Raw genomic sequence first — 230,686 nt, forward strand, 5'->3', positions numbered from 1 at the left:
GCCGTCCTTGCGTTCGACAATCATCGGTTCGTCGGGACCGCGCGTCGCAGGATCAGGGACATTGGCCGATCCGCGCAGCGCGAAGGTCGCACCCTGATCCGTCGAAGCGTAAACGCGGATGCTGTCGTCGGCTTTCCAGATCGACGAAGTGAGGAGCCAGTCGCCGTTCTTGAGGACGGTCGGCTTGTTCAGCATAATGCCGTCGCCCAAGCGGCGCGGGGCAGACCACTTCGGGTTCTCGGCATCCGGTTCGTCGGTCACGATCGCAAAAATGCCGAAGCGGTTGTCTTGCAGGCCGAAGCTCTGTCCCCAGAACAACCACAGTCGCTGCTGCGGATCGATCCAGATAGCCGGCGACATGGCCCGCACGTTCTTTTGCGGCAGCACCATCAGCTTGAAGTCGGACCACGACTGCCCATCGTCGTCGCTCTTCTTGAGCACTTGATAATTTCGCGTACTTTCAACGTCACGGCCATACACGACCCAGAGCCGACCCTTAGCAGTGCGCTCGATGCCCGCCACTCCCTGCCGTTTTGTCTGCGGAATGTGATTCTTCCACGGGTTGACGATCACCGTGGCGGGGTCGAGGGCGACGTCTGGATTCGGAACATCCTCGCCCAGCGCGGCGGTGATCAAGAGCAGCGAGCTGAAAAGGACAACATGAATCGCTTGGTTGATGTTGTATGTCATCAGGCCACTTTTCGGTGAGGGTTGTCGTGCGGTAAGGCGAACGGCGTGAAGGAGCGTCAGCGTGGCGACCGAGGACTAGGGTTGCTTTGCTGCGCGAGGCTCCGGGGGATGCTGAATGAAGCCGATCAGATATTGGTAGACGTTGCTTAGATGTTCGTGCATTGCCTGCCGTGCCTTGAGCGCGTCGCCTGCAACGACGGCTGAGTAGATCTCGATATGCAATCTCTCGGAGTCGATCCGCCGATCGAGACTGCCGGGAGTTCCGGCAAAGTGCCCCGCCAACAGGTCCGTCAACGTTCGCTGCATCGAGGCCAGAACGTCGTTGCCACCAAGCCGCGCCAATTCAGCGTGAAATCGAAAATCGAGCGCGACGTATTCTTGGCGCGAAGTCTCACTCGGCATTTGCAACATGGTATCGAGCAACCGTCGAGCAGGGAGCAGATCCTCCAAACGTCGTCGTTCGGCAGCCAGGCCGATCAGTTCAACTTCGATCACGCGCCGCGCTTCGAGGACGTGCAGCACATTGACGTGTTCCCTGCTCAGGCCGGATCGCAGAGTCGATTCGACTCCGGGAATGGTTTCGTCGACGGTGAAGCGGGCGTTGACCGGCGACGTTTCCAAATAGACACCGACGCGGGGAACCACCCGAACTGCCCCATTGGTTTGGGCACAGAGGATCGCACTCCGCACGACGTTCGGATTAAGTCCCAAGTGGCTCGCGAGCTCACGCACGCTGGGCAATTGATCGCCGGGCTGGAGTCGCAATTCCTCTGCGCGGTCCACCACGCGCAGCCAGACATCGGTCGCAGACTTATTTTGGGGCTCTAAGATCGCGGGCATGTGTTGATTTGCGTTTAGCCGTGTGATTTTACTGATTTAATCAGGAAAATCATAAGCGGCCGCCTAGCGCTAGTCAATCGCTTAACCCCGACAATAGCGATCTTGTCCTGCACTGTTATTGCACCGCGCTACTAGCTACCGTTGCTGGCCGCAGCTTGCTAATTGGACTGCGCCACATTCTGAATTTTGAGTTTGGCACGGCGCTTGTTTCGGTGCCACGCTTTTGATTTGGTCGGGATCGATGCCGAGGTCGCGGAGGCGTTTCAGCCGGGTCTTACGATGCGAGGTTGAGGCGGCGGCGTTGGTAATGGGTCTGGGGGGCCAGTTCTGCTGTGTATCTTTGTTGCCGCTGCTTGGGTGGCAGGTCCAGCGTGTCGAGTAAGACATCGGCGGCGCGACGGACATGTTCCAGCGTCAGTAGTTCGCCGCTGGTTTCCGGGTTCGAGGGCGACAACTTCTGCCGCACCCTTGCACAGAACAGCGCGCTGAGAATCGTCACATAGAGATGGCGATGAATGCACTGCCAACCCGATCCCCTAAAAGGTTCGAAGAAAGTTGCGACCGTTTCAGGGACTGATCGGGACTCGAAATTAGCAAGTGCCGCTCTCAAAGAAATAGGGAAATCGAAAAAGAGAGCACCGTCACCCAGAGAGCTGTGCACAGGGAGGGCCCACACGATGTCAGCGGCCAGGTTTGTCAAACACGATCGGCTGGTCGGTTCCAACTCCCGGCGGGAAGGCAGCGGTGATTGGAACGCCGACAGTTTTGGTGGGGTTCTTCGGGTCGCGAAAATCGAGAATCGCAGTTTCGTCTCCTTTGCGAAGGTAGATGAGACCGCTGTTCCAATCTGAGCGAATGAACGGAGAATCGTAACCGCGCGCAGGCGCAAGGTTCACAGCTTTGCCGTTGATCTTGGCGGGATGAGTGGGGCCGTAAAAGGTGAGTGAGTCGAAGTTCAGAACGCCACTTTCATAGCGGACCGGTTGAGCCTTCACTGCCGCTTTGAAGTCATCAAAAACATTGTTGTAATCCGCCGCTTGATTGGCGATCAAAATGACCGGCGCGTTCTCGGTATCGAGCGTGATGAAGACCTTATTATCTTTGTCGACAGCATCAAAGCGCTTCCAGGGGGAGGTCCATAGATAGCTTCCCGCGGCCACCTTCACCGCGGCGTATGCCGCGCCGTCTTTCACGAAAATCCAGCCTCCCTCTTCGGTCACTTGGTCGAGCGTGGGGCTGAAGTACAGCTGCAGGTAAGACGGATTCGACGAGCGCGGATTCGGTGGCACCGGAGCCCATTTTTGCGTGATCAAGATGTTACGATCCTGCACGCTGAAAAAGGGATTGAAGCCGTGCCAGTCTTTTAGATTTGCCGGCTTCACTTCAAAGCCGATGCGAGCCACCGGATCGCTGGCGAAAATGACGCCTTGCCACCGGAAACCCATGCTCGCGTCGTCGAGCCATTTGGCATCGAGCCCAGCTGAGCCAAGCACATAGCTGGGCGTTGCAAATCCGTAGCGCAGCACGCTCCGCTCGGGATCGAGTTTTCTCCAGAGCACGCCATCCGGATCGTTATCACTCCGTCCGCCACCCTCCGCTACTGGCCCCGGCCAGCGTTTGGTGAATGAATAGACGCCGCGCTGGCTCGTGTCTTTGGCCAGGCTCACGACCGCTGGCGGCGGATAGTAGTTGCTGGTCGAGTGCCCGCCCACGCCCAGCGGTGTGTAGGTGCGGCCAGGAGCATTGAAGATCAGATCGTAACTCCGCTCCGTCATGCCATCGTATTCGTGACCGACTTTGACGCGACTCTTGGGACCGCCGCGCGTCGTGAACAATGTCTCCTCGGCCATGTTGGCGAATGTCAGGTCGAGATACATGTCAGCCTTCTTGCGGAGGATCTCATCCTCGGCAAAATCGCGGATATTCAGGAGTCCAGCGACGCTGTCCCCTTGGTAGCTCGGGGACGCAGCCTCGACAAACTGGCCCCGCTTCGCTCGCTCATCAAACCACTTCAGCCAATAGTCGCGGCGAACTTCATACTGCTGTGCCAGTGTGGAGCCATCGTCGTACTTCTGATTCGCATATTCCGGAATCTTCCGCAGGTGCTGCGAGGCAAGTAAGTCGCACGACTTGCTGGTGATATGGTGGTTCTCTGATCCTTCCATTTCCCAAATCCCACGCTGACCTTCGGCCAATTTGGTGTTCACCTTGGCCACTGCCCAGAACCCCTTCTCAAAATTCTCTTGGGCTTTCTGCGATAGCGGTCCTCTCATGGGACCGGTGCGAGAATTCATCAGCCCATACAAGCGAAAGTAACTGACGCCGAACAGGCTGAATCCAAATTTGGGATTGGCGGAGACGACAAACTTATCGGACTCGAAGAATTGGTTGATATCATCGACGCGCTGTCCCAGGATCAGCGCCGGCAAGCCATAGCGAACCCAGCCAATGGAATCGGTCCCCACACTCTTGTCATAATTGAGCCTTGCCAGCCGACTGGTCCCCGCCACCAGGCTCGCCCGCTGACGATCCAAGTAATCAGACGGGAGCGTCTGCATATATGGCAACGGCCAATTGAGCGGAGCGACTTCTGCACGCGGCTTCGCCGGCGCATCCTGAGCCTGCAGCAGCACAGGACAGCAAAAACTAAATAGCAGAACCGCCGGTAACACGAATTTCATCGAGATCGCTCCCTGGCACTTGTTCGCAGATTTTAGATGGCAATATACCAACGGAGAGAGGCTGATTCACTCTGCAACTTACCGGGATTTCCGACATGCTGTTAAACCAAGTTCAAAACTCGTTTCTGGGGTATTGACGTGAACTCTCCTCAAAACCGCTTAGCACAAAACCACGTCCCTATCTGTTATGAAAAGCAGAGAGCGCGGCTAGAAGGAGAGTCCCGACCAGGGAGGTGAATTCCGTCGGCCCGCACGTAGACATAGTCCTTGCCCACAAGCGAACGAGCGGACCACTCGCGATACTCCTGTTCCCATAACCCGTACAATCACTGACGTGCACCTGCCCGCCGTGAAAGAAATCGCTTTTGTGGGTGCTAGTCACTGAGTGCTCCAGACCGATGAGAGCGGATAGCACCGACAAATCGAAGCGTGTTTGTGCGATTATCTGCTGAAAGTCGCTGACTTCAAAATAAAGCTAGGAATTGGCGCTACACTCGCTGGCCGTTAGCACCTAAGTAAATAGGAACAGTGCACGCATGGGACTGCCATCGAGTGTAAACGACGGTCGAATAGTGCAGCGCGCGGCGGAGCCGATGGTCGGTCGAAAAGTGCAGCGCTAGCCCTGCTCGTGAGAATCCGTAAGGCAGATTTGAGGCTTCCCAGCGTCTCAAGCCTTACGATCCGCGAGCGTAGCCCATGCTGCGAGATATGCATAACTGGACCGAAATCCGTCGTCTTGTCCTGACCGAGAAGAAATCCAAACGAGCGGTTTGCAGGGAATTTTCCCTTCACTGGCAGACCCTCGAAAAGATCCTGCAGCACCCTGAGCCGCCCGGTTATCGACAACGTCTGCCCCGGGAGCGGCCCAAACTCGATCCGTTCCTGCCGATCATCCACGAGATCCTGGAGCAGGACAAAACGGCGCCCCGCAAGCAGCGCCACACCACTAAACGGATCTTCGACCGCCTGCGTGCCGAGCATGGCTACACCGGCGGGATCACGGTGGTCGGCGAGGTCGTGCGGGAGTGGCGAACGACCACGGCGGAGGTGTTCTTACCCTTGTCGCATCAACCGGGCGAAGCCCAGTTCGACTTCGGCGAAGCGGAGGTGGTGCTGCAAGGCATGCCGACGAAAGTCGCGTACTGCGTCATGTCGTTGCCGTACAGCGACGCGTTCTTCGTGCAGGTCTTTCCTCGCGAATGCACCGAGACGTTTCAAGCGGGCCATCAGCGGGCCTTTGAGTTCTTCGGCGGCGTGCCCCGCCGGATCAGCTACGACAACAGCCGGATTGCTGTGGCCCGGTTCGTGGGGAAACGGGGTGACACGCCGACGCGTGAGTTCCTACGGCTGCAGAGTCATTATCTGTTTGAGCATCACTTCTGCCTGGTGCGACGGCCGATGGAGAAGGGGCATACGGAGAACCTCATCGGTTTCGCGCGGCGGAACTTCCTGGTGCCGGTACCACGGACCGGCAGCCTGGAAGTGCTGAATGCCGAACTCGAGCGGCAGTGCTGTGAAGATCTGGAACGCCAGTTACGCGGACAACCGGCGAACAAAGCCACGTTGTTGGCAGAGGAGCAGGCTGCGTTGTTGCCGCTGCCGAAGTCGGGCTTTGAAGCGCGGCGAGTCGAACCGGCCCAGGCCAACTCTCTTTCCTTGGTTCGCTTCGACGGCAACGATTACTCGGTGCCGACGCAGTATGCTCATCAGAAAGTGACCGCAATTGGCGGCCTGGAGGAAGTTCGGCTGGTCGTTAACGACAAGTTGGTTGCCCAGCATCCACGCGACTGGTCGAAGGAGCAGGTCCATTACAACCCGCTGCATTACCTGGCACTCTTGGAGCGGAAGCCAGGGGGCTTGGACTTCGCGAAACCCCTGGAAAACTGGGGCTTGCCGGACTGTTTCGATCTCCTCCGGCGGCGTCTGGAAGCAGATGGCGGCGCACACGGCCGCCGGGAGTTCATCAAAACCTTGCGGCTGCTGGAGACTATCTCGCTGGCTGCATTAACTGCGGCGATTGAGCGGGCACTGGAGATCGACGTTCTGGCCGTCGATGCGATTCGGCTGCTCGTGCAGCAGGGACTGGAAGAGCCGACGCGGTGGTTTCGGCTGGACAATCATCCGCATCTGCAGTCGCACTCGATCCCTCCTCCCAATCTCCTGTCTTACCGTGAACTGACCTGCGCGCTGACGACGGGAGGTGTGTTATGAAATCTCTCGAAACCAAAAGCACGGTGCTGCTCAAGCATCACTTGAAGGCCCTACGGTTGCCGTCGTTCCTGGAGGGCTGCGAGAAAACGGCCCAGCGGTGTGCGACGGAGAACGTCGATCATCTGGGCTTTCTGCTGCAACTGTGTGAGCTGGAGTTACTCAACCGTGAGAAGCGTGCCAGCGAGCGGCGGCTCAAGTCAGCGCGCTTTCCCAACCTGAAATCGCCTGGTGATTTCGACTTCGCCGCCCAGCCCTCGCTCAATCGCGTGCTGGTGGCAGAACTACTGCGGTGCGAGTTCGTGGAACGCCGCGAGTCGGTGATCTTTCTCGGGCATCCGGGCACGGGGAAGACGCACCTGGCCATCGCGCTTGGCATTGCCGCCTGTCAGCGGGGCAAACGGGTCCGCTTCTGCCGCGTGACGGAACTGATCACGCAACTTATGGAAGCCCGAGAAGAACGGACGCTGCTGCGGATGAAGTCGTCACTAGCCAAGTTCGATCTGCTGATCCTCGATGAACTGGGTTACGTCCCCGCCAGTAAGCTGGGCGCGGAGTTGCTCTTCGAGGTCATCAGTAGCGCTTACGAACGCCAATCGTTGATCGTGACCACCAATCTGCCGTTCGAGCAATGGACCGAAGTCCTGGGCAGCGAGCGCCTGACCGGCGCCGTGCTCGATCGGCTGACACACCGCTGCCACATCCTCGAATCGACCGGCGAAAGTTATCGCTTGCAAGACGCGCGGCGCCGCCGCAAAGGATCGCGCCCGAAACCGGCGACCTCATCCTTGTCACCCGCCGATGAAACGGCAGAATCCTAGCCGTCGTTACAACCGTCGCAATCCTTCCTCCTCCGGAGGAGGAAGGATTCTTACTGGAATGCCCCAACACCCTGATTTAGACTGAGACCCTTCCCCACCTCAGCGCCACACTTTTCAACCGCCGCGCGCTGCACTATTCGACCGTCGTTTACACTGCCATCGAGAGCTGGTGACCGCCCGCTCGAAGAATATCGCGAATACCTCAGGCTGCTTACGAGGATGCAGTTAGGGGCGCGACTGCGCAGTAAAGTGGATGAATCGGACATTGTTCAGCAAACAGTGCTTGAGGCGCATCGAAGCGAGGGGCAGTTTAAAGGCGAGTCGGAGACGGAACGGCTCTCTTGGCTGCGAGCGATTCTGGCCAATGTGTTAGCTGGAGCCGCTCGACAATATGCGACCCAGGCTCGCGACGCAGGCCGCGAGCGGTCGTTGGAAGCGGATCTGAACTTATCGGCGTCGCGACTGGAGCGAGCGTTAGCCGCCGACCAGACTTCACCCAGCGGCATTGCCGTCCGCGCGGAGGAGATACTCGCGCTTGCCAAGTCGATGTCACTGATTCCCGAAGAGCAGCGAGAAGTCATCGAACTCCATCACCTGAAGGGAATGCCGCTGGCAGAAGTCGCGGCTTGCGTTGGCAAAACACGGCCAGCTGTGGCGGGGCTTTTGTTTCGAGGGCTGAGAAAGCTTCGCGAGCTGATGGGAGCAGACGGAATAGGGCAATCATGAGTGAGGTCGATGAGACAAATGGACGCGAATCGAAGCTCGACGAGTTGCTGGCGCAGTACATCGAGGCTCGTGAAGCCGGCAGAATGATCCGTCGCGAGGAGTTTCTAGCGCAACATCCTGAATTTGCGAAAGAACTCGCGGAGTTTATTGCTGCCCAGGCTGAAATTGAGCGTGTCGCGGTTCCCCTTCGCGAGGCAGCCTACGCTCAGGGCTTGAGCGACGATACTCAGTCGTGGGGCCAGGAGAATTCGCAGCGAGATAGCAAAGCAGCCGAGCACTCGCCGCCGCCGCGGCAGCTTGGCGAGTTTCACCTGATTCGCGAAATCGGCCGGGGCGGGATGGGAGTTGTGTACGAGGCAGAGCAGCAGTCGCTTCGTCGCAAGGTTGCTTTGAAGGTATTGCCGTTTGCGGCGGCGATCGATCCGCGCAGATTGCAGCGATTCAAGAACGAAGCGCTCGCTGCGGCTAATTTGCGGCATGAGAACATCGTAGCCGTGTATGGGGTTGGTGCAGAACTGGGCGTGCATTATTACGCCATGCAACTGATCGAGGGCCAGAGTCTTAGTGAACTGGTTGGTGAACTTCGGCAGCAGAAAAACAATGAGCCATCGGTCGCCACCGAAATAGTGAAGTCCAGTACTGCACAGTTGGCGGCGGAAAGCACGGCAGGTAGAGGCAACATTGCTGCGAGCTTGACCCACAATTCTCGCAAATACTTTGAGTGGGTTGCCAGAGTAGGGCAAAAAGCGGCCCATGCGCTGCATTATGCCCACGAAGTGGGTATTGTTCACCGCGATATCAAGCCTGCCAACCTGCTGATCGACACTCGTGGTGAAATCTGGATCACGGACTTTGGATTGGCGCAGATTGCTGGCGACACGGGGCTAACGATCTCTGGCGAAATCCTCGGCACTTTGCGTTATGCCAGCCCCGAGCAGGCTCAGGCGTTGCCAGGGATTATCGACCATCGAACCGATGTTTATTCATTGGGCGCGACACTTTATGAGCTCCTCACCTTACGGCCCATCTTTGACGGACGTGATCGAAATCGATTGCTCAAGCAGATTGCGGAAGCTGATCCCGAAGCGCCACACAAAATTGCTCCCAATGTGCCAGAGGAGTTGGAAACAATTCTGCTGAAGGCGTTGAGCAAAGCTCCTGCGGACCACTATTCCACAGCTGCAGAATTTGCTGAAGATTTGAAACGTTTTATCGATGACAAGCCGATTCGCGCACGGCGTCCTACCAGCTTGGAACTGGCTCGCAAATGGTTGAAGCGGCACCCGTCGGTTGTAGTCACCGGTGTGATCCTGTTAATTCTGACAACGATCGGTTCGCTCGCTACGTCGGCCATCGTTCGTGGCGAACAACAAAAGGTCGTGCAAGCGTACAAACGCGAGCAAACCCGCGCGAACGAAGCCGAAGCGCAATACAAACTGGCGAGGCGAAGTGTCGATGATCTCTTTCGCGTGAGTGAAGAGGAGCTCGCGGATCGCCCTGGAACTGAACCGCTGCGAAAACGGCTGCTGACGTCTGTCCTTATCTACTATCGCGAGTTCATCGAGCAGCGGCGAGAAGACAAAGGAGCACAAGTAGACTTAGAGGAAGCACGTGCCCGCGTAGAAAAGATTCTTTCGGACCTAGGGGCGCTGCGTGCGAGTCAACAACTACGTTTATTGGATTACGACACGGTGCTGGACGACCTCAAGGTCAACGATCAGCAACGGCAGGAAGTGAAGGAGTTGTCGTTACGTGTGAATCAGCAATTCAAGGACGTGATCAATCAACTGGGGCGCCGCCCGCCCTCTGAACGTTCCCAGCAAATGCTAGAAAAGGCTCGACAAAATGAGGCCATCGTGCGGGCCATACTTAGTCGTGAACAATTGCAACGGCTCTACCAGATCAGTTTGCAGACCGATGTCTCCGACGCGTTTCGTGACCCGGACGTTGCAAATAGGCTGCAACTGACGGATCAGCAGCGAGAGCAGGCGCGAGTGATTGAAGAGGGACTCTTTGTCAACATGCTTCGCCAAGTGCGGCAGCCAACGGCGACTACAACTAGCAATCCGTCTCCTTCGGCCAACAAGCGAGCACTGGCGATCCTCACCAATGACCAAATGCTTCGGTGGCGAGAAATAACCGGCTCTGAATTTCAGGCCGAGATTCCCCGTCCGCCGCTGATCATTCCCGAAGAGTAAACGCCTTTGCTTTCGGGCGGATTCGGGGAGTTTTCGCAAAAACTCAGCTTTCTAGGCGGATGCGCGCTCCGCATCTTCGTCTGTCGCACCTAGTTCTGAGAGGAGTGCGACGGTCTGACGAAACTCGCGAGTCCAATATCGGCAAAGCATCTCTATTTCGCCGTCGCAACCTGCTTCATGAAAGTTTTAATGGGTTTTCTCGTGGTCGCGGTGCTCTCCGCATCCGCCTATTTCTATACCAATCGCGGACCCCACGTGCCGCAGGCGAACTACCGGACGCAGGCGATCGAGCGTGGCGACATATACTTCAACGTTGGTGCGACAGGCACCGTCGAACCCGAAGAGGTCATCGACGTCGGCGCACAAGTCATGGGACGGATCAAAGAAATCGGCAAAGATCCGCGAGGCAAGTCGGATCCGAATTTCGCCAGCAAGACACTCGACTACGGCTCGCCCGTGGAAGAAGGGATGGTGCTCGTCCAGATTGACCCCGCCGTTTATCGAGCTCAGCGCGACCAGGCGCAAGCGACCCTTGATCGCGCGAAAGCAGATCTCCTGCAATTCCAGGCTCGCGCTGACCATTCTGAGGCCGAGTGGAAGCGAGCCCAGAAACTGTACGTCGGCATCGCTGCTAGTTCGTCTGGCACTGGCACTGGCACTGGCACTGGCACTGCAGGAACGCCGAAGACAACGTATGGAAGTGCGATCTCAGATTCCGATTATCTTCTTGCCAAGGCGAACTATGGAGCGGCAAAGGCCAATGTGGAAGTTGGCAAGAGCGTGATTGCCCAATCCACTTCTGCCCTGAGCCTGGCGGAGACGAATCTAGGTTACACAACCATTACCTCGCCAGTATCGGGAACCATTATCGATCGACGCGTGAATATGGGTCAAACGGTTGTTGCCAACCTCAATACGCCAAGCCTGTTCCTCATTGCCAAAGATCTCCGCCGGATGCAGGTTTGGGCATCGGTGAACGAAGCAGATATCGGCCTGGTAAAGGTCAATACGCCGGTGCACTTCAAAGTCGATGCGTTTCCCAAGGACACGTTCTACGGCACGGTGACGCAGATTCGCCTCAACGCCTCAATGAGCCAGAACGTCGTCACGTACACCGTAGTCATCACGACCGACAATTCAAATCAAAGGCTTTTGCCGTATCTCACCGCCGACGTGAAATTCGAAATTGAAAAGCGGCACGATGCGCTGATCGTGCCGAACGTAGCTCTGCGTTACAAACCGCAGCGAGACCGGATCTCGCCAGCCGATCGAGAATCTGTTCCGCAAGTTACGGATGAGAACCAGGGCCTCATCTGGATTCAGGAGGAAAACTTCGTTCGACCGCTATTGGTGACCATCGGGTTGACCGATGGCTCATCGACCGAAGTTAGTGGTGCCGGCATTGAGGAAGGTCGGCTAGTGGTTTTAGGCGAGAAATCGCAAGCTGCTTCGGATGAAACGAACAATCCGTTTGCACCTCCAAAAATTCCTCGCAACAAGCAAACTAGCGCCGGCCAGAATGAGTAAGGCTCAAAATTTCTATGGACCTGATTCGCATCGCAAACGTAACGAAGACCTACCGCATCGGTGAAGTTGACGTGCCGGTGCTGAAGGGTGTGAGCTTTACGATTCGCCGCGGCGAGCTCGTCGCAATTGTCGGCGCTTCCGGCTCCGGCAAAAGCACGCTCATGAATATTCTGGGGTGCCTCGATCGACCGACTTCAGGCGAGTACTGGCTCGACGGACAGGAAGTCGGCAAGCTGGACGCCAATCAGCGTGCGGTGGTTCGCACTTCGAAGCTGGGCTTCGTCTTCCAGAGTTTCAATCTGCTGGCAAGGACCACTGCGGTTCAGAACGTCATGATGCCGCTCGATTATTCCCTTCAGGCAACATCGGCAGCCGACTCGGCACCGCGGGCAGTCGAATTGCTGGGGCGAGTTGGTCTGGAAGACCGGCTTGATCACGTTCCTGCCAAGATGTCTGGTGGCCAGCAACAGCGGGTGGCAATCGCTCGTTCGCTGGTGAATCGGCCCACTGTGTTGCTTGCCGATGAACCCACGGGCAATCTCGATTCGCAAACCAGTGTCGAAATCCTGCAGATGTTTCGTGAGCTAAATGCTGCGGGCCTCACAGTGATCCTGGTCACCCATGACCCGAAGGTCGCAGCGGCGGCAGATCGCACCATTCGAGTGGTCGACGGCCTAGTGGTTGAGGATACTGCCAATGAGGAAGCCGAATCACCGGCGAACTCGATTTTCAATGATTCAAATAACGAGCTTCCAGCAGTGGCCGATCAACGTCAAGACGATCGCTGTCCGGAAGCGAGCAATGATAATTCGGAAGGTGAAGTGGCCGTTGCAACCGTTCGGCGCGTGGCAGTCCGGTCGGATAGGTCTTCAGCGATTGGAACGAAGCAACGCAATCATAAGACGCCGTACACGCTTTACACCTCGCTAGTCCCCACAACCGTACGATCCTCGCTGGCTGCCCTCTGGCGGAACCGTATGCGCTCGGCGCTCACGGCGCTTGGAATCGTGATTGGTGTGTCTGCCGTGATTGCGATGGTGGAGATCAGTTCAGGATCGCGCGTCGCGCTGCTAAAGACGATGTCCACGATGGGTGCCGACAATCTTATGGTTCAATCGGGGGCATCGAGCAGCGGTGGCATCAACTTTGGGTCGGGAAGCGAAATGACGCTCACGCCCGAAGACGCAGAGGCGATTGCTGCACAGTGTTCCAACGTTGCTCACGTAGCGCCAACCATCTCCATCCAAGGCCAGGTCGTTCGCGGCAATCGCAACTGGGTGCCAATGTCGATCATCGGCACGACGCCGACTTACCTTCAAGTGCGTGACTGGCATGAGATGGAAGAAGGCGACATTTTCACAGATAGAGATGTTCGAGCAAGCAACAAGGTCTGCATGATTGGTGTGACGCTTGCCAAAGAACTGTTCGACGATGAGTCGCCCATCGGCAAGGACCTGCGTGTGAAAAATGTCTCCTTGCGAGTGGTAGGAGTAATGGGCCGGAAAGGTGCCAACATGATGGGCATGGATCAGGACGATATCCTCATCGCTCCTTGGACAACATTGAAGTTTCGTGTTTCCGGAAAGAATACCGGCGGGGCCAGTCAAGGCTCGACGGACAGCAGCACTGCTGTGAATTCTCTAGGTGAACTTTACCCGGGAACCACCGCCCTTTACCCGCCGCGAAATGCGACGCAGGCAGCGAACAATCCGCAGCACGCGCGCGTCACGAACGTGGATCAGATCATGGTGAAGGCTGCGTCCACCGAGCAGATTCCGCACGCGATCGCCGAAATCACGACGCTGCTCCACGAACGTCATCGCATTCGCGATGGACAAGAGGACGACTTCAACATTCGGAACATGAGCGAAATGCTCAAGGCCTTCGGAGCTATGTCGCAGATGATGGGCGGCTTGCTCTTGATCGTCGCGCTCATTTCGCTGGCCGTCGGCGGCGTGGGCATCATGAATATCATGCTCGTATCGGTGACCGAGCGAACGAGAGAAATCGGACTGCGAATGGCAGTCGGTGCCAGGTCGTTTCACGTCCTGCGCCAGTTTTTGATTGAAGCCATCGTCTTGTGCTTGCTGGGTGGACTCGTAGGCATCTTGCTGGGGCGCGGCGCTTCGGTATTTGTCTGGTTCCTGCTCCGCTGGCCGATCGAGGCGTCGATCCCGGCGATCATTTCGGCCTTCGCGGTCTCCGCAACCGTGGGCGTGATCTTTGGTTTCTATCCCGCCTGGAAAGCCTCGCGATTAGATCCCATCGACGCGCTGCGTTATGAGTAGCAGCCGCCAACGACATTTTTAGGAGGAGCAATCAATGGGTTTTCTCGATCAGATCAAAGCGATCTTCTATTCACCAACTGAGGAATCGAGATTAAAGGAGGCAATTGCACTGGCAAGAACAGGTAGCTTGGAGCCTGCCATTCGGGTTTACGACGCGCTTGTTGCAAGCACTAACAGCGATATCCGGGCGAGTGCTCTTTTAAACCGAGCCCTGGCCTATTCAGCGATGGATGACGAAAGCCAGACCCAGAGAGATCTGGAGTCGCTGCTGGCGCTTGCAGATGTTTCTGCAACTATTAAGACTGCGGCTCGTGAAAAGCTCGCACGGATTCAAGCTCGTGAGCGGCGGACTCAATCTCAACGAGTTTAACCTCGACCTAGAGAATTCGTTTCACGTTCCGGATAAGTTACTGTGGCGAAAGGTGTCCGCTTTAGCGAGATATCAGATGGAGAAGGATATCGGCCAGAATTTAAGCTAACTGACCTGAGGAATCGAATATCCGCAGCGACCGCCGCAGAGGACTGGGCCTTGGTTGCAAGACTGGCGGAGGAATTGCGTCAGAAATCCGAGCCAGCAAATGGAGAAAAATCTGCCGCGATTCGATTCAAAAACGTGCGGTATTTCGCGGTACATAACATGAGTTTCGGTACGATTCGGTACAACCTCCGGATGACATATCGACACGGTGATCGAAGGCCGGCTAGGCGCGCAGTATCGCTGACTGCAAGTTCAAGATCAGCAAGTCTAATCGCTTGGCCTCTTCCCCCTTTGGTCCCTGCTCCGATGGCAATCCTGCCACTTCGTGAGTGAGTTCGCAATCGCCTGCCAAAAGGTGCTGCCTGCACTTCTCCACCGCAGGACGATGCGCGCGAACGACGAAGCTATCCAGACTCATCGCAGTAAAGATTAGATCAGTCGGACGTCAGGTCCTGTGGCGGGGTTGTTGAAGTCGTTGGGGCCGGGGGCGGTGAGGGATTCGTCGGCCATGTCGGCGGCGTCCCAGCTGAAGAGGTCGCTGCCGTTGCCGCCCCAGGCGTCGTCGTCCGAGCCGTCGGGCGCGATGATGGGGAGCAGGGCAAGCACTTCGGGCGGTGGTGCAGCGGCGTTGGAGTTCCCCTGCCAGGCCGTCAGGAGTGCGAGCAGGGCTGCGTCGTTATCCATTGGGTCGCTGTAGGTGTTCGCCGCATAGGTCATCGTGTTGGGAGCTGAAGTCCAGGTGCTGTTCTCTTCACCACCCAGCCCACCGGTGATCAGCAGGTCGTTGCCATCCCCACCCGAGAGCGTGTCGCTCCCCGTGCCACCGATTAGCACGTTGTTCCCCGAGTGACCCAGCAGCCAATCGTTACCGTCGCCGCCCGACAGCAGGTCGTTGCCGCTGTTGCCTTGCAGCGTATCGTTGCCGCTGTAGCCATACACCCGGTCGTCTCCGGCCCCAGCATCGACGCTGTCGTTGCCCGCCCCGGCATGGATGTAGTCGTTGCCCCCACCGGAGTTCACCACGTCGTGGCCACCACCGGCATAGATCACGTCGGCTCCGTTGCCCGAACTGATCGTGTCGTTACCGTCGTTCGGGCCCTGGAAGTCTTGCGGGGTCGGGTCGCTCGGATTCGTCGGCGCGTTATCCCCCCAGATCACGTTCTGGCCTTCGCCACCTGTGATCTGGTCGTTCCCGTCGCCACCCACCAGCCAGTCGTTGTTCGAGCCCCCCGCCAGCGAATCGTTGCCTGCTTCGCCGTAGAACACAGCCGGAATCGAGGCCGTGGTCTGCGACATCGTGTCGACACCATTGCCGCCGTACAGCACGGCCTTGCCCGGCACGTTGTAGTTCATGATCGCGCCGCCGATGCGCACCCGCACCTGATGCGGCAGCGCGGCCGTGGCATTGGCCGAGATCTGCATCAGGTCGTTCCCCGTGGTCCCGCGACCGAACACGTCGCCGATCTGCACGCCTGTCAACTTGCCGTTGTCGACCAGGTTGAGGTCTTCGATGCTGACCCAACTGAAGGGGGCCGTGTTGGCGCTGAGGACGTTCCCCGACGAACCGGCTCCCACGATCATCGCCGTGTTCTTCGGCACGTCCGTGACATCCAGGTTCAGCACATCGCCGACCAAGGAATCACCGGCCTGATTGAGCGCCGGTACCGGATCGCCACCGTCGATGAAGATGGTGCTTCCCCCCGCAGTCGCGGCCGTGGTCGGACGAATCAGCCGCGTCGTGGCGGGGACGGCTAGGCCCACGTGCATGGCTCCCGTGTTCCCGATGACCGGGGCCGGAGTTTCGCCGAAGATATCTTCACCATCGTTGCCGTACAGACTGATCGTCCCCACGCCGCTGGCCACGCGGGTGAATGGCAGTTCCGTCACCGGGGTGACCCCGCCCCATTGGTTCGACGTGAAGAGGAGGAACTGATCGTCGCCGTCGAAACCACGCAGGGCCACCGTGTTCAGGTCGTGCGGCACGCTGGTCGGGGTGAACCGGCCGTCGATCGTGTCGCCCCCTTGCGTGCCCGTGTAATCGAAGCTGTCGATGTTGCGGAACGTGACTCCGCTGGCGTTGATTCCCGTCACCGCATAGTCCGCATTCATCCCGCCGGCTGCAGCAATCAGCACGTTCGGGTCAGCGGTCGTGTCGCCACTGTCGTCGATGAACAACTGATCGTTATTGCCCGCCAGGTTGTTGTCTTCCCCGTCGACCACCACCGGGCCGGCAATGTCGTCGAGGTCGTCGGTGAGCCTGAAGGTGTCACTACCAAGACCACCGAGCAGCGTGGCCACACCCGAGAGCGCGGGGAGAGTGCGAACGATGATGTTGTCGGCACTAAGATCGGTGCTGAGTTGATTATCGGCATCGAGGAGCACGCTGGTGTCGAGCACAACCCCGTTGGCGGGGGTCGTATCGATCGCGACGAGGTCGATCGTGTCGGCTCCGCCACCACTGCGGACCACCAGCGAGTTGAAGCCGCTGAAGGTGGTCGGGGCATACGTGAGACTGCCGAGGTTGGCTGCGATCAGCGAAGTGCTCCCCGCATCACTGATGGTCAGGCTGGTGACGTCGCTATCGGGGGAACTGCTGGCGTCGCTGGTCAGCGAGCCACCCGCTCCGACGAATAAGATCGGCTCCACATTCTCGAACGAGAGCGCGAACCGTGGGGTGCCAAATGCGAGCGGCCCGGCACCAACGCCGATGTTACCACTGTGGGTAGAATCCAGATTATCGGAGGTCGAGACCACCGCGTGGCTGGCGACCAGGTACAACTCGGCAGCATCTGGGCCACCCGCACTGTTGTTGCCGCCATCGAAGTGGAAGGGGACCGCAGCCAGCGAAGTCAGGTTGGTGAACGTCGGGCTGACGTGGCCACCGGCCACCGCCGTCGCGCCGAGTACGCCTGCGAAGAGCGGCAGGCCGAGCATGGCATCTTCATTCACTCGCAGCGTGTCTCCCTGGTCGTTCGAACCCAGGATCTGCAGCGTGCGGATCGCCGCGTCGGCACCGCGGAAGACCTGCTCGCCATTCACCTCCACTTGCAAGTCGGTGGGGCCGATCCGCTGCACGTCGATCACATCGTCGGCGGCGCCGTTGATGCTGTTCTTGAGGCGATCGGCCAGCGGTTGCAGCGTGTCGTCCATCAGGATGATCAGGTTGTAGACCGAGGCGGCCGGCGTGGTGACCACCTTCTCGATGCTGCTGTAGTTCACCGGCAGTAGCATCGAGGGTGTGAAGCTCCAGCCACCGCCGTTGACCGCGCCGACCGTCAAGGTGGGAATCGTCATGCCGATCGTGCTGAAGTCGAGGTTCAATGTGTCGCCGACCGGCACCAGATGCGGCCGTTCGCCGCGCACCGCGAACGGAGTCGTGCTGAGCGGCCGGACATTGAACGTGTCGTTGCCATCGCTGAGTGGATTGGTCCCATCGTTACCGTTGAGGTTCGTCAGGCTCGCCGTGATCGCCGCGGCGAAGTTGGCGTCGCCGGTCGTGATGGTGTCGTTGCCGTCACCGGCGTTGATCGTGAAGGTTCCCGCGCCCGCGTTAATGACGGTCGTGCCATTCGTGGCACTGGTGAAGACGTCGTTGCCGGTCCCCAGATTCACCACAATGTTCCCTGCCAGCGCACTCACCATTCCCGCCACCGTCACCATATCGATTCCATTCCCAGTCGTCAGCGTGACATCGTTATTCGTCGCCGTCACCGTGCCCGCCAGCGTGCTGGCCGACCCGGCTCCCGCTCCCAACCCGCCGATGTCATCGACATTCAGCGCCACGCCCGAGAAACCACTAATGAGCGAGCCACCATTCAACGTGAGGCCATCACCCGCATTCAACGTCACACTTGCTGCAGTGGATTCCACCGAAGCCACGGCTGGAATGGTGATGTTCTCATTTGCAGCCAGCGTATCGAGGCTGGTGAGGACAATCGTGCCGGTTGCACTGCTCGCGCCGAACAGTTCGAACTCTGAGTTCTCTTCGATCGTCACGCCGCCGGCCGTGGCCGTGAATGTGAGCGAACCGAAGTTCACCGTATCGAGTGCCCCGACATTCCCGAGCGCGATACTCGTGGCATTCAACGTGGCGTTGTTCGTCACCGCCACACTGGCCGTCGCATCGTTCGTAATTCCCGCCGTCGATGTCAGCACCAGGCTCAACGCCGTGCTAGTTCCCGTCAACTCCGTCGCACTATCTTCCGAAATATTCACCGTCCCCGCGCTCGTGAACGTCAGCGAACCGAAGTTCACTGTATTTCCCACAGCGTCGCCGAGCGTGATGCTCGTAGCCGAGAAGGCCGCAGTTCCACTCACGATGATCGTGGCGGTCGCGCCATCGGTCAGCGCACCACCTGCTGTAATCGTGCCATCGCCACCTAGCGCCGACAGCCCGAGCAAGTTGAGCGCGTCGAGTTCAGTAATCACGATGTTGCCGCTCGTGCTGCTGAGCGTGGCATCAACGACGGCCGTTTCGATCGCATCACTGCTGCCTATGCCCAATGTCGCTTGCAGGTAGATGTTAGTGCCGGTGATGTTGTTATCTGCATCGCCGTCAACGATCGCGCCGCCCGCAATGATGCCGCCGCTGATGGTCGTGACGTTCGCCAACGTGGCATCTCCCGTCGTGGTGAGTGTGAACGTACCTAGATTCAGCAAGCCGTCTGCTTCATCACCGACGTTGTCTTCACCGACAAAGGCCGACACGGTTTCGCTGGCCAGAAGTTGCAGCGTGGCTCCTGCTGCGACGGTAACGGTCCCCGCGTCATTATCGATCGCTCCCTCACCCACCCCGCTATTCAACGCTAAAGTCCCAGCTTCGACATCCGTCGCACCGGTGTAGGTGTTGTTCGCCGTCAGCGTCAACGTCCCCGTTCCCACCTTCGTCAACCCTCCGCTGACATTGGCACCGATTGTCGCAGTGCCGATGGTCGCAGCGGTCGTTGGATTGCCACCCGCAACCGTGACAGTAGGGGACGATGTGTAATTGACGCCTGGGTTCAATATTTGAATTTCTGTCAGCACGCCTCCTTCAACTATGGCAGTGACGACTGCGCCCGAGCCACCGCCCCCAGCGATTTGCACTTGGGGGGCATTCAAATAGCCTGCACCGCCGTTCGTAATGGGAATTGTGAGAATACCGTTACCGGTGGGCGTTAGCAGCGGTTGACCAACCGTCACTGAATTTCCATTGCTGTCGATCGTAGCCCCGCCATCGTAGACGTAGGCAGCGCTTAAGCCTTGCATGAACGTGACGCTCGAACCATCGGCGCGAAGCGTGCCGCCATCGAAATTGACGAACGCCGAGGATGTGCCGGTGGTCGCACCGCGAGCGACGACACCGCCCACTGCCAACACGCCGCCGTTCAAATTCAGATTGCCGACGGCGGTACCCCCTACCACGGTGGCGCCAGCGAGAGTGATTCCGCCGGTGATTTCCACGACCGTGTTATCACCTTGCACGGTCAGGCTGCCGACGGCAGTTCCTGAATTGGCTGTATTTCGCCCCAGCAACACAGTGCCGATGGTGACCGAGTTCATGGAATTGGTTGTCAGGTTACCCAGAATTACGTTGCCGGTAGTGATGAAGCCACCCGTGTTGGCCTTGCCTCCGATCGTTAAGGCAGTGATGTCGAGCGTGCCGGTGTCGAAGGTGAGCGTGCCTTGATAATTAAACAAGGCATTGACTGTGGTACCCCCCACGTCAGCCGTTGAGAAGCGTGCGTCGGCTTGGTGGCCCGCCAGGTTCAGGTGGCTGTTGAGCGCCGTGGCGGTGGAACTGTTGAAGTCACCGACGTCCAAGGCAGCGCGGGTCGAGGCGCCTGACTTGCCGCGAATGGTTACCGAACCAGTTGAACCAACAAAGCCGATATAGCCACTACTCCGCCGGCTAGAGCTAGATGCACCAAGGGTGATTGTATTGGCGTTGATTGTCTGCTCGCCGGAGCCCAAGAGCAGGCGCATGGTTGTGCCATGACCGGCTGCATCTCCCACGCCGAGCGAAGCAACAGTGATGGTACTATCGGCAGCTAAAGTGACGGTGGAAGTAGCGGAATTAGTGCCTGTCGTGTTATCTCCCACTCGGAAGAGGCTCGTTGTACCAGAAAGATTCGCGTTAAACTCGGCGAGTCCACTCATATCTAGGGTGGCGGCATTGTTGTTGGTACCCGTCGCGCCACCCACTTGGAATGATCCGGAAGTGGCGGTATTGGTCACATCCCATGTTCCCTCACCTGAAACCACAAGGCGAGTGCTGGTACCTGCAGCATTCGCGCCAATGACGACGTTCCCGTTCGTCGTGAGCGTTTTGCCGTTGCCGATGAGAATTTGGTTGACGACAGTTCCATTACTGATGACAGAAAGGGTCGTTACTGTCTGATCAGCATTGGTAAGATCTAAAGTGCCCGCGGTCGAGGTAGCTGGCGTGGAGCCCAGAATTAACGCCGTATTTGGCAGGATGTTATCCACGCCGGCCACCACGGTGCCGTTGGCAATCGTCGTCGAGCCGCCGTAGGTATTGGCCGCGCTCATGGTGAGCGTGCCCGGCCCAGCCTTCGTGAAGCCGCCCGCGCCGCTGCCCGAGCCTGTGAGCGTCAGGTTGGTGGCTGCGGTGCTGACATCAAGAGTTCCGTTTGCAGCACCAAGCGTGAAGTTGCGATCGGTCGCCGCGCTGCCCCCACTGTAGCGTAGCGTGCCGCCACCGAAGACCAAGTTGGTCGCTACGCTCGAAGAATTGCCGATGCTGCTAGTCGCGCCACCGTTGGCGAGCACAGGTGCGGCCAGCACGCCGGCATTAATAGTGGTCACGCCATCGTAAGTATTCGCTCCGCCGAGAGTAATTGTGCCTGCGCCAATCTTCGTGAGGCCCCCGGTACCGCTGATGGCGCTCGTGAGCGAGGTGTTGGTCGCATCGCCGACGGTCAACGTAACGGGAGTGGTGTGGTTGGCGTCGAACCCGCCCAGGGCAAAGCTGTCATTAGCGCCAGCCGAGAGCGAGAGAATTGTGCTCGGTCCCTGAACGAAATGCACATTCGCCGCACTCATTGCACCAGTGAAGTTCACAGCCTCGTTATAGGTTCCCTGATTGACGATGACCGTTGTTGGCGCGCCGTCCAGCGCGGCAGTCGCCGCGGCGAATGTGGCAAACGCGGTTACTCCGATCACGCCGCTTTGCGTGCCGGCTTGCTCCAAGTCGCCATCGACTGCAGTGCCAGGCGTGAGGGCAGCCCAGTCATCGTTGATGTACAGCGGCGGTAAAATGGCGGCCTCGATAATAAAGCCGTTAATGATGTCGTTCACACCTGAAGAATCCAGGCGAACAATCACAGGGTTGACTCCATCAGCCGTGAAAGAGAAGGTGCCAACGGCCGCCTCCGCGACGGTTGCCCCGATGGAATAAGGCAAATTGTCGACCTGTTGAATGAAGCCACTTCCCGTGTTTATGAAGAGATCTACTGTGCCCTGAGAGGATGTTACGTCATGAAAGAATCCAGTAAATGTATAAGTACTCGCTTGCAAATTAGAAATGGTTATGTCAAGCGTGCCGGTATTCCTGAAAATGAAATCTCGCAAGAGATTGCTGGCGCCCTGCGACGAACCACCGGTAATCGGTCCGCGATCGCGATCATCCACGCCTCCCGGCAAGGTGATCGTTACACTCCCGCCAATACCGATCGAGGTGGCTACGACCCCGCCAGTTTGAAAGAGAGGCGTAAAACCGGTCTGGAGCGGACTGGGAGGGGGATTTCCTGGAGGAGACGCGACGGCATCATTATCGCCGAAGTCGACCCTCAGCGAGTGGGACGCATTTTCGACCAGCACCACGTCGTTGCCGTCGCCACCGTTGTAAAAAATGCGGTAGCTATTGCCATTAATGGTAACCGAAGCGCCCGGAGCCGGACTGGAGCTGGCCGTGGTCAAATCGACGAGATTGTTCTGAATGAGCGTGATGAGTTGATTGGCAGCCACCGCACCGGTAGTTCCCGCGAACGTGAGGGTGGCGCCACTCAAATCGACGCTGCCATTGACGAGATACTGATCAAAGTGAGTTCCAGCTGTGTTCGCGGGTGGATTTACCTCAAAGGCGACAGTACCAGTCGGAGTGAAGTTGCCCGTGATGGTCATTATCCCCGGGCTGTTTCCGGCGGCGAAAGTGCCGTTGCCGGAAACGTTGCCGGTGATCAGGCCGGTAGTGCTGCCGTTACCTGTTCCGCCAAGTGTGCCAGGGCTTGTGACGACTACATCGCTAGTTATCGAGCCATTCACTAGCAGAGTACCGCCATTGACGGCAGTAGCCCCGGCGTAGGTATTAGCGCTGCTCAGCTCCAACGTGCCCGCGCCAGTTTTGGTTAGCTCGCCATTGCCAACAACCGCAGAAATCGTCAGGTCGTTAGCGGTGCTCGCGGTAACATCATCGACAGTGAAGGTGCGAGTTGCACCACCGAGATTCAGATTGCCACTGCCGATGGTGCTCCCGGCAGCACCAGTAACGGCGACATCGCCGCCGAGGATTACAGCGCCAGTACCAGTCGTCAGATTTGAGGCCCCGGAAGCACCTAGACCAAGCAGACCATTGTAGGTCTGATTACCAGCAGCGGTCGTGATCGTGACAGCGCCGATGTCGATCGTCTCGCCGGTCGCGAGCAAGTTGTTAGCCCCTAGTGACAGGGCGGCATTCAGGTTGATGTCGTCGGTTTCGGTACCGCCATCAATCGTGAGAGTACCGGTGTAGCCACTCATCGAGCTATTCAGCGTGATCGTGTCGTCACCAGCGCGGCCATTGATGGTGAGCGAGGTAACACTGGCGAGGGCGATGCTGTCGAATTCGTGGGTTGGACCGGAGAATTCCAGGTTACCTGCTACGATCTGGACGAGAGTATCGTCGTCTGCGCCTGCATTGTTAATGTCTGACAGGTTGACGACGACGGTCGGGGCGCTGCCCATCACAATGACGGGCTCAAGGTCGGTGTAGGCGAGAGTGCTCGATACACCACCCTCGACAACCACCACACTGCCATCCTTGACGTTGGTGTGGTTGAACTCGACGGAGTCGAAGATCGCGTCACCGGCGGGGCCGATGACGGTGAGTTGATCACTCGTGCCTGCGCCACCATTGAACGTGATATCGAGATCGAAGTAGCCGTTGGCACCACCCGCATTCGAGTAATTCACTGTGAGTGTGTCGGACGCAGCACTTCCGGTGACGGTCAGTGACGACAAAGCACTCAGCGGATACGCATTCTGGACAATGCCTCCTTGTAAGAATTGGATCGTGTTACCGACTCGGCGAACTTCGAGCGTGCCGGTACCCGATACCGTTGTGGTGCCCGGATTGACCGTGGTCAGCACCACGTCGTTACCATCGCCACCGAAGTAGCTAATGAAGCCGGTATACAAACCATTGCTGACAGTAGAGCCATCGGCCAGGCCACTGAACGGAGCAACGGCGAGCGCACCCGTGTTGTCGATGATCGTCATCTGCGTGCCGGCTGCGACCGCTGCGCCGGTCGCACTCAGTGAGAGCGTGCCGCTGCCCAGATTCACCGTGCCACTGACGATCAATTGATCGTAGTGTGTGCCGGCTGTTGTGTAGGGAGCCAGCAATTCGAACACCGTCGGGCCGCCTGGCGTGAAATTGCCGTTGATTTGGAGCGACTCAACGCTTGCGCCTGGAGCAACCGTGCCAGTTCCACTGACGTTGCCAATGATCGTGCCCGTGCCGCCGAGTGTGGCGGGGGCGGTCACTACGACGGGACTCGTGTGCGAGCCATTGATCAGCAGCGTTCCCGCATCGACGGCGGTCGCGCTGGCGGTGTTCGTTCCCGTGAGTTCGGTTGTCCCGGCACCGAGATGCTGAATGGTGCCAACACCCGTGATGTTGTTGGCGACGCTGAGGTTATTGCTGCGATTAAACACCAATGCCGTAGCGTTGGCGACGTCTCCAGTGCCTAGAGAGCCCACGATCCCATCGTCACCAACTTGCAAGATGCCATCCGTGATGTTTGTGGCTCCATAGGAATTCGTGCCGGTGAGGATGGTTGTACCCATGCCGGTTTGGTTGACCGCGCCCGTGCCAGAAATGTCGTTGGCGACCGTAACGATGTCACTGCGTTTGAAGTCGAGCGTGGCGTCGTTTGTTACTGCTCCACTGCCAAGTACGCCGGCCGTTCCGCCGTTGCCAACTTGCAGGGTTCCGGCAGAAATCGTAGTACCGCCACTGTAACTATTGCTGCCCAACAGGGTCTGGGTGCCTGTGCCACTCTTGGCGAAGCTATCTGCACCGGTGCCGTTATCGGCGATGATCCCAGCGTAGGTGAGGGTATTCGTACCAGTGACTTCGATCGTGCCCGCTGCCGACCCCGTTGGCGATCCCACCGCAATACCGCGATTGGGATCGAGCGTGAACGTGCCAGCGGCCTGAAGCGTGCCACCATTGATCACGATCTTGCCGGGAGTTGCTGCGCCGGGTGCCGCACCGAGATTTCCATCGCTGCTGACCGAGAGGATACCGCCGTTGATGGTGGTTGTACCGGAATAGGTGTTGGCAGCGTTGCTTAGTGTTTGAGTCCCCGTGCCGGTTTTTACGAGTGATACCGTGCCACTGCCGTTCTGGAGGACGCCGGTGAAATTGGCGGTGGTCGAATTGTCCGCACCGACCGTTAGCGTGACTGCGCCTGCCACGCTGCTCGTGACCGTACCCTCACCTCCCAACGATCCGATGGTTTCCTGGTTGCCATTGAGATCTAGTGAGCCAGGTGCGGCAATTGTGATGTGAGTCGAATCGGAAAGAATATTGGTATTGCCTGAAGTAAATGGCGACAGCCATTTGGCATATAGGTACTGCTCAACTGCTTGCCGATCGGTCGCAGACAGCGTGCTGGGGTATAAGAGTACTTCACCAATATCCCCAGTGAGAGCCCAAACATAGGTGCCTGTGAGATTGGCGGCACCGAGGCGAATGAGATTGTTCGTGTAATTATTCAGCTGTAAACTGCTAAACACTTGGCTACTCGGCACACCTGCTGAAAACAACTGCAACGAACTGCCGCTGCCCGTCTCAGTAACCGATGAAGTGAAGAGTGCAGGCTGGTTTTGCGTGTAAGGGAGAGACGAACCTACAGACGTCGTGATCGCTCCGACCCAGTTTTCTGCCTGCACACCGGTGCTTCCGCTTGCTAAACCGCCGGTAAACCGGATGTCAGAGTGGTTGCCAGGCGTGGCCACAATCGCCTGCGTGTCATTAAAGTTCGCACCATCGTCTGCGCCACCGTTGGTAGTGCGCGCAACGACAAAATACGTATGGGGACCATTGATCATGGTCGCCAAAGATGCGTTATTAAGGTCCAAGTAATCGATCGCGGTGGCTCGATTAAACCGCACCACGTCCTTGCTATTCAGCCCACTTGTACCAATGGTTGGTTGATTGGCAGCAGTGGCTTGGGCTGCGTTCACGCCGGTAAGCGCGCCCTTATTTATCCAGGTACTAACAGCGGTCCCATTCCCTAGATTGTTGGTGATTCCATCTCCATTGATGTCCGTTCCGTCCAACCAAACGGCGCTGCCAGCAACAGGTGCAGTAGTCAATTGCTCAAGGGCGACTGAGCCGTTGTTAATCGAGAATTCACCCGTGAACGTGTTAGCACCACCTAACGTCCACGTTCCAGTTCCTGCCTTAGTGACGTTTCCATTGCCGGTGATTGCCCCGCGGAAGGTGGAGGAATTGTTATTGCCTACCGTCAAGGTAGCACCGCCGAGCAAAACATTACCGCTCGATGCTGAACCGCCAGAGAGCGAACCAATCGACTGGCTATTGCCATTGAGATCGAAGTTACTGACCGCTCCTGCATTGAGGATCACATCTGAAGTGCTAGGGATTGCGTTGAGAACTCCGGCCTGAACGGTACCTTGACGAATCTGAGTTTGGCCGCCATAGGTCGCTGCCTGAAGCAGTTCCAGAGAGCCCGTTCCTGACTTGATAAGATCGTTCGATCCCGAACGAACCGTTGACATTGTCGCGACGGTTGTGTTAGCAGGCGCAGCAAAGGCAGAGCTTTGGACCCGAGCAATCATGGCCGAATTGGTACCGACCTCTTGAACGACAAAGGCTACTTTGTAGGTGCCAGCAGCGAGGACCGGTGTCATACCAACCCCCTGGTTGCCCGACGCAGCATCTCGCACTAATTCACCAGTGTCAAAATCGCCATCCTTATTCAAGTCGACCCAGATCGACGCTTGATCATCGTTTTGAAGATAACCAAAATAGTAGCTTCCACCGTTTACGGTCATGTCCGCGACGAAAGCTGCCGTAAAGTTCGTGCTTCCAGGGTTAGTCCCACCAAAAACGCTCGTAAAAGCAGTATCAGCGTTGCTTGGGAAATTGAGGGCACCGGCATAGATCGATGAGTTAGTAGGCGCGCTATTGAAAGCGATATTGTTGATACCAGCAACGGTGTTGTAGCCGAGAGCCGTCTGGTTATTAAACAAGCGGGCATTGAATGGGGAGAACTGAACGGAACTGCTGCGCAGCACGGCATTAAGATCGATATTGCCCGCGCCTGCGAAACTAAGATCACCCACTTCACGAGTAATAGCACCGTTAAGAGTGCTGGTAGTGCCTGCCGAAACGTTACTAATTGTCGCAGAGGACTGCACGACCAGCGGTTCGGACGTTGCGAATGTACCACTCGTCTCAAGATTTCCACCATTAAGAAACGTTTCGGCTCCAATCCCGCTTGCACCAAGTGCGTCCGAGGCGGAAACTCGCAAAGTTCCAGCACTTACGGTTGTCGATCCCGAGAAGGTATTAGCGCCACCTAGAGACAGTGTGCCTGCGCCGCTTTTTGACAGGCTATCAGAACCGGTACCATTGTCGGCAATGATCCCGTTGTAGGTGAGTATGCCCGCGGTGACATCGATGGTTCCTGTCGCAGATCCAGCAGACGCCCCGAGTGCGATTCCCCGATTGGCCGCCAAAGTGAGCCCAGCGGTTGCTTGTAATGTACCTCCGTTGATCGTGAGCCGCCCCGGTGTAGCCGAAGCCGGCACCACTCCGAGACGAGTCTGGGTACCCGCGCCGGTGCCGCCGTCTCGGTCGATGGCAAGAATCCCCGCATTGATGGTCGTAGGGCCGGTAAAACTTGAAAAGTCACCAGTGCTACCTCCCACAAAACTAATAGTCCCAGCCCCTGTCTTTGTAAGTCTTCCGGTGCCTCGCAGTTGCCCAGCATTACCTGCGTCATCGTTGAGAGTCAGCGTGCCGCCTGTAACATCAAATGTGCCGCCGCCAGTTTCGAGAACGAAGTCAACTGTGTTGGCCGAGGGATCATAACTAGCAGAGGTACGGAAAATTCCATTATCAAGCGTTACGGATTTATTCGCCCCGCTGCCAAGAGCGTTTGGCTGAGCGCCGCCTGTGCCTGCAATTGCCAAAGCACCGCCGCCGCTGACCGAGATGTTGCCGGTGAAAGTATTGGCGGCGTTGGCAAGTGTGAATGTACCGGTACCAACTTTCGTTATTGTCGTACCGGTGCCTGTGCCGCTAAGAACGCCGGCGAATGTCGTGCTGGTTGCGTTGCCAACCGTCAACGAACCTGTGCCCATGTTCACATTGCCTGTTCCGGCCAACGAACCGAGCGTAACTGCCGCACTGTTCAGATTTAGAGCCGCGTTTCCACCCACCGTCAGATTGGTCGCGGTAGGAATTGAGCCAGCGGCTTGGCGCAGGAAGGTGCTGGCTGGCCCCACGCTATTGAGCGTGACCGCGCTGGGATTGAAACCTGGATCAGCGCCGTTCAGATTGACGGTGTCACCGCCGTTAACATTGATCGCAAACGAAGTCGACGGGTTTGTGAATGTGACAGACCTGCCTATCGGTATGCTGATCGATGATACGCCACCTACCGAGTCAACATCATCCGCCAAGGTGAACGTTTCAGCAGCGCCGTAGTCCGTAAAAGTGCGATTGGCAACGGCCAGATTGTCCGTGACCGACTCAAGGCCTGTGTACTTGATGTTGCGTCCGTCGGCAGCGTTCGCAATCAAAACTCCGCCATCATTGGCATTGAAGGAAGTGTGGTCGATCGTCGTCGCCGATCCACCCGTGATCACCATGGTGTCGCCCGGCACTCCCGATTGGCCACCACCGTTGTATTGAATACCAGCTACGGGTAGCGGGTTACCACCGGAGTAGTCAATCGTCAAAACGTCATTTTGATCCTGTCCATTAAAGACGAAAATGCCGCCCGTGAGATTTGTAAATGCACCGCCATTGAGCTGGTACTGCTGCACGCCAGCATTAACCCTTAGCAACACGGTATTAGCAACACCCACCGTTCCATTCACGACTTGCTGGGCGATCGTCGGACGGACGAGAACGGCTAGATTCTTGAGCGTATAGTTTGCGGCAGTGCCTTGGTTGGTCCAGTCTGGTGCTCCAGTGGGAGCGTTGCCGATTCCTAAATCGCTCGTTGAAGTGCTATTCCATCTGTTGTACGCGATCAGAGTTTGGCCTGCCGAATAGGGGGCTCCGAGAACCCCATCCGAATCCGTGTTATGAATCTGCATAGACCCGTGACCAGCACCGGTGCCACCGCCACTATCTCCAAAATCGTAGGCACTTCCGCTCGCGTTGAGAGGACTGGGGACTTGGTTGGGTGGATTATTAGCACTGCTTAGAGCCGTGGCGTAGTTGCTATTCCAAAACTCGATGAAGCCGGTTTGAATCCCCGTCGCGTTGGTAACTCCCGCTTTGTTTGAGACTACGTTCAGGTTGTTCACGTAACGTTGAAACAACGCGTTCGTCCCGGTACGCGGAATTCCGATCTGGGCAAGATTCGAGGTGAAATTGTCCATCGAAGCGTACACATACTCAGTCGCTCCGGTTCCAGACTGGAGCTCCATGTAATACGCAATTCGGTCAATCGGTTGACTAAATGTTGTCAAATTGTTGACCGAGTAGGGAGGTGCGGTAGTGTTCCAGTTGGCAACATTGGGAATCGCCAACTCGTAAATCAGCGAATAGCCGCTCGCCTCAGGCACGTTGTTGAACACGCCGGTGGCCATGACGCGGCGGTCTTCGAGCGCTTCGAGAAACGCGCGTCGCTGGCGGCGCTGCGTCGTTTTCGCCTGTTTCTGCTTGCCAAGAAAACGAGACCACAACGACCGAACTGTGCGGTTGAGCATGGGAGAGGTAAGGCTAGTGAGAGAGGTGTGGTTCGCCGTGGGTGAGCCGTTACTCTGAAGCTCGGCGGGTGTGGGAGTCTCGTAGGACCGCGCCGAATGCGCAGAGTATGCCTACGAATCCGACTGTAGAGAGGGGCTTAAGAATTGCTAGTGACCAAAGTGACTTTTGTTCAATTTGCGGCAATTCGGCCTATCTGGTGGTGGGGCGAGCGGCCCTTTTGGGCTATCTCGCGCATCGATTTGTCGCGATCAGTGTTCTGTTGATGAGCGGTCGAATAGTGTCGCGACGGTCGGGATCGACGGACGGCGAAAGGTGCAACGTCAAACCTGCTGTCAGAATCAGCAAGTCAGATTTGAACCTGTCCCGTTATGCATCGCGATGCTACGCCTTTCTACTAACGGCTTGCGAATCAGGTCGTTATCTAGGCAAGTGATTCTTTCGGCTTGGGTATAGAGGGGATTCGTCAGTCTGCAGATTGTCGAGAACCACAGGTGAGAAACGCAGTGAGCGGTCGACGGGCCCGTTTGTGCTCCGTGCCGCGGATACCGAACAGAAAACTTGGCAGCCTCTACCAAGTACCCTCAGATCGTTTGCCAAAAAAGTAAGGGCAATGTTCGGGCCAGCGAACTAGGGGCTGAAAAACAGGCAGTAATGCACAGTTCTGCACACTGTTGCACAGCTTGGTCTGTTTTGACTTCTTTCGTGCGGAATGGACCGCTATGAATTGGACGAGACAACGTTTTTTCGCCAATCCTTACGGTCAAAACCATGAAGAAGTCCGATGAACTAAGTTCAGCGATTGCTGAGATTGCTGCGAATCTCGCTCGCATAGCGAACTATTTCGACCGACCGCCGCCGGATAAAGTCGGCACGCCCTACATCGCCGAGCGATTGGGATGCACGACCGATTACGTCGTAGTCATGGTTCGAGAGGAAAGAATCCCTCCTTCTTGCCTCGTTCCTGGCACTGGGAACGGCAAGCCCTGGAAACTCTATCGAAGCCGAATCGACCAGTGGATCGAGCATCGCTGATTTTCCTTTCCGACGGGCGTCTAGCTGTCGTAGCCCAATGGAGAAACAAGCGATGCCTCGAAAGCCGAAAATTGCGCCGGAACGATTCAGTGTTGTCGTCAACGGCGATCCAATCTGCGTCACCCTGCATCCACCGACTGGTCGGCAGAAGGCGTGGTACGTCTACTGGGCCGGACTTGGCAACAGCAAAAGCACTGGCAAACGTGAGTTGAAGGCTGCTATCGCCGCCGCTGAAGCCATGTTGCGAAACGGCGGCGAACGTCCAACAGCCACGGATGATGTGCTGTCAGACGAAGAGTTCAAGGAGATTCAGCGGCGTCACTTTGAGCGAGACCATTCAGCCAATGGCTTAAAACGTGCCGCCACATCACTAAAAAGCTGTCTCGAAGCCATCGATGCATTTCAGCGAATTGTGAAACTTCCTGCGATCAGCTTAGCGACTCCCGACGATTGCGCTAAGTTCGAGCGAGAAGCGCTGAAACTCCCCAAGAGTTGGCGACTGTCGTACCCACGAGCGAAGCGGGAGAACGTTAAGACTCTTAGCTCGAATACCGTGGCTAAGTGGTCGACAGCGCTGGCGGCGGCTTTTGAACGGGCGAACGTTGACGCCGGGAACAAATGCGTGCGAGGCGTCGTCGCCCCCGCAAAACTCCTGACCTCGAATCCTTGGCGAAAATTTCAGCGGATCAAAGGTGTGAAGAAAGCCAAGCGGCACTTTAACAACGAGGAGTTGCTCTCGGTCCTAGATTTTCTTGAACATGAATGGAGTAGCGTTACTGCTGCTGCGGTTGCCGTGAAGACCTGCCTTTGGACCTGGAACCGAGTTGCCGAGTTGGCAAATTTATCGTGGGATGACTGTAAGCAGATCGGACAGGAATGTCACTTTCGCATCGTGGGGAAATGGAACATGGTGAAATGGGCGAGGCTGCCGCTTGGTCTGATCGAAGAACTTGCGGCCATAAAGGAGACTAGCAGCCCTTTTGTCTTTGCAGCGTATAGCAAGCAGTTGCGCTCGCACTATCTTCACGCAGGCCAGAACGGCATTGCCGCTCAGGTTAACGCCGAATACTCGCCGGAAGCGTTCGTAAGGTGGTTTCAAGACCGCATCAAGCAATGGGCAATTGCAACGGGTCGAAAGGAAGTCACCGTTCATGTTTTTCGGAAAACCTCGCTGCAAAATGCGAAGCGTGGTGAAGACGTGAATCGATTGGTTGCCAAGGATGCAAAGCTGAGTGAGGCAGTGATGACCGGTTACTACACTTCCGAAGAAGACGAAGTGATGCGTCATTCAAGCAACCGTTCGTTTCATCGGCTCGTGCTCAGCCTCTCGCACGAAGTGGCGAGCCGCTACGGCTATCGGCCCGAAAACAAACTCACCGACCTAAAGGATAGGCTCACGGCGGCGACTGCGGTTGAGGACTGGTCTCTAGTCGGCAAACTGGCAGCAGAACTGAGCCAGACTTTGCAGTCTGCAAATGGGGAAAAGAAGCCTTCGGAGGCTGGCAAAGAGTGCGGCGTTTCTGAAAATATCTGAACACCAGATTCGCCCGGCGAACTGTTTTTCAGAAACGATTCGCAAGTCCATTGCTCACAAGGACTTAAAAGTACACCCAAGAGGGCTCGAACCTCTAACCTTCGGTTCCGTAGACCGATGCTCTATCCAATTGAGCTATGGGTGCAGGCGGCTGGTGGAAAGGCTCCTGCCGGTTGCGAAGCACGTAGTTTAACAACCGCGGGCAGGAGAGGCAACACGGGCGCGAATGGCCAGTAACTAATTCCCTTGAGGCTCGCGGGTTACAGTTTGCCAGGAAAGTGCGAGGCAGAGGCAAGCGGTTCGTCGTGGGGCTTAGAATCGGCTGTTCCCACTCGTCGCGTTGACCCGTTCCAGCGGGCTGAAGATACTAGCGACTCTCACTTCCCCTTATGCCCCCGCCTCTTCGCCAGCCAGATCGGCCCTCGGGAGTTGTTATGCTGCACTCCGTTTTTACTGTTCGTAACCTCGCCCTGCTGGTCGCGGTCATGCTGATGATCGCCCCAGTTTCAATCGTCAACGGTCAAGAGAAAGGCCAGCAGGCTAAACAGGAAACCCCGAAACGGCGTCCAAATATCGTGTTCCTGCTGGCGGATGATTTGGGTTACGGCGATCTCGGTTGCTTTGGTCAGGAGAAGATCAAGACACCGCGGCTCGATCAATTAGCTCGCGATGGCATGCGGATGATGCACCACTACTCGGGGAATGCGGTGTGTGCCCCCTCACGCTGCGTGCTAATGACGGGCATGCACCCCGGGCATGCGATTGTTCGCGACAACAAGCAGATCAAACCGCAAAGCCAGTTTCCGCTTCCCGGCGGAACGGTCACATTGCCCAAGCTGCTGAAAGAGGCCGGTTATGCGACCGGTGCCTTCGGCAAATGGGGGCTAGGGGGCGAGGCAACGACAGGCGAGCCGATGAAGCAGCACATCGACCGCTTCTTTGGTTACTACTGCCAGGGCGTTGCCCACAATTACTATCCCACATTCCTCTGGACCAACGACCAGCAGTTGCCGCTCGATAACCCAGCCTTCCCTGCCCGCGCCAAGTTGCCCGCTGGTGCTGACATCAATGATCCGAAGACCTACGCGCAGTTCAGCGGCAAGCAGTTCGCTCCCGACTTGATCGCCGATGAAGCGGTGAAGTTCATTCGCGACCACCAGGGCGAGCCCTTCTTCTTGTTCTTTCCGACCACTATTCCTCACCTCGCGTTGCAAGTGCCCGAAGATGGTCTCGCCGCGTATAAAGGTGCCTTCCCAGAAGACCCGCCCTACGACGGCAGCAAGTCGTACTTGCCGCATCGCACACCTCGAGCCGCGTATGCCGCGATGGTCAGCCGACTCGATTCCCATGTCGGTCGGATCTTCGATCAGATCAACGAATTGGGGCTCGACGAAGATACGATTTATGTCTTTTCTTCGGACAACGGCCCGCTCGACAATCGCTTCGGCGGCACCGATACCGACTTCTTTCAATCGAAGCGAAATCTCCGCGGCTTTAAAGGTTCGCTCTACGAAGGGGGCGTGCGAATGCCCACGTTCGTTCGTTGGAAAGGAAAGATCGAACCTGGCACGACCAGCTATCGCGTCACCGGCTTCGAAGACTGGTTGCCGACGCTGCTCGATCTGGCGGGACTCGCCAGCGCGATTCCGGAGCTAATCGACGGCATTAGCTTTCAACCCACGCTCGAAGGGCAAGTGCAGCCCGCCCGACCATTTCTCTATCGCGAGTTTCCTGGTTATGGCGGCCAACAGTCGGTGCGCGTGGGTGAATGGAAAGCCGTGCGGCAAAAGTTGGCTCAAGGACCCGCTGCAATCGAACTCTACAACATCCGTCTGGACGAAAGCGAAACGAACGACGTCGCAGCCGCGAACCCAGACATCGTCGCGAAGCTGGATGCCATCATGAAAAAAGAGCACCTACCTTCGATCGACTTTCCGATTAAGGGACTCGGCGACCCGGTACCAGCCACGCCGGCAAAGAAAAAGTAACGCTGCTCTCAAAGAGAACTATGGATTCCTCACCCCTGGAAATTGCCAAGCAGTTCGTCGCGGGCGAAATTTCGCCGGAGCAATTTCGCGATCTGCTGTATAGCGACGATCGCTTCGAAGAATTGCTGACGACCGACCCGAATCTGAAGCGGCCCAATTATGTGCTGCTGGCCGGCAGCGCGTACCACTTCGTCATCTCACAGGATTTTGGAGATGTCAGTGGGATTCTCAACGCGCAGCGGGCGCTCTGCGATTTCTTCAAGCGGAACCAGATCGAGTACGAGGCCACCGACGACTACTCCGACCTGCACGATGTCTATCACGATGCCCAACCCAAGTGGCTACAAGTCGATTCGCACTGGATCAGCAAAAACCTGATGCCGCTGGCCGAAGGTCGCAAAGGCAGAGCTCTCCAGCATTGGCTAAAAGAAGAGCTACACCAGCGCTTTCGGTTTGCCTCGAAAGCTCCCAAGTGGCTGCGCTCGCCGAACTGGCCTATTGGACCCAATGGTCCGCTGGTGTTCCTCGGGCAAGTGAAGATCGAAGACTACTTTCCCGATAAGGCGGCAGCCTACGTCTTTTACGACCCGGTCACTCGCGAGACCAAGACGATCATTCAGCTCTAGGAATGCCCGCATTCCGAGCGTCTAGATCTTGCTTGTAGGCCTTCATAGCGGCCACTTAACGCTGCAGATCAAACCCAGGGACTGGTGCGAAAAATAGAGTTTTGTCGTTGCTGCCGACCCATGATGCCGGCAACAAATGGGTTGTGCTCTCACGATGAAAAGCAGCAGATGGGTGCCACTCTTGAGCCGGCCCGCGAGTTACAGAAATTTGGCGGGCCGCAATCACAACGGTCCAAATCGCTAGCGAGAGAACGGCCAGCGAGAGTATTACCACAGAAAATCGATTGGTGAGCATGAGCTACCTCACCTACGGAACCTGACGAGCCGCTTGCTGGGCTTCGAGGTCGTTCTTATAGGCCTTCATGGCTGCCGCTTCACGCTGCAGCTTGAACTCAGGGCCCGGCGCAAAATATTGGATGTCATCCTGAATGTAATAGCCACTGGGAAGGGTTTGGCCTGCCTCGGTGATTTGGCAGCCCGTGTTGGCTACAGCCACGATCGCCAAGCCGGTAGCGGCCAGTGTCATTTGCATCCAGCGGTGCGAGGCAGTCTTCATGGCGAGCATCTCTCCCAGTCGCAAGGCCCACCATCGGGCCTCGGTTACGATTGAACCAGCGTTGCTAGCGAGCCAGCTAGTACCGAACGGCAAATTCTGCGCGGTCGATACAACCGGACCTCTCAACAGCAGTGAATATCGGCCCGCCCGTTGGCTGACTTTGACGAAAGCAACGATTTTTCGGGATTTGGGACGATGGAAGCGAACGGGAGACAAGGTGACAAGGAGAGGGGGTGAAAAGGATTAGGATGTAAGTCGTTACCGGGTATAGGTTCCTGCCCAACGATCAACCACAGCTCGAGCCGCCTGACTGAAGCAGACAAAAACACGAACTTCAGTTCCATTGCCTGCCTGCCCGGGTGGCGATGGCCGTCGCCAGATTGAAAAACCACCCCCGATCACGACTTGCTGACTAGGGGGCCTGACCGCTACACTTCTGGGTTCGCAAACGACCGAAATCGGTTCGGATTCTCTGGTTATTGATTTTGTTGGGATAAGTTCACATGGGTGTTAAGAAGACGGGTCGCGGACGGCGGAAGTTGGGTCGAAAAAAGCGGCGGATGCGGGCTCGCATTCGTCACCGCAAGTAATCGTCGGCACGTTTCGGCCGGCGCAGTTGACTTGAGTTCACCGCCGGAACGAAGTTGTTTCGGCCGTTGGCTACTGGCTGCGCGAACCGAATGCGGGGGCATGTATGATCGATCTGGCTGCACCGAACAAACCACGCCGGGCCTCCATGCCCGCCGACGTGAATCTGTGCGAGCATTGCACGGCCAAGTGCTGCAAGTACTTCGCCCTGCCCATCGATACTCCCACCGAGCCGAAGGATTTCGACTACATCCGCTGGTACCTGCTGCACGATCGGGCGTCGATCTTTATCGACGACAATGTCTGGTACCTGCTGGTTCATACCACCTGCCGGCATCTGCAAAGCGATAATCGCTGCGGCATCTATTTTACCCGGCCGCAAATCTGTCGCGACTACCATACCGACGGCTGCGAATACGAAGACGACTGGACCTACGACCACTACTTCGAAACGCCCGAGCAAGTCGAAGAATACGTCGAGGCTCGTTACGGGCGCGGCAAAGGCCCCGGCGATCGGAGTCAAAGCATTCGCAGCCCGCGCCCCATCGGTTTGCCGCTGGTTTCGTAGGGTCCGCTGTGCGGACCATAATGCGTGCAGCAGCAAGTACGAACTTTGCCCGTTGCGCCGTGTCCCTCGCTTCATTGAACCTAGCGCACCTAATGGTCCGCATCGCGGACCCTATCACGATGTCCAAATCATTGATTGAACCACGTACTCTCGCCGGCTTTCGCGACTATTTGCCCGCGGCAATGATTCCGCGCGAGCGCCTGATTGCGACGGCCCAGCGCGTCTATCGCTCGTTCGGCTTCAGCCCCATCGATACGCCGGCCCTAGAATATCTGGAAGTCCTCACCGGCAAAGGTGGCGAAGAATCGGATCGCCAACTCTATCAATTTGAAGATAACGGCGGTCGCCGCGTCGGTATGCGGTTTGATCTCACAGTCCCGCTCGCTCGCTTTGCAGCCCAGCATGCGGCTGAATTAGGAACTCCCTTCAAGCGGTATCACATTGGCATGGTCTGGCGCGGCGAACGAGCCCAGCGTGGCCGCTATCGCGAGTTCATGCAATGCGACTTCGACACCATCGGCACCAAGAGTGTCGCTGCCGATATCGAGACGGCCGTTGTCATTCACGAGTTGATGCGGGCTATCGGCTTTAACAACTTCACGATCCGCGTCAACAACCGGCAAGTCCTCAGTGGACTGCTCGCCAAGTTGAATCTGGCCGAGAAGAGCGTGCCGATCCTCCGTGCGCTCGATAAGCTCGGCAAGATCGGCCGCGAAGCAGTGGCCCAGGAAATGATGACCGCTGCCGAAGCGACTGCCGAGCAAGCCGAGCAAGTCCTTAAGCTGGCGGAACTCTCCGGCGATAGCGACGACATGCTCCAGCAGTTGGGCGGATTGCTCGCCGGCAATGCCCAAGGCGAAGAAGGAGTCGAACGCTTGCGGCAGATCCTCCGCGGTGCCCAGGCCAGCGGAGTTGCCCCCGGCAAGTTGCAACTCGATGTCAGCATCGCCCGTGGGCTGGACTATTACACCGGCGCCATTTTCGAGACCTTCCTCGGCGATCTTCCCACCATCGGCAGCGTCTGCTCCGGCGGTCGCTACGATAATCTGGCTGGGCTCTTCACCAAGCAGGAGTTGCCCGGCATTGGTGCGTCGCTCGGTCTCGACCGCTTGCTCGCCGCCATGGAAGAACTGCAACTGCTCGAAAAAGTCAGCACGCCCGCTCCGGTGCTGGTCGCCTTTTTCGATAAGGACCGGCTGAACGACTATCTGCAGATCGCCGCCCTCATCCGCCACGCTGGCATCGGCGTCGAACTCTTTCCCGATGCCAAGAAGCTGGGCCAGCAGTTGCAGTACGCCGATAAGCGAGGCTTCAAGCTGGCCATCATCGCCGGCTCGCGCGAACTCGATTCGGGTATCGTCCAGGTGAAGAATCTGGCCACGACGGCGACCGAAGAAGTCCCACTGGAGATGCAGTCGACTGAGCCCGGGCAGTCGCTTGTTACCACCTTGCAGCGGCTGCTAGCGACCTCATAACTTCGCTGACCGGCAGACCTTCTTGTCCGGTTGTGCCGGATTCTCCATTCTTCCGGCATCTATCAATTTTCCGGCTCGTAGCGCCGATGATGGTGGTAGCAATCGTGCCGAGTCGCGCCCGTCGCCCGCAACGACGTTCGCCCGCGGCCTGTTGCTCCGCTTTCGCTCCCGCGGCGATCGCCGAGATCTCGACCCAGACGCTGCTCAAGGATGATCCGCTTATGCGCAATCTCGTCTTCGTGGCCTTGCTGGCCACTGCTGCCCTGAGCATGGGCTGCAACGGAATTCATAAACGTCATGGCGGCTGCTCCGGCGGTGCCTGTGGTGGCCAATGCGGCCACGGCGGTCAATGTGGCGGCGGCCAATGCGCTGCCTGTGGCGGCCACGGCCAAGGTGGTGGCTATGGCGACCAGGGGGGCGGTTACGCTGGCCAAGGTGGCTGCGGCCCCGGCGGCTGTGGTGGACATGGTGCCCACGGCGGAGCTGGCGGTCACGGCGGTCACGGCGGCCTGCATGCCGGCACCCGTGGCATGCACGGCGTTCCACATCACTTCAGTCGCGAATACAACGGCCCGCAAGGACCGCAGTCGGCTCAAGTCGCTTATCCCTACTACACCACTCGCGGCCCACGCGACTATTTCGCCAACAACCCGCCGAGCATCGGCAACTAACGCCGCTTGCTCGATCACGTAAAACTCCAGGGGGGAGACTCCGGCGATTACCATCATTGGTGATCGCCGGTTTTATTTCTTGCCTCGTGAACTGGAAGGACGATTTCGATGCGACTCTTCTCCGGCACAACCTGGGACCAGCCACCCAAGTGCGACCGCTGCGGACTCCTCGAAACCGAGTGCCAGTGCCCCGCGCACCTCAAGTCCCTCCTGCCGCCGGACAAGCAAACGGCCAAAGTCACGGTCGAGAAGCGAAAAAAAGGAAAGCTGGTCACCGTCGTCCGCGGCCTGGCACCCACCGAGAGTGACCTCCCCGCACTCCTCACCAAACTGCAAACCAGCTGCGGCGCTGGTGGTTCTGTGCAAGCCGATGCGATCGAGATTCAAGGCGATCATGCCGAGCGCGTGCGCGATTTGCTCCGTACGATTGGCTATCGCGTGGGCTGAGCGCGCTTGACCTTCGTCCGCGCTGGCTTTTTCTGAACAGGCGATTTCTGCTTCGTTTTCTTCTCCGCCAGCAGGCCGGTAATCTTCCGCCCGGTCACGCAGAGCGGGACTTCGGCCAACTCGGCCAACGTAACCCACCGCAGGCTCGGCGGGGCAAGATCGTCGGCAACCTTGCCCGAAACATACCGCGCATCGAGCACTTGCAGCGTGATGCGATACCGGGTCACGCCGTGGCGCGTCGTCGTCAGGTGCGCGATCGGTTCAATCTGCACACCCAACCAACTGGCCAAGTGCTCGCGCGCACTCGTCAGCCAGGATTCATCAGCGACTGCTGCCGAAGCAAACCGTGGAAAATCCCACAGGCCCGCCCAACGTTCGCCGGGTTGGCACTGCCGCACCAAGAACTTATTGCCGCGCCGCACCACGACTGCTGTCTCGGTGAGGTCGGTGTACTCCGTCTTCTTCGCGGCCAGCGGAATCTCTTTGGTCAGTCCTTGCGCTCGCGCCGCGCAGCAGACAGCCACCGGGCACGTCGCGCACTGCGGTTCTCGTGGCGTGCAGATTTCGCTGCCGAGCTCCATCAGGGCCTGGTTGAACGCGCCGCACCGCTCGGCGGGCAAGATGGCTTCGGCCACCGACCACAGCGTCAGTTGCGACTGCGTACTGCGCGGATCATCGCGCAGGGCAATCAACCGGCTCAGCACGCGAATGGTGTTGGCTTCGAGAATCGGCAACCGCTGGTCGAGACCAATCGACAGGATCGCGCCTGCCGTATAGCGCCCAATTCCCGGCAGCGCGCGGACCGCTTCATAACTGCGCGGAAACTCCCCCCCATGCTCGGCCACCACCTGCTTTGCGGCTGCATGCAACTGCCGCGCACGGCGATAGTAACCCAGTCCTTCCCACAATCGGAGGACGCGCGCTTCGTCAGCGGCAGCCAGCGTGCGAACATCGGGAAACGCGGCAAGAAATCGTTCGTAATAGCCGACGACGGTCGCCACCTGCGTTTGCTGCAGCATGATCTCGCTGACCCAGATGCAGTACAAATCGCGCGTCCGTCGCCACGGCAAATCGCGCGCGGCACCATCGAACCACGTCAAGATCGAGCGGGCCAGTTTGCGCCTCAGCGGCGCGGAACGGAGCAAATCGTCGGCGGGTACATCCATGATGTTCGGTGGCGTGCCTTAGTGCGGCCAGTTGTTCGTGTAGTCGATCTTCGCGGTGGTGCGTTCTTTATCGGCGATCCAGCGGAACAAGTAGTGGATCACCGCAGGACGCAGTTCATCGACCGCCTCTTGCCAGGTGCGCGTACCGGGCTTAACTTCCAAGCAGGTGATCAAGTGGACGCCGAAGGTCGTTTCGACCGGCGGGCTCACTTCGCCCACTTGCAGTTGATAGGCAGCGGCCGAAAAGCTCTCGGGCATCGGTTCGCGGCGCTTGATCCAGCCAATATCGCCCCCCTTGGTGGCCGTGGGGGATTTCGAAAATTGCTTCGCCGCATCAGTGAACGGCAGTTTCTTCTCGCTAATCTGCTGGCGCAGATCGGCTGCCTGCTCGCGCAGTTCTTGCCACGCTGCTTCATCGGCGTTTTTGGGTGCGGCGAGCAAGATGTGAGCAACGTGCAGTTCGCTGCCGTCGTACTCGCGGCGATTCTTCTCGAAGAACTTCTGCAAGTTCGCGGCCGTCAAATACCGATCGAGATACCGCTGCCAGGTCAGTTCCCACCGCTGCTGCTCGCGAAATTCGGCCGCCGTCTGCCCTTGTGCCTGCAAATAGTCGGGCAGCTTGATCGACTCCGCTTCCAACTTCTTCAGCAGGCGGGCTTGCACCAAATCGACATCCTGCTCGCTGGCCGCCTGGTTCGATTGCGCGAGCCATTGCAACACCAGTCGCCGGTCGATGGCATGCGCCAACACTTCTTTCTGAATCGCCTCGCGCTGCGCCGGCGTCAACTGCCGGTCCTTCACCACCAGGGCCAACTCTCGTTCAAGCTGCGCGGTGCTGATGGCCGCGCCATTCACGGTGGCGGCAACTGCCGGCGCTTTCACCTCTTGCGCACGGGTCTGACTAAGCACGACAAGCGACAACATTGCCGCCGTAGTGACAGAGCGAACAAGTAGCCAACTCATGGGAGGTCGATTCCCTTAAGTTCGAATTCGACCGGAATGCGAATAATGGCCGCGGGTGTTTTGTAGATGAACTTGTAGCCGGCCGGCGACTTGGCATCCCCCAGGTCGAACTTGTACGACAGCCCCACTTCGTTCACGTCGAGCAGGTTGGCTTCGAGCCCCGCCTGTTCGATGCGGTTACCTTTGGGATCGAGCAGGTAGGACTCGTTGTTGTAGATCCAGCCCCGATGCGATTCGAGCGCGGCCGCTTTGTCGAACCTGACCCGAATCTCGACGTCGTAGATCTCGTTGTTCTTGCGGCACTCTTCGACGGCCACCGTCACGCCCCCGCGCTCTTGCTCCGCCTGTTTGATTTTTTCCAGGTCGGTGAATTCAAACGTCTCGACTCGCCCCAGCACCGTCGCCATGAGTTTCCCCTTCATCGAGGCGATCTGCTTCACGGCGCGTTCGGGGGCAGTTAGCGGAAAATCCATTTCGATCCCGGCGTTGGTCCCTTCGACGGGAAACTCCAGTTCACCTTGGCTCCCATCGAGTTCCAGCTTGTTTTTTCGTCCTTGGCTTCGACTTCGGCCAGCGGCTGCTGCAGCACAATCGGCCGCGGCTCCCAGGCCACATCGACCGTCAACCGCAGCGAACGACTGGCCGGGTTCTTCAGATTGCGCACCGCTTCGATCCGGCTCGGCTCCAGTCGAAATAGCCCGCTATAAAACGCCTGCCCTGTTCGCTTCAGTGCGGCCCCATCACGATTGGTGAAGGCGAGTGCCGAAGCTTCGTCGTCGTAGTCGTACAGCGAGAGTTCCGCCGCATCGAGCACCGTATCGAGCGCCTGCCAGAAGGGAACCTTCTCCAAGCTGACCTTGATCTTGGGGTTCTTCTCTTCCTGGTTGAAGCGTTCGCGATAATCGACAAACGCATTGCCGGTCTGCTCGGTGATTTTCTTCAAAGCTTCGAGCACATTCATTTCGCCATCGAGCGAAACGGTTGCGGGCCTGGTGGCTGCTTCGACGGCAATCTTGAGCAGCGCGGCGCGCACGCGCGTCAGGCGGTTGCGAACTTCGGCTGGCGTTCGATTGTTGACGACGGGCAAATGCTCAAGCACATCGGCCCCGAGCGCGACCAACTCTTTCTCGGACGCATCGCGCTGGGCCAGTTGATTGCTATCGAGTTGCTTGACCAACACGCGCACCTTGGCCGTTAAGGCTTCGCCGGCGAGTGGCTGCTCCGCAGCAGGCGGTTCCTTTGTGGTGAAGTAGTGTCGGCTTGGGCGAACAAGAGCCCGATGACGAGTAACGTAGCGTTCACGATGAGATACCTCCGCGGGAGAGTTCCCTGATGAGCAACAGTCGCCTGACTAGATTCAGCTGTTGCAGCGCATTGTAGCAGCCTGCGCAGCGCGATATAGCTGCAGCGATTACGCGGGGAGTTCTCCGTCTTGCAGTTTTTAGGAAACCCGAAGCGTCAGCGAGGAGAGTGTTTGTCGTCGGTTTGAGTTGTTTTCGCTGTCAGGCCATTCGCTTCGGTCACCTGCAATTCGCCACGAGCATCGATCGAACGAATCACGACACATTTCTGTTCTGTGCTTCCCGATCGCTCTCCTCGCTGACGCTTCGGGTTTTCTGACGAAGGCCAGCGCGAATCGTCACCAACTGACGGCAAGTTTGCTATTTATGACGCTCGTTGCCGTCGCTGGGCTCTTTTCTTTTTGGCGAGCAGGGCTTGGCGTGCTCGCCGCTGCTGACGGTTGAGGGGTGGGACAATCTGATCGAGCGAAGTTTCTGCTGGTTCTACATCAGTCGTTTGTGGCAAGTGAACATCTTCCGATTGAAAATCGTCCCGTTGAACAGTTGCGAAGATCGCGCGCTTAGGGCGCGACTGGGCGATTAGCTTCTCGTGCAAAGTAGTCTCGCCGTCGTCAGTTGCGTCATCGGCCTTGCGTTTCGCTGCGCGCCTAAGTTCTTCTGCAGGCGGAGTAGCTGAACAGTCCTCGTTCGGGGGGCTGGGTTTCTGAGAACTGGGTTCCTGAGATAGGTGCTCGGGCAGGGCAGCTGCAATCAATCCGGAGAGTTCCGAGGCCATCAGCGTTCCGGCCAGTTGAGTCAAACGGGCCCCCACCGTCAGATAGCGGGCTTCGCCGCAACTTTTCCCATGGTCGAAGTTCGCGTCGGCATTCGGCCCGGCAACTCCACTTCGCGAATGATGGTCTGCGGTCCTTTCGAGTCGCGAAACGAGGTCATCGCCTCGCCGATCAGCACATCGAACCGCTCAGCTGCCAGTTGCCTGGCCAGGGCCAATTGGCGCTCGCGTGCTCGTCGTTGGCGGCGACGGGGACCGCCTCCAGCAGAAACTCGGTAACCGCGCGCAATCACCTGGCAGATGCGGGTCTGCGACAGGCTCAGCGCTTTCGCGATCAGCCGCGTCGTATGCATCTCGATCTTCGCCAGCCGATAAATTTCGAAATCCCGTCCGCTCGGCGGCACCTTCGCTTCCGCAATCATGGTTCTTCTCCCGGCAAAAAGAATGACTCGTTTTGCCGATTGAACCACAGGCCCGTGACACCTCTGGTCACGAGCGGGAGGAAAAATAACCAGTCGCGCTGGCAAACCAACTGCCCGGCGTCGGGAGGTTTTTCGGGCGAGTTGACCATGTCTTCAGCCGCCAGCCGCTTCGTACAATCAGGCTGTCGATTTCAAGACGCCCCGTTTCCAGCAAACCGTTATCAAACCACCAACTCATCCCCCATGCCCTCGCGCCCCACAACTCGTTTCACTGCCCAGGGACTCGCCAAGTCCACGCGGCTGAATGCTGTGCTGAAGAAGCAATTTCCAGCTTGGGGCCGCCAGGCTGTCGAGCGCGTCATCGGCAGTGGCAAAGTGAAACTGAATGGGCGGGTCGTCAAGTTGTCGTCTTGGGAAGTGAATAACGGGCGACCGCTTGGGAGATTGCCGATCCTCCAGCAGACAAGACGCCGTGGCAACTGCCTGGGATGACGCCTGGCTGATTCGCCGACGAACCGGACCTGATTGCCGTCAACAAGCCGGCGGGGCTCCTCTCGGAGGCGACTCGCTTCGCCCCGGCCGAAGGGCTGCTCGAATTGGCCCAGGCCCGCTTTGGCCCGCTGATTCTGTTTCATCGCCTCGACCGCGATACCTCGGGCATCGTCATCCTCACCCGTCCCGGCCCGGTCAATAAATATCTCGATGCTGCTTCAAGGCGCACACCGTTCGCAAGGAATACCTGGCCGTCGTCCCCCAGCCCAATCAACTCGCCGACAGCGGCACCATCGACGCCTTCCTTGGTCCTCATCCCACGCGGCGCGATCAAATGGCCGTCGTCACTCGCGGCGGCCAGCGCGCCGTCACGGGCTACGCCATCGAAGCTGCCACGAACAACCGCCAACTCGTTCGCCTCTTCCCCGAGACTGGCCGCACCCACCAGCTGCGCGTCCATCTCGCCCACCTCGGCGCCCCCATCCTTGGCGACCGCCTCTACGGTCCTCAGCCACCGACTCATCCGCGCTTACTCTTGCACGCCGAGCAAATCTCACTCCCTGCCGCTGACGACTTCCCCGCTCGCACGTTTGACGCTCCCGTCCCCTCGCCTTTTGGGACGATTGAACCGCACTACGTCATTACCACGAATGCAACGGCTACCTTCTATCCCAGCGCTTGGGTCAACCGCATCGATAATCGGAACGTCCAGGTTCATGTCTGCTACGGAACAGCAGCGCAACTCTTTCGCCGCTTCCAGGACTAGTTCAATGGCCCGGGCCTCGTCATCGTCACCTGGTGCCAAGTGGCTGCGCACGACTCGTGCGATGTCGCGCAGCGGTGTGTGCGCCTTCTATTTCAGCATCGTCAATGGTTTCCCCCAGCGTCTTCTCAATCTCGATCACGATTTCCACCAGCGTAATAAACTGGCTCCAGCCGTCGAAGTCCGCGCGCATCCGATTGCCTTGATCGTGCAGCGGCTCTCCACAGGCAGGACAACTAGCACGGAGCCTCAATAAATCCGCGACAATTTGCAGTGAATTAACCCGAGCAATGAGGACAAGTAGTCTCGAGAGGATCACGGTACTTCATTTCACATAGCCGCCGAACAATGAGGCTAACTCGCTCGCCCGGATGCTGGGCGAGTCGGAACCGGATTGTAACTTGACCGATACGAGTGAGCCAAACCGATGAGTCTCAAGCTTGTCCGATGCATTGAACCCAACGCTTACTAACCGCCGCAGTCAAAGTTCAGTTCCGGGGCAGTACAGCGACCACAACTGTCATAATGGCTGTCACTTCGTGGCGGGAGATCAACCATGAAAATCGTGCTAGCGCTGCTGTTCGTTAGCGGTTCCATCGTCGCTACCACCAATGCTGCCGACGTCCCCGCTGATGTTCTCGATCTCACCGCTTGGAAACTAACCCTTCCCGTCGATACCGCACGGGCTGGCTCGCCGGATGAAGTGAAGCAACCCGAACTCAACGCATTCAGCGATGCAAAGTGGTTCTTCGTCGATCCACTGGCCAAGGGAGTGGCCTTTCGCGCGGCCTGCGGTGCCGATACGACGAAGAACTCGAAGTTCCCTCGCAGTGAATTGCGCGAGATGCAGCCCGACGGCAAGTCGAGCGCCAGCTGGGGAACGAACGATGGCCTTGTTCACACGCTGACCGCGACGCTTGCCATCGCGCACACGCCAGAGAAAAAGAAGCACGTCGTCTGCGCTCAAATTCATGATGCCGACGACGATCTGATCATGATCCGACTGGAGGGAACCAAACTGTTTGTCGAGCGAAAACTCGACCGGCGAGTGGAACTTGCCAAGAACTACCAGCTGGGTCAGTTTTTCGATCTGAAAATTGAAGCGGCTGACGGTCACGTGCGAGTCTGGTACGACGGCACCGAAAAATTGGACTGGCCCGTCAACCGCAGGGGCTGCTACTTCAAAGCGGGTTGCTACACGCAGTCGAATCTCCAAACAGGAGACATGCCCGCTGCCTATGGCGAAGTCATCATTCGCAAGTTGGCTGTCACCCACGCTGCTCAGTCGCTCCGTGACTGAGTCCGTAGTCCAGTCACTCCGTGACTGGAACACACCACACCTGGCCTAAATGCCGCCAGCAGGAAAAGCGAGTCATGGAATGACTCGTCTACGGTGCTCAGTCACTCCGTAACTGAGAGGACTGTCAATTCGCTGGCCGTCTGCAATAGTCATGGTGGAGTAATATGAAAATGCGAGTCATCGAATGACTCGCCTCCGGTGCTCCGTGACTGATAGAACCGTCCAGACGTACGTCTTGCCCATCCAGGCTCCATTTGCCAGACTGGCACGTGGATTATTGGTCCATTTGTGGGGAGTTCGCTGCGATGAAGTGTTTTGCGTTTCACTTGATGCCCTGGGATCGCCTGCCGCAGAATTTCGACGAGCAGTACGATTCCGCCTGGACAAGCTTCCAATTCACTGTACGACCCGTCACGGGCACACGCTCTACAACCGCTTTCTGGACGAACTCGTCCTGGCCGATACGTTGGGCTTCGATGGCGTCTGCGTCAACGAGCACCATCAAAATGCCTACGGCACCATGCCCAGCCCGAACCTGATGGGTTCGATTCTGGCGCGGCAGACCAACGGTGCAAAATCGCGGTCATCGGCAACGCGCTGCCCCTCTATAACCCGCCGACACGCGTCGCGAAGAGTTTGCGATGATCGATGTCATCAGCGGCGGCCGACTGATTGCCGGTCTCGTCGTCGGTGGCGGCCCCGAGTACTACAGCTTTTCGATCAACCCGACCAACGCGCGCGCCATGTACACCGAAGCGCTCGATCTGGTGGTGCGAGCTTGGACGGAGCCCGGCCCCTTCGAGCACTACGGCGAGTTCTGGAAGCTGAAGTATGTGAATCCTTGGCCGCGGCCCTTGCAGCAGCCCCACCCGCCGATCTGGATTCCCGGTGCGGGAAGCAAAGAGACAATCGAGTTCGTGCCGAACGCCGCTATGCCTACATGGCATTCCCTATTTTCACGTCGACTTCTTCCAACGCAACTTCGATATGTTCGCGAAGCGTGCCAGAAGAACGGCTATGAAGCCGATCCCGAGCAGTTGGGCTGGCTCTGCCCGATTACGTTGCCGAGAGTGACGAGAAAGCCTGGGAAGAATACGAAAAGCACTTCATGTTCTTCGCGCAGAAGTTGCTCAAGGCCTGGTGGTCTTTCCGCCTGGCTACACCAGTCCGCGGTCGCTCGTGGGCATTCATCAGGCCTTGAAGAAGTTCCTGATGAACGTGAAGACGCGGCAGGAAATCGAAGACGGCGCGTATGCCATTGTCGGCAGCCCTGCCACCGTGCGCGATAAGCTCGCCATTACATCAAGAAGCTCGGCGTGGGTAACCTGCTCGGCCTCTTCCAAATCGGCACACTCCCCGCTGATCTGACGAAGAAGAACATGACCCTCTTCGCCAGCGAAGTGATGCCCGCCCTCCAAAAACTGAACGTCCGAACCGAAATGGCTGCGGCGGTCTAAAACTCGTTTCGCATTTTATTCTGCATTCTTCGTTTTGCATTCTGCATTCAATCTGCAATGGTAAACACTCGCTTCATCAACGTTGCCGGCAAAAAGACTCAGCTGACGGAAGGGGGAAGTGGTCCGCCGCTGCTGTATTTGCACTCAGCTGGGGCGAGACGGAATGGATGCCCTTTCACGAGGAATTGGCGAAGAGCTTTACCGTGTTGCTCCCCGCTCACCCGGGCTTTGCCGATTCGAAAGGCTTGGAAGACGTTCGCGATGTCACCGATTACGCCTGGCATTACGTCGACCTGCTTGCCGAGTTGAAACTTTCGAATGTTCCCATTGTGGGCTTCTCGCTGGGCGGTTGGACCAGCCTGGAACTGGCAATCTTGCGCCCCAATCTGGTCAGCAAGTTGGTGTTGGTGAATTCGGCTGGCATCCGCCTGCCCGATGCCAAAATGGGCGAGCTGTTTATCGACGATCTCGACCAGATGCGCGAGTTGGTGTTCCTCGATCCCAACAATCCGGCCGCAAAACTGGCGATGCCCAGCAATCTCGAAGATCCGCGCATCCTCCATTGGCTCCGCGCGCGAGAAGCCACTGCCCGCGTTGGTTGGAATCCTTATCTGCACAACCCGCGACTCGCTGCTCACCTGCGCCGCATCGCGTGTCCAACGCTCGTTCTATGGGGACGGCACGACAAGCTCATTCCGCTCCCCTATGGTGAGTACCTGGCGAAAGCGATTGCCGGGGCCAGGCTCGAAGTGTTCGACGACAGCGCGCACATGCTGCCGTTCGAACAGCCCGCCAAGTTTGCTGCGATTGTGAAAGCGTTTGTGCTGTAGGGTCATGCTGATGCCCGAATCAATCCTGCCGGTTGTCACGCACAAAGTTGCCGATCTGCCGCTTGCCGATCGCCTGCTGGTGCAGGCCGCGCTGACGGTTCGCTTGCGCGCGCATGCGCCCTACTCAAAGTTTCTAGTTGGTGCCGCGCTGCATGCGACCGAAGGTAAACTCTTCAGCGGCTGCAATGTGGAAAATGCTTCGTACGGATTGACCAACTGCGCGGAACGGACGGCCATTTTCTCGGCAGTAGCCGCGGGCGAAAAAACATTCTCGCGCCTCGTCATCGCTTCGGCTGGCGGTGTAACTCCTTGCGGCGCATGTCGGCAAGTGCTGGCCGAGTTCGCACCCAATCTCTCCATCCTGCTTGTCGACTCCGACCACCCCGAACAGGCGATCGAAGTCAATCTCGCCCACCTATTGCCCGGCCGCTTCATCTTTGACCGCTCGTAATATTCTTCACCTGTATTCTTCACCTTGTCACCCCCTCTCCTTGTCCTGCCTCCCGACCCCGCCTGTAACACTTCTCACGCCACCGACCACCTGAGTTATACTGCTGGCATGGCTAAGAAACGTCGTCGCCGGCGCGTGCGCGAGATGCCGCAAGAAGCCTCGTATGTCTGCGATGCGTGCGGAGAAGAAATTGTTATTCCCATCGATTCGACCCAAGGGGCCGAGCAGTCCTTTGTCGAAGATTGCCCGGTTTGCTGCCGGCCTAACATCGTCCATCTCGATATCGAGCCCGATGGTTCCGCGCGCGCTTGGGCTGAGCCTGAATAGCGCGCTGGCAATTGGTTTCTGCTTGGTTGCCGTATCAATGGCAGCCGCGCAAGCGACTCCTCGCTATCAAGGACTGCTGCAAAACGGTCAGCGAGTGCAGGGCAAAGCACTGGCCGATTGGCACGAGCCCCAGCGAGTTCCCCGGCTCGATGGCCAGCCTTTATTAGATGCCGGCAATCCCGCCCGCTGGCTGCGCGATCGTTCGCAACCGTTGGCAGAAGTCCCCGCGGCCTGTGTCGAAATGCACACGGGCGACTGTTTGCCGGGAAATACCTTGCTCGCGCAAACGGGCCTGGAGTCGAAAGACGAGCCGTGGCCCGCGCATCTGGTGGTTGAGCCCCGCGTTCATCTCGAACCGACCAAAGAACGCCCGGTGCCGCGCCTGCGCGTCGAGACTAGTTACGTCCGCCGCATCATTTGGCAGCGCCGGCGCAAGCTCGATTATCAGCCCGGGAATCTCTTTTTTCGTGATGGCCGCACGTTGCAATTTCAAGCCTATCGGCTCGATGGGACCACCGTGCAAATCTTGCTTGAGGAAGGAGCCCGCCGCGTTCCTTTTTCCGATATTTCTGAACTGCACCTGCCAGCCGTTCCTAACCCGTGGCGTTTGCATTTCGATGAACTGGCAACCTTGTGTACTAAGCCTGAGACCCGCTTGTGGCAATTCGAAACGTCGCATGGTTTGATTGTTACCGGTTCGCCCGAGCGTTTCACGCCCCGGTTCGAAGGGAACGGTAACGACTCGATTCGCTGGGTCCACGCGCTACAGCCGGCGTGGTCGCTCGATCCACTTTGGATTCCCGTTCGCGATATCGCGACCTGGCGCTTCTTCAGCCAGACCGAAGTTCCCTTGCAACGCGCGTTCGAATTGCAACGTGGCCAGGCAGCAGCGCAGGCCAGTGCCCGCTGGGAGAACAATCGCAACATCCTGGGGGGGCCACTGCGAAGTCTAAAGACCGATTTCGGCAGCGGGCTCGGGCTACAAGCGCCGGGACGATTGTCTTTGCCCTTGCCGCTGGGCTGCGTTGCCGTCCGGACGCAAGTTTGTCTCGATCGGATTGCTGGCCGCGGCGGCTGTGCCCGGGTGCGAATCAAAACCAACGACGGCAAGCAACCGGCAGAACCTCAACTGTGGGAGAGTCCGCTGTTGCAAGGTGCCGAAGTGGTCGCCGATACAGGCAGGCTCACGCTGCCTGCGATCATTGCCAACACTGCTCCTCATTTAATTATTGAACTCGATCAAGTGCACGAAGGGCGCCCTAGCGGCGCTGACCCGCTCGATATCCGCGACCACGTGAACCTGGGCGACGGCTGGCTGGAGTTTGACCCCGTGGTGGTTCAGCAGGAACTGGCTCGCCGTCGCACGCAGCAATTCATCGCTTGGAAGAATTGGGATGTCTCGCCCGCGCTAGGTGCGACGACTGAACAACGCGAGTTGCTCGTCTCGCAAGAGCGCCGCAATCTCGAGCGGCGCGAAGAAGGTTTTCAACCGGCCGTGCAAATGAAGGATCGGCCCTTAGTCCTGACCCGCGAACTTGCCATTCAGCCCAACGATAAGTGGCTGGTGGTCGCGGCTAGCCGCTTGCGCAACCAAGGACCACCGGGCAAAATCGAAGTCCGCATTGCTGGCAAGTTGGCTGCCGAACTCGAAGTTCCCGAACTGCGCACGTCACCCAATGACACACCGCCGCTGGTCGTTTCATTGGCTCCCTATCAGCAGACAAATCAACAATCGCTCCCGATCGAAATCCGTCAGCTGCCTGGTCCAGCCGACGCCTCCCCCATTCGCTGGCGGGCGATTTATACCGCACACGAGGCTCCCCTGACGTGCGCGTTGTACGAAGATGGCTCCAAACTCACGGCGGAAGCGTCGAGCGGTGCGAGCAGTGCTACGTACATCACGGCCGATCGTTTTTCCGGGCGCGGCTCCTTACAACTGACAGGCAACGGACTCTATCGCCTCGGCTTGCAAGCCTCGCTGATGATTCGCGAGCGGCCAGAGTGGGGCGAGTATCGCTTCGTCAGGTTCGCCGTTCGTCGGCCGCAAAAGCAAAAGAAAGAAGCGAAGGGCCGACTCTCGATCGAGTTTCAACCCGCTGCGGCGGGACGCCGTCCCTATCGTCTCGATACCGGCAAAGGCAAGCCCGCATATGATTCGGCCGTGCGAGTTTGGGATGGCGACCTGCCCGAGCACTGGATTGTGATTACTCGCGATCTGTTCGCCGACTTCGGCGAATTCGAACTGCGCGATGTGCTCCTCAGTTGCTTCGAAGGCGAGGGTGTAGGGGTCGATCACATTTTCCTCGGCCGCAGCCCGGGAGATCTTGATCGCTTGCCGCTGCGAGATTCCTCGTATGAAGATGCCGCGACAGCCTTGAAGTTGTGGCCCAACGACATCGCCAAGCGAATGGGCCCAGCGCTCGTGGGCATTGAGTTTCGCGACGGTCGCTGGACAGGTGGCGTCGTAATCAAGTCTGACGGCGAGATTCTGGTTCCCGGCCACGCGCTCGGTTCGCCGAACGAAGACGTGACCGTGCACACGCACAACGGCAAGACCTTCGCGGCGAAAACGAAAGGCATCTGCCGCGAGCGCGACTTGGGGATGGTGAAAACCGAAAAGTCGCCAGGGTTCAACTCGGTTCCCTTCTGGGACCAACCCGAAGCGAAACTGGCCGACGACTATGTAGCCATGCTGTTACCCGCGAAGTTGAGCGGTGGCTTTCAACTGCAAGCGGTGCAGGCCGAAGTGAAACAAGCAGTGCGCGGGCAGATGTGGAGCACACTCGACGCAACCGATTGGCAGCCTGGCGGTGTGCTGTTTCATCGGCACGGTTACTTGATGGCACTTAACGTCGGTCGGCATCCACTCGGCGGCCTGTTGTTCGAGCGGCCCATCCAAGGTGGCTTGCCCGATCCTGTCGCCCGCATGCGCAACGGCGAAGTTTTCGGCAGTTGGACCGCAGGAAGCGAACCACTACTCGGGTTCACGACCATCGAGCACGAGAGCGAACTTGGCCCCAAACTGGTGGTCGGCGAGATTCAGTCGCCTCAGGCAGCTGCGGCTGGCCTCAAGCCCAACGACGTGCTTTTGAAGTGCGAAGCACGCACGTTGCACAGTTGGCCAGACTTGATCGCCAGCATCGAACAGAAAGATGCCGGCCAAGAGATCACGCTCGAAATCGACCGCAGCGGCAACAAGCAGCCCCTCAAGCTAAAGCTTGCTCGCCGCGTGCCGTAGGCCTACTCGAAACGGTCACTCGACGGTCACGCTCTTGGCGAGGTTGCGCGGCTTGTCGACGTCGCAGCCGCGGTGGACGGCAACGTGATAGGCCAGCAGTTGCAGCGGGACGATGTTAATCAGCGGCGAGAGGAATTCCTCGACCACTGGGACGTAAATCACATCGTCGGCCAGCCGTGCGATTTCCTTGTCACCCTTGGCAGCAATGGCGATGACCGGCCCGCCGCGAGCTTTGATCTCTTCCAGGTTCGACATCACCTTGTCGTAGACGCCGCCCTGTGGCATCAGGAATACGCTCGGGGTGTGTTGATCGACAAGTGCGATCGGTCCGTGTTTCATTTCGGCCGCGGGATAGCCTTCGGCGTGGATGTAGCTGATTTCTTTCAGCTTGAGCGCCCCTTCCAAGGCCGTGGGAAAATTGAACTGCCGGCCGAGATACAAAAAGTTATTGGCGTGGGCGTACTTCGCGGCAATGCGGCGAACTTCGCCGTTCACTTCCAGCGTCTCTCGTACCAGGTCTGGCAATTTGCGCAGCTGCGTGATAATCCGCTGACCCGCTTCGTAGCTCAGGTGCCGCAACCGGCCGAAGTAGAGGGCGAGCATCGTCATCACGGCGACTTGCGAGGTGTAAGCCTTGGTCGAAGCGACGCCAATTTCTGGTCCCGCGTGCAAGTAAACGCCGCCATCGGCTTCATGGGCGATGGTGCTCCCCACGACATTGCAAATCGCCAGCGACGGATGACCTTTACGCTTCATCTCACGCAGGGCAGCCAGCGTATCGGCCGTTTCACCACTTTGGGTCAAGGCGAATAACAGCGTCCCTTGTTCGACAGGCGGATTGCGATAGCGCAGTTCGCTGGCATATTCCACTTCGACCGGAATGCGAGCCAGTTCTTCAATCAGGTACTCGCCAACCATCGCGGCGTGCCAACTGGTGCCGCAAGCAGTCAGGACGATCCGGTTCACGTTTCGCAGTTGTTGCGGCGTGAGGTTCAGGCCACCGAAGACGGCCGTCGCATCGACATCGCTCAAGCGGCCACGCATGGCGGCGGTCAGCGAGTCGGGCTGTTCGTAAATTTCTTTCAGCATGTAATGCGGAAAGCCTTCGAGGCCGACATCATCGACTTCCATCTCGAGCGACTCCACCGCATGGGCCACGATGCCCAGATCTCGTTCGAGCACTTGCAGCGAATCGGCCGTGATGACTGCCAGTTGCCGATCGGCCAGATAGACAATCTTGTCGGTGCGACCGGCGAGGGGCGAAGCATCGCTGGCGACCCAATATTCGCCATGACCGACACCCACCACCAGCGGGCTTCCTTGTCGCGCGGCGAAAATCACGCCCGGATAATCGCGGAGCAAAATGGCCAGGCCATAGGTCCCACGCAACTTACCGGTGGCCTCGTTGATGGCAGCAATTGGAATGGCATAAGGATCGCGAATGCACGATTCGCCTTGCGTCCCCTCTGCTTGCTGCGCCCGATGCTTGGCGAGGCAACTGGCGATGAGGTGCGCGATGGCTTCGGTATCGGTGGCCGAGACGAACTCGTAACCTTCTTCTTCCAACCGTTCTTTGAGGACGCGATAGTTTTCGATCACGCCGTTGTGTGCCAGGACGACGGCATCATCGCCACCCCGATGTGGGTGAGCATTGACTTCGTTCGGTACGCCGTGCGTTGCCCAGCGCGTGTGCCCAACGCCGACGGTGCCGGGAGCCCAGTGGCGTTTCAGCTTTTCGGCCAGGGCATCAATGCGGCCCACGGCCTTCACAATGTGAATGCGACGATCGCTCGAGACGGTGGCCAGCCCGGCAGAGTCGTAGCCACGGTATTCCAGCCGGCGAAGGCCGTCGATCAAAAATTCAGCTGCCTGACGGTGCCCGACGTAAGCGACGATTCCGCACATGAGTCGATCCTTGTTCCTGTTCGCAATATTCCACTGACGAACTGGCCATTGCCGCCCGCTTTGGCCTTTAAGTCGTTTCCATTCTGAAGTTTAGGTCGCTCGGCCACGTCTGTTGTGGTTGTTGCCACATTTCTGCGGAACCGCGCAAGCTCATGTATTGCAATAACTTGCGACGTAGCAACAACTTCCCTCTGCCGGCCGTTGCCCGGAAGAATACCAAAAAGAGCGAACTGGGAAGAGGCAGATCTGCGGAGGTCCAAGAACCGCAAAGTGAGCAGGATCTCGCCAAGCTCGATGTGGACGAATTCTAACGTTTTGGTAATATTTCTCGGCTGCCTGTTTGGCCAGAGGCTGCTTTTACTAGTCCGCGAGACCCCAAGCGGCCGAAGTTCGCCGGGATCACCTGAACCAATCATTCCCCAATGCTGACATCGCTTTTGACCCAACGGAGTGTTTCGATGCTCGAAAATGCTGCCCACGACATGTCGTATCCGCCGGCCCGTGGTCCGGTATTGCTCCTCAGTTGCATGGATCCGCGCTTGCTCGACAACACGGCCATGTTCATGAATCACGACAATCTCGAAAACCGCTACGACCAGGTGATTTTTGCCGGTGCCTCGCTGGGGGCCCTCGGTGGCGGGTTGCCCGAGTATAAGCACTGGAAAATGACATTTTTTGACCATTTGGCCGGGGCGATCGAACTGCATCGGATTGAAGATGTCTACATTCTCGAGCATCGCCATTGCGGCGCTTATCATAAGATTTTTAAGGTCGCCGCCGAGTTTGACGACACCCCGGAAGGGATGGCTGCCGAAGCGGAACTGCACCTGAAATATGCCCAGATTCTGACCGGTGAAATCGAAGACTGGGCCTCAGCCCGTGGTGTTAAACTCTGCGTCAAATCGTTCCTGATGGACATGCGCGGGACCGTCTCAATTCTGCAGATGCCAAGTGGTTCGAACGGTTCCAACGGCGCACCCAAGCTCAAAAAGAAGAGCAAGAAAGTGAAGCGAACCTAAGACGCCAAATTTCGCTCTCAATGACAGCGATTTGCCACTCGGGCGGCTCGGTTTTGCTGGAACCGCGCATATCGGGGCCTCGGTCGGGGGATTCTGCCGGTTCTAGGACTTGCAGAACGTGCAGCAGGCCCGATTTTTGGCCGTTTGAGCGGGGAGGGGTCCGCCGTGCCTTGTCCACTCGGCCAACGTGGCATAATCTGAGAGGTTCCCTCTGCGGCGAAGCTGCGCCCGGGGAAGCTCGTTGACAGCGCTTGTTTGTGTAAATCGTAGGAGAATGCAGAATGGCCGCTACCTTAACCGCCACCGAAACGCAACTCATGACCGGGGCCGATATCCTCGTCAAGTCGCTCGTCGATCACGGTGTTGAGGTCGTATTCGCCTATCCAGGCGGTGCCAGCATGCCCATGCACCAGGCCCTGACGCGTTACTCGGACAAAATCCGCACCATTCTTCCCCGCCACGAACAGGGCGGTGCTTTCGCCGCCCAAGGCTATGCCCGTTCGACCGGCAAGCCCGGCATTTGCTTTGCCACCAGCGGTCCCGGTGCGACGAATCTCGTCACCGCCATTGCCGATGCCAAGCTCGATAGCATTCCGATGATCTGCATCACGGGGCAAGTGCCCACACCTGTAATCGGCACCGATGCGTTCCAAGAAACGCCCATCGTCGAAGTCTGCCGCCCCATTACGAAGCACCACTTCCTGGTGACCGACGTAAAAGATCTAGCGCGTGTGATGAAGGAAGCCTTCTTCATTGCGACGACTGGTCGCCCCGGCCCGGTGCTGATCGACATGCCCAAGAACGTGCAGAACCAGGTTTGCGTTCCCAATTGGGACGCGCCAATGAATTTGCCGGGTTATAGCGGCAAGACTCCGCAGGCCCGGCCCGAGCAGATCAAGCAGATTGTCGCCGCCATCAAGTTGGCCAAGCGGCCAGTCATTTATGCCGGCGGTGGTGTGATCGCGGCCGAAGCTGCGGAAGAACTGCGGACCTTCATCAAGAAGACGGGCATTCCCGTTGCCATGACCGTGATGGGCCTCGGTGCTTATCCGAACGAAGGTCCGCTGTCGCTCGATATGCTCGGCATGCACGGCAGTGTGTATTCGAACTGGGCCGTGCGCGATAGTGACCTGCTGCTCGCCTTTGGCGTGCGGTTCGACGATCGCGTGACCGGCAAGCTCGAAACCTTTGCCAAGCATGCGAAGATCGTGCACATCGACATCGATCCGTCGGAACTCAACAAGAACAAGCCCGCTCACATTCCGGTGTGCAGCGACGTGAAGTACGCTCTGACCGAAATCAACAAGACGGTCGAAGCGCCCGCCGAGATCGGCCCCTGGGTCAAATTGTGCCAGGATTGGAAGAAGGCGCAGCCCTTCAAGTTCGACCAGAACTGCAAAGGCATTTTGCAACAGCACGCGATTGCCGAGCTCAGCCGCCTGACCCAAGACCGCAAGGCTTATATCACGGTAGGTGTGGGCCAGCACCAAATGTGGGCGGCCCAGTTCTATAAGTTCAAGCATCCCCGCACCTGGCTCAGCAGCAGCGGGCTTGGAACGATGGGCTTCGGCCTGCCAGCTGCCATGGGTGTGCAAGCCGCTCATCCCGAGGCATTGGTCGTCGATATCGACGGCGATGGCAGCTACCAAATGAACATTCAAGAAATGGCTACCTGCTACTGCGAAAAGCTTCCCGTAAAGGTGTTGCTGCTCGATAACCAGCACCTGGGCATGGTGGTGCAATGGGAAGATCGCTTCCACGAAAGCAATCGCGCCCACACTTACCTCGGCCCGATCGATCATGAACACGCCAGCGGCAAGCGGGCTTGGAACGACAACGGCTTCATGGCCGAGACCGACCGCTACCCCGACTTCACCATGATCGCCAAGGGTTATGGTTGGGGTGCTGCAAACGTCAGCAAGAAGGAAGACCTGACTGCCGCGATTCAAGAAATGATCGACTATCCCGGCCCGTACGTCCTCAACGTGCAAGTTCCCTACCAGGAACACGTGCTTCCCATGATTCCCGCCGGCAAGTCCGTCGACGACATCATCACGGAGTAGGACGTCGCTAAGTTATGCCATAGCGATCGAACCAGGTAACCATCCCGGGCAACCGCTGGTGCCGCGCGATCTCCCCTCGCAAATCATCCTATCTGTCCAACAATCGAGTCTATTGTTGGACAGCAATCGCTCGGAAACCCGAGAATTGCGTAGGTCACTGTCCAACAATGGACCCGATTGTTGGACACCACTCTTTTGCGGTTTGCGCGCCAAGGCATTACCCGCGGCACGCTCGTTTTCGAAGTCGCCGCTCCAATCAGCCCCGCTGGCGAATGGTTCTAGCGCTTGGCGACCTGGCTCGCTCGCTCTTGTGCAAGCCGGCGAGCATCCCGCTCTTCGATTGTTTCAAACGGGTGGAGTTCCTCGTCTTCACGCTCGCTATCGGATTTGGGCCGCGGCTTATGATCCTTAAGGCGATCGGGCCGATCGATGAACGGAGCAAGTACTGCATAGAGCACCAGTGCGGCGATCACTCCCGTCATGAAATCGGTCAGCGGCACTGCGACAGCAGTAAAGATCATGAGCAGGGTGTGAAACCGACTATGCCGCCAAACCTCGACAATTTCACTCGTCTTGATCATGTTGCTGGCAACCCACAGCAGGATGCCCGCGATGCAGGCCATCGGCACAAGCTCCAGGTATTGAGCCAGAAAATAGGCAATGCCCAGTTTCAGAAAGCCCTTGAAGTACCCGGCGAGCGGGGTCACGGCACCCGCTTTGATACTGGTCGCTGTGCGGGCTAAAGCACCCGTGCAGGGGAAACCATTAATCAGTGGCGTGATGATTTGCACCAGCCCTTGGCCCCAGAGCTCTTTGTCGGGATTGAACGGCGTCTTTTTGTTCTCGGCCAGACGATCAGCCATCGACGAACAAAGGAGACTTTCGACCCCAGAGACGAACACAATCGCCACGGCGAAATAAACCAAGTCGAAGATGACACTGGGTGTCGCCTCCGGTAGCTGCGGAGGCGTGAAGACAAAGAAGTTATTGGGAATCGCGCCGTAACGATCGCCGACCAGCAGGATTCCATAACCGGACAAAAGCGTTGCTGCTGCGATGGACGCCACACCAATGGCGATCAGGGGAGCGGGGATATAGATCGAGACTTGGAGCAAGCGCTTGGTGGTGAAGAAGGTGAAGATGGCCAGCCCAAATGCAACCCAGTTGATCTTGTCGGTTTGCGAAACGATCTCGCCCAGCTTCTTCAGCAAGCCACCTTTAATCGAGAGTTGGAGGCCGAGGGCTTCGCCAACATTCGAGAGGCCAATCGTGATGGCGATGCCGATGGTAAAGCCGACCACAATGGAATTGGGAACCCATTGGGCCAACTTGCCCATTCCAAACAGCCCCATCAACATCAGCACAACGCCAGCGACGATGGAGGCAAGGACCAGAAAGCCGTGCCCTTCGACAAATTCTGGCGTACCCGGCGCGCCACCGTATTTCGACATGACGGCCGCAATCAACGGAATGAAGGCCGCAGTCGGTCCATAGACCTGATACTTCGAACCGCCAAATGTCCGGCCGATCATGCACGCGAGTGCGCCGGCAATAATGCCCTGTTCCGGGCGCAACCCCATGGCAATCGCAAAACCCATGGCCATGGGAATCGCCGTGAGTGCCACGATGAGGCCGGCACTGAAGTCGCGATAGAGTGTCGACTTCCAGGTTGCGGGAGTGAGATCTTCGAAGCGGCTATCGAATAGCGTAAAAAACAGCTTCAACCGATCCCACATGGAATTATTCCTTCGTGAAGTTTCGGTTTCGGCAGAAACTGAATATTGTGGCTACTGATCTACGCAATGGCGCGTGAACGGTAGCGTGGCGATTCATCATCTGAGCCATCTTCGACCTCGAGCACGGGGCGGAATTCGTGGACAGCCGAATCGTATGCGAAGATCTGGCCGGTCTCGATCTTGTACATCCAACCATGCAAAGTGATTTGGCCGCGCGAGACTTTTGTGGCAATCACCGGCGCAGTTCGCAAATGTTCGAGTTGCACCAAGACGTTCTCTTGGGCGGCGGCGGTAATGAGTTCGGCACCGCTTAGGTGCTGATAATGTTCCTTGACGATGGCTCCCGTCGAATCGGCATGACGCAGCCAATTGGTGACTGCAGGCAATTTCTCGGCAGTGCCACCTTCGACGACGGCTCGCATGGCACCACAGGCGGTATGACCACAGACGATGATGTGCTTCACACCGAGCGCGGTTACCGCGTATTCAACGGCCGCCATCTCGCCATTGTTGCTGGTGCCGTAACAGGGAATCAGATTGCCCACGTTCCGCACGATAAAGAGACTGCCTGGCGCCGAATTGGTAATCAAATTCGGATCGATGCGCGAATCGGAGCAGGTGATAAAGCAAGCCTCGGGTGCCTGACCTTCGGCAAGTTGCTCGAACAGCTTTTGTTGCTGTTGAAAGCCAATGTTCTGGAAGTAGTGAACACCCTTAACCAGGTTTTGCATGACTACCCCTTCAATCGAATTGCGAACACCAACCGCCTGCCGTTGCTCGCGCAAAAAAAATGCGACGAAGCAACAACTTGCCCGCGTCAATCGTTTCTGATGAACATAACGGCTTTGTAAGGCCGAAACATTACGAAACTGTAATAGTCTCGCGTGAAAAAGACAAGTCTAGCTTTTCGAAATTGCCAAATCAGCTTGCCAAATAACGACTTACGACGCAAATTGCGGCGAAATGTTGTCGTTGGTTGCCTAACGGATTCGTTAAGGACTATTGCTTCGCCAAAAGTTACCAATTGTCCCGCCAGCGCAGGGGATGGCAACTTTTTGGCTTGCTTGAGCCGATTTGAACGTCGCTACTTGGGGGGCCTGTTTGACGGGGGCCAAAGGTCCGAAAGAAGATTCGGGTTTGCAACCAGCAATTGCGTGACCCGCCTATCGCTGGCGAGTAAAGGCCGATAGCTTAGCGATATCTAGTTGCGCGATGATTACTGCCGCCCGCGCTTGCTCGCAGACAGCTTCTTCTCTCCCGTAAGTCGCGCCTGGATACGCTGCCAAATTGCTTAGACGCGGCTGGTCCAGATTGCTGGGCGACCGCTGACCGGACGTCTTTTCCCGGAGGTTTTCACCGCCATGAGCACCGCTACCACAACCCACACTCCTTCGCGTCACCCGGGCGTCACTATTTCCCCTTTATCCACTCGAGGTCGCACGAAGATCGTGGCCACCGTCGGCCCCGCCTGCCGCAGCATCGAGATGCTGACCAAACTGATTCGCGCCGGAGTTTCCGTATTCCGTCTGAACACTGCTCACGGCAACGAACAACAGCGAGCTGAGATTCTCGCCGATATCCGTAAGGCGTCGGCCGAGATCGGCATCGAAGTTGGCGTGCTGGTCGATCTCGCCGGTCCCAAGATTCGCTTGGGAGAATTGCACACCGATCCCACCAACTGCGAACCAGGGGCAATCTATCGCTTCGTCCGTGGCAACAACCCGCAAGCAGCCGATGAACTGACCTGCACATACGCTTCCCTCGTCAGCGAATTGCAAGTCGGCGATAGCGTAATGCTGGCCGACGGCACCGTGAGCATGGTGGTGGTTGGCAAGGTCAACGATGAAGTTCGCTGCCGCGTTGTCGGTGGCGGCATCATCCGTAGTCGGCAAGGAATCAATCTCCCCGGTGCCAAGCTAAGTGTCGCTTCGCTGACCGAAGCCGACATGGCGAATGCCCTGTGGGCCGCCAAGAACGACATCGACTTCGTGAGCCTCAGCTTTGTCCGTTCGCCCGTGAACGTGCTCCTCCTCAAAGAGTTGCTTCAGTCTCAAGGGTGCAAAGCGTGGGTGATTGCCAAAATCGAAAAGCCCGAAGCGCTGTTGCATCTGAAAGAGATCGTCGCAGTCGCCGATGGTGTGATGGTCGCGCGAGGTGATTTGGGTGTCGAGATTGATGTAGCCGAAATCGCCGTGGCGCAGAAGCGAATCGTGCGGGAATGTCAGGAGCAAGGCAAGCCGGTGATTGTGGCGACGCAGATGCTCGACAGCATGCACCACAATCGCCGTCCAACACGAGCCGAAGCGACCGACGTTGCCAATGCCATTCTCGATGGTGCCGATGCCTGCATGCTTTCTGGCGAAACAGCCATCGGCGAGTTTCCCGTCGAAGCGGTCGAAACAATGAATCGCATTGCAATCGCCACGGAACCACTCCTGAAAGAAATGTCATACAAGACGCGAGTCGCACACGACGATGTCCATCCCATCACGGCAGCTGTCGTGCGCGGCACAGCGGTCATTGTCGAACAATTGGGTGCCAAGCTGGTCGTCGTGGCGACTCGCGGCGGCGGCACTTGTCGGCTCCGAAGCAAGCAACGGGATTTTGTGCCGACCATTGGCACCAGCGACTCCCTGGCGGTCTTGCGACTCTTGACGTTGTTCTGGGGCGTTACTCCGCTCGCCGGCGCGCCGGTTCATGATGGTCCCGCGCTCCGCGCCTTCATCGACGATTGGGGCCGCAAGCAGGGCCTGCTGCAAAAAGGCGATTGCGTTGTCTTCGTCACCGGCACCAACTTCTATCCGCTGGCTCAAAACCTGCTCGTTGTCCATCAAGTGGAATGAGCTATTTCGCGGCCACTTCTTCGGCAGTGCGCTCGTGCAGGTAACTCACCCGCGCGAGCGCTTCGGCCTGCGTCACGCCTTGAGCAATTGGCAGTAACAGATAGGCGGCGCGGCCACTACAGCAATCGAGAATGATCTGTTGTGGATTGGGCGAGTGAACTCCAGACGCACAGGGCTCGTGTCCGTTGACCAGCATTTGGGCCGAGACCAACTTGGCAAATGCAGCGGCATTGGCAGCCCGATAGTCGCGTCCCCAGACCAGTCGGAACACGTCGCTTCCCTGTTGCCAGTCGGCCGGAGACAGGGGGCGCTCGAAGATGCCCAAATCGAAGGTGTGAGAATCGCAGCGATCGGGCAAGCTGTGCGAAATGAACGTCCCTCCCGAGAGTCGGATGGCCAGCGGACAAGTGCCGATGAACTGCATGTACGCGCTGCGAACTCGATCGGCCGCGCAGGCCCCGTACATCTCGACAATCCCCGCGCGAAACTGCAGATTCAGCATGCGCTTGCTCTTGCAGATCGGAAAGTCACCCAGCTCGGCCAACTCATGATTGCTGAGCAAGAAGTGAAACCGATCGGGATACTGGCACTTCAGCCGGGCGACATCTTCCAGCAGCAGGTGACTCATGCAGCCCGCGTCACCAGGGTAAGACGGCCCGCCGTGACAAACCTCTTGCATCACCAGGTGCCGTCGCGGATTGGCAGACAGATCGGCCACTTGCACCAGGCGGTTGAAGTTGAGCCGGTTGCCGTGCAGATCGGCCGAGATCAGCACGTCGTCCCCTGCGTCGGCGTCGAGCAACACCAGGTTGCCCTGTCTCGAAGCGGTGGCGCGGTTAGCTGCTGCTGCCTGCGTGCAGCATTGAAGCACCGATTCGATCTGAGCGGATGAGGCAGCCATGTCTGCTAACAGAGTACCATCCGTGCTCGAAAACGTCCACGCGAACCCTGTTCTCTGCGACCCGGCGATTGTGGACACGCCGCTAACCGACCTATCATCAGCGGTCATGCCGCAGCCTCTTCGTCGCCCGTTTTACGACCGCCCGCCGGAAGTCGTCGCGCGCGAATTGATTGGTAAGTTACTCTTGCGGGAGACGTCGGCCGGCCTGTGCGGCGGACTGATTGTCGAAACCGAAGCCTATCTGGCCGAGGGTGATTCGGCCTGCCATGCGGCCAAGGGGCAGACGCCGCGGAACGCTTCGATGTTCGGCCCGCCCGGACATGCTTACGTTTACTCCATTCACGCCAAATGGTGCGTCAATGTCGTGACGGAACAGGCTGGAGTGGCGAGCGCTGTTCTCATTCGTGCACTCGAACCACTCATTAACCTGGAGTTGCTGCAAGCGCGTCGCCCCCTCGCGACAACCCGTGACTTGGCGCGCGGCCCCGCAAGGCTGTGTAGCGCGCTCGAGGTCACTCGTGCGCAGGATGGTCTTGATCTGACCGTGGCCGAACAATTATGGATTGCCCGATCGGCAGGCCTGAAACTGTCGCCAGATTCCATCGGCACATCGACACGCATCGGCGTCACTAGCGCCCACGACCTGCCGCTACGCTTTTATCTTCGCGGCAGTTCGTTTGTCAGCGGACCGAAGAAGTTGAATCGGTAGGCGAGGGGGTTACGCCCCCTACCTAAATCCAAAACTTGAGTCCCCCTCATTCACCTGCTAAAGAATAGTCAGCTAACTCCTGGCTATCCTCCAATTCGTACCTCAAACCCTAGACAAATCATGCAACGTCGCGACTTCATCGAACAGAGCCTGGCTGCCGGAATCGTCTTTGCGAGCACAGCGCACCTGGTGAATCCTCGCCCCGCCTATGCCTTGGCTAATGATAAAATTTCGATCTGTGCGATGGGAGTGAAAGGACGTGGCGGGCATGTGCTGCAGAGTTTCATGGGATTGCCCGAAGTCGACGTGAAGTACGTTTGCGACCTGGACGAATCTGTGCTCGCTGCGCGGGTCGCGATGGTCGAAAAGGCGACCGGCCGCCGGCCGCAAGCGATTAAGGACTATCGCCAGGCTCTCGACGATAAATCGCTCGATGCCATCGTCATCGGCACGCCCGACCATTGGCATGCTTTGCCCACCATTCATGGCTGCCAGGCTAAGAAAGACGTCTACGTCGAAAAGCCCGATGGCCACAACATCATGGAAGGACGCACCATGGTGGCGGCAGCTAAGAAGCACGGCCGAGTAGTGCAAATGGGCACCCAAGCTCGTACCGGCCCGCACCTGCTCAGTTTGATGGAGTATTTGAAAACGGGCGCGCTTGGCAAGGTCCGTTTCGCCAAAGCTTGGGAAAGTGCCAAGCAGGGAAGCATTGGCCACGCGCCCGATGGCACAGCACCGGCGGGACTCGATTACAACACCTGGCTTGGCAGCGCGCCGCTCCGGCCGTTCAATCCAATGCGTTTTCACGGCAACTGGCGCTGGTTTTTCGACTACGGCACCGGTGACCTTGGCAACGATGGCGTCCATCGCCTCGACATGGCCCGCTGGGCCCTCACCGCAGCAGCTGCGGCCAAGGGCGAAGTCGTACCGGAGATGCCGCGGGCCATTGCTTCTCTCGGCGGCAAGTACTACTTCGACGACGATCAGGAATGGCCCGATACGCTCATGACCACCTTCGATTTCGCGGGTGGCTATCTGCTCACCTACGAAATGCGCGTTTGGAATGCCTATCACCTGCACGACGAACCTGAAGGTGCCGCCGTGCATGGCGATCAGGGCTACGTGATCATCGGCAACAGTCGCTGGCGGGCCTTCGATCCCAAGGGGAAGCCAGTGACCGAAGACAAAGCGGGCTACAACGACGTCGGCCACGTCAAAAACTTCCTCGACTGCATGCGCTCGCGCGGCAAACCAAACGCCGATCTCGAAACCGTTGGTCACCCCTCCAGCTTGCTCTGCCACCTCGGCAATGCTGCTTGGCGCGCCGGCCGCACGCTCAAGTTCGACAAAGAGACCTACAAGTTCATCGGCGACGACGACGCGAACCAATACCTGACTCGCGCCGAATATCGCAAGCCGTTCGAACTGCCAAAGATTGCTGATTTGTAGTGCGCCTGCTTCACCACTGCGCCCCGGTACTCGTGGCACGCCACGCAACTACAGGAAGACGGTTGCGGTGAGGGTCTTAGCTGGAGAAAGACGCGCCGATGCGCTGGAAGCCTTTCGATAGCGATGCTAAACGATGATGTTTCCGGGATCGATTTGAAACGACTCGAAGTGGGGATTGTCGTCAAAGACAGTCAGTCCCAACCCATTGGCAAAACGAATCGTCAGTGACTGCGGGGCCGCGATTGTGATCGCTACGACGCGCTGCCCGATGATGCGCTGAAAATGAAACGGACCTCGATCAGGATCAAACTCGCCGGAGTGAGTATCCACCAACTGGCCCGTCTCGCTCCGCAAATCCCATCGCGCGGTGACCGAAATGGTTCCCGTCGGCGTGAAATGGAATTGAAACTGGTACGTACCGATACAGACTTGCGACAACTCGCCGCCGATCAGAAAACTTAAGTCCAAGTCGGCCGGCACGCCGTACATCATTCAGGTCCTTTTCCTCGCCACTACGCAAACGCTGCCTTCATCTCTTGAAAGTGCTTGGCGCATTCTTCGCGTACGTTGCCGGCTTCTTCGTATTCGAGCACGACGTAACCGCGATAGTTGGCATCGCGCATGATCTTGGCGAGGCGTTTGTAGTCGGCGGGGACTTTTTTCTTGTCGGGCCCGGTCATCACCACCTTCACCTGCATGTTGAGCGCGTAGGGGGCGATCTGTTCGAGTTCGCGGTACGGATCGTCGCTGTGGAAATTGCCGCTGTCGACATTCACGCCGAACCACGGGCTGTTCACATCGCGCACGAATTGCAGCAGCCCATCGGCCGTTGCAGTGGGGCCGCCGTGATTCTCAAGTGCCAAGTGCACACCATGCTGCCCGGCGTATTCGCAGCACTCTTCAATGCCCGAGACCATCAGCGAGTGAGTTGCGGCGGGCGTGGAGTCCTTCTTCACGTGTCCGGCAAAGATGCGAATCACCGGCGCGCCGAGAATCTCGGCAAAGTCGATCCATTGCTTGGTCAGGGCAATCTGCTTCGTTCGTTCCTCGCCCGGCGGAAAGCCGAAGTCGTTGCCAATCGCCGTGCCCGAAACATCAAGCCCCAGGCGAAAGCACTGGCGACGGAGCGAACGCAGATAGTCGTGCGTGACCGCCTTGGGAAAATAGTACGACGTGAGTTCGGTTCCATCGCAGCCCAGTTTGGCACAATCGTTGATGAAGTCGGTCAGCGTGGCGGTCGGCTCGGTGCCGTCCTTTCCTTTTTGCAGCAGCGAGCGATAGCTGTACGCTGCCAGGCTGAATTTGAACTTGCTCTGGCCATTGCGCGGGATGGGTTCGATCGCGGTTGCTGGTTGGCTCAGCGAAGTGGCTGCCGCGCAAGAGACCGCGCCCAGGGCAGCAGCGGAAAGGAACTGTCGACGCGACGTAGTAGGCAAGTGAGTGTTCACGCAAAAGGCTCCAGCGAGAGGGTGAGGATGCGATATGTTGTAACCGGTGGTTGCCGTCGTTGCGAACCGGAGCATGCAGCATGTCACATTCCACCTCTTAAAAGCCACGGGCCGTCATCTCTTCGCCCCTTAGCGACCTGCTGAAACCGGAACTCGCGGCCGGCAATGCGATCGTTGCTGATGGCCCGCCACTGCCGCAGTCGACGCCGCAAGCTTAACTGGATATTCACTTTACGACGTAACAGCAAATTTTACCCAAAAAACCAACTAAGCGTATTGAAAACGAGTCTCATTATCTATAGAATCATTCCAGCCAGCAAACGCTAGTCACTTCGGACCATCCGACAGATCGCAAGCATCGGTTTTCGCTGAGGGTTGAATATGGCTGCTGGAATGACGCGCACGCTGGAATCGGCCGCGGCACTTTACAGGCGCGGCTTTCACGAAGAGGCCTTGGACGCCATCGAGAATTCGCTGGCGAGCTCGCCCGATGACGGCCGGCTCTGGGAACTACGCGGACTGGTGCTGCGGGCCACGGGCAACATTCCTCTCGCCTGCGATTCGCTGGAACATGCCTCGCTGCTGGTGCCACTCTCTTCTGGCGGCCAGGTAACACTGGCCGATTGCCTGGCTCGCACGGGGCACGGCAACGTGGCGATCTGCATCGCCGAACACATTATCTCGCTGGCCAATGTCGATTGGTCGCTGCTGTTGTACCTGGCACAGGTGTGCGACCAGTGCGGACGGACCGATCTGAGCAGCGAGCTCTGTCGCGAAGTGAACTGGCGAGTCCCGACCTGCCACCAGGCTTATTACGATCTGGGTTATTACCTCGGTCGCGAGCGCCGCCCGCTGCCCGAAATTGAAGCGGCCGCCAGGCAGGCCATCGAACTCGCGCCGCAGGTTGCCAACTATCGCGTCGGCCTCGCTTCGCTGTTGTGGCAGCAAGGAGATGCCCCGGCTGCGTTTGGTGAAGCGAACGTACTCACTGAAACGGAGTTGAAACAGCTGACGTGCGAGTGCTGTTTGCGGCGGCTGGTGAAAATCTATTGGAATGCCAGCGCCTTTGCGAAGTCCAGCGCGTGCGTAGAACGGTTGGCCGAACTCGAACAAAGTTCGCGCCAGGCTCGTCCGGATTGCCGCTCATGAGCCAGTTGACTTATGTGTTGATGTTGCACGTGGCAGTCCTGGCCGTGGCGACTGTGGCGGGCCTGCTGTTGGTGATGCTGCGAAACTGGGGGGAGAATTGGACGATGAACGTGAGAAGTCGTGTCCAGCGACGTTACGTCAAACGCGAATTGAGTCTGCCGCAAACGATGGCGGGAACTGCCACGATCGTCAAGCCGAAGCGACTCAAGTCGACGCTAGTACGCCCGCTACTAAAGACGGCGCGCTAAGAATCACTGGCTGTGCGAGGCCTCGCCTGACACGGATCTCCGCCCGCGTTCAGGCGAGGCCCGCATGACCGGTTTCGCTTCGAGCGAAAGAGCTGCCGCGGGACCAAGGGTCCGTTGAGCTTGCCGCAGCACTTGAGCGGCAGTCGCCGTATCGCCCGCCGCAGTGCTCGCTCGCAACCACGTCTCGAATACGGTCCGCTGGCCGGCAATAAACAGCGCGGCGTCTGGTCGGCGCTGGCTACCCGCTTCGAGCAGTTGAATTGCCCGGGCATATTCTTGCTGCTGGCACAACCGCAGGACCCACTGCTGATGGATATGCAATTCATTTGTCCTCAGCGGCTGATAGGTGGCATCGAGCTTCAGCCCCATCGCAATCTTTTCTGCGGCCGCCGCGTGTTCGCCCGCCGTACACAGGGCTAGCGCCCAATTGTTTAGCCCGGCCAGCAGATTTTCCCGCGCATCGCGGTCGTGCTCATCGAGCAGAATGCTGATCTGCAGCTGGTTCACAGCGGTCGCGAAGTCTTTCTGCTCGAGCGCTGCTAAGGCCCGGTTGTAATAGATGCGTCCCAACAGCTGAGTCGGCAATATTGCCCGCCGAGTGGTATCGCGCGGCTTGGCAATCACGACCGCTGCGGTCGCCTCGCTTGCGTGACGCGTGAACCAATCGCGGCGCGTGGTTTCGACTTCCTCAATGCTCGGCCCCAACAAGCGGCAATTCACATGGCCACTCTGGGCAACAATCTCGACGGGCACGCCAAGCTGCGAGCACAGGTCGTAGTAGAGAACGGTCGCCGTTACGCAATTGAAGTCGCCACAGGCGAGGGTGGTTTGCACAAGCGTGGCAGCTGGGCGAAACTTGCCAGCCAGGATCTCGCGATGTAAACCGGCGAGCAGTGCCGGCGCACGGTGCGTTGCAGGCAGCCGCGCAATTCCGGGCAAATCGATGGCACTGTAGCGGGCAGCCCGCACCCGCAGCCAACGAGCCCGCTCATCGTGCTGGTCAATACCGCTGGCAATGAGTGCTGCTTCGATAAAATCGATCTCCTGCAATTGACCATCTTGAGCATCGGCGAGCAGGGCGTTCTCGGCATCACTAAGGACGACCTGCGGCAGCGAATGGTTGCTGACGGCTACAATCGTCTGCTCATGAGCACTAGCTGATCCGCACGCCAAAAGTGCGACGGCGGTCAATACAACGACAGCTAACTGGCGATGGGCCAGGGGATAGCTTCGCGAGACCGGCGGGGTACAAATCACGTGGAGTTGAGGCTCGCGCGGGAGAGTGGGGCGAGAATGGCAGGCACACGGATGGGAAGCCGCCAGTTCGTGCGCTGGAGGCCAGTCAACCATACGTCGCAGATGGACGACTGGGGGCCGGGCCGAGCCGCTTCTGGCCAGAAAATACCCCGCGCGCGTGCCGGTCATGCGGGCTGTGCCGATGGCGCAAAAACTTTGCGGACCTTCACTTCGACCCGCGCGCCGATAAACCGATATGATGAAATTGTGGGGCGGCGCACTGGCGAAGGAATTCGCGGGGCAACGCCCGTCGCCAGATCACGCTTATCTCTACGAAGCACGACGCACTGCCGATGGCTTTTCTGAATTTTTCACTGCTGGCCGGCGGGCTGCTCATGGCCCTCCCGATCTTGCTGCATCTGGTGATGCGGCAGCGGCCGAAGCAGTTGATTTTCCCTGCGCTCCGCTTTGTGCAGCAGCGGCGCGAAGCCAATCGCCGACAACTGCAACTCAAACATTGGCTGCTCCTCGCCCTACGCTGCGGCGCGGTTCTGCTCGCCGCACTAGCGCTCGCCCGGCCCAGTGTTGCTTCAGCGCTCGTCGGCGCGTGGACTGCCATTGCGCTCTTAGGAATCGCCCTGGTTGTGGCAATCGTCGTCGTCGTTGTCTCGCTGCTGACCAAACGTTCGCGCGCGATCCTCATTGGCAGCAGTGCCACGGCGGCCATCTTGGGGGGGATCGTCCTCTGGATGCTCGTCCGCGTCTCGGGTGGCGGTGGCACAGGGCTTGGCGATCAAGAAGCGCCGCTGGCTGCTGTGGTGATTGTCGATACCTCGCCGCGGATGCAGTATCGCCACGAGAATAAAACGCGTCTCGAGCAGGCGCAGACGATGGGTGCCTGGTTGCTCGAGCAATTTCCCGCCGATAGCGAAGTCGCCATTCTCGACTCGAAGCCGGGCAGCGGTGCTTTTGCCGTCGATCGCGCCGCAGCTGCCAAGTCGCTTGAACGCCTGCGCGTGGCTGGTTCGCAGCGCGCGCTGGTGGACGTCATCTCGGCGGCAATTGAGTTGGCTCGGCAGAATCCGCGCCTGCGGAAAGAAGTGTACGTCTTCACCGATCTGACACAGTCGGCCTGGCAAGCCGGCGATACTGCAGTGCTGAAAGAGCGTCTGAAAGCCAGTCCCGATATTTTGCTCTATGTCATCGACGTTGGTGTAACCAAGCCGCGCAATGCGGCGCTCGGCAAGACGCAACTCTCAGCAGAAGTGTTGCCGCAGCGCGGTAGCATGTCGATCGAAACCACCGTGCAAGCGAGCGGACTCGATGGCGATCGCCAAATCGATCTGCTACTGGAAGAGCAGGATCCCACGTTGCCAGTGATTCGCGACGGTCAAACGGTGCTCCCCAAGCAGATTCGCCGCGGCAGTCAAACCGTGCAACTGGGGTCGAGTCCCCAGCAAGTTCGCTTCTCGCTGCAAGGACTGGAACCAGGGACGCATCAGGGGCAGATTCGCTTAATTGGTGAAGATGGCCTGGCACTCGACGACGTTCGCTACTTCGCGCTCGAAGTGCAGCCTTCGTTGCCGGTGCTGGTGGTTGCGGGTCCGAATGTAGTGAGCGATCTCTTCGTACAAGTACTGAAAAACAATCCGCAGGTCCGTTTCGATTGCCGTGTGATCGCCCAGGCTGAATTGACGAGCCTCGACCTGAGCGAATATCGCGCCATCTGCCTGCTCGATCCGCAGCCCGCGACGCCCGAAGTTTGGGAAAAGTTAGTCAGCTACGTCGAGCGTGGTGGTGGTGTGGCGATTTTCCTGGGGCACAACGGGCAGCCCGTTGTTTCGTTCCAAGAGCCAGCAGCCAGGAAGTTGCTGGGCGGGAAGCTCTCGCTCCAAACGCGATCGGCCGGCGACTTGTATCTTGACCCGCGCACCTTCGATCATCCGATTACAGCCGCTTATCGCCAGCTCGATACGAATGTTCCCTGGGATCGCTTTCCGATTTTCTATCACTGGAATCTTGACGACCTGGCTGCGGAAACTCGCGTCGTCATTCCTTTTAGCAACGGCAAGCCAGCCTTGGCTGAATCGCAAATTGGTCGTGGTCGCGCGCTGATCCTGACGACCCCCGTGACCGATCCCCAGCGGCCGCGCGGTCGCACCGCTTGGAACGACCTGCTCACCGGCGAGGATGCCTGGCCCGGCTTCGTGCTGGTGAATGAGATGCTCCTCTATCTCACCGGCAGTTCCGAGGCGCGGTTGAATTACCTGACGGGCGAGACGGCGGTGCTGCGGAACGATCCGGCGACTCAGCCCGAACGTTATCAGCTGTTCACCCCGTTGGATGAGCCGCAAGATGTGCTGGCCCGCGAAGGTCGCCTGACGGTGCGCTTCACCGATAATCCGGGAGCTTATCGCCTCCGCGGTCAGTTGAGCGGGCCGGTGGTGCGCGGCTTCGCGGTGAACTTGCCCGCGGATGTGGGTGACCTGACGCGCTGGCCCGACGACAAGCTGAATGACCTGTTGGGCGCCGATCGCTTTCATCTGGCCCGAAATCAAACCGAAATCAACCGCGCTGTCGGTGCCGACCGCATTGGCAGTGAGTTTTATCCGCTTCTCGTTCTGTTGCTGGTCGTGGCGCTCGCCGGCGAGCAAGTTCTGGCCAATCGTTTTTACAGGAAAGACGAATAAAAGGAAGTTTTGCACTTCCAACTCAATCGCATGCCTCCCAATGAACCACTACCGAGCAGCTTGAGCGCCGACCCTGTGCTGGGAAGCTATTGGGCGGTCGCGCTCATTGCGCTGGGACTGATCGCCCTTTTGGCACTTGGTCCGCGGTATGGCAAGTTGTCTTGGCAGCGAAAGACCGTGCTCACAATCCTGCGGTTGGCGATTATCTTGCTGGTGGTGGTGGCGCTGCTGCGACCGACGAAGCTAACGACCGTCAAGACACCGCGCACCAGCGTGGTGATTGTGATGGTCGACATCAGCCGCAGCATGCAATTGCCCAATGGGCAGGGAGATAAATCTCGCTGGCAAGCGCAGCAGCAAGCCATCGCCCAGATTGAATCCCAGCTGACGAATCTCGGTCCCGATCTGGAACTGCGCACCTATCAATACGACTCGCGCTTGCAGCCTTGGGAAGTGAAAAACGGCCGGCTAGTACTGCCCGATCAGCCCACCGGCGATCAAACCGACGTGGGCACTTCCCTCTTTGCGGCGCTCGTGCCCGAACAAGGCAAGCGTGTCGCCGCAGTAGTGCTGTTGGGCGATGGTGCGCAGACCGCGTTCGATCCGCAAGTCGAAGTGCAAGAAGCGGGGCGCAAAGTGCGCGACGATTTCGCTGCACCCCTCTATACCGTGACGTTCGGACCAGCTGGCGATGCCGCGCAATCGCGCGATGTGGCCGTGGAGCGACTCGACGAGCAGTTCACCGTATTCGTGAAGAACGAACTCCTGGTGAAGGGGATCGTCCGCGTCCGCGGATACGTGCAAAAAGACATTCCCGTCGAACTCACGTTGGAAGACTCTACGGGAAAGAAGCAGGTCATCGGGCAAAGAATCGTGCGGGCTGCTGAAGATGGCAAGCAGTTGGAAGTTGATTTTCCCTTCACCCCGCAGCAGGTAGGTCACTTTCGGCTAACGATGACTGCAGCGCAGCAAGAGGGAGAACTGGTAGCCAAGAATAATACGCTCAGCGCTTACTTGACGGTGCTCGAAGGTGGCCTGCGAGTACTGTACCTCGATGGTGAGAAGCGGTTCGAACAAAAGTTCTTGCGGCGAGCCATCAATGCCTCGCCCGATATCGACCTCGACGACCGCATTATCGATGTCCGCGGCAAACCGCGCTGGCCGATCGACTTGAGCGAAGACTTGAAACCGACAAAATACGATGCATATATCCTGGGCGAAGTCGATGCTGCTGCCATTGGTCCCCAGCAGTTGCAGATTTTGGCCAACAACGTCGCCGCGGGCAAAGGGCTGCTGATGATTGGCGGCCGGCGGAGTTTTGGTTGGGGGCACTATCGCGGCACACCCCTCGAAGCGGTCTTGCCGGTGAAGTTTGACTCCGTCGAAGGGAGCGAAGGGCTGACCGAAGCGCAGCTTAATCGCTTTTTTATCGATGGTCCGTTGCCGCTGGCCCCGACGCAGCCGCACCCGATCACACGTTTAGCCAGTGAAGCCCAAAATGCGAGTGCCTGGAAAAAGCTGCCGCCACTGGCTTGGGCGCACCGCTTCATGGAAGTGAAAACGGGTCCTGGCGTGCGCGTGCTGCTCCAATCGCCGGCTGGCGATCCGCTCCTCGTCAGTGGCGAGTTTGGTCGCGGTCGCGTCCTTGCGTTCGCAGGGGAATCGAGTTATCGCTGGCCGATGCACGGCTTCGAACAAGAGCACAAACGTTTCTGGCGGCAAGCGATTCTGTGGCTTGTCCGGCGCGACGACCTTGACCGCGACGACGTCTGGATCAAACTCGACCAGCGGCGCTTTAATCCCGGCAGCCGCGTGCAAATCACCGCTGGTGCGCGAAGCAGCACGGGCGACGCGATCACCACGGCCACATTCACGACGCAGTTGATCCTGCCCGGAGGCGACAAGCAGCAGTTGCGGCTGTCGCTCGATGGCGAGCAGTACGTGGGAAGCGTCGAAGTGAAAGTTCCTGGCGATTACGCGATTGAAACGGTCGCGAATCAAGAAGGTCGTAAGTTGGGAAGCGCGCGGGCTGAGTTTCTGGTTTTCGATCGCGATATCGAACTGAGCAATCCGGCCGCCGATCCCGATCAAATGGCCGCGCTGGCTGCCTGGACGAAAGCCGATGGCGGTCGTCCGCTCAATCCCGAAGAACTCCCCGCGTTGATTGCCGAGATCAAGAGCCGGCCGAAAGACTACGAAGTGCGGCAGACGAAGTGGCAACTTGCCAGCACTGCAGGCGATGCCTGGCTCTTCTTCGGGGTACTCATCGGGCTGCTCGGCACCGATTGGTTCCTGCGGAAGAAATGGGGGCTCGTGTGACGCTTGCCTCCCGCGCAAGTCAGTTTGCTCATTGGCGACTCATCGCACTTCTGGCCTTCACGCTGGCACTGCGGGGCGGGCTGATACTGGCTCGGTTCGATCAACTGCAGGCCGATCCAGACAGTTATTTACTGATCGCGCAGCATTTGGTTCGATCGGCAGTCTTCAGCGTGGATGATCCATCGGTTAACTCACCGCGACCTTCGGCCTATCGCCCGCCACTCTATCCTGTCTTGCTCAGCAATCTGGCTGTTGGCAAGGATCTGATCATTCACAGCGGAGCAATCGCGATCGCCCATCTGGCGATGGGACTGGCCACCGTGTGGCTTACCTGGCTGATTGCGCGTTGGCTCGAACTCGGTTGGGCCAGTTACATCGCGGGGCTGCTCGTGGCCTGCGATCCGATCTTGCTCAATCAGCAATCGCTCATCATGACCGAAACGCTCGCCGCGCTCTGCACGGTGATTGCCTGGGCACTCCTCGTCCGATTTCACTTTAACCGCAATTGGTGGAACGCTGGCCTGGCTGGCGGCGCGATTGGTCTCGCCGCGCTCTGCCGGCCGACGTATCTCCCTTGGTTGGCAGTGAGCGTGCTGCTTAGTTTGCTCCTCAAGCCGGGCAAGGTGGGAGCTTCGCAATCGACTTCCCAGCAACCGAACAGAGAAATCTCTCAACGGCTGCTCAATGCGATTGCGATGCTCATTGGCGGAGTCAGCGTGTTATCGCCCTGGGTTATTCGCAACTATCAAGCATTTCAAGAGCCGCTAGTCACCACCACGCATGGTGGTTACACGCTCTATCTGGCGAACAACCGGCACTTTTTTGCCTACTTGCGACACGACCAGACGGGGTTACCGTGGGACCCAAAAAACCGAACGGAATTTGGAGACCAGTTGCGCTATCGTGAATCGTTCAACGAAGAACTTAATGGCGTGCTGTACGGACTCAATGCTCCTGTCTTGAGTCTCGTTGGGAACAACGAATTTGAATACGATCGCATGCTTGCCGAACAATCGCGACAGGAAATACGAAACGATCCCGCTGGCTTTCTGCTCGCCGCCTGGTATCGCGTCCGGCAACTCTGGTCGCCACTCCCCTACAAACTTGCAGCCGATGAATCGCGCGCGCGGATGTTGCTCCGCTATCTAACCGCGGGCTGGTACCTGACTGTATATGCGCTCGCCCTTGCCGGTTGCTATCGGCTGCGCTGGAACTTGCTCCGCTCACCCTGGCTGTGGGGAGTGCTGCTGTGCGCGATTTTTACCGGCGTGCACACGCTCTATTGGTGCAACCTCCGCATGCGTGCGCCACTGATGCCCATTGTGGCGATTGTTGCCGCCGCGGGTTTACTACAAGTGACGCAAAGTGCCGGCCGCGTACGGAGCAGTGCATAGGCCAATGCCTGCCGCAGGGGCGAAGGATGCAAAAAGACTCCCGACCCCAGCTGACCGGTGTTACTTCGTGGGGACTGCTTTCAGCACTTCGTCGGCAGAGGTGCGGCCGCCATGCGTGCTGCTGATTTTGGCGTAAACGACTTGCTGGTTCTGGTCGATGACGAAGGTAGCTGGATAAGCAGTTTCTTTCGGCGCGTCCCAGCGCAGGCGATAAGCATTCGTAAACGTATAGTCGGGATCGAGGGCGAGATAGCAGTTATCGGGAAATGTCTTTCCGCGAGTAAAGTCGTCGGCATGTTGCTTGAGCCCATCAGCTGCCCCGGGATAAACGAGCACGATGTTCGCCTTGGCAGCGGCGAACTTTTTGGCAGCGCCAAGAAACTGCCCCGTCTGCTGATTGCAGGCCGGGCATTGATAACCCGGATAACCCCGCAGCACGATCAAGACGACCGGACCTTGCTTCACTAACTTTGCTAGCGACACTTCTTCGCCATCGGCCGTGCTCAGTTTGAAATCCGGAGCTTTGTCACCGACCGCAGGCGCCTTGTCCTTCGCACATGCCGCGCTGGTGCAGAGGGCCACTGCTGAAATCGACGCGAATGCCAGCGTACTGAATGTTCGACGCGAGAAAATGGACATGAAGTGTTTCCTGATCTGGGAAATGAAACTGCGACTCGATTGGCACGCACTCCCTTTCGATGCTGCAGCCGCCACTTGGTTACGCGCGATTGACTGCAGAGTATGCTGGAAGCAGCGAAGTATGTTTTTGTCGCGTGGGCCTCAGCCCACGAATGCCCTGCTGCGAAACGTGGCCTGAAGGCCAAACGACTGGATCGTTAATCATGGAAATTCTGCCCGACCACCTGAAAGGCCAGTCGCTTTATGACCGGAGCTATCAAAAGCGAACCGAAGCGCTAACGACCGCTGCGGCCGATCCGCGCTGGGCCGAAACCTGGACGGAGTTGGGGCAGGGCGCGCCGACGCTGGCGGGGCTCGCGCGCATCTGTTCGACGGCGCTAGCGACCGGCGGCGCGCCCGATTTGCCACTCTCGCTGGAAGCGAAGGCGCTGTTAATCGCTGCTAAGAATCGAGGGACGCTGGAGATCAAAGGCTCGAACCGGGCCTTCGATGCACCCGGCCGGATGTTAGCCGTCTATGTCGAAGCAGCTGTCGACCGCACTTTGATTTTTCGGAGTCGCGAGAACCCGGCGTTCACCATTCGGTTTCTCGCCGGCTTTCGCGAATTGTGCCAGGCAGGGCTCGTGATGCATCACATCTATCACGAGTTCTCTCTGACGCGCGAAGGTTTCGAACGGGCCGAAACAGTCGATCCCGCCGAAGTAGAAACACTGCTGTCACTGGCGACGGACCTGGGCGTATTAGAATAGCGGACTTCTGTCCGACTATTTCAGGTTCTTCAAGAAGTCGTTCAGGTCATCATCGTCGGCCGCTTTATCCGTCTGCTCATCGTCGGCAAAGAAACCGAAGTCGGGGGCCTTATCTACTGGCTTCGCCGCGGGTGCCGCTGGAGCTTTATCGGCCGGCTTGGCTGGCGGCGTCGGTTTGGTTTCAGCTGCTTTGGCCTCAACGGGCGACTTGGCCGCGACCGGAATCGTCACGGCACCAGGTTTGGCCTTATTGGGAGCGGCGATAGTTTCTGCCGATCCATTCTTGCCGGGCAACTCCTTGGTCTTATCGGAAGCAATTTCCGAGAAGAGGGGCTGGGCGTCGTCCAGGTCAAAATCCATTTCGACATCGACGGGCTCTTGGGGAATCGTTTCACCAGCGGCCGGTTTGCGCACGGTGGAATCGGCGGTTGGCTTGCGAGTCGCAGGACGTGAGGCAACGGTCCCTTCGCCATCTGTTTCGCTCGAAGGCTTGACAGTCTTCATTTGCGGACCAGGGCCAGCAGGCGGCTGACCACCGGCGGCAGCATCTTCGTACATCGCGCGGAACGTTACGGTGCCAATCGTCAGCAGTTGCCCCGAGTGTAAGGGAGCATCACCTTCGATTCGCTGATTGTTGACGAACGTGCCATTGAGCGAGCCCAGATCGCGCACCATCAGGGCACCGCTTGCTTCAAAAATTTCGCAGTGCTGGCGACTGACGAGTGGATGGCGCAGCATGATGGAGCAGTCGCGACCGCGACCTACTGTAGAGGGTAGGCGCAGTTTGACCTCTGGGGTTTTGACATCCCCGCCGACCACCACCAGCGTCACATTCAACGACATCGACAGCTCCGCAAGCGCACGCGACTGACCTCCGCAACTTCCAGAAAAAAATGCGGCGACCAGCCTTCACAAAAAGGAGGGTCCCCAGCCATCATTGCTCCTTATGGGCAGGCAGGGAAACCCTGAATTCAAGTCTAACTAGCGGGCCCGCCCAGAACAACTATCTGCCTGTGAAGACCTCTGTTGGTGCGGGCCAGATCGGGCGAAGTCTGGCAAATCGTTGGCTAGTACTGGCGGTTACGTCTAAGGATTGACGGTAATCGACCAGCCCAAGGGCCACGTGGGCGCGGGTTGAGCTGCCGGAGGTTGGGTGAGGACTTCCAGATTACGCAAGGCTTGGGGATTGCCGGGATTCAGTCGCAAAATGTCCCTTTGGACGGCAATGCAGGCTTCGCGATCAGTCCCATCACGCAGCAGAATATCGCTAAGGACGATGCGTGCCCAAGCCAGCTGCGGGGCGCGTGAGATCGCCTTTTCGACCAGTTGCCGGGCTTCTTTCAAGTCGCCCCGAGCGACTTTGGCCTCAGCTCGTAGCACCTGAGCGTAGGGGTCGCCCATTTCGCACTTTTCTAATTGCCGGGCGACATACTCGATATCGCCCCAGCGATGCTGCATTAGATAGGCGTAACCCAGGTTCACCCAGGCCGGAATCCAGGCCGGGTTTTCGGCCAGCAGTTCTTGAAAGACCTGTTCGGCGGCATCAAACCGTTGTGTCTCGCGATAGATGCGCCCCAGCAGAATCCGCCCCTCCCGACCATCGTGGTAGGTGCTTGCTCCGTGCAGCAGATGTTTGGAGCGTGGCGAATTGAAAAGATCCCGCAGGCACTGCTCGGCACCTCCCAGGTCATTGAAGTCGCATAGCAACTCAGCCCGGCGGGTCACAAGTTCGACATCGTGCGGAAACGACTGCAGGGCTTCGGTCGTAAATCCAAACGCCTCTTCGCGCCGACCAAGGCGGACGAGGGTTTCGACAATCAGCGCGTACAAGCGACGAACCCAGTCGCCTCGAGATTTTACCAGTTGCAGACTCTTGAGCAGGTGCGCCAGTGCCTGGTTGGCTTGCCCGGTACGCAAATAGGTAGTGCCTAGCAGAAACGAAGTAACCGGATTCTCAGGATCCGTGGCATAGTCCATGCGCAGCAAACGCAGATCGCGGTTCGCCTTGCGCTGGCACAATGCCGGGTCGACATAGCCCAGGTGCTCGACCCGCAGGTCGGTATGCACCAGTTCATCCCCCAACGTTTCAAGCTGTGGCGTGATCTGCTCGTGCACGCGGCCAGTCCAACGCGCTTGCGGGTGATTGCGAAACAACCGAGTGTGTGAGATGAGGGTAGTCGGCTCGGTGCTGTGCCGGCTGCTCGAAACGGTCGTCATCACATAAAAGCGGCGCGGCGCGTTGGTGGGTTGTGTTGCTAGTTTGTCCATCAACTCGGCCAACTGAACACGATTCTGTTCGTCGATCCGATCGTCGGCATCAAGCCAGAAAATCCAGTCGCCGGTGGCCTGATCGGCAGCAAAATTGCGGGCACTGGAAAAATCATCGGACCATTCGTAGTCGAAGACCTTCGCGCCCAACGTTTCGGCTATCTCGCGGGTGCCATCCGCCGAGCCGGTATCAACAACGATGACTTCGTCGAACAGGTGCTGGACCGGTTGCAGGCAAGAACGCAGATTGGCCTCTTCGTTGCGGACAATCATGCAAAGCGAGACGCGGGGGCGCAGGTTCACAGCGAGTTCCTTCGCAGCAGAATAAACAGATGCCAGATGAGGTCGGACATGACTCGTGGCCCCGCGCGGGCGAGGCTTCGCCCCGTGATTACGGGGCTGAATCGAGCATCTAGTTAGGCATTTGCCGTACCGCAGCCGCAATTCGGTTCTGCGACTCCTGAAGTGGTACTTTCGGAGACCAATGCGACGGCGGCTGGCACCCTGCCAATCGGTCCATAAGTCAAAATCTGACAACAGCTTATGTTCGATATGGCTGTTTTAGGCTGCTGCGATTCCACGTACATCGTTGCAAAACTCGACCTCAAGCCATCCCCCAAGAAGAGCGACGAATTGTCCGGATTTGGCCGAAGGACAGCGACAGGTTGTCGCACCTGGCATTTCGACAGAAGGTGCCAGTGGTGTTCATCTAGAGGGTGCAAAATCGTATTTAACTGCCGAAAACAGGTTCGTTGCCTGCCCAGCAGACGAGGAGTTAGTTCGGAGCGGAACGTCATTTGCCAGAGAAATTGAGTTTTCGCACCCAGGCACACATCGGCATGAACACCAAGAATATTCTTGTTCTGGCACCCCATCCAGACGACGAAAGTCTGGGCTGCGGTGGCACCATCAAAATGTTGACGCAGGCTGGCAAGCGGGTCGATGTCATCTTCATGACCCGCGGCGAAAATGGTTTCGATGCTCCTTATCAACAGCATGAACAGGCTCGCGCGGAGCTGGCTTCCACCCGCGAGGCCGAAGCGCGGGCCGCTTGTGCAGTGCTGGGCGTGCAGGAAGTTGAATTCTTGAAAGGAGTCGACGGAGGCCTGCAGAATCAGCCTCACCTGGCGCAGTCGATTGCCTTTGTACTGAATGCTGGCAACTATCACCGTGTATTCGCACCTTGGCTTGGTGAGGCCCATCCCGATCACGCTGCCACGTTTCGCCTGTTGCAACGGGCCTTGGCTGATACGGGTTTGTCACCCTCGATCTGGCTCTACGAAGTTTGGACTCCCTTGCTGCCCACTGACCTGGTGCCGATTGATCCCACCATGGCCGCCAAACGCGAGGCCATTACGAAGCATGTCAGCCAGTTGGCGGTCCTTGACTATCTGGGCGCTTTTGTGGGACTCGCTGCTTATCGCGCGCTGAGTTGCCCTCCGTCGCACTATGCTGAAGCCTTTCTGACGGTTGACACCCAGACCTTTCTGGCGATGAAATAACGTGCTGTAACGCCAAGTCTCCTGCGCATTTTCCTGCTAACTTCCTCTCCCTGCTGTGCCTGCCATGTTGCAACGCTTGAACTGGGGCTGCGGCCCGCACTCTCCTTATGGTTGGGTGAATTCCGATATCGAAGCGGGACCGGGGGTCGATGTCGCTGCCGACATTCGGCAAGGACTCCCCTTTCCCGATAACCACTTCGACTACATCGTGAGCATCCACGTGCTCCCCGAACTGGCCTATCGGGAACTCGACCCAGCGCTCGTCGAACTGCGACGAGTCCTGAAGCCGAACGGTGTGCTGCGGCTTTCGCTCCCCGATCTCGATTTGGCCATCAATGCTTATCGCAGCAAAGACGTCGACTATTTCTTAATCGGCGATGAAGAGGTTCAAAGCCTGGCCGGCAAGCTGATCGTGCAGCTGCTCTGGTACGGCCGCTCGCGGAGCATGTTCACCTGGGAGTTCACGAAGGAGCTGCTCGAACGTACTGGTTATCGAGACATTACGCGCGATGCACACTTGAAAACATCGAGCGGGCTCGACGGAATTACCGAGCTCGATAATCGTCCCCTGGAAAGCCTGTTTATCGAAGCACGCAAGTAGATTGCGCGCGATGGATGGCAGAGTTCTTGGTTGCTTGCCCCGATCCGGGCAAAGTACCATGCAGGCTCGTTGGTACTTTATGTCACTTCTCCGCGAGGTTCATTCGCGATGCTCGTTTTCCGTTGGACACTCGTAGGCTGTTTGCTTGCCGTCAGCTTGGCAACTGCCGCAGACGAGAAGAAAAAGGCCGATCCCAAAGCAAAGCCGGCCGCGAAAGCGCCCGCAGCAAAAACACCACCCACAAAAGTTCCTGCCAAGGTCGACGACAGCGATCCGCTGAAGGGGCTGGGAGTAGCGGTCGATTTGCCTGCAATCGCGCCGGTGGGCAAATGGGCGACGCTGGGAAAGGTAACGGTCTCCGAAAAGCTGATTGTGGTGATGAGCTTGCGCTACGGCGATCGCTGCTTGGGTCCGGGCAAGAAGGTGGAACTGAAAGAACGCGACGATGGTCGTTCCTGGCAATGCCTGGCAACGGAGCGAGAAGGAGCCGAGCCCGTGGAGATTGCGGTTTTTCGCCTGGACCAAGGGGCGCTGCAATTTGCGTGGAGCGCCGGTGCCGAACAGGTGTCAAATGCCGGTAGCCTGAAAAACGCATCGTTCGAAATCGCGGTGGCCGCTAGTAAAAAAGTGGTCGGACTGCGCAAAACGATGAGAGGGAAACCGCTGGCCCTCTCGTGGGACGAACCGACGACCGAGTACTACGAAATTGCTGATCCGCCACGGCTGGATAGCCTGCGCATCGAGATCGATATGCCGCGGGCAGAGTTCAAGAGTCGAAATGTCAGCTGGCGGCTGCTACTCGACGGCCCGGCCTTGAAAGCCTCGGGTGGAGTAGCCTGGGCCGAAGCCATTCGGCCACCGCACCTGCTCGTGAAAATCGATAGCTCATTCAGCAAATCGCTGAAGGTCACGGCGACACCCATGTTCTGGATTGCCGACCGCGAGAAGCCCCAGCGTCTGACGGCGAAGGGACTGACCACCGCGATCACGCAGCTTAACGCTTACGAAGCCAAGCTCAATCTGGCCCGCAGCAGTTTGCCCAAGGGAAAGTCAGCCAACGACGCCTCCAAAGCCCAATACGACGCGATTACGAAGGAACTGGCCGCCGTTCGCAAAGCGGGCGACGATCTCGCCTCGCTGCAAGAGTTCGTCAAGGAAATCAAGCTCGGCGGCATTCAGCTGAAAGTCTTTCAAGAGGTGGATGGGCAGACCACAACACTGCTGACGACGAAGTAGGCATCACGAAACCTGGGCGCCATAAGGGCCGCAATCATGATTCGCGTTTCTGCAATCCTGGTGGTTATCGGTTTGGTTGTCGCGCTTGGCGCAAATCCGACACAGACCGATGAAGGGCTGACCGCCTTTCAGGACGCCGCCAGTTTTCAGAACAACGGCTTGTTCGACATTGCGATCGGCGAATGGAAACGAGCGATCAAGCTCTGCAAGGATCCCGAGTTGGTTCGCAAGGCCAGGATTTACTTGGGCACTTGCCATATGCAAACCAAGCAGCACGCTGAAGCGCTCAAGCAGTTCGAGCACCTTACGGCCGGCGAACTGAGCCGCGAAAAGTCGAAGGCCGCCAACATGGACCAGCGTCGGCAAGTGCTGCTTTACATGGTCAATTGCCACGTCGTACTCAAGAACAAAGATAAGGCAACGCAGCTTGCGGACGAGTTCAAAAAGGAATTTCCAAACGACGTCAAAGACCTGGAAGTCATGCTGGACGGCAAAGGCCTGCCGAGGAACGCCGCGGAATCCATTCAGGCAGCAGAAACGCAAGTTAAACGAAAATGAGTCAGCGGTCGGGAATCATTGGCGAGCAACAGCCAATGATTATCGAACGACGTTTTTCGCCAATGACTCCCGACCCCGAACCAATCGAGCTTCCTAATCCAGGAAGTCGTCTTCTTCCAAACGCGAGGGGACGTACTCTTCCGTGACGTAGCTGATGTCTTTGCTGATGAGGGATTCGACTTCGAGCTTGAAGCCGTTCTTCAGCATCTGATCGATTTCCTTCTGCCAGGCGGGCTTGTTCTTGAACCAGGGATACTCGGCGATCTGCTTTGCCCGTTTCACGTCCTGTTCATTCAAGCGAATCTGCACGCTGGCCGAAAGTTCGCAGCGGTCGTAGTCGCGGCTGCGCAGGCCCAGGTAGCGGCAATCGGGAATCGCCATGCGGGCCGACTCGTGGGCCAGGTTGATCGAGCCCTGCTTGATCACGCTGTAGATGTAATAGCCCCAAGGATCGTTATCGAGCACGCAATAGACGGGCAGTTCGAGTTCGTTATGCAGCCGATGCAACATGCGCCGCACACCGCGCGGAGGCTGTCCGCCGCCGTGCGTCAGAATGCAGTTATATTTCTGCCAGAACTTGTCTTCGTTGAACCGCCGCCAGACCGTGTCCTTTTCGACATGCAGGATGAACTCAGCTTTGCACTTTTTGAACTGCACAATCTCCGGTTCGACGATCGAGGGAATCGAGTAGCCACCGGAACCCATCCGCGTGCAATCGATTTCGTCGCCGCTATCGATCACCGTAATGTTCCCGACCATCGCACCCGCGTTCTTCGCATACAGGTGCAACTCTTCCCGCATCGCGGTCAGGATCACTTCGACGTCTTCGATCATCGAGTCCGATTCGCTCTGATCGTCGAAGGTCTCTTCCTTCGTTCCCGCGATCGTGTGCTTGAGCATGTAGTACAGACCGCGGAGGCTCGTCGTCTTCCCTTGCTCCAGCAGTCGTTTGCACCCACTGCCGACGAGCAGCGTTTGCATGTAGGCCTTGGCCTGCGACAGGTTAAACAGCTCGCGCTGAGTACTTCCCTTCCCCAGTTCGAGAATCTTGCGACTCTTGTTGAACGAGATGTTTGACAATGACCGCGAGCGGATATCGAGCACCGGCGGCTTCGCCTTTTCAGCGAAAGTTTCGACTTTCGTCGCCAGCTCACGCAGCGAAGTCAGTGTCTTCTTATCTTTGGCAGTGAGCACCACCGGGGCGGCAGGAGTCGCAGCAGGTCGAGCAGATTTTTTGGCCATGATTATCGTCTAATTCACTCTTAACTGGTTCGTAGTATCACTCTACAAAGAACTCCTCGCGATCCGTCACGCGGAAGTCCCGTCCTGCGGCACGATCAGCACTTTGTCATCGTCGAAAGCTTCAGCTTCCTCAGCGACAATCTTCTTGCCGCGGCTATCGAGTTTCATGTCCGCTTCGGCGGTCTTCTTCTTGGCGACGTTCAGCAGGCGGTCGTAGAGTTCAGTTTGCTTCTTTTCGTTGAGATCTTGGATCTCGCTCACGGCGCCTGCAACTTCTTTCAAGTAACGCAGGAAGACGCTGCGGCGCTCGCCTTCTTGCTTCACCTTGTTGCGGGCGTTGAGGTACATCTGCAAACGTCGGCCGACAGCTTGCAGCCCGAGACGCAGTTCCTTTTGAATCTCGGGATAGCCGGCGATGGCTTCTTTCGATTCGCTGGTGAACGGCACCCAGACGCTGGCCATGTGAACCATCACACTGACGGGGCCGGTCGGCAATCCGCCGCGACTTTGCGTCAATCCGTAGGCTCGCCAGTTGGTCCCCATTACGGCTTGGGTGATGGCACAGGCGCTCATCGAAAACTGCAGCGGCACGCGGTTGGCGTACCGCATGACTTGCATCGTCTGTCCTTCGCTGAGGTTGACGTTCCGCATGGCCGCGTGCAGCTTGGCGATCTCTTTTTTGTCGAGCTTGCCGGGGCTTTGACGGGTGCCCACACCAGCTTCGGCGATGATCTTGTCGGCTCCGTCCCCACCCACGCCATCGAAGGTGTTCATCAAGAACTGGCGAATGGTGCGGGCATCGCTTTCGGCCAGAAATGTCTGCAGCGCATCGAGCGAGACCTTTTGCGCACTCGACACGCCACCGTAGGCCAGCCCCACTTCAATTTGAAACGGGTTGCCGCGATAGACGGCAGGCGGCCGCGTATCGGCGCAATAAAACTCGCCGGGCACCACATGATGCAGCCCCTTGAGAATCAAGGGCTCACCGATGGGGCACAAGCAATCGGTCGCGGGAGCACTGATCTTGGTGTTTTGAATCGCCTGGAACAGTGCATCGGCCTCTTGTCGGCCAATTCGCTTGGGATGAGCGCGCGAACTGATCTTCGCCGTTTCGCAAATGTTGCTGGCTACCGCATTGCTGACGCGGGAAAACGACTCGGTCAAAAACTGCGTGATGGTGCTGAAGCTGTTGTCCTGCAGCATCGTCATCAAGCGGCCGAGTTCTACGCCATACGGATGCGGCTTGATTTCCTTCGGTTCGGCTGGCAGGTCGGTTGTCGAGCGCTTGTAGTGCGTCTCTTGACCCTCTGCATCTTTGTAATGAATGGTGACGTGCGGATTGGCGATCGCCGTCTGTTCGAGGTATTCATCCACGCTGCCGCGGCCGCGCACGTACTTGGCTTCAAGCTCGATGGTCACGCGGGTGCCGCTCTTCACTTCCTGCTGCGGCTTCTTTTGTCCATCGGGACCTTCCTCGGCCAGGTAGTAGGCTTCCCAATCGATCCCCTGTTTTACGAGTTGTTCATGGCCTTCTTCACCATGCGCGATATCAACGCCTTCACCCTTGCCATTGATGATCTCGGGGTGATTGCGCTTGGTATCGATCTGCAGTTCGAAGTAGTGGGCTTTTTGCTTGGGCCCGGTCTTGGAGATGATCTTCACCGGCTTGCCGGTCGTGAGCACGCCATACATGCCGGCCGCGCTAATGCCGATCCCTTGCTGGCCGCGGCTCATGCGCAGGCGATGGAACTTACTGCCGTACAACAGCTTGCCGAAGATCAGCGGGATCTGTTTTTTGACGATGCCCGGCCCGTTGTCCTGGATGCTGACTTTGTACCGACTGTTCGTCGTCGGCTCGATGATGACCCAAATCTCGGGGACGATGCCAGCTTCTTCGCAGGCGTCGAGCGAGTTGTCGACCGCTTCCTTCACGGTGGTGAGTAGCGCTTTGCGGGGATTGTCGAAACCGAGCAGGTGGCGGTTCTTGGCAAAGAACTCGCTGACCGAGATTTCCTTCTGCTTGGTCGCCATCGTTTCGGCGTTGCTGCGACGCTTCGACGGACTTTCCGTGGGATGCTCGTCGTGGGCAGCACCATTCTCAGCGGAGCCATTAGCGGCCGCTTCACCATTCTTGCCGGCACGCTTGTTGACGAAGTCGCCGGACTCAGAGGCTTCGAAATCGAGGGACTTTTGCGCAGTCGCAGAGGCCTTGGCCAATTCGTACTCCTTTACCGCGATGAGTCAGATGAACACCTCGCTCGAAACCGAGCTACCAGGTTCACCGTCGCTCGAATGAGCCGGACAGTAACTGGACAATCATCGGTCGACGAGTTCCATTTCCTTCGGCGGACCGCCGCTACTGCAGACGATCCGACTCTGACATCCGCCGCCCATGGGAGAGGCAAGCGAGTCAAGCTGCGTCGAGTATATCGACTTTACCGCGCGGCTCAAAGTCGGGATGTAACGCTTCTTCCGCCCCTGCCTGCGCGGCCGGTCGCAGTTGCTCCGCATGGCACATAATGACTCACCGTTGCCGCACGCCCTAGCCGAGAAAATCCCTACGAGAACGACGTGGAAGGCACGGAACGCCACCCCTCGAACTCGCCCACCACGATTGTCCCCCACCATCTTCTGCCCCCTCGACCTGGTGCGAATGAGTCGCGCTGGTGCCGCCTGGCAGATGCCCCCGCCGTCGGAAGGAGTCGACTCATGCTGCGCTCATTGGTGCGCCCTGGATTGGCCTTGGCTGTTGTCCTCGCTGGGCTTGCTGGCTCCATGTCTGCCGCGCAAGCTGGCGATGGTCACCACCACCCCTACTACGGCCATGACTACGCAGGTGCCGGCGGCTGCCGCACAGCCAGCAATGGCGACTGCCAATATCGTTGGTACGGCCAGCCCGACCTGTTTTACAACTACTATCAACCACCAACCTGCGGTGGCATGGGCGCGGAACTCTATCTGTCGCCCCGGCCGGTCCCGGCACACGTCGGCCACACATACATCACCTATCAGCCGCTGATGCCGCACGAGTTTCTGTATCATCACCACCGGACCTATCACCGCTATTACAACAGCGGACAAGGGTTGACCCGGACGCACGTGAAGTACGGCACTTCGATCAAGCCCAACTGGTTCTGGTAGTCAACGCAGCGACTGCAAATCAATAACTCCCCCCAAACCACCTTCGTCCCCCCCGGAGGATTTTTGTGAAAGCCCTTACCATGCCCAAATGGCAACAGTGGCTGATGCTGCTGGCCGTGGGTGCCACGCTCACCGTCAGCTTGGACCAGTGCGAAGCTGGTGGCCCGCGAACCCGCGCCGATCGGATTGCCCGCTATTACGCGGCTCAACGACCCTGGCACGGACCTTACGCCCACACGGGGACAGGTCAACCGTTGGCCCTTGTCGTCCCACCGACTTCGGTGATGCAGAACAGTTGGAGTTGGGGTGTGGCACAGTCAGAGATGACGCCCATCTATCACCAGTTTCATCGCGATTTCAATCCCGGGGCGGCGTACGGCGGATCACCGATCCTGCCGACGCCCCTCTGGCCGAGCCACACCGATCAACTCGGTGTTTATCCGATTCGCGGACCCTGGTAGTGAACCAGCGGCAGTGATGTGAGTTAGGGGTCGGGAGTCTTTCGCGAAGGTTCGTTCAGCTACTTCGCTAAACAGAACTCGCGAAAGACTCCCGACCCCGGCACGATGACGAACTCGTCCGTCAACCCAACAGAGGCGTCCTCGGTCCGCAAGCCGGCCGAGGCTGTTGGAGCGGTGGACCAGTGCATCACTTGTTCTTGTTTTTCTTCTTCCCCTGCTTGGCTTCGCCAGCAGGGCCAGCTTTATTCGCAGTTGGCAACAGCTTGGCCAACTCTGCTTTCACGCTGGCATGCTGGGCTTCGCTGGCCAGATTCTTCCATTCGTGCGGATCAACGTCGTGATCGTACAGTTCTTCGCTGCCGTCGTTGTAGCGAATGTATCTCCATTTTTCCGTGCGCACGGCATGATCGCCGCGAAAGTACGTCGTAATCGCCGGCGTTGACCACTCTGCCTTGGGATCTTTCAGCAAGGGGACGATGTTCGCTCCTTCCACATGCGCAGGCTTCTGCAAATTGCACAGCGCGCAAAGGGTGGGATAGAGGGACATCAGGTCGACTGTCCGCTCGCAAACGGTGCCAGGTTTGGTGACACCCGGGACCGAGATGATCAGCGGGGAACGCGTCGCTTCTTCCCAGAGTGCAAACTTGCGCCAATGTTCTTTCTCGCCCAAGTGCCAACCGTGATCGCTCCAAAGGACGACAATGGTGTTGTCCTTTTTGTCGGAGGCTTCGAGCGCGTCGAGCACTCGGCCCACTTGCACGTCCATGAAGGTGATCGTCGCCAGATATGCCTGGATCGCCTCTTTCCAGCGTCCCGACTGCAGCATGGCAGCATGATCGCCAGCGGGCTTGGCTACTTTCACGCCGTAAGCGGGCAAGTCGTCCAGATCGCCAGCTTTGGTCGGCGGGAGTTCAATCTGGTCGAGCGGGAACATATCGAAGTACTTTTGCGGTACGTTCCAAGGCATGTGTGGCTTATGAAAACCACAAGCCAGAAACAGCGGCTGATCGTGTTTGGCTTGCAAGTGACGCACGGTGAAACTGGCCGTGGCATAGTCGTCCATCTCTTCGTCACGCAGTTGAATGGGCTGGAACTTAATGCCGCCGACGCCGCCATCCTGACCTTTCTCGTTGCCCCTCCGCGTCGCGGGCTGATCTTGCTCCGGCGCGTGCGCATGAAATTCGCTCCAATCGTTTTCCCGTCGATAAGCGTCGTGCGTGATCTTTCCCGCACCAATCACGTGATAGCCATTCTGCTTGAAGTGCAGGGGCAGCGTGACGACATCGGTATTGAGCGGACGCCAATCGGTCCCGTTATCGTAGACGCCGCTGGTTCCCGGGCGACGGCCGGTCACAAGTGCCGCGCGTGACGGATTGCAGATCGGCGCGGCACAATAACTGCGGGTGAACGAAACGCCGCGACTGGCCAGGCGATCGAGGTTTGGCGTCTTGGCCCGCTGATGCCCGAGATAGCCCACCCAGTCGCGCAGATCGTCGATGGCGATGAACAGGACGTTGGGCTGCTTGGCTGGCTCGGCAGCGGTCAAGGGCAGATGAGCAAGTGCGACGAACGTCGCGATCGACAGGCAGACAGCGGAGAGAAATTTGTGCATGAGACACTCCTTAACGAGCCATGACTGGCAATAGCTGACGAGCAGATGTCGTTATGCTATCCGCCCGGTAATCAGCTTGCATCCGAGGTACACACCATGCCCGCGAAAAATGCTGACCTGCACGGCAGTGCCCCTGATAAGTGCGAAGTAGCCCTGCTGATCATCGATATGATCAATGACCTCGAGTTTCCCGAGGGTGAAATGATCTTGCCGCAGGCTTTGAAGGTGGCCAAGCGAATTGCGGCGCTCAAGGCACGCTCCGTGGAAGCGGGCGTGCCGGTCATTTATGTGAACGACAATTTTGGCCGCTGGCGTTCCGATTTCAGTGCCCAAGTTGACCATTGCCTGCACGATGGGGTGCGCGGTGAAAAACTGACCGAACTGCTGCAACCGGGCACAGATGATTACTTCGTGCTCAAGCCGAAGCACTCGGGCTTATACTCCACCTCGCTCGAACTGCTGCTCGACTATCTGCAAGCCCGCACGTTGATTCTCACCGGCATCGCTGGCAACATCTGCGTCCTCTTCACCGCCAACGATGCCTACCAGCGCGACTTTCACTTGCTCGTTCCCGCTGATTGCACCGCCTCGAACACGTGCGCCGAGAACGAAGCCGCCCTGGAACAAATGAAACTTGTATTGAAGGCAGACACGCGCGCAGCGGCGGAGATAGAATTACCAAGGCCGGGGGCTACTGGCACCAAGGCGCAGCACCGTGGGAGTTCTGGACTGGTTGCAGGGAATTGCCTTTTATCCCAACGGGACAACGGCATGTAGCCATGGGTGCAACCCGTGGTAGCGATCAATCCCGTCGTCTCTCCGGGACGAGTTTTCAATTTCATTCTTCCGCGGGTTTCGCTGCGCTCCACCCGTGGCGACAGACAGCGTCCCGCTGGGACGAATGCATTTGAGGCTTGCGGCACCTGTATCACAACTGCACGAAAGAGATCGCTTCGTCGCCATGATTGAATACGCAGCCGAACCGAGTCTTACTCCAGACGAGTTTATCGACGTGCTGCGGCGCTCGACGCTGGCGGAGCGGCGTCCCGTCGATGACCTGCCAACGATTGCTGGCATGCTGCAAAATGCCGGCGTGCTCATCACGGCGCGGTGCGAAGGACAGTTAGTCGGTGTCTCGCGGGCGATTACCGATTTTCATTACTGCACGTATTTGTCTGACCTGGCGGTGGACGAAGCATTTCAGAAGCGCGGAATCGGTAAGGAACTAATCCAACGCACACACGCAGCAGCTGGACTGAATACAACACTGATCCTGCTTTCTGCTCCTGCCGCCCGCAGTTACTACCCGCACATCGGCCTGCAGGCGCACGATTCGTGTTGGCTGATTCCACGGCGGTCGAGGGGCACATAAGCGCCAAATTGTCGCGGGCCTTGCTCCCTTGGTGACTTTCGCCCCCATCCATCAGCCCGCGCTGATTGACTTTGCCCCCTTAACCCCTACAATGCGGCCAATTGGCTTCCTTTCCCAGACCGCTGATGGATCGCCGGTTTGCCAGCCTGTAAATGTCCCTCCCAGCCTTCACCGCGAACGATGTCGTGGTGACGGGCGTACAACTTACCGCTGTTGTCCTCTTGTTTTTCGTCCCGTGGTGGTTCGGGCAACGTGCCTGGCTACCGACGTTGTTTTCGATCAGGAGTCTGTGCCCATGACCCGTCGTTTGTTTTCCCTGTTCGCTCTGGCTGCCTTGACCCTTTGTGCCACCCCTGTCTTCGCTGCTGAACTCGCTCCCGGCGAGAAGGCCCCTGAATACAAGGGTCTGGTAGGCGTCGATGGCAAGGAATACAGCTTGGCCGATGTGAAGGATGCCAAGGCTGTTGTCGTTTGCTTCACCTGCAATATCTGCCCCGTCTCGGTCGCTTACGAAGACCGCTTCGTCGAGTTCACCAAGAAGTACAAGGACAAGGGCGTGGCGTTCATCGCCATCAATTGCAACACCAAGACCGAAGACCTGGCCGCCATGAAGACCCGCGCTGAAGACAAGGGATTCAACTTCCCCTACGTCTTCGACAAGTCGGGTGCCACCGCCACTCAGTACGGTGCTCGCGTAACGCCTCACCTGTACGTCCTCGATGGCAAGCGTGCAATTCAGTACGTCGGTGCTTTCGACGACAATCAAAAGGCCCCGAGCAAGCACTACGTTGCTGACGCTGTCGACGCTGTTCTCGCCGGCAAGACCGTCGAAACCGCTCAGACCAAGGCCTTCGGCTGCGGTATCCAGAACAAGAAGTAAATACTGCTGCGAGTCGTTCGTTGAGAACCTCAGCGAATGACTCTGCTGCTCCGATTCGCGCTGCCGCTTCAAGCTCAACTTGGGCGGCAGCGTTGTTTCTTGCCCACCTGTTTTATCTGCCTGCGGAGATCCCACCGTGCTGAAGTTTCTCTCGTCGCGCGCTTGTTGCTTGCTGCTGGTCGCAGTTGTGGGCTGCTCCGTTGAATCGAGTAACACAGCGGGGCCGACTGCTGAAGTAACGACGACGCCCGTTGTCGAATCGGCCGCCATTGATCCGGCGACGATTTCCGTGCAAGTCGGCGATGAGAAAGCGCTGGAGGAACTGATCAAGAAGCACAAGGGTCAGGTGATCCTCGTCGACTATTGGGCCACCTGGTGCCACCCGTGCGTCGAAGGCTTTCCGCACACGGTCGATGCCTTTGAAAAATACGAGAAGCAAGGTTTGACGGCAATCGCCGTCTCGTTTGACGACGCCGAAGAAGAACCCAAGGTCCGCAAGTTTCTCGCCGGCCAGCGCGCGCGGTTCGACAACCTGATTTCCAGCTTGCCGCAAGGCTCTGAGAACTTCGAACGATTTGGCATCGAGCAAGTGCCTCACTATCGCCTGTACGACCGCACCGGCAAACTGCGGCACAAATGGGACGCAGCGCCCAAAGACCTCGACGCACAGGTCACTGTACTTCTCGCGGAATAAGTTCGCTGGCGAGCCTCGAAGTTGAGTTGGCTGCGGGCAACGACTCATCCACTCGCAGCAGTTCTTTTCTGCGAGGGGAATGCCATGAATACTGTCGCGGGAGGACCGCGCGCACGTCGGCGCACCAAAGAGTTGGCGTTCATCAGCATCGCGGTCGGCGGGCTGGCGATTGTCGTGGGGGGATTGCTCGCGGCCACTTATCTGCCGGCGCTGTGGGCTTATCACCACTATCAGCCCCAAGAAGGTGATGTCATTTTTCAATCGCTGCCATTTTCCGAATTGGTGAAGGCGATTGAAGGAGCGACAAACTCACCGTATTCGCATTGCGGCATCGTCGCCAAAGAAGATGGCCGCTGGGTGGTGTACGAAGCGCTCACACCCGTTGGGCCGACTCCCCTGCGGGAGTTTATTTTTCGAGGGCGGGACAATGCCTTCGTTGTGAAGCGATTGAAAGCGGACCACCAGCCGCACGTGCCGAAGATGCTAGCGACCGTGCGCAGCTATCGCGGGCGGTTGTACGACCAGCGCTATCGGCTGGATGACAACGCCGAGGCCATTTACTGCAGCGAATTGATTTTTCTCGCCTATCGCGAAGCTACCGGGGGCCAGCCCTTGGGCAAACTCGTCACGCTGGGCAAGCTGAAGTGGCAGCCGTATATCGAGTTGATCGAGCAGATCGAAAAAGGGCCGGCACCGCTCGACCGGCAGATCATCACGCCGCGCGACCTGGCTCGCGCCGAGCAGTTGGAGCGAGTCTATGCGTTTGGATATGGACGCTAGCTGAGAAGGCAAACTTTGAACTTCAAACATTTGCCAAATGTCCCTACACTCCCGCCCTTCGCTCCACGTTCTCTGGCGGGTGTGTACCCATGAAGAAATCTGCGCCCCTCTTCCTGTTTCTGATCGCCCTGTTTGGCGGCGGATACTTTTTTCGCGGGCCGCTGGCCGAGTTCGTCAAGCAACTGCCGCAGGGGAATGGGAGCGTCTATCAAACTTCGACGCAGGTGCCGCCGCCACGCGGCAACGCGTCGATTCGGATCGCTTCGTTCAACATTCAAGTGTTCGGCGATGCCAAGATCAACAACCCGGCGGTGATGCCGATCATCGTCGATGTGCTGAAGAATTTTGATTTGATCGCCATTCAAGAAATTCGTGCCCAGCAGGATGTTTGCCAGCAGTTGGTGGCCATGCTGAATGCGGATGGCAAGTTTCGCTACGACTACGTCGTTGGTCCGCGCCTGGGGCGATCGAGCAGCAAAGAACAATACGCGTATATCTACGATCTGGCCAGTATCGAGATCGATCGAAACCAATTGTATACCGTCAACGATCGGAATGACCTGCTACACCGCGAACCGCTGGTGGGTTGGTTCCGCGCGCGAGGTCCACAGCCCGGCGAAGCATTCACCTTTACATTGGTGAACGTCCACACCGATCCTGATGAAGTGGATCGGGAACTCGATGCGCTCGCAGACGCCTTCATTGCGGTGCGCGACGATCAGCGGCAAGAAGACGACGTTGTCATGCTCGGCGATTTCAATGCCCACAATGCCAAGTTGGGAAGGCTCGGACTGCTGCCTAACTTAGTCTGCGTCGTCAACAACAAGCCAACGAACACTCGTGGCGACAAGCAGTACGATAACATCCTGTTCAGTCGCGTGGCGACAACCGAATTTGTCGGCAGAGGGGGCGTGTTCGATTTTCTGCGCCACTACAACTTAACGCTCGAGCAGGCACTGGAAGTATCCGATCACCTGCCCGTATGGGCCGAATTTAGCGTGTATGAAGGTGGCCGGCCAGCGCACCTGGCAACTGCCCCCAATTCGCCGAAGTTCTAATCGCTGCTGGGCGGTCGGCCTACTTTAGCGCTTGCCGCAGCTTTTCGAGTTGCTTGCGGGCCTCGTCCAGGCGAGCTTGGGCCTGCTTGAGCTGCTCGTTATCGGCAGCGTCTTTGAAGGCTTCTTTCAAGCTGGCTTCGGCGGCTTGAATCGACTTGTCGAGCGCGTCAATCGACTCCAGTTGTGCTTTGTCGGGATTGGGAACTGGGGCTGGAACAGGGACCGGTGCTGCCGGAACCAGATCGAAGGGAATGCCACCGACGGGAATCGGAATTCCCGGAGCACCGGGAGCGGCAGGAAGTGCGGGGACAATGCGACGCGGGGCGATTGCCGGGGCAAGGCCGCCGACGCCGATCGCGCCAAACTTGATCGCCACATCTTTCTGCGCGTACTGTTCGTAGATCTTGTGCGCTTCGGGCTGCTTGGTCTTCAACTCTTCCGCGTTCTTGGCTTCGTACTTCTTGGTCTCTGACTTGCCGTCTTTGGTTTCGGTCACTTCCAGCTGCAGACCCTTCTCCGGATCGTCGACAATTTTCACCTGACGATCTTTATCCTTCACTTCGGTCGTCTTCACACCGTTCTCGATTTTCACGCTCGTTGTGATTCCGCCACCGGCACCACCCACGGCCACTGCTCGGGCGACGGCAATACGCAAACCCACGGGACCAGCGAAGCCGCGAACATTGGCGTTCGGCGTAGCTGGCTGTTGAGGGGGCGTGAGAATTTCGCTGGCGCGGCGCGAAGCGGAGCCGAGGTCCGCTTTGGCCAGGCGTTCGAGGGCTGCCTTGGCGGCGTCTTTGGCGGCGGGGGCACCTTTCTCGAAGTGATTTTTGAGAATGTCAAAGGCCCGCATCGAAGCTTCGCGACTTTCGCCGCTGGTGGCTTTTTCGAGCGCGGGGACTGCCTGCTCCCCAGCTGCGGCGAGTCGCTGCGAAGCATCTTGCCGGGCTGTGAATTCTTCAGCATCAAGCTGCTTGATGAGTTCGGCGATATCGGTGGCCGCGGCGGGCTTATCGGCAGCCGGAGGTGCAGCCTCTTGCGCGTGGCCGGTTGGCAACGTCAGGCAACAAAAACCGCAGCTTAAAGTCAGGCCGAAAAACAGTCGTCGAAAGGGGAGCGACATACATCACCTCTGGCAATGATAAACGGAGAGCGTGGCAGGTCGCACGTATGTTACCGCAGGCGGGCCGTTCTTGCAGCCCAAAAGTGGGTTTTTAGCTCACTCCGGCAAGCGGGATTTGCAAATTTCAGGTGAAGCAACTTCCCCATTGAAGGGCACTGCGTGGTAGTTCGCTCACTCGGCAATGCATCTCCAGGCGACGCTTCGGGGAACTCCACGAACTGACGACGGATGTCACTTGCTGGTCCACCGAAATAAACAACACCCAGCGCGGCGTCGATTGGCAACTAAAAATCGATGACGCTCGCTGCAAACTCAAGTCGGTCGACCCGAAAACTAAGACGTGACAAACCTCTAGGAGCAGTATGCCTAGAACTCTCGGAGTCTAATCCACAGCAGGCGATTACTGGGGCAATTCGCTTGGCTTGTCCGCTGCGAGCATCATTTTTTCCATCACGGTGCGAAATCCCAAGCTGGCAAACGCCTCCCGTGCCTGCTCATTAAACGCCCATATATCCAAATCGATCCAGTTTGCGCCGCGCGCTTCGGCTTCGCGTTTCAACTCGGCAAGAAGTAACCGGGCAATTCCCTGGCGGCGGAAGCGAGGCGATACCATGATCCCGGCCAGATAGCAGATGCGGTGGGGCACCAGGCACCAACTTTCTTCGCGATCCCGAAACTCGGCACTGAGAAACGCCACAGGCCGATCCTCTTCCGCCACGAGCCAATAGGACGAGGGTGATTGAATCATGGCCGCGACGGCGCGCTCCATTGTTTCGGCAGGGGTATCACGCCTGAACCTGTCGGGGAAGGCCTGTGCGTGCATCTCCTGCATGCCCTGATTCAATGCCGCCAGCGCCGGCGCATCGGAAACGGTCGCCTTGCGAATCTTCATACGCATTCTCGCCAACTGCCGCGCGGGTATCACCTGACTCAGTATCGACTGCGGGGCGTGATGAATCCATGACTCCGACATTAGTGGTTCATCACGCCGAGGAGTTAGGCTTGGTGAATTCTCTGAAATTGGTCAGATTACTGAGAACCAAGGAGGTGTTCTCATGCGTCTCCGGGCACCGCTTCGGCGAACGCCACGAACTGCAGTTTTCAGTCACTCGGTTTGCAGACCGCGAACGCAATGTCGGCCGAATACTACGAACGATTTGGCTTGGTGCGCTGCAGCGCTGAGGCAATCGGTCATGTGCTGAAGAGCGTGGGGATAAATCCTCGCTGGAAGCCAATCCCGACGGCTGGCTATAATTGCGGGCGGAGGATCCCTGACGATGGTCGACTTTAATAGTGTGCTTGCCAGTGCCCAGCAACTGACCGAAGAAGAGCGTGTACGGCTCATCGATGCGTTGTGCGAAACGCTGCCGGAAGAACCAGGATCTGAATTGCATCCTGAATGGAAAGAAGAGCTGGAACGCCGAGTTGCAGCGATTGAGGATGGAACCGCAACTTTGATTCCGTGGGAAACGGTGCGCGACGAAGCCCTTGAACGCTTGAAACGCTCCCATGATCGTTAAGTTCGACTCAGCCGCAAAGGCAGAATTCGACGAAACGCTCTTGTGGTACGGGCAGCAAAGTTTTGAAGCTGCACTCAGGTTTTCGGCGGAGATTGATGCCGCGATTCGGAAAATAGCCGACGAACCAAAGCGATTCTCCAGAACACTCGCAAAGTGTCAACGCTGCGAACTGATTCGATTCCCATACAGCGTTATCTTTTTCGCCATTGCTGGAAAGATTCGCATCGTTGCGATCGCTCACCACAAGCGGCGGCCAGGATACTGGCGTCGCCGCGTCTAAATTCATATTGATCTTCTACAGCGTCTTTCCCAGTGCCGTCGCCACCGTCCGGCAGCGAGACATGGTCTCGTCGAACTGTTTGAAGTTCAGCGATTGGTAGCCATCGCTGAGCGCCCGTTCGGGATCGGGGTGTACTTCGAGAATCAGTCCATCCGCACCGGCGGCGATGGAAGCGACCGCCATGTCGGGCACCAGATAGGTGTGGCCAGTTCCGTGGCTGGGGTCGACCACGACGGGCAAGTGCGTCTTGTGATGCAGGTACGGGACCGAAGCCAGCGGCAACGTGAACCGCGTATGTGCTTCGAAGGTGCGAATGCCGCGCTCGCAGAGCATTACGTTCGGATTGCCTTCGTTGAGGATGTATTCGGCGGCCAGGAGGAACTCTTCCATTGTGGCCGAGGGACCGCGCTTGAGAAGCACCGGCTTGTTGGCCTTGCCCACTGCTTCGAGCAGGCGGTAGTTCTGCATGTTGCGAGCGCCGATTTGCAGCACGTCGGCATACGAGGCCACCAGCGGCACTTCTTCGGTCGACATGATCTCGGTCACAATCGCCAGCCCGGTTTGCTCGCGAGCTAGGGCCAGCAACTTCAACCCTTCTTCTTTCATCCCTTGAAAGGCATACGGACTGGTTCGCGGCTTGTAGGCACCACCGCGGAGCGAAGTGGCACCGGCCGCTTTCACGGCATGGGCACAGGCGAGAATCTGCTCTTTGCTCTCGACCGAACAAGGGCCGGCCATAATGCCGATCGAACCGGCACCCACCTTCAAGTTCAGCGCGCGAATTTGAGTGGAGTCTTTCTTCACTTCGCGGCTGGCCACTTTGTAAGGAGCCAGAATCGGCATCACCGACTCGACACCTGGTCCGCTGGCGAGAGCCTCTTTCATTTCGGTTCGCTTTTCGCCGATGGCCGCAATCACGGTTCGTTCGGTGCCGGTGATGGGGTGGGCTTTCAGGCCAAAGGATTCGACCCGTTCAATCATGTGTTTGATTTGCTCGGGGGTGGCCCCTTGTTCCATGACAATGATCATCGAAAACAGCTCCGGCAGAGAGGGAATGTGGTAGTCAATCGCTGCAGCCAAAGGTTGCAGTTGTTGGTGAATCGATTCCAAGGTGACACGAATTTCGCTACGGCGATTTTCTCGCGGGCGAGCAACAATAGCAGTCATGGCGACAGACTCCGGATGGTCGAAGGCATTCCCCTCACAGACTCAACCGGAAAATATCGCCCTAGCCAACAAAAAAGCCCCGAGCGACCGGCTGGTCCCTCGGGGCTTTGAGATGGTTTTGCTACTGAACGAGCTTTTACGCAGTCTCCGCGGCCCCGGGGATGAACCCGGTAAAATAAAACCGCCAATATCCGCGCACGAACTTGTTCATAAGCGGCATTATCGTCCTCGGATTCCGCTTTTCAAGAGTGAGACGGAAATTTTCTCGGAAGAAAGCCGTTTTTTGAATCGCTGCGGTGAAGGAACGTGCTGGTTTCGCGATTGGGTCACGAAAGTGATCTGCCGTCCGCAAAGTGGACTTCACAAGATATGATAAGAGGCTGAGGCGGAGGGAACCACGCTCGTACGAGCTCCAGTTGGTGCGGTGCGGGCAGCTTGCAGGGAGAGGTTAGTCAGCAATGACGCAGTACGATGTCGATGTGCTGGTAATTGGCACGGGTCCCGGCGGTGAAGGGGCGGCCATGCAGGCAGTCAAGCAAGGCCTGCGGACTGCTGTCGTCGAACGCTTTCATCGCGTAGGGGGCGGCTGCACGCACTGGGGAACGATTCCCAGCAAGGCGCTGCGATTTGCGATTTTTCAGTTGCTCGAGGTGAACAGCAATCGCCTGCTGCGCGATGCGGGTTACAACCTCGAGCTGACGTTTCCGCAACTGCGCCGCTCTGCGGAAAATGTCATTCAGTTGCAAGAAGACATGCGCCGCGGATTTTACGACAAGAACGATGCCCGCCTGATTCACGGCGAAGCCAAGTTCATCGATCCACACACGGTCGAAATCAGCGATGCCCGCGGGCTCGTCGAAAAGATCACTGCCGCGCATGTCGTCCTGGCCGTGGGTGCCCGGCCGTATCGGCCACCAGATATCGATTTCAAGCATCCGCGCATCTTCGATAGCGATACCATTCTCAACCTGCCAGCCACACCCAAGACCATTACCGTGTATGGCGCGGGAGTGGTGGGCTGCGAGTATGCGTCGATGTTTCGCAACCTCGGTTGCAAGATCAACCTGGTCAACACGCGGCAGCAGTTGCTGGAGTTTCTCGACGATGAAATCTGCGACGCGCTCAGTTATCATCTGCGCGAAACGGGCGTGCTGATTCGCCACGGCGAAGCTTACGAGAAGGTCGAAGGACTGAGCGACGGCGTGGTGCTGCATCTTAAGAGTGGCAAAAAGCTGAAGACCGATATCCTGCTCTGGGCCAACGGCCGCACGGGCAACACCGACCGACTGGGGCTCGAAAGTGTCGGGCTCAAGGCCGACTCGCGCGGGCAACTGGCCGTCGACGAGTCGTACCGCACCTCGACTCCCAACATCTACGCGGTCGGCGACGTCACCGGTTATCCGGCTCTCGCGAGCGCAGCCTATATGCAAGGGCGCGCGGCGGTGCTGCACATCAACGGCGACGAATGCGCCAGCCTATTAGCGAAAGACATTCCCACGGGCATTTACACTAGCCCGGAAATCAGCTCGATCGGCAAGAGCGAGCGAGAACTAACGACCGAAGGAGTGCCTTACGAAGTGGGGCATGCCCAGTTCAAGAGCCTGGCCCGCGCCCAGATCACGGGTCGCCGCGTCGGCATGCTCAAGCTGCTGTTTCATCGCGAAACGCTGCAAGTCCTCGGTGTCCATTGCTTCGGTGTGAATGCAGCCGAAATTATTCACATCGGCCAGGCGATCATGATGCAGCCCCCGCCCCACAACACGCTGATGTATTTCATTAACACCACGTTCAACTATCCCACGATGGCCGAAGCGTACCGCGTGGCTGCGCTGAATGGCTACAACCGGCTGTTCTAAAGGCAGAAGGCAGAATGAAAGGAAGTCGCTTCAGTCACTCGATTTCCTTGAGCGACTCCTCGGCTTTCTTTTGTTCGGCGGCGATTGCGTCACGCCCGCGAATTTCGCTGCCGGCGAGGACGGCAAACTGGTGCTCGTCTTCGATCTTGTTGGACCGTGCATGTCCGCCGTCGAGTCGGTGATAGGTGCCGCTGCCCGACTCCGCCGCGTACCACAACGATCCCTCAGCATTGCGGTTCAGCAGTTCGCTGATCTGGACATTCGTGAAGGGCGTCTTCTTCTTGTAGTAGATCTGGATGACTCGCTTGGTGGTCGGAGACACTTCCACGAGCAAGCGAATTTCAGGGCTGTGCTGAAAGTGGAGACTTTCGATACCCGAGGCGAACGTTACTGTCTTGGTCGGCTGTCCGTACTTGTCGATGATTTCGTCTCGACTGGCACCCAGCCGGAACACGCTTAGTCTGGGCTTCACCGCTTCGATCGCCTGCGGTACCTCCGCGCCCTGATCCCTTTGCTGAGCCAACGACACACTGCCGAAATCCGTGGCAAGAGTGACGAACAGGACGAAGGCAACCGCCGCGTGCAGGTGCTTCATGGTCATGGGACACAGTACTTTTTTATGAGGATCGACACTGTGGCCGGCTGGATTCTTGACGGCACACCTCGGCCTATTATAGCAACGCCAAACCGCAAAAGGGGGGTGTTGAATTAAGGCGCCCATAGTTGAACAGTGGTGTGCGTTTCTCTCGGGTTTGGCTGGGGGTGAGTGTTTAATTAAGGGACGCGATGTTGGACGTTTAGGTTGAAATTGGTGGCGTTTTTTCGCGGTCCGGTCGGCAAATACCGAAGCCGCTGGCCGAACCTCACTCGGCGAAATCGCCTCTACACCCCTAGAAAGCCGTGTGCTATATTTCAGGTTGTCCGTCGAGGGCGTGTAGCTCAGTTGGGAGAGCGCTGCGTTCGCAATGCAGAGGTCGTGGGTTCAACTCCCATCACGTCCACTATTTCGAAGTCTTGTTCGCGACAGGTTTGGTTGCGAGAGAAGCCTTTTCTGGTTGGCTTCTCAACTACCCTGGGCAATCTTGTCTGGGGCTTAGTGTTAGAAGTTGTCGCCCACGATGAACGCCTTCGTGCGCGGCGGGGTGATAGTGCTTGCTTCGCGCTGCCGAGTTGAAGAATAATGGCCTCTTGCCACTCAGAGGCTGCCCATGACCGATCCAGTCCGTTCTCGTCCGTGGTATCGTTTGCAGTTCAACCTGGGGACATTGCTGTGGCTGATGCTGGTCATCGGGATGGCGATCGCCTGGTGGAACGACCGGCAGCGCTTCGAAGTCCGTTTGCAAAAGTTGGAACAGACATACGCTCCTGCCGCGCAATCGTTGTGGGGTGCAGCAGACATTCTCGGCGCGCCCGATGATCCGACCGGGACCGCTGGCAAATCGTGGTGCCCGCTGGGTTCCAACGGAGCAGATTGGGTAGAGGTCGGTTTCAACCGCGCTGTGGCAGCATCCACCATCGATCTGTACGAGACTTACGCCGTGGGCTGTGTTAAGGAAGTGCTGGTGGTCGACCGTGCGGGTAACGAAACGAGCATCTGGAAAGGAACCGACCCCACCCCAGCTGCGGCGCGAACCGGACTGTTCCGAGTGCCGGTGCCGAAATCGCTTCCAGCGGTCCAGCGAGTGAAGATCCACGTCGATAGCGTCGGCAAGTCACCCTGGCCCTGTCTCGACGCGGTGGGCCTGACAAGCGCAACTGGCAAAACCGTTTGGGCTACCTCGTCCGCGTGCAGCAGTGTCTACGGCAACAGCAGTCTGACTGCCTCCAGTCAGCAAAGTAAGTGGCAGGGGTTTTGGTGAGGTTGATTCCAACAGGCAGGGTGAAGAGGAGCCAGTCGTGCATCGCGAGAATCCACAACTTTGGAATCGCCAATTCTGGCTCGCAGCCCTGTTGGCGGGCTGTAGTACTTCGGCCGAACTGACAGTGGGGCCGACGACCGCGATTGGAACGCAATCAACCGAAGCAGTTGCGGGCAACGCGAAGAGTGCGCAAGGTGACAGCACGAACCAATCTCCGCTCGAAGGTAAGCTCGTTGACCTGAGTTATGCGTTCGATGCCGACACAATCTACTGGCCAACCGAACAGGGGTTTCGCTTCGAAAAAGGGAACAACGGCGTCACTTCCAAAGGCTATTACTACGCCGCCAATCGATTCACGACTGCCGAACATGGTGGAACTCATCTCGACGCGCCGATTCACTTCGCTGCTGACCACGACACAGCCGAGCAAATCGATTTGCAGCGTTTGCTTGGCGAAGCGGCCGTTGTTGATGTGACGGAGCAGTGTCGAGCCAATCCGGACTATCTCATTGGAGTCGCCGATTTGCGCGACTGGGAAGTACGGCACAACCGCCAGTTCGACCAGGTCATCGTGCTGCTGCGCACGGGGTGGAGCAAGCATTGGCCAGACCGATTGAAGTACCTGGGTACCGCAGCCTTTGGGCCGGAGGCTGTCTCGCAGTTGCATTTTCCCGGGCTTGCGCCCGAAGCGGCCAAGTGGCTCGTGGAGCACCGGCAGATCAAGGCGATTGGCATCGACACCGCGAGCATCGATTATGGCCAATCGAGTCAGTTCGAGTCTCACGTAATCTTATGCGGGCACGATGTGCCCATATTCGAAAACGTGATGAATCTCGATCAGCTGCCGGCGGAGAAGTCGCTGGTGATTGCACTGCCCATGAAAATTGCCGGGGGAAGTGGCGGTCCGCTGCGAATGATCGCCATCGTGCGTGAATGAAGAACGAGACAAGCTGTTGAGACTGGTCGGCAATTGCCCGCACGATCGCTACCTTCACTAGAGTTTGCCAGCCCCGGAGTGAATCGCCGGCTACCGCCAAGTGAATCTTTCGCTCGGGCGTGATGCGAGGCCCCTCGCTTGGGCGAAAAGACTTATTGCCGCAGTGCCAGCGCTTTTGGCGGTTCAGATGTTCAGGCGCAGCAATTGATAGCGAACTCTTCAGAGCCGATTTTTAGAGCCGATTTTTAGAGGCAGGCCGCCCATGGCGATGATTGCTGAAGCAGAAGTCCCGCTGGAAATGGCCGATCCGCATCTGGTCCGCGCGCTGCGTGGTTCGGTCGAGAGTGCCCTGATGATGTGTGGTACGCAGGCCCGCTGTGTGGGCGTGTCGATTGTCCCGGGACGTGAAGTGGGCAAGATCACCGGCCTGATCGGTGTGCATGGACGCGTATCAGGCTTCATCACTGTGAACCTGGCCGAGCGCGTTGCCATTCGCGCGGTCGAAGGTCTGCTGCAAGATCGCTTTGGTCAGTTGACGGCACAGGTGGTCGATGGTGCTGGGGAAATCACGAACCTGATCGTCGGCGGCATCAAGTCTTCGCTGGCAGGCACACCTTGGAGTTTCTCGCACATTACGATTCCCTCGGTGATCGTCGGTACGGGCTATCAAATTGCTTATGCCCGCGGCCTGGAATTCGTCTGCGTCACCTTCGAACATGCCGACGAGCAATCGTTGGTGCTCGACGACCGGTTGCTGCAGGTCAGCATCTCGCTGCTGCGGTTGTAGGATCGAACGCCTGCCAAAGAATGCCAGCATCGCCAGCTATTTTTCGCGGTTGATCTTTCGCCACTCTGGCGGTTTTGCTACATCACCGACCGCCTTGCAGGTTTCCAGATCTGCAGGGCCAGATTGTGTTCGTTTTGAGCCTGCCGGTTCTCAGCAAAATACTCATCACCCGCTGAAAGTCGTTCGTTGCTTAAGTCGCCGTTCGCATTTTGGTTTCTATTGCCCGCTGCAGCCCTGCTGCTCGCTGGGTGCCAGATGCCGTATGTGAATCGGCACATCGAAGCAGTGAACTCCGAATATCGCGAACTCGAACAGTACAGCTACGAACTCGAAAAAGAGAACAGCCAGCTGTGCGACGAAGTCGAACAACTGCGCGAGGATAACGAGCGACTGCTACGCGGCGAAAAGCCGCTACGCCGCCCGGGTCCGCTGGGAATCATTCGTTCGCCAGAGAGCAGTTCGCCACGCGGCAGTTCCTCGGGCCGCAGCGGCCCCGATTTAAGCCCGCCGAGCGTCGACATCCCTGCGATCGAAGTACCGGACGCAAGCCCTGCACCGTCGATTCAACCGCCAGCCAGCATGCCGGCACCAGCCCCCACCTTGCCGCCACGAGGAATTCCTCCGGCCAATTTTCGGAGTGGCGCAGCCGGCCGGTCACCGAGCAGCAACGTTTCGTCGCAAAAGCCGGCGGAGAACTCTTTGCCGCTGTTGCCCTCCGCGCCGAAAGCGCCGCGGCACATTCTGGACGATGCACCGCCGGCTCTCGAGCAATCTCAGCCCGCGGAATTGCCACCGCCGCCGGCGCAGCCCTCGCAAGTGGAGCCGGAACCGGTCGATGCGAAGGTAACGCATCTGTTTCTTAATCCGCTCCTGACGCGGGGCGCGAACCTGGATCAAATTCCTGGTGACGACGGTTTATCGCTTGTTTTCGAACCGCGGAATCAGTCAGGACAATTCGTGCCGCACGCCGGCCCCGTTTCGATTGTGGTGCTCGACCCAACCAAGGAGGGCGATGCGGCGAGACTGGCGCGCTGGGATCTCGACGAACAATTGGCCAGCCAGCGAATCAGCCGCAGCAGTTCCGCGCGCGGCATTCATTTGCAATTACCTTGGCCCGGCCGCGTGCCTGAATCGAATCAAGTCAAACTATTCGTCCGCTTCGAAACGGCCGATGGTCGCAAAGTTGAAGCCCAGCACGAACTGCTACTAAATCCTGCGGCTCAAGCCTCGCAGCGTTGGACGCCGCGGCCGGGCGATCGCCCGCGTGCGACGATTACCAGCACGCCCATCGTGAGCAGTCCCGCGGCCGCAGCCAAACCCAAGGCGACCCTGTCTGACGTTAATCCACCGTTGCCAGCCCCGGCAGTGCAGAGCGATTTAACGAAAGTCGCGCCGCCCCCCGCTGCGATGCCTGCACCTGAAATGAGCGCCCTGCCCCAGTCGCAACTGATTCAAGAGCCTGGCTCACAACAGCCGGCAATGGCCAGCAAAGATCAGCCTGGCAGCGAATCTTCTTCGCTCCTGACGCCCCCCCCACCGCGGTCGTCGGCATCTCCCACCGCTCCAGCGCCGGCCACACGCCCCGAGTGGAAGCCGTTTCGTTAGGCCTTCGAGCGAATTTAAATCGCGGGCGAAATCACCACTCTGCCAATGGATGCCGATAGCCGCCAGCCAGGGCTCGGGATAACATTGGGTTGACGGCTCTCTTCTGAATGATTCTTCTTGATTTCGCCCGGGCCACCGTTTGGTTTGATGACCGCGTGGCGCGGGGCGGGGCAAATCGGCCAGAAGGAAGAGGCTGCAGCAATAGAAAGTACTTTCGCTGTGACTATCGCCCGCATCACGACCGAACAGCAGCAGCAATTGATCACCCGCCTGGCGCAATTAGTGGCCGAGCGCGCGCGCGAAGAAGTGCAGATTCACGAGCGGCATCAGACTCGGCTGGCAGCCATTTTTCAGCGGTACGAACAGCAGCGGAATCAGTTGATTGCGCAGTTCGAGAACCGGCACGCAACGCGAATTGGTGATTTCAGATCGGAGCGAGATTCGCTCCTGCTGAAGTATGAGACCGCGGGACAAAAAGTCCTAGTCGAGGAAGATCGCTTTCAACAAAAAGAGAGGGCGCAGCACACCGAGGCGATCGAAGATGCTCGCAACTTGCTGCAGCATCGGCGCGACCAGATCCAGGCGAGCTTTAAAGAAGCCGAGGTCATTCCCAAGGTGGAGTTGGGCCGCTTCAAGCAGCAGGCCGATCAGGTGGAAGTGCAGATCACGGCCATCGTGAACGATGCCCAAGCCGTCGTGCGACGCCGCTGTGCATGGCCCGAACAGTTTCCGCCCCTGCCCACGGTTCCCGAGAATTTGCCGAAGCATTCGTACTTCGAACGGATTGCGGGGAGCTTGTCGTACGCGGGGAGCAAGTCGTACGAACTGAAGCAGGAGCGGGTCGCGAAGTTTTTGGAAGATGGCTGGCCGTTCCTGATCTTCCTGTTTTCACTCGTGCTGTTTCTGGCGATCGTGCTCGGGCTGTGGCTGTGGTCGATCATCACCGGTACTGCGCTGGTGGCGTCGTTAGCGGTGGCGATCATCCTGCCGATCGTGCTGTCGATTGGCACGCTGCAGGTGCTCAAGCCGATTGCCCGGCGACATGCCGAGCGCTTGACGGGCGAATTTCAACTGGCGATTTCCGAAGCCCGGTCGTTCGTGCAAGCAGCGCTCCGTTCGGCCCAGGCAGAAGCCGAGCGTCAACTGCGGCAGTTGACCGAGCGGCGGGACGACAACATGGAAGCGGCCTATGCCGAGTGGGAACGAACGCACGAAGCGGAAATTTCTCGCAATCGCAAAGTCACGCAGCAGGCGTCGGTCGAGTATCGGGGCAAGCGGACTTCGATTGAGGAACAGCACGAAGGGAGCCTGCTCACTATCGAGCAGCAGGCTCCGCCGGAGATCGACCGGCTGGAGGAAGATTTCCAGCGGCAGCTTGTCGAACTGAGCGAATCGTTTCGGCATGATCGGACGGCTGAGTTGCAATCGTTCGCCCAACAGTGGCAAGATCTGGCTGCGCGCTGGAAACAAGGGTTGGCTCATTTCGAACAAGTCCTGGGCGAAATGAATGAGTATTGCGACGACCGCTTTCCCAGTTGGGACAAGCTGATCGCCGACGAGAAGTTCCAGGCGACCGCGACCACGGCTCAGCCCGGCAGCGATCTCGCTGCCCTGCGATTCGGCCGCTATACCTTCGATCCCGCCGCGCTCCCCGGCGGCGTGCCCAACAGCGAAGAGTTCAAGCTGCCCCCTTCGGCCTGCGAGTTTCCCGCCGTCATTTCTTACCCGCAGGTTCCGTCGCTGCTGCTCGAAGCCGAAGGAGACGGCCGCGATGCAGCGGCTAGTGTGCTGCGAAATGTGATGCTGCGAATGCTGACGTCGTTGCCGCCGGGCAAGGTCCGGTTCACGGTCATCGATCCGGTCGGGCTCGGGCAAAATTTCTCGGCCTTCATGCACCTGGCCGATTACGACGAACGGCTGGTGGCCAGTCGCATCTGGACCGAAAGCGCACACATCACGCAGCGGCTCTCTGACCTGACCGAGCACATGGAGAAGGTGATTCAGAAGTATCTGCGCAACGAGTTCGCTTCGATCCAGGAGTACAACCTGCAAGCGGGCGAAGTTGCGGAACCGTATCAGATTCTGGTCATTGCCAATTTCCCCGCCAATTTTTCCGAAGAAGCAGCCCGGCGTCTCGTCAGCATCGCGGCCAGCGGTTCGCGCTGCGGCGTCTATACGCTCATCAGCACCGATCGCCGCCTGAAGCTGCCGCCGAATTTCGACTTGGCTGATCTGGAAGGGATGGCCGCCACGCTGGTGTGGGACGAAGCGACCAAGACGTTCCGCTGGAAACAGCCTGACTTGAACCCGCTGCCATTGCTGATGGAGCAACCTCCGGACGACGAACACCTGACGCAGATGATTCGCACCATCGGTGCGCAAGCAAAAGCGAACGCCCGGGTGGAGGTTCCCTTCGGATCGGCACTGCCGCCGTTTGCGGATTGGTGGTCGCGCGATAGCCGGGAAGAAATTGAAGTTCCGCTCGGTCGAGCAGGCGCGAAGAAGATGCAGTCGATGCGACTGGGGAGGGGAACTTCTCAGCATGTGCTAATTGCCGGTAAGACGGGTTCGGGAAAATCGACGCTGCTGAATGCCCTGATTACGAACCTGGCGATTCACTACTCGCCCAACGAGTTGCAGTTTTATTTGATCGACTTCAAGAAGGGGGTCGAATTCAAAGCGTATGCTGCCCAGCGACTGCCGCACGCTCGCGTCATCGCCATCGAGAGCGAGCGCGAGTTTGGCATGAGCGTGCTGGAACGGCTCGATCAGGAACTTAGGCACCGGGGCGATCTGTTCCGGAAGCATACGGTGCAGGATCTGCGCGGCTATCGGAACGCGAACCCGACGGCTGTCATGCCGCGGATTCTGCTCGTCATCGACGAATTTCAGGAGTTCTTCACTTCGGACGACAAGATCTCGCACAATGCCTCGCTGCTGCTCGACCGGCTGGTGCGCCAGGGCCGTGCGTTTGGTATTCACGTGCTGCTCGGCTCACAAACATTGGCCGGGGCCTATTCGCTGGCGCGAAGTACGCTGGGACAAATGGCCGTCCGTATCGCACTTCAGTGCAGCGAGTCCGATGCTCACTTAATCCTCAGCGAAGACAACAGTGCGGCCCGGCTCCTCAATCGCCCGGGTGAAGCGATCTATAACGATGCCAACGGTCTGCTCGAAGGAAATCATCCGTTCCAAGTCGTGTGGCTCTCGGACCACGAACGCGAAGGATATCTCAAGCAACTGCACGCACTGGCCGAAGAGCGGAACGTCTCGGCTGGATCGCTCACCGTGTTCGAAGGAAACGAAGCTGCAGACCCGCGCGAGAATCGTCAGCTAGTGGAGTTGCTCCAAAATCCTGCTTCTGCTGTCGCCGCTTCGGGCCCGCGCGCTTGGCTGGGGGCTGCCGTAGCCATCAAAGACCCCACCGATGTTGCTTTCCGCCGGCAAGCGGGTGCAAATCTGCTCGTCGTTGGTCAGCAGGAGGAACTGTCGCTCGGCGTGATGGCGAATAGCGTGATCGCGCTGGCGGCTGCCTTGCCGGCGCAGGCACCTGAAACCAGAACGCCCTCGTTCTACATTCTCGATGGCACGCGTCCCGATTCACCTGAAGCGGGCTTTTGGGAGCGGCTCGTTCGCCAGTTGGATTTGTCGGCCAGCGTGGTGAATGTGCGCGACTCCGATGTTGTGATTAAGAAACTGGCCGAAGAAGTCGAGCGCCGCATGGCAGCGGGCGATCAGATCTCGCCGCCGCTGTTTCTCGTCGTCTACGATCTGGCTCGCTTCCGCAAATTAAAGAAGTCGGACGACTTCAGCTTCAACGACGACGAAGGGGGCGGCAGCATTGATAAACAGTTCATCAACCTGCTGCGCGAAGGCCCGGCGGTTGGCGTGCATACGCTCATCTGGAGCGACAACTGCACCAACGTCACGCGCTGGCTCGATCGCAACACGCTCCGCGATCTTGAGTATCGCGTCCTCTTCCAGATGAGCGCCAGCGATTCGAGCCATCTGATGGACAGCCCCGCGGCCAGCAAGCTTGGTCCGCATTTGGCGCTCTTCCATAGTGAAGAACAAGGGATGGCGGAAAAGTTCCGACCCTATGGTTTGCCGACGTCCGAATGGCTGGCCGAGGTGAAGCGGCTGCGCACTTCATAGGCCGTTTGCAAGCGTGAACAATTTCCGCGGCAACTTAAGGCTCTTCAATTCCTACCTGCACTTCATCCCCAGTCACGCGGACGGGGAACGAGGCATGCACGAGCGACTTGCTGGTTTGATGCTGGCCGCTGGTGACATCGAACTGAAAACCGTGCCAAGGACAAGTGACGACGCAGCCCGTGAGTCGGCCCTTGCCCAGCGGTCCACCCTGATGCGGGCAAAGTCCATCGAGGGCATAGAACTGACCGTCGACATTGAAGAGGGCGACGATGTGCCCGGCAGCAATGCATTCGCGCGACGACCCCGGGGGACAATCGCTGACTTGGGCAATCGTTATCCAGTTCATGCGGCGTCGCGTCGTTCAGTCGGAGTTGCTGCGTCCCGGAGGGAAGCCTTGGCTCGGGCTCGCTGGGGCGGATCGCGCCAGCGGCGGTGCAGCCACCAGTATTGATCCGGGGCTTTGCGAATCTCATCTTCCAGCACGCGATTATACCACTGCGTGAGCCGCTTCACGTCGGTGCAATCTTTCGGCAGCGCTTGCGGGTCGGCGATATCGGCCAGTCCCAATTCAAAATGCAACGGTTTATCGCGTCGCTTGCAATAGAGCAGAATCATGGGCGCATCACTCAGCAGTGTGAACAGGGCCAGGGCCTTGTGGCACGAAGCGGGGCGACCGAAAAAGTCGACCCAACAGCCTTTGGGCCCAGCGTGTTGATCGCCGAGGAGGGCCAGGGCACCTTTGTTCTTGAGCACCGTATCTGCCTGGTTCGCACTGCCATTTTTGGGCAGGATGAACTGCCAGTTCAACTCGCGAAAGCGGAGGACGAACTCGTCGAGATACGGATTATCCAGCGTACGCGTGACGGTGAAGGTGCTGATACCGAGCATGCCGCTCATCAGGCCGGCGACTTCAAAATTGCCGAAGTGGGCGGTAACGAGCACGCGCGGCCGGGCAAGCAGCAGACTGCCAACGAATTCGCGACCACGTTGCAGTTTGATGTACTTGCGCCAGTTGGTGGAGTGGATCTTGCGGGGGGCATGGGCAATCTCACAGACCATCGTCAGCAGATGGACCCACATGCCACGGCCGATTTCGTTTCGCTCGGCGAGCGACTTCTCGGGAAAAGCCTGGGCGAGATTCTCGTCCACCAATTGCCGCCGCAGCTTGACGACGTCGAACATCAGCCAGGCCAGCGCCCGGCACGCCGACACGCAGGTTTCGATCCGAACCGCTTGCACCACGGCGATGATAATTCGCACCAAGAGGTACAGTGGGTAATCGAAAGCTCGGCGGATACTCACGGAACGATCCTTCGCGCGCGTGAAGAGGCTATGGTCGGCAGCGGCGGCAATTGTTGCACGATCTGGGCGGCAAGCAAAGGTCGAATCTGGGTAGCTAGCACCGGATGAATCCGGCCGGCAATTCATCTAGCCCTTGGCGAGCGTCGCTTCTATACTCCCGCCCGCTCAGAGGTTCCTGCGCAAGGATCGCGCAACCCTTTCGTGCTGACGGATGTTTGTTCCCGACGAGCAATTTGCCAAGGATGGCTCTTTATGTTTCGCACGCTCGCGCCCGCCGCTGTGGCAATGTGCCTGTTGCTGGGCAATGCACTGGCTGCGCGTGCGCAGACGAATTCTCCCTTTCAACCCACGACAACTTTGCCGTCAGCGCCGCAGCCACTCGACGAGATTAAGAAGCAACTCCCCGGCGGGTCATCAGCTCTGCAACCTGTGCAACCTCGCGATGGTCTGAGTGGGCTGAAAGTGAGTAAAGGAAGTGGCACACTGCCGAATCAGCACGGGCAGGTGTGGCGCGAATATGACCTGACACCGTATACGTCGCGCATCAAGGATGTGGCCAAGCCAGAGCAGGCCGTTATCGATTGGATCCTCCGCGAGACCGGCACCGAGACCTGGTTCAGCACGCCGCTCGGTGTCCTGAGCGCAGATAGCAGCACGCTGCGGGTTTATCACACGCAAGAAGTGCAAGCGATTGTGCGCGATGTGGTCGAACGGTTCGTCGGCTGCGATCCGCAGACACAAACCCTCAAACTGCGGATCATTACCATTAGCAATCCCAGTTGGCGTTCGCATGCGGTATCGCTGCTCAAGCCCGTCGATGTGCAATCTTCGGGCGTCGATGCCTGGCTCCTCTCGCACGAGAATGCCACGGTGCTCCTCGATCAATTCAAGAAACGGGCCGACTACAAAGAACTGATGTCGATTTCGCAGTCGGTGATTCATGGCCAATCGTTGCCACTGTCGCAAACACAGGCTCGCAACTACACCCGGTGGCTGAAGGTTCGGCCCGATGGCTGGTCGGGTTACGATCCAGTCGCTGGCGCGGTCGACGAAGGCTTCAAACTGGAACTGAGTCCGCTGATGTCGCTCGATGGTCGCACGGTCGATGCCCAATTCAAATGCACGATCGACCAGGTGGAAAAGCTCGTCAACGTCCCGTTCGATGTCGTCGTCGGTGGTCAGACGCAGCGGTCTCAGATTCAAGTCCCTCAACTGGTCAGTTGGCGACTTTCTGAACGATTTCGCTGGCCTGCCGACCAGGTTCTACTCCTCTCGTGCGGAGTAGTGGCGAGTCCCACGGGCGAAACGGGCGGTGCGCTGGCATTCCTTCGTCCGCTCGAAGGTCGCGGCAGCCGCAGCGATGCCCTGATGCTGATTGAGTATTCGCGCCGCATTCCGAACGGACCAGCCGATAAGTTTCAAAACAACGCAGCTGGTTCCGTTTCTACTAATCCTGTTTCGCGCGGTCGTTACTAACACACTCACCGCTACGTCCATGCTCTCACCCCTGCATCATCGCCAATTCATTTTCCTCGCCCTGGCGTGGATTGCGTTGGCGTTTTGCCTGACGGGTTGCAAGGGCATGCTGCGGGGTGTCGATCAAAGTGCGCTGTACGGTGCCCCAGCTGGGCCGGTCGATAACCCGCTCTTTCTGCCGCCGCTCGATCCCGAATTTGTCTGGAGTCAGCTGGTCGATTCGCTGGACGATCATTTTCGCATCGAGCGCGAAGAACGCGTGCGTTTGATCGGCGGCATCCTTACCGAAGGTCGTATCGATACGTTTCCACAAATCGGTTCGACGTTGCTCGAGCCGTGGCGTGGCGACAGCACTCCCGGCTATGAAAAGTTGCACGCCACGCTGCAATCGATTCGGCGTAAAGCGACCCTACGATTGATTCCGACCGAAGGCGGGAGCCTGGTCGACCTGGTGGTGCAGAAGGAACTGGAAGACCTCGATAAGCCAGAGCATGCCACTGCTGGTGGAGCGACAATGCGGTACGACGGTACGCTGGTTCGTCGCGAAGGTCTGCCCGGGCGCTACAGCGTATCGCTGGGGTGGATTCCGATTGGCCGCGATTGTTCGCTGGAGCAGAAACTGCTCGCCGATATTCGCGCGCGGCTGAATGTGCCGGCAATTGGCCCCGGGAATGCGGGTGCTGTAATCAGCCAAGGCGAACTCCCCGCGGGATCGCTCCCCATCGAGAGCATTCCTCCGGGCAACGTTCGTCCTTCCGGTGAACCGCCACCGATTCCCGCCTGGCAACCGCGCAGTCCTGAATCGTTGCCCGCTCCCTCGGGACCGCCGGCAGGAAACATCCTGCTGCCGAGCCGTTTGCAGTAGAATGAACTATCGTCAACTGGCTAGTGGTGGCCAGCGATTCGCTCTGCGTGCAAGGATGTTGTTTTCGTGAAAGCGCCTTCCCTGAAGCAGCCGAAGGTCGCCGTGGCACCAACCCGGCGCGCGGAGACTAAGCCTGCGACAAGTTGGTGGCAGTGGCCGCTGCCCGTTGCTACTCTCGGTGCTCTCTTGCTCTGGACCTCGTTTCCACCGCTCGATTTATGGCCGCTCGCCTGGCTCGCGCCGGTTCCGTGGCTGATACTGATTCGCCAGCCGAAGTTGCTCGGCCCCAAGCCCTACCTACAGATCTGGTTCGCCGGCTTCGTGCATTGGCTGCTAATGTTGCAAGGGATTCGCCTGGCGCATCCAGCCCTGTATGGCGGTTGGCTCGCGCTGTCGGCCTATCTGGCTGTCTATTTGGTGCTATTCATCAGCATTGCGCGAGTGGCGGTCCAGCAACTCCGCTGGCCGCTATTTCTGGCAGCACCGATTGTGTTCGTCGGCCTCGAACTATTTCGCGGGCATTTAATTTCTGGCTTCTCCTGCGGTCTGCTCGCGCATACGCAAACGGAACTTCCGGTTCTCTTGCAGATTGCCGACCTGGGGGGTGCTTACACCCTGAGCTTTGTCATGATGCTCTGCGCGGCCGCCATTGCCCAGTTGCTGCCCAAGCGGTGGTTCGTTCTTGGTGATGAAACGGGTTCGCAGTCAAACCGCAGCTTTCTTCAACTTCCAGTTTGGCCGGTTGTCACTGCGCTTGCCTTGCTAATGGCAACGGTGGGGTATGGCTACTATCGCCTGCAAGAACGCCCACCCGCTGGCAACCGACCGCCCCTTAAAGTCGCGCTCATTCAGGGCTCGCTCGATACGCGGTTCGATCAGGACTTTCACGAACGTGTGAATCAAAACTTCACGCACTACGGCAAGTTGACGAGCGAAGCTGTTGCAGACAACACGGGCCTCGACCTAGTGGTTTGGCCCGAATCGGCGTTTGCCATTCCCGAGTATCAAGCTGTGGCAGCGAGTTCCGTGATCAATGCCAACGATCCCCAAGTTGCTGCCGTTCGCGAGCGTTTTGCGGAAGCCGAGAAACCGTTTCAGGGAACGCTCAGCGACGCGATCAAGGCGATCAATAAACCCAAGGAGAAACGGACGGTCGGTGAAACGGCGATTCTGCCGGTCACTGGAACGTCGTTCTTATTTGGCACGACGACGCTGGTCATCGACCTGAACAAACCTGATGGAGCTATAGCCCACAACTACAACGCAGCTTTGCTGGCGGGCCCGACCGGCCAAATCTCCGGCCGTTATTACAAGATGCACGCCGTGATGTTTGGTGAGTTCATTCCCGTCGCCGACTTACTCCCCTTTCTCTATGGGCTTACTCCGATGGGCGCGGGTATGTCGACGGGTAAGCAACCGGCCGCGCTTTCGGTGAAGGGGTATAACTTGTCGCCGAACATCTGTTTCGAGAGTACCGTCCCCCATTTGATCCGCGAGCAAGTTCTGGGTGCGGAACGGACAAGTCAGCGCCCCATCGACGCGATTGTGAACGTCACCAACGACGGCTGGTTCTGGGGCAGCTCGATTCTCGATCTGCACTTCCGCTGCAGCGTGTTCCGCGCGATCGAGAATCGCAAACCGGTGGTGATTGCCGCGAATACGGGGATCTCAGCCCACATCGACGGCAACGGTCGCGTGCTGCAGCGTGGTCCCAAGCGGGAACCAAAGATCCTGGTCGCAGATGTCATCGCCGACGGCCGTACAAGTCCCTATCACCTCTGGGGCGATAGTGCTGCGTGGCTTTGCGCCGCGCTGACTTGGGCGGTGGCTTTTTACGGCGTTTGGCACCGTAAGGTGCCAGCAACATCCGCTGAGAATCCGAGCCGCTAGCTGCTGGCACTAAGTGACAAATTGCTGTGGCTCACCCGCACTGCAATTGCTATACGAACTCAGCAGGTTTTACGGTCCCGCTAGCTCTGTGCAAGGTTGAGTTCGATGATGATGGTTCCTCGGCGGCGCGCGCCGTTTCACTTCGCCACCGTGACTTGGCTTCTGTGCCTCGCGCTGGCAACAGCCAACACGGTCGGCCAAGAGGTTGTCCCGTTACCCAATGCGCTGGCTCAAGCGGCCGAGAGCAAGTCGCCAGTCAAGTCAGTCGTTCAGCCCGGCGAAACTCCATCGATCGAGGTCGTCCCCGCGCAACCGCCGGTCGCGCTCACCGAAGCGGAACTAATCACTCGCTTGCAGCGGACGATTGCCAGCAATGAAAAGCAGGTGGAAGAACTTCGCTGCGAAGTTGCCGATCCATCCAGCGAATACTACAAGGCTGAGGGGGAGTTTCGCGCGCTTGAGGAGCGGTTTTCCCAAGAGAAAGCGGCGCTGGCAAAACTGCTAGAAGTCGGCGAAGTTGATGATGCCGCCAAGCTGAAAGTGGCGCTCGTCGACACCGAGAAAAGTTGGATGCTTTCCCGCGAACGTTTTGACCTGGCCATCGTCACGCGCAAGACTCTGCAGGAACAAATCTCGGCGCTCGAGAATAAACTGCTGCAAGATCGACAGGCGCTCGACAAACTAACCGGTGAAGAGCCCCCGGTCGTCGCGCCAGCTAAGCAAGTTGTCGAAGCGAAGGCCACAGTCGCGAAACCGCTGACGATGGGCGAGGCAGCGGATCCGACCGCTGCCACTGCAGCAGCGACCACGAAACCCGTCACGACTCCGCCCACATCTGCGCAAGCCGACGCAGCGGGAATTGCGACATCGCTGGGGCTGAATGAGCCGAAAGCAAAGCCGCCCAGTCAAGAGATGATCGCAGCCAAAGCCGATGCCGATGTCAAGCAGCAGGCCGTCGTTCAGGCCGAGCAAGACGTACGTACCGTTTCCGATCGATTGGCCGCGCTCGAGAAAAACATTTCGATCGAACAGAAACTGCTGGCCGCGGGACGCAAAAAAGCTGATCTTGCCAATCAAAGCCGCCTGGCTGCCGAAGATGAGTATCAGAAAAAATCGGCCGAAGGCCTGATGGGAAATCAACTCGCCGAGATCGCCAGCCGCCGTAGCGACAGCGAACGTCAATTTCAGGACGCCAACAACGAAGTCCGTTCGCGCATGGATCGCCTGCAAGAACTGCAAGGCGAGCTCACTGCCTTGCAGAGCGAAGAACTCGCGGCGCTGCAGGCCGCCAAGGCCCGGCAAAACGAATTGACGATGGCCGAGGCCAAGCTGGGTCAACTGAAGAATCCGTTTTCACTGCAGAACCTGATTCAATGGCTGCTGAACCACGGCCCCACCTTGTCGATGATCCTCACGATCATGTATGCCTTGCATAAGGTCACGCAGTTGTCGACGCGCCGCGTCGTCGATCTGATGGTGCAAAGCACCTCGCGCAGCGCGCCGGAGGAAAACGAAGCTCGCGTGAATACCCTGGCTGGTGTGTTTCAAAATGCAGCCTCGCTGACCATCATCATCGGTGGCGCCATCATGGTGTTCGAAGAAGCGGGCATCGCGGTCGCTCCCTTGATGGGAGGTGCTGCGGTACTCGGTTTGGCCGTTGCTTTCGGTGCGCAGAATTTGATTCGCGATTACTTCTACGGCTTTGTGATCTTGCTCGAGAATCAGTACAAGATCAACGACGTGCTGAAGATTGGCGAAGTTTCCGGCCAGGTTGAACGCATCACGCTCCGCATGACCGTGCTCCGCGATCTCGAAGGGTGCGTCCATTTTATTCCCAACGGTAAGATCGATTGCGTCTCGAACATGACGCATGGCTGGTCGCGTGCGGTCTTCGATGTGGGTATCTCGCACAAGGAAGATCCCGACCGCATTATGAATACGCTGCTCGATTTAGCCTGCGAGCTCAAGCAGGAACCAGAATATGCCCGCCTGATTATCGACGATCCGGAAATGCTGGGCGTCGACAAACTCGATAGCAACGGCCTGACGATCAAGTTCGTCATCAAGACTCGTCCGCTCAAGCAGTGGGCCGTGAAGCGCGAACTGCAACGGCGGATCAAACGCCGCTTTACCGAACTGGGTATCGATCTCGCCATGCCGCAGCAATTCGTCCTGCGCGACGAATCGCACTTTAACGGCCTCCAAAGTGGCGAAACACTCACGGACTCTTCCGTCGTCGATCTGCCGCGCCGTGCAGCCTAGTGCCGCCTAACGACTCGCCGATTCGCTTGGATTATATAGTTTAATACATCGCAAAAAATATAAATATCAGTTGCTTGACAACTGGTCACTATATAGTAATGATATTGGCGGCTCCTTTGGCAACTTGGTAGAAGGGGTACGCCTGCGCGGCGGCGACTATTTGCGCTGTCACTGCAGAACCGTTTATTGGCAGTCTGGGAATTCAACAACTGCGGCGAGCTACACCACAGTGATTGTTCAACAAAGGTTAATCAACAAATAGGATGATTTCGAAACTTGAAAGTTGATCGCAATTCGTTGTCGCGACACGACTTAAAGTTGATGTCCTCAAAAGGGGGGTGTTGATAAACCTCCTGGCGATGTGCCGCGACCCGCGACTGAAGTCAAACACGATTCGCGCCGGAAGGTAACCTGGTCGTGTGAGGTAACTGGCTACGGAACATCGTTTCTCTTGGCGCGATGCCTAAGTGAGATCTGCCTGCTTCTCAAAAACCATCGCAAAATTGCAGCATTCGCGAGATTCGGGCTGCAATTGATAGGTACCATCCTCCTGCCGTTGCTGGCACCAATGGAGAGTGCGTTCGAGCACAATGACAACGGCGTGGTCTTCGCGATTCGTCAACTTGACGATGGATAGATGCCCGGGCTGCACGCCAAAGTACTCATCGGTGTTGATTCTGCCCGTGAACTCAAGGGCTTGTTCCATCGTCACCGGACTCATCGTGAGCGTGTGCCGCCGCTGCTGCACAGCTGGAGCAACCTCTTCCCATTCGCCCGTTTCGTGTGTGTGAATCATGACTGGTCAAATGGTGTAGGGAATTGTTTCAACTGCGGAGCGCGGCAAGCAGTCGTTGAACCTCGGCCGCGGGATCAATGCTCTGGCTGATTACACCGCTGACGGCCACGCGCGTGAAGCCAGTTGCCTGAACGGCGGATAAGTTGCTGAGCGTGATGCCGCCAATGGCAAAAGCGGGAAGCGAGAGTTCGGCAGCAACTTGCTGCAGGAAAGCCGTGCCAGGGAAGTCGGCGAAATGTTTCGTGCCGCTGGGAAAGGTGGGCCCGCAGCCGAGATAATCGGCACCGGCCAGCACCGCTGCGCGTGCCTGCGTGAGATTATGCGTCGAGACGCCAATTTGCATCGTCGTTCCCACGAGGCGACGAACCTCGCTCACCGGCAACTCGTCCTGCCCCACATGCACGCCGTCTGCCCGCGTGAGAATCGCCAGATCCGGACGGTCGTTCATGATGAACAGCGGCTTCGGATCCGAACTGGCCGTTTCATCGATTAGTTTGCGGAGATGTATTCCCCGCGCGAGCAGTGCGCGGTCATCGAGACGCTTATCGCGCAATTGCAAAACATGCACACCGGCCTCAATCAGGGTTTGTGCGAGTTTAGCAAATTCAGCTTCACTCGACTCACCGTCGATCAGCACGTACAACTGCCGACCGAGCCACGTTTGTTGGCTTCGCTCGTTGAGCACAAAGGCTTTGGCCAGCGTATAGGTTTGGTAGCGAAACGATTCGAAGGGAGAACCGCTGACGCCGAGAAGCTTGGCGAACTCTTCAATCACGCGCAGCGCCTGCGAGACGCGTTGCCAATTGGCGGCGGCCAATTGCGCCAACGACTGTCGCTCGGTTTCTTGGGGCGAGGTGATCGCCGTTCCCACATCGGCCAGCGTATCGCGGGCAGCATAGCGGTCTTGTTCGCTGCCGCAGACGGATTGCAGAGCGGTCGTCAAATCGTGCCGCAGTTGTTTGCAGGAGCCGGCGAGAAAGCCATCGTTCAAGACAAAGCGAGCCTGATCCTCCACAACGCGCAAGCCTTCCACCGCGCGATTGAAGTTGGCATCGATGGCGCGCAGCGCCGCAGTACGTTCAGCAGGAGTCATTCAACTCTGGAGCCGGAAGCGTGAGCGCCCGGAAGATGGTCGAGAAGGTGAGTGGTTTAGACTGGCGACGAATCACCCCTACCTTACTCTTGCACACGGCCTTCGACTAGTCGCACGATGCGATGAGCCTGGCGGGCAATCGCCTGATCGTGCGTGACCATGATAATCGAGAGCCCTTGTTCCTCGTTCAGCTTCTTTAGCAGGGAGAGAATCTCTTCGCCAGTTTGCTGATCGAGGTTGCCGGTTGGCTCATCGGCCAGCAGCACTTTGGGCTGCGACATTAATGCGCGGGCGATCGCGGTGCGCTGCATCTCGCCGCCCGAGAGTTCCTTGGGCTTGTGCGTGAGTCGGTGCGAAAGGCCGACCATGTCGAGCAGTTCTTTGGCGCGGGCCGAGTACTTGCCGCGATTGCAAAGGTACTTCCAGATGCCGTCCGAAATCATCAGCGGAGCCAGCACGTTCTCGAGCATCGAGAGCTCGGGAAGCAGGTGATAGAACTGAAAAATCATGCCGAAGTACTTGTTTCGCAGCACGTCGCGCGAGGCCGTCGGCAGGTTATCGATGCGGTTGCCTTCGAACGTGATCTCGCCGGCACTTGGTGCATCGAGCGTGCCGAGCAGATGCAGCAGCGTACTCTTGCCCGAGCCGCTTTGGCCGATGATGGCGACGAACTCGCCGGGCTGAACCGCGAAATCGACGCCACGCAATACGGGAACCTCAAGCTTGCCTTTGAAGTAGCTTTTCTTCACTTGCTTCGCGGCGAGGACCGCCGTTTTCGCAGTGGCAGGTGGCTTGGGAGCAGGTTTGGTTCGTTGGAGAGGCGGCGTTGCGGTGCTCATGGCTGTCTCATTTCTCTTCAAGTAGCCCGACGCGTCAGCGAGGGGATTTGCAATCTCAAGTTTCCAGCAATGCACCCTCGCTCACGCGTCGGGCTACCTAGGGACTACTCGTAACGCAAGGCTTGAACGGGGTGGAGTCGCGCTGCGCGAATCGCGGGTAGCACGCTGGCCAGGACGGCAATCAACGTCGCGCCGATCATCACGCCTACGACAGTCGACGGATTGATGATGGTGGGGATCTCGGAGAAGTAGTAGATCGTCGGATCGAAGACTTCGTGCCCGGTGACCCACTCGATTCCCTTGGCGATGTTGTTGATGTAAATCACAAACAGCAGGCCGCCGATCATTCCGACTCCGGAACCGACAAGCCCCAGCGAAAAGCCATAGCTTAGGAAGATGCTCATCACACCGCGACTTGGTGCGCCCAGGGCTTTCAAGATGCCAATGTCCTTCGTCTTCTCGACGACGATCATGAAAAACGTTGCGAGAATGCCGAAGCCGGCGACGGCGATGATCAGGAACAGCAAGATGTTCAGCAGCGTCGTTTCCATTTGCACGGCGGCCAGCAGTGGGCCCTGCATGTCTCGCCAGGTTTGAATGCGAAACGGAAATTGTTCGGCGGGAAAGCGGGCTCGTAGTTTGTCTCGCACTGCGTTCAAATCGGCACCCGGTTTGAGGCGCATTTGGATGGTGGTCACCGCTTCGACCCCAGTCGACGGATCGATCATGCCGCGCATCTCTTGCAAGCGACGGAGCGGAATGAAGGCGAAGCTACTGTCGTACTCGCTCATTTTGCTTTCGTAGAAATCGACGACGGTGAACATGTCACTCATTGCCTTCGGCGGCTGACCAGCCGAGGGGAAAGTGATGCGCACATCGTCGCCCGGTCGGCAAAGGAAATAGTCGATGACCTTCCCTTCCGAATCGCGCTGCCGCGAACTGCCGATGGCGATCCCCATGATTACGCCCGCAAATTGATCTTTAGCGGGGTCGAATGTATCGCTCGGCGCGGCCGCTTGTTGCGAAGCGAAGGGGTCAGCTGGCGGCGCCGCTTCGGCGGTGGTCGTGGTTGCCCCCTTCTTCGCGTCGGCGGCATCTTGAGGTTGCATGGCTCGCGGAACTTGCTGGGACTTAATGAGTGCCTCTTGCTCGGCCTGCATTTCGCGCTCGTACTGAACCTTCATCCGCCGATAAGCCCAACCAGCCGGAGGCATTGGATGTTTTTCATCGCCATATCCTGCTTCACGCAGCGTGAAGGCGAGCTTCTCGCGATTGCCCGGGTGTAGCAAGTATTCGCGAAAGTCGCTCACATCGGCGTAGGTATTTTCATCGACACCCACGAGGCTAATCTGCCGCGTAACCCATTGACCGCGCACGGGAACGTTCACCATCGCGGGGACATGCACCGCATAGGTAATTCCCTTCAAGTCGGGACCGACAATTTTCTTAATCTCTTCGACATGCCACTGCGGATTGCTGAAGCCGTCCATGCCGTGGGCTTCGAAACAGATATCGGCCAGGATGCTATGGAGGCGAATGTGCATCTCGTGTGCAAAGCCGGCCATCACGCTGTTCACGACAATCAGCGTACCTACGCCCAGCGTGACGCTAATGATCGAAGCGAGTGCGATGTATCGCGTCCGCAGATACCGCCACGCAAGCAGCAGTTTGTACATGGCCAATCCTTCGGCAGTATGGGCGACGATCCGTGCCTGAGTTCCACCAGCGCGGAACTCAACCGCTGAATTGTTGCCGCTCCCGCCCGATTGCCCAATAGCAGTTTGGGGACACGGGGCGGAAAACCCCTTACTCCGGCCGCAGCACCGGGAACAGAATCACGTCGCGGATGGTTTGCGTGTTCGTTAGCAGCATGATGAGGCGGTCGATTCCGATGCCAAGGCCGCCAGCGGGTGGCATTGCATGCTTCAAAGCGCGGACGAAGTCGGTGTCCATCTTGGCCATCGAATCATCGGCAGCTTGTCCTGCTAGCTGCGTGCGGAAGAGTTGTTCCTGTAGATCGGGGTCGTTCAGTTCGGTGTACGCATTGGCCACTTCCATGCCGTGCACGAACAGTTCGAACCGCTCGGCAACGGCAGGATTGCTGGTCTTGCGCTTGGTCAGTGGGCAGATACTCGCCGGGTAATCGGTAACAAAAATCGGCCCAACGAGTGCGTCTTCGACCTTTTCTTCGAAGACCTCGCTCTTGATGACGTCGGGGTGTTTCCCAGCTGTTTCGAAACCGATTCTTTCGGCGAGAGCCTTTACCGAGGTTGCATCTTGCGGATCGATGCCGGTGTGCTCGCGGAAAAGTTCGTCGTACGTCTTGCGTTGGAAAGGCGGGGTGAAGTCAATCTGCTTGTCTCCCCAGGGGCGCACAAAGTTGCCATCGAGTACGCGAATGGCATCGCAGAGAATGTTTTCGGTCAGGTCCATCATCGTTTCGTAGTTGCCATAAGCCTGATAGACCTCGAGCATCGTGAACTCGGGGTTGTGCTTGGGGCTGATCCCTTCGTTCCGATAAACGCGACCGAGCTCGTAGACTCGTTCCATGCCGCCGACAAGGAGTCTTTTGAGATGCAACTCGAGCGCGATCCGCAAATACAACTGCATATCGAGCGTGTTGTGATGCGTGATGAATGGCCGGGCGGCAGCACCACCGGCAATCGTGTGGAGCGTGGGGCCTTCGATTTCGCAGTAGCCTTGCTCGTTGAGTGTGCGACGAATCGAAGCCACTACTTTGGTGCGACTCAAGAATCGCGGCAGTACACCTTCGGTATAGGCAAGGTCGAGATAACGCATTCGATGCCGCAGTTCGGGATCGGCCAGACCAGCATGCTTGTCGGGCGGCGGTAGGACGCTCTTCGCGAGAAAATGCAGCTTCTCGGCAAAGATGGTCGGCTCGCCGAGCTTGGTGTACTTGAACTCGCCATCGACACCGACGAGATCGCCCAGGTCGCAGCACTCGGCCAACTTCCAACTCTCTTCGCCAACCTGAGCTTGCCCCACGAGCAATTGAAGGCGGCCGGACCAGTCCTGGATATCGATGAAACGGAGTTTGCCTTTATCGCGATGCAGCACAATTCGCCCAGCAGCGCGGACCTTCGGCCCTTCAAGATCACCCTTGCCCTGTTCGCTTAGCCATTTGCGAAAGTCGAGATCGGGCTGGGCTTCGCGCGAGGGGGGAACGATGGTCTCGCCCGTTTCCTTACGAAAGACGATTTCACCAGTGCGGGCCCGTATATCGCCGATCAGCAATCGATCATCGAACCGCTGTCCCCACGGATCGACGCCCATTTCGATCAGTTTGCGCATTTTGTCGCGACGGGCGGCTTCATGCACTCCTTCGCTCTCGGGAGTGGGCTGGGTGGGTTGTGCGGACGGTTCGGGTGCGGTCATGGGGGCACTGCAAGGCAGCAGAAGGTTGTGTGGTGAAAAGAGGAAGACGGGGAAATATTTGAATAAGTTCGCAATTTTAGGGGCTGCCTGGGTGCGGTCAACGCCTATGACTTGCGTCCGCATAGACCAAGCTGAGTCGTCGTCTTGCACTGTCCAAACCTTAAGGTCAGCAAGGCGGTGAAAGTTTGAAGTTTGCTGGCAGCGCAAGCCTTTACATAGCATCGATTAACGAACTCAATCGCGCCAGCCCGTACGTCACAGCTGCGACCGTTTCTACACTTGGCCCAACAATTGCTCACGGTGGAGTTTGATTGCCGACGGATTTAGCCGTCATGGCCAATTCGATCTTCTTTAGAGGGTAGTCCCATGCTTCGTTTCTCTGGATTGATGGTGCTGGCGGCGGTTTTGACCTTGCAAGCCGTCGCCCTGGAGTTGAAAGCGGAGTCGACTGCGCGCCACGCTCAGGCGGTGGCTGAACCCCGACTTCACGAGGGAACGGTGGTGTCGGCATCGGCAGGTCAGGTAAGTATGCGAGCGACCGATGGCAAGGAACAAGTTTTTAAAATCAACTCAATGACGCGCGTCACGATTAATGGCAAACCTGGCAAAGTCGAAGCGCTTGAGGCGGGCACTCCGATTCGAGTCATGGTGGATCAGGCCAACAACGTGACCGCGATATCAACCGTTGATGATCGGAAGCATCTTTAGTACCCTTTTTTAGCAGCGAACAATGACACTTTCAGCGCCTAAGACTCTCGCTCCACCACCGCAAACGGCTCCCGCGCAACATTCTGCTGCGTCTCTGATGCCTGCGACAAACAGCGTACCCGCACCAGCCACTGCGCCGGTGGCAAACACTTCGACCAGTCCACCGCGGCCTGTAGCCAAATCTCCAGAACCTGTGTTTAGCGAGCAGGTGTCGAGTCAAAAGACGCGCCGATTGAAGGTGCTGCATCGTAATTTGTTTCAATACGATCGTTCGGTGGAACGTAGCGTCCATCGGATGCACTTGAAGCCGTTCAGCGATGCGAAACAACGAGTCCTCTCGCATCAGTTGACCTGTCAACCGACCGCCCCGGTCATTGCCTACGAAGATGTCTTTGGCAACTCCACGATTCGCACCGAAATTCTCGGCCCTTATCAAGAACTGACGATTACAGCCGAGAGCGTTGTTGAACTAGTGGACGACGATCCCTTCGCATTTGCCAATTTGCCCATCAGGCCCGCATTCCCTGTCTCTTGGATGCCGTGGGAATTGACGATGCTGTCGCCCTATTTGACGTCGGCTGAACTGCCAGAAACGCAACTGCGAGAGTTGTACGACTACGCGATGGCATTTGTTGAGCGAAATTCTCGCGATTTGATGGAGACCCTGTTCGCCATCAACTTGACCCTGTTCCGGGAATACAAATACGTCCCCGGCAGCACAGCTTTGCAAACGACTGCGTACGATGTGTTCACCGCGAGGCAGGGCGTGTGCCAGGACTTTGCGAATCTGTTTATTTGCCTCGCCCGTCTGCTGGGTATTCCGGCACGCTATGTTTGTGGCTACGTCTATTGCCCTCAGCTCGATAGCTTGCAGTCGGCGGCCTCGCATGCCTGGGTCGAATTGTACATTCCGAATGTGGGTTGGAAAGGATTTGATCCCACGAACGGTATTCTCCCGAATCTGGATCACATTCGCGTCGCGGTTGGACGGCATTACCTCGATACTGCCCCCCTTGCCGGGACACTATATTCTCCTGCGGCGGAAACCATGTCGGTGCATGTTCACGTATCGGAAGAAAGCAACTGACGATGAATCGCAGGCTTTGCTAAACTTGCCTGGGCGTGAGACGGAAACCATGTGAGACCGACAGATTGCATTTTGAGGCGAGGAGAAACATGGCAACCATATTTGACTACGCGGGCTCGCTCCGACGAATGGGGAACGACCGCGGCCTGTTTCAGGACATGATTCTGCTCCTGCGAGAAGATGCCCCCGAGTACCTCAAGGTCATTCACCAAAGTTACCATGCCCAGGACTATCCGTCGCTGAAGCGGGCTGCCCACACGCTCAAAGGATTGGTACTCAACTTTGGTGGCACACGCGCCACGCTGGCTGCTGTTGCCTTGGAATCGCTAGCGAATACGGCTGAGAAAGAACCCGCCGAGAAAACCAACATCCCCGCTGCGATTGAAGAGCTAGTTGCCGCTGTGGCCGAACTGCAGGCGGCTTTGGCCGAGCATTGCGACGAAGGATCGTCCGCGGCGCCGAGTCTTCCGCAAGGCAGCCACAAGTCAGAAGCGAATAAGTCTTAAAGAACACACTAGATTCACGCAGGCCTCGAGCTCAGCCGTTCCTTTTTCCTATGCCTAACCATACCTATAACAAGAGCCTGCTCCTGGGATTCTTGCTGGTCTTCGTTGCGCTCATCGTCAACACGGTGCTGGCCTATTGGAACGTTCAGAGATTGCAATCGAATGCTCAAGCAGTATCTCGCCAGCATTTTGTCATGGGGGAGCTGCAGCAGCTTTACAACATTCTGTTGAATGCCGAAACGGGCCAGCGAGGTTACTTGATAACGGGCCAGCAAAGCTTTTTGCAGCCTTATCAGAAGGCTTCGATGGAGTTGCAAGAAAAACTGCGCACCGTCGATAAGCTCGTTTCGACCACACCCGAACGGCAGAAACTGTTCGGGGAGTTGGAAACGAGTGTAGCTAATCGCATGGAGCTGATTAGCAAATCGATCAACTTGCGAGAGAAAGACGGGATTGAGGCTGTCAGCAACTGGATCTCGGCGGGTGAGGGCAAACGAGCGATGGATCAAGTCCGGAGCCAGATTTCCGCGATCGAAGCGAAGGAGCGTGAAGTGCTCGAACAGCGGGCGGCGGAATCGCGAGTCAGTTATTGGACGGCGCTAATAACCGGACTGATATCTTCGGCCCTGGGTTTAGGACTCGTCATATCCGGCTTCGTACTGGTCAGCCGTGACATGGCACAACGGCAACAACTCTCTGAGGCATTGCAAAAATCGAAAGAGAAATTGGAAGATCGAGTTCGCGCGCGGACGATGGAGATTGAGGCGAGCAACAATGCCTTGCGCGACGAGATCGATATTCGGACGAAGGCCGAAACAACGGCAATGCAAGCCGCTCAGGAACTGCAGCGCAGCAATCGCGAACTCGAACAGTTCGCATCCGTTGCCTCCCACGATTTGCAGGAGCCCCTCCGCAAAATTCAAGCCTTCGGCGATCGTTTGCAGCTTCATTGCAATGAGCAGTTGGGGGAACGTGGCATCGACTACTTGCAGCGAATTCTGGTTTCCGCTGCCCGCATGCGCAAGTTGATCGACGACCTGCTGACGTACTCGCGTGTCGCGTCGAAGGCCCAGCCCTTCACGGCGGTCGATCTCAACGATGTTGCCGAGGAAGTCGTCGGCGATTTGGAGGGGAGACTGCAAGATGTGGGTGGGGTCGTCGAACTCGGCAAGTTGCCGCACTTAGAAGCGGATCCAATGCAGATGCGGCAGTTGTTTCTCAACTTAATTGCCAACGCCTTGAAGTTTCATCGCCCGGGCGTGCCTCCGGTGGTCAAAGTCACCGCACAGACCATTGCAACTCCACCAAAAAGCAGCGGCGACACTTCAGCAGCACCGGCAGCGTACTGCGAGATTACGGTGCAGGACAACGGCATTGGTTTTGAGCAGGTCTATGTCGATCGAATCTTCGAACTCTTCCAGCGCCTGCATGGTCGCGACGAGTATCAAGGGACGGGCATGGGATTGGCCATTTGCCGGAAGATCGTCGAACGTCATGCCGGCACAATCACAGCCCAAAGCGAGCCTGGCCAAGGCTCATGTTTTATTTTCACCTTGCCAATTCAACAACGGGCCGCCCTGCCGGCAACAACGGCAGTTACCAGGCCAGCCAACCCGATTAGCAACCAGGAGCTCCGCGCATGACTCGCGAAGGCAACCCAATCACGATTTTGATGGCCGACGACGATGCCGATGATCGTCAGATGACGCTCGAGGCCTTTGATGAAAGCCGCCTCGCAAATGACCTGCGATTCGTCGAAGACGGTGCCGAGTTAATGGACTATCTCTGCCGCCGCAATAAGTACAGCGATCCTGCTACCTCGCCCCGCCCAGGGCTGATTCTGCTCGACCTGAACATGCCCAAGAAAGATGGTCGCGAAGCACTGCGAGAAATCAAAGCCGATCCGAAGCTGCGGAATATTCGCGTGGTCGTCATGACGACTTCCAAGGCAGAGGAAGACATCTTGCGCACGTATGACCTTGGTGCCGAATCCTACGTTACCAAACCCGTTACGTTCACCTCGCTCGTCGATGTCATTCGCACGATCGGCAGATACTGGCTGGAAATTGTCGAACTGCCAGCCCGTGGAGAGGGAGACGGTAATGGGTGAGGCTCCCGTCCGGGTATTGCTGGTTGAAGATGGTGATGACGATTATGTGCTGACTCGCGAGTTGTTCGCCGAGTTCCCTCGCGGAGCGTACACCCTCGACCGCGTCGCGGACTACGAATCGGCAATCAAAACGTTCTCGGAGTGCCATCACGATTTGTACCTGATCGATTACCGCCTCGGGAAGAAGAATGGCCTCGATTTAATTGCGGAAGCCCGTCGTTTGGAGTGCCACACCCCCGTCATTATTTTGACCGGGCAGCGTGAACGAGAAATCGACCTGCAGGCAATGCAGGCAGGGGCTGTTGACTATCTCGTCAAGGATCAACTGGCTGCCGACACGCTCGAACGTTCGATGCGCTATGCGATGCAACGGGCCAGACTCGAAGAAGTCATTCACAAGGCCAATCAGCAACTCGAAGAAAGAGTAAAGGAGCGGACGGCCGAGTTGGCGCGGGTCAACGAAACACTGCAAAGCGAAATTGCCGAACGCAAACGTGCCGAAGAAGCGCTCCGCGAGGCCGATCGCCTTAAGGATGAGTTCGTGGCAATGCTTGCCCATGAACTGCACAATCCACTTGCTCCGCTTTCGGCCGCCCTGCAACTGTTCGAGTTGGGTTCCAATTCTCCTGAACAAAATAAAGAACTGCGGGTCATGATGTCGCGCCAGGTCGAACAACTGGTGCGCCTGATCGACGATCTGCTCGATGTCTCCCGCATTTCGCGCGGCAAGTTAAATCTCCGTCGGGAATCGTTCCATCTCTCAGAGGTGATCGACACTGCGCTCGACGTCAGTCGTCCGATGATCGACTCAGCCCAGCATCGGTTGGAACTTGAACTGCCCGATCAGCCCTTGGCCATCAATGGCGATAAAGTGCGCATTTCGCAGATCATCAGCAACTTGCTCATCAACGCCGCCAAGTACACTCCGCCCAATGGGCGAATCGAACTTCACATTCGTCGCGAAGCGGCCCATGCCGTCATCCGTGTGAGCGACAATGGCGTGGGAATTCCACCAGAGATGCTGACGAAGGTCTTCGAACTGTTCACGCAGGTCGATAGTTCGCATACGCGCACACACGGCGGTTTGGGTATCGGTCTCACACTGGTGAAAACGTTGGTCGAAATGCACGAAGGATCGATTGTCGCCAAGAGTCAGGGCGAAGGCTTTGGCAGCGAATTCATTGTGCGATTGCCGCTCGCGCAAACGAGCGTCCCGATCAAGCCAATCGAAACTGCTCCGCCAGTTGTGCCGCTGAGATCGATACCGGCCAATCGCATCTTGATCGTTGATGACAACGAATCGGCTGGCTACTTGCTCGGTCGATTGCTACAAAAATTAGGTCAGCACGTCCACACCGTCAGCAGTGCCACCGCTGCGCTGGAAGTTGTCTCGTCGCTGAAGCCGGATATTTTGATCTCGGACATTGCGATGCCCGGCATGTCGGGCTACGAACTTGCCAGCGAAATCCGCGCGCGCGGCGAGTCTCCTCAACCTACGTTGATCGCGCTGACCGGCTACGGCCGCGAATCGGATCGCCAGCAGGCTCGCGAAGCGGGCTTCGATCATCATCTGACCAAGCCCGTCGATTTGCAGGCCCTTGAGCAACTGTTGATTAAGCTCAATGGCACGGCAGCCGACCAGGCACCTTGAGTTTCAGCTGGGCAGGATTGTTTACAGCCACTTCGCGAGTGGGCCACCTTGGGCTGCGAGCGCGTCGACCCGCTTGCTGACGGCAGGATCCTCAATTAGCGGCGGCGCATGATGCGGCTTGATTCGCGCGTCGATGACGAGCGGGCCGATGCAGCCCCAGTGTTTATTCATCGTGGCAGCGCCGACGCCGTAAATATCTGCAGCTGGGTTGCTGCGTGTGAATGTTACCCACAGGAAGTTCCCCAACGTGCGCGAAGCAAAGTCGCTATCGTCGACAATCACGATCAGCGGAATCTGCTCTACCAGTTCTTCTGGTCGGCTTGATAGTTTCAACTGTTCGCAAAATCGCTCGACGGTCTGCTGCCAAGTTGCTGCAATCGGTTGCTCTGGTCGTTGTTGAAAGCTTGGCTGGGGTTGAATTGGCGGACCACTAACCGCGATCACACCGGGAAGCGCAAACCTGGGACTCGAATAACCCTCGGGCAGACGCAGCTCAGTAGGCACTTGAGTGGCCAGGGTTCGTCGTGGCGGACCAACTGCGGCGATCACGACTTTCGAACCACGGTTCAGACCATCACCCGAGTAGTCGAGCGTGTCGATGGTAGTACACGTATGAAAATGAAGGTCGCGCCGCCAATCGACGCGTTTCAGGATGTGCTGCAGGAAGGCTCCTTCATCGTGCGTATCGAGCGCCGTATCGTCGGCCTGATTAGCGATTAGCAGATACTTGGCCAGCGACATCTGTCCTTGGCCCAAGATCGCGCAAGCTTGCGTGAGGAGTTCCTGGGGCTGTGGGTTGGCATGAAAGGGCATGTATCGTTCGCTACCGACTGCCAGGAGCAACGGATGGACACCAGCAGCGTCAACAGCGTGCACCTGTTGCACGCCAGGCACGACGGTAGGAATGATCGGCCCCGTTAGTTCGTGAATGAGTTGCCCGAAGGTCGTATCTTCTTGGGGCGGGCGACCGACGACCGTGAAAGGCCAGATCGCATCTTTCCTCGCGAGAACTTCCTCGACTTCCAACACGGGAAAATCATGCGCCAGGCTGTAGTAGCCAAGGTGATCGCCAAACGGGCCTTCAGGCAAATTGCGTCCTGGGCGAATGACGCCGCGAATGCAAAAGTCAGCATCGGCATAGACGGGGAGATTGTTTCCTGAAGGCGTGGCACGATTCGCCATCCGAATTCGCTCGCCCGCCAAGGCTCCGGCGAAGGAAAGTTCACTCATCCCTTCGGGCAGTGGCATCACGGCTGCGAGTGACATGGCCGGATGACCGCCGACAAAGATGTTCACTCGCAAGGGCTCACCGTTGGCTAGGGCTGCCGCATGATGCACACCGATGCCGCGATGAATCTGATAGTGCAGGCCGATCTCACGATCTTGCGCGTAGGAATTACCCGACAGCTGTACGCGATACATGCCCAGATTCGAATGCGCGAGCCCAGGTAGGCGCGGATCTTCGGTAAAGACCTGCGGCAGGGTAATGAACGGGCCGCCATCGCCGGGCCAAGATTGAATCTGCGGTAAGTCGCCAATGTTGATCCGCTGCGCGAAGACCGGCCCGCCGCGCACCAGCTTCGGTTGCATGTGCCAGGCAGTGAAGGGAGCGGACCAATACCGCCAAGGCTGACGCAGCGCTGCTGCCGGCTCGATTTTTAATTCAATTGCACGCCGCACTGCTTCGTACGAATGTCGAAACAGATACCGAGCCCGTTCGATGGTGCCGAACAGATTCGAAACTGCCTCGAAGCGGCAGTTCTTCACGCGCGTGAACCAAATCGCCGGCCCACTGCGGGCATACACGCGCCGCTGGATTTCCGCCGCCTCCAAGCGGCCATCGACCTCATGCTCCCAGCGCACCGCGTGCCCGGCTTGAACTAATTCGATCATCAGCTGACGAAGCGAAGACATGAGGCCCTTCTGATGGTAGCAACGCACTTCCGGTGTAACCGCACGACCAACGACATCTTAACGACCAGCCGAGCCCTGCGGCGCGCCGGAGGCCCGGCAGGCTGTTTATCCGACAGTTTCCGATTAGATTGGTTCAGCTGGGGGCGGCGGTTTCCCACCAAGCAACATTAGTCTGCCGTGACGACGGAGAACGAGATGATTCGAAAGCTACTTTCCCTGAGCCTTGCTTGGCTGTGCCTCGTGTCGCTAGTGGCTGCTCAAGAGCCCGCTGCCAGCACTAAGCCGGTGACCAAGTGGTACAAGGGGAATCTGCATACGCACTCGCTGTGGAGCGACGGCAACGACTTTCCCGAGATGATCTGCGCCTGGTACAAGACCCGCGGCTATCATTTTCTCGCCCTTTCCGATCACAACTTGCTGAGCGTTGGCGAGAAATGGATCGACTCGAAGCGGGCCAATACGAAGGATGCCATCGGCGGGCTGGAGCGCTTTCGCGAGGCCTTCAAAGACCGCGTTCAGACGAAAGAAGAGGATGGCAAAACGCTGGTGCGCCTATCGCCCCTGGCTGAGTTCCGCCCGCTGTTCGAGGAGCCCGAGAAGTTTCTGCTGATCCAGGCTGAAGAAATCACCGACAGCTTCAAGAGCAAACCGATTCACGTCAACGGACATAACCTGCAGGAGTCGATCAAGCCGCAAGGAGGCACGACGCTGCGCGAGACCATTGCCAACAACCTTCGCGCTGTCGAGCAGCAGGGGAAGCGGCTCAAGCAGCTGACGCTGGGGCACTTGAACCACCCCAACTATGGCTACGCTGTGACAGCCGAGGACATGGCCCATGTGGCCGAAGAAAAGTTCTTCGAAGTTTACAACGGGCATCCCGGCGTGAATCATCTGGGCGACTCCTTTACCCCTGCAGACAGCAAGGGTGCCGCGCATACGCACGATCACAGCGACAAAGGTCACACGCACTCTCACGTTCATCCGCCGGTGCATCATGCGAGCATCGAAAAGATGTGGGACATCGCGAACACGCTGCGAATTGCAGAATTCAAACGCCCGCCGCTGTTCGGCCTAGGGACCGACGACTCTCACAACTACTTCGGCACACGTGGCGCTTCGCCCGGCCGCGGCTGGGTCGTGGTGCGTGCTCCCGAACTGACTGCAGCTGCCTTGCTCAAGTCACTTCACGCGGGCGATTTCTACGCCTCGAGTGGCATCGTGCTGAAGGACTTTGAGTGGGATGCGAAAGCGAAGAAGCTATCGATTGAAATTGAACCGCAGCCCGGCGTTACCTACACGACCGCGCTCATCGGCACGCTCGAATCGGTCTCGCTGAAGAGTGAACCGATTAAAGATCCGATGGGGAAGGAGTTGCCGGTTACGCGCAAATACTCGCCTGACCTGGGCAAGACGCTGCAAGTGAGGACTGGCACCAGTGTGGTGTTTCAGTTCACGGGTAAAGAGTTGTATGCCCGCGCTGTTGTCACCAGCAGCCGTGCGCCGGAAATCCCTTCTTTCAAAGATCAAAAAGAGCAAGCCTGGCTCCAGCCCATGGGTTGGGAAGGCCGCCTCGCCAGTTCGAAGTAACAAGCCTATTTTCGTCTTTTGTCGGATTCCATCATGCTCCGCTCCCTATTTTGCCTCACTGTTGCGATTGCCATCACTGTCCCCGCGCGTGGCGATGGACCGGCCGACAATCAAACCGAGAACGTTCGTCGCATTCCCAAGCTGGGGGTGGAAGTGCCCGCCGAGAAGCGCGCTGAATTGGAAGCAGGATTGAAAGAACTTCGCGGCAAGATCGATGACCTCCGCAAACGGAACAATGCCAAGGTTAACGAACTACTGCCGGATATCGAGATCTTTCACAAAGCAGTCAACGACGCGCTCGTCTATCAGGAACTCTTCGATCCCAAGGAAGTCGAGTTCGCCCCCAAACTCATCATAACTGGCTTGGAACGGGCAGCATCGCTGGCCAAAGGTGAATCGCCGTGGACCAGCGACAAGGGGCTCGTCGTCCGCGGCTTCGTTTCTAAACTCGATGGCAGCGTGCAGCCTTACGGCCTCGTAGTGCCTGAAGTTTACGACTCACATAATGGTCCCGCTTCGCGCTGCGATATCTGGCTGCATGGCCGGGGCGAAACTCTGAGCGAGTTCAATTTTCTGAAGGACCGGATGACGAACGTTGGCGCTATTTCGCCCAGCGGTGTCATCGTGCTGCATCCCTACGGTCGCTATAGCAATGCCTTTAAGTTCGCGGGCGAAGTCGATGTCTTCGAAGCGTTGGCGAGTACCGAGCGGCGCTATCGAATCGACCCCAGTCTCATCGCCATGCGTGGCTTCAGCATGGGTGGCGCTGGCGCATGGCATCTGGCCGTGCATCATCCGCATCGTTGGTTCGCTGCCAACCCGGGTGCTGGTTTCAGCGAAACGCCCGACTTCCTCCGCGTCTTTCAAAAGCAGGATTTAAAGCCCCTGTGGTGGGAAAAAACATTGTGGCAATGGTACGACTGCCCGGTCTGGGTGAACAATCTCAAGGGATTGCCGACCGTTGCTTATAGCGGGGAACTCGACTCTCAAAAGCAGGCAGCTGATGTGATGGAAGCAGCCATGCAAGCGGCGGGGATGCAACTTCGCCACATCATCGGTCCCGATACCAAGCACGCCTACACGCCCCAAGCAAAAGAAGAAGTCGACCGCCGGCTAACGGCGCTGGAAATGTTCGCTGGTGACTTTGGCAATACCGAAGTCACCTTCACCACTTGTACGCTCCGCTACCCGCGCCGTTCGTTCGTCACCATCGACGAACTCGAAGAGCACTGGAAGCCGGGCTCGATTCAAATCGATCTCTCGGGCGAGATCCGTTTTAGTGCCAAGGGGATCACTGCGTTTACCGTTGATTCCGATCCCGGTTATTACATCGATCAAGACAGTCTCGATGTCGTCGTGAACGAAGGCTTGCCCGGCGCGCCACCAGACGACCCCAACAGCGAAGAATATTCCGTCGGCACTGTGCCCGCGTTGAGCGACCGTTCGCTCAAGTTCTCGGTTCATAAGATCGGCGACCGCTGGCATCTGGGACCGCGCACGAACGAGATTGGCCTTCGTAAAAAGCACGGGCTCACCGGCCCGATCGACGATGCCTTCATGGAGTCGTTTCTGTTCGTTGCTCCCACCGGCAAAGCTTGGAATGAACTGCCCAGCCAATGGAGCAACAGCGAACTCACACGTGCCAAAGAACATTGGCGACGTCACTTCCGCGGCGTTGCGCGCGTGAAGAACGATGCTCAAATCACGCCCGATGACATAGCCAAACACAATCTGGTTCTGTGGGGCGACCCAGGCAGCAACGCCGTGCTCAGCCAGATCATCGCCAAGCTGCCGATCAAGTGGACCGCCGAGCAGATTCAAGTGGGAGGGGGAGTCTTCCCGGCCAATCAGCACGCCGTGGTGGCCATCTATCCCAATCCGCTGAATCCCAAGAAGTATGTCGTACTGAACAGCAGTTTCACGTTCCGCGAGTTTGCCTACCTGAACAACGCGCGCCAGGTTCCCATGCTGCCGGACTGGGCCGTCGTTGATCTCACCACGCCCCCCAACTCGGTCTGGCCCGGCAAAATCGTCGCTGCCGACTTCTTCGACGAACGGTGGCAACTCAAGCCGCTGAAGCCCGTCAACTCGCGGCCGTAGTTGGCGCGCTGGTGCCAAGAAACTCTGGCAAGAAAGAACAAAGCCCGCTGCGTCAGTGACCTAACGGAGCGGGCTCAAGAGGCTGAGCAGTGAGCGGGCGAGCTTAGTAGCCGATGCCCTTTACTTGCGTTTTCACGCGGCAGATGTAGGAGTCGGCACAGACATAAAGCGTGCTGCCGTCGTCGCCAAATTTGCAGTTGGCGGTTCGTTCGCCGGTGTTCAGGCGGCCGAGCAATTTCCCTTCGGGAGTGAAGCAATAGACGCCGCCTGGGCCGGTGGCCCAGAGGTGCCCTTGCTGATCGACAGCCATGCCGTCCGGCAAACCGGGGCGACCTTCCTTCACCCAAGCGGTCGCATCGAACAGCACCTTACCTTCACCAAGCGTGCCGTCGGCCTTGACGGGAAACGACTTATAAATGGCAGCCGCGGGATCGGACTGCGCGACGTACAGCGTCTTCTCGTCGGGCGAAAAAGCGATCCCGTTGGGGCGAGTCAGTTCCTTGGTGAGGAGCGTCACCTTGCCGTCGGTCCCCAGGCGATAAACGCCGAACCAATCGAGTTCCTTGCCCGGATCCTTCTCGCGCTGCGGCAGGCCATACGGCGGATCGGTGAAGTACAGATCGCCACTCTTTTGATAGACGAGGTCGTTCGGGCTGTTGAACCGCTTGCCATCGTACTTGTCGGCCAGCGTCTTGAGCGTGCCATCTTTTTCGATCCGCTTGATGACGCGGTCGCCGTGGCAGCAGGCGACGATGCGACCTTCGCTATCGAGCGTCAAGCCATTGGTGCCGGGCTCTTCGCCGGTGAACTTGGCGGTGCCGGTGTAACCGACCTTGTCGCGGAACAGCGAGATGCCCGACTTGGGATCCCACTTCATGATCTTGTTCGGCGGAATATCGCTAAAGATCAAAAGACCGCTCGATTTGACCCACAGCGGGCCTTCGGTCCAGTCAAAACCTTCCCCCAGAACTTCAATCTGCGCGCCTGGCGCGAGCAGCTTGGCGAATGAGGGATCAATCGTTTCGATCGAACCGATAGTCTTCACTTTGTCGGCACCATGCGCGGCAGGTTGAGCAGTGGTCAGAATCGCTCCGACCAGGAATGACAGACAGGCAATTGCCTGGAGACAACGTTTCATGCAAGAGAGCCCTTTGTTAGCGGAGGTTACTTCGTGGCAGCTGCCGCAGCAATTGCTCGGCAAAACGCCGCCATCGTAGCCCGTGCCGCCGAGGGAAGCAAATCGGCAGGTGTTTGGGTGGTGTCCTGTTTTGAGTGACGAGTTAGGTCACGGGGCTAGCTGAACGGGTCCATGTATTTCCAATCCGCCGGTCGCAACTTCCGGTCGATCTGATTTATTGGCCAGAAAAAATAGGAAGCAGCCTCTCGGTTATCATCTCCAAGCAAGGGATAAGCGTCACACCATTCGTCATTAATCACTAAGTCGTTGCTGTGTGTCACCAGCGCCAAATAGCTTCCCACGTACAGCACAGGCAGGAGTAGCAACACGGCTGCGAAGATCGGCGCGGCTGAGCGTGGTTGTTTCACTAGGTCAGACCTTTAATGCCTTGCGGTTGATTCATGAGCCAAATGTAAAACACGAGCCATCGCAAAAGGCACGCGGCACAGGCGAGAAGGGGCGGGGCCACAATCGCAATGACGATTAAAGTGCGGAGGGAATTACGCAGATGACCATTCTACCCTCACACAAAAAAGCCCCGCCAGAGTCGGGCGGGGTTGCGGGCGCGGCTTACTGACACGCGTCAGGCTACGTTAGGGAGTGGCACCGCCGTTTCCACCTGTCATAATCGGCGCAGCTTCATTTCACTTCTCCGGGAGCTCGCGGATGTTGCGCCTGTTGTTGTTCATTCTGCTGGGTATCGTTGGTTCAACTTCTTTGGCTGCGGAAACTCCGAAGCCAAACATCATTCTGTTCGTCACCGACGACATGAGTCCCGATGCGGGCTGCTTTGGTAATTCGGTGATCAAGACCCCCGCGCTCGATGCACTGGCACGCGACGGCATCCGCTTGCCCCACGCCTTTTGTACCACAGCCAGTTGTAGCGCCAGCCGCAGCGTGATTCTCTCGGGCATTCATAATCATGCCAACGCGCACTACGGCCATGCCCACGCCTATCACCATTTTTCGTCGTACCCCAAGCTGCAAACGTTGCCAGTTCGTTTGACCGCTGCCGGCTATCGCACCGCGCGGGTCGGCAAGTATCACGTCGAGCCCGAAGCGGTTTACAAGTTCGAGCAGGCCATTCCCGGCGCGGAACGGAATCCGGTTCTAATGGCCAACAATTGTCGCGATCTCATCGCGGCCAAGAGTGAGAAACCATTCTTCCTCTACTTTTGCACGGCCGATCCTCACCGCGGTGGCGGCAGCGTTCCCGGTGATCCGCTCGAACCCGATGCCTTCGGCAATCGCGCGGATGGTTACGAAGGCGTGACCGAAGTGAAGTACGATCCCAAGAACGTAATCGTCCCGCCGTTCTTGCCCGACAGTCCCACCTGTCGCGCAGAACTCGCGCAGTACTATCAATCGATTTCGCGCGTCGACCAGGGTCTGGCGAAACTCGTTGCCATTCTCAAAGAAGCGAATCAATACGACAACACGCTGATCGTGTTCACGTCCGATCATGGCATCGCCATGCCCGGGAGCAAGACCACCGTCTATGAGCCGGGTTTAACGGTCCCCATGGTCTACAAATTGCCTGGGAAACCCACACCCGCAACCGCGGGGCGTGTTTGCCAGGCCATGGTCAGCCATGTCGACCTCACCCCCACTTTGCTCGCTGCGGCTGATGCACTTCCTACTCCGCTACCCGCCGAAGGGCCGGTGAATAAGCGGGCGAAGGCTGCAGCCGCGCAATCGAACCTGCAGGGCCGCTCCTATTACGGAGTGTTGAAAGAGGAACAACCTGCGGGCTGGGACACGATCGAAGCATCGCACACGTTCCACGAGATCACGATGTACTATCCCATGCGCGTGGTCCGCAATCGGCAGCACAAACTGATTTGGAACCTCGCCGCACCTCTACCTTATCCATTTGCCAGCGACCTGTGGAATGCTCCCACATGGCAAGCAGTCTACAAGCAAGGTCCCGACGCCTTGTACGGCAAGCGAACTGTGAAGAATTACATTCACCGACCGGCGTTCGAACTGTACGACCTGAATACCGATCCCCACGAAGTCAACAATCTGGCCGACGATTCCAAGTACGCGAAGTTGCTCGAAGAAATGAAGGCGGAGCTCAAAGACTTTCAGCAGCGCACGAGCGATCCTTGGATCATGAAGTGGAAATACGAGTAATAAGAAACTCCGCTTCATTGTTGTCACGCCCAGGTTCTGCAATCCCTTTTGAATCGAGAGACGCCCATGGCACATTTCGAAATCGTTGCTCGCGAAGGTCTCAAGATGGTTCGCTGCGAGCTCAATAGTGAAACAGTGCGAGCCGAATCCGGAGCATTGCACTACATGCGGGGGCGAATCGAAATTGCCACCCCCGCACCCTCGGTCGGTGGCATGCTCAAAAGTTTCGTGACCAGCGAGAACATCTTTCGGCCGACTTATCAAGGAACGGGCGAAATCTTCTTTGGGCCGCCCATCTATGGCGAGTACGAAGTGCTCGATTTGCAGAATGAAGAATGGATTCTCGAGCAAGGCTCATACGTTTGCAGCGATCAGGCCGTTGAAATTGGCGTTTGGCGGAACAAAGCATTCTCGGCACTGCTTGGTGGCGAGGGGTGGTATCAAACGCTGGTCAAAGGGACAGGCAAAGTTGTGATGCAGGCGCCCGGACAGGTCGAGCGAATCGAGCTGCGCGGCGAAAAGCTCTCGGTCGATGGCCGGTTCGCGCTCGCCCGTACTTCGGGCCTCAAATTCGAAGTGCAAAAAGCCTCACGCTCGCTCCTCGGCTCCGTCACCTCTGGCGAAGGCCTGCTGAGCACCTTTGAGGGGACCGGCACGGTACTCATCGCCCCGGTTCCCAACGTGTTTCAGAACCTCGTCGACAGCATTCGTGCGGTCATCCCACGCGGCAAATCGTAATCGATGCGGCCGATTTGCGGAGGCCCTGAAGGCTCGTTGCATTGTTGGTCAAGCGCCAGTAGGTTGACCCTGGACGGTTCCGCTTTCGGAATTTCTGCCGCGCTGCGTCAGAAGTCGTGATTGCGGCAACGAAGCCGCCACGGAAAGCTGTTCTCATGCCTATTAACTTTCGCCTGGTGTTTCCCTACGTAATGCTGTTGCTGGTCACAGCAGCGGTTGTGTGGGCGGTGTCGCTCAATCCGCCCCCTCGCGCTGAATTCACCTTCGACAACGGCACCGAAGTGCAAACGCTCGATTCGGCGAAGGCCACCGGCAATCCCGAAAACCGCATGATCAATGCGTTGTTCGAAGGCTTGCTCCGGTCGCTGCCCGCTGCCGATTACCGCGAAAAATATGGCCCGCACGAGAATGCGCCTCTCACTGCGCAGCCCGGCATGGCGGAGTCTTACGAAGTCTCGGAAGACGGTAAGACCTACACGTTTCACATCCGCAAGAATGCCGTCTGGTCCGATGAGTCACCGGTCACGGCTCACGATTTCGAATTCTCCTGGCAGCGGATGCTCCACCCCGAGACCGGCAGCCAGTACACCTATCAACTCTATTATGTCCGCGGCACGCGCAGTTACACCGAAGCCAAAGTTGCCCCTGGTGATGCCGTGGAAGTGGAACTGGCCGACCGGCGCGATCGCTACCAGGCCTGGCCGCGCGGCACAATCGTCCGCGGCACGTTAAAAGAAATTCTCAAGCCAGCCGAGCCCGTGATCGATTCCGATGTCAGTCCCGAAGACAAATCGCGGCGCATGTCAGACTGGAAGAAGACGTGGACTTATGTCGTCGAGATCGATGGCAAGCTAACCGCGTTCAGCAAAGCCCCCGACGAAGCACTGCCATTCGAAAACGCCATCCCCACCGCCTGCATGCAGGTCTTGCCCGACTGGCAAAGCACGGTGGGGATCAAGGCCACCGACGATCACACGCTGGTGGTGGAACTGAACGACCGCACTCCTTTCTTTCCCGAGTTGGTCGCCTTCTATCCACTTTATCCGGTCAATCGAAAATGCATCGAAAAGTATGGCTCGCCAGCTTGGACCAAACCGGCAAACATCGTTTCCAACGGTCCATTCAACTTGAAGCTGCGAAAACTGCGCGATCGCATTCGCCTGGAAAAGAACCCGCTTTATTGGGATGCAAAAAACGTCAAGCTGAACAGCATCGATGTGCTCGCCTTGCGCGATGAAACGACGGCCCTCAACATGTACCTGACCGGTCGCGTCGATTGGGCGACGACGATCCCCGCTGATATGATTCCGCAGTTGAAGAAGGAATTGAAAGATCAGTTCCCTTCAGCCCCCATGCTGACGGTTTACTTCTATCGGCTGAATACCGAGAAGGACGCGCTCAAAGATAAACGAGTCCGGCAGGCTCTGAACCTGGCTATCGACAAACAGAACATCTGCGAGTTCGTCACCAAAGCGGGCGAAGTACCTGCGGGTACTTATGTCCCGCCGGGCCTTGCCGGTTATGATAGCCCGCCGGGAACACAGTTCGATCCCAAGCGGGCCAGAGAACTGCTCAAAGAAGCCGGCTATGCCGAAGGGCATCAGCTGCCACATATCGAGATTCTCTACAACGATTCTCCTTCGCTCCATCGGACGATTGCCGAACGCGTGCAGCAGATGTGGCGCGAGCATTTGGGAGTCGACGTTCAACTGCGTGGGCTGGAGTGGGGTGTGTATCTCGACGCTCAGGATAAGAAGGATTACTACATTGCCCGCGCGGGTTGGATTGCCGACTATCCCGATCCGAACACGTTTCTCGATATGTTCGTCACCGGCGGCGATCAGAATATGACCGGTTGGGGCAACCCCAAGTACGATCAGCTGATTGCCGACGCGGGCAAGGAGCCGGATCCGGCGAAGCGAATGGCCATCTTTAAAGAAGCGGAAGCTCTCTTCCTTGAGGAAGTGCCAATTATTCCGATGTATTTTTACGTTTCTAAGAATCTGATTAAGCCGCACGTCAAAGGCTTTTGTAATGACGTGCAGGATCTCCACCCGCTCACGCTGCTAGAGATCGATCACGCGGCGAAAGACGGCAAGCTTGGCCAGCGGTCAGGAACAGCAAAATGAGTGCCCTAGAATTGTTCGGCGCGCTCCTCCGGCGGCTCGGCTGGTTCGTGGTCACGTTCTGGGCCGTCTTTACCCTCTCGTTTTTCCTGATGCGGTTGTCTCCCGGTGGCCCCTTCATGGGTGAGAAGAAGTTGCCGGAAGAAATCCGCCGCAACCTCGACGAGTTCTACAACCTCAACGCTCCGCTGCACGAGCAATACCTTACGACACTCGGGAATGTCGTGTTGCTGAATCTTGGTCCGAGCCAGAAACTGAAGGATTACACGGTTAACGAAGTGATTGCCGAAGGTTTTCCCGTGTCGATGTCGCTCGGTGTGATTGCGCTCACGTTGGCACTGATCGGTGGCACCATCGCAGGAGTTGTTTCAGCAGTGAAGCGAAATACGATCTACGACTTTGGCTTCATGGGGCTGGCCACGTTGGGCATTGCAATTCCTAATTTCGTCTTAGCTTCGCTGGCGATCATTATCTTTTGCTTCTACCTGCCGATTCTCCCCGCAGCTGGCTGGGGAAGTCCGCAGCAGATCATCCTCCCGGCGATTTGTCTGGCTGCACCGTACGCTGCTTACATCGCCCGGCTCACGCGCGCGGGTATGCTCGAAGTGTTGAATCTCGACTATGTCCGCACCGCATATGCCAAGGGTTTGCAACCTCGAACTGTCATCGTCAAACACGCTCTGCGCGGCGCAATTCTGCCTGTCGTTTCGTTTATTGGTCCAGCTGCTGCGGGCATTCTGACGGGTTCGCTGGTCATCGAGCGCATCTTTAATGTGCCGGGCTTCGGTTCGCACTTTATCGATGCAGCGCTGCAGCGCGACTATCCGCTCGCCATGGGTGCCGTGCTGGTTTATACGGCACTGCTGTATGTCATGAATTCGCTCGTCGATTTGTCGTACTCCGTGATCGATCCCCGCGTGAAGCTCGAGTAACCTGCCCTCACATGACTGCCGATCCATCACCTGCGAATTCTCCCGCCGATCGCTATGCGTCCTTGCTGGCCGAAGCTGCAAAAGTGCGCGGCATTTCGCTCTGGCACGATGCCTGGCGTCGCTTGCGCAAGAACTACGCGGCAATGACGTCGCTCTATTTTCTGATCGTCCTCGCGGCGCTCGCCTGGCTCACTCCGCTGCTGCCGCTTCAATCCCCCAGCTTTCAATTGGTCGACAAGGCAAACATCTACAAACCGCCCCGCACGCTGCAGCGTCCGCTCAGCGTTTCGCTGGCCGATGTGAAGAGCTTCGACCGTGAAGTGGCCGACTTAGCTGCGAAAGTGAACGCCGCGCCCAAGTCTGAACGCGACAGGTTGCAAAAAGAGCTGCAGGGGAAAGCCCGCGCCCATCCGTTCAATCGGTTGTGGACGAATCCCGGGCCACTCGCGCGGGCCATGATCCGCGCTCGCCTGGCAGTCTTTGGGCAGTGGTGCATTCCCTCCATCTGTGGCACCGATAACCTCGGTCGCGATGTGCTCGCGCGCATCTTCTGGGGCGCGCGCGTTTCGCTGATGGTCGGTTTGCTCGCCGCCGTGGTTTCGTTGGTGATTGGTGTCAGCTACGGAGCGGTCGCCGGTTATGCGGGCGGCATTATCGATGCCGGCATGATGCGCATGGTCGATATTTTGTACTGCATTCCATTCATCTTCGTCGTCATCAATCTGATCATGCTGCTGAGCGATGACGCCATCAAAAGTACGTTGGCGGCAGTGGGGATCAATCAGATCGTCATTTTCTACATGGTGATCGGTGCCGTCTATTGGCTGACAATGTCGCGAGTTGTTCGTGGCCAAGTGATCTCGCTCAAGCACGAACAGTTCATCGATGCGGCTCGCACGATTGGCGCGGGGAGCGGACGTATTGTCTTCCGCCATATTGTTCCCAACGTCCTGGGCATCGTCATTGTGTATCTCACGCTGACCATTCCCAGCGTGATGCTGTTCGAAGCGTTCTTGTCGTTCCTCGGCCTCGGCGTGCAGCCACCCGATGTCAGCTGGGGGCAACTTGTGAACGATGGGATCAAGGTCATCACACCAATCGGCATCCACTGGTGGCTCGTACTATTCCCTGGCCTGGCGTTAGCATGCACCTTGTTCGCCCTGAACTTTCTTGGCGACGGCCTGCGCGATGCACTCGATCCCCGGATGAAGAACCGCTAGGCCAGCTCGTTCACGCTCGTTGTCGCCAGGGCGAATGAAATGCTGCCGGCAATGTCAGCAGAAGAATCAGCACGCCCAGCCAGAGGTAGCCAGGGAGCATGAGCGCCGCGACACCGAAGAGCGCGAGTACCAATTGCGGGAAAGCAATGATCCAGTCTCGCAGGGCGACACTGCGGCCCATTTGGGTGACAATCCCGGCAAACACCAGCAACGCAGCGGCCAGCAGCCAGTGATAGTAGTTGGCAGGTTGTTCGCTCGGTGCCGGCAGCGAGACCGTCCAAGTGGGCATGTCGCCAGCCTGAGTATGTCGTAGCTCGAACAGCGGGCGAGATACAACTGCCTCATGCACGGACGTGATCGGCACTAAATCGACGCTCGTCTTGGCGTCGATCGTCGCCACGTCTTCGAGCGGCAGCGTAAGGAGATCGGCCATCTCGTTTTCGAGTGCCTGCAACCGCGCGGAAACGACGGGAGCAAGTGGCGAGGACGGTGGTCGTTTCCGAATCGCCTGCAACTCACGATCCCAGTGTTGTCGCCACAATCGAAGCCACGTATCGACCGACTCCGCGAGATGCCCCGAAGGGCTGTCGGTGGCCCCGCGGGCCACTTTCGCCAGCGCTTCGAGCGACGCGAGCGGATCGTTATCGTCGAGCGGCTTCCCCTGAAACAGCGCGGCGGGCGAGACCAGCAAGGCTGGTCCGGTGATCTGCCAACGCGTCCGTTCGACCGGTGCAGTTGCTACCTGAGGCGCTGCAAACTGCCATTTGCCGGCCGCTTCATCCTGCACGGGCAAGCGCCCCCGATAAATCACTTGGACCCACTGGGGCCAACTATCGGAATGGAGTTCAACCGTCGCGGCACCACCAATGCCCGGTTCGCGGTGCAATTGGCCGGGGATATTATTTACCACCACCGCCACCAACTCGTGCGCTTCTGGCGGTTGAATGAGCAATCGCTTGGCACCGCCGGGAACGATGGTTAATTCCGAGCGACCGACGACGCGGCGGTCATTCTGCCAGGCAACCTGATGGTCGGCGAGAATCACGCGGGGCTGTTCGCGCTTGGTTCGTTCGGGACGGGCCGAGGCGCGATAACGATCGATAATCGCTTCGTAATTCAAGTTTGTTTGGGCCTGCTCATTGGCGAAGTCGGCAGGCAACCCGGGACGGAGTTGCAGTCCCGCGGTTTGCCATTGCAATTTCGAATCGCTGGCTTGCTGTGGCAACGACACCCAGCGCTGGAGCTCATGGGTGCCAACCAGATCGACGGCGGGTAAGCGAATCAATTCCTGTTCGGTTTCGAGGGGCGCGGTCAAGCGCAGGTGGAGCTTGTCTTTCACGGGAGTCTGCAACTGCACGCGCAGCAGATTGCGCGATTGCCCCGGTAGCAGTTCCAAGTGCCAACGCCCGGCTGGTTCCATTTCCAAGAGACCGGTCCAATCGCGCGGCACCGAGAACTGCAATTCGTCGAAGTTGCTCCCAGGCGCACTCAAATTGGCAATGACCTCCACTTGCCAGCCATCCGCAACCGGGAGCAAGCGAGTGAGCAACTCGCCCGCGGAGCCAGGAAGGGAAGCGCCGAGCGTAACGGCAATCTGCGATGGGATGGTTCCCGGTCGCGTGCTATTCCATTCCAGTTCGGCTATCAACCGATCGCCGCTATTAGCGTCATCGTCTTCAGCCTCTTTCGGATCGACAGTTACTGGTCGTTGCTTCCAGCCACTCAGCTTGCCGAGTTTGGCGTCAGCTCCCGCGCGACGGCGAATCTGGCACTCATATTGTTGCACGTCTACATCCGTCACTTGCAGCACAGGCAAGTTCGCGGTCTTTCCGGCAATGTGAGGCCGATCGGCAAGTACTTCGACTTGCCAAGGCTCGGCGCGCACTTCATCAAGTAGCAGCGTAAGCAAGCCATCGGCATGTCGGAACCAGCGCGAGGCAACACTGACATCTCCTTGAGTCACGACGACGCGGCGGACGGTTAGTTGCGGCATCAAGACAAAGCGCAATTGATTCAAGCTGGCCGAGGCAGTTTGCCCCTGTAGTCGATAACGAACGCTGGTCTGGTCTGGAGTCAGCGACCATTCGATTTGTTGAATCGCTTGCAGACGATTTTGCACTGGCGAAACAGCCAGCGCCGGACGTGGTGACTCCGGTGTGCTCCGATAGGCTTGCACGGGGCTTAACGATTGATCTCCCCATTGCTGCAGGAACTCCGCGGCAGGAATCGAGCCGGTCTTACCATTCCACTGCAACCCCGGAGCTGTCCAGGCAGCTTGCCAGTCGCGCGTGACACGATCGGCAGCGGCTTCAATTCGCGGCGGAATGAGATTTCCAATTCCGGTCGAACCGACGAGCAAAAATGAAGCAGTTAAGGAAACGTCTGCCGTAGTCGCGCGGTCGAGGACGAAGTGATGCAGGTTCACTTCTCCTTCTTCGAGCCACTGTTTGACAATGTTCGAGCCGTTGCCAATCGGGAGCAAACGAAAACGAGGATCAGCGCGGATGACTACTTCGCGAAGCTTGCCGGTGAGAGGTCGGAACTGCCACTTCCCCTCGACGACCACTGAACTGGGGCGAAGTCGCCACAGTAAAAGTTGCTCGGCTTCGATGACCGGGGGAGGTTCGGTCTGCGACCGCGACCATTGCACGGTGAGTTGATCCGCGGCACCTAGTTCAACTTGCCAGGCCGCACCATCCGCGGGGTGTTCCCCGCCGCGCGCCGTGGGGATGCTCACTTTGTCAGTCGATGCCAGCAGAGGCACCACCACCCGACTACTTTGGACTGCGGGAATGCGAATGGACGCCCCGATCGTTCCATCTCTGGGCGGGACGAGTAGCGCGAGACCGACTTCAATCCGTTGACGCCCAGTTCTTTGTGAATCGAGCTCGATGAGCAAGGCGTCGCTGGCGGCTGACCAAGTGGCCGCGGCAGCCTCTCCATCCATGCGAACGCCTGGGTCGGTCAGTCTGACTTGTTCGCGACTGAAGGGAAGCTTAAAAGTACTTCCCGGGCGGAAGACTTCAATTTCGTAACGGGCCACAATTCCCTGAAACTCCGTCGTTAGATCGGCACCGCTCGTTTGCCAACGCAAATCGTACTGAGCACTGCGAATCAGCCAGTCGGGTTGCCCTGCTCCGGCTTGTGGACTCTGGCGAAACAAGGCCTCCCACAACGCGGGCGAAACATAGACATAGTCGCCGACGGGTTGCCGATCATCGTCGATCGGAATGACCACTCGCCACGGTCTCTCGGATTCGTCGGCCGCTTGAAGCGAGGGGAGCAAGTTCCAGGAAGTGCCCGCACCAATGATCGTGCCGAGAATGACGACTGAAAAGAGCAGCCGGGCGATTGGCTGCAGCAACTGGGTGCTGGTTGTGGCCGCGGCGGGAATGGTTTTGACTTTGAGCGTCGAGCGGAATAGTTGCAACGCGCAGCCCGTTAGCCAACCGGCCAGCGCGGCTTGGATAAAGACGGTCATTGGCGGCGAAACGAAGATCGCCAGCGCGAGCCAACCGATGGAGACGGCAATCAGTGTGAAGGCACTCCAATTGCGAAAGTACAAAACGGCAGCAGTTGAAGCGAGCGCGACAGCGAGCGCGAGCAAGCCGAACCAGGTGGGAGAGTAGACGTCGATTTGTACCTGACCGCTGCTGGGGAGGTCGCGCGAGATCGAAGCAACTCCGTCGCCGGGAAGCATGAGTGCAAGAAATGAAGAGCTGCGCGCTGTCGCCGTCTGGCCACTGCTGTTCACTTGAGTGCTGGGCCACAATTGCCAGTTGTTCGGCAGGTAGGCATGCCAGTAACTTTGCAGCACGGGCAAGCGAGTTTCTGGAATGGGCGCAGTCCAGCGCGAGCGGATCCAGGCCCGTTGTTCGAGCGGCGGCGAGGTGTATTCCAGACGGACCAACGGATTAGCGTTTGCGATGGGATTGCCGGGATTGCGCAGAGGAATCGATAGCCAACGGGGATCGCTGGTGCGAGAAAACGCCAGGACCTCTCGTCCATCGACCACTGCGCGAGCCAACCGGGCGTTCTCGGCCAGTCGCAATTCCAGTGTCTCGACATCACCACCAGCCACGACATAGTGCGCTTCGTGGCGTCCCGCGCCGGTCGGCGCAAACCAGCTTTCAATTTCACAGCGGCTGATCCAACCCGCCAAAGGTCGGAGCGTTTCGAGCAGCGGAATTAGCTTCAGCCGAGCATCCTGGCCGGCCTGATAGCGATAGCGGGCTCGAACCTGCGCGGCAGTTGGTGGAATCGGCAGCGGTCGTAAACGCTCAGCTTGCCAGGTCATTGGCGTATCGAGCAGGCCAATAAGTTCGACTTGCGCGGCATGCGACGTCGCTTCAGGTAGTTCAATCATCGGCGCGAAGGTCGGCGCGACGATCGCTTCATTCCACTGTGCATTCAAGGCAAACGAGACATCGCGTGCGCGCGGTAACTCAATCCGATACAGCGCAGGCCCCGGTTGATCGCTGGCCGTAACCATGGTTTCGACGCGTTCGGCAATGAGGGGACGAGGTTCACTGTCGAGTCGCCATTGCGGATCAACCGCCGGAGCAGGGCGAATTTGCACGAGCAAGTTCGAGACTGCTGAGGATTCGGGTTCACAACGAATCGACAGGCGATAGTCGACATGCCCGGGGGATAAGTAAGTCTGTAAGGTGGACTCACCAGCGTAGCGAGGCGAGCCAGGTGCGAGTAAGAATCGCGGCTGTCGGGCGGCATCGGTCAGGCGCACCAACCAGCTACCAATCGTTGAATCGACAAGTGCCCGCGCTCTTGGTGGTAACACCGAAGGAGACAAAAATTCGAGACCATCGGCACTGAGCAAGCGAGGTTCAAAGCTGGCGTCGGCTAGTTGCAGCGTCACATACCGCTGTTGAGTGGCGGCAGTGAGGAAACGAACAGGCTGTAGAATGTCGTCGTTCCAGGCTTCAGCGCCAGGGCCACGCACATGCCGCAAGCGCGCCTGAATGCGCAGCGGACGTCCCGTTCGCAAAGGCTGACGGAGTTGCAGCAGAATACTTTGGAAATTGTTGCGAGGCTTCACCGTGCGGTCTTCGAGCAAGTCGGCGGGAACGGTTTCCAGCGAATCGATGACCCACGAGCGTGGCACTTCGCATTCAATCGTGAAATGGCTACCACTGGTAACCGTTAGCTCTGCAGCAAACTGTGCCACGAGTTGCTTCGGCTCGACTTGCAACGTGAGCATGCTCAAGCAATCGAGCGGTTGCGAGGAAATTGCCGGCTGAACTTCGATGGATGCGCTGTTTCGTTCGAGTTGAAACTGCAATAGGTCGGTGCCTTGATTGTCGCTGGCGAGCGTCGTCGCTGTTAAGCGACTTCCCGGTCCGGCGATGGCGTCGAGTTGCAGCCAGCGAGGCGCGGCGACATTCGCTCGCCCTTCTTGCCAGATGGCGTTCTCGACGGTGACGCGGGGAAGTGCCCATTTCTGCGGCAGCGGAGTCCAATCGGCAACTGCGGTCAATTGAATCAAGCGGCTATTTCCGGTCAGAGGTTCCGGAAGTTGAATAACGGCGACCGGTTCATCCGAAGAGGATTTTTCAGTGGTCCAAGCGAGTGTTTGCTCGCCCCAACGAATGGCCGTCCAATTCAGACGGGGATCGTGCCGCACGCGAATCTGCCGGAGCGGAGCGCGATCGATATCGAGTTCGAGTGACAAATCCAGGTCCATCTGCCCCGGCGTGAAGACATAGCTGCTGGTTTCGCGCACGAGCGCCAGCGGTTGAAGCTGTTCCTCGCGCTTACGCGGCTCGACGAGCAATTCGACACGGCGCCCACTGGCGACTTCGACTTCCCACAGCGATTCGGGCAGTGCGTCGCTCGGCTTGCTGCCGTTCTCCGGCGGGACGGCGCCCCGTTCGCGGATCATTGATGTTTCGCTGGTGAGAAGTGAGTTAGCAGGCAGGCGCAGCTCCAAACGCTGGCGCGCTGCTGCGGGGAGATCGAACTCAAAACGGACTCGGCCGCGCTCGTCTTTGCGACCTCGCAAGGACCATGGGAACAGCAGCTTGCCCGAGCGCGACACGGCGACCAGCAGTTGCTGTTTATCGCTAACGCCCCACGTCGCCGATTCACCCACTCCCTGCCCGTCGCCCACTTTCCAGGTCGGTGTGCCGAGCGGAAGAGAACAAGGGGCAAGTGGAAGCCAGTGAAGCGTGCTGACAGCCTCGACAGATGTCTGTAGCTCTACGTTGAGTTCTGAAGTGCCGGCAATCATCTGGTCGCCGCGAATTGTGGCACGGTACGTAGCGTCAGAAATCGTAACGCTCGGCGGCATTTCTGCTGGCAATTCGGCAGGAACGGGCTTTAGCGTCGCGGTGCGTCGTTCGAACTCGTCGCGCTTCATGGGAGTGAGCCCGCGAATTTCGTCCGCCATTTCATCGGCAGGAACATAAATCCTACGCAGCGGCTGTGCGACAACCGGCGCTACGTTCGCAGGGACAGTCGGCAACTGAGCGGACAGTGTTTGTGCAGCTGCCGCCGCCAGGGCAATCGAGGATAACACCAAAAGCGCGAACCCTGGCACGCGAGCGGAGGTCACAGTTCCACCTCGTGAGTTGCCGGCGGCAACACTGGGGCAGCTGCCGTAGTGGCAGGCGGACCAGCTGAACGACTTCCTGTGGAGCGGGGACTGGAGAGATTCGACAACGAGCGCGGCAGTGGCTGAGGTGGTCGGGGAACCTGACCGGTCCAGAGCCAGCGAATAGCTGCCAGGATTGCGACAATTACCAGGCCAAGGGCGATGGCTTGGGCAACAAACAGCATGGTTTGCGGTGCGGCCACTCCCAATGCCAGTAGCAGCACCACCAGTACTAACAGTCCTGTAGAACTGCGCACCAGCGGTACATGAAGGAAAAGCAAACCGAGCGCCAGCCCCAGACCGGCAAGCCAGGCCGCCAGCGCGCGTTGGCCAATGGTCTGCAGTTGCAAAGTCGGCTCACTACCAACACTGGAGAAGAGGTAATTGTTGAGTGAAGAGGGCAAGGGCTCTTGGCGGCTGGCCCCGCACCAGTCTTCGAGCGATTGTTGATTGAAATTGGCCATCCGCGACCAGTAGTAGTTTTTCCAGCCCCATTTCATCTCTGGAGCGTAGTCGCGCGGCTCGAACAGCAAGTGCTCGTGCGACGGCAATACGACCTGCCATTGAATGCGCTGCGGAGAATTGGCTCCTTCCAGTTGTGGCGGTGTGAATTGATGATCGGCAATCCACCACCCGGCCCTGGTGCGCGGTAGGGAGTACCACAATTCGACCACATGCACTTGAGGAGTGGTCGCCGTACCCAGGTCGATATTCACCGTCCGTTCGCCCGCCGTTTGGGCCGGAATATGCTTGCCATCCACGATCAATTGAATGTTGCTGGCGGCAACGGCGACTGGCAAGCGGGCGACGATCGTCGGGGCCGCAGTCCGCAGTTGCAGCACGCAGCGCTCTTGCCGCTGCTGCGGCGAAAGCCATGTTTGCACCCACATGCGGTCGATCACAAGACCGCTGATCTCGGGTGTTTGTTGCAGCGAAACATTCAGGCTGAGTGACGTGAGCAGTTTGTCGGACTTGCCTTCGAGCACGCCGCGCTGACTAGGCGCGAGAGATTCTTCGCTGCTGGCGCTTTCAGGAATCTTCAAATGAAGCTCTTCGGAATGCTCGATGCGAATGGTCTGTCCCAGCAAGCGATCGAAGTCGGTATCAGCGGGCACGACGAGCGGCACCTGCAAATGAGTGGCTGGGTTGGCCTTTAGCGCTGGCATTGGCAGTGAGTATCGCAACTGCAATTTGACCGCGCCCAGACGATCTTGCGTGTCGATAACTTCGAGCAGATTGCGACCGTCATCATTAGGCGCGGGGCGGTGTTCGAGCAGTTGCTCATTCAGCGATACCTGGAACCCTTTGAGCTCGCTCAAGTCTGAGGGCAAGGCGAGAAGGTATGATCGCTTCGACTCATAGGCAATTTGATAGTCGAGTTGCTGCTGAACTTCGATGGTGCTGCGACGCAATCGGAGCAAGGTTTCGGCCTTAACGCTGACGTGGCGCGAACGAACTCGACGAGCAGCCACAAAAGCAATCGCTTCGCTCGAACCCAGGTCGCGATACAGCAGTGGCGGCTGCTGACGAGTATTGGGTAGCGCAGTTCCGAGTGTGGCGTCGGCGACGAGTCCCTTCAGTTCGGTGGCGGTAGGAACGAGTTCCACATTGTCGGCCGGTTGAACCACAATGCTGGCCGGGGCTGCGACATCGACTTGTGGTCGCGGCAGAGAAAATCGCACTGTATCAGCTTCAGATGCCAGCGGTTGATGGGCTTCGATGCGATATGTCAATTCGCCCTTCGCGGCATCCAATTGGGCCAGAGGTAGCGTGAGCATCGGCACCTCCTCCGCGGGTGGGAGTGGCTGCTCGGCGGCATTTTCACCCACGATGCGATCGACGCGCCAACCAGCGAGATCGAGATTGGTCGACGTTGCCTTGGGGCCACGAATGCGGAAACGAAAGGTCGCTTCCAGTCGCAAGAGCGAGGCATCGGCATAGACCTGGTACTGCGGCTCGACCGCGATCCGAGTCGGCCGAGGCGAAACCGACAACTTCAAATCGAGAGGCTGCTTGAAATACCCAAAGCGAGCAACCGGCCGGCCATTCGCCACCGGCGCATCGAGCAATTCTAAGCGTTGCGTTGAAGCTTCGTCGGACCAGCCCAGGTTCCAATCTCCTTCGACCAGGAAATCAATGTTTCCCCGTTGCCGCTGGGCACCGATCACGTCGAACCTGGCTGGACGCAAGGCGGTATCCGTGGCATTGGCAGCCACTTCTTGCTCGGCAAGCAGGCGAATCTCGATGGGGCCCGTCGTCGGTCGATCGAAGCGGACATCGACCAGGCGACCTGCGTTGTTCTTATTTACATCGGTCGATTCTGCGATCGTCGCGGTGTAACCAGTTGCAGGAACGGGCACGAGTTGCATGCCGGGGGGCAAACGCACGGCAACGGTCTCCATTGGTTTGCCAAGCGTGCGAAGCTTTAATCGTGCTTCGGAACTGATGCGGCTACGACTTTCGACCCGGACGATAATTTCGCCGACGGCTTCGAGTGTTGGCTTGGCTTCGGGCGAAGGCGCCCTACCAGCTTGCCAAAAGAGATGTAAGTCGCCAGTGGGACCAACAACTTGGATTTCGCTTTGGCCGGCGGCGAGTGACCTGGTCGTGAGAATTCCTTCAGAGCCGTTGCGGAGCGAGGCATTGGCTTGAGTGAGCGGAACCTGCAAACGCACCGCCGATTCGGTGGCACGGGGCAAGTTCAACTGCAGCCGCCGCTCGAGCCCGATGGTTCCCACTGGCATTGCTAGTTTCAATTGAATTTGATGAGCCTTGCCTTCACCCTTGAGCCAGAGAAGATAACCTTCGCCATCGCCGGCAACACTCAGCAGAAAATCGCCGGGACCATTGTGCTTAGCCGGTTCGAGCAGAGCGCCGCCACCAAACCGCAGTGGAATACGGACCCAGCCCGGCTGCTTCACACGCACGCTGGCCGTGGCTTGGAACTCAGCAGTTGCCCCGTCGGCCTTGCCGGTGAGCGTGAGGGAGTCGAAGGCATAAGCGGGTGGTGGCGGTGGCAGCAGACCTTTTTGAATCTGCACCAGCTTCTCGAAGTCTTCGAACGACAGCCCGATGACGGGGACGAGATTCCCCTTTTTGTCGCGGAGCATGTAAGTGTCTAGTTCGCTCGGCGGCGGTGCGGCAGGTCCAGTGGATGGCTTGACCCGCGGGGCACGTTCAGGAGTGGTTTCGGCCGGTGATTCAACTTTGGGCGGTTGCCTGGCTTCGTCCTTGGGTTTCTCATTTTGCGCCCAGGCCGACGCTAAATTAGGCGCGCAAAGGTAGGCAGCAAACCAAACCCAAACCAGCAAACTGCGATGCAGCATGCGGGTGGTCGAGATCGAAGGGAATGCGAATCGCACCAGGGGCGTATCCCGTTACTAGAATCGACAAGCGTCAGAAGCGCGGGCAGAGAAGAGCTTGGACACCCTTCCTAGTTTAACTGGCAGGCTCAATCGGACCAACTAATTCTGCGAATGACAACCGTGACACCTGCTACTCACTTTGCTGCGGTTTCAATTCACTAAACGTTCGCACTCGGCCCTGGCGGCTGACCGCTAACTTCGTCTCTCTGAGTACATTCACTACAGCTGTGCAATCCTATTCATAGATTGCCGAGTTTGTCCCGTTCGTTACCATTCGCCACTTGTGGGGTTTAAGCACGGGGATGAATGGCGTATTCGCTAGAACGCGGGGGATTCCTCCCGCTGCTGGCAGTTGCCACCTTTCGTATGGGGCTGCGTGCCCAGGAAAATCCCTAAAAACCGCTGAGTCGGGGAACGAAATCAGAACTTTGGACGTCGGAAGATTGTTTTGTGTGGATTGCCTGCTTACGATAGACCCTTAGTCGATGGGTGCTTAGTCGAAGGAACGCGATAGCACCCGCCAGCGGGTAATGTTGATTCAATTCTTCCTTGGGGCGTGCCGGAACGCGTCACAGGGCTGAGTCGCCGCTTGGTTGGACAAATCTCTCCATGCAATTGCCCTGGAATCGTCGGCCTTATCAGGCCCCCGCGTCGAAATCACGCCTGCTGGCGTGTAGTCGCGGTCGCTCGCGCCGACGAGCCTTCTTCGAAACGCTCGAAGCCCGCACGGTGATGGCTCCCTTGGGCGCGTTTCCAGACGATACCGGCGAATACATGCTGGGCGATATTCTGGTCACCGTCGTCTTGATGGAGTCTGACCCCACCCTGCCTGGTGCCGATCCCAGCACCGAGAACTGGACCGCTGCCACGATCAACGCCGTGCAACAGAAGGTTCAGCAAGGGATGGACTGGTGGAAGCAGACTTTCGCCAGCATCGACGAGTTCTACTACAACCCGGCTCTGCCGCTGGTGAACTTCAAATACGACTGGACCTGGGCGCTCGATCCGGTCGAGACGATGTACGAACCGATCAATCGGTACTCGTCGGTTCACGAATTGTGGGTCAACGATTTTCTCGATCGGCCCGATGTCGATTTTGCCAAGACGCTCGATATCTACAAAGACATTAAGGCGTTCAACAACTTCCAGCGCGAGCGACATAACACTGATTGGGCTTTCACCATCTTTGTGGCGAACAGCACGAATGACACCGATGAGTATTTTCCGGTCAATCCAAGTCCTGCTCCCGACGAAGTGAACTATCGCGGTGCCTTCGCCTTCTTGGGTGGCCAGTTCATCGTGATCCCCTCCGATCGTCCAGCAATCACTTTTGCCCACGAGGCGGGGCACATTTTCTACGCTCTCGACGAATACTCGACTGGGCACAACTATGCGACCAAGTCTGGTTACTACAACACGCAAAACACCAACGGCGCTGCCGGCAATCCCGACCCCGATTTTCTAAGCGCCCAACTTCCCAGCATCATGGCCACCGGAACTGCCCAAGCGGCAGCTTGGGCCGACCACATCTCGTCGACTTCGTCCAAAGAAGCGATTGGATGGAAAGACTCGGATGGCGATGGCGTACTCGATGTGAACGATGTGCCGTTCACGCTCACCGGCAAGGGTTCCTACAATCCCACGACCAGCACTTATCGGTTCAAGGGAACTAGCAGCGTGCGCACGCTGCCAAATCGCAACACATTCGGCGGCCTCAATGCGAATGTCGTTTACAACGACATTTCCATCAATAAAGTGCGCCGCGTCGAGTATTCGCTCGATGGGGGCAACAGTTGGACGACGATCACCGACTTTGCCAATACGCCGACAACCGCCAACTTCGACCTGACGATTCCCCTTAGCGCCGGCCCCCACAATCTGAAGATTCGCACGTTCGATCAACGCACGGGCGCTTCGTCCGAGATCTTCGAAACGGATATTAACGACCCTGGCACCGGCACCTCAACTCCGCCTGAATCAACGACCAGTCCAGGCACTGTAACCGGCTTCGCCTATCGCGATGACAATGGCAACGGCCAGTGGGATTTCGGCGAAGTTCCCCTCATCGACTGGGGCGTCGAGGTTCGCGATATCGACGACAATCTGCTCACGCTGAAGCACTCCCTGCGTCCCAGCGAGTATGCCGAAAACAGCGTTCTGAATACAGCGGTGCCGGGCGTCACGATTAGTGTGATTGGCCAAACCTCCGGCGGCAACCTGGTCATGTCGCGGTACAGTTCCAAAGTAAATGGCTACGTCTTCTTCGCCGGAAGTAGCGGGCGCGATACGTTCTCGACCATTCGCAATCCGTTCAATCTCAATACTCTGCAGTCGGACCGGCGCTTGAAGGTTGAGTTTGCTTCTCCAGTGACTTCCGTCAGTTTGCGTGCCTTGAGTGCCGCGGTTAGCGCCAGCACCGGAAGCGTCGCGCAATTAGAAGCTTACGATGCCGGTCATAACCTGATCGGTCGCTATACCACTTCTGCGCTTGGTATCGGGCAAAGTGAAGTGATGACCATCACGCACGGCGTTGCCGACATTAAATACGTCATCGCGCGCGGCCACCTCGAAACCGAAGTGCTGTTCGATAACCTCACATGGGGCCCCTCCACTTCGACCACCACGAATTTCGACGGCAGCTTTACGTTAGCCGCGCTACCTGCGGGCACCTATAACCTGAAGGTCATTCCGGCCCCCAACTACAACGCGGTTACTCCCCTGGATGGCCGCACGACAGTTACCGTTCCGCCGGGCGGTGGAGCCCCCGCCAACCTGTACTTTGCGTATCAATTCGGCGGTAATCCTTGGCACAACCTGCTCGATCCGCTGAATGTGGATGGCATGGGCAAGATCACCGCCTTCGACGCGCTGATCATCATCAACCATCTCAATCGCAATCCCGGCAGCACTGCCTTAGTGGCCAGCGAAGCAACTCCCGGAAATTACCTCGACGTCGATAACAACAACCTTTGCACCGCATTCGACGCCTTAAAAATCATCAATTGGCTGAACAAAAATCCTCCCGGAACTCCCTGGTCGCCTGGTGGCGGTGAGTCAACTCCAAGCATTGTCGAAACCGTCGGCACGTCCGACCTGGTTGCCGGCAGCAATGGCGCTGGAGGAGGCGGCGGTGGTGAAGCCCTGGCTCCGGCCCAAACAGCCGACGAATACTTCGCCCGCTTCCCGTTACACGGCCAACCGAATCGTGAAGACCATCACGATCACATCCATCCCGAAGATCTGGTGGACGGGCCATTTGTCGATCAGCACTTCGCAGACGAGCACGACCACGATCACGACGATCACCTAAACCACGATGAGCTTCCCTTCGGTTCCATCAACACGAACGGAATCAGCGAATTCAACCTCTTCAGCAATGAGAACTCACTCACCAGTGATTCGTCTGAAAGCGAAGACGATGGCTTGGTGAATCTCGCTTTGACTTCGACCACGTCTGGCGTTTCGTCCCTTCTCGAACGCTTGCGAACCTTGCGACTGAGTCGCGACGACGACGATGCCACCCCGATCGCACGCAAGATTCAATCCTGGCGTACTCGCTTTGAACAATTGCTCGAAGCAATCTCGGGCGACCAGGACCAACTCGCCAATCTTCCCGGCGAGCCGTCCACTCAAAACCAATCCGCAAGTTAATCGCGCTGTAAGTTGCGGCAATCGACGGCAAGCAACATACGCCAGAAAATGCCGACAAGCAGCGAGCTTTGCTGAAATTTGCGGCAAAAAAGTGGCTTTCTTCCGGATACTTCTCCAATAACCACCTGCCATTAGTAAAACGTTAACTTGATCCGGCAATGATTTCTGTGTGGTAGGATTGAATCCCTGGAGAACCCTGGGAATTGACTCAGCGGACGGCTGGAGTCATCACACTTCAGCGCACGGCGGCGCGACCTTATTTCTTCTCGGGAGCGCACCGTGAGACCAGCAGTTACCCTGCCAGTGATTGCCGTATTGATTTGGACATTCTTGAGCACCTTATCGAGTGCTCAAAAGCCTACAGTGGCGACCGACCAAAAACCAACTGTGGACGCTGCTGCTGAGTTGGCCGCCATTCGCGCCGAATCAAGCACCTTCGTCACCGCGTTCAACAAGCGGGATGCCAAGGCCGTCGCGGCCCTCTTTACTGAAGATGGTCAGTATATCGACGACGCTGGCCGCAAATTCAGTGGCCGAGCCGCCATCGAAAAAGAGTATGCCGAGCATTTCGCCCAGAATCCAACTGCCAAAATTACGATCCTGATCGACTCGCTGCGACTGCTGAGTGACGGCGCAGCAATGGAAGAAGGTCGCGCGACGGTTGATCCCGCACCAGAAGGTGCACCAGGGGTGAGCAAGTACTCTGCCGTACACGTCAAGGTTGGTGGCAAGTGGCAGATGGCGACCGTGCGCGATACCTGGGAAGCATCTCCCTCGACTCACGATAAAGTTGCTGACTTGAACTGGTTGATCGGCAATTGGTCGGCGGAAGAACATGGTGGCAAGATGGAATCGACCTGCCGCTGGATTGCCAATAAGAGTTTTGTCGAACGGCGCTATACCACCACACACGCTGACGGCACGATGACCTCGGGCCTGCAGATTATTGGTTGGAATCCCGCGGAGCGATCCGTGCAATCGTGGAACTTCAGCAACGACGGCGGACATGCCATCGGCTTCTGGTCTCCCGTTGAAAATGGTTGGTCTGCTGAGGTTCGCGGAGTCACGGGAACCGGCGCACCGACGACAGCCGTGAATCATCTCAAGCGTTTGGATGAAAATGCTTATGTCTGGCAATCCACCAACCGGACTGTCGCTGGACAGAGCGTAGCCGACACTGACGAAGTCGTGCTTAAACGACAGGCCGCTAAAAAATAGGAGTTGCCCCGCGTCCCGTCTGACTCATCGCAAATCTGAAGTTCAGGAACTGCACTCATGAAACGACAATTTCTCTTCCCGTTGGCCTTTGTTTGCCTGATCCTCGCTCCCGTGGCCGTTACCTTCGGCCGCGGCTTTGGCGGAGGTGGTGGTGGGGGTGGATTTCACGGCGGCGGAGGTGGGTTTGGCGGAGGTGGTGGCGGCTTCGGTGGAGGAAGTTTTCATGGCGGCGGTGGAGGTGGCTTTGGTGGTGGCGGCTTGGGCGGAGCCGGTGGATTTGATCGTGGCGGCGGGAACTTCGGCGGTGGTGGGTTCAGTGGTGGCGGTTTAGGCGGCGGTGGCTTCGATCGTGGTGGCATGGGCAGTGGTGGATTTGGTGGACTGGGGGGCAGTGGTCTCGGAGGGGCCGGAGGTCTCGGCGGCTTTGACCGAGGTGGTGGACTCGGCGGTAGCGGCCTCGGTGGTGGTGGATTCAATTCAGGCGGCTTTAATCGTGGCGGTCTCGGCGGTGGTGGGTTCAGTGGTGGCGGCTTCGATCGTGGCGGGCTCAGCGGTGGTGGAATTAACTCAGGTGGTTTCGATCGTGGCGGCTTCGGCGGCAATGGATTTGGCAGCGGAGGCTTCGGTGGAGCCGGTGGTCTTTCGCGCGACAGCTTCGGAGACCGCTTTAGCGGCGGAGCACCCAGTCGCAGTTCGCTCAACAACTTTCTTGGGCTTCCTTCGGATGAAGGAATGCACAATCTGAGTGGTAGTCGTCAATTCAGTGGCGATAACGTCGATGTGAATCACGGTTCCGTGGAAGGCCCGCGTGGTGGCTTCGCCACGGGGACAACAGTCACTGGTCCACGCGGCAATACAGTGGGCCGCGGGGCTGCGGTCGGTCCGAATGGCGGTGCCGTCGCCGGACGTGGCGTCGAGGGGGCAGGTGGCGCGGCTGCTGGCCAGGCGATTGGCGTCGGTCCTGGTGGTCGAGTTGCTGGTGGCGGAGCAGTCCGTGGTCCCAACGGCGGAGCTGCCGCACGCGGCTTTGTCGCTGGCCCCAATGGTGTAGCAGCCGGTTTTGCTCACGTTACTCCTTCTGGTCGCTATACCTGTGCAGCGGCTGTGCGCACCAACTACAACCACTGGGGTTACTACGACCGCGGCTGGTATACCAACCATCCTGGTGCCTGGTTCGCCGCGGGTTGGGCTGCTGGAGCAGCATGGAATCCCTGCACCTGGTACGACGCGTCCGCCTACTGCGGCTACGCGGATACCCAGCCCGTCTATTACGACTACGGCAACAACGTTACCTATCAAGACAACAGCGTGTTTGTGAATGGGCAAGATGTCGGCACCTCGGAGCAGTACTACGACCAGGCAACTCAGCTCGCAACTGCAGGTTCCGCGGCGGATGCTCCGGCCGATGGAGACTGGCTGCCGCTTGGTGTCTTCGCACTGACCAAAACCGACGAAACAAAGTCGGATGTCACGATTCAGCTGGCAGTGAACAAGCAGGGCATTCTGCGCGGCAACTACACGGATACCGTGAGCAACCAAACTCAAGTGGTGCAAGGTTCGGTCGACAAAAGCACGCAACGAGTTGCCTTCACCGTGGGCACCGACAAGACCAACATCGTCGAAACTGGGCTATATAACCTGACAAAGGACGAAGCCCCCGCACTCATCCACTTCGGCAAAGATCGCACGGAGCAATGGCTTCTGGTGCGATTGAAAAAGCCGGATGCAACCAGCAACCAGTAGTCTCCTCTGCTGTTGAATCGCGATCGCACCAAGTCGCCTTCCTCTCGCGACGCCCTGCTCGAAGAGTCATTGAACCTTTAACTCGGAAGTGTCGCTATGAAGTTTCGTCCTTGTCTGCCGGTCATATTCTCGCTGCTGATGCTTGTCCCCATTGGTCAACTCTTGGCACGTGGCCCTGGCGGCGGTGGCGGAGGACCGGGTGGCGGTTGGCGTCCCGGCGGCGGAGGCGGCGGCTTTGGAGGCGGAGCAGGTGGAGGCGGCTTTGGAGGTAGCCAAAACCGCGGTGGTGGTGGTTTTGGCGGAGGTGGCCAAAGCAGTGGCTTCGATCGTGGGAGTCAAGGCGCTGGTGGATTCGGTGGAGGAGGCCAAGGCGGTGGTTTTGATCGTGGCGGTCAAGGCGCTGGTGGTTTTGGCGGTGGCAACTTCGACCGTGGCGGTCAAGGCGCTGGTGGTTTTGGCGGTGGCAACTTCGACCGTGGTGGACAAGGCGCTGGCGGGTTCGGAGGCGGTAGCATCGACCGTGGCGGACAAGGCGCTGGTGGTTTCGGTGGTGGCAACTTCGACCGTGGCGGACAAGGCGCTGGCGGTTTTGGTGGTGGCAACTTCGACCGTGGCGGACAAGGTGATGGTGGCGCATTCGGGCGAGGAGCATCGAGTACGCCTGACCGTAGTCAACTCAATAGCTTCTTAGGTCTTCCTTCGGACGAAGGTTTGCAACATCGAAACTCGCAAGGCGCTGGCAATGCTTCCGGTGCTCAGGGGGCTGCCGCCGGAGCTGCTTATTCCAATCGCAATGCATCGCAGTATTCCGGCGCCCAAGGTGCAGCCGCGGGTGCTGCGGCTTCGAATCGAAATCAGCCGCAGTATTCAGGCGCTCAAGGTGCCGCGGCCGGTGCTGCTGCAGCCAATCGCAATCAGCCACAGTACTCCGGTGCTCAAGGTGCAGCCGCTGGTGCGGCAGTTGCCAATCGCAATCAGCCCCAATACTCCGGCGCTCAAGGTGCGGCTGTCGGCTATGCAGCAGGAGCCAATAATTCACCCTCGGCCCGCTATGGCGCGGCCACTGCAGTTCGTGGCAATTACAACAACTGGGGCCTCTATGGCAACGACTGGTATCGCCGCTATCCAGGTGCCTGGACCTCGGCCGGTTGGGCCGCGGGTGCGGCGTGGACTGCCGCCAGTTGGAACTCGGCTGCCGACTATTGCGGCTGTGCGACCACTCAGCCCGTCTATTACGACTACGGCAACAACGTCACCTATCAAGACAACAACGTCTACGTCAACGGCCAGTCTGCCGGTTCGACCGCCGACTACTACAACCAGGCTGCTGCCTTAGCGACGACTGGTGCCGAAGCGGCCAGTTCTCCCGATGCCGATTGGTTGCCACTCGGTGTATTCGCGCTAACCAAGTCGGGCCAAACGAAATCAGACGTCTCGATTCAACTGGCCGTGAACAAGGCGGGCGTGATTCGCGGCAACTATACCGATACCGTCACCAACAAATCTCAGCAGGTGCAAGGTTCAGTCGACAAGGAATCCCAGCGGGTGGCCTTTACCGTGGGGGACAACACCACGAATGTGATTGAAACCGGAATCTACAACCTCACCAAGGATGAAGCGCCGGTCCTGATCCACTTTGGCCAAGACCGCACCGAGCAGTGGCTGCTGGTTCGCCTGCAAAAGCCCGACAACGCCGCAAACTAACGATTTCACTTTCGAACTGGCACCTTGGTGCCAGCCCATGAAAGCAAAGTCCACCGGGCGGCCAAACAGGCCGCCCGCTCTGCTTTTCGCCTGCCATAACTGCCGCTCCAGCAGTTGCTTTCAAAAAATCCGGCAGATTCTTCGGCAGAATTACCAGCGGTCGGGAGTGTAGTGTTAGTCTAAGCTGCACCCCGCTGTTTTCTGGCGTCAAACCTCCCTGCCATGACTCCTGCCGACGATCCTAACGAAGACTTCCTTCGGCTGTTCATGCGGCACGAGTCGCAGATTCGGGCCTACGTGCGGGCTTGCCTGCCACGTGCGGCCGAAGTCGACGAGGTGATGCAAGAGGTCGGGCTTGTCGCCTGGCGAAAGTTCGCCTCGCTGGCCGATGCCTCGCAGTTTCCTCGCTGGGTTTGCTTGATTGCCCGGTTCGAGATTCTGAAGTTCCGACGGAAGTACGCCCGGGACCGACTCGTGCTCGACGATGCGACGATCGAGCTACTGGCGGAGGAAGGGGCTGAAGAAATGCCTCTCCGCGAATTGCAGCTCAAGGCCCTGGATGAGTGTGTAGCGAAGTTGCCGGCCGAGCGACGCCAGTTGGTTCTGAACGCCTATTCGCCCGATACGACCATCAAAGAATTGGCCGCCACCCTGGGGCGAACCGAGAACTCGCTCTATCAATTGCTGGCGAGAATTCGGCAAGAACTGTTGCGGTGCGTCGAACGAACGCTGGCAACTCAATCGTGAATTTGGACTGTGGAATGAACGCTGTTGAATTGAACCTGCTCGACCGTTACCTGCACGACAGCCTCGAACCGGCCGATTTCGAGCCGCTGCAGACTTTGCTGCGCGAGAGCGCGGAAGCGCGGCGCACTCTGCGCGGCCTGGCCACCGTCGATGCCAAGCTCGCCGAGATGGCGGCTATTGCACCTAACGATCTCCTTCAGCCCAACCTGCCAGCTGTGGTTCCTGCACCGGTTCGCCGCAGTGGTTTGATTGCCTGGCGTCCTCTCAGCGGACTCGCCTTGGGACTATTGATCGGCGTGGCGTTTTCTTCGGTCGCCTGGGCGTATGCTGTTCCCCGCTGGCTAGGCATTCATCAGGCAACGTTGCTTTTGGCAGAGAGTTTCGAAACTGGAAGTTCGCCGCAGGTTGCCGGTCTGCCAACCGGTCCCGAAGTGTGGAGTGGCGACTTCACGGCGGTCACCGGTGCGCGAGCGGGAATTCTCCCGGCGCATGGCAACAAGATGTTGCAGATGCTGCGGGCCGATTACCAAGGCAAAACCAATTCGGATCCAGGTTATTGCGGCGATCTGTTTCGCGTGGTTGACCTGCGCCCTTATCGCGAGCAACTGGCCAGCGGAACCGTGGTCGTCAGGTTGTCGGCTGCCTTTAACGCAGTTCCCTTTCCCGAGTCTGAGCAGTATCGCTGCTCGATTGGCATTCACGCCTTAACCGCCGACCTGACCGTAAGCCCCACTGCACTCGCAGGCGCGATGCAGGTCAATGGTGCGTTGGCCATGGCGCGGCAAAGTTGCCCGCGCTTGGATCGGGATCCGCGCACCTGGCAGCACGTCGAAGGCTCCTTGCAACTGCCGGCAGAAACCGAGTTTCTACTCATTCACCTAGGCGTTAACCACATTCCCAAATTCCAACGAAGCGTGGAGTTCGCGGGGCACTTTCTGGACGACGTGCAAATTACTCTCTCGCAGATTCAGTAGCAACTGGCGAAGATTGGGCCACGCCTGATCATTAAGTTATCTCTCACAAGACAAATACGATGACACGAAGCCTCGTCTTACTCTCCGGCGCGATCTCCCTGGCGCTCATTCACTCGCCAATTCTGGCTGCCGAGGCCAAGTCGCAGGCGAGTATGCCGGAGCGGCATCTGGCGATCCTTCGCACCAGTTGCCAGAAGTGCCACGGTGCCGAGAAGCAAGAAGGGAAGTTTCGCGTCGACGATCTGCCGCCTGTGATCACCAACGTTGAAGTAGCGGAGCGCTGGCAGAAGGTTCTCAATGCGCTGAACTCGGGCGAAATGCCCCCGGAGGATGAGCAACAACTCGACGGCAAAGCCAAGGCTGATCTGCTGGACGATTTAGCAAACGTCATGGTTTCGGCGAGGAAGAGCCTCAGCGATCAGCATGGCAAGATCACCATGCGCCGGTTAAATCGCCGCGAATATGCCAACACACTTCGCGCCCTGCTTGGTGCGGAGATCAGCGTGAGTGAACTTCCGGCCGACACGGGCGCGGGAAGTTTTGACACCGTGGGCTCCAACCTCTTCATGTCGGGCAATCAATTCGAGCAGTACCTGGCCCTGGGACGCGAGGCGCTCGACGAAGCTTTCGAACGCCAGGCTGCAGCCAGCGACTCGCGCAAGTTGCGCTATGAAGCCGAAACGACCACGCCTCTGTTGGCCAAGTTGCATAGCAACGACTTGGAGGCCAAGCGTCGCGGCGAGCTCTGGATCAAGGCCGTGGAAGAAGCCGCCGCCAAACCCGAGAACGTCGCGATCGCCGCCGAGTTGCGCAAAGCAGCTCCTTCCGAAGCCATCTTTCGCCGTTCGTGGGCGAAGATTCCCGGCGCGCCGTCGCCGGAATCGTTCGGGTTTAACACGGGCGAGAATAATGCCGACAAGGCCAACCGAGCCGCCGGGAATGTCTACATGCATCCCTACCGTGAGTACTATCTCAAGCAGCCCGCGCTAGATACCGGCGCCTATCTCACCATCAACAACGGCGACTTCAACTCGTGGCTGACCCTGCTGGTCCCCTTTAATTGGCCAGTGGGAGATTACCTCGTGCGCGTCCGGATGGCAGCCACCGAGCAAGCCGCGCCGGAACGACGCTATCTCGAGTTCGGCATTCATCCGCGACACGGGCAGGTGATGAGTACTCACCACGTCACGGGGACGATGGCTGAACCGCAGGTCATCGAAATACCCCTTACCCTGACTCGCAAACATCGAGAACGCGACAATCGCACGCTCTTCATTCGCGAGAAAGGAACCGCCGACCACATTGAACAATCGCGCCGCCGATTCAATGACGGGATGAAGCGTAACGGCGTCGGCCCAGAGGTCGCGATCTGGATCGACTGGATGGAAATCGAACGCGTGCCGACCGCAAATTCGCCGTTGTCGCCGGGCCTGGCGGCCCTCACGATTCCACTCGACGACAAGTCGAAGGCCCCGTCAAGAGAAGCACTGCGCTCGTCCCTTGAACAATTCTCTAGCGAAGCCTTCCGCGGCCGAACACCGCCGCCGAGCTATGTCGATCGCCTGCTGGCGCTCTACGATACTCGCCTGAAGGCTGGCGACAAACATTCTGCCGCTTTGAAGGAAACGCTCTCGGTGGTGTTGTCATCGCCGATGTTTCTCTATTTGGCCGAGCCCGGAGAAGATCAGGCGCGCCGGCCACTGAACGATCAGGAACTGGCCACGCGGTTGTCTTATTTTCTGTGGGGCTCGCCCCCCGATGCAACACTCCGAGATCTCGCCGAGCGCGGTGAGCTGACTCGGCCTAAGGTTCTCGCGCAACAGACCGCGCGCTTGCTGGACGATCCGCGGTCGCAAGGATTTCTTAGGCCGTTTGTCTATCAATGGCTGAACCTCGACCGGCTCGACTTCTTTGAGGTTAACCAGGCTCTTTTTCCCCGCTTCGATGACGCCACCAAGCTGGCCGCGCGAAACGAAGTCTATGAGACGTTCGAGTACCTGCACCGCGAGAACGCCAGCCTGCGCGACCTGCTGAAGGCCGACTATATCGTCATCGACAGCGTGCTGGCGAACTACTACGGCTTGGATGGTGTGACCGGAGATGCGTATCGCAAAGTGACTTTGCCTGCGGATTCGCCTCGTGGCGGATTACTCGGCATGGCAGCCGTCAACGTGATGGGCGGGAACGGCGAACGGACTAGTCCCGTCGAACGCGGAGCTTGGGTCCTGCGCAAGTTGCTAAACGATCCGCCACCTCCCGCGCCGGCCAACGTGCCGCAGATTGCGCGGCTCGCCGGCAAAGTGCTGACGACGCGCGAGCGCTTGCAGTTGCACCAGGAAGAAGCCCAGTGCGCGAGTTGCCACCGCAAGATCGATCCGATCGGTTTTGGTCTGGAGAACTTTGATGCAGTAGGCCAATGGCGCACTGAAGATTCGTATCAAGCAACCACCGCGGATGGAAAACCCGATCCCAAGCAAAAGAAGACGTGGAAGATCGATCCCGCTGCGGCATTTCACAACGGCCCTGAGTTCCGTAGCTATTTCGAAATGCGCGACGCGATCGCCGCCAAGTCGGACTCGTTCGCGCGAGGCTACAGCATGGCGCTGATCGAATACGCTTTGGGGCGCCCGTGCGGCTTCAGCGACGAGCCCCTGATCGAAGCCATGTGGCAGCGTGCCAGTGGCCAGGACCTGGCTGTGCGCGAGTTCATTCAGGCACTTGTGGCCAGCGACGCCTTTCACACCAAGTAAACTTCACCTAACGAATTACCTCCCCAGGAATGAAACGATGAACACATTTCCCAGCCGTCGCTCCTTTCTGCAATCCAGTACCGCGCTAATCGCCCTGCCGGCGCTGGAGTCGCTCGGTTTTCGCCGCTTTGCTGCGGCCGCTGCGCCGAGCGCGCCACCCAAGCGACTCGTGTTTCTGGGCTTTGGCTGGGGTGTGACCGAAACGACCTGGTACCCCGATATCAATCAGCCCGGGGCAAACTATGAGTTGCCGCTCGGCCTCAAGCCGCTCGCACGGCACAAAGCTGACTTTACCGTCGTGCAAGGTCTGTGGAACAAGTATTCCAACGAAGGGCACTGGGGCAGCACGATGTGGTTGACCGGAGCGAATCGTTATGCTCAGACCGGGCAGAGCTTCTACAACAGCATCTCGGCCGACCAAGTGGCTGCCGCGCAGTTTGGCCAGCACACACGTTTCCCGTCGTTGCAATTGAACGGCAGCGAAAGCGCTGGCGGCTCCGGTCATGGTCCCGGCTTGTCGCTGGCCTGGGACGTGCGGGGCAAGCCCATCGGCGGACAGAGCACTCCGCTCGAGGCTTATCATCGGCTCTTCTCGAAAGACACCACGCCAATCGAACAGCAGAAAGCCATGCTCGCGCAAAAACGGAGCGTGCTCGATACGGTCATCGAGAATGCCCGCGATCTTCAGCGGGGACTTGGTGCCAACGACTCTGCGAAGCTCGACGAGTACTTCGAAGGCATTCGCGATATCGAGACGCGCTTAAGCAAGGACGAACAATGGCTCGGCGTTCCTCAGCCCAAATCGACCTTGGCCGAACCCAAGCCAGGGCTGGCCGGTCGTGAAGAAATCAAGCTCATGTACGACTTGATTGTCGCAGCGCTGCAAACCGACAGCACCCGCGTTCTCACTTATCGCCAGCCCGTTAGCACGCTCCTCACCAGTCTCGATATCAAAGTTCATCCGCACGACATGAGCCACTATCACACCGTGCTCGGCGAGAAGCTGGATGCTTCGCAGCAACGCGACCTGGCTCAAAGCGAACTGCTCGCTGGTCTGATCGACAAGCTCAAGACGGTGAAAGAAGGCGACGGCTCGCGGTTGTTCGATCACGTGGCGCTGGCCTATGGCAGCAACATTCGAACCGGCCACTCGCTCGACAACTGCCCGACGATTCTCACGGGAGGTGCAGCGGGAATCAAGCTTGGCCATAACCTGGTCGTTTCGCGCGGCACGCCACTCTGCAATGCCTGGCTCACCGTGTTGCAAGGACTGGGTGTTTCAGCCGAACGCCACGGCGACAGCACCGGCGTTGTGAAAGAGTTGATTGCTTAGCTTCGCACACTCAATGAAGGCACCCTTACGACGATCGCTACCCACCATGCTTAAGTACAGCCTCGCCTTAGCGTTTGCCATTTCCTCAGTTCAGCCATTGATGTCTTCATTGAGAGCGGAAGAGCCAACTGCGCAGAAGCAACGCCCCGCTGCTACCAAAGTTCAATTTGGAGTGAACTCGGCAGCCATTACTTCGCCCGAGATGCGCGAAGCAGTCAATCGCTTTCACGAGTGTGGAGTTATCGAAGGGCGACGTGGTTCGCTCACCTTTTTTCGTTGGACAACTGCCGAACCTCAACGTTTGGCCCATCTGGGGCTGTGGGGCCCCAAGGCTGGCAATGATTCACTGTTGCTGGCCGCCACCACACTGCCGGATCTAGAAAACGTCAGCATCTATGAAACCAACATTAACGACGATGGGCTGCAGGGACTTGTCAAGCTGACAAAACTGAAGTCCCTGGCCATCACGCCGATCGTTCGCTACGAGAAGGCAGGCTTCGGTCCACCGCAGTGGTCATATCCCTTCATGGAGCAGCGCTCTGAGCGACCCCGGGTCACCGGTAAGTCGCTCGAACAGCTGGCGCAAATCAAGACAATCGAATCGCTGAACTTGCTGGACGCCCAGCTATCGTCGAACGACCTGAAAGCGCTCACTGCCTGGCCGAAGTTATCCAATCTCGCGTTGCCGAATGTCATTGACGCTGAAACGGTCAAGCATCTGCAGGCCTGTCCCCGCTTGAACTCACTAACGCTAGGTTACCGCGAAATAGCCGCTGCAGAATTGGAACGGCTGTCAGCTTGGAAGTCGCTGCGCAAATTGCATGTGATTCACGCCAAATTATCGGAGGAAGCCATCGCCGCACTGTCGAAGTTGGCAACGGTCGAGGAACTGCACCTCGAAGATTGCGGCCTGACCGATGATCGCCTAGCCAGTTTTCAACCCGCAGCAAAGCTCACTTATTTGGGATTGGAGAGAAACGAAATCAACGGCCCCGGACTGTCTCACTTGGACAGGCTCAAGCTGAAGGAATTGGGGTTGGAATTCAATAACATCAGCGACAAGACTCTCAGCCACTTGCTGCACCTCACGACGCTCGAAACGCTGGGACTCAGTTACTGCTGCGAGGTGACCGACGCAGGTATTCAAAGTGGCAAGCTGCAAGAGATGAAGCAATTGAAGGAGCTTCGCTTGCGGGGAATGAAGCTGGTCACCGATGCGTCGCTGAGCGACCTGGTGAAGTTCAATCACCTGCAGCACATCAACGTGCGCGAAACCAAAATCAGCCCGGAGGGTGTCGCCAAGATGAAGGTGGCGATGCCCAAGACGGACGTCTTTAAATAGTTGCGACGGCCTTCTTACTTCGCCAGTGCAATGTTCAAGTTCACCGGCTCCGCAGTGATCTTCAACTGCGGAATGGTCACCAACCCCGCAGCATCGGCCTTTGCCTCTCCGCTGGCGGAACCGAATTTCCATTTGACGTTCTGCCCTGGCGCAACCCGCAGCATTTGTAGCCTGCGCAAAGTGACGTCCGCAGTCGCTTCCGTGGGAATCGCAAATGAAGTCTTGAACTCCGAGGGCTTCGTAAGAAACAGCGACAGTTCGGCACCCTCCGGCGTGTCGCTCACGTTCTTCCAGCGAAAGAACGCGTTCACCTGCCCAGCTTTCTTGTCGGCCAGTTGATTGGGCCACGGCAACGCGTCGTTGGTCGAGGCACTGGTAAACACCGGGTAGGCCTCGTTCTTCTTCACGCTCAGCCAATCGAACGAATTAATCAGGTCGTTGACCTGCATGATCTTCTCGTGGTTGTTGGCGTGGCCGAACGGACCCCAGTAAAAGTAGAGAGGATACTTCCGCTCGTTCATCGCCTTGGCAAAGAGATCGTGATCCTTGGACCAGGAATCGTTTGGCGCAGAATAGTCAACCACAATCGGTGGGTCGGGAAGAGCCACGTCAGCTGGGACCGATTGCGGCGGAAAGTACATGCGGCTGGAGACATGCTCGACCCGTGCTGGCACATTGGCCTTGATGGCTGCGAATACATCGCCGTGCCGCATGCCAATCCCCAACGTCCCGCTGCCACCCATCGAGTTGCCACACAGATAGACCCGGTTCGCATCGATTCCATACTGCTGAATCACCCACTTCACCGAATCCATCACTCGTTTCTCCGGCGGACTCACTTCCGGCCCTTTATTTTTTTCGCTTCCCCACCACCAATCTCCCTTGTTAGCGCGGCAATCGAGGTAGAGCGCAAAGAACTCTTCGGGTGCATGATAGATGTCGTGGTTGCCAACGGTGGCCGTACACTTCAGGCACGAGTGAACATCGTGCCCGGCCGAATGCAGCACAACGTACAACGGAGCATTCGTCCGCGCCTGCTTGGGATGCAGCACCAGAAACGTATCGCGCTGGAGTGCCGAGTAGCCCCACTCTTTTTGAACCCCATGCTGATAGGTGTCCAACTTCCGTCCGCCAAATTCCGTTTCTTTTTCCTTGTTTGGTGGCCAGTCTGCCGTTTGAGCAGACGCAGTTTGACGAGACGCTGTTGTCAGCGCGGTTAGAGCCAGGCAGATTACGAGCACGAAGTTCTTCATTGCACTTTCCGGGTTGGTTCTTGGCTGTTTATGTCGTGGTGCTTTTACTTCGAAACCATCGCATCCCGATCACGGGCGGCAACTTCGTCGAGCTTTGCGAGTAACAGAGCGACTTTTGCCGGCTGCTCATCGGCCAGATTCTTCGCTTCCGCCGGATCGGCAGACAGATCATACAGTTCGACCTTGCGCGCATCGCCCGTCCCATGCACAATCAATTTCCACGGGCCAAGTCGCAACGAACGGGATCGCCAGCCGGGCGCGACGGCATAGAGCGGCCGCTCCGCAAGTTCTTTCCCCTCGCCCAGCAGGCCCGAAAGATCGACGCCATCCCACTTCAAATCGGTTTTCGCGCGATAGCTGGCTAGTCCACAAATAGTCGGCATCCAGTCAATGATTTGCACGGGCGTATGATTCTTCCCTGCCTTGATGCGGGCAGGCCAATGGGCGATGGTCGGCACCCGCGTGCCACCTTCGTACAACTCCCCTTTCTGGCCGCGCCAGGGACGATTGTTCCCCGGCAATTTACCTGTCGGGCAATTGTCATCGGGATACTTCAGGTCGTTGTTTTGGGCCGTGCTGCCGCCGTTGTCGCTCGTGAACACGACCAGCGTGTTTTCTCGCTGCTTGTTCTTTTCGAGCGCGGCGACGATCTTTCCCACCGCATCATCGAGGTGCATCACGCTGGCCGCATAATGCCGCGGCACATCGCCTTGAATCGCCTCGGGCACTCGCTTCACCCAGTCCTCGGGCTCCTTGACGGGCAGATGAACGGCCGTGAAAGGGACATACAAAAAGAATGGCTTGTCCCCGCGCGAATTCAACCACTCAATCGCTTCCGCAGCAATGAGGTCGGTCACGTGACCCTGCTCTTCGATCAACTTTTCATTGCGATGCCAGGTAATCGTGAAGGGCCCCTGTTTATAGCGGTGATTCCACGGGCTCACACCGCCGGCCAGCGATCCATAGGAATGAGCAAAGCCGAAGTGATTCGGCCCTTGTTCCGGCAACGAACCCAAATGCCACTTGCCGCTTAGGCAAGTGTCGTAACCCACCTCTTGCAATGCTTTGGGCAACGTGACCGTGTCCCAGGGAAGTGCCTGAGCATTCTGGGGACTGGTAACCCCAAAGCGGCTCCAGCAGCGACCCGTTAGTAGTCCTGTGCGAGTCGGACTGCAGACCGGCGCGACATAGTGTTGCGTCAGTTCCAACCCTTCGCGCGCCAAGCGATCGAGTTGCGGCGTCGGCGCATTGCCACCATGAAAACCAACATCAGCCCAACCGAGATCATCCGCGATGATCAAGACCACATTCGGCGCACGCCTGGAACTCGCACCTTCAGCGGCAACTAACGGAACGACTGCGGTGCAGAACAGGGCGATGACAGAGATCGCTGCAACAAATTTGTGGTGTAAGCGCATAACATGTCCGCGGAGAGTGAAGCGGGGCGAATTCTTGGCTGCCAACCGGCTCATCATTGAGGGCGGCCGAACGGCGTCAGTATCACGGCGGCTAGACGCGCGGTCAACCAAGAAGCCGATGCTCCTGCCACGCCGTCCAGTGGAAGGAGATTCGAACAACGTGTTCGCGCCTTCTAGCAAATGCTTCTACCGAGGCATCGTCTCGCTCCCTTGTTGGCTCCGCCACGATGCCCACTGTTCTCCTCGCTTCCAACCTGACTTTCCATCTACCTCCGTGGTGCGAAAAATGGGAGCCACTTCAGGGTGATTGTGCAGAGAATGATCTGTGAGTCCTGAAGTGGCGACACTAGAGAATATCGAATCTTCGGTAAAACCAGTTTCGGATGCCGGTAAAAAATCGCGCAGCCGAAGTCCACCGTTGAAGTTTGTAATGCTGTTGTTGGTCTGGCGATGCAGACGCACGAAGTCGACTATTGTCCAAGGTTGGGCTAAGTTTCGGGGGACTACCATCGACGTATGTCCATCTATAGATAGCCGAATCATCGGCCCTGCAGTTCGGACACGGGCGCATCCATGTTTCGCGGCTAGCAATTTGTACGTTGCTGGCCTGAGCCGCGGTGATAAGACGATTTCGCCGATCTTCTAGATCCGGCAGTTCCAACGCGAGCACGCGTTTGATCGCATCCAAAAGCGTACTTCGCTCGCACGCTTCAAACAAAAGAATTGGTACGATTGCATTGGCAATGGCAGTATCAATGTCACGCGATGTTATTTCAGCATAACCGCAAGCCAAGCAACGAAACCCGCTTATCTTGACTTCGGTATCCGTGAGCCCCTGCGAACTTTCAGCTGGCCTTCCGCCACCTAAGAATACAGCCCATGAGGAATTGTGACGACCGACGACTTTCCGCAACTCGTCGGCCTTCGGGATGGCGCAAGGACTCATCGACAGTTGAAACAGCAGTGCCCTGAGCCATTCAAATAAACAGCTGGCCCATGGCACCTGTTCAGCCGTGACATGATGTTCGTTCGTATCACTTATCACAACGTCATTGAAGGAACCCATGCCGCCATACGCCCGACGATGATGGGAAACGTCGCGCTGAGTTTGCCACGCATTGATATCTTCGCGCAGCCAGTCTGCCCAGTGCGTTTCTCCGATTTGTCGGAGAAATTGTTCCGTCGCCACCAATGTTTGTTCGTAGGTAGTGGAATCAGGATGATGAAGCATAAAAGACGTCGTACATTCTCTGTAGGTGAACGTTTATTTTTTGTAGTCAGGTCTGTTACTCCGGCCCCAACAATTCTCGATGGCATCAAAACTACGCGACTCACTCGGGAAGACGTCCGCTTCATTCAGGGACACGATTCACAGTAGCTTGTTCAGGGCCTGCGCAACTATTCGGCTCCATTAGGCCCGAAGTGTCGGCGATATGCCAGGCGCAGGGCCAGCGCAGCGCCGCCCTGGGTGATAGTGCGGAGAATGATCTGTGAGCCCTGAAGGGGCGACACTAGAGAATGGAGGGTTGTTCGGAGCAGCATATTGCCGCCCCTTCAGGGCTTTGGGCATCGTTCGACAGCGAACCCAGGGCGACACTCCACGGCTGCGCCGTTTCGTTTGCCCTGGGCTGATATGGCGTCGCACCGTTGGTGCTGGAATTTTGTTTGGCGAAGTTCGGCGCAAAGCGCAGTCTGATTCGCACTTCGCATAACCAGCCGCAAGCATTTATCCTCTCAGGATTGGAGTGCCAGTAGTTGCATCCACAACTTCCCAATGTGCCGTTCCACCGTTCTCGCATGTCGAGTAATCACCGTCGGCATCGACTCCAGCAATCGCCGTGGCTTTTACAAGCTGGTGCGGCCCGACGATCCAGTGGCCCATTCTCCCTAACCAAACCAACTTGCCCTCCGCGTCAAATGATCTCGCTTCATCAAAGCTCTCGATTTCAATTGTCGTTTCAGTGCGAGACTTGACTTTAATGTGCAAAGCATTGCGAAGCTCAATATGATTGTCGACATAGTCAGGCAGCAACGCAACGTTATCTCCATTCGCCCACATTCGGGTCGAAGGATACAGGATTCCGGCAAAGCTATCGTCGAAGTTTTGGATTTCACCAAGATGCAACTCAGCGATGGCGACTGTCATCTTGTACTGGAATGCATGCTGTGGCTCGGCTTTTCGCATAAACGCCTTGCTGAATGCTTCTTTAAGCTCTCTCTCCTGATCACCACGCAGAGCAGCTTCTAACTGGTCCTTGTTTAAGGTGGGCAATGTAATTGTCTCTTGATGGCTGGCAGATGGCAGAGAATTTGCGAAATTGGGAAGGGGACGTTTGGCACCGAGTTGATTGAACGCAAACTCTGTGTAGCCAATATTGTTGACAAGCATCCGCTTCTTCGTTTTCCAAAATGTCACGAGCACTTCGTCACCGCAACTGAGGTCAGGCAACTCAAAAAATACGGATTGCTTGTGCATCGAAGCATAAAAAATCGATTGGCCTACGCGATTCAATCGCCCAATTTTTGCAAGATTACTCGGCGGATAGATCAAGTCTGCGAGCCGAATATCGACTGTCTTGTTGAAATTCGGCCCGAAGCGTCGCGCCCGATAAAGAAAGGCGCCCGGATCGTAGATTGGGCATTGGATCCCGTAGCCGATCATTAGCGGCTGGAGTCGCTCTTTGATCTGATCAATTTCGAGGTTCGGAAGGTCTGCTTCAAGGTTCGCGAATATGGTGTTGTCAAAAGGCAAGTTTCATCACCTTTGTTCGAGAGTGATTTCAGCCGTCTCAAATATGGCATAATCGCGCATACATTGGTTCGGAGACTCAATTGTGCATACGAAAAAAACCCGGCTGAGGTCGTCAGCCGGGTCTTAGTATGTTGTCGTTGGAAAGCTGTCGTGCTGCTCAGCCCCTCACCCCAACCCTCTCCTCGTGAGTACACGAGGCGAGGGAGTTTGAAGTAGGAAGAAGAGGGAGCTTAGTCGAGGAAGCCGACCAGTTCTTGGCTGCGGCTGGGTTGCTGCAATTTGCGGACGGCTTTGGCTTCGATCTGGCGGATCCGTTCGCGGGTCACCTTGAAGATGTGGCCGACTTCTTCCAGCGTGTAGCTGTAGCCGTCGCCCAGGCCGTAACGGAGCTTGATGATCTCGCGTTCGCGATAGCTGAGGGTCTTCAGCACGCGGTTGATCCGGTTGCGGAGCATCTCTTGCGAGGCGCCGGTGGCCGGGCTTTCGGCGGTGCCATCGGGGAGCAAATCGCCGAAGTGGCTGTCTTCGCTGTTGCCCACCGGCCTATCGAGGCTGATGGGGTAACGGCTCATGGCAAGCACGCGGCGGGCTTCATCGACGGTCGTCTTGGCGCGGCGAGCTGTTTCTTCGATCGTGGGTTCGCGACCCAGTTCTTGGAGCAGCTGACGCGAGACATTGCGCACGCGGCTCATGGTTTCGACCATATGAACCGGAATGCGGATGGTGCGGCTTTGGTCGGCAACTGCGCGGGTAATGGCCTGACGAATCCACCAGGTGGCGTACGTGCAGAACTTGAAACCGCGGCGATATTCGAACTTGTCGACCGCACGCATCAAACCGGCGTTCCCTTCCTGAATCAGATCCAGGAACGAGAGCCCACGGTTGCGATACTTCTTGGCGATGCTGACGACGAGTCGCAAGTTGCCTTCCGACAGTTCGCGCTTGGCCTGTTGATATTCGGTGTAGACCACCTTCAGCAACTTGACGCGAGCGGCGAGGCTGGCGGGAGTTTCTTGCGCGGCGACCAGGATGTTCCGCAGTTCGCTCTGCCAGTTCTTGCGATCGGCAGCCGGGAGCTTGGCGGCGACATGGGCGCTGATCTTGCCGCGGAGTTCGATCACGCGAGTGTTGAAGTCTTCGAGCGTGCGGATCATCTGTTCGATGCGCTGGGTCCGCAGACCCAACTCTTCGACCAGGCGAACGCACTTGCGACGACGACGCGAGAGGCGAACCCAGGCAATGCGGCGCTTGGTCTTGGCAGCACTCTTGCTCATGGCGAGCAAGAAGTCTTTGCGATTGCGCTTGAGAAGGATCTCGAGCGAACGAAGGTTGTGGGGCAACCGGCCGAGAATCTGGTCTTTTTCCAGGCGGTCGGTCACCGAGACTTGCACGGTGCGGTCGAAGGGCAATTCACCTTCGTGAACGCGCTTCAGCACCTTATAGGCTTGCTGAATCACATAGTCGCATTCCAGCAGCTTGGTGCGGAAGCGGCGGCGGGTGACTTCGATCTTCTTGGCGAGGTAAATTTCCTGAGCTCGGGTGAGGAGCGGAATTTCGCCCATTTGGGTCAGATACATACGAACCGGGTCATCCGACCACGATTCGGAGTCTTCGCCCAGGCTCATCAGTTCTTCATCGTCGAGCTTGACGGGCGCGTCGGCGTCGGCAGCGCCATCGACGACGTCTAGGTCCGCAGTGTCATCGTCGAGTTCCAACTCGGCTACTGCCTGCACGGCAAAGCCTTCGTCTTCCTCGGGAGTGCGAACGGCATCGTCATCAAATTCATCGAGCATTGAGTCGAACAAGGGGAGTGCTCCTACTGCGATTCGATCCGGAATTTCAAAGGTTAATGGCGTTCTGGACAACGTCCATTAACTGGCATGGATTGGTTGGTGAACTGAGTCGAACAAGTTCAGACCAAGGGAGGGATCTGGAAACGGGTTGGCATGTTGAACGGAAAACTTTCGAACAAAACTGCTGGGCTTCATCAACCACAGCCTGAGGAACCAACCGCTGATCGAGTTGTGGTTGTGGAGAACAACGATCAAGCCGCACCTTGCTGGCGACCGTCGCGAGCTGGTCTTCCCCGCAGGGACCGACCCAAGCATTTCTTCCCACCACAGCAAACAACTCTAACACCGATTTGTACTTAGGCTGCCTCACGTACTGAAATGGTAGGAAATTGCGCGCACGTCGACTTAACCGCCAGCCGTACGTTTTACGCAGGCCCACCAGTTTATCAGGCACGAGGCTTTGCTCCCGTTTTGACACCGCCAATGGCCGCCACAGCTGGTCGAGTTCGACTGGTCTTTCAACAACTGGGCCACCCACGGTAAGTACTCCGCCCCGAGGAACGAAGTTCCCCGAAACGTGCTCAGCCGTTGATGGATGCCTCAATGCGCCGCAGATGCTGTGGTGGGTTGGTGGTATCTTTAACTGGTTGAGTGATGGAAATAAGCAAGCGTTGATTCGACTGACTCGACCGGTTAATTGCCACCGGGCCGAACCAGCAAACCAGACTTGCTTCCGAGTGCCTTCTGTTCCCATCCTCAGCCACGCAGCCAGGGCGATGAATCCACAAATATTGGTGGGAAGGGATGTCAATCGCGGCTTGGACATGGCTTGACTAATTCTAACTAGACGCAAAGCCAGGGCTAGTAGCGATCTTAATGAAAACGACAGATTTCTGACGAGCGAGGTTCGACCCGAGTTCCGTGCGGTTTCTCGCTCATTCGTCCCTGCTTGGTTGACAGCGGCAGCGCGACTAACTTCGGCCTGAAAACTCCACTCATCGTCTCGTTGGCGAGCGGCAGCCGATGCTGGCATGCGTGCTATCATCGGCTGGGCTCGGTGAGGGGTGATTGAGAGGGTAAACATCGGGTGGCAGTCGCCTATCGGTACGCGAGCGGTTCGGGTTTCGTTCGTTTGAAAGGGACTGGGGGCAGGGAACTAGGAACTAGGGAAAATACCAGTTGAGTTCAATTCCTTGTCCCCCAGCTCCCAGCTCCCTCCAAGACCCCCGAGAATCTTTTTGCTCCCAGCCCCGAGGGCCGCTAATCTAAGGGCCTGCCTGCACTTTCCCGCCAACAATCTCCCGTTCTTAGGTGCGCGATGAATCGACGTTCTCCCTTTCGCCTGCTGGCTTTGGCCGCGGCTCTTTCCTGCTCACTTCCCCTCTCGGCTGCGAAATTCACTGCTGCCGCGGAGCCCAAAACCGCGTTCATGTTTCAGGATGCCGGCGATTCGGCCGGGCTGTTTCCGGCAGTCGCCGAGATCGCTGGCCATGGCTGCGGTTGGGGAGACGTCAACGGCGACGGATTTCCCGATTTGTACGTCGGGACATTTGGTGGCATGCCCTACAAGAGCAAGAGCAACCAGTTGTTCATCAACAAGGGTGGCAAGTTCGTGAAGGACGAACAGCCTGCGTTGCAAATCACCGGTCGGGCCAACGGGGCGATCTTCGTCGATTTCGATAACGACGGCGATCTCGACCTCTATGCCACCAACCACGCCATCAATAGCAAGAAGCCCGAGACGTCCCACTTCATGCAGCCCAACACGTTGTTTCGTAACGACGAAAACGGCAAGTTCACCGACGTCTCGAAAGAGTCCGGGGCCTGCGTCGAAGGGATGGCCTGCCGCAGCACCAGCGCGCTCGATTACGACGGCGATGGTCTGCTCGACCTGCTCGTCGGCGAATGCTTCTTTCAAGGTGGCAAGAGCCGCACCAAGCTCTATCGCAACGAAGGTAAATTGAAGTTCAAAGACGTGACCAAAGAAGTCGGCCTGCCCGACGAAATCACCGGCTTCGGCGTAGCTGCCGGCGATGTGAACGGCGACACGCGGCCCGATATCTTCGTCAGCGGTCGGCATCACGGCAATCGTCTGTTCCTGGGGAGCAAGGCTGGCAAGTTTGAAGAGTTGCCAGCCGCCAACGCCGATTTCTCCTGGGCCAGCTTCAAAGATGGCGACGACACAACCTGCGGTGTGACGTTTGGCGATGTGAATCGCGACGGGCTGACCGATATCGTTGTCGGCTCGCACTTCAGCAAGCCCTGGTTTGTTGGCGGCATTGGTGTGCGGTTGTATCTCAACCGCGGTGTGACCGGCGGGTTGCCCAAGTTCGAAGATGTCAGCCAGCAGGTTGGTCTCGTTGGGTTGCCGCTCAAGAGCCCGCACGTCGAAATTCAAGACTTCGACAACGACGGCTGGCCGGAGATTTACACCAGCATTGTCAAGTTCGCCGAGAATCGCCCCTATCCGGTGATCTTCAAAAACAACGGCGTCAAAGATGGGCTGCCGCAATTCGCGACCGATGCGCTCGCCGTGAATGACTTCCCGACTGAAGAAGACACCAAAATTTCGGGCTCCGGCAAGTTTTTCGAAAAGATGGAAGCCGAGAAGAAGATCGTCTATTCGGCACCTGGCCCGACTTGCGACTATGACCGCGATGGCAAGATCGATATGTTCCTGCCCAACTGGTGGACCGGTCTCCGCTCGCTACTGCTGAAGAACGAAACCGCCTCAGGCAACTACCTTGATGTGACCGTGCAAGGCAAAGGTAAGACCAATCTGCAAGGCATCGGCAGCACCGTTCGCATTTACGAAGCGGGCAAGCTGGGTCAGAAAGAGGCCCTGCTTGGCCAGCGCGAAATCGCCGTCGGCTTCGGCTACGCCTCGGGCCAAGAAGCGGCTGCCCACTTCGGCCTCGGCAAGGCGACGACCTGCGATGTCGAAGTAATTCTGCCTAACGACGGCGGCACACTCAAAGCAGCTGGCGTCGCCGCCAATCAACGGCTGAAAGTAGCACAGTAAGCTCCCGTAGTCGAATCATTCCATGACTCGGTTTCTCCCGGTCACGGAGTGACCGGGCTACGTAGACGAGTCATTCCCTGACTCGCCCCTTCCAGCATTCTCAGGCACGGAGTGACTGAGCTACGGGGACGCTACGGATGGGAAAATTCTCCCGCTCGTGACCAGAGGTGTCACGGGCCTGTGGTTCAATCGGCAAAACGAGTCATTCTTTGCCGGGAGAAGAACCATGATTGCGGAAGCGAAGGTGCCGCCGAGCGGACGGGATTTCGAGATTTACCGTTTGGCGAAGATCGAGATGCATACCACGCGGCTGATCGCGAAAGCGCTGAGCCTGTCGCAGACCCGCATCTGCCAGGTGATTGCGCGGGTCACCGAGTTTCTGCTCGAGGCGGTCCCCGTCGCCGCCAACGACGAGCACCGCGAGCGGCAATTGGCCCTGGCCAGGCAACTGGCAGCCGAACGGTTCGACGTGCTGATCGGCGAGGCGATGACCTCGTTTCGCGACTCGAAAGGACCGCAGACCATCATTCGCGAAGTGGAGTTGCCGGGGCGAATGCCGACGCGAACTTCGACCATGCGGAAAAGTTGCGGCGAAGCCCGCTATCTGACGGTGGGGGCCCGTTTGACTCAACTGGCCGGAACGCTGATGGCCTCGGAACTCTCCGGATTGATTGCAGCTGCCCTGCCCGAGCACCTATCTCAGGAACCCAGTTCTCAGAAACCCAGCCCCCCGAACGAGGACTGTTCAGCTGTCCCGCCTGCAGAGGAACTTAAGCGCGCAGCGAAACGCAAGGCCGATGACGCAACTGACGACTGCGAGACTACTTTGCACGAGAAGCTAATCGCCCAGTCGCGCCCTAAGCGCGCGATCTTCGCAACTGTTCAACGAGACGATTTTCAATCGGAAGATGTTCACTTGCCACAAACGACTGATGTAGAACCAGCAGAAACCTCGCTCGATCAGATTGTCCCACCCCTCAACCGTCAGCAGCGGCGAGCACGCCAAGCCCTGCTCGCCAAAAGGAAAGCGGCCCAGCGACGGCAACGAGCGTCGTGAACGGTTACAGGAAATTGAATTTGGGAGTATTCACCAACTTGCAAGGACTTGCGGCTAGCGGAAGGGGTGCAACCAGAGGTAGCAGCTGACCGTACGAGATCGTGGAAAATTTGCCAGTTGTGGAGAATTCCGGAAATTTCTGTTTGTGGAGGCAAGGACGAACAGGCCCCTGCGGTGAATTCGCGCGGAGCGTGGATGAGTACGAATGAGTCGGTCAGTCGTTTGATTAGACGTGCATGGCATGCTTTTCGACAAGGGCTGGGATTCACCCGGTGCTGACCGGTTCAATTGCGAGAAACGTCGGCAGTTGCGTTAATCCTTACCGGTAAAAAGGTTCTTGCTTGGCGCTAGTTTCTTTGACAGGTACACTCAAATGGGGTGGCGGCGGAGTTCGTTTCGCGGCCGCGAGGCAGCTGCTGGTCAGGAATAACGCCCGCTGGTAAGTGCGAATCACGCACAGGTTTAGGATGTCGCGCGCGGGGAGAATGCTCGCCATCGATGAGTGCGGTTCGTCAGGGCCGGCCAGCGATGGGTAAAGGGTACGGGTTTCATGGCAAAATTTGATCCGTTTCGACAGGATCCGCAGCCAGGACCAGGCTATCCGCCCCCTCCTGCGCCGTTTCCGGTTCCTCCTGGTGCACCCGGACATGTTCCGCCGCCGGCGTACGGGCAAAACTACGGTCAGCCCGCTTATGGTCAGCAGTATGCTGCGCCGCAACCGCCATACCCACCAACTCCTTACGCCCAGCCGGGCTATCCACAACCTGGTTATCAGCAGCCGAACTTTCCGCCGCAGCCCGGTTATCCCAATCCACCGCAGGCGGCCTACTACGCTCAGCCGACTGCTGTCCCCGGGTATGGTCAGCCCAGTTATCCGCCGAACCCGTATGCTCCTCCTCCGCCGGCAGCAGTCCCTGCTTATCCGACCAATTATGCTCCGCAGGCCGTGCCCGTAGCTGCTCCCGTGCCAGCTTCGCCCCCGGACCTGCCGATGTCGGCCCGCGCGGTACCTGTGCCACCGGCGATGCCGACCCCGGTTCCCGTCCGACCTGTGCAGGCCGTTGCGGTTCAACCGGCCGCCGTTCAAGCGCCCGTGGCACCTCGTCCGGTGCAGCCGCAACCAGTTCCCGCGCGACCCGTGGCAGCAGCCACAACAGCGGCACCGGTTGCTCCCGCTGCCAATCGTCCGGTACCTGCTGCGAGCGCGGTGCGGCCCGTGCTGGCGCCGGTCAAACCGAAGGACGATAAGCCCAAGGTCGATAAAGACGCAGCCGCCGACAAGCCACCGGGTGATCCGACGGAAAAGGTCATCAAAGGTGCACCGCCGTGGATGATCAGTCTGGTGGTGCACATGGTCATGTTGATCATTCTCGCGCTGCTGGTGATTCCAATCCATTTTAAGAATCAGATCTTCATCGAGTCGGAACCGGTCTTTGCCGAGAAGCTTGGCGAGCAGATTATCGACGATCAGCTGCAATCGCCCGAGTCGCTGAACATGGAGATTGAGAATCCCGTCCTCTCGTTCGATACCAAGCCGGCAGACGATCCGCTTGCAGCTCCGCCGATTCTCGAGATGACCAGTGTCGATGCCACCGACTCGGTCGACGTCATTGAAGCACCGTCGATTGGCATGGCGCTGAATGGCCGTGAAGCCGGTTCAAAGAAGGCTCTGTTGGCGGCCTATGGTGGCAATGCAACCACCGAAGAATCGGTTCGCAAAGCGCTGATGTGGCTTAAGAAGAATCAAAAGCAAGACGGCAGTTGGAGCCTGGTGGGACCATTCAGTGATCCCGCTGGAGTTGAAAATCGAGTCTCGGCCACTGCCATGGCGCTGCTCGCCTTTCAAGGTGCGGGCAACACCCACAAGCAGGGCGATTTTAAGAAGGAAGTCGAGAACGGCTGGAAGGCTCTCAAGGCCATGCAAAACGCCGATGGCTACTTCGAGTGTGACGCTGCCCATCATCATCGGTTGTATGCCCAGGCTCAGGCCAGCATCGCTGCCTGCGAAATTTATGGCATGACGAAGGACGAACAGTTCAAGCCGGTCGCACAAAAGGCGATTGACTTTGCCATTCGCGCCCAAGCGCCCGAAGGTGGCTGGCGCTACGAACCGAAGATCGATTCCGATACGTCGGTCACGGGCTGGTATGTGATGGCGCTGCAAAGTGGCATGATGGCCGGCCTGGAAGTCCCCAGCCCGAATGTCGGTTTGATTAACGAATTTCTCGACCGGGTGCAGACCAATGGCGGCAGTCATTACATGTATAAGCCGGGCATGGAACAAACCCTCACCATGACGGCCGAAGGTTTGCTTTGCCGGCAATACTTGGGCTGGAAGCACGACGACCCGCGCATGATCGCCGGGCTCGATTACGTGGTGGCGAATAAGATCGACTACAACGATGCCAACGTCTATTACTGGTACTACGCCACGCAGGCCGCGCATCACATGGGTGGCTCGCATTGGAAGCAGTGGAATCAAGTGATGATTCAAACTGTTCCGAGCGCGCAAATTAAAACCGGCAACGAAACCGGCAGTTGGTCTCCTTCGGGCGATCGCTGGGGAAGTCACGGCGGCCGGCTGTATGTCACATGCCTTTCGACCTTCATGCTCGAAGCGTATTACCGCCACATGCCGCTCTATAAGCACAAGATCGAAACGCTGAAGTGAGATCGCGCTGCGATCAAAAAAATCTTTGGCTGAGTATTATCAACATTCCCACCCATAAGCTCACGCCAATTCCCCCCGCCCCAATGGTCCAGTCAAACCTTCTTCGGTGAAGATGGTTCATCCCTTGCGCGCTGAGCTTGCTTCGCGGTCAGACGCCAAGTTAACATCGGAGAGCAACGATGTGTGACTGAGATTTAACATCTAAACTTCCTCTCCTGGAAGGCTGTTATGCAACCGTCTCGTTGTCCCCACCCTCGGCGCGCCGGTGCCGGCTTCACGCTGGTGGAGTTACTGGTGGTCATTGCGATCATCGGTGTTCTGGTCGCTCTGTTACTGCCTGCTGTGCAGGCCGCGCGCGAGGCTGCTCGCCGTGCGCAATGCACGAATCAGCTGAAGCAACTCGGGCTTGCTTGCCACAATTTTCACGACAGCTTTAATTCGATTCCGGCCGTTGATCTGGCCGACGCCTATGCACCATGGGCCGTCTTTTTGTTGCCCTACATCGAGCAGACAGCGCAAGCCAACAACTGGGACATGCGCAAGCGTTACTACGAACAGGCTGCCAATGCAGGCTCGCAGTTGAAGGTGTTGAATTGCCCGACGCGGCCGCAAGGGTTGCGCGACAAGACGAAGGGGCAGTCGCGAACTTATACCACCAGCTTGACCGGGCCACCGGGGTACTCGGACTATGCGGCTTGCGAAGGGACGAACCCCGGCGTTGTATTGCCGGATACCGAGCAATTTGATGGCGCGTTTCGGCGGTCCTTCGCGCCCATCCTGACTTGCCCACCCAACCCACCGGTACAACAAACTAGCTGGGCCAACTCGGGCGGCTGTGCGGCCGACGGTGGAGTGTTCGATAGTTGGCAACTCCTGTCGAACTTCCGCGTCTTTAGCGACGGTCTGACGGCGACGCTGATGATCGGTGAGATGCATGTCGCAGTGAAGTCGGAAGCTTCGGGCCCGGTTTGGAACGGCGACTATCAAAGCCAGTATCGGCGCTATGCCGGGCACAAAGGTACGCAGGATCCCGTCACACTGCGTTGGGCTACCGAGTTGGGGTTAGTCACCGACCCCGAACTCTATGGTGGTAGCGATTGGAACTTAAGGTTCGGTAGCCAGCACCCTGGCATTTGCAGTTTTGCCTTGGCCGACGGCAGCGTACGCGCGATCTCGAACACCATCAACATCGATACCTTGCATCGCCTGTCAGTCCGCGCCGATGGTGCCGTGGTCGGCGATTACTAAGCCTGCTCACTCCCCGCCAATACTCCTGCCGAAAACCCTGCCACAATTCTCCTGCCTGCAACATCTCACCTTTGTTTTCCCCCGCCTGAAAAATCTAAACCCATGCGAATCTGTCCCTTAAGTTCTGCGGATGAAATCCGCACCGATCGAATCGCCCGCTGCGCTGTGGTCCTATCGATTTTGCTTGGCCTATCGACTGGACTAATTTCCGGCTGCAGTTGGAAAGAGCCAACGTACCCCGTGAAGGGGAAAGTGGTCTATCAAGATGATGGCTCACCAGCTGCGGTGGGAGTGCGAGTCGTTTTCGAATCGACCAAGCCACCCTATGCGCGCGCGTCGGGGGCCATTCAGCCAGATGGCTCGTTTGTCCTGAGCACCGATCGGCCCGACAACGGTGCCATGCAAGGCGAGCACCGCGTTGCCATTTCACCGCTAACCGCTGATGGGACCGGGAATGATCTGACGGCTCAGTTGACGAAGACCATAGGCGCCAAGTATCTGGAATTCCGCACTTCCAACTTGGTCTTCAACATCGAACCGAAGGGGAGCAACGACTTTGTGGTGAAGATCGAACGCCCGCCCGGTGCGCGCAGGTAACGGCGCGAAAGAAGGTGGGACTAGGCCACGCGGCAGATGAAGCACTTGAGATATTCGGTCTCGAGGCAGGTAGCAGCCACAGGATGATCGGCGGCCGCACCGCGTTGTTCCAGAAGTTGAATATCGCGGCCGGTCTTCTGAGCGACGCCGCTGAGCATCAGGCGAAAGTCTTCCGGAGTGACTGTGCCCGAGCAACTGTTGGTAACGAGAATGCCGCCGGGCGACAACAGCGTTACGGCCGAGCGATTGAGCCGATGATAGGCCTGCAGCGCCGCATTCACGCCGCTGCGACTGCGGGCGAACTTGGGCGGATCGAGAACGATTGCCTCGAAGCGTCGATTCTCGGCAGCCATTTGGTCCAGCGTCTGAAAGCCGTCGCCGACTTCGAATTTCACGGGCAGGCCGTTGATCTCCGCATTTCGCTCGGCCTGCGCAATGGCCTTCTTGCTGCCGTCGATGCCAATCACTTCGGCAGCGCCCAGCTTGGCGGCATTCAGCGCGAAGCCACCGGTATAGCAAAACAGATCGAGCACTTTGCGACCTTGCAAGTAGCGGGCAGCGACCGCGCGGTTATCGCGCTGGTCGAGATAGAAGCCGGTTTTCTGCCCTTCGCGCAGGTCGACTTCATAGGCGATGCCATTCTCGCGAATGACGATCGGCGTCTCGGGCAGCTCGCCCCAATGGCGATCCGGCGTCGCTTCCATCCCTTCCAATTGCATCGACGTCTTCTCGCCGCGGAGGATGATCGCGCGGGGCTGCAGTTCTTGTTGCAGAATGCTGACGAGCATCTCGGCCCGCAGTTGCATAGCCAGCGAGGTGGGCTGCAGCACCAGATAATCGCCGTAACGATCGATCACCAGTCCGCTCAGACCGTCTGCTTCGCTAAAGACCATGCGAGTTGCGGTTTCGCTGCGACTGAGTCCAGCTGCGATTTGCTGAGGCGTGACTTCATAGCCCAACTGCTGGCGCATGGCGATTGCGGCGCACAGGCGGCGGCGGAAGAACTCCGTATCGAGCAGTTCGTCTTCGCGCCAGGTGAAGAGGCGGACGCGAATGCGGCTGTGGCTGTTATACATGCCGCGGGCGATGAACTTGCCCTTCTCGTTGCAGAGGTCGACCACTTGGCCATCGACGGCCACCAAATGTTCGCCGGCGAGAGTGGTGGGTTCGACGCGATCCACTGCCCCGGCCAGCACCCAAGGGTGACGACCATAAAACGGCAGGGCTTTCTTCGGCTTGAGTACGACCCGGGCCACAGGCTGGCCAGATTGGCTGGCAGAATCGGTCGCAGGCTGAAGATCGGCAGACATGGGAGAACTCGCGTTCGTCAAAACCCTCATTTTACCGCCACAGCCGAGCAGCAGTCAGGGGGCAATTTCCAAAGCGCGCGCGACGGCGGGGCGTGAGGAGCAGGTTGTCCCCTGCGGCCTGCTGACGTAAAATCGCGGCTGACAAGCGATGAACAACTTATTTCCCTACCACCGGCCACTCCTCTTGCCCCGCACCCAACATTGCGACGGGCGCTGGGCGGGCTTTGCCTCTACGCCCCCATAGGCCGCGACTCACAGCGCCGTTTGCTGTCTCTGTGCGGCGCGTCAGCGAGGGTCTAGCTCTGGTGGTTCATTACCTGCCAAGACTGCCGACTCTCTCGGGTAACTTTCGCAGGCCTTGTCGCGATTCACTAGGAATGTGTCCATGTTTGAGGTTGATCCAGTCGTCGCGCGCGAAGCTCAGCGGCGACGTACGTTCGCGATTATTTCGCACCCGGATGCCGGCAAAACCACGCTGACCGAGAAGCTGCTCTTGTACGGCGGTTGTGTCGAAATTGCCGGCGCGGTTCGCGGTCGCAAGTCGCAGCGGGCGGCCACCAGCGACTGGATGGAACTCGAAAAGCAGCGTGGCATTTCGGTCAGTTCGACCGTTCTCAGCTTCGACTTTGAAGGGTATCGCATCAACCTGCTCGATACGCCGGGGCACCATGACTTCAGCGAAGATACGTATCGCACCTTGATGGCTGCTGACTGCGCTGTGATGGTGATTGACCTGGCGAAGGGGGTCGAAGCGCAGACCGAGAAGTTGTTTCGCGTCTGTGCCATGCGGCACATTCCTGTGCTGACGTTCGTGAACAAGGTCGATCGCACCGGGCAAGAACCGCTGGCAATGCTGGCGAATATCGAAGAGAAGCTGGGAATCCACGCGGTGCCGTTCAATTGGCCGCTGGGAACCGGCCCCGATTTTCGCGGCATTGTCGACCGCCTCACTGGGGACGCACACTTGTTCGATCGCAACAGCGGCGAACAGCGAATTGCCTTCGACACCAAGCCCTTCGCCGAACTGACTGCGGAAGATATCGATCCCATTGTGAGGGAGCAAGCGGCCGAAGAATGGGAACTGGTGCTGAGTGCAGGTGATGATCTTGATCCCGCGCTCATCATGCAAGGGATGATGACGCCGGTCTTTTTCGGCAGTGCATATACCAACTTCGGTATCGAACACTTTCTCCACGGCTTTCTCAAGCTTTGTCCGCCACCACAACCTCGAAAAAGCGATCATGGACTGATACCCGTCGATCGCCCCGAATTCTCGGGCTTCGTTTTCAAACTGCAAGCGAACCTCGACCCGCGCCATCGCGATCTGGTCGCATTCTTGCGCGTCTGCTCCGGCAAGTTTGAGCGCGAGATGGAAGTGGTGCACCCGCGCACCGGCAAAAAGATCAAGCTGCCCCGCGCTCATCGACTGTTTGCGCAAGGTCGCGAGACGATGGACGAAGGTTATCCCGGCGATATCATCGGACTCGTAAATCCTGGCGAGTTTCGGTTGGGCGATACCATTTGTGGTGGGCGCCAGGTCAATTTCGAGCCGTTACCGCAGTTTCCGCCCGAGAACTTCGCGATTCTACGTTGCGAAGATACGCTGCGCCGCAAGCAATTTGCCCGCGGCCTGGAACAGCTGATTAACGAGGGAGCCATTCAGTGCTTCACGCGACCCGGAGGTGGACAGGCAGAGCCGATTCTGGCGGCGGTCGGTGTACTGCAGTTCGATGTCGTGAAGTTTCGCCTGCAAAGTGAATACAACACGGCTACCAGTTTGAGTTGGCTCCCTTACAAGATGGTCCGCTGGATCGACGGACCGGCTGACAACTTGAAGGATTTGAAGTTGCCGTATTCCACGCGGCGGGTGGTCGATCACTACGGCAAAGAGGCAGTGCTCTTTGAGTCGAAGTGGGACGTGGAATACACCCAGCGGGAAAATCCCAAGGTTACGTTCTCAGCCGTCAGCAGTTCTGGATTTCTCGCCGCGGATTAACTGCGGGTGGATAATCTGGCAAACGCCAATGATTCGCCCGCTAGGCCTGCCGAATTTTTTCCTGCCCAGACGTCACGCGACTGGTTGCGTTGCGGGTATCGATGATGAGCGCTGCGTGCTCAACAACCAGGGAGTAATCGACGGCGCTGTGGTCGGTGACGATGAGCACGGCATCTTGAGCGGCGAGCCAGGCGGGAGTCAGCGGCTGGCTGGCCAGATCGGGAACGCGATAGTGCCGCATCTTTGGCAACTGCAGCACGTGAGGGTCGTGATAAGAAATAATCGCGCCCCGATCTTCCAGCATCTCGATGATGCGGAAAGCCGGACTTTCGCGCGGATCGTCGACATCTTTCTTGTAGGCGACGCCTAAGATGCCAAGCTTGCTGCCACGCACCGGCTTAGCTGCATCGTTGAGTGCGTCGCTTACCTTCTGCACAACATAGCGGGGCATTTCCCAATTGATTTCACCAGCCAGTTCGATGAACCGAGCGGGGCTCTCGTGCTTGCGCGCAAGCCAGCTGAGATAAAACGGATCGATGGGAATGCAGTGCCCGCCGAGACCGGGACCGGGATAGAAGGCCTGAAAGCCGAAGGGTTTGGTCTTGGCGGCGGCGATCACCGCCCAAATGTCAATTTCAAGCCGATCGAAGAGAACCTTCAATTCGTTGACCATCGCGATGTTCACGGCGCGATAGACGTTTTCGAGAATCTTGCAGGCCTCAGCGATTTCGCAATTTTCGACAGGAACCGTTTGCACGACGGCTTGTGAATAAAGGAGATCGGCCAGTTGCCCACTCGCCCCGTCCGCACCGCCGACGACCTTGGGAATCCGTTGAGTGGAGTAATTTGGATTGCCGGGGTCTTCGCGCTCGGGGCTGTAAGCGAGAAAGAAGTCGCTGCCGAGTTGGAGGCCACTTTCAGCGAGGATCGGCAAAGCGATTTGGCGAGTGGTACCGGGATAAGTGGTGCTTTCGAGCACGATCAACTGCCCGGGGCGCAGTCGCTTCGCAATTTCGCGGGCAGTGTTCTCGACGTACGACAAATCGGGATCGCGGCTGTCGGTGAGTGGCGTGGGGACGCAGATCAGAATCGCATCGGCGGCAGCTAATTGGTCCATATCGCTGGTCGCGGCAAACTTTTCGGCCGCAATCATCTCGGCAATCCACTCGCCAGGTAAATGGCCGATATAGCTTTCGCCCGCCTGCAACTTATTCACCTTGCGCGTGTCGAGATCGAAGCCCAACGTGCGAAAGCCCGCCTGGACAAAGGTCCGGACCAGCGGCAGGCCGACATAGCCCAATCCAACCACCCCCACTATGGCGGTGTGGCCTTTGATGGCCGTTTGCAACTGCGAAAAAGTGCCAGTCATATGAAAAATTCGTTTGCTTTGGGCTGAACAGAGGCAGCATTTTGCCATGCCGCCTACGGCGAATCGGCAGCGATCAGTATGATACGGCACGGAACGATTGCGACACGGGCGGATGCAAAGTTTGCGTTGTTCCGATTCTTGCCCTACCCCAGCCCGCCTCTCGACCCGAGAACTGTATGACCCACGCCTGGCACGATATCACCCCCGGTTCGCGATTGCCGATGGAGTTTACCACGGTCATCGAGATTCCACGCGGCAGCAATGTGAAGTACGAGCTCGAGAAAACGACCGGCCTGCTCAAGCTCGATCGCATTTTGTATTCGTCGGTCCACTACCCTGCTAACTACGGTTTCATTCCGCAGACCCTGGCCGAAGATGACGATCCGCTCGACGTACTAGTGCTCTGCCAGGAACCGGTCAGCCCGCTGACTATTGTGTATGCCCGGGCGATTGGCCTGATGACGATGATCGATAGCGGCAAGAAGGACCACAAGTTGCTCGCTGTTGCGCTCGACGATCCAGAGTACAATGCGTTTCAAGAAGCGGCCGAGTTGCCCATTCATCGGCTGAATCTGATTCGCCGCTTCTTTCAGGATTACAAGTTGCTGGAAGGCAAGACGGTCGAAGTCGACGAACTGCAGCCAGCCGAAGCAGCCAAGCCGATCATCCTCGAAGCGCTGGAACGCTACAGCGATCAGCGCCGCAAGGGCTTCCCGGTTTATCGGCGTAATTAGAGTAGGTCATGGCCGCCGGCCGTGACCTGGAATCGCTACTCAACGGTTTTTGCAGCGGCTCTCTGCAGGACAGCCACTTATTGCAGGTCTCAAGTCACATCCAGCGGATGTGACCTACCTGGCTGTCGATGGCTGAATTCTTCCTACTTGCCGAGCGGTTTACGCTCGGCAAGCAGCTGGTTGATTTGCTCGTTCCAAATCTTGTACCCCGCTGGACTCATGTGAAGCATGTCCTTCACGAACAGGTCCTTCATGGGCTGGCCGTCGCTGTCGAGCATGGCAGGTACAATGTCGACATAAAGCAGTCGTTGCGAGTCTTGGTCGCACTGCTTGCGAACCAGCTCGTTGGCGATCTTTTGCTTGTCGAACAACGACCAGCGGGACGGGCAGGGCTTGATGGCGATGAACCAAATCGGCGTATTCGGCAGCTCTTTGTGAACCACCGCGCAGAACTCGGCGAAGTCGCTCGCGGTTTTTTCGGGTGTCTTGTTCGACTTAATATCGTTATCGCCCGAGTAAAAAATCACCAGCTTGGGCTTAAGTGGCGTGACGATTCTGGTCGCGTACATCGTGGCATCATGAATTTGCGAGCCTCCGAAGCCGCGATTCACCACCGGCAGGTTCGGGAACGCTTTTGCCAGATCCCATAACCGCACGCTGCTGCTGCCGGTGAAGACAATTCCGCCTTGTGGCGGCGCACTCTTTTCGTCCTTGGCTAGCATGGCCGAAATCTCTTTCTCCCACTTATCGGCGACGGGTGCCTCGGCCTTGGGGGCAGCCGACTTGCTCGGAGCCGGTTCGTCAGCAGTGATTGAGCCCACAGCGGCCAACACGATGACTGCCAGCAGACTAGTGAGAGTTCGCAAGTGCATCGGGCGTTTCCTGGCGGGTGAGAGGTGCAATTTGGCGAAAAAGAAGTGTAGCGGTCGTGCCGGTTACGTGTTCTGCGGGAACCACATGATAATTCTGAACGCCGACGGTTGCACGCTGCCGAGAACAGGTGGGCTAGTCCGTTCGTGCACGTGGCGGAATAATACGCTCAGACAGTTGCACGAGTAGCTGCATAGGGCAGGAAGAGTTTGAGGCCTGCCCCATTCGTCGCGGAAACGCCGCTGCATCTCTCCTTGAGGAAGGATCGCCCCTGATGAACCCGTATTTGCCCGGTCGGATCGACAACTCGCAGTCCTATCAGAGTGTTCAACGGCAGCGCCAGTTGACCCTGGGCGATTTGCTGCTCGAAAACCGCATTGTCTTTTTGCAGGGCGAAATCTACGCCGGCAATGCCAACGAAGTGGTGATGAAATTGCTCTATCTACAGAGCGAAAATCGCCGCAAAGACATTCACTTCTACATTAGTTCGCCCGGCGGCGACGTCGTCGCGACGCTGGCCATCTACGACACGATGCAGATTCTCAGCTGTCCGATTGCCACCTACTGCGTCGGTCAGGCCGCCAGTGGCGCGGCCGTGCTGCTGACCGGTGGCACCAAAGGAAAGCGATTTGCCCTGCCCAATGCCCGCGTGATGATGCATCAGCCAGCCGGCCAGGTGGGGGGCCAGATCAGCGATATCGAAATCCAGGCCAACGAAATCCTCCGCTATCGCGAAGTGCTCAACGGCATTATGTCGAAGCACAGTGGCCAGCCGATCGAAAAGATCGCCAAAGATACGGATCGCGACTTCTTCATGTCGGCCGACGAAGCGAAGGCCTACGGCCTCGTCGATGACGTGCTGAAGCACACCGTCGCCCCTGAAGTGCTGGCCGATACCGACAAGGACTAAGCTCGCCTCAGTCGGCCTGCTAATCACCAAACCATACCACGCGCACAAACCAATTGACGGAGTAGCTCCGATGCCCTTGATTCCTTATGTCGTTGAAAAGAGCGGCCGCGAAGAGCGGGTTTACGATATCTACAGCCGCCTGCTGAAGGACCGGATCATTTTCCTCGGTACGCAGGTGAACGACGAAATGGCTAACGCCATCGTCGCGCAAATGCTCTTTCTGCAGTCCGATGATCCCAAGGCAGACATTCATCTGTACGTGAATTCGCCCGGCGGCAGCATCAGCGCTGGCATGGCCATCTACGACACTATGCAATTCGTCACCTGCGATGTGGCCACTTATTGCATTGGCCAGGCAGCCTCGATGGGCGCGGTCCTCCTTACTGCTGGCACACCCGGCAAGCGTTTTGCCTTGCCCAATGCACGCATCATGATCCACCAGCCTTTGGCCGGCATGCAGGGAACAGCTGAGGAAATTCTGATTCATGCGAAGGAGTTCCGCCGCATCAAGCAGAAGATGAACGAGATCATGATTAAGCACACGGGGCATCCGCTCGAGAAAATCGAGAAGGACACCGACCGCGATCGATTCATGTCAGCCGAGGAAGCACAAGAATACCGCCTGATCGACAAAGTGCTCGAACGGATGCCGAATCTTGGTACGGCTTCGAAGGGTGAGTAGGAGAGACGCGAGGTGCGAGTGACGGGAGGCGAGAGAAATTGTTGGTTCCCTTGCCCCCCATACTCAGGCTGGATCGTGAGGCAACATGTCCGCTCGCGAACTCATCATCGTGGGTGGACCGAACGGTGCCGGGAAAACGACTTTCGCGCTCGAAGATCTTGCTCGCCGGGGTGGGGTCTATCTTAGTGCCGACGCGATTGCTGCGGAAATTTCGCCAGGCAATCCTACAGCGGCGGCGATCGAAGCGGGACGATTGTTTATTGAGCGATTTGCCTTGCTCCTACAAAGTGACGGTCGATTGATTGTCGAATCGACCATTGCTGGAAAGTCATCGTCGCGAATGCTTTTTACAGCCCGACAACGTGGTTTTGCAGTCACGTTAGTATTTGTATTCTTGGCTTCGCAAGAATCGAGTCTTTCTCGAATTCATGCACGCGTGCTGAATGGTGGACACAATGTTCTGGCGAGCGATGTACGCCGGCGTTTTCCTCGAGCAATTGCCAACTTCTGGAACATCTACCGCCTGTTAGCGGACGACTGGCTGCTTGTTTACAATGGCCAAGAGGAATTGATCGCAGTTGCCTATGGCGTTGTCGATCAGGTCTTAACTCTCGATGAGAATTGCTATGCACAATTCCATCGGCTACTTGGGAGGCAGCTAACTTGATTGCTTCAAAATCTCCCCCTGAACCGCCGCCACACATAGTCGAAGCAGTGGACACCATGCGAGCTGCGGTGAAGAAAGCTCAAGAAGCCAGCCTTCGCCGCGGGATCGCCATCTGCTACGAAATCGACGGTGTGATGCATTACCAACTCCCCAGCGGTGAGATCACGCGGGAGTGTCCTTGGCCGGAAGTGCCGAAGCAGGATTAGCTCGGATCGGCGTTAAAGGAGCGATTAGATCGCTTCTTTGCCTCGTTCGCCGGTGCGGATGCGCACACAGTCATCCATCGGCAGGACGAAGATTTTGCCGTCGCCGATTTGCCCCTTATCGCCCGAGCGACCACCGCGAATGATTGCGTTGATGGTTGGCTCGACAAAGTCATCGTTCACCGCGATCTGCAATTGCACCTTGCGGAGCAGATTCACTTTGTATTCGTGGCCCCGATAAAGTTCGGTCTGCCCTTTTTGCCGGCCAAAGCCTTGGCAATCGAGCACCGTCAGGCGAAAGACTTCGACTTCAGTCAGCGCGGCTTTCACTTCTTCGAGTTTGCTGGGCTGAATGATGGCAATGATGAGCTTCATGGCGGGCGCGATCGATCACAGCGGCAACAAGAGGAACTGGACTGAATCTAGTTCGCCAGTCTGGGCATCGCAAGGGGAACTAGCGAGCAGGAGATGAGCTGCAGATTTGCCGCCGGCACTTTGGCTGAGTCCATTAAAGTGGGCCAGAAAAAACACCCCGGCTCGGGCGAACGAGGCGGACGTTCACCCGAGCCTTGTGGGGTATCCTTCTGGCCCAGGCAAGAGCCGCGAAGTGCTTCCAACGTGTTCGAGAAGGATTATTTGATTCAAACCACCGACCCGCTGTCCGAGGGACTACTTGCGCGGAGACGAGTAGCCCTCGGACAACTAGGGTAGGGTACGAACTAGGCAGATTCCGTGCTTGGCTTGGTAGCCATCGAGTGTCCGTGAGTTGGAATTCCCGAGGAACCAAAACTGCTGTTGACGGTATCGAGAGCCACGATGTTCTGCGGATAGGCATACATACCGTGTTCGCAGATATCGAGACCAGCGAGTTCTTCTTCAGCGTTGACGCGAAGGAGACCAATCGCCTTCAGACCGAAGAACAGGACCAGCGAGGTGGCTAGAGCCCAACCAGCGATGGCAAACGAACCGATAAGCTGAGTCGAAAGGATAGCGTCGGTGCCGAACAGGCCTGTCGCGATGCCGGCCCACAGGCCGCAGCAACCGTGCACAGGGAAGGCACCGACCGGATCGTCGATTTGCAGTTTGTCGAGCAACAGAATGCCCGTGATAACCACGACACCACCCACGGCACCGATGATTAGCGATTCCCAGTGAGTGACGATGTGGCAATTTGCCGTGATCGACACCAAACCAGCCAAACCACCGTTCAAGGCGAACGTGAGGTCAGCCTTGCCGAACATTGGCCACGATACGCACATGGCAGCGACAGCACCGGCACAACCGGCGAGGGTCGTGTTGACGGCGATCAAGAGCACTACTTGTGTGTTCGCAGTGCCGGTGAAGGCCAACTGGCTGCCGGGGTTAAAGCCGTACCAGCCAATCATGAGAATGAACACACCGAGGGCAACGTAGGGAATGTTGTGGCCAGGCATCGCTTGGGGCTTGCCATTGATGTAGCGGCCCAAACGTGGTCCGAGAGCGATGGCACCGGCCAGACCGGCAAAACCACCAACTGCGTGAACCACCAGCGAACCGGCGAAGTCGATGAAGCCCATCTGATTCAGCCAACCGCCACCCCACTTCCACATTCCGCTGACCGGATAGATGAACCCAGTGATGACAGCGGTATAGACGAGGTATGCAGGAAACTTGATGCGGCCAGCGACCGAACCCGAAACAATCGTGGCGGCAGTCGCAGCAAACGCGACTTGGAACAAAAAGTCGGCATTCGAATCGAGCGGGTGAGCTGCTTCGATGGTCGGAGTCTGAGCGGGGTCTTGGGCGGCGACTCCAAACTGAGCAAAGCCAAACCAGTCCGGAATGATGTCGTTCGAACCGTCCAAGCCAGGGTACATAATGCCGTACCCTACGACGAAGAACAGCAGGGCTCCGACGACGAAGTCCATGTAGTTTTTGAACATGATGTTCACGGCGTTCTTGCTGCTGTTGAGACCTGTCTCAACCAGAGCAAAACCAGCTTGCATGAAGATCACTAGTACGGCGCAGATGAAGAGCACCATGTTGTCGATGGCGTAGGACAACTCGGCCGCACTAGGAAGTGGAGCAGGAGCGGCAGGAGCAGCAGCTTCTTCTGTCTTGACTTCTTCACTCAAGACTTCTGTGGTTGTCGTGGTGGCCGGAGCCGCTTCTGCTTTCGGCTCTTCTGCTTTCGCTTCGACCTTAGGTTCTTCGGCCTTCGGTTCTTCGGCCTTTGCGGCTGGTGCTGGTTCGTCCTTTTTGGTTTCTGGCGTCGCTTCTTGCGCGCTCACTAAACTGGTGCAGAGCAGTGCTCCGCAGAGGGCCAGAGCTGGCAAGAGGCCAGCCCAAAGGGTACGCGTTGAATTCATCTTTCGTGTTCTCGCCTGGTAGAAAATGATGGGACGATCTGGATGAACGTTTAGGATGGAAACGTCATCCCCAAAACAAGGGTGCTAAGGGCAGAGTGACGCCGGGGATCCCAGATCGGCGCTTGCCCGCCTTCAAGCCGGGCGGGAATAACGCAATGGCCGTGCCAGCACAGTCGCCCATATTTCGAGCGGGGACATTACGGCACCGTTAAGCTATTGTCACAATTGCAGTTAGCTGGCGTGAAGAATCTTCAAGCAAAGCGGTTGAGAATGCCGATTTTCGGCCCGCTGCTTAAACCCTGAGCAAAGTCGGCGCGAGCCTTGGGCATGCTTGCCCGAATCGTGGGCTACACTTCTGGCAAACAAATCGGCGCGATCCGGGCCTAAGAACGCGGCTCGAACAAGGCAATGCTGGCTGTATGGCCATGCAGGAAGTTTTGGTGCCCCACCGGGCCGAATTCACCGGCCGCAAAGAGTCCCGCCAGGGGAATGTCCCCGAGCAGTTTGGCGATCAGCCCAGCGTCGTGATCCGACTGACTGAACATCCGCGAGCCGCGGCCATTGCACGCGAACAGCAGTCCCGCCAATGGCTGCGGCCCGCCGGACTTCTTCACCACGTTGAGCATCTGCTTCAGTTCGGCATCGGCCGCTTCCTGATCGCGCACATGAAACTGCACGGTCTGCCCCGTGCGGATGTAATCTCCAAGTGCGATCGCTCCGTCGTTCGGATCGATCCCCATCACGTTGCGCACCAAGAAGTCCCCCTGGCCGAACGTCGCTTGATACTCGCTGACGACCCGCCCCACATGCAGGTTCCGCTGCACGAGCACTTGCTCGCGCGTCGGCAGGGTATCGAACAGTTCCTTTAACTGCAGCAGTGCCGGCTTGCCTCCCAACTCGTGGATGACGTTCCGTTCCGCCTTGGTTACCACAAACGGCTTGCCGATCGGGCGGCAACCTTGCGAAACGATGCTTCGCAGTTTGATATCGCCATGCACGAACACGCCGACAGCCCCCTCAACCAAAGCTTCGCGGCCGCAGAATAAGCGATTCTCTCCCGGGTTGTACCCGCCACTCGCCATGCCGCCATGAATCGGCACTCCCGGTCGATCTTCGTTCAACCGCTCCAGCAGCAGGTCAGCTTGAAAAGTCAAAGGCTCGGCCAGCAGCAGCAGAAACGCATCCGCGGGCCACTCCCCTTCGAGTTCCGCTGGCCAGCCTTGAATCGCGCCACCGTCGCGAGTCCGTTCATAGTTGAGCCGCAACTGCGTGGTGAAGACACCGGGCCACGAAGCCAACCACAACGACACCGCGGGCTCGAACTCCACTTCGCGACCAACGCCCACAATCCCTTCTGCCGTGCAGCCAATGACGTTCTCGGTTCCAAGCGCTTCACACACCAGCATGGCCAGGGCATCGGCCTGCGGCGCGTGCTGGGCCGAAACGAAGAGAACGGCCAGATCTGGCGTCGCGCGCAACTGCTCTTTGGCGAGGCGACAAACCTGCAGCGCGGCGGCCAGCGGATCGGGGTCGGTCGAAAGGGCCGAAGCGAAGCGATGCGGTGACGATGCAGAGGGAGCCATACACAAACAATCGGCAAGAAAAGCAACAATTCGTGGCAGGAACGAGCAACTTAGATCATAGCCAATTTCGGCCTCTTGCGAAATGAACTCCGGAGCAATCCCGGGGGTGTCCGGTACCCCAAAGTGGTCGCGGAACCTATCATCGAGTTGGTAGCCGTAAGTCTGTCGCACCCCTGATTTCACCAGCCCGATCGCGAGCCCAAATGTCTGCTGATTGGCGCCCCCTTTATCCTTTTGCTTCGCACTTCCTCCCGATCGGTGGCGCGCAGATGCATTACTTGGACGAAGGAACCAAGAGCCCTGGTGCGAACGAACCGCTGCTGATGGTGCACGGCAATCCCACCTGGTCGTTCTACTGGCGAAATCTCGTCATCGGCCTGCGCGATCAAAATCGCTGCGTAGTGCCCGATCACATCGGCTGCGGACTCAGCGACAAACCCCAGCAATACAATTACTACACGTTCGCCCAGCACATCCAGAATCTGATCGAGCTGATCGAAAAGCTCGATCTGCGCAATATCACCTTGCTCGCGCACGACTGGGGTGGAGCCATCGGCATGGGGGCGGCAACGAAGATCCCCGAACGCTTCGCGCGAATTGTGCTCTTCAACACGGGTGCGTTCCCGCCCATGTACATTCCGTGGCGAATCGCTGCCTTGCGTCTCCCTGGCTTTGGCAAGGTCGCCATCCAAGGCTTCAACGTATTCGCCCGCTCCGCCATTCACATGGCGACCGAAAAGCCCGAGCGAATGACCCCCGAGGTGCAAGCTGGACTACTCGCGCCGTACGATAACTGGGCTAATCGCATTGCCAACTATCGCTTCGTGAAGAACATCCCCATGACGCGCCGGCATCCGTCAGGCCGAAAATTAGCCGAGATTGAGTCCAGTCTGTGGACCTTCAAAGATCGCCCCATTTCGCTCATCTGGGGAATGCGCGATTGGTGCTTTAACCCCCGTTGCCTGGCCCGCTTCGAGCAGCATTGGCCCAACGCCGAAGTTCATCGCCTGGACGACTGCGGTCACTACGTGATTGAAGACGCCCACGAGCGGATCATTCCCATCGTCCAGCGCTTCTTGGCGAACCACCCGCTGGCCGACGGCTAACTCTTGCGCAACCAACTTGTTCAACTACTGCGCGAATTGGTATAATCAAACTCGCGCCGATCAGGTCGATTATTCGCAGTCTTATAAAAAACCCCGGAGCTTATTTGAACGCCCCTCGATTGAGGGGAGGCTATTTTCCGAACCGCACTTGCAGCTGGGCAATTTGCTGCTGACGAGCGCTGGACTGGCCGTACGGATCGAACGCCAACGGCTTGCCGCACAGCAGCGTCAAGTGGTTGGTGGCGGCCAGTCGAACGGTCGCCTCCTCGTGGTCGAGCATGGCGAACCAAGCACAGCGATCATCGACTAGCCAGGCTGCTACGCGCGGGGGCGTATCGGTCGATAGGTCGGCCAGCCCGTGGCAGATCTCTTGAATCCGGTCGACTTGCTCTTTCGAGAGTTGCCGGCGGTCGAGCCGCTGCAACCACGCCACGACCGACTGCCCTGCGCCGCGCAAATTGCGGTCTGCTGCTTGCCGTTGCTGGAAGTCGTCGCTATCGAGTTGCTGCACCCATGTTCGCCACAAGGCCCGCTCAGCTTGTACGTCTTCTCCAGCCCGGCTGATGAGCGCTTGTTGAATGCCAGCGGCTTGCTCGCTCAGCCGCCAGTGAGGCCGTAGAGATTCGAGGAGCGGGAAGAGTGTCTCTTCGCACAAGGCTGGCTGTTTCAGCGACAAATGCCAGAGCGTGGCGGCCGTGAAGGTCTGCTGCTTATCGCGCCCGAACGTCAGCGAGATCGGCCCCTGGAAGGGCTGTACCAGCTTGAGGTCGTCGGTTGGGCTCGAACCGGTGCAGGTGAGAACCAGCCGCTGCTGTTCGTCCAGGTCGAGTGTCACCTGTCGTTCGGCCTGCACATCTTCGTAGTGAATCAAAAGCGATTCGCTGTGCAGTTGCACGCTGAGTTGCTCGCGGGGCATTTCGGTCGGCTCGCCGACTTGCACCACGCGACTTTGTCCGCAGCGATGACCGAGGACGGCAATCCGGCCGCCGATCAGTTCGAGGCGAACCCAGCCCGTTCGTTCGAGCAGGTTCCGTTCCTGCTTGGGCGAATCGCTGGCTTTGACTGCTGCAGAACTCCGGTCCACCGGTTCCTGGGCAGCTAAGAATGGACTGGAAAGAAGAGCCGGATCGCAGAATGTGCTACTGAAGAGTGCGAGGCACAAGGCCCTCGCAGTGCAAATTCCGCTGCCGCGCGCTGGGTCAACAAAACTTCCCCTCATGGCGAACCCCCATGCTTCGTGCAAACACGAATGTGGAGAGGAAGTGTGAAAACTGGCTTAAATGCTGCGGATTGGCGAAATCCGTTCGCCAACCTCAATCAAGCTGCGGCGTCAGTTGTTGTGGCAGGCTGCCCCTTCATCGCCCACAAATCGCGGGGTAACCGGTCATCATTCTTATCGACGTTCGTCGCTGTTTCGCCAAGAGCAATAGAACGTTTCGATGAAAAATCAACCAAGATTTCGCAACCATCGCCCGCGCTAGTGTAATAAGCCTTATGGCTTCATGCTAGCGGGCAGTTGACGAACTGCCGACTTACTGCAGCTTGCCGCGCGCGGCGACCGGAATCGTTTCGACAAGCTCACGTCCGCGGAAGCAGTGGAACTGTTCGTGCAGCATGATGGTAAGGTCGCCATAGCCGGGAATCAGTTCGAGCCGATCGCCAATCTTCAGAGAGTCGGGCGCACCTTCCACCAGCAGTGTGCCATGTTCGGCCGACAGCCATTGCACTTTTAAATCTGGCCGGTCTTTGACAAAGGGCTTGCCGATCTCGATGTTGAGCGTTTTGCGCCCCGCGTCGATGATCGCCCGCTCGGGAGTCGGCCGGCTGACGACGGTAGTGAGCACCGTGAGCGCGAATTGGAAGCCAGGAACCAGGCACAACTGACGATAGAACGCATCCATAAAGATGGCACCACCGGCCTGAATCTCGGTGATGCCGGGCTGTGTCGAGCAAAGATGGATCGTGCCGGTGCCGCCGCAGCTGACGAGATCGCATTGCAGCCCGTGACTGCCGATTAAGTGTTGCTGAGCAACGAGCAGTTCGAGCGATTCCTGCACACGACGTGATTTTTCTTCCTGATCGGCAACTGCCATCAGATGCCCCTCGTAACCCATGATGCCGACCAGTTCGAGTCCCGGTAACTTGTCGACTGCTTGCGCCAGAGCCAGTGTCGCAGCGCCCGGTTGCACGCCCACGCGATTCAAACCGATATCGACTTCCAAGATGCATCGCGCGCGTAGGCCCGCGCGATGCAAGGCTTCACTCAGCGGTTGTGCTTGATCCAGATGATCGACGGCTACAATCGGATCGGCAATTTTTCGTAGTTCGACCAACCGCGCCACTTTCTTCGGCCCCACCAGCATGTTGGCAATCAGCAAGTCTTGAATGCCTGCGGCTCCGAAAATCTCGGCTTCGCCCAGTTTGGCGCACGTCAAACCGATGGCCCCCGCGTCGATCAGCCGTTGGCCAATAATGGGCGACTTATGACACTTGGCATGCGGCCGCCAGTCGATATTTTGCAATGCGCAGAGCGTGGCTACGTCGCGCACGTTGTCGTCGAACGCATCGAGATCGAGGCACAGGGCAGGAGTATCAAGGTCGTCGCGTGTCATGGGGGCTAAGGCGAGAGAGGAAGGGTTGAAGGGAGGAAGCAGTAAAGCTGTCAGATCAGAGTCGCCTCGGCGGCTTGATCGAAAGTCCAAATCGCGGGATCATCGTAACACGCGACACCGCAGATTTCATGCTTCGCTTTACTACTCTTCGTCCCTGACCTCTTCTTCCTCCCTTTAACCCTGCCCCACCATGCAACTCACCTGGAAACCCGGCTCTTTAAACAGCGCACTGCATGCAGCAGCGGCGGTGGCGGCTGGCAAGACACTGGTCGATCCGCAATTGCAGGCAGCGCTCGCGGAACCTGCCGAAGCGCTGAAGCAAGAGATTGCAGTCGTGGGCCTCCCGGAGAAGGCGTTTCGCCGCGCGCTGGCCGGCTTTGCCACGCAGTTCGATGCGCCGCGCCAATTGGTCGAGCGGGCGGTGGTAAAAGTGCAAGGAAACACACCGCGCGGTGATCTGGCCGTCGCGAAATTAACGGCGGTACTAACAGCCGTCGTACAGGCCTTTCAAAAGGCTTGTCCCAATCCGGCCGAGACCTTACGCCTGCGCGAGCGTCCCCTCCGCGAACAATGGGAATCGCGCGGCGCGGGAATGTTGCGGCAAATCAGTTCGCTCACCGACGAGCGCTTGCTGGTGCCCGAAGCTACCATCGTTCTCGTCCATCCCGCCCTGGGTGGCGGAGGTGAAGCGCTCCTACAACAGAATGCCATCACCTTCGAAGCGGTCCTCACCAATCCCGAACCTCGCTTACCAGAAATCGTGCGGATGGCCTGGCTTCTCGCGCAATTGAATTGCGATCTGCCGGTGTTTGCCGAACACGTCAACTTGCAACGGCTGCCGCATGTCGCCGCTTTCGCACTGTTGCCCGTCGCCCTCCAAGCTGCGGCCGAAGTGGAACTGGGCGAGTTCTCGCCCGAGCAATTGCAGCGCGCCATTACCACCTGGCATCTGCCTCAACTGGCCGATCTCGATGCGTCCACGCTCGTGTACGATTGGTGGCTTACTTATCAAACCGATAAGCCGGCCTGGCCTGTTGCGCTCACAGCGCTCGATCAGATGTTTGGCTAACTACAACAACCTCTTCCCGCACTTCACGAGGCCTCAACATGTCCACCGATCAACCTCTCCGCGGCAAACGAATTCTTACCTTTGTCGGCGATATCTATGAAGATCTCGAACTCTGGTACCCCAAGTTGCGGCTGATCGAAGCGGGGGCAGAAGTTGTCGTGGCTGGCGAAAAAGCCGGCGTAAAGTACGCGGGCAAGCACAGCTATCCGTGTACCTCCGACGTGGCATATGCGGGCTTGAAGGCTGCGGATTTTGCGGGCCTCGTCGTCCCTGGTGGGTTCATGCCTGATAAGCTGCGGCGCGATCCGGCGCTGCTCGAGATCGTGCGCGATTTTCACAAGCAGCAAAAACTGATTGCTGCCATTTGCCACGGCGGTTGGATTCCAATCTCGGCCGGCGTTTACAAAGGTGTGCGCGTCACCGGTTCACCGGGGATTAAGGACGATCTCACCAATGCCGGTGCCCTGTGGGAAGATGCCGCCGTGGTAATCGATCGTCATTTCGTCAGCAGTCGCAAGCCCGACGATCTTCCCGACTTTTGCCGTGGTTGCTTACAGGTGCTAACGGCATAGTTCTGGCTTGGCCTGACGCGTCGTTGGTATTTGCCAAAGAGACGAGTTCTGTCCCATGACTGGATTCTTGCGTCGGGCTACCGGAGAGCGACGACTACTCTTCCCGCAACTTGACCCACACCCAGCCATCGCGGACTTCGGTTTGATGGGCAGCGGTATCTTCTGTCGCGGGCATGGTAAGCGCCTTGCCGTTGCAGATATCGAACTTGGCCCCGTGCCGCGGGCAGGCGATGGTGTGATCGTCGAGTTCGCCGTCGCTGAGCGGGCCGCCGTCGTGCGTGCAGACGTCGTCGATGCAGAAAAACTTACCGCCAATGTGAATTAGCACCACCACGCGGTCGCCCACTTCGAGCAGCGTGCGGCCCGGGTCGGCGATCTCGGCGACGGGAACTGTCTTCACAAATTCAGGCATGAGGCGTTTCTAGGTAGAGTGGGCTTTAGCCCACGTAGGTAGCGATCACAGAGACAACGGCACGAACGTGTGCTAACAGCCCACGCGACGGTAGACCTTAGCTGTACTCGCGCACGCGGCGGAGAATCGCATGCCCCAGCGCGTTGCGAACGCTTTCGATCGTGATGCGGTCGAAGATCTGCTGAAAGAAACCACTCACGATGATGCGAGTCGCTTCTTGCCGGGTTAGCCCGCGGGCTTGGGCGTAGAAGATGAGTTCTTCATCGACCTTGCCGGTGGTGCTGCCATGCGTGCAGCGGACGTCGTCGGCTTCGATTTCGAGGCCGGGAATCGAGTCGGCACGGGCTTCAGTGCTGAGCATCAAATTGTCATTGCGCTGATAGCCGTCTGTCTTTTGGGCCAGCGGATCGACCTTAATCATGCCGCGCCACACCGTGCGCGACTTGTCTTGCAGAGCCGCCTTATACAAAAAGTCGCTGCGGCAACCAGGAGCTGCGTGATGTTGCAGCGTGTGATACGAAATGTGCTGCTTGCCTTCGGTGAAGAGCACGCCGTTCACTTGGCATTCTGCACCCTTGCCGCAGAGTTCGACGTGTTGATTCACCTTGCTCAGTCGGCTCCCCATCGCGGCAATCGTCCATTGCAGGGTGGAGTCGTGGCCCACGAGCGCCTTTTGATGAGCAAAGTTCCAAACCTGGTCGGACCAGTTCTGCAAACTGACCAGCCGCAGCATGGCTCGCGGCGCGAGAATCACTTCGGTCGCACCGTTATGAAACCCAGCGCCCGTGGCTCCACCGGCAACTGGCAAGCTGGCCGTCTCGCACATGACGGTCGCTTCAGCCCCTTCTTCGAGCACGATAAGCGTATGACTGAGATCAGCTCCGCCACCACTCAAGGCCGAAATGAAATGGAAGGGATCGCCAATGCTCACGTTGCGCGGCACATACAGAAAATGACCGCCCGACCAGCAAGCGCCATGTAGCGCTGCAAAGCGATCGTATTCCGGGTTCACTGCTCGCGTGAGGAGATATTTTTGGACGAGGTCGCTGTGTGTCTTGGCCACTTCATCGAGGCTGCCGAAGATCACTCCCTTGTCTTGCCACTTCTTATCGACCGTCGCCGATTGTGGCCGACCATCGACCGAGCTGACTTGCCCAGCGAGTTGCACACCTTCGGAAAGAAGCGACGGAACCGCCGCTTCGGCTTTCGTTCCATCGAGTGGCAAACCAAATTGGCTCAGCTTGAGCAAGCGAATGTCCGTGCGAATCCATTCCTCGTCATTGCGCGCAGGCCAATCCATTCGCTGAAAAGCTTCCCAGCAATGCTTGCGCAGGTTAACGAGCCATTCGGGCTCGTTGCGCGAACGAAGGAAAGCGTCGAAGGTTTCGGGAGTAAAGCCCGTGGATACGGTGGCACTAGACATCGGACGTTGCCTGAACTTTTACAGATTGCTGAACGCTTTGTGGCTCTTGCGGATGGGAAACAACCAAAACTGCCCGAGGGCGGAGTTGATCCACACCCGAGCCTTCGACATCGACGGTCGCGGTCATACCCCAACCGATCTCATCGATCGACCGCTGATACGCCGTGATCCTGGTAACTCGCAACTGAACTGATTGAGCTTCTTCTCCCGGGAAGGCAAGTTGATCGAAAACATCACCGACGCGAAAGGAGGAGTCACCACAGCGGCCAATCACATGAAACATTTGGGAGGCACCGGTCACCACGCCGTTCACGATAAATTCGCATGGATTCGTCATGACTCAATCTCCCCAAATACCCTGCGATGAAACTCGACGACGAAGTCTTCTTCGAAGCGACGGGCATCATTCAGCCAATTGTTAAGGGTAATCTTATCTCCAATATACTCCGGGACTTCACAGCCCATTTCAAGCAAAGTGGCTCGAGCCTTCGCTACTTCGCATTTCCACCGAACAAATCGCCGCACAAACTCAGCGGGTGCGACGTCCACCACCACCTCTTGCTCAACTTCGCTCAGCACGTTGGACGCACCGATCAAATACTCGACATCCGACTTTAAGCAGGCCAGCAAAACACCGCAACTCAATCGCTGGCACTCGATCGCGAATAAAGTGGCGACCAAGGGGCTCGTGGTGGTGGGAGTTACCTGGAATCGTTGGGTGGCAGGATTGCCCGGCCAACCTTCCGATGTACCTCGGTATAAAAACACTCACACCCCCGCATGATCGCTAACCCACCGAGCCTTCCATTTGCATCTGAATCAGCCGGTTCATTTCGACGGCGTATTCCATGGGAAGTTCTTTCACCAGCGGCTCGATAAAGCCGTTGACGATCATTGCGCTGGCTTCAGCTTCGGTCAGGCCGCGGCTGGTGAGATAGAACAACTGTTCTTCCCCGATGCGCGAGACGCTGGCCTCGTGGCCGATCGATACATCCTGCTCGGCGATTTCGAGATAGGGGTAGGTATCGCTGCGGCTCTTGTCGTCGAGGATGAGCGCGTCGCAAACGACGTTCGTCTTGACGTTGGTAGCGCCCTTTTCGACGCGGACAAGCCCACGATAACTGCTGCGGCCGCCACCCTTCGAGATGCTTTTGCTAATGATCTGACCGGTGGTGTTCGGGGCACAATGCACCAGCTTGGCACCGGCATCTTGATGTTGACCGGGACCAGCAAACGCGATCGATAGAATTTCGCCGCGGGCACCCGGTTCCATCATGTACACGGCCGGATACTTCATCGTTAGCTTGCTGCCGAGGTTGCCGTCGATCCATTCCATCGTGGCATCGGCATAAGCCATAGCCCGCTTGGTGACCAGGTTGTAAATATTGTTGGCCCAGTTTTGAATCGTCGTATAGCGGCAACGAGCGCCGCGCTGCACCGAAATTTCGACCACGGCCGAGTGCAAGCTTTCGCTGCTGTACATTGGCGCGGTGCAGCCTTCGACGTAGTGAATGCTCGCCCCTTCGTCGACGATGATCAGCGTCCGTTCGAACTGACCCATGTTCTCGGCATTGATGCGGAAGTAGGCCTGCAATGGGAAGTCGATCTTTACGCCCGGCGGGATATAGATGAACGAACCACCCGACCAGACGGCCGAATTGAGCGCGGCGAACTTGTTGTCCGAGGGCGGAATGATTTTAGCGAAGTACTTGCGCACCAGTTCGGGATGTTCGCGCACCGCGGTATCGGTGTCGGTGAAGATCACTCCCTTGTCGGCCAGGTCTTGCTTGAGCGAGCCGTAGATCACTTCGCTTTCGAACTGAGCCTTCACGCCAGAGAGGAACTTGCGCTCTGCTTCGGGAATGCCCAGCCGTTCGAACGTGTCTTTGATTTCCTTGGGGACTTCATCCCAAGTACGGCCCTGGCTGTTGGTCGGTTTCAGGTAGTAATAGATGTCTTGAAAGTCGAGAGCGATATCGCCGCCCCACTTCGGCATCGGCTTGCTGAAGAAGATTTCGAGCGATTGCTGGCGAAATTCGCGCATCCAATCGGGTTCGTTCTTCATGTCCGAAATCTGGTGAACGATTTCGGCATCGATACCTTTGCGAGCCTTGAAGATCGGCTTGCTTACAGTCTGAAAGTCGTACTTGTTGATGTCCCCTACTGGGTCGGCATCAAGGGTCGGTGTCGTGATTTCGGTGGTCATGGCTATTTCTTATCTAAGCGATTCGAGGTTGATCGCCGTCGCTTGTAAAGATTTTTTGCTCTCTTGGCGGAATTGCGAGGAACGCGGGGCAACCTGGCGGGCCTTAGTGGGCACCACTGGCTGCGAGTTCTTCTTTGGCTGCCATTAGGCGGTTCTCTTCCGCGGCATCGGGATAGGTGCGCCGGATGCGGTCGTAACCTTGGCCGTGCAGTTCGGCCGCCAATTCGATGCCACCGGTTTCAACAATTCGTCCACCCAACATCACGTGCGTGAATTCGGGCGGATTGTGTTCGAGTAGTTTGTCGTGATGCGTGATGATGAGCAGGCCCATCTTCTCGCGGCCGATCTCGGCAATGCTCTGACTGGCGAGGCGAACCGCGTCGGCATCGAGGCCCGAGTCGGTTTCGTCGAGCACAGCAATCTTGGGTTGCAACATGGCCATCTGCAGAATTTCGGCCCGCTTCATTTCACCGCCGGAGAAGCCGTCGTTGACATAGCGGCGAGCGAAATCGGGATTCATCCGCAGCTGTTCCATCTTGGCTTTCAGCTCTTTGCGAAAATCACGCATCGGCATCAGTTCTTCGCCTTCCTTCCGTTCCGGATTGCGAACGTTCGTCGCCGCATGGCGCAAGAAGTCGGCCAGCTTGACGCCGGGAATCGCAACGGGGCGTTGAAAGGCATAGAACAAACCGCGACGAGCACGCTCGTCGGGCGATTTTTCGTGGAGGTCTTCGCCGTTGAGGGTGATCGTCCCTTCGGTCACTACGTACTTGGGATGACCCATAATGACGAGGCCGAGCGTGCTCTTGCCGCTGCCGTTCGGGCCCATGAGCGCGTGGGTTTCACCGCGGCGAACGGTCAGGTTCACGCCACGAAGGATCTGCTTTCCCTCGACCGAGCAATGCAAATTCGTGATGACGAGCGTATCGGACATGTTCTGCTTCAAACCTTTGCTATGGACACTTTTGGCTAACCCGCTCAGGCGGCGATTAGCCGGTAATCTTTTGATGGTCGTATACAGGCTGCTTGTCGACATCGGTCGACACGAAGCCCGAGTGATGCGGAATGGGTAATTCGTCTTCGCTCTTCTGCCCCAGCGTGAGCCAGCCAGCTTCACCGGTCTGCCGTTGCTTGCCGATCTTGTGCCCGCGAATCTTGTCTTGAATCCGCATCAGCCCTTCGAGCAGAGCTTCTGGACGGGGCGGGCAGCCAGGAACGTAGACGTCGACGGGCACGACCAGGTCGACACCCTTCACCACGTGATAGCCCCACTTGAAGTAAGGACCACCACCGACGGTGCAGGCACCCATGGCGATCACGAACTTCGGGTCGGGCATCATGTTGTACAAGCGGCGAACACGGCTGGCCATTTTGTAGGTGACAGTGCCGGCCACGATCATCAAGTCGGCCTGACGGGGCGTGGCGCGGAAGGCACCGGCGCCGAAGCGGTCCATATCGTAACGACTGGCACCCGCGGCCATCATTTCGATCGCACAGCAGGCGAGACCGAACGTCATCGGCCAAATGCTCGACTGGCGAGCCCAATTGATGGCTTGCTCGAGCGTGGTGGTGAAGACACCTTCTTCAATCCGAGCTTCGATCCAAGGTTGAGTCGACATTTTGTTCTTCTTACGCGTGTTGATTTGTTCGTTCTGACCACTACTTCGCCCGGCGAAATTGCCAGCTGTGGCAAGCTCGTCAGGATACCGCAGCTGCTGGCACTTCGACCAGCGGCCCAGGTGAAATGCTCTGCGAAATTGAGGTCGTGGAAATCGCTGCGGAACTGTGTCCGCCAGCGGGTTCAAAAGTACAGCAGTGATCGCCATTCAGCCGGCAACTGGCGAGCTTCACGTTCTCGCCCAGCAACTCGGAAAACATCATTTTTTCCAACGCACAAATACTCTGATCTTGTTCGGCCAGGGCCGGATAGGGACAAGCATGAGCGCTGAGGACCGGTAAACTGCGTTCGTTGTGCGGTTGGACAGCGGCGGAGGGAATGTGCTTGACGTCGAACGGGATTTGCCGGGCCGAAAACAACTCGGCCAGCGACTCCATTCGTTCGCCAATGGAATTCCCCTGAATCTGCTCGGCGTAACTTTCCGCCATTCGCTTACTCAGGCGTTTTAGCAAGCCTCGGCGAATCTCCTGATCCTTGATGTCCCGCACTTCTTGCCACAAGGCAACCGCCAAGTCGGCAAAATTCGCCCCCGCTGAGCGGCGGCCCAAATCGGTAAGCGTGTACTTATGCGATGGACGACCGCGCGAACCAGGATTCGCAGCCCGTTCGATCAACCCTTGCTTGAGCAAACGGGTCAATCGCTGGCGGACGGCGGTAGCCGTAACACCTGTACTTGAAATGAGTTGCGACACGCTCATCGCCGAGTTTTTCCGCAGCAAATCAAGGACTTGCAGATCGGAGGTTTCGGGGGTGGTGGTCATAGGATAACTCAATTCTTGCTGGACCCAAAATGCAGGTCCGGCAAGAAATGGTACCCGACCCAGGATTTTTGGCAAGGTTATATGTCAAAAAGAGCGGGGAGTTTCTTCCGCGCCGGAGTGCGACAGCGGCTATTTGATTGGCGGAGACTTGTCCGGTGGATAAAATTCGGTGCTTAAAGTGCCTTTCACTTGACGATACTTGTTTCAACAACTATCGTGACAAGGGCATTTCGCTCTTTCCATTTTGCAGGAGTCTGGTTCATGGTCAGTAGCGGAACTTCAGAACCAATTTTTACCGATGTCGTCGTCATTGGTGGCGGCCCTGCGGGGGCAACCTGCTCGACCGTTCTGGCTCAGCATGGCCATAAAGTGCAGTTGTTCGAGCGCGAGCGGTTTCCGCGGTTTCACATCGGCGAATCGCTGATTCCAGAAACTTATTGGGTACTCAAGCGACTGAACATGCTCGACAAGATGAAGGGGAGCCACTTCGTCAAAAAGTTCAGCGTGCAGTTTGTTACCGACAAGGGGAAACTGTCTGAACCCTTTTATTTTCATGACAACAAGCCGCACGAATGTTCGCAGACCTGGCAAGTGCTCCGCAGTGAATTTGACCTACTCATGTTGCGCAATGCAGCCGAGCATGGCGTGGAAACGCACGAGGGTGTTCGCGTCCTCGAAGTTCTTTGGGAAGGCTCGCGGGCGGTCGGCGTGAAGGTGGAAGACGAAGCCGGTATTGTGCGCGAAGTGCGCAGCAAAGTTGTCGTCGATGCCAGCGGCCAGAGTTCGATGATTATCAGCCGCTTAGGTTTGCGGAAGTGGGATAACGACCTGAAGAAGGCTGCTCTGTGGACATATTGGGAAAATGCCTACCGCGACGAAGGACGCGACGAAGGTGCGACGCACGTGATGCAGACCGCCGGGAAAAAGGGCTGGTTTTGGTACATCCCGCTGCACAACAACATTGTCAGCATTGGCATTGTCGCCGATTACGAGTACCTGTTCAAAAATCGCGAAGGGATGGATCCGGAAGCCATCTACAACGAGCAAGTCTCTCTTTGCCCAGGGCTGCAACCTCGGCTGACGAATGCGAAACGCGTTGCACCGTTCCGCATTGCCAAGGAATATACCTACCGCTCGACGAAGGTTGCCGGCGATGGCTGGGCACTTGTGGGCGATGCCTTTGGATTCCTCGATCCCCTTTATTCGTCCGGTGTGCTGCTGGCGTTACGTTCGGGTTCGGTCGCTGCCGATGCGATCTCGGAAGGCCTGAAGAATGGCGATACTTCCGAAGCTCAGTTGGGCAAATGGGGGCCGGACTTTATCACGGGCATGGAACGGATGAAGCGGTTGGTCTGCGAGTACTACGACGGCTTCAGCTTTGGCCGATTCGTCAAAAAACACCCGCACCTCAAGGGGCACCTGACCGATCTGCTTATTGGCGATCTGTTCGAAGACAAGGTCGATGACGTGATCGAGCCAATGAACGAGATGCGAGCTGAAAAGGCTGCCATGCTGGCCCAAGCGACCGCAAGCGAGTAGGCATTTGCAACGGCGGTGCAACACTAGCCAGCGAGATGACATTGACTTGGATCGGCCGGCGACCAACAATCGCTGGTAGGTTCACCACGTGAGTCAAGTCATGCGCTCCGCAATTACCCTTATCGCTACAGCTGCCTTCAGCCTGCATCTCATGCTCGGCTGTTGCTGGCACCATGCGCATGGGGCGAACGCCGATGCGGAGCATGTTCACGGACCGCAGGCCTACGATCATTGCCACGATCACGAGAACGGGCTGGCGCATTTTCATGCTCACGACCACGAAAACGCTACTCCCAACTCGGACGAATCGCTCCCCGCTACGCCCGAAGTATGCACCGATCCGCAGTGCAGCTATCTGAATGTGGGCAAATCGCCCCTGCCGCAATGCGACCTGATAGCGCTCCTGCCACCTGTCGTTAGCGAACAACTGGTGACCTCGCGCACGCTGCTGACAGCTCGCGCGATCGATGATTTTGGTAGATACCCGCCGCCGGTGCGCAGACATGCTGCGCTTGAGCATTTCTTGAATTGAGTTTTGGCAACTGCGCGGCCTCTCTGTGCTGCGTTGTTCACTCATTGCCTTGCCGAACAATTGCTCGGCGGCGCACATTTCTTGCTTTCTATTTTGCCAGAACTTTCGGATGCCACCGGCATCCTGCCAGTGCAACTACGCGAGCGGATGTTCATTCGTCCCTCTAAGCGGTTGCGCCAGCCTTGCAGAGGTTACTGCCATGTCGCAGAAAATTCTTCCAGCGAATCATCGCACGGCGGGACGAACCGGGCCGTTGATGATCGTCATCGTTGTGGTCGCTGCTTGTGCAACCGCTGCCGTCTTTCAGCAGTTCTGGCTGCCTCAAGCCAGGCAGCTGTTGAACTCCTCAGAAGCAATTCCTACTGCTGCAGAACCCGGCAAGCAGGCTAACGAAGGGCGGGGCGAGTCGCATGCTCCCCATGAGAGCCCCAATTCAATCCAACTCAGCGCTCAGGCCCGTAAGAACATCGGGCTGACCGATGAGTTCATTCAGCCCATCAAACTCGAGTCGTTTCAAAAAACGATTTCGGTCCCCGGCATGGTGATCGAGCGTCCTGGCCGTTCGGTGGTCGAAGTCACCGCGCCACTAACGGGCGTAATCATGAAGATCTTTCCCATCGAAGGGGAATCGCTCGCCGCCGGGAGCAAGCTGTTCGAGCTACGACTGACACACGAGGAGCTTGTCCAAACTCAGGCCGCGTTGCTCGAGACGGTCGAAGAACTCGAAGTTATCAAGAAGGAAATTGCCCGACTCGAGAAGTTGGCAGCCGACGGAGCAATTCCCGGCAAGCGAATCATCGAACAGAAATACGAACAGCAAAAACGAGAAGCCTCGCTTCGTTCCAAGCGACAAGCCTTGCTGTTGCACGGGCTGACGAACGAACAGGTCAGCACGATCATCGACAAGCGCGAGCTGTTTCGTGATTTAACGGTCACGGTTCCAACGGTGACCGAAGACGGTAGTCGCACGCCCGCAGGAACTATCTTTCAAGTGCAGGGAATCAAGGTTGCGCAAGGACAGCAAGTCGAAGCTGGCACCACGCTCGCCACGCTGGCCGATCATGCGGAGTTGTACATCGAAGGGGAAGCCTTCGAATGCGACGTAGCCGACATCAGTCAGGCAGCAGATCAAAAGGCCGCGGTCACCGCAGTGCTGGAGGCTGACGGCGGCCAGCGCGAAGTGATTGAAGGGTTGCAGGTTCTATACCTGGCAACAAAGATCGAACCCACCAAGCGGACGCTCGACTTTTTTGTCACGCTCCCCAATCGCATGCAGCGTGACTTTCAGGGGGAAGAAGGGCGACGGTTCTATTCCTGGCGATTTCGTCCCGGGCAACGCGTGCAGTTGGAGATCCCGGTCGAAACACTCCCCAATCGCATTGTGCTGCCAATCGAAGCCATTGCTCAGGATGGAACCGAGACTTACGTCTTCAGCCCCAATGGCGATCAATTCGAGCGCCGCAGTGTGCATGTTGAATATCGCGATGCTCGCCGCGCCGTCATCGCCAGCGACGGCTCACTCTTTCCCGGCGACCGAGTCGCACTGCGGGCCGCGCAGCAATTGCAAGTTGCCATCAAGAATAAATCAGGGGGCGCACCTGACCCACATGCGGGCCATAGCCACTAGTTTCTTGCCTTCACTGCGCGTCCCCTCACATTTCCGGCCACTGCTCCATGCTCAACTCCATCATCAAACTGTCGCTGCGATATCGCACCATTACGATCGCGCTCGCGCTGGTGCTGACAGTCTACGGCAGTTACGAACTTTACCATCTTCCCATCGACGTCTTCCCCGATCTCAACCGCCCGCGCGTGACGGTGATGACCGAGTGCCCGGGCCTGGCGCCGGAAGAAGTCGAGACGCTGGTGACGTTTCCCCTCGAATCGTCGCTCAACGGTGCCACCGGTGTGCAGGCTGTACGCAGTTCGTCAGGTGTCGGCCTGTCGGTAATCAACGTGGAGTTTGCCTGGGGCACCGATATCTTCATCGACAGGCAAATCGTCGCCGAGAAGTTGGCGCTCGCAGCCGATCGCATGCCCAAGAACATTACGCCACACTTAGCGCCGATCTCGTCCATCATGGGACAGATCATGCTGATTGGCATTTCGAGTGAAGGCAACAAGACCGATTCCATCGAACTTCGCACACTTAGCGACTGGGTGATTCGCCAGCGTTTGCTCACGATTCCCGGCGTCGCCCAGGTAATCACGATGGGGGGCGGTCGCAAGCAGTACCAGGTGCTCGCCAATCCCGAGGCGATGCTTAAATACGATGTCACGCTCCAGGATATTGAGCACGCGGTTGCCACCAGCAACGCCAACGCAACCGGCGGTTACTTGGAAGATGGTGGGCAGGAACTGCTGATTCGTTCGATGGGGCGCCTGCGCGATGTGCGCGAACTAGATCGGGTCGTCGTAAAGTCTTCGTCGAATCGCTCCATCCTGCTAAATCAAGTCGCGACGATTCGCGAAGCGGCGCAAGTCAAGCGGGGCGAAGCGGCCGTCAATGGTTCGCCCGCAGTGATGATTATCATTTCGAAACAGCCCGGTGCTGATACTCGGGCGGTGACCAGCAGCGTGATCAAAGCGCTCGATGATCTGAAGCCAACGCTCCCCGCCGATGTGCAAATCAATCCCAATGTCTATCAGCAAAAAGAGTTCATCGACCTGAGTATCCGCAACGTCATCGAGGCCTTGCGCGACGGTGGCATATTGGTGGTAATCGTGCTGTTTTTGTTCTTGCTCAACTTTCGCACGACGTTCATCACGCTCACGGCGATTCCACTTTCCATCGTGGTTACCGGGCTGGTATTCAAGTGGGCGGGGATGTCGATTAACACCATGACCCTCGGCGGGCTGGCGGTGGCTATCGGCGAATTGGTCGACGACGCCATTGTCGACGTCGAGAACATTTTTCGCCGCTTGCGCGAGAACAAGCACGCTGCGAAACCCAAATCACCGCTGCGCGTCGTGTATGAGGCGAGCAGTGAAGTCCGCAATTCAATCGTCTTTAGCACCATTCTGGTCGTGCTGGTGTTCATTCCGCTCTTCGCGCTCGGTGGTATGGAAGGACGGCTGTTCACGCCGCTGGGCATTGCCTACATCGTCTCGATCATCGCCTCACTGTTTGTGTCCCTCACGGTCACGCCGGTCCTATCGTATTGGCTGCTGCCGGGGGCAAAGTTCATGGAGCATGAAGAGGACGGCTTTCTCCTCCGTTGGTTGAAATGGATCGCTGGCTTTGCGATTCGCCTGAGCGTGCGCCATCCCTGGCCCATTTTGGCGACAGTGGCGGTCGCCGTCGCCATCAGCCTGATCACGGTCACACAACTCGGCCGCGATTTTCTCCCGCCGTTCAACGAAGGTAGCGTGCAGGTGAATGTCATCCTGCCGCCGGGAACTTCGCTGGCGACATCCGATCGCATCGCACACATGGTCGACGAGCGCATCGCCAAGGTGAAAGGCGTAGTCGCCTTCGGCCGACGCACCGGCCGCGCTGAACTCGATGAGCATGCCGAGGGCGTGAATATGTCGGAAATCATCATCAGCTTCGATCAACATAGCGGGCGAGATCGCGAAGAAGTCCTCGCCGAACTGCGCGAGGAGCTGACGCAGGTTCCCGGTGTGGTGATCGCCGTCGAACAGCCGCTGCAGCATCTCATCTCGCACATGCTTTCGGGCATTAAGGCTCAGGTCGGTATCAAGCTCTATGGCGATGACCTGACAATCCTGCGCCGCGCCGCCAAGGAAATGGAAGCTGCCATGCAGGACGTCCCGGGTGTGAAAGACCTGATGGTTGAACAGCAGGTAGAAATTCCTCAGCTGCAGATTGAGTTGAATCGCGATCAACTGGCCCGTTATGGATTGTCGTCGGACGACGTAAACGCGTTTGTCGAAACCGCTCTGAATGGTCGAACCGTTTCGGAGATCGTGCTGGGCGAACGAAAGTTTGATCTCGTCGTCCGCTTGGATGATGCCTATCGCAGCGACCTCAATCAACTCGAACGCTTGTCGGTGAATCTGCCCGATGGTGGTCGCGTGGCTCTCAGTCAGATTGCCACGATTCGCCGCGAAAGTGGGCCCAATACCATCAATCGCGAGAACGTGCGACGCCGGATCATCATTCAGTGCAACACGGCTGGCCGCGACTTGAATAGCGTGGTGACCGACATTCAAGCCAAGCTGAAGCCGATCGAAGCCAAACTGCCGCTGGGTTACGTTCTCGAATACGGTGGGCAATTCGAAAGTCAGCGGAATGCCACGCGAATGATCGGCCTCCTCAGTCTGATTTCGCTCGCCGCGATGTTCCTGGCACTCTACACCCTCTTCGGCTCCACCAATCTCGCCCTGCAAGTCCTCTCTGCCTTGCCGATGGCTGCCATCGGCGCGGTTGCTGCGCTGGTCATTACTGGCCAGTCGCTCACCGTGGCCAGCATGGTCGGTTTCATCTCCCTCTCTGGCATTGCCTCGCGCAACGGCATTCTCCTCATCGCGCATTACCTGCACCTAGTGAAGCACGAAGGGGAACAATTCATCCCCGAGATGATCGAGCGGGCTGGAAAAGAACGCCTCGCGCCCATGCTGATGACGGCGCTCACGGCGGGCATCGCGCTGGTGCCACTGGTGCTCGCTGCAGGAGAGCCCGGCAAAGAAATTTTATATCCGGTGGCAACCGTCATCCTTGGCGGGCTGATTAGTTCCACGCTGCTCGACTTTTTTGTCCATCCAGCTCTCTTCTGGTGCTTCGGTCGTCGCGCAGCGGAACTGCATCTGCACGACGACGAACAAGCTGACGAATTCGCCGATGAACCAAAATCGCTCATACCGCCGGCAGCTTCAGCTGTAGCCGTGGCGAGCCAACCCTAACCACTTTTGTTTCTTTTTCACTGGGAGAATCTCATGTCACTTCGTAACGCCACTTTCCTCCTCGCTCTCTCGTTCAACTGCGTGCTCGGTTGCGCCAAACCAGCTGCCCCACCGGCTCCTGCCAAAGCCGATACCGGCCACGAGCATGCCGAAGAAGGTCCCCACAAGGGGCATTTGATCGAACTCGGTCAGAAAGGTGAATATCATGCTGAACTGACGCACGACGATGCGTCCAAGACCATTACCATTTATCTGCTTGGCCCTGATGCCAAGACCGCAGTGACCATCGCCGATCCTGAACTCCTGCTCAACCTTGTCGCCGCGGGCGAACCGCAGCAAGCCAAGCTCACTGCTTCACCTCAAGAAGGCGAAACGGGTGGCTCCTCGCGGTTCGTGCTCGTCGACGAGAAAGTCCTCGAATTGCTCGAAGCTCCCAAAACAACCGGCCGCCTGAATGTGACGATCAATGGCACGTCTTACAGCGGCAACCTCGAACATCACGACCACTAGGAATCAGTACGATCTGGCGAATGGGCCTTTAGATGCGCTCTAGCGGAGTTGAGGCAAGTCTTACTAGCGCGGCTCTACCAATTGCCCAGCAGCGCCAAGAAATGACCAGAGGCTGCACCCATTTGATGCAGCCTCTGGCGCGGGAAAGCCTCTGTCCGGTTCCGGCCCGCAAATCGTTAGCGCGTGATCGTGATTGGCGGCAGTTCGGTGGGCGCGTCGGTCACTGTCACCTTCACAGGCGACAGGTCCTTCCGCGAGTACTTCACCGGAATCACGTTCGGTCCGCGACCGCCACCATCGCCATTGGGGCCGGTAACGATCTTGAACCACTCAATCGTGGCGACGTACTCTCCAGGAGGAGCGCCGTCACCGTCGCCATATACGCTGATCTTGAAGGTACCATCGTTCTTGACGGTCGCCGAAGGAGCCACATCGGCGACTTCCAACTTGCCGACCGGATGCAGCACGATGGTGGCACCCGCGGGAACTTCTCCCGCGAACGTAACCTTGCCGGTAACTGGCACCACCTTGATGCGCTTCTCGGTGCGACCGCAGCCGGAAAACATCGGCAGCAGAAACAGCATCACGCCCACGGTAAAGGTCAGGTAGGCCACGATAATATTCAGCGGCGAGTCTTTCTGCGCCGCGAGTTGTCGATTTTTCATAACAGTTCCATCTTTCTCAAACTAAAGTCAGTTTTACGAGGGCTCGTAGCGGCCGTTTAGAAATCGGAGATCGCAGCTTCGCTGGTTCCCGAGTTGCGGGTCACCAAAGCGCCGACTAGACCAATCGGCACACCTTCGTCCACAAACTTCACCGCACCATCGCCCATCAGCACGTTCAAACCCGAGGGGTGAAACGCATAGGGCTGGCTCGATCCTTCGGTGCCGACGCTGGGATAACCCGAGCTGCCGTAGCTTTCGGTACCGACATCGCGGCCGTTCGTGCGGTTGATGAACACGCCTGGCACCGTCGTGCCGGTCGAGTTCGAACCCGCGAACAGAATGTCGCTGGCCGGGCGCACCCAACCGCCGGCATTGAGGTGGGCCTTCGTAATGTCGTTATTGACCAGCGTGCCACGGCGATAGACGTAAGGCCGGCCACCCGATTCCCAAATGGCAATGGTGTTCGATAGCCCGTCGGTGATATCGGCGAAGGTCAGAGCTGCGTTCTTCGGCAGGAAGCCGTTGGTGGTTTGCGAAGCGGTCGAAATGGTCGACGAGCTGCCGACGACCACTTGCGGTGGCGACAGGGCCGAGGCCAGTGCTGGCAACGCCGGATCGACGCCCAGCGAAGCGGCGTAGTCGCCGTTGGCCACAATGCCGGTCCACGGCGAGCCAGCGCTATAGCCGTCTGGGTTATGGTCCAGCAGCCCACCGTGCTTGGGTGACGAAGGGCACTTGAACGACGACAGATCCAAGCTGCTCACCGGCAGGTTGTTCGCATGGCTCCAGGTTACGCTGGTGTCGTATCGGTCCCACAACGTTTTTTGATCGAGGAAAGGGAGCAGGTAGACGAACACACCGCAGCGAATCGTGCTCGAGGTGGGTGGACGACCACCGCTGGGGAGCTTGCGCTTGGTGTCGTGAAAATTGTGAATGGCAATGCCAAGCTGTTTCATGTTGTTCGAGCATTGCGTGCGGCGAGCGGCCTCACGTGCGGCTTGAATGGCAGGTAACAGCAGGGCCACGAGCACGCCGATGATGGCAATCACCACCAGCAACTCGATCAATGTAAAACCTCGGCGCTTCATCAGAAATTCTCCTCAGCACAAAACTCGAATCGTTCGAAATAGGTGAGCAGCCGAAGGCTGACGCCAATCCGGGCGAGCACTTCAGCAGGCGGGTGACACAATCCGTTGCGGCAGTTGCCCAGGTCGGGGCAATGGTGGGGGACGTTGAATGCGGCTAAACGCAACGTCCGTGCCAGATATCACAAAGAGGGCGAGAACGCCGATTTTCCCGGTACTTTCGACGTAGTTTGCCAGACCCGCGGCGTTATCTAGCAAATGATCTGGATAGTGGCCGTGCCCCCTGCTGGCCCCCTTGAAGACTGATGGCACAAATCAGCCAACGCTCATGCCAGCAGTTTTGTGGTAGCTGAATTTTCGCTCATTCAGCCGCTGGTGCTCGCCGCGACCGAGCGTCTGATCTCACTTGCACGAAACGGACGCGCTCACTACTATCCGCCGGCAATTGTTGCCGAAGCAACTTCCCCCTGCGCTGGTGAGATCATGGATCGTCACTAGCACTCAGAGGAACTGGCCCACGTGATTCGTCCCTTCGCATTCCCCTGGCAGATCGCAACGCTCGGCGTCTTGACGCTGGCGACGATCGCCGGCTGCGCCTTGCCGGGATTGGGGCTGCGAAAGCACGACGATCTGCTTAGTTCGCTCACCGCCGATGAGTTCGAAGGGAAGCTGTCGCCACCCCCCGAGTTGATTCAAGAGCCCAGTCCTTATCCCACGGCAGTTAAGCAGAACAATCCTCAAGCCGCACCTGCGAGTCCTGCACCGGGAAATCCTGCGGCAAGCACAGGGCCTGCAATTTCGCTGCCACTCGTGCAGCCGCAGGCTTTGCCTTTGCAACAAACGGGTATCCCGGCCGCGCGTCCGCTCGACCCTCAACAATTGGCCGGCCGCTTGCCGATTCGCACCGAACCGAAACCCCAGCAGCCCACAGCTCCGGCTGCTTCGGCTTCCAATCCGTACGAATCGCGCGAGCACTACTTGCCGGTGACGCCACCCGCGCCAGCTGAAACCGCTGTGCAGACGGCGCTCAGTTCGCAAGAACGGAATTGGCCGGTGACCACGCCCCTCGGCAGTTTGAATTCACTCGTCCCCGCACCGCACGAATACTATGCACCACCCGCGTCCATTGTTCCCACTGCGCGGGCCATCGAACCCGTCGCCGCGCCGACTATCGCACTCGTCTCGCATCAGCCCGAAAATGTGAAAGGCAGTTTGCCGAGCCCCGATCACACGCTCAATGCTTCCGCCTCACCGGCTGACGACCCAGTAGCGGCGAAAGTCGAAGAAGAAGCACTCGATGAGTTGTGCCAGAAACATATCGCTGCGCTCGAACGCGAGATTCGTCAGCGAACCGATCGCAAAGAAGAAGCCGAGTTGCCGGCACTGCGACAGAAGCTCCGCCTGTTGCAGTTGATCGCCGACCGCAACGACGATGCCGTCGACAAGGTCGAACAACTCCCCCCCGCCGAACGCGAAGCGTTCAAGCAAATGATGTTCGCCTTGTCCACCTGGCTCTCGCCCGACGATGCCAAGAGACCCAGCTCGCGCAATGCGAAGATCCTCCGCTCGCTGCAGGAAGTGAATAATTCGCTTTCTGCCGCCAGCAAGCTCGATCTTTCGAACCTGATGTTCTGCGAGAAGGTCGAAAGCTTCGGCTGGTACACCGAATTTTCGCGGGCCGAGTTCACTCCCAAACAGCAGGTGATTCTGTACGTCGAAGTGCAGAACTTCGCCGCCGAAGAGAAGTCGGCCACGTCGTTCGAGACCGAATTGCAGGGCTCGTACCAAATCTACGATGCCGCCGGGAATCTAATCGACGAACGTCAGCTACCACTCGACCGCGAGATCTGCCGCAACTATCGCCGCGACTACTTTCTCGCTTATCGCATCTATCTCCCTGCCGAACTCGCCGCTGGCAAGTATCGGCTGGAATTGACGATTCAAGACTTGAAGGCCAAGCCCGATTTCAAAGGCCGCAAACAGGGCGAAGCCATGATCGAGTTCGCGATCAAGAGCTAAACAGGCGCTATGAATTCGCCCGTCTATCGCCTGCGTGATTACGAACCCGCCGATGCTGCGGCCTTACTCGCCCTCTTTCGCGAGACGATTCGCCGCGTGAATTGCCGCGACTATTGCCCCGCTCAAATCGCGGCGTGGTCTTCTGAAGACCTCACCTTGGAGACCTGGGCCAAGAACTTTGGCGGCAAACGGACCTTTGTGGCCGAAGTCGCTGACAAAGCGCACGGAACTATCGCCGGCTTTGGCGATCTCGAACCCAGCGGCCATCTCGACCGCTTTTTCGTCTCGGCCGATCATCAGGGGCAAGGCGTCGGCCGGTTGATCCTGAGTGCCATCGTCGCCCAAGCCCGCCAGTGGAACTGCGAGCGTATCTTCACCGAGGCCAGCATCACCGCGCGCCCCTTCTTTATGCACTTCGGCTTTCGTGAACTGCGTAACCAGATCGTCTTTTTCCGCGGCGCGGCGTTTCTCAACTACTGCCTCGAACTCCCGATCCCGGCATAACTGGCTGCTCTCGCTGGTTGAATGTTGCCCGCGGAAGAGTTAGCTTGACGAGCGGTTTTGAACATACAACTTCTTCGGAGACGAATAAGATGAAAACGTGGCTGTGCTTAGGATTGGGTTTGGTGTTTGCTTTGTCCGCCGGTCTGCTGAATGCCGCCGAACCACTGAAGGCAGGCGATGCCGCCCCCGATTTTGAACTGAAGGGGAGCGACGGCAAGACTTACAAGCTGTCGGAACTGCAGAAAACGAACAAGGCGATTGTGGTGGCTTGGTTCCCCCGTGCCTTTACCGGCGGGTGCACCAAAGAGTGCAAGTCGATGAAGGAAAACAGCGCCTCGCTGAAGGGACTCGATGCTGCTTACTTCACCGCCAGCACCGATGACGTAGAGAAGAACACGAAGTTCGCCGAGTCGCTGTCGCTCGATTACCCGATTCTCAGCGATCCGGATGGCAAGGTCGCCAAGGCGTACGGCATTCTGAATGCTGCCGGCACCGCGGCTGGCCGCGTGACGTTCTACATCGGTGCAGACGGCAAGTTGCTGCACGTCGACAAGGCTGTAAAGACCGACTCGCATGGCGCCGACATTGCTACCAAGTTGAAGGAACTCGGCGTCGGCGCGAAGAAGTCGTAGTCCGTCAACCGAAGCTATTACTTCTTACTGACCAACTCAAGGGCGATGGCTACGGCCGCCGCCCTTTCTTTTTGATTGGATGGGACGAGCAGAGGAGCTTGGCGGAGGGGCGAAAGTCGAGGTACCAAGTTAGGACTTACTGCAGCTACCTTGGAAAAGCAGGCTCCGATTGAGCCACTCGCCGCCCCAGCAGAAGAATAAAGTTCGTCTGCGCGAAATTGTAGTGTGGGCTTTAGCCCACTCTACAACTGCGATCAACGTGGCCTAAAGCCCACGCTACGAATCCACCTACGACATTACCACGGCGGCATCGCGCTTGGGCAGCATCCGGCGTTCGGCGAGCGCGGTGCTGGTGGTGAGTTGAATGGTGGCGGTCCACTTGCCGGCGGCATCACCGCGGATGTGCCAGTGCGGCAGGACCGCGACCGATTGATGGACCAACTCGAAGCCACCTTCCGACTGGCTGACGGTTTCGACCGGGAAGGTCCAGAAGTTCGTCGGGCGGTTGGCCACCAACTGCACATCGATCCCCAGCCATTCGTCGGTCAGACCCAACTGGTTGATGTCGTTCAGGTCGAGTTGTGTGCCGAGTTGCCCGAAGCGATTGCCGGTCAAGTCGTGGAAATAACGATCGTCGGCCCCCGAAGGCAAACCGGCGAAGTTCAACTCGACGCCAAAATGCACCAGTTCGTGCGGCGGCAGATTCTCCAGCTGATAGGCAATTTCCAGCGTTTGACTCCCCGCTGCCATTGTCACCGCTTTGGTAATGCGAATCTCGCGACCGTTCACCCAGCCCGTGCGAGTCAGCTGCGCTTGCATGCGGTCACTCGCACGGCGAATCTTCGCTTCGTACACGCCAGTGACGAAGTCACCGAGTTCGCGAGCTTCACCTCGACTCACACCTTGCAGCGTGGCACCCAGTTCGAAGAAATGGTCGAGCAGGCTCTTGCGATTGGTCGGGTCGTATTGCAATCGCTCGTCGAGCCCCGGCTGCTTGAACACAACACGATCGTGAATACTCGCCACATTCCCATTCGCGCCCGAGGCGCCGGCCAGCACTTTGCGATGATACGACTCCGGCCGCCGCGTGAGGGTGGCTCCCAGGTTGTGACAAATCGACCGCACATCCAATTCGTATAACATGCCCCCCTGGGCTGGCGCGATGAGGGCAATCAGCTTGTCGCTGCTGAGTCGCACTTCCTGCTTCAGATCGAAGTTGTAATCGTCGACGGTCGCTTCGACATACGGGCCGGTTTTGCCGGTGGCCTGGTCGATCAGGTTGTCGCTGGCGATCAACTGGTTGTAGATCGCGTTGCGCAAGTGGGGCAGATAAATGCCGCCGAACGCGCCGTGCCAATACGGGCAGTTGCATTGACCGCGATAGAGTGCCTGGCGAGCATTGTCGAACGCGGGGCCCGAAGCACCTTCGCGTTCGGCCTGCGAGAAGCGCCGGCTGGTCATCATCATTCGTGAGTACATCTCGTTGGTTTCGGGATACTTCACCTTGAAGTTTCGCCAGAAACCGCCGCGCACAAACCGCTTGATCCGCGGCCAGCGCGGGTCGTGCTCCAGGTCGTGCGTGATGCTGTCGTATTCAAGCTGCTGATTGACCGGCAAGGCCCACTCGGTCATTTCCCGATAGCTGCCGTCGGGCAGATAGATCTTGCCGACCGGCGGCGAATTCTCATAAGCCTCGGCCAGAGTGCTCATCTGCAGCCAATCGCGATTGTGCAGCAGGGCATCGAAGAATTGCCGCAACCAGCCGTTTTCGTAGACGTGCTTCTTCGTATCGGGCCAGGTGCCGAACTTTTCGCCGTCGTCGCCGAAGACCACCACGGCGCCGGGATGCTTGTCGGCAATGCCGCGCAGGTAGTCGATGCTCGACTGGGGCGATTGGAAGGGAATGGTGTAGCGGAGTGGTTCGCTCCCTGGGAAAACGCACAGCACCTTGCCGTCGTCTTCGGTCAGGTAGTACCCTTGAAGCTGATCTTCCGTCAGTCCCGCATTGCGAAAGTGGAAATCGTCGAGGACCGTGTACTTCATGCCCGCGCTCACCAGGTCGCCGGTCAGCGATTGTTCCCAGACGCGCTCGGGCATCCACATCCCTTGCACATGCGCGCCGATGCGCGTCTCGAGCCAACGGGTATAGGTAGTGATCTGCCCGACGCGATCGCGCGGGGGAATCATGGTCATGATTGGTTCGTAGAACGGTCCGCCGACGATTTCGATTCGCCCCGCAGCAACTAGCCTCGCGACGCGGTCGATGTATTCGCCATGGCGCTCGTCGAGCCATTCCATCAGCGGTCCGCTGGTGTGCAGCGAAATCTTCAGGTCGCTGTAGCTCTCGAAGACGTCGAGAAACGGCAGGTAGCTGTCTTGATAGGCTTGCTCGAAGACGCCGTCGAAATTTCCGACGGGTTGATGATTGTGCAAGACCAAGCAAAGGCGAATCGCATTCATAGCCCAAATCACCATCGTGACGAGAGAGCAGAACCAGGCAGCTAGCTGATGTTGTTTGCCGCGCCAGTGCGCGGCGAGCGACAGTCGTCCCTCAACATCGGCAAGCTTGATACCAATTAGCTAGTTATTTCAATCGGAACTTCCGCGCGGCCGGTCATCAAACAACTCACCGATCGACTCACACGCGTGCTAGCTGGCCGGAGAGAGGCCCGATTCACGCAGCAGGGCGGCGGCCTGTTCGGGCGGTTGGGGGTTCATCCAGCAACCCGTGCTCCACTCAAAGCCAGCCGCCTTCGTAAGGCGCGGAAAAATCTCGATATGCCAGTGATAGTGGTCGTGCGAACCAATGTCAAAGGGTTCCGTGTGCAGAATCAGATTATATGACGGACGCGCGAGCGCACGTTCGATTCGACCGATAACCTCACCCACAATCGTTGCCAGTTCGCTAAGTTCGCCAGCCTGCAATTGCTCGATGGTGCCAGCCTGTTTGCGCGGCGCTAGACAGACTTGATAGGGGAAGCGACTCGCCCAGGGACAGAAGGCGACGAACCGCGGTGATTGAGCGACGATCCGTTCGCCGGAGGCCAGTTCTTCTTCGACGATTTGCGTCAGCAGCGAGCGGCCCGTCTTGGTTTGATGTTGCCCAAAGCGATCGGCCTCGCTTTGCACGTCGGGGGGCGTCCAGGGAAGTGCGACGACCTGGCTGTGGGTATGTTCGAGGGAAGCACCCGCGGCAGCGCCGACGTTCTTGAAGATTTGCACGTACTTGAAACGGCCATCTTGCCGCAGCGTGCGGAGGCGATCTTGATAGGCCCGCCAGACGAGTACCTGATCGGCCAGCGACAGTTCGCTCAAGCTGGTAATGTGCTCGGGCGATTCGATAATCACCTCGTGCTGGCCAAAGCCGATTTCGTGTCGATGGAGCGAGCCGTTTTGACTGGTCGGCGAGGCGGGGACTTCGGTCGTGACGGCCGGGTACTTATTGGGAACGACCCGCACTTGCCAGGGAAATGTCTTGGCCCGGCCATTAGTCGCGGGATAGATCTGCACCGCGTGAGGAGTTTGTTCTTCGTTGCCGGCACAAAACGGGCAGTTGAGATCGCTGGGACGGTCGGTTCGCTCTACGAACTCCTGGGGTCGAGAAGAGCGTTCGCTCCCGACGATGACCCAGCGTTGCGAGAGTGGATCTTGACGGTACTCGGGCATGCGGGGGCCTGTCGAGCAAATGGGCCAGGAGGGTTAAGCCCATCTTAACAACATCCCCCCACCTTGTCTCAAAGGGGGTAGGGCCGAAAATCGGCATTTTCGGCCAAGTTTTGACAACTTGTCACCCTGCTACGGAGCGACCTGCTGGATCGCCCAAGATACCTTCAGCCACCCCGACATTTGCCAAACGAGCGCCACATCGGGCCGATGTGACCTACTAAATGCCTACAGCGTTACTCTAACTTCCCTTCGATGGCCAACTGATGAAAGTAATGCTGCACTTTGTCCTGGTTGTCGAGCAGCCAGTCGATTGACGGTTCGTTGCGCATCGCCTTGCCGATGGCCTTGGCGGTGGCCTCGCGATTGGTGCGAAACAGCAATTCGAAGTCGACGGACGGTTCGTCGACAATGCTGGGGTCGAGCCACACCGAGACGATGATCCCGAGGTCGTTCACCTTCTTTTTGGGCAAATCGCCTGCCCGAACCGCATCCAGCACACCGTGGGCGATGGCCGCCTGGACCGTGCCCATCAGGATGTTGGTGTACTTCGAACTCTTGACCGTCACCTTGCTGACCATCAGCGTCGTCGGGCGAATCTGAACGTCACTATTCAGAATGGCAAAAACCTTGGTATGCCCCTTCACCTGGTCGCCGATCAGGTTCGCAATCGCATAACCGACGGGGCCGTCGAGTTCGCCGATCACCACCTCCGGTTCGGCCGCCGAATAGGCTGGCTCACCCTCAACGAGCGCCTCGCCCGTTCGCAGGATGATCCGCTCCTCGTTCTTATGCTTGGCCTTCAGTTCTTTGCTTTTCTTGGCAGGCTTTTTCTTTGCCATCGTAACTCTCCGCGCTGTGGATTCGTGGGTGGAATTGTCGGATCAAAAATAGCTTCATCGGCGGCCGATCAGTCTAGCCAGCGACGGACTGCCAAGGAATCGGCAAGCCGCGCCTGGTGTTAAAATTGCCACTTGCAGATAGTTGCACCCCCCTTCCGTAAGGGGTAGCATGCGCGGCGCGAACTCAAACATCGCTCGCCACGCTTTGCTCGAACATCTTGAAAAAGGGCCCTGCCATGTCCACTCGCCGCAACGCTCGTCGGTCTGCAGTCACTCGATTTTTTCAACCCTTGTTCGAACGGTTGGAGCAGAGAAATTTGCTGGCTTCACTGAATGCGCAGTACAACGTGCAACTGCAAACGCACGAGGTTGGAGGGGTTTTGATATTCGACCATCTCTCACTCTTGATTACTCCGCAGGTGGCCTACACGGATGCTGATCTCGATGGTCATGCCGACGAAGATCCATTGTTTGTCAGACGCCCCGACGATTCATTTGCACTCTCACTGGGTGCCGGCGATGAATTTGGATTGGTCGCACGATTCAATCGCACCAACGACATTGCCGTTCATACTCCCGACCAGTTGCATACACTCACCAAGCCTGCGGCTTTTGCTGATTCACGGGAGTGGGTCAATGCGCTGATTAGCCGCTTGCATGGTTACGCCGACAATTTGGACTACGACCTGTTTCCAGAAATAACCCCGGGCGAGGGATTCAATTCCAATTCGTTCATTGCGGGATTACTCGCTGCGACTGGCACCGTGGTCGATGCGCCGTCGACGATCTTTGACGGTGGGGACTATCCCGGTTTCGCGACTCCCGTGCCGGCGGCGAACTTCGGCACAGGTGCAGCCAACCGAATCGATTTGACGTTTGTGATCGATACCACGGGCAGCATGTTCGACGATATCGCGGCAGTACAAGCCTCGGCGGCCGAGATCATTGCTCAAGTTCATGAAAGCTTTCGAGTCGATGGCGAGATCGACGCGCGAATTTCGGTCGTGGACTATCGAGACTTTCCTACGTCTCCTTATGGCGATCCTGGTGACTATCCCGCCAATGATGTCCAGGATTTCACGGGCAGTGAAGTTACGGCCAATTCTGGAATTCAAGCCTTGGAATTGGGAAGGGGCGGCGATTTTCCCGAATCGGTGCTTTCTGGCTTGATGCACGCGATTGATTCGACGTCGTTGGGCAAGTGGCGTGGTGAGGGTGTTAGTAAATTCATCATTGTGATGGGCGATGCTCCGCCGCACGATCCCGAACCCTTCACCGGCTACACCATTAGCAGTGTCATCGACGCGGCGAACAATGAAGGTGCGACGCCGATCGTTGCCCCCTTGTTATCTGGCGGCGAGTCAACGGCCAGTTCAGTTCGAATTCTGCCGATTGTGATCGGCGGCGATTCAAGCGCCCTGGCGGCATTTCAAGCGCTCGCAGATGGTACCGGCGGCACGCTCTTTCAAGCTTCAACTGCCGCCGAAGTGGTCGAGGCAGTTCTGGCAGCCATCGGTGTGGCCGGGGGTGGCGGCGAAGGGGCGATTGATACCGGCGATGCGCCCGAGACTTATGGCACTTTGCTCGCAGACGATGGACCTACGCATGGCGAGGGAACTCTCTTCCTGGGCGCTGGTGTCGATTACGAAGAGGATGGACTTCCTTCTGCCGATGCACTGGGCGATGACGGGGACGGTGCTGGCGATGATGACGAAGACGGCGTGACGATGGCGAGTGCGCTTTTGGCCGGCTATGGTGCGAAGATTGAATTTGTTGCGAGTGAAAGCGGGTATCTCGATGCCTGGATCGATTTCAATCAAGATGGCGACTTCACCGACGAGGGAGAACAAATCGCCAGCAGCAGCGAGGTGAGTTCGGACCTGAACACTCTGATCATCAATGTTCCGTTCGACGCTGAGGAAGGGACGACGTACGCTCGTTTCCGCCTGAGTAGCACGGGAGAACTGGAGCCGACTGGGGCTGCTGCCGATGGCGAAGTGGAGGACTACGCCATCGAATTGGTGACTGCCGCGCCGGGCTCGAACATGATCATCGAAGATCCTCTCCATCCGGGCGACAGCTTGCTTGTAATCACCGGCACGACGGGGCGCGACATAATCACCGTCACGTCGGTCCCCGCCATTCCCATTTTGCATCGTCCTGCGCGGACTATGATCCGCAACCGCACCTTCGAAACGATTCCTACGGACGATTTCGACCGCCTGCTGGTGAATGTCTTCGAGAGTGGTGATTACGTCCTGCTCGACCCGCGTTTAACGAAGCCGGCCACCGTGTTCGCCGGAACCGGCAACGATTACGTCACCGGCCAAAAAGGCCCCGACGAACTTTACGGCGGAACCGGGCAAGACTTCCTCTTTGGCCGCAGCGGTAACGACTTCATCTTTGGTGAGGAAGGAAACGACTTTCTGTACGGCGAGAACGATAACGACGTGCTCGATGGTGGCAGTGGCGACGACTATCTGTACGGCGGAAGTGGGCGGGATATTCTCGTTGGTGGTACCGGCGTCGATCGTCTCTTCGGCCTTGCGGGAGACGATATCTTGATCGGCGGCACGTGGACCCACGAACACGATCGGGAGACGATTCTGACCATCGCCGCGATCTGGAATTCCAGTCAGTCCTTTACCGCCCGCATCGCCGGTCTCGACAGCTTGCTCGATGCTTCGACTGTTCCCACAGAGAACACGGTGGATCAGATCTGGTCCGGCGTCGGTCGCGACTGGATTCTCGATTATGCACTCCGCGACCGACTCTACGACTTCAATCGTTCGGTCAATCTGGGTGACAAAAAGAACTGATGCGGCAATAGAAGAGGTGTGGAACCTGCTCTCAACCGGTTCTGGCCGGCATGATACACTGGGGCGTGCGCAAATCGTGACACCCCCTTCGCTCACCGCCGCCTATGAAATTTCTCCTCTTAATGTTCAAAAACGTCCGCCGCAACAAGCTGCGGTCGCTGTTGACAGCTGGCGCGACCGTGATGCTGGTGCTGGTGATCACGCTGGTCTGGTCGATTCTCGACTTCCTGAACAAAGCAACAACCGAAAAAGAAAAAGACCTGAAAGCTATCGTCACCGAACGCTGGCAAATCCCCAGTCGCATGCCCTTCGCCTATGCCAGTCAGTTGGAAGAAGGGGGCGCTCGTAACCCGGGGGATATCAAACCTGCGGACTCCATGACCTGGCAGTTCTATGGTGGTTCGCTCGATCCCAAGCAGATGACTCGCGACAATATCTTGTTCGCCTTCGCGCTTGAGCCCAAAAAGCTCGAGACGATGATGGACGACCTCGACAAGCTTGAAGGTCAAGAGAAAGAAGAATTTCACCAGGCGGTCCTCAGGCTCGAAGAGAATCAGCAAGGATTGATCCTGGGGCGCGATCGCCTGAAAGGGCTGAATAAGAAGATCGGCGACCGGATTAAGTTGTATGGCCTCAACTTCAAAGAGATCGATTTGGAGTTCGAGATTGTCGGCCAATTCCCCGCCGGTGCGGGGCGGTACGATCAGTCGGCAGCCATGAACCGCAAGTATTTGAACAACGCCATCGATGCTTACCCGCGCACGCACGCCGGCAAGCAACACCCGCAGGCCGATCGGAGTCTCGCCCTGTTTTGGCTCCGTGTGAACAACAAGCAGGAGTTCCAGAAGATCGCCGAGCAGATCAGCACTTCGCCCGCGTTCACCAATCCGGCGGTGAAGTGCGAGACCGCTGCCTCTGGCGTGGCGAACTTCCTCGACTCATACCGCGATATATTCTGGGGCATGCGATTTCTGCTCACGCCGGCGGCCATCATTTCGTTGTGCGTGGTGAGTGCGAATGCCATCGGCATCAGTGTGCGCGAGCGGCGGCAAGAACTGGCGGTGATGAAGGTTCTCGGTTTTCGCCCGCGGCAAATTCTGCTGTTGGTCCTGGGCGAATCGATGATTCTCGGCCTGCTCGCCGGGCTGTTCGGCTCGTGGGGTGCGTACTTCTTAATCAACGACTATTTCGGCGGCTTCGCGCTGCCGATTGCTTTCTTCGGCAAGTTCTTCATCTCTTCCGGCGCGCTCTGGTGGGGCCCCGCCATTGGGTTGCTGGCGGGATTCGTCGGCAGCGTCTGGCCGGCGTGGTCGGCCTGCTCGGTAAAAGTGACGGATGTGTTTTCGAAGGTGGCGTAAGGTTGGCGACAACAGGCAAGCGATTAGATCGAGCAAGATGTTTTCTGCATTCAACATTTCCCCGCTCAGCTTGATTCCGCTCGTCACGGCCGTGGGCCTGATGATCATGCTTACCCTCTGGGGGCGAGTGCCGCTCCGTTACAACTTGCGAAACTTGTCCGTCCGCTGGCTGACGACGGTCCT

At 57.9% G+C, this 230,686-nt stretch carries 174 protein-coding genes, 2 tRNA genes and 1 pseudogene (2 of these 177 running past the window's edge); 109 read left to right on the forward strand and 68 right to left on the reverse strand.

What is annotated here, in order from left to right:
- From ETAA8_RS08830 to ETAA8_RS08845, 4 genes are all read right to left on the reverse strand, one after another.
- Positions 1-690, reverse strand: partial view of a sialidase family protein gene (locus tag ETAA8_RS08830; RefSeq protein WP_145087590.1) — the 5' portion only. 477 nt of this gene lie to the left of the window's left edge; 690 of the gene's 1,167 nt are visible here — the first part of the coding sequence; the start codon lies at positions 688-690; its stop codon lies off the left edge, out of view.
- A gap of 75 nt (positions 691-765) precedes the next feature.
- A complete protein-coding gene (locus ETAA8_RS08835) occupies positions 766-1,530 on the reverse strand; it encodes a FadR/GntR family transcriptional regulator (RefSeq protein WP_145087592.1) in 765 nt (254 codons plus the stop codon).
- A gap of 274 nt (positions 1,531-1,804) precedes the next feature.
- The gene (locus ETAA8_RS08840) at positions 1,805-2,230 is read right to left on the reverse strand and encodes a hypothetical protein (protein WP_145087593.1); all 426 of its coding nucleotides are present in this window, start codon (positions 2,228-2,230) and stop codon (positions 1,805-1,807) included.
- The gene (locus ETAA8_RS08845) at positions 2,211-4,211 is read right to left on the reverse strand and encodes a hypothetical protein (protein ID WP_145087594.1); all 2,001 of its coding nucleotides are present in this window, start codon (positions 4,209-4,211) and stop codon (positions 2,211-2,213) included. The genes ETAA8_RS08840 and ETAA8_RS08845 overlap by 20 nt, the downstream gene beginning before the upstream one ends.
- 696 nt (positions 4,212-4,907) lie before the next feature.
- Here ETAA8_RS08845 and istA point away from each other — a divergent pair.
- The 7 genes from istA (at position 4,908) to ETAA8_RS08880 (ending at position 14,349) form a co-directional block, all read left to right on the forward strand.
- Positions 4,908-6,422, forward strand: coding sequence for an IS21 family transposase (gene istA / locus ETAA8_RS08850; RefSeq protein ID WP_145086469.1), 1,515 nt, complete (start codon positions 4,908-4,910; stop codon positions 6,420-6,422).
- A complete protein-coding gene (istB, locus tag ETAA8_RS08855) occupies positions 6,419-7,240 on the forward strand; it encodes an IS21-like element helper ATPase IstB (protein ID WP_145086466.1) in 822 nt (273 codons plus the stop codon). Before istA ends, istB begins: the two co-directional genes overlap by 4 nt.
- 153 nt (positions 7,241-7,393) lie before the next feature.
- Positions 7,394-7,966, forward strand: coding sequence for a sigma-70 family RNA polymerase sigma factor (locus tag ETAA8_RS08860; protein WP_145087595.1), 573 nt, complete (start codon positions 7,394-7,396; stop codon positions 7,964-7,966).
- Complete coding sequence (locus ETAA8_RS08865; protein WP_145087596.1) at positions 7,963-10,164, forward strand: serine/threonine protein kinase; 2,202 nt, start codon at positions 7,963-7,965, stop codon at positions 10,162-10,164. Before ETAA8_RS08860 ends, ETAA8_RS08865 begins: the two co-directional genes overlap by 4 nt.
- Positions 10,165-10,341: 177 nt before the next feature.
- The gene (locus ETAA8_RS08870; RefSeq protein WP_145087597.1) at positions 10,342-11,691 is read left to right on the forward strand and encodes an efflux RND transporter periplasmic adaptor subunit; all 1,350 of its coding nucleotides are present in this window, start codon (positions 10,342-10,344) and stop codon (positions 11,689-11,691) included.
- A 14-nt stretch (positions 11,692-11,705) separates the two neighbouring features.
- Complete coding sequence (locus ETAA8_RS08875; protein ID WP_145087598.1) at positions 11,706-13,979, forward strand: ABC transporter permease; 2,274 nt, start codon at positions 11,706-11,708, stop codon at positions 13,977-13,979.
- A gap of 34 nt (positions 13,980-14,013) precedes the next feature.
- Positions 14,014-14,349 (forward strand): hypothetical protein, encoded by a 336-nt coding sequence (locus tag ETAA8_RS08880; RefSeq protein WP_145087599.1) that lies wholly within the window; start codon positions 14,014-14,016, stop codon positions 14,347-14,349.
- A gap of 537 nt (positions 14,350-14,886) precedes the next feature.
- On the opposite strand, the gene ETAA8_RS08885 is transcribed toward ETAA8_RS08880, so the two are convergent.
- On the reverse strand, positions 14,887-29,637 hold the full coding sequence (locus tag ETAA8_RS08885) for an autotransporter-associated beta strand repeat-containing protein (protein WP_145087600.1): 14,751 nt from the start codon (positions 29,635-29,637) through the stop codon (positions 14,887-14,889).
- A gap of 769 nt (positions 29,638-30,406) precedes the next feature.
- Here ETAA8_RS08885 and ETAA8_RS08890 point away from each other — a divergent pair.
- Together ETAA8_RS08890 and ETAA8_RS08895 are read left to right on the forward strand one after the other, a co-directional pair.
- Complete coding sequence (locus ETAA8_RS08890; protein WP_145087601.1) at positions 30,407-30,670, forward strand: MerR family transcriptional regulator; 264 nt, start codon at positions 30,407-30,409, stop codon at positions 30,668-30,670.
- A gap of 52 nt (positions 30,671-30,722) precedes the next feature.
- Positions 30,723-32,204 carry a hypothetical protein gene (locus ETAA8_RS08895; protein ID WP_145087602.1) on the forward strand — a complete coding sequence of 494 codons (1,482 nt, stop codon included), beginning with the start codon at positions 30,723-30,725 and terminating at the stop codon, positions 32,202-32,204.
- Positions 32,205-32,275: 71 nt separating this feature from the next.
- On the opposite strand, the gene ETAA8_RS08900 is transcribed toward ETAA8_RS08895, so the two are convergent.
- Positions 32,276-32,349, reverse strand: a tRNA-Arg gene (locus tag ETAA8_RS08900).
- Positions 32,350-32,638: 289 nt separating this feature from the next.
- Here ETAA8_RS08900 and ETAA8_RS08905 point away from each other — a divergent pair.
- Positions 32,639-34,192 (forward strand): arylsulfatase, encoded by a 1,554-nt coding sequence (locus ETAA8_RS08905; protein WP_145087603.1) that lies wholly within the window; start codon positions 32,639-32,641, stop codon positions 34,190-34,192.
- Between the two features lie 20 nt (positions 34,193-34,212).
- Positions 34,213-34,818, forward strand: a complete 606-nt coding sequence (locus ETAA8_RS08910; RefSeq protein ID WP_145087604.1) for a hypothetical protein — start codon at positions 34,213-34,215, stop codon at positions 34,816-34,818.
- Between the two features lie 307 nt (positions 34,819-35,125).
- On the opposite strand, the gene ETAA8_RS08915 is transcribed toward ETAA8_RS08910, so the two are convergent.
- On the reverse strand, positions 35,126-35,374 hold the full coding sequence (locus ETAA8_RS08915; protein ID WP_238397707.1) for a hypothetical protein: 249 nt from the start codon (positions 35,372-35,374) through the stop codon (positions 35,126-35,128).
- Between the two features lie 694 nt (positions 35,375-36,068).
- Between ETAA8_RS08915 and ETAA8_RS08920 the strand changes: the two genes are divergently transcribed.
- The 4 genes from ETAA8_RS08920 (at position 36,069) to ETAA8_RS08935 (ending at position 39,123) form a co-directional block, all read left to right on the forward strand.
- Positions 36,069-36,530 (forward strand): YkgJ family cysteine cluster protein, encoded by a 462-nt coding sequence (locus ETAA8_RS08920; RefSeq protein WP_145087606.1) that lies wholly within the window; start codon positions 36,069-36,071, stop codon positions 36,528-36,530.
- 131 nt (positions 36,531-36,661) lie between these two features.
- Positions 36,662-38,005 (forward strand): histidine--tRNA ligase, encoded by a 1,344-nt coding sequence (gene hisS, locus ETAA8_RS08925; RefSeq protein WP_145100325.1) that lies wholly within the window; start codon positions 36,662-36,664, stop codon positions 38,003-38,005.
- An 86-nt stretch (positions 38,006-38,091) separates the two neighbouring features.
- Positions 38,092-38,676: a hypothetical protein gene (locus tag ETAA8_RS08930; RefSeq protein ID WP_145087608.1), complete on the forward strand. Its 585-nt coding sequence runs from the start codon at positions 38,092-38,094 to the stop codon at positions 38,674-38,676.
- Between the two features lie 108 nt (positions 38,677-38,784).
- A complete protein-coding gene (locus ETAA8_RS08935) occupies positions 38,785-39,123 on the forward strand; it encodes a translation initiation factor (protein WP_145087610.1) in 339 nt (112 codons plus the stop codon).
- Here ETAA8_RS08935 and mutY read toward each other — a convergent pair.
- From mutY to ETAA8_RS08960, 5 genes are all read right to left on the reverse strand, one after another.
- Entirely contained in the window at positions 39,108-40,289 is a 1,182-nt protein-coding gene (gene mutY / locus ETAA8_RS08940) for an A/G-specific adenine glycosylase (RefSeq protein WP_238397708.1), read from the reverse strand. The genes ETAA8_RS08935 and mutY overlap by 16 nt on opposite strands.
- Positions 40,290-40,307: 18 nt before the next feature.
- Positions 40,308-41,252, reverse strand: a complete 945-nt coding sequence (locus tag ETAA8_RS08945; protein WP_145087612.1) for a peptidylprolyl isomerase — start codon at positions 41,250-41,252, stop codon at positions 40,308-40,310.
- Positions 41,249-41,725, reverse strand: a complete 477-nt coding sequence (locus tag ETAA8_RS08950; RefSeq protein ID WP_145087613.1) for a hypothetical protein — start codon at positions 41,723-41,725, stop codon at positions 41,249-41,251. Before ETAA8_RS08950 ends, ETAA8_RS08945 begins: the two co-directional genes overlap by 4 nt.
- Positions 41,710-42,432, reverse strand: a complete 723-nt coding sequence (locus ETAA8_RS08955) for a hypothetical protein (RefSeq protein ID WP_145087615.1) — start codon at positions 42,430-42,432, stop codon at positions 41,710-41,712. The genes ETAA8_RS08950 and ETAA8_RS08955 overlap by 16 nt, the downstream gene beginning before the upstream one ends.
- A gap of 934 nt (positions 42,433-43,366) precedes the next feature.
- Positions 43,367-43,747 carry a hypothetical protein gene (locus ETAA8_RS08960; protein WP_202921691.1) on the reverse strand — a complete coding sequence of 127 codons (381 nt, stop codon included), beginning with the start codon at positions 43,745-43,747 and terminating at the stop codon, positions 43,367-43,369.
- 147 nt (positions 43,748-43,894) lie between these two features.
- Here ETAA8_RS08960 and ETAA8_RS34485 point away from each other — a divergent pair, with 147 nt between their 5' ends.
- From ETAA8_RS34485 to ETAA8_RS08970, 3 genes and pseudogenes are all read left to right on the forward strand, one after another.
- On the forward strand, positions 43,895-44,239 hold the full coding sequence (locus tag ETAA8_RS34485) for a S4 domain-containing protein (RefSeq protein ID WP_202921692.1): 345 nt from the start codon (positions 43,895-43,897) through the stop codon (positions 44,237-44,239).
- A gap of 32 nt (positions 44,240-44,271) precedes the next feature.
- Positions 44,272-44,424 (forward strand): annotated as a pseudogene (locus tag ETAA8_RS35875) (pseudouridine synthase); the annotation flags it as partial.
- Positions 44,425-44,441: 17 nt separating this feature from the next.
- Positions 44,442-45,005, forward strand: a complete 564-nt coding sequence (locus tag ETAA8_RS08970) for an RluA family pseudouridine synthase (RefSeq protein ID WP_145087621.1) — start codon at positions 44,442-44,444, stop codon at positions 45,003-45,005.
- A 25-nt stretch (positions 45,006-45,030) separates the two neighbouring features.
- Here the strand turns inward: ETAA8_RS08970 and ETAA8_RS34490 are convergent, their stop codons facing one another.
- On the reverse strand, positions 45,031-45,195 hold the full coding sequence (locus tag ETAA8_RS34490) for a hypothetical protein (protein WP_202921693.1): 165 nt from the start codon (positions 45,193-45,195) through the stop codon (positions 45,031-45,033).
- Positions 45,196-45,558: 363 nt separating this feature from the next.
- On the opposite strand from ETAA8_RS34490, the gene ETAA8_RS08975 reads away from it, so the two are divergent.
- The 7 genes from ETAA8_RS08975 to ETAA8_RS09000 all read left to right on the forward strand — a co-directional run bounded on the left by ETAA8_RS08975 (position 45,559) and on the right by ETAA8_RS09000 (position 52,605).
- Positions 45,559-46,302 (forward strand): polysaccharide lyase family 7 protein, encoded by a 744-nt coding sequence (locus ETAA8_RS08975; RefSeq protein WP_145087623.1) that lies wholly within the window; start codon positions 45,559-45,561, stop codon positions 46,300-46,302.
- A 641-nt stretch (positions 46,303-46,943) separates the two neighbouring features.
- The gene (locus ETAA8_RS34495) at positions 46,944-47,591 is read left to right on the forward strand and encodes an LLM class flavin-dependent oxidoreductase (protein ID WP_202921694.1); all 648 of its coding nucleotides are present in this window, start codon (positions 46,944-46,946) and stop codon (positions 47,589-47,591) included.
- Between the two features lie 27 nt (positions 47,592-47,618).
- Entirely contained in the window at positions 47,619-47,759 is a 141-nt protein-coding gene (locus ETAA8_RS34500) for a hypothetical protein (RefSeq protein WP_202921695.1), read from the forward strand.
- Between the two features lie 167 nt (positions 47,760-47,926).
- A complete protein-coding gene (locus ETAA8_RS08985) occupies positions 47,927-48,589 on the forward strand; it encodes an alpha/beta fold hydrolase (RefSeq protein WP_238397709.1) in 663 nt (220 codons plus the stop codon).
- Positions 48,590-48,599: 10 nt separating this feature from the next.
- A complete protein-coding gene (locus tag ETAA8_RS08990) occupies positions 48,600-49,040 on the forward strand; it encodes a cytidine deaminase (RefSeq protein WP_145087625.1) in 441 nt (146 codons plus the stop codon).
- A gap of 108 nt (positions 49,041-49,148) precedes the next feature.
- Entirely contained in the window at positions 49,149-49,367 is a 219-nt protein-coding gene (locus ETAA8_RS08995; RefSeq protein ID WP_238397710.1) for a CPXCG motif-containing cysteine-rich protein, read from the forward strand.
- Positions 49,368-49,404: 37 nt separating this feature from the next.
- A complete protein-coding gene (locus tag ETAA8_RS09000) occupies positions 49,405-52,605 on the forward strand; it encodes a PDZ domain-containing protein (protein WP_145087627.1) in 3,201 nt (1,066 codons plus the stop codon).
- Between the two features lie 15 nt (positions 52,606-52,620).
- On the opposite strand, the gene glmS is transcribed toward ETAA8_RS09000, so the two are convergent.
- The gene (gene glmS / locus ETAA8_RS09005) at positions 52,621-54,510 is read right to left on the reverse strand and encodes a glutamine--fructose-6-phosphate transaminase (isomerizing) (protein ID WP_145087629.1); all 1,890 of its coding nucleotides are present in this window, start codon (positions 54,508-54,510) and stop codon (positions 52,621-52,623) included.
- A 458-nt stretch (positions 54,511-54,968) separates the two neighbouring features.
- On the opposite strand from glmS, the gene ETAA8_RS09010 reads away from it, so the two are divergent.
- Both ETAA8_RS09010 and ilvB read left to right on the forward strand, forming a co-directional pair.
- On the forward strand, positions 54,969-55,529 hold the full coding sequence (locus ETAA8_RS09010) for a hypothetical protein (RefSeq protein WP_202921696.1): 561 nt from the start codon (positions 54,969-54,971) through the stop codon (positions 55,527-55,529).
- A gap of 281 nt (positions 55,530-55,810) precedes the next feature.
- Positions 55,811-57,592 carry a biosynthetic-type acetolactate synthase large subunit gene (ilvB, locus tag ETAA8_RS09015; protein WP_238397711.1) on the forward strand — a complete coding sequence of 594 codons (1,782 nt, stop codon included), beginning with the start codon at positions 55,811-55,813 and terminating at the stop codon, positions 57,590-57,592.
- A gap of 278 nt (positions 57,593-57,870) precedes the next feature.
- Here the strand turns inward: ilvB and ETAA8_RS09020 are convergent, their stop codons facing one another.
- Together ETAA8_RS09020 and ETAA8_RS09025 are read right to left on the reverse strand one after the other, a co-directional pair.
- The gene (locus ETAA8_RS09020) at positions 57,871-59,328 is read right to left on the reverse strand and encodes a SulP family inorganic anion transporter (RefSeq protein WP_145087631.1); all 1,458 of its coding nucleotides are present in this window, start codon (positions 59,326-59,328) and stop codon (positions 57,871-57,873) included.
- Between the two features lie 59 nt (positions 59,329-59,387).
- Entirely contained in the window at positions 59,388-60,059 is a 672-nt protein-coding gene (locus ETAA8_RS09025) for a carbonic anhydrase (protein ID WP_145087633.1), read from the reverse strand.
- 630 nt (positions 60,060-60,689) lie between these two features.
- Between ETAA8_RS09025 and pyk the strand changes: the two genes are divergently transcribed.
- Entirely contained in the window at positions 60,690-62,171 is a 1,482-nt protein-coding gene (pyk, locus tag ETAA8_RS09030; RefSeq protein ID WP_145087635.1) for a pyruvate kinase, read from the forward strand.
- Position 62,172: 1 nt separating this feature from the next.
- On the opposite strand, the gene ETAA8_RS09035 is transcribed toward pyk, so the two are convergent.
- Positions 62,173-63,072 (reverse strand): metallophosphoesterase family protein, encoded by a 900-nt coding sequence (locus tag ETAA8_RS09035; protein WP_145087637.1) that lies wholly within the window; start codon positions 63,070-63,072, stop codon positions 62,173-62,175.
- Between ETAA8_RS09035 and ETAA8_RS09040 the strand changes: the two genes are divergently transcribed.
- Positions 63,071-63,781 (forward strand): DNA-3-methyladenine glycosylase, encoded by a 711-nt coding sequence (locus tag ETAA8_RS09040; protein WP_202921697.1) that lies wholly within the window; start codon positions 63,071-63,073, stop codon positions 63,779-63,781. The two genes, ETAA8_RS09035 and ETAA8_RS09040, sit on opposite strands and share 2 nt — an antisense overlap.
- A gap of 120 nt (positions 63,782-63,901) precedes the next feature.
- Positions 63,902-65,233 carry a Gfo/Idh/MocA family protein gene (locus tag ETAA8_RS09045; RefSeq protein ID WP_145087639.1) on the forward strand — a complete coding sequence of 444 codons (1,332 nt, stop codon included), beginning with the start codon at positions 63,902-63,904 and terminating at the stop codon, positions 65,231-65,233.
- Positions 65,234-65,359: 126 nt separating this feature from the next.
- On the opposite strand, the gene ETAA8_RS09050 is transcribed toward ETAA8_RS09045, so the two are convergent.
- Together ETAA8_RS09050 and ETAA8_RS09055 are read right to left on the reverse strand one after the other, a co-directional pair.
- Positions 65,360-65,725 (reverse strand): hypothetical protein, encoded by a 366-nt coding sequence (locus ETAA8_RS09050; protein ID WP_145087641.1) that lies wholly within the window; start codon positions 65,723-65,725, stop codon positions 65,360-65,362.
- Positions 65,726-65,745: 20 nt separating this feature from the next.
- A complete protein-coding gene (locus tag ETAA8_RS09055) occupies positions 65,746-66,681 on the reverse strand; it encodes a TIM barrel protein (RefSeq protein ID WP_238397712.1) in 936 nt (311 codons plus the stop codon).
- Between the two features lie 381 nt (positions 66,682-67,062).
- Between ETAA8_RS09055 and ETAA8_RS09060 the strand changes: the two genes are divergently transcribed.
- Together ETAA8_RS09060 and ETAA8_RS09065 are read left to right on the forward strand one after the other, a co-directional pair.
- Entirely contained in the window at positions 67,063-67,830 is a 768-nt protein-coding gene (locus ETAA8_RS09060) for a tetratricopeptide repeat protein (protein ID WP_238397713.1), read from the forward strand.
- A complete protein-coding gene (locus ETAA8_RS09065; protein ID WP_145087647.1) occupies positions 67,827-68,078 on the forward strand; it encodes a hypothetical protein in 252 nt (83 codons plus the stop codon). Before ETAA8_RS09060 ends, ETAA8_RS09065 begins: the two co-directional genes overlap by 4 nt.
- Before the next feature lie 3 nt (positions 68,079-68,081).
- Here the strand turns inward: ETAA8_RS09065 and ETAA8_RS09070 are convergent, their stop codons facing one another.
- Positions 68,082-69,335 (reverse strand): hypothetical protein, encoded by a 1,254-nt coding sequence (locus tag ETAA8_RS09070; protein WP_145087649.1) that lies wholly within the window; start codon positions 69,333-69,335, stop codon positions 68,082-68,084.
- 332 nt (positions 69,336-69,667) lie between these two features.
- Here ETAA8_RS09070 and ETAA8_RS09075 point away from each other — a divergent pair, with 332 nt between their 5' ends.
- Genes ETAA8_RS09075 through ETAA8_RS09085 form a run of 3 tightly spaced genes read left to right on the forward strand, consistent with a single transcriptional unit; the run spans position 69,668 to position 75,717 of the window.
- On the forward strand, positions 69,668-72,004 hold the full coding sequence (locus tag ETAA8_RS09075; protein WP_145087651.1) for a BatA domain-containing protein: 2,337 nt from the start codon (positions 69,668-69,670) through the stop codon (positions 72,002-72,004).
- A gap of 60 nt (positions 72,005-72,064) precedes the next feature.
- The gene (locus tag ETAA8_RS09080) at positions 72,065-74,323 is read left to right on the forward strand and encodes a glutamine amidotransferase (protein WP_202921698.1); all 2,259 of its coding nucleotides are present in this window, start codon (positions 72,065-72,067) and stop codon (positions 74,321-74,323) included.
- A complete protein-coding gene (locus ETAA8_RS09085; RefSeq protein WP_202921699.1) occupies positions 74,320-75,717 on the forward strand; it encodes an ArnT family glycosyltransferase in 1,398 nt (465 codons plus the stop codon). The genes ETAA8_RS09080 and ETAA8_RS09085 overlap by 4 nt, the downstream gene beginning before the upstream one ends.
- Positions 75,718-75,777: 60 nt before the next feature.
- On the opposite strand, the gene ETAA8_RS09090 is transcribed toward ETAA8_RS09085, so the two are convergent.
- On the reverse strand, positions 75,778-76,356 hold the full coding sequence (locus ETAA8_RS09090) for a redoxin domain-containing protein (RefSeq protein ID WP_145087657.1): 579 nt from the start codon (positions 76,354-76,356) through the stop codon (positions 75,778-75,780).
- A 203-nt stretch (positions 76,357-76,559) separates the two neighbouring features.
- Between ETAA8_RS09090 and ETAA8_RS09095 the strand changes: the two genes are divergently transcribed.
- A complete protein-coding gene (locus ETAA8_RS09095) occupies positions 76,560-77,105 on the forward strand; it encodes a hypothetical protein (protein WP_145087659.1) in 546 nt (181 codons plus the stop codon).
- Between the two features lie 15 nt (positions 77,106-77,120).
- On the opposite strand, the gene ETAA8_RS09100 is transcribed toward ETAA8_RS09095, so the two are convergent.
- Together ETAA8_RS09100 and ETAA8_RS09105 are read right to left on the reverse strand one after the other, a co-directional pair.
- Positions 77,121-77,948, reverse strand: a complete 828-nt coding sequence (locus ETAA8_RS09100) for an FHA domain-containing protein (protein ID WP_145087661.1) — start codon at positions 77,946-77,948, stop codon at positions 77,121-77,123.
- 243 nt (positions 77,949-78,191) lie between these two features.
- Complete coding sequence (locus ETAA8_RS09105) at positions 78,192-79,676, reverse strand: tetratricopeptide repeat-containing glycosyltransferase family 2 protein (protein WP_145087663.1); 1,485 nt, start codon at positions 79,674-79,676, stop codon at positions 78,192-78,194.
- A 536-nt stretch (positions 79,677-80,212) separates the two neighbouring features.
- Between ETAA8_RS09105 and ETAA8_RS09110 the strand changes: the two genes are divergently transcribed.
- The 4 genes from ETAA8_RS09110 (at position 80,213) to ETAA8_RS09125 (ending at position 83,270) form a co-directional block, all read left to right on the forward strand.
- Positions 80,213-80,875, forward strand: a complete 663-nt coding sequence (locus ETAA8_RS09110; protein ID WP_145087665.1) for a PIG-L deacetylase family protein — start codon at positions 80,213-80,215, stop codon at positions 80,873-80,875.
- A gap of 64 nt (positions 80,876-80,939) precedes the next feature.
- Positions 80,940-81,476, forward strand: a complete 537-nt coding sequence (locus tag ETAA8_RS09115) for a class I SAM-dependent methyltransferase (RefSeq protein ID WP_145087667.1) — start codon at positions 80,940-80,942, stop codon at positions 81,474-81,476.
- A 108-nt stretch (positions 81,477-81,584) separates the two neighbouring features.
- Complete coding sequence (locus ETAA8_RS09120; RefSeq protein WP_145087669.1) at positions 81,585-82,712, forward strand: hypothetical protein; 1,128 nt, start codon at positions 81,585-81,587, stop codon at positions 82,710-82,712.
- 36 nt (positions 82,713-82,748) lie between these two features.
- Positions 82,749-83,270 (forward strand): tetratricopeptide repeat protein, encoded by a 522-nt coding sequence (locus tag ETAA8_RS09125; RefSeq protein WP_145087671.1) that lies wholly within the window; start codon positions 82,749-82,751, stop codon positions 83,268-83,270.
- 93 nt (positions 83,271-83,363) lie between these two features.
- Here the strand turns inward: ETAA8_RS09125 and ETAA8_RS09130 are convergent, their stop codons facing one another.
- Both ETAA8_RS09130 and ETAA8_RS09135 read right to left on the reverse strand, forming a co-directional pair.
- The gene (locus ETAA8_RS09130) at positions 83,364-84,512 is read right to left on the reverse strand and encodes a DNA topoisomerase IV subunit A (protein WP_145087673.1); all 1,149 of its coding nucleotides are present in this window, start codon (positions 84,510-84,512) and stop codon (positions 83,364-83,366) included.
- Between the two features lie 66 nt (positions 84,513-84,578).
- On the reverse strand, positions 84,579-86,729 hold the full coding sequence (locus ETAA8_RS09135) for a DNA topoisomerase VI subunit B (RefSeq protein WP_238397714.1): 2,151 nt from the start codon (positions 86,727-86,729) through the stop codon (positions 84,579-84,581).
- A 492-nt stretch (positions 86,730-87,221) separates the two neighbouring features.
- Between ETAA8_RS09135 and ETAA8_RS09140 the strand changes: the two genes are divergently transcribed.
- Both ETAA8_RS09140 and ETAA8_RS09145 read left to right on the forward strand, forming a co-directional pair.
- Positions 87,222-87,653, forward strand: coding sequence for a hypothetical protein (locus ETAA8_RS09140; RefSeq protein WP_145087675.1), 432 nt, complete (start codon positions 87,222-87,224; stop codon positions 87,651-87,653).
- 65 nt (positions 87,654-87,718) lie between these two features.
- The gene (locus ETAA8_RS09145; protein WP_238397715.1) at positions 87,719-88,114 is read left to right on the forward strand and encodes a hypothetical protein; all 396 of its coding nucleotides are present in this window, start codon (positions 87,719-87,721) and stop codon (positions 88,112-88,114) included.
- Positions 88,115-88,301: 187 nt separating this feature from the next.
- Here ETAA8_RS09145 and ETAA8_RS09150 read toward each other — a convergent pair whose 3' ends face one another.
- Positions 88,302-89,726, reverse strand: coding sequence for a sulfatase (locus ETAA8_RS09150; protein WP_145087677.1), 1,425 nt, complete (start codon positions 89,724-89,726; stop codon positions 88,302-88,304).
- A gap of 96 nt (positions 89,727-89,822) precedes the next feature.
- Between ETAA8_RS09150 and ETAA8_RS09155 the strand changes: the two genes are divergently transcribed.
- The 6 genes from ETAA8_RS09155 to ETAA8_RS09180 all read left to right on the forward strand — a co-directional run bounded on the left by ETAA8_RS09155 (position 89,823) and on the right by ETAA8_RS09180 (position 94,510).
- Positions 89,823-90,503, forward strand: coding sequence for a cysteine hydrolase family protein (locus ETAA8_RS09155; RefSeq protein WP_145087679.1), 681 nt, complete (start codon positions 89,823-89,825; stop codon positions 90,501-90,503).
- Between the two features lie 184 nt (positions 90,504-90,687).
- A complete protein-coding gene (locus ETAA8_RS09160) occupies positions 90,688-91,098 on the forward strand; it encodes a GNAT family N-acetyltransferase (protein WP_145087681.1) in 411 nt (136 codons plus the stop codon).
- A 295-nt stretch (positions 91,099-91,393) separates the two neighbouring features.
- Complete coding sequence (locus ETAA8_RS09165; RefSeq protein WP_145087683.1) at positions 91,394-91,978, forward strand: thioredoxin family protein; 585 nt, start codon at positions 91,394-91,396, stop codon at positions 91,976-91,978.
- Between the two features lie 136 nt (positions 91,979-92,114).
- Positions 92,115-92,672: a TlpA family protein disulfide reductase gene (locus ETAA8_RS09170; protein WP_202921700.1), complete on the forward strand. Its 558-nt coding sequence runs from the start codon at positions 92,115-92,117 to the stop codon at positions 92,670-92,672.
- Between the two features lie 84 nt (positions 92,673-92,756).
- On the forward strand, positions 92,757-93,452 hold the full coding sequence (locus ETAA8_RS09175; RefSeq protein WP_145087687.1) for a YiiX/YebB-like N1pC/P60 family cysteine hydrolase: 696 nt from the start codon (positions 92,757-92,759) through the stop codon (positions 93,450-93,452).
- A gap of 89 nt (positions 93,453-93,541) precedes the next feature.
- The gene (locus ETAA8_RS09180) at positions 93,542-94,510 is read left to right on the forward strand and encodes an endonuclease/exonuclease/phosphatase family protein (protein ID WP_145087689.1); all 969 of its coding nucleotides are present in this window, start codon (positions 93,542-93,544) and stop codon (positions 94,508-94,510) included.
- A 19-nt stretch (positions 94,511-94,529) separates the two neighbouring features.
- On the opposite strand, the gene ETAA8_RS09185 is transcribed toward ETAA8_RS09180, so the two are convergent.
- Positions 94,530-95,633: a hypothetical protein gene (locus ETAA8_RS09185; protein WP_145087691.1), complete on the reverse strand. Its 1,104-nt coding sequence runs from the start codon at positions 95,631-95,633 to the stop codon at positions 94,530-94,532.
- A gap of 400 nt (positions 95,634-96,033) precedes the next feature.
- Positions 96,034-96,525, reverse strand: coding sequence for a GNAT family N-acetyltransferase (locus ETAA8_RS09190; RefSeq protein WP_202921701.1), 492 nt, complete (start codon positions 96,523-96,525; stop codon positions 96,034-96,036).
- A gap of 385 nt (positions 96,526-96,910) precedes the next feature.
- Between ETAA8_RS09190 and ETAA8_RS09195 the strand changes: the two genes are divergently transcribed.
- Complete coding sequence (locus ETAA8_RS09195) at positions 96,911-97,153, forward strand: addiction module protein (RefSeq protein ID WP_145087695.1); 243 nt, start codon at positions 96,911-96,913, stop codon at positions 97,151-97,153.
- Positions 97,143-97,433, forward strand: coding sequence for a type II toxin-antitoxin system RelE/ParE family toxin (locus ETAA8_RS35880; RefSeq protein WP_145087696.1), 291 nt, complete (start codon positions 97,143-97,145; stop codon positions 97,431-97,433). The genes ETAA8_RS09195 and ETAA8_RS35880 overlap by 11 nt, the downstream gene beginning before the upstream one ends.
- 15 nt (positions 97,434-97,448) lie before the next feature.
- Here ETAA8_RS35880 and aroF read toward each other — a convergent pair whose 3' ends face one another.
- Positions 97,449-98,600, reverse strand: coding sequence for a 3-deoxy-7-phosphoheptulonate synthase (gene aroF, locus ETAA8_RS09205; RefSeq protein ID WP_238397717.1), 1,152 nt, complete (start codon positions 98,598-98,600; stop codon positions 97,449-97,451).
- A 458-nt stretch (positions 98,601-99,058) separates the two neighbouring features.
- Here aroF and sthA point away from each other — a divergent pair, with 458 nt between their 5' ends.
- Positions 99,059-100,456: a Si-specific NAD(P)(+) transhydrogenase gene (gene sthA / locus ETAA8_RS09210; protein WP_145087698.1), complete on the forward strand. Its 1,398-nt coding sequence runs from the start codon at positions 99,059-99,061 to the stop codon at positions 100,454-100,456.
- A gap of 34 nt (positions 100,457-100,490) precedes the next feature.
- Here the strand turns inward: sthA and ETAA8_RS09215 are convergent, their stop codons facing one another.
- Positions 100,491-101,057: a hypothetical protein gene (locus ETAA8_RS09215; RefSeq protein WP_145087700.1), complete on the reverse strand. Its 567-nt coding sequence runs from the start codon at positions 101,055-101,057 to the stop codon at positions 100,491-100,493.
- 327 nt (positions 101,058-101,384) lie between these two features.
- On the opposite strand from ETAA8_RS09215, the gene ETAA8_RS09220 reads away from it, so the two are divergent.
- The 6 genes from ETAA8_RS09220 (at position 101,385) to ETAA8_RS09245 (ending at position 109,799) form a co-directional block, all read left to right on the forward strand.
- Positions 101,385-101,457, forward strand: a tRNA-Ala gene (locus ETAA8_RS09220).
- 207 nt (positions 101,458-101,664) lie between these two features.
- Entirely contained in the window at positions 101,665-102,315 is a 651-nt protein-coding gene (locus ETAA8_RS09225; RefSeq protein WP_145087702.1) for a hypothetical protein, read from the forward strand.
- 37 nt (positions 102,316-102,352) lie between these two features.
- Positions 102,353-103,252, forward strand: coding sequence for a cyclase family protein (locus tag ETAA8_RS09230; protein WP_202921702.1), 900 nt, complete (start codon positions 102,353-102,355; stop codon positions 103,250-103,252).
- A gap of 262 nt (positions 103,253-103,514) precedes the next feature.
- Positions 103,515-104,039, forward strand: a complete 525-nt coding sequence (locus ETAA8_RS09235; RefSeq protein ID WP_238397718.1) for a chemotaxis protein CheX — start codon at positions 103,515-103,517, stop codon at positions 104,037-104,039.
- Between the two features lie 186 nt (positions 104,040-104,225).
- On the forward strand, positions 104,226-105,644 hold the full coding sequence (locus ETAA8_RS09240; protein WP_145087704.1) for a hypothetical protein: 1,419 nt from the start codon (positions 104,226-104,228) through the stop codon (positions 105,642-105,644).
- Between the two features lie 147 nt (positions 105,645-105,791).
- The gene (locus ETAA8_RS09245; RefSeq protein ID WP_145087706.1) at positions 105,792-109,799 is read left to right on the forward strand and encodes an FtsK/SpoIIIE domain-containing protein; all 4,008 of its coding nucleotides are present in this window, start codon (positions 105,792-105,794) and stop codon (positions 109,797-109,799) included.
- 34 nt (positions 109,800-109,833) lie between these two features.
- Here the strand turns inward: ETAA8_RS09245 and ETAA8_RS09250 are convergent, their stop codons facing one another.
- Both ETAA8_RS09250 and ETAA8_RS09255 read right to left on the reverse strand, forming a co-directional pair.
- Positions 109,834-110,145: a Rieske (2Fe-2S) protein gene (locus tag ETAA8_RS09250; protein WP_145087708.1), complete on the reverse strand. Its 312-nt coding sequence runs from the start codon at positions 110,143-110,145 to the stop codon at positions 109,834-109,836.
- Positions 110,142-111,101, reverse strand: a complete 960-nt coding sequence (locus ETAA8_RS09255; RefSeq protein ID WP_238397719.1) for a lysophospholipid acyltransferase family protein — start codon at positions 111,099-111,101, stop codon at positions 110,142-110,144. The genes ETAA8_RS09250 and ETAA8_RS09255 overlap by 4 nt, the downstream gene beginning before the upstream one ends.
- Before the next feature lie 252 nt (positions 111,102-111,353).
- On the opposite strand from ETAA8_RS09255, the gene ETAA8_RS09260 reads away from it, so the two are divergent.
- The 4 genes from ETAA8_RS09260 (at position 111,354) to ETAA8_RS09275 (ending at position 117,594) form a co-directional block, all read left to right on the forward strand.
- On the forward strand, positions 111,354-112,577 hold the full coding sequence (locus ETAA8_RS09260) for a hypothetical protein (RefSeq protein WP_145087712.1): 1,224 nt from the start codon (positions 111,354-111,356) through the stop codon (positions 112,575-112,577).
- Between the two features lie 19 nt (positions 112,578-112,596).
- Positions 112,597-113,442 (forward strand): hypothetical protein, encoded by an 846-nt coding sequence (locus ETAA8_RS09265; RefSeq protein WP_145087714.1) that lies wholly within the window; start codon positions 112,597-112,599, stop codon positions 113,440-113,442.
- A 66-nt stretch (positions 113,443-113,508) separates the two neighbouring features.
- The gene (gene lnt / locus ETAA8_RS09270) at positions 113,509-115,332 is read left to right on the forward strand and encodes an apolipoprotein N-acyltransferase (protein WP_145087716.1); all 1,824 of its coding nucleotides are present in this window, start codon (positions 113,509-113,511) and stop codon (positions 115,330-115,332) included.
- 105 nt (positions 115,333-115,437) lie between these two features.
- On the forward strand, positions 115,438-117,594 hold the full coding sequence (locus ETAA8_RS09275; RefSeq protein WP_145087718.1) for a mechanosensitive ion channel family protein: 2,157 nt from the start codon (positions 115,438-115,440) through the stop codon (positions 117,592-117,594).
- 463 nt (positions 117,595-118,057) lie between these two features.
- On the opposite strand, the gene ETAA8_RS09280 is transcribed toward ETAA8_RS09275, so the two are convergent.
- From ETAA8_RS09280 to lysS, 5 genes are all read right to left on the reverse strand, one after another.
- Positions 118,058-118,390, reverse strand: a complete 333-nt coding sequence (locus ETAA8_RS09280; protein WP_145087720.1) for a hypothetical protein — start codon at positions 118,388-118,390, stop codon at positions 118,058-118,060.
- A gap of 28 nt (positions 118,391-118,418) precedes the next feature.
- Positions 118,419-119,483 (reverse strand): thiamine phosphate synthase, encoded by a 1,065-nt coding sequence (locus ETAA8_RS09285; RefSeq protein ID WP_145087722.1) that lies wholly within the window; start codon positions 119,481-119,483, stop codon positions 118,419-118,421.
- 83 nt (positions 119,484-119,566) lie between these two features.
- Positions 119,567-120,322 (reverse strand): ABC transporter ATP-binding protein, encoded by a 756-nt coding sequence (locus ETAA8_RS09290; protein WP_145087724.1) that lies wholly within the window; start codon positions 120,320-120,322, stop codon positions 119,567-119,569.
- A 104-nt stretch (positions 120,323-120,426) separates the two neighbouring features.
- The gene (locus tag ETAA8_RS09295; RefSeq protein ID WP_145087726.1) at positions 120,427-121,998 is read right to left on the reverse strand and encodes an ABC transporter permease; all 1,572 of its coding nucleotides are present in this window, start codon (positions 121,996-121,998) and stop codon (positions 120,427-120,429) included.
- A gap of 130 nt (positions 121,999-122,128) precedes the next feature.
- Positions 122,129-123,718, reverse strand: coding sequence for a lysine--tRNA ligase (gene lysS / locus ETAA8_RS09300; RefSeq protein WP_145087728.1), 1,590 nt, complete (start codon positions 123,716-123,718; stop codon positions 122,129-122,131).
- A gap of 366 nt (positions 123,719-124,084) precedes the next feature.
- Between lysS and ETAA8_RS09305 the strand changes: the two genes are divergently transcribed.
- The 6 genes from ETAA8_RS09305 to ETAA8_RS09330 all read left to right on the forward strand — a co-directional run bounded on the left by ETAA8_RS09305 (position 124,085) and on the right by ETAA8_RS09330 (position 129,780).
- Positions 124,085-124,426, forward strand: a complete 342-nt coding sequence (locus tag ETAA8_RS09305) for a hypothetical protein (protein WP_145087730.1) — start codon at positions 124,085-124,087, stop codon at positions 124,424-124,426.
- A 97-nt stretch (positions 124,427-124,523) separates the two neighbouring features.
- Positions 124,524-125,513 carry a transglutaminase family protein gene (locus ETAA8_RS09310; RefSeq protein ID WP_261343642.1) on the forward strand — a complete coding sequence of 330 codons (990 nt, stop codon included), beginning with the start codon at positions 124,524-124,526 and terminating at the stop codon, positions 125,511-125,513.
- Between the two features lie 89 nt (positions 125,514-125,602).
- Positions 125,603-126,019: an Hpt domain-containing protein gene (locus ETAA8_RS09315; RefSeq protein ID WP_145087734.1), complete on the forward strand. Its 417-nt coding sequence runs from the start codon at positions 125,603-125,605 to the stop codon at positions 126,017-126,019.
- Positions 126,020-126,069: 50 nt separating this feature from the next.
- Positions 126,070-127,662 carry a sensor histidine kinase gene (locus ETAA8_RS09320; RefSeq protein ID WP_145087736.1) on the forward strand — a complete coding sequence of 531 codons (1,593 nt, stop codon included), beginning with the start codon at positions 126,070-126,072 and terminating at the stop codon, positions 127,660-127,662.
- Entirely contained in the window at positions 127,659-128,129 is a 471-nt protein-coding gene (locus ETAA8_RS09325) for a response regulator (protein ID WP_202921703.1), read from the forward strand. The genes ETAA8_RS09320 and ETAA8_RS09325 overlap by 4 nt, the downstream gene beginning before the upstream one ends.
- The gene (locus ETAA8_RS09330) at positions 128,122-129,780 is read left to right on the forward strand and encodes an ATP-binding response regulator (protein WP_202921704.1); all 1,659 of its coding nucleotides are present in this window, start codon (positions 128,122-128,124) and stop codon (positions 129,778-129,780) included. Before ETAA8_RS09325 ends, ETAA8_RS09330 begins: the two co-directional genes overlap by 8 nt.
- 21 nt (positions 129,781-129,801) lie before the next feature.
- On the opposite strand, the gene ETAA8_RS09335 is transcribed toward ETAA8_RS09330, so the two are convergent.
- On the reverse strand, positions 129,802-131,694 hold the full coding sequence (locus ETAA8_RS09335; RefSeq protein ID WP_145087738.1) for a UbiD family decarboxylase: 1,893 nt from the start codon (positions 131,692-131,694) through the stop codon (positions 129,802-129,804).
- A 195-nt stretch (positions 131,695-131,889) separates the two neighbouring features.
- Here ETAA8_RS09335 and ETAA8_RS09340 point away from each other — a divergent pair, with 195 nt between their 5' ends.
- Positions 131,890-133,281 (forward strand): hypothetical protein, encoded by a 1,392-nt coding sequence (locus ETAA8_RS09340; RefSeq protein ID WP_145087740.1) that lies wholly within the window; start codon positions 131,890-131,892, stop codon positions 133,279-133,281.
- A gap of 33 nt (positions 133,282-133,314) precedes the next feature.
- Positions 133,315-135,381, forward strand: coding sequence for an alpha/beta hydrolase-fold protein (locus tag ETAA8_RS09345; RefSeq protein WP_145087742.1), 2,067 nt, complete (start codon positions 133,315-133,317; stop codon positions 135,379-135,381).
- A gap of 103 nt (positions 135,382-135,484) precedes the next feature.
- Here the strand turns inward: ETAA8_RS09345 and ETAA8_RS09350 are convergent, their stop codons facing one another.
- Together ETAA8_RS09350 and ETAA8_RS09355 are read right to left on the reverse strand one after the other, a co-directional pair.
- Positions 135,485-136,519 carry an SMP-30/gluconolactonase/LRE family protein gene (locus ETAA8_RS09350; protein ID WP_145087744.1) on the reverse strand — a complete coding sequence of 345 codons (1,035 nt, stop codon included), beginning with the start codon at positions 136,517-136,519 and terminating at the stop codon, positions 135,485-135,487.
- Between the two features lie 155 nt (positions 136,520-136,674).
- Positions 136,675-136,926, reverse strand: coding sequence for a hypothetical protein (locus ETAA8_RS09355; RefSeq protein ID WP_145087746.1), 252 nt, complete (start codon positions 136,924-136,926; stop codon positions 136,675-136,677).
- A 298-nt stretch (positions 136,927-137,224) separates the two neighbouring features.
- Between ETAA8_RS09355 and ETAA8_RS09360 the strand changes: the two genes are divergently transcribed.
- The 5 genes from ETAA8_RS09360 to ETAA8_RS09380 all read left to right on the forward strand — a co-directional run bounded on the left by ETAA8_RS09360 (position 137,225) and on the right by ETAA8_RS09380 (position 143,710).
- Positions 137,225-138,694: a sulfatase family protein gene (locus tag ETAA8_RS09360; RefSeq protein ID WP_145087748.1), complete on the forward strand. Its 1,470-nt coding sequence runs from the start codon at positions 137,225-137,227 to the stop codon at positions 138,692-138,694.
- A 66-nt stretch (positions 138,695-138,760) separates the two neighbouring features.
- Positions 138,761-139,432, forward strand: a complete 672-nt coding sequence (locus ETAA8_RS09365) for an AIM24 family protein (RefSeq protein ID WP_145087750.1) — start codon at positions 138,761-138,763, stop codon at positions 139,430-139,432.
- A 155-nt stretch (positions 139,433-139,587) separates the two neighbouring features.
- Positions 139,588-141,561, forward strand: coding sequence for a peptide ABC transporter substrate-binding protein (locus ETAA8_RS09370; RefSeq protein ID WP_145087752.1), 1,974 nt, complete (start codon positions 139,588-139,590; stop codon positions 141,559-141,561).
- On the forward strand, positions 141,558-142,490 hold the full coding sequence (locus tag ETAA8_RS09375) for an ABC transporter permease (RefSeq protein ID WP_145087754.1): 933 nt from the start codon (positions 141,558-141,560) through the stop codon (positions 142,488-142,490). The genes ETAA8_RS09370 and ETAA8_RS09375 overlap by 4 nt, the downstream gene beginning before the upstream one ends.
- An 11-nt stretch (positions 142,491-142,501) precedes the next feature.
- Positions 142,502-143,710: an ABC transporter permease gene (locus tag ETAA8_RS09380; protein WP_145087756.1), complete on the forward strand. Its 1,209-nt coding sequence runs from the start codon at positions 142,502-142,504 to the stop codon at positions 143,708-143,710.
- A gap of 10 nt (positions 143,711-143,720) precedes the next feature.
- On the opposite strand, the gene ETAA8_RS09385 is transcribed toward ETAA8_RS09380, so the two are convergent.
- Together ETAA8_RS09385 and ETAA8_RS09390 are read right to left on the reverse strand one after the other, a co-directional pair.
- A complete protein-coding gene (locus ETAA8_RS09385; protein WP_145087758.1) occupies positions 143,721-150,281 on the reverse strand; it encodes a hypothetical protein in 6,561 nt (2,186 codons plus the stop codon).
- Positions 150,278-153,682, reverse strand: a complete 3,405-nt coding sequence (locus tag ETAA8_RS09390) for a hypothetical protein (RefSeq protein WP_145087760.1) — start codon at positions 153,680-153,682, stop codon at positions 150,278-150,280. Before ETAA8_RS09390 ends, ETAA8_RS09385 begins: the two co-directional genes overlap by 4 nt.
- 612 nt (positions 153,683-154,294) lie before the next feature.
- Here ETAA8_RS09390 and ETAA8_RS09395 point away from each other — a divergent pair.
- The 10 genes from ETAA8_RS09395 to ETAA8_RS09445 all read left to right on the forward strand — a co-directional run bounded on the left by ETAA8_RS09395 (position 154,295) and on the right by ETAA8_RS09445 (position 169,147).
- The gene (locus ETAA8_RS09395; protein ID WP_145087762.1) at positions 154,295-157,336 is read left to right on the forward strand and encodes a dockerin type I domain-containing protein; all 3,042 of its coding nucleotides are present in this window, start codon (positions 154,295-154,297) and stop codon (positions 157,334-157,336) included.
- Between the two features lie 279 nt (positions 157,337-157,615).
- Complete coding sequence (locus tag ETAA8_RS09400) at positions 157,616-158,554, forward strand: YybH family protein (protein ID WP_238397721.1); 939 nt, start codon at positions 157,616-157,618, stop codon at positions 158,552-158,554.
- A gap of 57 nt (positions 158,555-158,611) precedes the next feature.
- Positions 158,612-160,297, forward strand: coding sequence for a protocadherin (locus ETAA8_RS35575; RefSeq protein WP_261343627.1), 1,686 nt, complete (start codon positions 158,612-158,614; stop codon positions 160,295-160,297).
- Positions 160,298-160,496: 199 nt separating this feature from the next.
- Positions 160,497-160,988, forward strand: a complete 492-nt coding sequence (locus tag ETAA8_RS34505) for a hypothetical protein (RefSeq protein ID WP_202921705.1) — start codon at positions 160,497-160,499, stop codon at positions 160,986-160,988.
- Positions 160,989-161,008: 20 nt separating this feature from the next.
- The gene (locus ETAA8_RS09420) at positions 161,009-162,001 is read left to right on the forward strand and encodes a hypothetical protein (protein WP_145087766.1); all 993 of its coding nucleotides are present in this window, start codon (positions 161,009-161,011) and stop codon (positions 161,999-162,001) included.
- 222 nt (positions 162,002-162,223) lie between these two features.
- The gene (locus tag ETAA8_RS09425; RefSeq protein ID WP_145087768.1) at positions 162,224-162,748 is read left to right on the forward strand and encodes a sigma-70 family RNA polymerase sigma factor; all 525 of its coding nucleotides are present in this window, start codon (positions 162,224-162,226) and stop codon (positions 162,746-162,748) included.
- Positions 162,749-162,762: 14 nt separating this feature from the next.
- Positions 162,763-163,722 carry a hypothetical protein gene (locus ETAA8_RS09430; RefSeq protein WP_145087770.1) on the forward strand — a complete coding sequence of 320 codons (960 nt, stop codon included), beginning with the start codon at positions 162,763-162,765 and terminating at the stop codon, positions 163,720-163,722.
- A 59-nt stretch (positions 163,723-163,781) separates the two neighbouring features.
- On the forward strand, positions 163,782-166,472 hold the full coding sequence (locus ETAA8_RS09435) for a DUF1592 domain-containing protein (protein ID WP_145087772.1): 2,691 nt from the start codon (positions 163,782-163,784) through the stop codon (positions 166,470-166,472).
- 37 nt (positions 166,473-166,509) lie between these two features.
- Entirely contained in the window at positions 166,510-167,805 is a 1,296-nt protein-coding gene (locus ETAA8_RS09440) for a DUF1552 domain-containing protein (RefSeq protein ID WP_145087774.1), read from the forward strand.
- Between the two features lie 46 nt (positions 167,806-167,851).
- Positions 167,852-169,147 carry a leucine-rich repeat domain-containing protein gene (locus ETAA8_RS09445; RefSeq protein WP_202921706.1) on the forward strand — a complete coding sequence of 432 codons (1,296 nt, stop codon included), beginning with the start codon at positions 167,852-167,854 and terminating at the stop codon, positions 169,145-169,147.
- A gap of 14 nt (positions 169,148-169,161) precedes the next feature.
- Here the strand turns inward: ETAA8_RS09445 and ETAA8_RS09450 are convergent, their stop codons facing one another.
- From ETAA8_RS09450 to ETAA8_RS09470, 5 genes are all read right to left on the reverse strand, one after another.
- Positions 169,162-170,400: a prolyl oligopeptidase family serine peptidase gene (locus ETAA8_RS09450; protein ID WP_145087777.1), complete on the reverse strand. Its 1,239-nt coding sequence runs from the start codon at positions 170,398-170,400 to the stop codon at positions 169,162-169,164.
- Positions 170,401-170,444: 44 nt separating this feature from the next.
- The gene (locus tag ETAA8_RS09455; RefSeq protein WP_202921707.1) at positions 170,445-171,818 is read right to left on the reverse strand and encodes a sulfatase-like hydrolase/transferase; all 1,374 of its coding nucleotides are present in this window, start codon (positions 171,816-171,818) and stop codon (positions 170,445-170,447) included.
- 346 nt (positions 171,819-172,164) lie between these two features.
- The gene (locus ETAA8_RS09460; RefSeq protein WP_145087779.1) at positions 172,165-173,049 is read right to left on the reverse strand and encodes a DUF6966 domain-containing protein; all 885 of its coding nucleotides are present in this window, start codon (positions 173,047-173,049) and stop codon (positions 172,165-172,167) included.
- A 495-nt stretch (positions 173,050-173,544) separates the two neighbouring features.
- Positions 173,545-174,570: a hypothetical protein gene (locus tag ETAA8_RS09465; protein WP_145087780.1), complete on the reverse strand. Its 1,026-nt coding sequence runs from the start codon at positions 174,568-174,570 to the stop codon at positions 173,545-173,547.
- Positions 174,571-174,800: 230 nt separating this feature from the next.
- Positions 174,801-176,363: a sigma-70 family RNA polymerase sigma factor gene (locus tag ETAA8_RS09470; protein ID WP_145100359.1), complete on the reverse strand. Its 1,563-nt coding sequence runs from the start codon at positions 176,361-176,363 to the stop codon at positions 174,801-174,803.
- Positions 176,364-177,681: 1,318 nt separating this feature from the next.
- On the opposite strand from ETAA8_RS09470, the gene ETAA8_RS09475 reads away from it, so the two are divergent.
- From ETAA8_RS09475 to ETAA8_RS09495, 5 genes are all read left to right on the forward strand, one after another.
- Positions 177,682-179,385: a CRTAC1 family protein gene (locus tag ETAA8_RS09475; protein WP_145087781.1), complete on the forward strand. Its 1,704-nt coding sequence runs from the start codon at positions 177,682-177,684 to the stop codon at positions 179,383-179,385.
- 226 nt (positions 179,386-179,611) lie between these two features.
- The gene (locus tag ETAA8_RS09480; protein WP_145087782.1) at positions 179,612-180,442 is read left to right on the forward strand and encodes a hypothetical protein; all 831 of its coding nucleotides are present in this window, start codon (positions 179,612-179,614) and stop codon (positions 180,440-180,442) included.
- Positions 180,443-180,992: 550 nt separating this feature from the next.
- Positions 180,993-183,113 carry a prenyltransferase/squalene oxidase repeat-containing protein gene (locus tag ETAA8_RS35580; protein ID WP_145087783.1) on the forward strand — a complete coding sequence of 707 codons (2,121 nt, stop codon included), beginning with the start codon at positions 180,993-180,995 and terminating at the stop codon, positions 183,111-183,113.
- Positions 183,114-183,341: 228 nt separating this feature from the next.
- Positions 183,342-184,361 (forward strand): DUF1559 family PulG-like putative transporter, encoded by a 1,020-nt coding sequence (locus ETAA8_RS09490; RefSeq protein WP_145100362.1) that lies wholly within the window; start codon positions 183,342-183,344, stop codon positions 184,359-184,361.
- A 102-nt stretch (positions 184,362-184,463) separates the two neighbouring features.
- Entirely contained in the window at positions 184,464-184,958 is a 495-nt protein-coding gene (locus ETAA8_RS09495) for a hypothetical protein (protein WP_145087784.1), read from the forward strand.
- Between the two features lie 20 nt (positions 184,959-184,978).
- Here ETAA8_RS09495 and ETAA8_RS09500 read toward each other — a convergent pair whose 3' ends face one another.
- Entirely contained in the window at positions 184,979-186,268 is a 1,290-nt protein-coding gene (locus ETAA8_RS09500) for a class I SAM-dependent rRNA methyltransferase (protein WP_145087785.1), read from the reverse strand.
- A gap of 385 nt (positions 186,269-186,653) precedes the next feature.
- Here ETAA8_RS09500 and ETAA8_RS09505 point away from each other — a divergent pair, with 385 nt between their 5' ends.
- On the forward strand, positions 186,654-188,264 hold the full coding sequence (locus ETAA8_RS09505) for a peptide chain release factor 3 (RefSeq protein ID WP_145087786.1): 1,611 nt from the start codon (positions 186,654-186,656) through the stop codon (positions 188,262-188,264).
- Between the two features lie 40 nt (positions 188,265-188,304).
- On the opposite strand, the gene ETAA8_RS09510 is transcribed toward ETAA8_RS09505, so the two are convergent.
- On the reverse strand, positions 188,305-189,633 hold the full coding sequence (locus ETAA8_RS09510) for a nucleotide sugar dehydrogenase (protein ID WP_145087787.1): 1,329 nt from the start codon (positions 189,631-189,633) through the stop codon (positions 188,305-188,307).
- Positions 189,634-189,809: 176 nt separating this feature from the next.
- On the opposite strand from ETAA8_RS09510, the gene ETAA8_RS09515 reads away from it, so the two are divergent.
- The gene (locus tag ETAA8_RS09515; protein WP_145087788.1) at positions 189,810-190,367 is read left to right on the forward strand and encodes an inorganic diphosphatase; all 558 of its coding nucleotides are present in this window, start codon (positions 189,810-189,812) and stop codon (positions 190,365-190,367) included.
- A gap of 143 nt (positions 190,368-190,510) precedes the next feature.
- Here the strand turns inward: ETAA8_RS09515 and ETAA8_RS09520 are convergent, their stop codons facing one another.
- Positions 190,511-191,239, reverse strand: coding sequence for a GDSL-type esterase/lipase family protein (locus ETAA8_RS09520; protein WP_145087789.1), 729 nt, complete (start codon positions 191,237-191,239; stop codon positions 190,511-190,513).
- Between the two features lie 272 nt (positions 191,240-191,511).
- Here ETAA8_RS09520 and ETAA8_RS09525 point away from each other — a divergent pair, with 272 nt between their 5' ends.
- The 4 genes from ETAA8_RS09525 to ETAA8_RS34510 all read left to right on the forward strand — a co-directional run bounded on the left by ETAA8_RS09525 (position 191,512) and on the right by ETAA8_RS34510 (position 193,702).
- Positions 191,512-192,147, forward strand: coding sequence for a ClpP family protease (locus ETAA8_RS09525; RefSeq protein ID WP_145087790.1), 636 nt, complete (start codon positions 191,512-191,514; stop codon positions 192,145-192,147).
- 70 nt (positions 192,148-192,217) lie between these two features.
- Positions 192,218-192,829: an ATP-dependent Clp endopeptidase proteolytic subunit ClpP gene (clpP, locus tag ETAA8_RS09530; protein ID WP_145087791.1), complete on the forward strand. Its 612-nt coding sequence runs from the start codon at positions 192,218-192,220 to the stop codon at positions 192,827-192,829.
- 85 nt (positions 192,830-192,914) lie between these two features.
- The gene (locus tag ETAA8_RS09535) at positions 192,915-193,496 is read left to right on the forward strand and encodes an AAA family ATPase (RefSeq protein ID WP_145087792.1); all 582 of its coding nucleotides are present in this window, start codon (positions 192,915-192,917) and stop codon (positions 193,494-193,496) included.
- Positions 193,493-193,702 (forward strand): hypothetical protein, encoded by a 210-nt coding sequence (locus ETAA8_RS34510; protein ID WP_202921708.1) that lies wholly within the window; start codon positions 193,493-193,495, stop codon positions 193,700-193,702. Before ETAA8_RS09535 ends, ETAA8_RS34510 begins: the two co-directional genes overlap by 4 nt.
- 24 nt (positions 193,703-193,726) lie before the next feature.
- On the opposite strand, the gene ETAA8_RS09540 is transcribed toward ETAA8_RS34510, so the two are convergent.
- The 3 genes from ETAA8_RS09540 to ETAA8_RS09550 all read right to left on the reverse strand — a co-directional run bounded on the left by ETAA8_RS09540 (position 193,727) and on the right by ETAA8_RS09550 (position 197,630).
- A complete protein-coding gene (locus ETAA8_RS09540; RefSeq protein WP_145087793.1) occupies positions 193,727-194,074 on the reverse strand; it encodes a P-II family nitrogen regulator in 348 nt (115 codons plus the stop codon).
- Positions 194,075-194,418: 344 nt separating this feature from the next.
- Positions 194,419-196,047: an ammonium transporter gene (locus ETAA8_RS09545; protein WP_145087794.1), complete on the reverse strand. Its 1,629-nt coding sequence runs from the start codon at positions 196,045-196,047 to the stop codon at positions 194,419-194,421.
- A 383-nt stretch (positions 196,048-196,430) separates the two neighbouring features.
- Positions 196,431-197,630 (reverse strand): FIST signal transduction protein, encoded by a 1,200-nt coding sequence (locus tag ETAA8_RS09550; RefSeq protein ID WP_145087795.1) that lies wholly within the window; start codon positions 197,628-197,630, stop codon positions 196,431-196,433.
- 203 nt (positions 197,631-197,833) lie between these two features.
- Between ETAA8_RS09550 and ETAA8_RS09555 the strand changes: the two genes are divergently transcribed.
- Entirely contained in the window at positions 197,834-198,736 is a 903-nt protein-coding gene (locus ETAA8_RS09555) for an alpha/beta fold hydrolase (protein ID WP_145087796.1), read from the forward strand.
- A 130-nt stretch (positions 198,737-198,866) separates the two neighbouring features.
- Here the strand turns inward: ETAA8_RS09555 and ETAA8_RS09560 are convergent, their stop codons facing one another.
- Both ETAA8_RS09560 and ETAA8_RS09565 read right to left on the reverse strand, forming a co-directional pair.
- A complete protein-coding gene (locus ETAA8_RS09560) occupies positions 198,867-199,820 on the reverse strand; it encodes a hypothetical protein (protein WP_145087797.1) in 954 nt (317 codons plus the stop codon).
- A 448-nt stretch (positions 199,821-200,268) separates the two neighbouring features.
- Complete coding sequence (locus ETAA8_RS09565; RefSeq protein ID WP_145087798.1) at positions 200,269-201,348, reverse strand: DSD1 family PLP-dependent enzyme; 1,080 nt, start codon at positions 201,346-201,348, stop codon at positions 200,269-200,271.
- A 190-nt stretch (positions 201,349-201,538) separates the two neighbouring features.
- Between ETAA8_RS09565 and ETAA8_RS09570 the strand changes: the two genes are divergently transcribed.
- Entirely contained in the window at positions 201,539-202,417 is an 879-nt protein-coding gene (locus tag ETAA8_RS09570) for a hypothetical protein (RefSeq protein ID WP_145087799.1), read from the forward strand.
- Between the two features lie 38 nt (positions 202,418-202,455).
- Positions 202,456-202,989 (forward strand): type 1 glutamine amidotransferase domain-containing protein, encoded by a 534-nt coding sequence (locus ETAA8_RS09575; protein WP_145087800.1) that lies wholly within the window; start codon positions 202,456-202,458, stop codon positions 202,987-202,989.
- Positions 202,990-203,083: 94 nt separating this feature from the next.
- Here ETAA8_RS09575 and ETAA8_RS09580 read toward each other — a convergent pair whose 3' ends face one another.
- The 8 genes from ETAA8_RS09580 to ETAA8_RS09615 form a co-directional block, all read right to left on the reverse strand.
- On the reverse strand, positions 203,084-203,401 hold the full coding sequence (locus tag ETAA8_RS09580; RefSeq protein WP_145087801.1) for a Rieske (2Fe-2S) protein: 318 nt from the start codon (positions 203,399-203,401) through the stop codon (positions 203,084-203,086).
- A 97-nt stretch (positions 203,402-203,498) separates the two neighbouring features.
- Positions 203,499-204,824, reverse strand: coding sequence for a Fe-S cluster assembly protein SufD (gene sufD / locus ETAA8_RS09585; protein WP_145087802.1), 1,326 nt, complete (start codon positions 204,822-204,824; stop codon positions 203,499-203,501).
- On the reverse strand, positions 204,817-205,161 hold the full coding sequence (locus ETAA8_RS09590) for a hypothetical protein (protein WP_145087803.1): 345 nt from the start codon (positions 205,159-205,161) through the stop codon (positions 204,817-204,819). The genes sufD and ETAA8_RS09590 overlap by 8 nt, the downstream gene beginning before the upstream one ends.
- Positions 205,158-205,469: a hypothetical protein gene (locus ETAA8_RS09595; protein ID WP_145087804.1), complete on the reverse strand. Its 312-nt coding sequence runs from the start codon at positions 205,467-205,469 to the stop codon at positions 205,158-205,160. Before ETAA8_RS09595 ends, ETAA8_RS09590 begins: the two co-directional genes overlap by 4 nt.
- Before the next feature lie 142 nt (positions 205,470-205,611).
- Positions 205,612-207,030: a Fe-S cluster assembly protein SufB gene (gene sufB, locus ETAA8_RS09600; protein WP_145087805.1), complete on the reverse strand. Its 1,419-nt coding sequence runs from the start codon at positions 207,028-207,030 to the stop codon at positions 205,612-205,614.
- 103 nt (positions 207,031-207,133) lie between these two features.
- Entirely contained in the window at positions 207,134-207,964 is an 831-nt protein-coding gene (sufC, locus tag ETAA8_RS09605) for a Fe-S cluster assembly ATPase SufC (RefSeq protein WP_145087806.1), read from the reverse strand.
- Between the two features lie 55 nt (positions 207,965-208,019).
- On the reverse strand, positions 208,020-208,649 hold the full coding sequence (locus ETAA8_RS09610; RefSeq protein ID WP_145087807.1) for an NADH-quinone oxidoreductase subunit B: 630 nt from the start codon (positions 208,647-208,649) through the stop codon (positions 208,020-208,022).
- 79 nt (positions 208,650-208,728) lie between these two features.
- A complete protein-coding gene (locus tag ETAA8_RS09615; protein ID WP_145087808.1) occupies positions 208,729-209,469 on the reverse strand; it encodes a helix-turn-helix transcriptional regulator in 741 nt (246 codons plus the stop codon).
- 261 nt (positions 209,470-209,730) lie between these two features.
- Here ETAA8_RS09615 and ETAA8_RS09620 point away from each other — a divergent pair, with 261 nt between their 5' ends.
- The 5 genes from ETAA8_RS09620 to ETAA8_RS09640 all read left to right on the forward strand — a co-directional run bounded on the left by ETAA8_RS09620 (position 209,731) and on the right by ETAA8_RS09640 (position 216,916).
- The gene (locus ETAA8_RS09620; RefSeq protein ID WP_145087809.1) at positions 209,731-211,008 is read left to right on the forward strand and encodes an NAD(P)/FAD-dependent oxidoreductase; all 1,278 of its coding nucleotides are present in this window, start codon (positions 209,731-209,733) and stop codon (positions 211,006-211,008) included.
- A 100-nt stretch (positions 211,009-211,108) separates the two neighbouring features.
- Complete coding sequence (locus tag ETAA8_RS09625; RefSeq protein WP_145087810.1) at positions 211,109-211,540, forward strand: hypothetical protein; 432 nt, start codon at positions 211,109-211,111, stop codon at positions 211,538-211,540.
- Between the two features lie 199 nt (positions 211,541-211,739).
- Entirely contained in the window at positions 211,740-213,167 is a 1,428-nt protein-coding gene (locus ETAA8_RS09630; protein WP_202921709.1) for an efflux RND transporter periplasmic adaptor subunit, read from the forward strand.
- A 47-nt stretch (positions 213,168-213,214) separates the two neighbouring features.
- Positions 213,215-216,406 (forward strand): efflux RND transporter permease subunit, encoded by a 3,192-nt coding sequence (locus ETAA8_RS09635; protein WP_145087812.1) that lies wholly within the window; start codon positions 213,215-213,217, stop codon positions 216,404-216,406.
- A gap of 33 nt (positions 216,407-216,439) precedes the next feature.
- Positions 216,440-216,916: a hypothetical protein gene (locus ETAA8_RS09640; protein WP_145087813.1), complete on the forward strand. Its 477-nt coding sequence runs from the start codon at positions 216,440-216,442 to the stop codon at positions 216,914-216,916.
- Positions 216,917-217,092: 176 nt separating this feature from the next.
- On the opposite strand, the gene ETAA8_RS09645 is transcribed toward ETAA8_RS09640, so the two are convergent.
- Complete coding sequence (locus ETAA8_RS09645; protein WP_145087814.1) at positions 217,093-217,581, reverse strand: hypothetical protein; 489 nt, start codon at positions 217,579-217,581, stop codon at positions 217,093-217,095.
- 56 nt (positions 217,582-217,637) lie between these two features.
- Positions 217,638-218,669: a DUF1559 domain-containing protein gene (locus tag ETAA8_RS09650; RefSeq protein WP_145087815.1), complete on the reverse strand. Its 1,032-nt coding sequence runs from the start codon at positions 218,667-218,669 to the stop codon at positions 217,638-217,640.
- A gap of 516 nt (positions 218,670-219,185) precedes the next feature.
- On the opposite strand from ETAA8_RS09650, the gene ETAA8_RS09655 reads away from it, so the two are divergent.
- The 3 genes from ETAA8_RS09655 (at position 219,186) to ETAA8_RS09665 (ending at position 221,821) form a co-directional block, all read left to right on the forward strand.
- Complete coding sequence (locus ETAA8_RS09655) at positions 219,186-220,685, forward strand: hypothetical protein (protein WP_145087816.1); 1,500 nt, start codon at positions 219,186-219,188, stop codon at positions 220,683-220,685.
- 9 nt (positions 220,686-220,694) lie between these two features.
- Positions 220,695-221,189, forward strand: coding sequence for a GNAT family N-acetyltransferase (locus ETAA8_RS09660; protein ID WP_145087817.1), 495 nt, complete (start codon positions 220,695-220,697; stop codon positions 221,187-221,189).
- An 89-nt stretch (positions 221,190-221,278) separates the two neighbouring features.
- Entirely contained in the window at positions 221,279-221,821 is a 543-nt protein-coding gene (locus tag ETAA8_RS09665; RefSeq protein WP_145087818.1) for a peroxiredoxin, read from the forward strand.
- A 288-nt stretch (positions 221,822-222,109) separates the two neighbouring features.
- On the opposite strand, the gene ETAA8_RS09670 is transcribed toward ETAA8_RS09665, so the two are convergent.
- The 3 genes from ETAA8_RS09670 to fae form a co-directional block, all read right to left on the reverse strand.
- Entirely contained in the window at positions 222,110-224,281 is a 2,172-nt protein-coding gene (locus ETAA8_RS09670; protein ID WP_145087819.1) for an alpha-amylase/4-alpha-glucanotransferase domain-containing protein, read from the reverse strand.
- 189 nt (positions 224,282-224,470) lie between these two features.
- Complete coding sequence (gene galT / locus ETAA8_RS09675) at positions 224,471-225,487, reverse strand: galactose-1-phosphate uridylyltransferase (protein ID WP_145087820.1); 1,017 nt, start codon at positions 225,485-225,487, stop codon at positions 224,471-224,473.
- Positions 225,488-225,720: 233 nt separating this feature from the next.
- Positions 225,721-226,326 carry a formaldehyde-activating enzyme gene (gene fae, locus ETAA8_RS09680; RefSeq protein WP_145087821.1) on the reverse strand — a complete coding sequence of 202 codons (606 nt, stop codon included), beginning with the start codon at positions 226,324-226,326 and terminating at the stop codon, positions 225,721-225,723.
- 236 nt (positions 226,327-226,562) lie between these two features.
- Between fae and ETAA8_RS34515 the strand changes: the two genes are divergently transcribed.
- From ETAA8_RS34515 to ETAA8_RS09695, 3 genes are all read left to right on the forward strand, one after another.
- Positions 226,563-229,145, forward strand: a complete 2,583-nt coding sequence (locus ETAA8_RS34515; RefSeq protein ID WP_202921711.1) for a GEVED domain-containing protein — start codon at positions 226,563-226,565, stop codon at positions 229,143-229,145.
- A gap of 104 nt (positions 229,146-229,249) precedes the next feature.
- On the forward strand, positions 229,250-230,503 hold the full coding sequence (locus tag ETAA8_RS09690; RefSeq protein WP_145087822.1) for an ABC transporter permease: 1,254 nt from the start codon (positions 229,250-229,252) through the stop codon (positions 230,501-230,503).
- Between the two features lie 37 nt (positions 230,504-230,540).
- Positions 230,541-230,686 carry the start of an ABC transporter permease gene (locus tag ETAA8_RS09695; protein WP_145087823.1) on the forward strand. Its footprint extends 1,207 nt past the window's final position, so only the first 146 of its 1,353 coding nucleotides appear in the window; it begins with the start codon at positions 230,541-230,543; its stop codon lies off the right edge, out of view.

This window comes from Anatilimnocola aggregata, assembly GCF_007747655.1.
Lineage (GTDB): Bacteria > Planctomycetota > Planctomycetia > Pirellulales > Pirellulaceae > Anatilimnocola > Anatilimnocola aggregata.

Bases quoted from the DNA above. Each gene is read 5' to 3' on its own strand.
- ETAA8_RS08835 (WP_145087592.1), bottom strand. From the start codon at position 1,530: ATGCCCGCGATCTTAGAGCCCCAAAATAAGTCTGCGACCGATGTCTGG.
- ETAA8_RS08845 (WP_145087594.1), bottom strand. From the start codon at position 4,211: ATGAAATTCGTGTTACCGGCGGTTCTGCTATTTAGTTTTTGCTGTCCT.
- istA (WP_145086469.1), top strand. From the start codon at position 4,908: ATGCTGCGAGATATGCATAACTGGACCGAAATCCGTCGTCTTGTCCTG.
- istB (WP_145086466.1), top strand. From the start codon at position 6,419: ATGAAATCTCTCGAAACCAAAAGCACGGTGCTGCTCAAGCATCACTTG.
- ETAA8_RS08865 (WP_145087596.1), top strand. From the start codon at position 7,963: ATGAGTGAGGTCGATGAGACAAATGGACGCGAATCGAAGCTCGACGAG.
- ETAA8_RS08870 (WP_145087597.1), top strand. From the start codon at position 10,342: ATGAAAGTTTTAATGGGTTTTCTCGTGGTCGCGGTGCTCTCCGCATCC.
- ETAA8_RS08875 (WP_145087598.1), top strand. From the start codon at position 11,706: ATGGACCTGATTCGCATCGCAAACGTAACGAAGACCTACCGCATCGGT.
- ETAA8_RS08880 (WP_145087599.1), top strand. From the start codon at position 14,014: ATGGGTTTTCTCGATCAGATCAAAGCGATCTTCTATTCACCAACTGAG.
- ETAA8_RS08885 (WP_145087600.1), bottom strand. From the start codon at position 29,637: ATGCTCAACCGCACAGTTCGGTCGTTGTGGTCTCGTTTTCTTGGCAAG.
- ETAA8_RS08890 (WP_145087601.1), top strand. From the start codon at position 30,407: ATGAAGAAGTCCGATGAACTAAGTTCAGCGATTGCTGAGATTGCTGCG.
- ETAA8_RS08895 (WP_145087602.1), top strand. From the start codon at position 30,723: ATGCCTCGAAAGCCGAAAATTGCGCCGGAACGATTCAGTGTTGTCGTC.
- ETAA8_RS08905 (WP_145087603.1), top strand. From the start codon at position 32,639: ATGCTGCACTCCGTTTTTACTGTTCGTAACCTCGCCCTGCTGGTCGCG.
- ETAA8_RS08910 (WP_145087604.1), top strand. From the start codon at position 34,213: ATGGATTCCTCACCCCTGGAAATTGCCAAGCAGTTCGTCGCGGGCGAA.
- ETAA8_RS08915 (WP_238397707.1), bottom strand. From the start codon at position 35,374: ATGAAGACTGCCTCGCACCGCTGGATGCAAATGACACTGGCCGCTACC.
- ETAA8_RS08920 (WP_145087606.1), top strand. From the start codon at position 36,069: ATGATCGATCTGGCTGCACCGAACAAACCACGCCGGGCCTCCATGCCC.
- ETAA8_RS08930 (WP_145087608.1), top strand. From the start codon at position 38,092: ATGATGGTGGTAGCAATCGTGCCGAGTCGCGCCCGTCGCCCGCAACGA.
- ETAA8_RS08935 (WP_145087610.1), top strand. From the start codon at position 38,785: ATGCGACTCTTCTCCGGCACAACCTGGGACCAGCCACCCAAGTGCGAC.
- mutY (WP_238397708.1), bottom strand. From the start codon at position 40,289: ATGGATGTACCCGCCGACGATTTGCTCCGTTCCGCGCCGCTGAGGCGC.
- ETAA8_RS08945 (WP_145087612.1), bottom strand. From the start codon at position 41,252: ATGAGTTGGCTACTTGTTCGCTCTGTCACTACGGCGGCAATGTTGTCG.
- ETAA8_RS08950 (WP_145087613.1), bottom strand. From the start codon at position 41,725: ATGGATTTTCCGCTAACTGCCCCCGAACGCGCCGTGAAGCAGATCGCC.
- ETAA8_RS08960 (WP_202921691.1), bottom strand. From the start codon at position 43,747: ATGATTGCGGAAGCGAAGGTGCCGCCGAGCGGACGGGATTTCGAAATT.
- ETAA8_RS34485 (WP_202921692.1), top strand. From the start codon at position 43,895: ATGTCTTCAGCCGCCAGCCGCTTCGTACAATCAGGCTGTCGATTTCAA.
- ETAA8_RS34490 (WP_202921693.1), bottom strand. From the start codon at position 45,195: ATGCGCGCGGACTTCGACGGCTGGAGCCAGTTTATTACGCTGGTGGAA.
- ETAA8_RS08975 (WP_145087623.1), top strand. From the start codon at position 45,559: ATGAAAATCGTGCTAGCGCTGCTGTTCGTTAGCGGTTCCATCGTCGCT.
- ETAA8_RS34495 (WP_202921694.1), top strand. From the start codon at position 46,944: ATGATCGATGTCATCAGCGGCGGCCGACTGATTGCCGGTCTCGTCGTC.
- ETAA8_RS08985 (WP_238397709.1), top strand. From the start codon at position 47,927: ATGCCCTTTCACGAGGAATTGGCGAAGAGCTTTACCGTGTTGCTCCCC.
- ETAA8_RS08990 (WP_145087625.1), top strand. From the start codon at position 48,600: ATGCCCGAATCAATCCTGCCGGTTGTCACGCACAAAGTTGCCGATCTG.
- ETAA8_RS08995 (WP_238397710.1), top strand. From the start codon at position 49,149: ATGGCTAAGAAACGTCGTCGCCGGCGCGTGCGCGAGATGCCGCAAGAA.
- ETAA8_RS09000 (WP_145087627.1), top strand. From the start codon at position 49,405: ATGGCAGCCGCGCAAGCGACTCCTCGCTATCAAGGACTGCTGCAAAAC.
- glmS (WP_145087629.1), bottom strand. From the start codon at position 54,510: ATGTGCGGAATCGTCGCTTACGTCGGGCACCGTCAGGCAGCTGAATTT.
- ETAA8_RS09010 (WP_202921696.1), top strand. From the start codon at position 54,969: ATGCTCGAAAATGCTGCCCACGACATGTCGTATCCGCCGGCCCGTGGT.
- ilvB (WP_238397711.1), top strand. From the start codon at position 55,811: ATGGCCGCTACCTTAACCGCCACCGAAACGCAACTCATGACCGGGGCC.
- ETAA8_RS09020 (WP_145087631.1), bottom strand. From the start codon at position 59,328: ATGTGGGATCGGTTGAAGCTGTTTTTTACGCTATTCGATAGCCGCTTC.
- ETAA8_RS09025 (WP_145087633.1), bottom strand. From the start codon at position 60,059: ATGCAAAACCTGGTTAAGGGTGTTCACTACTTCCAGAACATTGGCTTT.
- pyk (WP_145087635.1), top strand. From the start codon at position 60,690: ATGAGCACCGCTACCACAACCCACACTCCTTCGCGTCACCCGGGCGTC.
- ETAA8_RS09040 (WP_202921697.1), top strand. From the start codon at position 63,071: ATGTCTGCTAACAGAGTACCATCCGTGCTCGAAAACGTCCACGCGAAC.
- ETAA8_RS09035 (WP_145087637.1), bottom strand. From the start codon at position 63,072: ATGGCTGCCTCATCCGCTCAGATCGAATCGGTGCTTCAATGCTGCACG.
- ETAA8_RS09045 (WP_145087639.1), top strand. From the start codon at position 63,902: ATGCAACGTCGCGACTTCATCGAACAGAGCCTGGCTGCCGGAATCGTC.
- ETAA8_RS09050 (WP_145087641.1), bottom strand. From the start codon at position 65,725: ATGATGTACGGCGTGCCGGCCGACTTGGACTTAAGTTTTCTGATCGGC.
- ETAA8_RS09060 (WP_238397713.1), top strand. From the start codon at position 67,063: ATGGCTGCTGGAATGACGCGCACGCTGGAATCGGCCGCGGCACTTTAC.
- ETAA8_RS09065 (WP_145087647.1), top strand. From the start codon at position 67,827: ATGAGCCAGTTGACTTATGTGTTGATGTTGCACGTGGCAGTCCTGGCC.
- ETAA8_RS09075 (WP_145087651.1), top strand. From the start codon at position 69,668: ATGGCTTTTCTGAATTTTTCACTGCTGGCCGGCGGGCTGCTCATGGCC.
- ETAA8_RS09090 (WP_145087657.1), bottom strand. From the start codon at position 76,356: ATGTCCATTTTCTCGCGTCGAACATTCAGTACGCTGGCATTCGCGTCG.
- ETAA8_RS09095 (WP_145087659.1), top strand. From the start codon at position 76,560: ATGGAAATTCTGCCCGACCACCTGAAAGGCCAGTCGCTTTATGACCGG.
- ETAA8_RS09100 (WP_145087661.1), bottom strand. From the start codon at position 77,948: ATGTCGTTGAATGTGACGCTGGTGGTGGTCGGCGGGGATGTCAAAACC.
- ETAA8_RS09110 (WP_145087665.1), top strand. From the start codon at position 80,213: ATGAACACCAAGAATATTCTTGTTCTGGCACCCCATCCAGACGACGAA.
- ETAA8_RS09115 (WP_145087667.1), top strand. From the start codon at position 80,940: ATGTTGCAACGCTTGAACTGGGGCTGCGGCCCGCACTCTCCTTATGGT.
- ETAA8_RS09120 (WP_145087669.1), top strand. From the start codon at position 81,585: ATGCTCGTTTTCCGTTGGACACTCGTAGGCTGTTTGCTTGCCGTCAGC.
- ETAA8_RS09125 (WP_145087671.1), top strand. From the start codon at position 82,749: ATGATTCGCGTTTCTGCAATCCTGGTGGTTATCGGTTTGGTTGTCGCG.
- ETAA8_RS09130 (WP_145087673.1), bottom strand. From the start codon at position 84,512: ATGGCCAAAAAATCTGCTCGACCTGCTGCGACTCCTGCCGCCCCGGTG.
- ETAA8_RS09140 (WP_145087675.1), top strand. From the start codon at position 87,222: ATGCTGCGCTCATTGGTGCGCCCTGGATTGGCCTTGGCTGTTGTCCTC.
- ETAA8_RS09150 (WP_145087677.1), bottom strand. From the start codon at position 89,726: ATGCACAAATTTCTCTCCGCTGTCTGCCTGTCGATCGCGACGTTCGTC.
- ETAA8_RS09155 (WP_145087679.1), top strand. From the start codon at position 89,823: ATGCCCGCGAAAAATGCTGACCTGCACGGCAGTGCCCCTGATAAGTGC.
- ETAA8_RS09160 (WP_145087681.1), top strand. From the start codon at position 90,688: ATGATTGAATACGCAGCCGAACCGAGTCTTACTCCAGACGAGTTTATC.
- ETAA8_RS09165 (WP_145087683.1), top strand. From the start codon at position 91,394: ATGACCCGTCGTTTGTTTTCCCTGTTCGCTCTGGCTGCCTTGACCCTT.
- ETAA8_RS09175 (WP_145087687.1), top strand. From the start codon at position 92,757: ATGAATACTGTCGCGGGAGGACCGCGCGCACGTCGGCGCACCAAAGAG.
- ETAA8_RS09180 (WP_145087689.1), top strand. From the start codon at position 93,542: ATGAAGAAATCTGCGCCCCTCTTCCTGTTTCTGATCGCCCTGTTTGGC.
- ETAA8_RS09185 (WP_145087691.1), bottom strand. From the start codon at position 95,633: ATGTCGCTCCCCTTTCGACGACTGTTTTTCGGCCTGACTTTAAGCTGC.
- ETAA8_RS09190 (WP_202921701.1), bottom strand. From the start codon at position 96,525: ATGAAGATTCGCAAGGCGACCGTTTCCGATGCGCCGGCGCTGGCGGCA.
- ETAA8_RS09195 (WP_145087695.1), top strand. From the start codon at position 96,911: ATGGTCGACTTTAATAGTGTGCTTGCCAGTGCCCAGCAACTGACCGAA.
- ETAA8_RS35880 (WP_145087696.1), top strand. From the start codon at position 97,143: ATGATCGTTAAGTTCGACTCAGCCGCAAAGGCAGAATTCGACGAAACG.
- aroF (WP_238397717.1), bottom strand. From the start codon at position 98,600: ATGACTGCTATTGTTGCTCGCCCGCGAGAAAATCGCCGTAGCGAAATT.
- sthA (WP_145087698.1), top strand. From the start codon at position 99,059: ATGACGCAGTACGATGTCGATGTGCTGGTAATTGGCACGGGTCCCGGC.
- ETAA8_RS09215 (WP_145087700.1), bottom strand. From the start codon at position 101,057: ATGACCATGAAGCACCTGCACGCGGCGGTTGCCTTCGTCCTGTTCGTC.
- ETAA8_RS09225 (WP_145087702.1), top strand. From the start codon at position 101,665: ATGACCGATCCAGTCCGTTCTCGTCCGTGGTATCGTTTGCAGTTCAAC.
- ETAA8_RS09235 (WP_238397718.1), top strand. From the start codon at position 103,515: ATGGCGATGATTGCTGAAGCAGAAGTCCCGCTGGAAATGGCCGATCCG.
- ETAA8_RS09245 (WP_145087706.1), top strand. From the start codon at position 105,792: ATGACCGCGTGGCGCGGGGCGGGGCAAATCGGCCAGAAGGAAGAGGCT.
- ETAA8_RS09250 (WP_145087708.1), bottom strand. From the start codon at position 110,145: ATGAACTGGATAACGATTGCCCAAGTCAGCGATTGTCCCCCGGGGTCG.
- ETAA8_RS09260 (WP_145087712.1), top strand. From the start codon at position 111,354: ATGTTTCGCACGCTCGCGCCCGCCGCTGTGGCAATGTGCCTGTTGCTG.
- ETAA8_RS09265 (WP_145087714.1), top strand. From the start codon at position 112,597: ATGCTCTCACCCCTGCATCATCGCCAATTCATTTTCCTCGCCCTGGCG.
- ETAA8_RS09275 (WP_145087718.1), top strand. From the start codon at position 115,438: ATGATGATGGTTCCTCGGCGGCGCGCGCCGTTTCACTTCGCCACCGTG.
- ETAA8_RS09280 (WP_145087720.1), bottom strand. From the start codon at position 118,390: ATGATTCACACACACGAAACGGGCGAATGGGAAGAGGTTGCTCCAGCT.
- ETAA8_RS09285 (WP_145087722.1), bottom strand. From the start codon at position 119,483: ATGACTCCTGCTGAACGTACTGCGGCGCTGCGCGCCATCGATGCCAAC.
- ETAA8_RS09290 (WP_145087724.1), bottom strand. From the start codon at position 120,322: ATGAGCACCGCAACGCCGCCTCTCCAACGAACCAAACCTGCTCCCAAG.
- ETAA8_RS09295 (WP_145087726.1), bottom strand. From the start codon at position 121,998: ATGTACAAACTGCTGCTTGCGTGGCGGTATCTGCGGACGCGATACATC.
- lysS (WP_145087728.1), bottom strand. From the start codon at position 123,718: ATGACCGCACCCGAACCGTCCGCACAACCCACCCAGCCCACTCCCGAG.
- ETAA8_RS09305 (WP_145087730.1), top strand. From the start codon at position 124,085: ATGCTTCGTTTCTCTGGATTGATGGTGCTGGCGGCGGTTTTGACCTTG.
- ETAA8_RS09310 (WP_261343642.1), top strand. From the start codon at position 124,524: ATGCCTGCGACAAACAGCGTACCCGCACCAGCCACTGCGCCGGTGGCA.
- ETAA8_RS09315 (WP_145087734.1), top strand. From the start codon at position 125,603: ATGGCAACCATATTTGACTACGCGGGCTCGCTCCGACGAATGGGGAAC.
- ETAA8_RS09320 (WP_145087736.1), top strand. From the start codon at position 126,070: ATGCCTAACCATACCTATAACAAGAGCCTGCTCCTGGGATTCTTGCTG.
- ETAA8_RS09325 (WP_202921703.1), top strand. From the start codon at position 127,659: ATGACTCGCGAAGGCAACCCAATCACGATTTTGATGGCCGACGACGAT.
- ETAA8_RS09330 (WP_202921704.1), top strand. From the start codon at position 128,122: ATGGGTGAGGCTCCCGTCCGGGTATTGCTGGTTGAAGATGGTGATGAC.
- ETAA8_RS09335 (WP_145087738.1), bottom strand. From the start codon at position 131,694: ATGTCTTCGCTTCGTCAGCTGATGATCGAATTAGTTCAAGCCGGGCAC.
- ETAA8_RS09340 (WP_145087740.1), top strand. From the start codon at position 131,890: ATGATTCGAAAGCTACTTTCCCTGAGCCTTGCTTGGCTGTGCCTCGTG.
- ETAA8_RS09345 (WP_145087742.1), top strand. From the start codon at position 133,315: ATGCTCCGCTCCCTATTTTGCCTCACTGTTGCGATTGCCATCACTGTC.
- ETAA8_RS09350 (WP_145087744.1), bottom strand. From the start codon at position 136,519: ATGAAACGTTGTCTCCAGGCAATTGCCTGTCTGTCATTCCTGGTCGGA.
- ETAA8_RS09360 (WP_145087748.1), top strand. From the start codon at position 137,225: ATGTTGCGCCTGTTGTTGTTCATTCTGCTGGGTATCGTTGGTTCAACT.
- ETAA8_RS09365 (WP_145087750.1), top strand. From the start codon at position 138,761: ATGGCACATTTCGAAATCGTTGCTCGCGAAGGTCTCAAGATGGTTCGC.
- ETAA8_RS09370 (WP_145087752.1), top strand. From the start codon at position 139,588: ATGCCTATTAACTTTCGCCTGGTGTTTCCCTACGTAATGCTGTTGCTG.
- ETAA8_RS09375 (WP_145087754.1), top strand. From the start codon at position 141,558: ATGAGTGCCCTAGAATTGTTCGGCGCGCTCCTCCGGCGGCTCGGCTGG.
- ETAA8_RS09380 (WP_145087756.1), top strand. From the start codon at position 142,502: ATGACTGCCGATCCATCACCTGCGAATTCTCCCGCCGATCGCTATGCG.
- ETAA8_RS09395 (WP_145087762.1), top strand. From the start codon at position 154,295: ATGCAATTGCCCTGGAATCGTCGGCCTTATCAGGCCCCCGCGTCGAAA.
- ETAA8_RS35575 (WP_261343627.1), top strand. From the start codon at position 158,612: ATGAAACGACAATTTCTCTTCCCGTTGGCCTTTGTTTGCCTGATCCTC.
- ETAA8_RS09425 (WP_145087768.1), top strand. From the start codon at position 162,224: ATGACTCCTGCCGACGATCCTAACGAAGACTTCCTTCGGCTGTTCATG.
- ETAA8_RS09430 (WP_145087770.1), top strand. From the start codon at position 162,763: ATGAACGCTGTTGAATTGAACCTGCTCGACCGTTACCTGCACGACAGC.
- ETAA8_RS09435 (WP_145087772.1), top strand. From the start codon at position 163,782: ATGACACGAAGCCTCGTCTTACTCTCCGGCGCGATCTCCCTGGCGCTC.
- ETAA8_RS09440 (WP_145087774.1), top strand. From the start codon at position 166,510: ATGAACACATTTCCCAGCCGTCGCTCCTTTCTGCAATCCAGTACCGCG.
- ETAA8_RS09445 (WP_202921706.1), top strand. From the start codon at position 167,852: ATGCTTAAGTACAGCCTCGCCTTAGCGTTTGCCATTTCCTCAGTTCAG.
- ETAA8_RS09450 (WP_145087777.1), bottom strand. From the start codon at position 170,400: ATGAAGAACTTCGTGCTCGTAATCTGCCTGGCTCTAACCGCGCTGACA.
- ETAA8_RS09455 (WP_202921707.1), bottom strand. From the start codon at position 171,818: ATGCGCTTACACCACAAATTTGTTGCAGCGATCTCTGTCATCGCCCTG.
- ETAA8_RS09460 (WP_145087779.1), bottom strand. From the start codon at position 173,049: ATGCTTCATCATCCTGATTCCACTACCTACGAACAAACATTGGTGGCG.
- ETAA8_RS09470 (WP_145100359.1), bottom strand. From the start codon at position 176,363: ATGCTCGATGAATTTGATGACGATGCCGTTCGCACTCCCGAGGAAGAC.
- ETAA8_RS09475 (WP_145087781.1), top strand. From the start codon at position 177,682: ATGAATCGACGTTCTCCCTTTCGCCTGCTGGCTTTGGCCGCGGCTCTT.
- ETAA8_RS09480 (WP_145087782.1), top strand. From the start codon at position 179,612: ATGATTGCGGAAGCGAAGGTGCCGCCGAGCGGACGGGATTTCGAGATT.
- ETAA8_RS35580 (WP_145087783.1), top strand. From the start codon at position 180,993: ATGGCAAAATTTGATCCGTTTCGACAGGATCCGCAGCCAGGACCAGGC.
- ETAA8_RS09490 (WP_145100362.1), top strand. From the start codon at position 183,342: ATGCAACCGTCTCGTTGTCCCCACCCTCGGCGCGCCGGTGCCGGCTTC.
- ETAA8_RS09495 (WP_145087784.1), top strand. From the start codon at position 184,464: ATGCGAATCTGTCCCTTAAGTTCTGCGGATGAAATCCGCACCGATCGA.
- ETAA8_RS09500 (WP_145087785.1), bottom strand. From the start codon at position 186,268: ATGTCTGCCGATCTTCAGCCTGCGACCGATTCTGCCAGCCAATCTGGC.
- ETAA8_RS09505 (WP_145087786.1), top strand. From the start codon at position 186,654: ATGTTTGAGGTTGATCCAGTCGTCGCGCGCGAAGCTCAGCGGCGACGT.
- ETAA8_RS09510 (WP_145087787.1), bottom strand. From the start codon at position 189,633: ATGACTGGCACTTTTTCGCAGTTGCAAACGGCCATCAAAGGCCACACC.
- ETAA8_RS09515 (WP_145087788.1), top strand. From the start codon at position 189,810: ATGACCCACGCCTGGCACGATATCACCCCCGGTTCGCGATTGCCGATG.
- ETAA8_RS09520 (WP_145087789.1), bottom strand. From the start codon at position 191,239: ATGCACTTGCGAACTCTCACTAGTCTGCTGGCAGTCATCGTGTTGGCC.
- ETAA8_RS09525 (WP_145087790.1), top strand. From the start codon at position 191,512: ATGAACCCGTATTTGCCCGGTCGGATCGACAACTCGCAGTCCTATCAG.
- clpP (WP_145087791.1), top strand. From the start codon at position 192,218: ATGCCCTTGATTCCTTATGTCGTTGAAAAGAGCGGCCGCGAAGAGCGG.
- ETAA8_RS09535 (WP_145087792.1), top strand. From the start codon at position 192,915: ATGTCCGCTCGCGAACTCATCATCGTGGGTGGACCGAACGGTGCCGGG.
- ETAA8_RS09540 (WP_145087793.1), bottom strand. From the start codon at position 194,074: ATGAAGCTCATCATTGCCATCATTCAGCCCAGCAAACTCGAAGAAGTG.
- ETAA8_RS09545 (WP_145087794.1), bottom strand. From the start codon at position 196,047: ATGAATTCAACGCGTACCCTTTGGGCTGGCCTCTTGCCAGCTCTGGCC.
- ETAA8_RS09550 (WP_145087795.1), bottom strand. From the start codon at position 197,630: ATGGCTCCCTCTGCATCGTCACCGCATCGCTTCGCTTCGGCCCTTTCG.
- ETAA8_RS09555 (WP_145087796.1), top strand. From the start codon at position 197,834: ATGTCTGCTGATTGGCGCCCCCTTTATCCTTTTGCTTCGCACTTCCTC.
- ETAA8_RS09565 (WP_145087798.1), bottom strand. From the start codon at position 201,348: ATGACACGCGACGACCTTGATACTCCTGCCCTGTGCCTCGATCTCGAT.
- ETAA8_RS09570 (WP_145087799.1), top strand. From the start codon at position 201,539: ATGCAACTCACCTGGAAACCCGGCTCTTTAAACAGCGCACTGCATGCA.
- ETAA8_RS09575 (WP_145087800.1), top strand. From the start codon at position 202,456: ATGTCCACCGATCAACCTCTCCGCGGCAAACGAATTCTTACCTTTGTC.
- ETAA8_RS09580 (WP_145087801.1), bottom strand. From the start codon at position 203,401: ATGCCTGAATTTGTGAAGACAGTTCCCGTCGCCGAGATCGCCGACCCG.
- sufD (WP_145087802.1), bottom strand. From the start codon at position 204,824: ATGTCTAGTGCCACCGTATCCACGGGCTTTACTCCCGAAACCTTCGAC.
- ETAA8_RS09590 (WP_145087803.1), bottom strand. From the start codon at position 205,161: ATGACGAATCCATGCGAATTTATCGTGAACGGCGTGGTGACCGGTGCC.
- sufB (WP_145087805.1), bottom strand. From the start codon at position 207,030: ATGACCACCGAAATCACGACACCGACCCTTGATGCCGACCCAGTAGGG.
- sufC (WP_145087806.1), bottom strand. From the start codon at position 207,964: ATGTCCGATACGCTCGTCATCACGAATTTGCATTGCTCGGTCGAGGGA.
- ETAA8_RS09610 (WP_145087807.1), bottom strand. From the start codon at position 208,649: ATGTCGACTCAACCTTGGATCGAAGCTCGGATTGAAGAAGGTGTCTTC.
- ETAA8_RS09615 (WP_145087808.1), bottom strand. From the start codon at position 209,469: ATGACCACCACCCCCGAAACCTCCGATCTGCAAGTCCTTGATTTGCTG.
- ETAA8_RS09620 (WP_145087809.1), top strand. From the start codon at position 209,731: ATGGTCAGTAGCGGAACTTCAGAACCAATTTTTACCGATGTCGTCGTC.
- ETAA8_RS09625 (WP_145087810.1), top strand. From the start codon at position 211,109: ATGCGCTCCGCAATTACCCTTATCGCTACAGCTGCCTTCAGCCTGCAT.
- ETAA8_RS09630 (WP_202921709.1), top strand. From the start codon at position 211,740: ATGTCGCAGAAAATTCTTCCAGCGAATCATCGCACGGCGGGACGAACC.
- ETAA8_RS09635 (WP_145087812.1), top strand. From the start codon at position 213,215: ATGCTCAACTCCATCATCAAACTGTCGCTGCGATATCGCACCATTACG.
- ETAA8_RS09640 (WP_145087813.1), top strand. From the start codon at position 216,440: ATGTCACTTCGTAACGCCACTTTCCTCCTCGCTCTCTCGTTCAACTGC.
- ETAA8_RS09645 (WP_145087814.1), bottom strand. From the start codon at position 217,581: ATGAAAAATCGACAACTCGCGGCGCAGAAAGACTCGCCGCTGAATATT.
- ETAA8_RS09650 (WP_145087815.1), bottom strand. From the start codon at position 218,669: ATGAAGCGCCGAGGTTTTACATTGATCGAGTTGCTGGTGGTGATTGCC.
- ETAA8_RS09660 (WP_145087817.1), top strand. From the start codon at position 220,695: ATGAATTCGCCCGTCTATCGCCTGCGTGATTACGAACCCGCCGATGCT.
- ETAA8_RS09665 (WP_145087818.1), top strand. From the start codon at position 221,279: ATGAAAACGTGGCTGTGCTTAGGATTGGGTTTGGTGTTTGCTTTGTCC.
- ETAA8_RS09670 (WP_145087819.1), bottom strand. From the start codon at position 224,281: ATGAATGCGATTCGCCTTTGCTTGGTCTTGCACAATCATCAACCCGTC.
- galT (WP_145087820.1), bottom strand. From the start codon at position 225,487: ATGCCCGAGTACCGTCAAGATCCACTCTCGCAACGCTGGGTCATCGTC.
- fae (WP_145087821.1), bottom strand. From the start codon at position 226,326: ATGGCAAAGAAAAAGCCTGCCAAGAAAAGCAAAGAACTGAAGGCCAAG.
- ETAA8_RS34515 (WP_202921711.1), top strand. From the start codon at position 226,563: ATGTCCACTCGCCGCAACGCTCGTCGGTCTGCAGTCACTCGATTTTTT.
- ETAA8_RS09690 (WP_145087822.1), top strand. From the start codon at position 229,250: ATGAAATTTCTCCTCTTAATGTTCAAAAACGTCCGCCGCAACAAGCTG.